General features: G+C 66.8%; 193 protein-coding genes, 1 pseudogene and 1 riboswitch (1 of these 195 cut by a window edge). Of the genes and pseudogenes, 85 read left to right on the top strand and 109 right to left on the bottom strand.

Annotation, left to right across the window (positions count from 1 at the left end; translation table 11 throughout):
* Positions 1-265: 265 nt before the first annotated feature.
* Genes BCY78_RS04170 through BCY78_RS04160 form a run of 3 tightly spaced genes read right to left on the bottom strand, consistent with a single transcriptional unit; the run spans position 266 to position 4,278 of the window.
* Positions 266-1,972, bottom strand: coding sequence for a biotin carboxylase N-terminal domain-containing protein (locus tag BCY78_RS04170; RefSeq protein WP_068298269.1), 1,707 nt, complete (start codon positions 1,970-1,972; stop codon positions 266-268).
* On the bottom strand, positions 1,969-3,510 hold the full coding sequence (locus BCY78_RS04165; protein ID WP_068298266.1) for an urea amidolyase family protein: 1,542 nt from the start codon (positions 3,508-3,510) through the stop codon (positions 1,969-1,971). Before BCY78_RS04165 ends, BCY78_RS04170 begins: the two co-directional genes overlap by 4 nt.
* A gap of 3 nt (positions 3,511-3,513) precedes the next feature.
* Positions 3,514-4,278 (bottom strand): LamB/YcsF family protein, encoded by a 765-nt coding sequence (locus BCY78_RS04160; RefSeq protein WP_068298264.1) that lies wholly within the window; start codon positions 4,276-4,278, stop codon positions 3,514-3,516.
* Positions 4,279-4,357: 79 nt separating this feature from the next.
* On the opposite strand from BCY78_RS04160, the gene BCY78_RS04155 reads away from it, so the two are divergent.
* Positions 4,358-5,023 (top strand): GntR family transcriptional regulator, encoded by a 666-nt coding sequence (locus BCY78_RS04155; RefSeq protein WP_068298663.1) that lies wholly within the window; start codon positions 4,358-4,360, stop codon positions 5,021-5,023.
* Here the strand turns inward: BCY78_RS04155 and BCY78_RS04150 are convergent.
* Positions 5,007-5,717 (bottom strand): GntR family transcriptional regulator, encoded by a 711-nt coding sequence (locus BCY78_RS04150; RefSeq protein ID WP_199523104.1) that lies wholly within the window; start codon positions 5,715-5,717, stop codon positions 5,007-5,009. The two genes, BCY78_RS04155 and BCY78_RS04150, sit on opposite strands and share 17 nt — an antisense overlap.
* 170 nt (positions 5,718-5,887) lie before the next feature.
* Here BCY78_RS04150 and BCY78_RS04145 point away from each other — a divergent pair, with 170 nt between their 5' ends.
* From BCY78_RS04145 to BCY78_RS04115, 7 genes are read left to right on the top strand one after another with little or no spacing between them, the layout of a single operon-like run.
* Complete coding sequence (locus BCY78_RS04145; protein WP_068298258.1) at positions 5,888-7,165, top strand: M20 family metallopeptidase; 1,278 nt, start codon at positions 5,888-5,890, stop codon at positions 7,163-7,165.
* Between the two features lie 22 nt (positions 7,166-7,187).
* Positions 7,188-8,744 (top strand): ABC transporter substrate-binding protein, encoded by a 1,557-nt coding sequence (locus BCY78_RS04140; RefSeq protein ID WP_068298256.1) that lies wholly within the window; start codon positions 7,188-7,190, stop codon positions 8,742-8,744.
* Positions 8,745-8,800: 56 nt separating this feature from the next.
* Entirely contained in the window at positions 8,801-9,748 is a 948-nt protein-coding gene (locus tag BCY78_RS04135; protein WP_068298253.1) for an ABC transporter permease, read from the top strand.
* The gene (locus tag BCY78_RS04130; protein WP_068298250.1) at positions 9,741-10,565 is read left to right on the top strand and encodes an ABC transporter permease; all 825 of its coding nucleotides are present in this window, start codon (positions 9,741-9,743) and stop codon (positions 10,563-10,565) included. The genes BCY78_RS04135 and BCY78_RS04130 overlap by 8 nt, the downstream gene beginning before the upstream one ends.
* A gap of 10 nt (positions 10,566-10,575) precedes the next feature.
* On the top strand, positions 10,576-12,204 hold the full coding sequence (locus BCY78_RS04125; protein WP_068298247.1) for an ABC transporter ATP-binding protein: 1,629 nt from the start codon (positions 10,576-10,578) through the stop codon (positions 12,202-12,204).
* An 18-nt stretch (positions 12,205-12,222) separates the two neighbouring features.
* A complete protein-coding gene (locus tag BCY78_RS04120; protein ID WP_068298244.1) occupies positions 12,223-13,461 on the top strand; it encodes a M20 family metallopeptidase in 1,239 nt (412 codons plus the stop codon).
* On the top strand, positions 13,451-14,578 hold the full coding sequence (locus BCY78_RS04115) for a Xaa-Pro peptidase family protein (protein WP_068298243.1): 1,128 nt from the start codon (positions 13,451-13,453) through the stop codon (positions 14,576-14,578). Before BCY78_RS04120 ends, BCY78_RS04115 begins: the two co-directional genes overlap by 11 nt.
* A gap of 59 nt (positions 14,579-14,637) precedes the next feature.
* Here BCY78_RS04115 and BCY78_RS04110 read toward each other — a convergent pair whose 3' ends face one another.
* From BCY78_RS04110 to BCY78_RS04100, 3 genes are read right to left on the bottom strand one after another with little or no spacing between them, the layout of a single operon-like run.
* Positions 14,638-15,852, bottom strand: a complete 1,215-nt coding sequence (locus BCY78_RS04110; RefSeq protein ID WP_139103078.1) for a sensor histidine kinase — start codon at positions 15,850-15,852, stop codon at positions 14,638-14,640.
* Between the two features lie 45 nt (positions 15,853-15,897).
* Positions 15,898-16,506: a hypothetical protein gene (locus tag BCY78_RS04105; protein WP_068298239.1), complete on the bottom strand. Its 609-nt coding sequence runs from the start codon at positions 16,504-16,506 to the stop codon at positions 15,898-15,900.
* A complete protein-coding gene (locus BCY78_RS04100; protein ID WP_083194808.1) occupies positions 16,503-17,219 on the bottom strand; it encodes a response regulator transcription factor in 717 nt (238 codons plus the stop codon). Before BCY78_RS04100 ends, BCY78_RS04105 begins: the two co-directional genes overlap by 4 nt.
* Before the next feature lie 457 nt (positions 17,220-17,676).
* On the opposite strand from BCY78_RS04100, the gene BCY78_RS04095 reads away from it, so the two are divergent.
* Positions 17,677-24,135 carry an Ig-like domain-containing protein gene (locus BCY78_RS04095; protein ID WP_139103077.1) on the top strand — a complete coding sequence of 2,153 codons (6,459 nt, stop codon included), beginning with the start codon at positions 17,677-17,679 and terminating at the stop codon, positions 24,133-24,135.
* A 107-nt stretch (positions 24,136-24,242) separates the two neighbouring features.
* Here the strand turns inward: BCY78_RS04095 and BCY78_RS04090 are convergent, their stop codons facing one another.
* A complete protein-coding gene (locus tag BCY78_RS04090) occupies positions 24,243-25,547 on the bottom strand; it encodes an NtaA/DmoA family FMN-dependent monooxygenase (RefSeq protein ID WP_068298229.1) in 1,305 nt (434 codons plus the stop codon).
* A gap of 109 nt (positions 25,548-25,656) precedes the next feature.
* On the opposite strand from BCY78_RS04090, the gene BCY78_RS04085 reads away from it, so the two are divergent.
* From BCY78_RS04085 to BCY78_RS04070, 4 genes are read left to right on the top strand one after another with little or no spacing between them, the layout of a single operon-like run.
* Positions 25,657-26,445, top strand: coding sequence for an ABC transporter ATP-binding protein (locus BCY78_RS04085; RefSeq protein WP_199523103.1), 789 nt, complete (start codon positions 25,657-25,659; stop codon positions 26,443-26,445).
* Positions 26,442-27,437 carry an iron ABC transporter permease gene (locus tag BCY78_RS04080; protein WP_139103076.1) on the top strand — a complete coding sequence of 332 codons (996 nt, stop codon included), beginning with the start codon at positions 26,442-26,444 and terminating at the stop codon, positions 27,435-27,437. The genes BCY78_RS04085 and BCY78_RS04080 overlap by 4 nt, the downstream gene beginning before the upstream one ends.
* Complete coding sequence (locus BCY78_RS04075) at positions 27,437-28,456, top strand: iron ABC transporter permease (protein ID WP_068298224.1); 1,020 nt, start codon at positions 27,437-27,439, stop codon at positions 28,454-28,456. Before BCY78_RS04080 ends, BCY78_RS04075 begins: the two co-directional genes overlap by 1 nt.
* A 13-nt stretch (positions 28,457-28,469) precedes the next feature.
* Positions 28,470-29,429, top strand: a complete 960-nt coding sequence (locus BCY78_RS04070) for an ABC transporter substrate-binding protein (protein WP_068298221.1) — start codon at positions 28,470-28,472, stop codon at positions 29,427-29,429.
* Between the two features lie 57 nt (positions 29,430-29,486).
* On the opposite strand, the gene BCY78_RS04065 is transcribed toward BCY78_RS04070, so the two are convergent.
* Positions 29,487-31,601 carry a TonB-dependent receptor gene (locus BCY78_RS04065; RefSeq protein WP_068298218.1) on the bottom strand — a complete coding sequence of 705 codons (2,115 nt, stop codon included), beginning with the start codon at positions 31,599-31,601 and terminating at the stop codon, positions 29,487-29,489.
* A gap of 226 nt (positions 31,602-31,827) precedes the next feature.
* On the opposite strand from BCY78_RS04065, the gene BCY78_RS04060 reads away from it, so the two are divergent.
* From BCY78_RS04060 to BCY78_RS04015, 9 genes are all read left to right on the top strand, one after another.
* Positions 31,828-32,625 carry an IclR family transcriptional regulator gene (locus BCY78_RS04060; protein WP_068298216.1) on the top strand — a complete coding sequence of 266 codons (798 nt, stop codon included), beginning with the start codon at positions 31,828-31,830 and terminating at the stop codon, positions 32,623-32,625.
* Between the two features lie 196 nt (positions 32,626-32,821).
* A riboswitch (cobalamin riboswitch) is annotated at positions 32,822-33,021 on the top strand.
* A 171-nt stretch (positions 33,022-33,192) separates the two neighbouring features.
* On the top strand, positions 33,193-34,206 hold the full coding sequence (locus tag BCY78_RS04055; protein WP_068298211.1) for an ABC transporter substrate-binding protein: 1,014 nt from the start codon (positions 33,193-33,195) through the stop codon (positions 34,204-34,206).
* A 5-nt stretch (positions 34,207-34,211) separates the two neighbouring features.
* Positions 34,212-35,246 carry an iron ABC transporter permease gene (locus BCY78_RS04050; RefSeq protein ID WP_068298208.1) on the top strand — a complete coding sequence of 345 codons (1,035 nt, stop codon included), beginning with the start codon at positions 34,212-34,214 and terminating at the stop codon, positions 35,244-35,246.
* A complete protein-coding gene (locus BCY78_RS04045; protein WP_068298205.1) occupies positions 35,243-36,013 on the top strand; it encodes an ABC transporter ATP-binding protein in 771 nt (256 codons plus the stop codon). Before BCY78_RS04050 ends, BCY78_RS04045 begins: the two co-directional genes overlap by 4 nt.
* Positions 36,013-36,435 carry a pseudoazurin gene (locus tag BCY78_RS04040; RefSeq protein WP_083194806.1) on the top strand — a complete coding sequence of 141 codons (423 nt, stop codon included), beginning with the start codon at positions 36,013-36,015 and terminating at the stop codon, positions 36,433-36,435. The genes BCY78_RS04045 and BCY78_RS04040 overlap by 1 nt, the downstream gene beginning before the upstream one ends.
* Before the next feature lie 724 nt (positions 36,436-37,159).
* Positions 37,160-38,791: an IucA/IucC family siderophore biosynthesis protein gene (locus BCY78_RS04030; protein WP_068298199.1), complete on the top strand. Its 1,632-nt coding sequence runs from the start codon at positions 37,160-37,162 to the stop codon at positions 38,789-38,791.
* A complete protein-coding gene (locus tag BCY78_RS04025; protein WP_068298197.1) occupies positions 38,781-41,555 on the top strand; it encodes an IucA/IucC family protein in 2,775 nt (924 codons plus the stop codon). Before BCY78_RS04030 ends, BCY78_RS04025 begins: the two co-directional genes overlap by 11 nt.
* Positions 41,552-42,802 (top strand): DUF6005 family protein, encoded by a 1,251-nt coding sequence (locus BCY78_RS04020; RefSeq protein ID WP_068298194.1) that lies wholly within the window; start codon positions 41,552-41,554, stop codon positions 42,800-42,802. The genes BCY78_RS04025 and BCY78_RS04020 overlap by 4 nt, the downstream gene beginning before the upstream one ends.
* A 153-nt stretch (positions 42,803-42,955) precedes the next feature.
* Positions 42,956-43,138 carry a hypothetical protein gene (locus BCY78_RS04015; RefSeq protein ID WP_068298191.1) on the top strand — a complete coding sequence of 61 codons (183 nt, stop codon included), beginning with the start codon at positions 42,956-42,958 and terminating at the stop codon, positions 43,136-43,138.
* Positions 43,139-43,290: 152 nt separating this feature from the next.
* Here the strand turns inward: BCY78_RS04015 and glnT are convergent, their stop codons facing one another.
* From glnT to BCY78_RS03995, 4 genes are all read right to left on the bottom strand, one after another.
* The gene (gene glnT, locus BCY78_RS04010) at positions 43,291-44,607 is read right to left on the bottom strand and encodes a type III glutamate--ammonia ligase (protein WP_068298190.1); all 1,317 of its coding nucleotides are present in this window, start codon (positions 44,605-44,607) and stop codon (positions 43,291-43,293) included.
* 67 nt (positions 44,608-44,674) lie between these two features.
* On the bottom strand, positions 44,675-46,000 hold the full coding sequence (locus BCY78_RS04005; RefSeq protein WP_068298187.1) for an FMN-binding glutamate synthase family protein: 1,326 nt from the start codon (positions 45,998-46,000) through the stop codon (positions 44,675-44,677).
* Between the two features lie 11 nt (positions 46,001-46,011).
* Complete coding sequence (locus BCY78_RS04000) at positions 46,012-46,698, bottom strand: protein GlxC (RefSeq protein ID WP_068298185.1); 687 nt, start codon at positions 46,696-46,698, stop codon at positions 46,012-46,014.
* A gap of 3 nt (positions 46,699-46,701) precedes the next feature.
* Complete coding sequence (locus BCY78_RS03995) at positions 46,702-47,589, bottom strand: glutamine amidotransferase family protein (RefSeq protein ID WP_068298652.1); 888 nt, start codon at positions 47,587-47,589, stop codon at positions 46,702-46,704.
* Between the two features lie 450 nt (positions 47,590-48,039).
* On the opposite strand from BCY78_RS03995, the gene BCY78_RS03990 reads away from it, so the two are divergent.
* Positions 48,040-48,690 (top strand): XRE family transcriptional regulator, encoded by a 651-nt coding sequence (locus BCY78_RS03990; RefSeq protein ID WP_068298182.1) that lies wholly within the window; start codon positions 48,040-48,042, stop codon positions 48,688-48,690.
* A 47-nt stretch (positions 48,691-48,737) separates the two neighbouring features.
* Here BCY78_RS03990 and BCY78_RS03985 read toward each other — a convergent pair whose 3' ends face one another.
* From BCY78_RS03985 to BCY78_RS03940, 10 genes are all read right to left on the bottom strand, one after another.
* Positions 48,738-49,805 (bottom strand): DUF3445 domain-containing protein, encoded by a 1,068-nt coding sequence (locus tag BCY78_RS03985; RefSeq protein ID WP_068298180.1) that lies wholly within the window; start codon positions 49,803-49,805, stop codon positions 48,738-48,740.
* 10 nt (positions 49,806-49,815) lie between these two features.
* A complete protein-coding gene (locus BCY78_RS03980; protein ID WP_068298178.1) occupies positions 49,816-50,802 on the bottom strand; it encodes a PDR/VanB family oxidoreductase in 987 nt (328 codons plus the stop codon).
* Positions 50,799-51,419 (bottom strand): dimethylamine monooxygenase subunit DmmA, encoded by a 621-nt coding sequence (dmmA, locus tag BCY78_RS03975; RefSeq protein ID WP_068298174.1) that lies wholly within the window; start codon positions 51,417-51,419, stop codon positions 50,799-50,801. Before dmmA ends, BCY78_RS03980 begins: the two co-directional genes overlap by 4 nt.
* Before the next feature lie 77 nt (positions 51,420-51,496).
* A complete protein-coding gene (locus BCY78_RS03970) occupies positions 51,497-52,642 on the bottom strand; it encodes an aminomethyltransferase family protein (protein WP_068298171.1) in 1,146 nt (381 codons plus the stop codon).
* Positions 52,643-52,994: 352 nt separating this feature from the next.
* Complete coding sequence (locus BCY78_RS03965) at positions 52,995-54,290, bottom strand: serine hydroxymethyltransferase (protein ID WP_068298169.1); 1,296 nt, start codon at positions 54,288-54,290, stop codon at positions 52,995-52,997.
* A 20-nt stretch (positions 54,291-54,310) separates the two neighbouring features.
* The gene (locus BCY78_RS03960) at positions 54,311-56,926 is read right to left on the bottom strand and encodes a phosphoenolpyruvate carboxylase (protein WP_068298167.1); all 2,616 of its coding nucleotides are present in this window, start codon (positions 56,924-56,926) and stop codon (positions 54,311-54,313) included.
* Positions 56,926-57,918, bottom strand: coding sequence for a D-glycerate dehydrogenase (locus BCY78_RS03955; protein ID WP_068298165.1), 993 nt, complete (start codon positions 57,916-57,918; stop codon positions 56,926-56,928). Before BCY78_RS03955 ends, BCY78_RS03960 begins: the two co-directional genes overlap by 1 nt.
* Positions 57,918-58,808 (bottom strand): succinate--CoA ligase subunit alpha, encoded by an 891-nt coding sequence (sucD, locus tag BCY78_RS03950; RefSeq protein WP_068298162.1) that lies wholly within the window; start codon positions 58,806-58,808, stop codon positions 57,918-57,920. The genes BCY78_RS03955 and sucD overlap by 1 nt, the downstream gene beginning before the upstream one ends.
* Entirely contained in the window at positions 58,805-60,004 is a 1,200-nt protein-coding gene (locus tag BCY78_RS03945) for a malate--CoA ligase subunit beta (protein ID WP_068298160.1), read from the bottom strand. Before BCY78_RS03945 ends, sucD begins: the two co-directional genes overlap by 4 nt.
* A 30-nt stretch (positions 60,005-60,034) precedes the next feature.
* Entirely contained in the window at positions 60,035-61,282 is a 1,248-nt protein-coding gene (locus tag BCY78_RS03940; RefSeq protein ID WP_068298157.1) for an aminotransferase class V-fold PLP-dependent enzyme, read from the bottom strand.
* A gap of 199 nt (positions 61,283-61,481) precedes the next feature.
* Here BCY78_RS03940 and BCY78_RS03935 point away from each other — a divergent pair, with 199 nt between their 5' ends.
* The 3 genes from BCY78_RS03935 (at position 61,482) to BCY78_RS03925 (ending at position 64,467) form a co-directional block, all read left to right on the top strand.
* The gene (locus BCY78_RS03935; RefSeq protein ID WP_233499343.1) at positions 61,482-62,117 is read left to right on the top strand and encodes a response regulator transcription factor; all 636 of its coding nucleotides are present in this window, start codon (positions 61,482-61,484) and stop codon (positions 62,115-62,117) included.
* Between the two features lie 108 nt (positions 62,118-62,225).
* The gene (locus BCY78_RS03930) at positions 62,226-63,203 is read left to right on the top strand and encodes a CoA ester lyase (protein WP_068298153.1); all 978 of its coding nucleotides are present in this window, start codon (positions 62,226-62,228) and stop codon (positions 63,201-63,203) included.
* Entirely contained in the window at positions 63,196-64,467 is a 1,272-nt protein-coding gene (locus BCY78_RS03925) for a glycerate kinase (protein ID WP_068298150.1), read from the top strand. The genes BCY78_RS03930 and BCY78_RS03925 overlap by 8 nt, the downstream gene beginning before the upstream one ends.
* On the opposite strand, the gene BCY78_RS03920 is transcribed toward BCY78_RS03925, so the two are convergent.
* From BCY78_RS03920 to BCY78_RS03900, 5 genes are all read right to left on the bottom strand, one after another.
* A complete protein-coding gene (locus BCY78_RS03920) occupies positions 64,464-64,871 on the bottom strand; it encodes a group II truncated hemoglobin (protein ID WP_068298644.1) in 408 nt (135 codons plus the stop codon). The genes BCY78_RS03925 and BCY78_RS03920 overlap by 4 nt on opposite strands.
* A gap of 25 nt (positions 64,872-64,896) precedes the next feature.
* Positions 64,897-67,266, bottom strand: a complete 2,370-nt coding sequence (gene tdm / locus BCY78_RS03915; RefSeq protein WP_068298146.1) for a trimethylamine-oxide aldolase Tdm — start codon at positions 67,264-67,266, stop codon at positions 64,897-64,899.
* A 38-nt stretch (positions 67,267-67,304) separates the two neighbouring features.
* Positions 67,305-68,195, bottom strand: coding sequence for a bifunctional methylenetetrahydrofolate dehydrogenase/methenyltetrahydrofolate cyclohydrolase FolD (gene folD / locus BCY78_RS03910; protein ID WP_068298144.1), 891 nt, complete (start codon positions 68,193-68,195; stop codon positions 67,305-67,307).
* Between the two features lie 60 nt (positions 68,196-68,255).
* Positions 68,256-69,932 (bottom strand): formate--tetrahydrofolate ligase, encoded by a 1,677-nt coding sequence (locus tag BCY78_RS03905; RefSeq protein WP_068298141.1) that lies wholly within the window; start codon positions 69,930-69,932, stop codon positions 68,256-68,258.
* Between the two features lie 247 nt (positions 69,933-70,179).
* Complete coding sequence (locus tag BCY78_RS03900) at positions 70,180-71,526, bottom strand: NAD(P)-binding domain-containing protein (RefSeq protein ID WP_068298138.1); 1,347 nt, start codon at positions 71,524-71,526, stop codon at positions 70,180-70,182.
* A 163-nt stretch (positions 71,527-71,689) separates the two neighbouring features.
* Here BCY78_RS03900 and BCY78_RS03895 point away from each other — a divergent pair, with 163 nt between their 5' ends.
* Positions 71,690-72,991 (top strand): ABC transporter substrate-binding protein, encoded by a 1,302-nt coding sequence (locus BCY78_RS03895; protein WP_068298135.1) that lies wholly within the window; start codon positions 71,690-71,692, stop codon positions 72,989-72,991.
* 21 nt (positions 72,992-73,012) lie between these two features.
* Here the strand turns inward: BCY78_RS03895 and BCY78_RS03890 are convergent, their stop codons facing one another.
* The 16 genes from BCY78_RS03890 to BCY78_RS03820 form a co-directional block, all read right to left on the bottom strand.
* Positions 73,013-73,732, bottom strand: coding sequence for a FadR/GntR family transcriptional regulator (locus BCY78_RS03890; RefSeq protein WP_068298132.1), 720 nt, complete (start codon positions 73,730-73,732; stop codon positions 73,013-73,015).
* 135 nt (positions 73,733-73,867) lie between these two features.
* Positions 73,868-75,241 (bottom strand): ammonium transporter, encoded by a 1,374-nt coding sequence (locus BCY78_RS03885; RefSeq protein WP_068298129.1) that lies wholly within the window; start codon positions 75,239-75,241, stop codon positions 73,868-73,870.
* Between the two features lie 405 nt (positions 75,242-75,646).
* Entirely contained in the window at positions 75,647-76,225 is a 579-nt protein-coding gene (locus BCY78_RS03880; RefSeq protein ID WP_068298126.1) for a histidine phosphatase family protein, read from the bottom strand.
* Positions 76,226-76,229: 4 nt separating this feature from the next.
* A complete protein-coding gene (locus BCY78_RS03875) occupies positions 76,230-77,315 on the bottom strand; it encodes an ABC transporter ATP-binding protein (protein ID WP_083194803.1) in 1,086 nt (361 codons plus the stop codon).
* 21 nt (positions 77,316-77,336) lie between these two features.
* Positions 77,337-79,073 (bottom strand): iron ABC transporter permease, encoded by a 1,737-nt coding sequence (locus BCY78_RS03870; protein ID WP_068298124.1) that lies wholly within the window; start codon positions 79,071-79,073, stop codon positions 77,337-77,339.
* Positions 79,074-79,275: 202 nt separating this feature from the next.
* Positions 79,276-80,604: an ABC transporter substrate-binding protein gene (locus BCY78_RS03865; protein ID WP_068298121.1), complete on the bottom strand. Its 1,329-nt coding sequence runs from the start codon at positions 80,602-80,604 to the stop codon at positions 79,276-79,278.
* A 143-nt stretch (positions 80,605-80,747) separates the two neighbouring features.
* Positions 80,748-81,992, bottom strand: coding sequence for a sigma-54 dependent transcriptional regulator (locus tag BCY78_RS03860; RefSeq protein WP_068298118.1), 1,245 nt, complete (start codon positions 81,990-81,992; stop codon positions 80,748-80,750).
* Entirely contained in the window at positions 81,985-83,961 is a 1,977-nt protein-coding gene (locus tag BCY78_RS03855; RefSeq protein WP_068298114.1) for a sensor histidine kinase, read from the bottom strand. Before BCY78_RS03855 ends, BCY78_RS03860 begins: the two co-directional genes overlap by 8 nt.
* Positions 83,958-85,220: an ABC transporter substrate-binding protein gene (locus tag BCY78_RS03850; RefSeq protein ID WP_068298109.1), complete on the bottom strand. Its 1,263-nt coding sequence runs from the start codon at positions 85,218-85,220 to the stop codon at positions 83,958-83,960. The genes BCY78_RS03855 and BCY78_RS03850 overlap by 4 nt, the downstream gene beginning before the upstream one ends.
* Before the next feature lie 139 nt (positions 85,221-85,359).
* Positions 85,360-85,536 carry a hypothetical protein gene (locus BCY78_RS25515; RefSeq protein ID WP_158515896.1) on the bottom strand — a complete coding sequence of 59 codons (177 nt, stop codon included), beginning with the start codon at positions 85,534-85,536 and terminating at the stop codon, positions 85,360-85,362.
* Between the two features lie 75 nt (positions 85,537-85,611).
* Positions 85,612-86,991, bottom strand: a complete 1,380-nt coding sequence (locus BCY78_RS03845) for an ammonium transporter (RefSeq protein ID WP_068298106.1) — start codon at positions 86,989-86,991, stop codon at positions 85,612-85,614.
* Positions 86,992-87,479: 488 nt separating this feature from the next.
* Positions 87,480-88,364 carry a formyltetrahydrofolate deformylase gene (gene purU, locus BCY78_RS03840; RefSeq protein WP_068298103.1) on the bottom strand — a complete coding sequence of 295 codons (885 nt, stop codon included), beginning with the start codon at positions 88,362-88,364 and terminating at the stop codon, positions 87,480-87,482.
* Between the two features lie 101 nt (positions 88,365-88,465).
* A complete protein-coding gene (locus BCY78_RS03835; RefSeq protein ID WP_068298102.1) occupies positions 88,466-89,020 on the bottom strand; it encodes a sarcosine oxidase subunit gamma in 555 nt (184 codons plus the stop codon).
* Positions 89,013-91,952, bottom strand: coding sequence for a sarcosine oxidase subunit alpha family protein (locus BCY78_RS03830; protein WP_068298100.1), 2,940 nt, complete (start codon positions 91,950-91,952; stop codon positions 89,013-89,015). The genes BCY78_RS03835 and BCY78_RS03830 overlap by 8 nt, the downstream gene beginning before the upstream one ends.
* Positions 91,949-92,230 carry a sarcosine oxidase subunit delta gene (locus BCY78_RS03825; RefSeq protein WP_068298097.1) on the bottom strand — a complete coding sequence of 94 codons (282 nt, stop codon included), beginning with the start codon at positions 92,228-92,230 and terminating at the stop codon, positions 91,949-91,951. The genes BCY78_RS03830 and BCY78_RS03825 overlap by 4 nt, the downstream gene beginning before the upstream one ends.
* Before the next feature lie 10 nt (positions 92,231-92,240).
* Positions 92,241-93,491: a sarcosine oxidase subunit beta family protein gene (locus tag BCY78_RS03820; protein ID WP_068298094.1), complete on the bottom strand. Its 1,251-nt coding sequence runs from the start codon at positions 93,489-93,491 to the stop codon at positions 92,241-92,243.
* Between the two features lie 103 nt (positions 93,492-93,594).
* On the opposite strand from BCY78_RS03820, the gene BCY78_RS03815 reads away from it, so the two are divergent.
* A complete protein-coding gene (locus tag BCY78_RS03815) occupies positions 93,595-94,557 on the top strand; it encodes a GlxA family transcriptional regulator (RefSeq protein ID WP_068298091.1) in 963 nt (320 codons plus the stop codon).
* Between the two features lie 61 nt (positions 94,558-94,618).
* Here the strand turns inward: BCY78_RS03815 and BCY78_RS24525 are convergent.
* From BCY78_RS24525 to BCY78_RS03790, 5 genes and pseudogenes are all read right to left on the bottom strand, one after another.
* A pseudogene (locus BCY78_RS24525) lies at positions 94,619-95,026 on the bottom strand (type III glutamate--ammonia ligase); the annotation flags it as partial.
* Positions 94,984-95,667: a pentapeptide repeat-containing protein gene (locus BCY78_RS03805; RefSeq protein ID WP_068298085.1), complete on the bottom strand. Its 684-nt coding sequence runs from the start codon at positions 95,665-95,667 to the stop codon at positions 94,984-94,986. The pseudogene BCY78_RS24525 and the gene BCY78_RS03805, both read right to left, overlap by 43 nt.
* A gap of 45 nt (positions 95,668-95,712) precedes the next feature.
* Positions 95,713-96,117, bottom strand: a complete 405-nt coding sequence (locus BCY78_RS03800; RefSeq protein ID WP_068298081.1) for a carboxymuconolactone decarboxylase family protein — start codon at positions 96,115-96,117, stop codon at positions 95,713-95,715.
* A gap of 20 nt (positions 96,118-96,137) precedes the next feature.
* A complete protein-coding gene (locus BCY78_RS03795; protein ID WP_068298078.1) occupies positions 96,138-96,425 on the bottom strand; it encodes a DUF1330 domain-containing protein in 288 nt (95 codons plus the stop codon).
* A gap of 2 nt (positions 96,426-96,427) precedes the next feature.
* Entirely contained in the window at positions 96,428-97,117 is a 690-nt protein-coding gene (locus BCY78_RS03790) for a GntR family transcriptional regulator (protein WP_068298077.1), read from the bottom strand.
* A gap of 103 nt (positions 97,118-97,220) precedes the next feature.
* Between BCY78_RS03790 and BCY78_RS03785 the strand changes: the two genes are divergently transcribed.
* From BCY78_RS03785 to BCY78_RS03755, 7 genes are all read left to right on the top strand, one after another.
* The gene (locus tag BCY78_RS03785) at positions 97,221-97,823 is read left to right on the top strand and encodes an amino acid synthesis family protein (protein ID WP_068298074.1); all 603 of its coding nucleotides are present in this window, start codon (positions 97,221-97,223) and stop codon (positions 97,821-97,823) included.
* Entirely contained in the window at positions 97,795-98,622 is an 828-nt protein-coding gene (locus tag BCY78_RS03780; protein ID WP_068298070.1) for an alpha/beta fold hydrolase, read from the top strand. The genes BCY78_RS03785 and BCY78_RS03780 overlap by 29 nt, the downstream gene beginning before the upstream one ends.
* Positions 98,619-99,539, top strand: a complete 921-nt coding sequence (locus BCY78_RS03775; protein ID WP_068298068.1) for a flavin reductase family protein — start codon at positions 98,619-98,621, stop codon at positions 99,537-99,539. Before BCY78_RS03780 ends, BCY78_RS03775 begins: the two co-directional genes overlap by 4 nt.
* Before the next feature lies 1 nt (position 99,540).
* Entirely contained in the window at positions 99,541-100,578 is a 1,038-nt protein-coding gene (locus tag BCY78_RS03770) for an LLM class flavin-dependent oxidoreductase (protein WP_068298066.1), read from the top strand.
* A 38-nt stretch (positions 100,579-100,616) separates the two neighbouring features.
* Complete coding sequence (locus BCY78_RS03765; RefSeq protein ID WP_068298062.1) at positions 100,617-102,083, top strand: aldehyde dehydrogenase; 1,467 nt, start codon at positions 100,617-100,619, stop codon at positions 102,081-102,083.
* A 72-nt stretch (positions 102,084-102,155) separates the two neighbouring features.
* Positions 102,156-103,826 carry a BCCT family transporter gene (locus BCY78_RS03760; protein WP_068298060.1) on the top strand — a complete coding sequence of 557 codons (1,671 nt, stop codon included), beginning with the start codon at positions 102,156-102,158 and terminating at the stop codon, positions 103,824-103,826.
* A 62-nt stretch (positions 103,827-103,888) separates the two neighbouring features.
* Entirely contained in the window at positions 103,889-105,337 is a 1,449-nt protein-coding gene (locus BCY78_RS03755) for an NAD-dependent succinate-semialdehyde dehydrogenase (protein ID WP_068298057.1), read from the top strand.
* Positions 105,338-105,422: 85 nt separating this feature from the next.
* Here BCY78_RS03755 and BCY78_RS03750 read toward each other — a convergent pair whose 3' ends face one another.
* From BCY78_RS03750 to BCY78_RS03725, 6 genes are all read right to left on the bottom strand, one after another.
* Entirely contained in the window at positions 105,423-106,400 is a 978-nt protein-coding gene (locus BCY78_RS03750) for a TAXI family TRAP transporter solute-binding subunit (protein WP_068298054.1), read from the bottom strand.
* Positions 106,401-106,441: 41 nt separating this feature from the next.
* Positions 106,442-108,340 carry a TRAP transporter fused permease subunit gene (locus BCY78_RS03745; protein WP_068298051.1) on the bottom strand — a complete coding sequence of 633 codons (1,899 nt, stop codon included), beginning with the start codon at positions 108,338-108,340 and terminating at the stop codon, positions 106,442-106,444.
* On the bottom strand, positions 108,337-109,053 hold the full coding sequence (locus BCY78_RS03740) for a GntR family transcriptional regulator (RefSeq protein WP_083194802.1): 717 nt from the start codon (positions 109,051-109,053) through the stop codon (positions 108,337-108,339). Before BCY78_RS03740 ends, BCY78_RS03745 begins: the two co-directional genes overlap by 4 nt.
* Positions 109,054-109,493: 440 nt before the next feature.
* Entirely contained in the window at positions 109,494-110,861 is a 1,368-nt protein-coding gene (locus BCY78_RS03735; protein WP_068298048.1) for an efflux transporter outer membrane subunit, read from the bottom strand.
* Positions 110,858-113,974: a multidrug efflux RND transporter permease subunit gene (locus BCY78_RS03730; protein ID WP_068298045.1), complete on the bottom strand. Its 3,117-nt coding sequence runs from the start codon at positions 113,972-113,974 to the stop codon at positions 110,858-110,860. Before BCY78_RS03730 ends, BCY78_RS03735 begins: the two co-directional genes overlap by 4 nt.
* A gap of 6 nt (positions 113,975-113,980) precedes the next feature.
* On the bottom strand, positions 113,981-115,183 hold the full coding sequence (locus tag BCY78_RS03725) for an efflux RND transporter periplasmic adaptor subunit (RefSeq protein WP_068298044.1): 1,203 nt from the start codon (positions 115,181-115,183) through the stop codon (positions 113,981-113,983).
* Positions 115,184-115,499: 316 nt separating this feature from the next.
* Between BCY78_RS03725 and BCY78_RS03720 the strand changes: the two genes are divergently transcribed.
* Together BCY78_RS03720 and BCY78_RS03715 are read left to right on the top strand one after the other, a co-directional pair.
* Entirely contained in the window at positions 115,500-116,225 is a 726-nt protein-coding gene (locus BCY78_RS03720; RefSeq protein WP_068298041.1) for a response regulator, read from the top strand.
* Complete coding sequence (locus BCY78_RS03715; protein ID WP_068298039.1) at positions 116,222-117,475, top strand: ATP-binding protein; 1,254 nt, start codon at positions 116,222-116,224, stop codon at positions 117,473-117,475. The genes BCY78_RS03720 and BCY78_RS03715 overlap by 4 nt, the downstream gene beginning before the upstream one ends.
* Before the next feature lie 54 nt (positions 117,476-117,529).
* Here the strand turns inward: BCY78_RS03715 and BCY78_RS03710 are convergent, their stop codons facing one another.
* Positions 117,530-118,195, bottom strand: coding sequence for a pyridoxamine 5'-phosphate oxidase family protein (locus BCY78_RS03710; RefSeq protein WP_068298036.1), 666 nt, complete (start codon positions 118,193-118,195; stop codon positions 117,530-117,532).
* A gap of 49 nt (positions 118,196-118,244) precedes the next feature.
* Positions 118,245-119,255: a carbon-nitrogen hydrolase family protein gene (locus BCY78_RS03705; RefSeq protein ID WP_068298033.1), complete on the bottom strand. Its 1,011-nt coding sequence runs from the start codon at positions 119,253-119,255 to the stop codon at positions 118,245-118,247.
* Positions 119,256-119,408: 153 nt separating this feature from the next.
* On the opposite strand from BCY78_RS03705, the gene BCY78_RS03700 reads away from it, so the two are divergent.
* Positions 119,409-120,365 (top strand): helix-turn-helix domain-containing protein, encoded by a 957-nt coding sequence (locus tag BCY78_RS03700; RefSeq protein ID WP_068298031.1) that lies wholly within the window; start codon positions 119,409-119,411, stop codon positions 120,363-120,365.
* A gap of 9 nt (positions 120,366-120,374) precedes the next feature.
* On the opposite strand, the gene BCY78_RS03695 is transcribed toward BCY78_RS03700, so the two are convergent.
* Positions 120,375-121,745, bottom strand: coding sequence for a dipeptidase (locus BCY78_RS03695; protein WP_068298028.1), 1,371 nt, complete (start codon positions 121,743-121,745; stop codon positions 120,375-120,377).
* 239 nt (positions 121,746-121,984) lie between these two features.
* On the opposite strand from BCY78_RS03695, the gene BCY78_RS03690 reads away from it, so the two are divergent.
* Entirely contained in the window at positions 121,985-122,398 is a 414-nt protein-coding gene (locus BCY78_RS03690; RefSeq protein ID WP_068298025.1) for a RidA family protein, read from the top strand.
* 64 nt (positions 122,399-122,462) lie between these two features.
* The gene (locus BCY78_RS03685; RefSeq protein WP_068298023.1) at positions 122,463-122,831 is read left to right on the top strand and encodes an aldehyde dehydrogenase family protein; all 369 of its coding nucleotides are present in this window, start codon (positions 122,463-122,465) and stop codon (positions 122,829-122,831) included.
* Between the two features lie 53 nt (positions 122,832-122,884).
* Here BCY78_RS03685 and BCY78_RS03680 read toward each other — a convergent pair whose 3' ends face one another.
* The 15 genes from BCY78_RS03680 to BCY78_RS03610 all read right to left on the bottom strand — a co-directional run bounded on the left by BCY78_RS03680 (position 122,885) and on the right by BCY78_RS03610 (position 141,535).
* Positions 122,885-124,459 carry a gamma-glutamyltransferase gene (locus BCY78_RS03680; RefSeq protein WP_068298021.1) on the bottom strand — a complete coding sequence of 525 codons (1,575 nt, stop codon included), beginning with the start codon at positions 124,457-124,459 and terminating at the stop codon, positions 122,885-122,887.
* A gap of 13 nt (positions 124,460-124,472) precedes the next feature.
* On the bottom strand, positions 124,473-125,699 hold the full coding sequence (locus BCY78_RS03675) for an MFS transporter (protein WP_068298016.1): 1,227 nt from the start codon (positions 125,697-125,699) through the stop codon (positions 124,473-124,475).
* A gap of 28 nt (positions 125,700-125,727) precedes the next feature.
* A complete protein-coding gene (locus tag BCY78_RS03670; protein WP_068298013.1) occupies positions 125,728-126,471 on the bottom strand; it encodes an SDR family NAD(P)-dependent oxidoreductase in 744 nt (247 codons plus the stop codon).
* Positions 126,468-127,478, bottom strand: coding sequence for an ABC transporter ATP-binding protein (locus tag BCY78_RS03665; protein ID WP_068298011.1), 1,011 nt, complete (start codon positions 127,476-127,478; stop codon positions 126,468-126,470). Before BCY78_RS03665 ends, BCY78_RS03670 begins: the two co-directional genes overlap by 4 nt.
* Positions 127,475-128,530, bottom strand: coding sequence for an ABC transporter ATP-binding protein (locus BCY78_RS03660; RefSeq protein WP_068298008.1), 1,056 nt, complete (start codon positions 128,528-128,530; stop codon positions 127,475-127,477). The genes BCY78_RS03665 and BCY78_RS03660 overlap by 4 nt, the downstream gene beginning before the upstream one ends.
* Positions 128,527-129,369 (bottom strand): ABC transporter permease, encoded by an 843-nt coding sequence (locus tag BCY78_RS03655; RefSeq protein ID WP_068298005.1) that lies wholly within the window; start codon positions 129,367-129,369, stop codon positions 128,527-128,529. Before BCY78_RS03655 ends, BCY78_RS03660 begins: the two co-directional genes overlap by 4 nt.
* Positions 129,366-130,370: an ABC transporter permease gene (locus tag BCY78_RS03650; RefSeq protein WP_068298002.1), complete on the bottom strand. Its 1,005-nt coding sequence runs from the start codon at positions 130,368-130,370 to the stop codon at positions 129,366-129,368. The genes BCY78_RS03655 and BCY78_RS03650 overlap by 4 nt, the downstream gene beginning before the upstream one ends.
* 95 nt (positions 130,371-130,465) lie before the next feature.
* A complete protein-coding gene (locus BCY78_RS03645) occupies positions 130,466-132,070 on the bottom strand; it encodes an ABC transporter substrate-binding protein (RefSeq protein ID WP_068297999.1) in 1,605 nt (534 codons plus the stop codon).
* 84 nt (positions 132,071-132,154) lie between these two features.
* Positions 132,155-133,048, bottom strand: a complete 894-nt coding sequence (locus BCY78_RS03640; RefSeq protein ID WP_068297996.1) for a polysaccharide deacetylase — start codon at positions 133,046-133,048, stop codon at positions 132,155-132,157.
* 10 nt (positions 133,049-133,058) lie between these two features.
* Positions 133,059-133,808: an SDR family NAD(P)-dependent oxidoreductase gene (locus tag BCY78_RS03635; RefSeq protein WP_233499342.1), complete on the bottom strand. Its 750-nt coding sequence runs from the start codon at positions 133,806-133,808 to the stop codon at positions 133,059-133,061.
* Positions 133,805-135,817, bottom strand: coding sequence for a hydantoinase B/oxoprolinase family protein (locus tag BCY78_RS03630; protein ID WP_068297993.1), 2,013 nt, complete (start codon positions 135,815-135,817; stop codon positions 133,805-133,807). The genes BCY78_RS03635 and BCY78_RS03630 overlap by 4 nt, the downstream gene beginning before the upstream one ends.
* A complete protein-coding gene (locus BCY78_RS03625) occupies positions 135,807-137,864 on the bottom strand; it encodes a hydantoinase/oxoprolinase family protein (protein ID WP_068297990.1) in 2,058 nt (685 codons plus the stop codon). The genes BCY78_RS03630 and BCY78_RS03625 overlap by 11 nt, the downstream gene beginning before the upstream one ends.
* Positions 137,864-138,664 carry an IclR family transcriptional regulator gene (locus tag BCY78_RS03620; RefSeq protein ID WP_068297987.1) on the bottom strand — a complete coding sequence of 267 codons (801 nt, stop codon included), beginning with the start codon at positions 138,662-138,664 and terminating at the stop codon, positions 137,864-137,866. Before BCY78_RS03620 ends, BCY78_RS03625 begins: the two co-directional genes overlap by 1 nt.
* Positions 138,665-139,332: 668 nt before the next feature.
* The gene (locus tag BCY78_RS03615; RefSeq protein WP_068297984.1) at positions 139,333-140,610 is read right to left on the bottom strand and encodes a flagellin; all 1,278 of its coding nucleotides are present in this window, start codon (positions 140,608-140,610) and stop codon (positions 139,333-139,335) included.
* A gap of 250 nt (positions 140,611-140,860) precedes the next feature.
* Positions 140,861-141,535 carry a GntR family transcriptional regulator gene (locus tag BCY78_RS03610; protein WP_083194800.1) on the bottom strand — a complete coding sequence of 225 codons (675 nt, stop codon included), beginning with the start codon at positions 141,533-141,535 and terminating at the stop codon, positions 140,861-140,863.
* A gap of 317 nt (positions 141,536-141,852) precedes the next feature.
* On the opposite strand from BCY78_RS03610, the gene BCY78_RS03605 reads away from it, so the two are divergent.
* The 6 genes from BCY78_RS03605 to BCY78_RS03580 are packed head-to-tail and all read left to right on the top strand — an operon-like array spanning position 141,853 to position 150,308.
* Positions 141,853-143,448 (top strand): ABC transporter substrate-binding protein, encoded by a 1,596-nt coding sequence (locus BCY78_RS03605; RefSeq protein WP_068297977.1) that lies wholly within the window; start codon positions 141,853-141,855, stop codon positions 143,446-143,448.
* Positions 143,448-144,425: an ABC transporter permease gene (locus BCY78_RS03600; RefSeq protein WP_068297974.1), complete on the top strand. Its 978-nt coding sequence runs from the start codon at positions 143,448-143,450 to the stop codon at positions 144,423-144,425. Before BCY78_RS03605 ends, BCY78_RS03600 begins: the two co-directional genes overlap by 1 nt.
* Positions 144,426-144,435: 10 nt before the next feature.
* Positions 144,436-145,266 (top strand): ABC transporter permease, encoded by an 831-nt coding sequence (locus BCY78_RS03595; RefSeq protein WP_068297971.1) that lies wholly within the window; start codon positions 144,436-144,438, stop codon positions 145,264-145,266.
* Positions 145,263-146,894, top strand: a complete 1,632-nt coding sequence (locus BCY78_RS03590; RefSeq protein ID WP_068297969.1) for an ABC transporter ATP-binding protein — start codon at positions 145,263-145,265, stop codon at positions 146,892-146,894. The genes BCY78_RS03595 and BCY78_RS03590 overlap by 4 nt, the downstream gene beginning before the upstream one ends.
* A gap of 28 nt (positions 146,895-146,922) precedes the next feature.
* The gene (locus BCY78_RS03585) at positions 146,923-148,344 is read left to right on the top strand and encodes an amidase (RefSeq protein ID WP_068297966.1); all 1,422 of its coding nucleotides are present in this window, start codon (positions 146,923-146,925) and stop codon (positions 148,342-148,344) included.
* Between the two features lie 23 nt (positions 148,345-148,367).
* Positions 148,368-150,308, top strand: a complete 1,941-nt coding sequence (locus BCY78_RS03580; protein ID WP_158515894.1) for a pyridoxamine 5'-phosphate oxidase family protein — start codon at positions 148,368-148,370, stop codon at positions 150,306-150,308.
* 25 nt (positions 150,309-150,333) lie between these two features.
* Here the strand turns inward: BCY78_RS03580 and BCY78_RS03575 are convergent, their stop codons facing one another.
* The 3 genes from BCY78_RS03575 to BCY78_RS03565 form a co-directional block, all read right to left on the bottom strand.
* Positions 150,334-151,269: an ornithine cyclodeaminase family protein gene (locus BCY78_RS03575; protein ID WP_068297962.1), complete on the bottom strand. Its 936-nt coding sequence runs from the start codon at positions 151,267-151,269 to the stop codon at positions 150,334-150,336.
* A 24-nt stretch (positions 151,270-151,293) separates the two neighbouring features.
* Entirely contained in the window at positions 151,294-151,641 is a 348-nt protein-coding gene (locus BCY78_RS03570; protein ID WP_068297960.1) for a RidA family protein, read from the bottom strand.
* Positions 151,642-151,764: 123 nt separating this feature from the next.
* The gene (locus tag BCY78_RS03565) at positions 151,765-153,063 is read right to left on the bottom strand and encodes a hydroxymethylglutaryl-CoA reductase, degradative (protein WP_068297959.1); all 1,299 of its coding nucleotides are present in this window, start codon (positions 153,061-153,063) and stop codon (positions 151,765-151,767) included.
* 117 nt (positions 153,064-153,180) lie between these two features.
* Here BCY78_RS03565 and BCY78_RS03560 point away from each other — a divergent pair, with 117 nt between their 5' ends.
* From BCY78_RS03560 to BCY78_RS03550, 3 genes are all read left to right on the top strand, one after another.
* Positions 153,181-154,557, top strand: coding sequence for a PLP-dependent aminotransferase family protein (locus BCY78_RS03560; protein WP_068297958.1), 1,377 nt, complete (start codon positions 153,181-153,183; stop codon positions 154,555-154,557).
* Between the two features lie 160 nt (positions 154,558-154,717).
* Positions 154,718-155,962, top strand: coding sequence for a CaiB/BaiF CoA-transferase family protein (locus tag BCY78_RS03555; RefSeq protein ID WP_068297957.1), 1,245 nt, complete (start codon positions 154,718-154,720; stop codon positions 155,960-155,962).
* Position 155,963: 1 nt separating this feature from the next.
* Positions 155,964-156,737: an enoyl-CoA hydratase/isomerase family protein gene (locus tag BCY78_RS03550; RefSeq protein ID WP_068297953.1), complete on the top strand. Its 774-nt coding sequence runs from the start codon at positions 155,964-155,966 to the stop codon at positions 156,735-156,737.
* 19 nt (positions 156,738-156,756) lie between these two features.
* On the opposite strand, the gene BCY78_RS03545 is transcribed toward BCY78_RS03550, so the two are convergent.
* On the bottom strand, positions 156,757-157,908 hold the full coding sequence (locus BCY78_RS03545) for a PLP-dependent aspartate aminotransferase family protein (protein WP_068297950.1): 1,152 nt from the start codon (positions 157,906-157,908) through the stop codon (positions 156,757-156,759).
* 116 nt (positions 157,909-158,024) lie between these two features.
* On the opposite strand from BCY78_RS03545, the gene BCY78_RS03540 reads away from it, so the two are divergent.
* Both BCY78_RS03540 and BCY78_RS03535 read left to right on the top strand, forming a co-directional pair.
* Positions 158,025-158,486, top strand: coding sequence for an Lrp/AsnC family transcriptional regulator (locus BCY78_RS03540; protein WP_068297947.1), 462 nt, complete (start codon positions 158,025-158,027; stop codon positions 158,484-158,486).
* Positions 158,483-159,013, top strand: a complete 531-nt coding sequence (locus tag BCY78_RS03535; RefSeq protein ID WP_068297944.1) for a DUF1353 domain-containing protein — start codon at positions 158,483-158,485, stop codon at positions 159,011-159,013. Before BCY78_RS03540 ends, BCY78_RS03535 begins: the two co-directional genes overlap by 4 nt.
* A gap of 4 nt (positions 159,014-159,017) precedes the next feature.
* Here BCY78_RS03535 and BCY78_RS03530 read toward each other — a convergent pair whose 3' ends face one another.
* From BCY78_RS03530 to BCY78_RS03515, 4 genes are read right to left on the bottom strand one after another with little or no spacing between them, the layout of a single operon-like run.
* Complete coding sequence (locus BCY78_RS03530) at positions 159,018-160,442, bottom strand: FAD-binding oxidoreductase (RefSeq protein ID WP_068297941.1); 1,425 nt, start codon at positions 160,440-160,442, stop codon at positions 159,018-159,020.
* Between the two features lie 22 nt (positions 160,443-160,464).
* Positions 160,465-162,048, bottom strand: coding sequence for a tripartite tricarboxylate transporter permease (locus BCY78_RS03525; protein ID WP_068297938.1), 1,584 nt, complete (start codon positions 162,046-162,048; stop codon positions 160,465-160,467).
* On the bottom strand, positions 162,048-162,608 hold the full coding sequence (locus tag BCY78_RS03520) for a hypothetical protein (RefSeq protein ID WP_233499341.1): 561 nt from the start codon (positions 162,606-162,608) through the stop codon (positions 162,048-162,050). The genes BCY78_RS03525 and BCY78_RS03520 overlap by 1 nt, the downstream gene beginning before the upstream one ends.
* Before the next feature lie 35 nt (positions 162,609-162,643).
* Positions 162,644-163,603, bottom strand: coding sequence for a tripartite tricarboxylate transporter substrate-binding protein (locus BCY78_RS03515; protein WP_083194799.1), 960 nt, complete (start codon positions 163,601-163,603; stop codon positions 162,644-162,646).
* 116 nt (positions 163,604-163,719) lie between these two features.
* On the opposite strand from BCY78_RS03515, the gene BCY78_RS03510 reads away from it, so the two are divergent.
* Together BCY78_RS03510 and BCY78_RS03505 are read left to right on the top strand one after the other, a co-directional pair.
* A complete protein-coding gene (locus tag BCY78_RS03510) occupies positions 163,720-164,205 on the top strand; it encodes a MarR family winged helix-turn-helix transcriptional regulator (RefSeq protein ID WP_068297935.1) in 486 nt (161 codons plus the stop codon).
* Positions 164,202-165,638: a sulfatase-like hydrolase/transferase gene (locus tag BCY78_RS03505; protein ID WP_068297932.1), complete on the top strand. Its 1,437-nt coding sequence runs from the start codon at positions 164,202-164,204 to the stop codon at positions 165,636-165,638. The genes BCY78_RS03510 and BCY78_RS03505 overlap by 4 nt, the downstream gene beginning before the upstream one ends.
* A gap of 12 nt (positions 165,639-165,650) precedes the next feature.
* Here the strand turns inward: BCY78_RS03505 and BCY78_RS03500 are convergent, their stop codons facing one another.
* From BCY78_RS03500 to BCY78_RS03485, 4 genes are all read right to left on the bottom strand, one after another.
* A complete protein-coding gene (locus BCY78_RS03500; protein WP_068297930.1) occupies positions 165,651-166,955 on the bottom strand; it encodes a TRAP transporter large permease in 1,305 nt (434 codons plus the stop codon).
* Entirely contained in the window at positions 166,948-167,457 is a 510-nt protein-coding gene (locus tag BCY78_RS03495; RefSeq protein WP_068297929.1) for a TRAP transporter small permease, read from the bottom strand. Before BCY78_RS03495 ends, BCY78_RS03500 begins: the two co-directional genes overlap by 8 nt.
* 5 nt (positions 167,458-167,462) lie before the next feature.
* Positions 167,463-168,449: a TRAP transporter substrate-binding protein gene (locus tag BCY78_RS03490; RefSeq protein ID WP_068297927.1), complete on the bottom strand. Its 987-nt coding sequence runs from the start codon at positions 168,447-168,449 to the stop codon at positions 167,463-167,465.
* An 83-nt stretch (positions 168,450-168,532) separates the two neighbouring features.
* Entirely contained in the window at positions 168,533-169,825 is a 1,293-nt protein-coding gene (locus BCY78_RS03485; protein WP_068297924.1) for a gallate dioxygenase, read from the bottom strand.
* 132 nt (positions 169,826-169,957) lie between these two features.
* On the opposite strand from BCY78_RS03485, the gene BCY78_RS03480 reads away from it, so the two are divergent.
* Complete coding sequence (locus tag BCY78_RS03480) at positions 169,958-170,848, top strand: LysR family transcriptional regulator (RefSeq protein WP_068297921.1); 891 nt, start codon at positions 169,958-169,960, stop codon at positions 170,846-170,848.
* A 3-nt stretch (positions 170,849-170,851) separates the two neighbouring features.
* On the opposite strand, the gene BCY78_RS03475 is transcribed toward BCY78_RS03480, so the two are convergent.
* The 4 genes from BCY78_RS03475 to BCY78_RS03460 all read right to left on the bottom strand — a co-directional run bounded on the left by BCY78_RS03475 (position 170,852) and on the right by BCY78_RS03460 (position 173,689).
* On the bottom strand, positions 170,852-171,070 hold the full coding sequence (locus BCY78_RS03475) for a hypothetical protein (protein ID WP_068297919.1): 219 nt from the start codon (positions 171,068-171,070) through the stop codon (positions 170,852-170,854).
* An 84-nt stretch (positions 171,071-171,154) separates the two neighbouring features.
* Complete coding sequence (locus BCY78_RS03470; RefSeq protein WP_068297917.1) at positions 171,155-171,817, bottom strand: response regulator transcription factor; 663 nt, start codon at positions 171,815-171,817, stop codon at positions 171,155-171,157.
* The gene (locus BCY78_RS03465; protein WP_068297914.1) at positions 171,777-173,180 is read right to left on the bottom strand and encodes a sensor histidine kinase KdpD; all 1,404 of its coding nucleotides are present in this window, start codon (positions 173,178-173,180) and stop codon (positions 171,777-171,779) included. Before BCY78_RS03465 ends, BCY78_RS03470 begins: the two co-directional genes overlap by 41 nt.
* Complete coding sequence (locus tag BCY78_RS03460) at positions 173,177-173,689, bottom strand: hypothetical protein (RefSeq protein ID WP_233499340.1); 513 nt, start codon at positions 173,687-173,689, stop codon at positions 173,177-173,179. Before BCY78_RS03460 ends, BCY78_RS03465 begins: the two co-directional genes overlap by 4 nt.
* 456 nt (positions 173,690-174,145) lie before the next feature.
* Between BCY78_RS03460 and BCY78_RS03455 the strand changes: the two genes are divergently transcribed.
* Complete coding sequence (locus BCY78_RS03455; protein WP_068297911.1) at positions 174,146-175,978, top strand: heavy metal translocating P-type ATPase; 1,833 nt, start codon at positions 174,146-174,148, stop codon at positions 175,976-175,978.
* 12 nt (positions 175,979-175,990) lie between these two features.
* Here the strand turns inward: BCY78_RS03455 and BCY78_RS03450 are convergent, their stop codons facing one another.
* The 5 genes from BCY78_RS03450 to BCY78_RS03430 are packed head-to-tail and all read right to left on the bottom strand — an operon-like array spanning position 175,991 to position 181,779.
* Positions 175,991-176,743 carry an ABC transporter ATP-binding protein gene (locus tag BCY78_RS03450; protein WP_068297909.1) on the bottom strand — a complete coding sequence of 251 codons (753 nt, stop codon included), beginning with the start codon at positions 176,741-176,743 and terminating at the stop codon, positions 175,991-175,993.
* Complete coding sequence (locus BCY78_RS03445; protein WP_068297906.1) at positions 176,740-177,708, bottom strand: iron chelate uptake ABC transporter family permease subunit; 969 nt, start codon at positions 177,706-177,708, stop codon at positions 176,740-176,742. Before BCY78_RS03445 ends, BCY78_RS03450 begins: the two co-directional genes overlap by 4 nt.
* Positions 177,698-178,723: an ABC transporter permease gene (locus BCY78_RS03440; RefSeq protein WP_233499339.1), complete on the bottom strand. Its 1,026-nt coding sequence runs from the start codon at positions 178,721-178,723 to the stop codon at positions 177,698-177,700. The genes BCY78_RS03445 and BCY78_RS03440 overlap by 11 nt, the downstream gene beginning before the upstream one ends.
* Positions 178,724-178,735: 12 nt before the next feature.
* Entirely contained in the window at positions 178,736-179,638 is a 903-nt protein-coding gene (locus BCY78_RS03435) for a siderophore ABC transporter substrate-binding protein (RefSeq protein ID WP_068297905.1), read from the bottom strand.
* A 35-nt stretch (positions 179,639-179,673) separates the two neighbouring features.
* Positions 179,674-181,779: a TonB-dependent receptor domain-containing protein gene (locus tag BCY78_RS03430; RefSeq protein ID WP_068297902.1), complete on the bottom strand. Its 2,106-nt coding sequence runs from the start codon at positions 181,777-181,779 to the stop codon at positions 179,674-179,676.
* A 175-nt stretch (positions 181,780-181,954) separates the two neighbouring features.
* On the opposite strand from BCY78_RS03430, the gene BCY78_RS03425 reads away from it, so the two are divergent.
* Together BCY78_RS03425 and BCY78_RS03420 are read left to right on the top strand one after the other, a co-directional pair.
* Positions 181,955-183,451 (top strand): LysR family transcriptional regulator, encoded by a 1,497-nt coding sequence (locus tag BCY78_RS03425; RefSeq protein WP_083194798.1) that lies wholly within the window; start codon positions 181,955-181,957, stop codon positions 183,449-183,451.
* A gap of 85 nt (positions 183,452-183,536) precedes the next feature.
* Positions 183,537-184,535, top strand: a complete 999-nt coding sequence (locus BCY78_RS03420) for a sensor histidine kinase (RefSeq protein ID WP_068297896.1) — start codon at positions 183,537-183,539, stop codon at positions 184,533-184,535.
* Positions 184,536-184,539: 4 nt separating this feature from the next.
* Here the strand turns inward: BCY78_RS03420 and BCY78_RS03415 are convergent, their stop codons facing one another.
* Entirely contained in the window at positions 184,540-185,493 is a 954-nt protein-coding gene (locus BCY78_RS03415) for a murein L,D-transpeptidase catalytic domain family protein (protein WP_068297894.1), read from the bottom strand.
* A gap of 89 nt (positions 185,494-185,582) precedes the next feature.
* Positions 185,583-186,203: a hypothetical protein gene (locus BCY78_RS03410; protein ID WP_068297892.1), complete on the bottom strand. Its 621-nt coding sequence runs from the start codon at positions 186,201-186,203 to the stop codon at positions 185,583-185,585.
* Between the two features lie 273 nt (positions 186,204-186,476).
* Here BCY78_RS03410 and BCY78_RS03405 point away from each other — a divergent pair, with 273 nt between their 5' ends.
* Together BCY78_RS03405 and glgX are read left to right on the top strand one after the other, a co-directional pair.
* A complete protein-coding gene (locus BCY78_RS03405) occupies positions 186,477-187,673 on the top strand; it encodes a sugar phosphate nucleotidyltransferase (protein ID WP_068297889.1) in 1,197 nt (398 codons plus the stop codon).
* A 30-nt stretch (positions 187,674-187,703) separates the two neighbouring features.
* On the top strand, positions 187,704-189,788 hold the full coding sequence (glgX, locus tag BCY78_RS03400; protein WP_068297887.1) for a glycogen debranching protein GlgX: 2,085 nt from the start codon (positions 187,704-187,706) through the stop codon (positions 189,786-189,788).
* Positions 189,789-189,798: 10 nt separating this feature from the next.
* On the opposite strand, the gene BCY78_RS03395 is transcribed toward glgX, so the two are convergent.
* The 4 genes from BCY78_RS03395 to BCY78_RS03380 form a co-directional block, all read right to left on the bottom strand.
* Entirely contained in the window at positions 189,799-190,509 is a 711-nt protein-coding gene (locus BCY78_RS03395; RefSeq protein WP_068297885.1) for an IclR family transcriptional regulator, read from the bottom strand.
* A 73-nt stretch (positions 190,510-190,582) separates the two neighbouring features.
* Positions 190,583-192,094 (bottom strand): tripartite tricarboxylate transporter permease, encoded by a 1,512-nt coding sequence (locus tag BCY78_RS03390; RefSeq protein ID WP_068297883.1) that lies wholly within the window; start codon positions 192,092-192,094, stop codon positions 190,583-190,585.
* 23 nt (positions 192,095-192,117) lie between these two features.
* A complete protein-coding gene (locus BCY78_RS03385; RefSeq protein ID WP_068297879.1) occupies positions 192,118-192,585 on the bottom strand; it encodes a tripartite tricarboxylate transporter TctB family protein in 468 nt (155 codons plus the stop codon).
* Between the two features lie 77 nt (positions 192,586-192,662).
* Positions 192,663-193,673, bottom strand: a complete 1,011-nt coding sequence (locus BCY78_RS03380; RefSeq protein WP_068297875.1) for a tripartite tricarboxylate transporter substrate binding protein — start codon at positions 193,671-193,673, stop codon at positions 192,663-192,665.
* Between the two features lie 348 nt (positions 193,674-194,021).
* Here BCY78_RS03380 and BCY78_RS03375 point away from each other — a divergent pair, with 348 nt between their 5' ends.
* Genes BCY78_RS03375 through BCY78_RS03355 form a run of 5 tightly spaced genes read left to right on the top strand, consistent with a single transcriptional unit; the run spans position 194,022 to position 199,493 of the window.
* On the top strand, positions 194,022-194,360 hold the full coding sequence (locus BCY78_RS03375; protein WP_068297872.1) for a carboxymuconolactone decarboxylase family protein: 339 nt from the start codon (positions 194,022-194,024) through the stop codon (positions 194,358-194,360).
* 28 nt (positions 194,361-194,388) lie between these two features.
* On the top strand, positions 194,389-195,762 hold the full coding sequence (purB, locus tag BCY78_RS03370; protein ID WP_068297871.1) for an adenylosuccinate lyase: 1,374 nt from the start codon (positions 194,389-194,391) through the stop codon (positions 195,760-195,762).
* A gap of 10 nt (positions 195,763-195,772) precedes the next feature.
* The gene (locus BCY78_RS03365; RefSeq protein WP_068297870.1) at positions 195,773-196,633 is read left to right on the top strand and encodes a sulfurtransferase; all 861 of its coding nucleotides are present in this window, start codon (positions 195,773-195,775) and stop codon (positions 196,631-196,633) included.
* Positions 196,630-198,042 (top strand): MmgE/PrpD family protein, encoded by a 1,413-nt coding sequence (locus tag BCY78_RS03360; RefSeq protein ID WP_068297867.1) that lies wholly within the window; start codon positions 196,630-196,632, stop codon positions 198,040-198,042. Before BCY78_RS03365 ends, BCY78_RS03360 begins: the two co-directional genes overlap by 4 nt.
* Complete coding sequence (locus BCY78_RS03355) at positions 198,039-199,493, top strand: FAD-binding oxidoreductase (RefSeq protein ID WP_068297866.1); 1,455 nt, start codon at positions 198,039-198,041, stop codon at positions 199,491-199,493. Before BCY78_RS03360 ends, BCY78_RS03355 begins: the two co-directional genes overlap by 4 nt.
* Here BCY78_RS03355 and BCY78_RS03350 read toward each other — a convergent pair.
* From BCY78_RS03350 to BCY78_RS03335, 4 genes are all read right to left on the bottom strand, one after another.
* Positions 199,490-200,485: a GlxA family transcriptional regulator gene (locus BCY78_RS03350; protein ID WP_068297863.1), complete on the bottom strand. Its 996-nt coding sequence runs from the start codon at positions 200,483-200,485 to the stop codon at positions 199,490-199,492. The two genes, BCY78_RS03355 and BCY78_RS03350, sit on opposite strands and share 4 nt — an antisense overlap.
* 82 nt (positions 200,486-200,567) lie before the next feature.
* Positions 200,568-201,554: a glycine betaine/L-proline ABC transporter substrate-binding protein ProX gene (gene proX, locus BCY78_RS03345; protein WP_068297862.1), complete on the bottom strand. Its 987-nt coding sequence runs from the start codon at positions 201,552-201,554 to the stop codon at positions 200,568-200,570.
* Between the two features lie 41 nt (positions 201,555-201,595).
* On the bottom strand, positions 201,596-202,528 hold the full coding sequence (locus BCY78_RS03340; RefSeq protein WP_068297860.1) for a proline/glycine betaine ABC transporter permease: 933 nt from the start codon (positions 202,526-202,528) through the stop codon (positions 201,596-201,598).
* Positions 202,529-202,539: 11 nt separating this feature from the next.
* The gene (locus BCY78_RS03335) at positions 202,540-203,613 is read right to left on the bottom strand and encodes a glycine betaine/L-proline ABC transporter ATP-binding protein (protein ID WP_068297858.1); all 1,074 of its coding nucleotides are present in this window, start codon (positions 203,611-203,613) and stop codon (positions 202,540-202,542) included.
* A gap of 131 nt (positions 203,614-203,744) precedes the next feature.
* On the opposite strand from BCY78_RS03335, the gene BCY78_RS03330 reads away from it, so the two are divergent.
* From BCY78_RS03330 to BCY78_RS03310, 5 genes are all read left to right on the top strand, one after another.
* Complete coding sequence (locus BCY78_RS03330; RefSeq protein WP_068297856.1) at positions 203,745-204,467, top strand: GntR family transcriptional regulator; 723 nt, start codon at positions 203,745-203,747, stop codon at positions 204,465-204,467.
* Positions 204,464-205,366, top strand: coding sequence for a dihydrodipicolinate synthase family protein (locus BCY78_RS03325; protein WP_068297853.1), 903 nt, complete (start codon positions 204,464-204,466; stop codon positions 205,364-205,366). The genes BCY78_RS03330 and BCY78_RS03325 overlap by 4 nt, the downstream gene beginning before the upstream one ends.
* Positions 205,367-205,371: 5 nt before the next feature.
* Positions 205,372-206,871, top strand: coding sequence for an aldehyde dehydrogenase (locus BCY78_RS03320; protein WP_068297851.1), 1,500 nt, complete (start codon positions 205,372-205,374; stop codon positions 206,869-206,871).
* Positions 206,868-208,208: an FAD-binding oxidoreductase gene (locus tag BCY78_RS03315; protein ID WP_068297849.1), complete on the top strand. Its 1,341-nt coding sequence runs from the start codon at positions 206,868-206,870 to the stop codon at positions 208,206-208,208. The genes BCY78_RS03320 and BCY78_RS03315 overlap by 4 nt, the downstream gene beginning before the upstream one ends.
* A 119-nt stretch (positions 208,209-208,327) precedes the next feature.
* A complete protein-coding gene (locus BCY78_RS03310) occupies positions 208,328-209,398 on the top strand; it encodes a GlxA family transcriptional regulator (RefSeq protein ID WP_068298624.1) in 1,071 nt (356 codons plus the stop codon).
* On the opposite strand, the gene BCY78_RS25160 is transcribed toward BCY78_RS03310, so the two are convergent.
* Positions 209,332-209,772 carry a hypothetical protein gene (locus BCY78_RS25160; protein ID WP_139103073.1) on the bottom strand — a complete coding sequence of 147 codons (441 nt, stop codon included), beginning with the start codon at positions 209,770-209,772 and terminating at the stop codon, positions 209,332-209,334. The two genes, BCY78_RS03310 and BCY78_RS25160, sit on opposite strands and share 67 nt — an antisense overlap.
* Positions 209,773-209,810: 38 nt before the next feature.
* Between BCY78_RS25160 and BCY78_RS03305 the strand changes: the two genes are divergently transcribed.
* The 9 genes from BCY78_RS03305 (at position 209,811) to BCY78_RS03265 (ending at position 219,625) form a co-directional block, all read left to right on the top strand.
* The gene (locus BCY78_RS03305; protein ID WP_068297846.1) at positions 209,811-210,335 is read left to right on the top strand and encodes a MarR family winged helix-turn-helix transcriptional regulator; all 525 of its coding nucleotides are present in this window, start codon (positions 209,811-209,813) and stop codon (positions 210,333-210,335) included.
* On the top strand, positions 210,332-211,033 hold the full coding sequence (locus tag BCY78_RS03300) for an SDR family NAD(P)-dependent oxidoreductase (RefSeq protein ID WP_068297843.1): 702 nt from the start codon (positions 210,332-210,334) through the stop codon (positions 211,031-211,033). Before BCY78_RS03305 ends, BCY78_RS03300 begins: the two co-directional genes overlap by 4 nt.
* Positions 211,033-212,364 carry an FAD-binding oxidoreductase gene (locus tag BCY78_RS03295; protein ID WP_068297840.1) on the top strand — a complete coding sequence of 444 codons (1,332 nt, stop codon included), beginning with the start codon at positions 211,033-211,035 and terminating at the stop codon, positions 212,362-212,364. The genes BCY78_RS03300 and BCY78_RS03295 overlap by 1 nt, the downstream gene beginning before the upstream one ends.
* 118 nt (positions 212,365-212,482) lie before the next feature.
* Positions 212,483-214,150 carry a peptide ABC transporter substrate-binding protein gene (locus tag BCY78_RS03290; protein WP_068297837.1) on the top strand — a complete coding sequence of 556 codons (1,668 nt, stop codon included), beginning with the start codon at positions 212,483-212,485 and terminating at the stop codon, positions 214,148-214,150.
* Between the two features lie 212 nt (positions 214,151-214,362).
* Positions 214,363-215,313: an ABC transporter permease gene (locus BCY78_RS03285; RefSeq protein WP_068297836.1), complete on the top strand. Its 951-nt coding sequence runs from the start codon at positions 214,363-214,365 to the stop codon at positions 215,311-215,313.
* Positions 215,314-215,327: 14 nt separating this feature from the next.
* Positions 215,328-216,245 carry an ABC transporter permease gene (locus tag BCY78_RS03280; RefSeq protein ID WP_068297835.1) on the top strand — a complete coding sequence of 306 codons (918 nt, stop codon included), beginning with the start codon at positions 215,328-215,330 and terminating at the stop codon, positions 216,243-216,245.
* A 10-nt stretch (positions 216,246-216,255) separates the two neighbouring features.
* Entirely contained in the window at positions 216,256-217,269 is a 1,014-nt protein-coding gene (locus BCY78_RS03275; RefSeq protein WP_068297834.1) for an ABC transporter ATP-binding protein, read from the top strand.
* The gene (locus BCY78_RS03270) at positions 217,266-218,303 is read left to right on the top strand and encodes an ABC transporter ATP-binding protein (RefSeq protein ID WP_068297830.1); all 1,038 of its coding nucleotides are present in this window, start codon (positions 217,266-217,268) and stop codon (positions 218,301-218,303) included. The genes BCY78_RS03275 and BCY78_RS03270 overlap by 4 nt, the downstream gene beginning before the upstream one ends.
* Positions 218,303-219,625 (top strand): FAD-binding oxidoreductase, encoded by a 1,323-nt coding sequence (locus tag BCY78_RS03265; protein ID WP_068297827.1) that lies wholly within the window; start codon positions 218,303-218,305, stop codon positions 219,623-219,625. Before BCY78_RS03270 ends, BCY78_RS03265 begins: the two co-directional genes overlap by 1 nt.
* 398 nt (positions 219,626-220,023) lie before the next feature.
* Here the strand turns inward: BCY78_RS03265 and BCY78_RS03260 are convergent, their stop codons facing one another.
* On the bottom strand, positions 220,024-221,025 hold the full coding sequence (locus BCY78_RS03260; protein WP_083194794.1) for a CaiB/BaiF CoA-transferase family protein: 1,002 nt from the start codon (positions 221,023-221,025) through the stop codon (positions 220,024-220,026).
* 65 nt (positions 221,026-221,090) lie between these two features.
* Between BCY78_RS03260 and BCY78_RS03255 the strand changes: the two genes are divergently transcribed.
* Genes BCY78_RS03255 through BCY78_RS03225 form a run of 7 tightly spaced genes read left to right on the top strand, consistent with a single transcriptional unit; the run spans position 221,091 to position 227,702 of the window.
* On the top strand, positions 221,091-221,513 hold the full coding sequence (locus BCY78_RS03255; RefSeq protein WP_068297820.1) for a zinc ribbon domain-containing protein: 423 nt from the start codon (positions 221,091-221,093) through the stop codon (positions 221,511-221,513).
* Positions 221,510-222,610: a hypothetical protein gene (locus BCY78_RS03250; protein WP_068297817.1), complete on the top strand. Its 1,101-nt coding sequence runs from the start codon at positions 221,510-221,512 to the stop codon at positions 222,608-222,610. Before BCY78_RS03255 ends, BCY78_RS03250 begins: the two co-directional genes overlap by 4 nt.
* 18 nt (positions 222,611-222,628) lie before the next feature.
* Complete coding sequence (locus BCY78_RS03245) at positions 222,629-222,952, top strand: hypothetical protein (RefSeq protein WP_068297815.1); 324 nt, start codon at positions 222,629-222,631, stop codon at positions 222,950-222,952.
* A gap of 55 nt (positions 222,953-223,007) precedes the next feature.
* The gene (locus BCY78_RS03240; RefSeq protein ID WP_068297813.1) at positions 223,008-224,330 is read left to right on the top strand and encodes a Rieske 2Fe-2S domain-containing protein; all 1,323 of its coding nucleotides are present in this window, start codon (positions 223,008-223,010) and stop codon (positions 224,328-224,330) included.
* The gene (locus BCY78_RS03235; protein ID WP_083194793.1) at positions 224,327-225,547 is read left to right on the top strand and encodes a CaiB/BaiF CoA-transferase family protein; all 1,221 of its coding nucleotides are present in this window, start codon (positions 224,327-224,329) and stop codon (positions 225,545-225,547) included. Before BCY78_RS03240 ends, BCY78_RS03235 begins: the two co-directional genes overlap by 4 nt.
* Positions 225,544-226,734 (top strand): CaiB/BaiF CoA-transferase family protein, encoded by a 1,191-nt coding sequence (locus BCY78_RS03230; protein ID WP_068297806.1) that lies wholly within the window; start codon positions 225,544-225,546, stop codon positions 226,732-226,734. Before BCY78_RS03235 ends, BCY78_RS03230 begins: the two co-directional genes overlap by 4 nt.
* The gene (locus BCY78_RS03225; RefSeq protein ID WP_068297804.1) at positions 226,731-227,702 is read left to right on the top strand and encodes a PDR/VanB family oxidoreductase; all 972 of its coding nucleotides are present in this window, start codon (positions 226,731-226,733) and stop codon (positions 227,700-227,702) included. The genes BCY78_RS03230 and BCY78_RS03225 overlap by 4 nt, the downstream gene beginning before the upstream one ends.
* 50 nt (positions 227,703-227,752) lie before the next feature.
* Here the strand turns inward: BCY78_RS03225 and BCY78_RS03220 are convergent, their stop codons facing one another.
* The 3 genes in view from BCY78_RS03220 to BCY78_RS03210 are tightly spaced (each overlapping or abutting the next) and all read right to left on the bottom strand, a layout consistent with a single transcriptional unit that may run on beyond the window.
* Positions 227,753-228,736, bottom strand: a complete 984-nt coding sequence (locus BCY78_RS03220; protein ID WP_068297801.1) for a nitroreductase family protein — start codon at positions 228,734-228,736, stop codon at positions 227,753-227,755.
* Positions 228,726-229,850, bottom strand: coding sequence for a CaiB/BaiF CoA-transferase family protein (locus BCY78_RS03215; RefSeq protein ID WP_068297798.1), 1,125 nt, complete (start codon positions 229,848-229,850; stop codon positions 228,726-228,728). The genes BCY78_RS03220 and BCY78_RS03215 overlap by 11 nt, the downstream gene beginning before the upstream one ends.
* Positions 229,847-230,686: the 3' portion of an acyl-CoA dehydrogenase family protein gene (locus tag BCY78_RS03210; RefSeq protein WP_068297795.1), read on the bottom strand. The gene runs 318 nt beyond the window's last position; the window shows 840 of its 1,158 coding nt (coding positions 319-1,158); the start codon falls outside the window, past its right edge; its stop codon occupies positions 229,847-229,849. The genes BCY78_RS03215 and BCY78_RS03210 overlap by 4 nt, the downstream gene beginning before the upstream one ends.

Genomic DNA, 230,686 nt, shown 5'->3' with positions numbered 1-230,686 from the left:
ACCGAGGCTTCGGTGCCGGGGTTCTCTTCTTTGGGGCGGGTCAGACCTTCAACGCCAGCAATAGCACCACGGCCACATGCACCGCCTCACGGTCTGCACCGTCATGGATCTGATGGCGGCAGCTGATCCTCGTCAGCGCAAATGTCGCGCGATTCAGGCATCGCCCGTGTCGTTGGACGCGCATCTGGAAGAGGAGGCTACATTGCCCCGCCCCGGTGGCCAGGCGCTTTCCTTGGTGGCCCCCGCTCTCCAAGGCGCGTGATCGTCACCGAACCTGCCCGATGACCATGCCGGCCTCAACCGAGGCGCCGATCGCAACACTCTGCGAGAGATGCCCGCGGGCCGGCGCAACGACCTGCGTCTCCATCTTCATCGCCTCGACGATGGCAACGACGGCGCCCTGCTCGACCTCGGCGCCATCCTCGACCATCCAACGTTGCAGGGTGCCAAAGCCCGGCGACAACAGCGCTCCTTCGGGAACTGTCAGTGTCTCGGCCGTCGTGGTCGATTGCGCGGGCGCGGCTGCTGAGAACAGCCCCGCAGGCAGGCCCAGCAGGTGGCGTTTGCCGTCGATCTCGATGAAGCTACGGATCAGGTCCGACGACGCCGGCTCGGTCCGAGGGGCCGGCGCGAAGTCGTTGAACTCGCTCTCGATCCAGTTGGTGTAGACGCGGAACTCCTGCGCGAATTCCGGTGCCTCCAGCACCGCGCGGTGGAAGGGCAGAACACTGGCCACGCCCTCGATCTCGAACTCCGCCAAAGCCCGGCGCGCGCGGGCCAAGGCCTGTTCGCGCGTGGCCCCGGTGACGATCAGCTTGGCCATCAGGCTGTCATAGAGCCCGGGCACCAGCGATCCACTTTCCACCGCCGAATCCAGCCGCACACCGGGCCCCGAGGGCGCGCGGAACCGCGTGATCCGCCCCGGCGCGGGGAGGAAGCCGCGGCCCGGGTCCTCGGCATTGATGCGGAATTCTATCGAATGGCCGCGTGGCGCCGGCGTTTCAGTGACTGACAAGGGCAGGCCGTCGGCGATGCGCAGCTGCTCGATAACGATGTCGATTCCCGTGGTTTCCTCGGTCACCGGATGCTCGACCTGCAGCCGCGTGTTCACCTCGAGGAACGATAGAACCCCGTCCTGAGACAGCAGGAATTCGACCGTCCCGGCCCCGGTATAGCCCGCAGCCGCACAGATCGCGCGGGCGGAGGCATGCACACGCGCGCGCTGATCGTCGGTCAGGAAGGGTGCGGGGGCTTCCTCGACCAGCTTCTGATTGCGGCGCTGCAGGCTGCAATCGCGGGTGCCCAGCACGACGACATTGCCGTGGCTGTCGGCCAGAACCTGCGCCTCGACATGGCGGGGCTTGTCGAGGAATTGCTCGGCATAGCAATCGCCGCGCCCGAAGGCCTCGGTCGCCTCGCGCACGGCGGAATCGTACAGATCCGCCACCTCGTCGAGCCGCCGCGCCACCTTCAGCCCGCGCCCACCGCCACCGAACGCCGCCTTGATCGCCATCGGCAGGCCGACCTCGCGCGCGAAGGCCACGGCCTCGGCGCCCGATGTCAGCATCCCGGCCGAGCCCCGGACCAGCGGCGCGCCGACCGATTGCGCGATGCGCCGGGCCTCGACCTTGTCGCCAAGCGCGGTGATGACCTGCGGCGCGGGGCCGACCCAGATAAGGCCCGCGTCGATCACGGCTTGTGCGAATTCCGCGCGCTCGGACAGGAAGCCATAGCCCGGATGCACCGCGTCGGCGCCGGATTTCCGCGCGATCTCAAGGATCTTGGCGATGTCGAGATAGGTCTCGGACGGACGCCCGGCCCCGAGCCCCCAAGCCTCATCCGCTTGGGCGACATGCAGGGCCTCGGCATCGGCGTCGGCGTAAATCGCGACGGATTGGATGCCGTAGTCGCGGGCGGCGCGGAGGATGCGCAGGGCGATCTCGCCCCGGTTGGCGATCAGGAGCTTCTTCATCGGGCGGGGCTTTCGAGCAATTGGAAACGGATCAAGGCACCGGGCGGGATCTGCCCGGCGAGGTCGAGGTGATGCGCGGCCACGCAGCTGATCACCGGATAGCCGCCGGTCAGCGGATGATCGGCGAGGAACAGCACCGGCTGGCCATCATGCGGCACTTGGATCGCGCCGGTGACGGTGGCCTCGGACGGCAGTTCCGCCCGGTCCCGGCGCTCCAGCGGCTCCGCGCCGGACAGGCGCAGGCCGATGCGGCTCGATTGCGGCGTGACCAGCCAATCCTGCGCGGTGAGGCGGCGCACACCCTCGGCCGTGAACCAATCGTCCCGCGGCCCGAGGCGCAGGTCCAGCGTCACCACCTCGCCCGGCCGCGGCAGGGCGCGCGCGGGTTCGGCATGAACGGCGACCGCGCCGGCCGGGCGATGCGCGGCGGCGAGGCGGCTGCCGGTCATCACCGGCGCAGGGCCGACCTTGGCGAGCGTGTCATACGAGGACGAGGCGATCACAGGCGTCACCTCGAACCCGCCGCGCAGGGCGAGGTAGCTGCGGATGCCAGATGTCGGGCGCTGGATTTCGACGGTCTCGCCAGCGTCGACGGCGAAGGGCTGTCCAAACGGAGCCTCGACCCGCCCGGCGACGCGGATCGTGCAGGGTGCCCCGGTCAGCGCCAGCGTCATCGGGTGATCCGCGCGCAGGCTCAGGCCACCGAAGGTCAGTTCCAATACCGGCTCGGCGGGATCGTTGCCCAGCAATCGGTTCGCCTGCCGTGCCGCGCTTCGGTCCAGCGCACCCGAGGGTCCGACCCCCTGCCCCGCCTGACCGGCCCGGCCTGCATCCTGCCAGAAGGCGGGCAAATCGGCGCGCAGGACCTCGATCCCGCCGCTCGGTTGCGGGGCCGCCGCGGGGGCCGGCACGCTGATCGTCGCGCCCTTCCCCATGTCGCGAAACCGCACCCGGTCACCGGGCGCGAGCAGCGCCGGACGCGGGCGGGTCAGGTCCCACATCGGCACCGGCGTGCGACCCAGCAATTGCCAACCCCCTGGACTGTCCGAGGGATAGATCCCGCCAAACCGCCCCGCCAGCGCCACCGATCCGGCCGGAATGCGCACGCGCGGGCTGGGCCTGCGCGGCAGATCGAAGGCGGGATCGTCGCAGGTCATATAGGCGAAGCCCGGCGCGAAGCCGGTGAAGGCGACGGTCCACAGCGCCTCGGTATGGCGCCGGATGACCTCCGCTGTGTCCCAACCGAGATGCTCGGCCACGGCGGCCAGATCCTCGCCGTCATAGGTCACGGGGATCTCGTGGTCCTGCCCGTGCCGGGCCGAGCCGCCGGCGGGCGGCAGCGCGCGGATCTGCGCCTCCAGCGTCGCGCGATCGGTGAGCTCGGGCGCCCAGGCGACCAAGACCGTGCGCGCCGCGGGGATCAGGTCGACAACACCGGGCAGCGCCGCGCTGGCGAGCCGGTCGAACAGCGCGAGCGCCTGCTCCAGCGTCTCGCAATCGATCAATAAGGCCGTGTCGCCGGCGGTCAGGAAACGCATGGCTCAGACCTCGCAGAAGGGAGCGAGGGTGATGCCCGCTCGCTCCAGCGCGCCGCGCAGATGGGACGCGATGGCGACGGCGGCGGGGGTGTCGCCATGCACGCAGATCGACTGGGCCTCGAGCGTGATCTCGGTGCCGTCGACCGCCGTCAGGCGGCCCTCGGTCACCAGCCGCAGCATCCGCGCGGCGATCGCCTCGGGGTCATGCAGCACGGCACCGGGAAGGCGCCGGTCCACCAGCGAGCCATCGGCATTGTAGCCGCGGTCCGCAAATACCTCGCAAACAACGGACAGCCCGGCGGCGCGGGCCTGCGCGACGATCGGCGCGCCCGACAGGGCGAGCAGCGGCAGCGTCGGCGCCACCGCCTTGATCGCCGCGATCACATCTCCCGCCTGCCGCGCGTCTTCCGCAATGGTGTTGTAGAGCGCGCCATGCGGCTTGACATAGGCGACCCGCGTGCCGGCGGCGCGGGCGAGGCCCTGCAGCGCGCCGATCTGATAGATCGCGTCGCCGATCAGCTCGGCGCTGGTCGGGTCCATCGCCCGCCGGCCGAAGCCCGCGAGGTCGCGATAGCCGATATGCGCACCGACCGACACGCCCTTTTCCGTCGCCGCGCGCAGGGTGGTCAGGATGCCGGCCGGGTCGCCGGCATGGAAGCCACAGGCGACATTGGCGCTGCTGACCAATCCCAGCATCGCCGCGTCGTCACCCATGCGCCACGGGCCGAAGCTTTCGCCAAGATCGCTGTTCAGGTCGATACGCGCCATCGAAACCGCCTTGTTATGTCGGATGATAGAGTCTAGATTGTTCAACAATCCTGATGCGCAAAATGATCTCGAACACCCGATGAGTCAAGCCACCGATCCGCAGACCACCCGGATTCCGCATCAGCTGCGGGAAATGCTGATCTCGGGCGAGGTCGCACCGGGGGAGAAGCTGTCCGAGCAGCGGCTGGCGCAAGGGCTTGGAACCTCCCGCAATACCCTGCGCGAGGCGTTCCGGACGCTGGCGGCCGAGGGGTTGCTGATCCATCATCCGAACCGCGGGGTCTTCGTCGCTGCGCCTGATGAGGCGGCGATCCTCGACATCTACCGCCTGCGCCGGGTCGTGCAGCGCGGCGCGGTCGAGGCCGCCCTGCCCGGTCACCCGGCGCTGAAGGACATGGCCGAGTGTGTCGCCGGTGCCGAGCAGGCGCGCGGCGCGGGGGATTGGCGCGGGGTGGCCACGCAGAACATGGCCTATCACCGGGCGATGGTGCGGCTGGCCGACAGCCCGCGGCTGAGCGCCTGCTTCGACAGCACCATGGCCGAGATGCGGTTGGCCTTCGGTCAGATCGAGGATTCCGCCTTCCTGCACGAGCCCTATATCGAGCTGAACGCGGGCCTGTTGCGGGCGATCCTGCGCGGCAACCATCTGACCGCGCTGGCGCAGCTCGATGCCTATCTCAACCGCTCGGAACAGGCGATTCTGGGGGCTTTTGCCCGGATGCGGAGCGCTACTGGATCTCGTTGATATAGACGTCGTCGCGGGTGCAGGCGCGGTGATCGTTCAGCAGGATCGGCTGCGCCTGCTCGTCATAGGCGACCTCGGACAGCACCAGAACGGCCGCGGGTGCGGTCAGGCCCAGCAGCTCGATATCCGTCTCGCTGGCGAGTTCGGCCTCGATCTGCTCGCGGATCGCCGCGATCTTCAGCCCGTAATCCGACCACAGCCCGAGGTACATGAGTTCCGGCACCTCGTCGGCCTGGGTCGGGAAATCCGGCACCAGATGCATCGGCAGGATCACCGTCTCGTGCATCACCGGCCGCCCACCGACGAGGCGCAGGCGGTGGATCTGATGTATCATCGCGGGCTCGGGCAGCGCGAGGCGCTCGGTCTCGGCCGGGGTCGAGAGGCGCTGGCAAGTGCTCAGGACGCGGGCCTTCGAATTCTGCAGATCGCCGGCCCGCGAGTGCAGGCGGAAGTAGTTATAGACGATTCGCAGCGAGTGGCGCGGCGGACGTCCGGTGACGACGGTGCCGGTCTTGCGGCGACGCGACAGAACGCCTCCGGCGGTCAATTCCCCCAGAGCGCGGCGGATCGTGCCGACCGAGACGCGGAATTCCTGGGCAAGTGCCGTCTCGGAAGGCAGCACCGTGCCGGCCGGCCAGGTGCCGGACTCGATTCTCGCGGTCAGCTGCTCGGTGATCGCCCTATAAATAGGCATATTGAGGGGAGTATTGATTGAAATGTGACCACTCCAGCGCATTCAGGACCCATCTGGGCACCGTTGCCATGACCTTCGCTGATTCAGGATTGACGTCAAGTCCGGCCCTGCGCTTATTTCTATATAGTTTACAGATAAGGACCGAAAGTGACTGACCGCGAGGCCACGCAATGACCGGAACCGAGCTGCGCCGCGCCGCCATGGCGATGATCGACGCCGAGCTGGACCACGCCGTGGCGGACCTGTCGCGGATGGTCGCTGTGGACACGACCTTCCCGCCCGGCGCCGGCTATGCCGATTTCGCCGCGCTGATGGAGGGGCTTCTGTCCGACCTGCCGATGACCACCGCGCGCGTTTCGGTGCCCGAGGATCTGTGGCGTGTCGCCCGTGGCCCGGCGCGGGGCGAGCGGGTCAACCTGATTGCCGACACGGCGGGCGACGGGCCGGTCTGCAGCCTGTATTTCCACGTCGACACGGTCTGCGCGGCCTCGGGCTGGAAAACCGATCCCTTCACCCTGACAGAGGCCGACGGCAAGCTGCTCGGACTGGGCGCGGCCGACATGAAGGGCGCGGTCGCGGCGGCGGTCCATGCGCTGCGCGTGGCGCAGAAGCTCGATCTTCCGCTGGCCTATCGCCCGCAACTGCTGCTCTGCACCGACGAGGAAGGCGGGCTCTATCCCGGCATCCGCTATCTGGCGGAACAGGGGCTGATCGCCGGGCATCTCCTGAACTTCAACGGCTCGGCCGGACCGCGCATCTGGGGTGGCTGCTTCGGCAGCTTCAACCTTCAGGTCACCGTCACCGGCTTCGCCGCCCATGCCGCCGACCGCTCGAAACAGGGCGTCAACGCGATCGAGGCCGCGCTGCCGATGATGCAGGCGGTCCAGGACCTGCGGCCCGTCGTCACCGCCCGCACCTCGGCCCTGCCGGTGCCGCCGGGAGCCGCCCCGCTGGCCGCACAGATCGCCGTCACCGTGGCCGAGGGCGGGACCTGCGGCGGGCAGGTGCCGGACCGTTTCACCTTCCTCATCTCGCGCCGCTATGCGCCCGAAGAGGATTTCACCGAGGCCCGCGCCGAGATCGAGACTGCGATCCGCGCCGCCTGCCCGGCCGGTGCGACGCTGGATGTCGATCTGATCGGCCATCTGATCCCGACCGCCGATCCCGAGGGCCCGCATACCGCGCGCTGGATCCGCGCCGTGCAGGAGGGCTTCGGCTATGCCCCCGACGACTTCGTGAAATACGCCGCCGCCAGCGCGTCTGATTCCGGCTACATCCAGCGTGCGGGCGTGCTGCAGGAGATCAACCTCGGCGGTCTGATCCGCCCGGAATCGAACGCGCATGGCGCGCAGGAACACACCACGCGCGCCGATCTGGCCGCGCTGGCGAAGACGATCCTCAGCTATCTGGCCGCGGATTTCGCGCCGGATCTGAACCCCGACAACTAATCACCAACAGGAGTCCCCCCCGATGCCCCTCAATCGCCGTGCCTTCCTCTCCAGCAGCGTCGCGCTTGCCGCGCTGGCGACCGTCCTGCCCCGCGCCGTGATGGCGCAGGCCACCCCCGAGGCCGGCGGCACGCTGCGCGTCGCGGTGGATCAGGCCGTGAGCGTCATCCACCCGCTGCTGACCCGCGTGAACCCGGAATACATGGCGGCCGAGCTGATGTATTCGGGCCTGACCCGTCTGGGCCGCGACATGCAGGCCGAGGCCGATCTGGCGACCGAATGGAGCGCCAACGACGACCTGACCGTCTGGACCTTCAACCTGCGTCCGGGCGTGACCTTCCATGATGGCGCCGCCTGCACCGCCGCCGATGTCGTGGCCTCGTTCGAAGCGATCCTGAACCCCGATTTCGCCTCGCCCGCGCGCAACAACGTGGGCCCGATCGCCTCGATCGAAGCGGTGGACGATGTGACCGTGCGCTTCACGCTGAGCTCGTCTTACGCCGACTTCCCGGTGGCGCTGGCCTATAACAACGCCCGCATCATCCCGGCCTCGGTGATCGAAGGCTCGTTCGAAAGCCTGCGCACCGTCGCCAACGGCACCGGCCCGTTCAAGCTGGTGTCCTACGAGCCCGACCGCCTGATCGTCGTCGAGAAGAACCCGGATTACTACGACCCGGCGCGTCCCTACCTCGACCGGATCGAGCTGCATGTGTTCCCGGATCTGGGCGCGCAGGTCTCGTCGCTGATGGCCGGTGACATCGACATGATCGCGACCGTCGGCCCGAACGACTACATGCGTTTGGAAGGTCAGGACAGCATCGACGTGCTGCGTTCGGCCTCGGGTCAGTTCTGCAACGTGAACTTCGGCACCGATATCGAGCCGTTCAACGACCCGCGTGTCCGCCGTGCGCTGGCGCTGACCGTGGACCGCGAGGCCATGGTCGACTTCATGACCGAAGGTTTCGGCGTGAAGGGCAACGACACGCCGCTGAACGAATCCTATCCGTTCTTCGAGGCCCTGCCGCAGCGTGAACAGAATATCGAGGAAGCCCGCGCCCTTCTGGCCGAGGCCGGTTTCCCCGATGGTTTCGAAGCCGAGCTGATCGCCTCGGACCGTCCGGCGATCCGCGTGCAGCTGGCCGTGGCCCTGCGCGAGATGGCCCGTGCCGCCGGCATCACCATCAACGTGACCACCATGCCGCACGCCACCTATCTGGACCAGGTCTGGACCAAGGGCGCGTTCTACGTGGGCTTCTACAACATGCAGCCGACGCCGGATGGCATCCTGAAGCTGCTGTTCACCTCGGACGCCGCCTGGAACGAGACGCGCTGGAACAACACCACGTTCGACGATCTGGTCGCCCGCGCCCGCGCCACCGTCGAGCCCGCCGCCCGCACCGATCTCTATACCCAGGCGCAGGCGCTGATGAACGAGGAAGTCCCGTCGATCATTCCGGCCTTCTTCGACGTGCTCGGCGCGAAACGCAGCTGGATGCAGGGCTATGACATCCATCCGCGTGCCTCGGTGTTCCGTCTGGACCACGCCTGGCTCGAAGCCTCCGCCCCCACGCGCGGCTGATCATTTGACTGACGGCCTGCCCCCGTGCGGGGCAGGCCAAACCACAGGGAATTTCCGTGTCAGCGAGCTATATCCTCAAGCGTATCGCCCTGATCTTCTACACGCTGTTCGTCGTCTCGATCCTCGTGTTCGGCATCACCCAGATCCTGCCGGCCGACGCCGCGGTGATGATGCTGGGCGAGAATGCCACGCAGGATGCGCTGGACGCGCTGCGTACGCAGATGGGCCTCAACGATCCGATCTGGCTGCAATATCTGCACTGGGCCAGCGGCGTCGTGCAGGGTGATTTCGGCACCTCGCTGCGCACCGGCCAGCCGGTCGGCCCCGCGCTGTTCTCGGCGCTCGGCACCTCGCTGACGCTGGCTGTCCTTGCGCTGGCGCTGATGCTGGTGCTGGCCGTGCCGATGGGCATCCTTGCCGCCGTGCGCCGGGGCAAGCTGTCCGATCTGGTCGTCGGCTTCATCTCGTATATCGGCGTCTCGCTGCCGGAATTCGTCACCGCCACACTGGCCGTGGTGCTGGTCGCGGATCTCTGGGGCCTGTTGCCGCCCGCGGGCTACATCCCCTTGTCCGAGGATCTCTGGGGCGGGCTGCAACGCCTGATCCTGCCCGTCTGCGTGGCCTCGGTGATGATGATCGCCCATGTCTCGCGCATGGTCCGATCCGAGCTCGTGGACGTGATGCACACCGACTACATCCGCGCCGCGCGCCTCAAGGGCCTGACGCCGCGCCGGGTGCTGTTCCGCCACGGGCTGCGCAACGCCCTGCTGCCGACGATCACCATCGTCGCGCTGGACGTGGGCTACCTTCTGGGCGGGATCATCGTCGTCGAGGAAATCTTCTCGATCCCCGGCATCGGCCGCTCGCTCATGTCCGCCATTCAGGCCCGTGACCTGCCGGTGATTCAGGCCGGCGTGATGATCATGGCCGCCACCTATTCCATCGTGAACTTCGCCGCCGACCTCATGTATGCGTGGCTCGACAAGAGGATCCAGTATGACTGATTTTCTGCGCCGCCTGTTGCGGAGCCCGCAGGGAGCACTGGGTTGCCTCGTCGTCGGGCTGATCCTGATCGCGGTGGTCTTCGGCCCCTATCTGACCCATTACGGGCCTGAGGACATGCAAGCCCTCGCCCGCTACAAGGGCCCCTCGGCCGAGCATTGGCTGGGCACCGACCAATACGGCCGCGACATCTTCAGCCGGCTTCTGGACGGCGCGCGCTCGACGGTCTTGATGGCGGTCGTCGCCACGGTGATCGGCACGCTCGGCGGGGCGATCATCGGCACCGGCTCGGCCTATCTCGGCGGTCGCTCGGACGAGTTCATCATGCGCACCAATGACGCGGTGATGGCGATCCCCTCGCTGCTGATGGCGCTGATGGTCGTGTCGCTCTTGGGCTCGAACTCGGTCAACGCGCTGCTGGCCATTGCCATCGCCTTCATGCCGTCGATGGCCCGCATCAGCCGCTCGGTCGCGCTGACCGTGCGCAAGCAGGATTACGTCAGCGCCGCCATCGCCCGTGGTGAAGGCGCCCCCTACATCGTCCTGCGCGAGATGCTGCCCAACGTGATCGCGCCCATCGTCGTCGAGATGACGATCCGCGTGTCCTTCGCGGTGATGCTGTTCGCGACGCTGTCCTTCCTCGGCCTCGGCGCGCAGCCGCCGGCGACGGATTGGGGGCTCATGGTCTCCGAGGCGCGGCAGTATCTGCACCGCTCCTACTGGATCCTTTTGTGGCCGAGCGCCGCCATCGCCCTCACCGCCATCGGCTTCAACCTTCTCGGCGACGGGCTGCGCGACGCCCTGAACCCCCGCACCTGAGGACCGGAGCATGACAGAGACGAACACGGTCCTCCGGGTCGAGAATTACTCGCTGGCCTATGAGGTCAAGGCGGGCGCGGTGCAGGTGCTCAACGGCATCAATCTGGCGATCCGGCGCGGCGAGATCCTCGGGCTGGTCGGCGAAAGCGGCTCGGGCAAGTCGAGCATGGCCAGCGCCATCATGCGCCACCTCGCCGGTAATGCGCGCGAGAATGACGGGCGCATCTGGCTGGGCGAGACCGACCTGCGCACCCAATCGGAACGCCAGATGTCCGAGATCCGCGGCAGCCGCGTATCGATGGTGTTCCAGGACCCGGCAACCTCGCTGAACCCGACCCTGCGGCTGGGCGAGCAACTGGCCGAGGTCTTGATCCGCCATCAGAAACTGACCCCGGCGCAGGCCTGGGCCGAGGGTGAGGCGCGGCTCGCGCATGTGGGGCTGAAGACCCCGCGCGAGATGATGCAGCGCATGCCGCATGAGGTCTCGGGCGGCGAGAAGCAGCGCGTGGTGATCGCCACCGCCTTCGCCTGCAATCCCGAACTCATCATCTTCGACGAGCCGACGACTGCGCTGGATGTCATCACCGCGCGGCAGATCCTCGATCTGTTCGGGGCGCTGCAGCAGGAGACGGGCGTGGCCTCGCTCTATATCTCGCACGACCTCGCGCTGCTTTCGCAGACCGCCGACCGGGTGGCCGTGCTGCAGAAGGGCGTGATCGTCGAGGAAGGCGAGACCGCCCAACTGTTCCGCGCGCCGCAGCACGCCTATACCAAGGCACTGATCGCCGCCGCGCCGCAGCCCCAGCGCCTTCTGGTGCAACCCCTTGATGCGGCAGCGAAACCGCTGGTTTCGGTGCGCGATGTGACGGTGAATTACGGCCGCAAGCCGCTGCTCGACAGCCTCTTGCGCCGCGATTTCGCCCCCGTGGTCGGCAGCCGCGCCGTGACCCTGGACCTGCGCCCCGGCGAGGTTCTGGGCATCGTCGGCGAAAGCGGCTCGGGCAAGTCGACGCTGGCAAAGGCGATGACCGGCCTCAACCGCTTCGAGGGGCTGATCGAATTCGACGGCAAGCCCGTGCGCGGCCTGTCGGACATGGATGCCGAGTATCGCCGCGACGTGCAGATCATCTTCCAGCATCCCGACGCCTCGCTGAACCCGCGGCAACGGATTTCCGAGATCCTCGCCCGGCCGGTGAAGCTGTACGGCAAGGGCCAAGGCACCACGCGCGAGCGGATCGTGGCGATGCTGGAGCGCGTGCGCCTGCCCGCCAGCTACATCGACCGCTACCCGCACGAGCTGTCGGGCGGCGAGAAACAGCGCATCGCCATCGCCCGCGCCTTCCTGTCGAACCCGCGTCTGGTGATCTGCGACGAGATCACCTCGGCGCTGGACGTCTCGGTGCAGGCCTCGGTGATCGAACTGCTGATGGAGCTGCACCGCGACACCGGCGCCGCCTATGTCTTCATCACCCATGACATCAATCTGGTGCGGCAGATCGCCCACCGCATCGCCGTGATGTACCGCGGCGATCTGGTCGAGATCGCCGATGCGGAGCGCATCACTGATGCCGACCGTGCCCCCTATACGCGCCAGCTGCTGGAGGCGGTTACGCCCCCTGCCTCGACGCATAGCGCCTGACTTCAAGGACTTATCCCGATGGACCGCAAATCCCTGCTCGACTCTGTCGATGCGAAAGCCGCCCTCGACTTCGTGTCGATGATGGTCCGGCACAAGACCTATTCCGAAACCGAGGGCGAGACCCAGCTGGTCAAGCGCATGGTGCAGGAGATGGGGGCGATCGGCATCGACGCCCATGTGCACGGCTTCGGCGACAAGGGCCGCTCGAACGCGATCGGCACGCTCAAGGGCACCGGCGGCGGTGCGAGCCTGATGTACAACGGCCATCTGGACACCAACCCGGTGACCGAGGGCTGGACCGTCGATCCCTGGGGGGGCCTCGTGGATGACAGCTTCATCTACGGCATCGGCGTGTCGAACATGAAATCGTCGAACGCAGCGTTCTTCTGCGCGATCAAGGCCTTGCAGGACGCGGGCGTGAAGCTGAAGGGCGACGTGGTCCTGACCTATGTGGTGGGCGAGCTGCAGGGCGGCGTCGGCACCGAGGCACTGGTGCGCGACGGCTACCGCGCCGACTATTTCATCAACGGCGAGCCCAGCGATCTGGTCGCCGTGACGATGCACGCCGCCGCGCTGAAGTTTCAGATCGAGCTGACCGGCGACACCCGCCATCTGTCGAAGCGCGAGGAAGCGGTCGACGCGCTGGTCGCGGGTTGCGATCTGGTCGGGCGGCTGAACACCATGACCTTCTCGGGCGCGGAGACGGAGGAGCATGCCTCGGTCAACCGCTGCCATGTCGGCGTGATCAAGGCGGCTCTGGGTCGCGAGCTTGAGGAATGGCGCCCTCCGCAAGTCGCGGATTTCTGCGTGCTCAAGGGTTCGTCGCGCTATGCGCCGGGACAGACGCGCGACGGAGTTCTGGCCGATATGGAGGTCGAGCTGACCGCGCTGCGCGCCCGCTATCCGGGCCTGCAGACGAAGCTCATCTCGATGGACACGATGGAGGAAAAGGGCCTGTCGCTGATGCCCCCCTATCAGGTCCGCCGCGACAGCCCGATCGTCACCGCGATCAACGCAGCCTACCTCGAGGTGCGCGGCGAGGAGCAACCGACCGGCGCCATCACGCCGACGCGCTTCTATGGCTCGGACGCGGGGCATCTTTATGAACTCGGCGGCATGGAAGGCATCGTCTGCGGCAGCGGCGGGCGCTACAACACCATGCCGGACGAGCGCGTGGACATCGTCGATTACGTTGATCTGATCAAGGTCTACATGCTGACGATCATGGATATCTGCGGCGTCGACGATGCTGCGTGAGATCCCGGCCGAATACCGCTGGCGGGTCGACAAGGCCCGCGCGGCGTTGGCTGAGGCGGGCTGCGACCTCCTGATGCTCGACAGCGGCGAGAGCCTTGCGTGGCTGTCTGGCTACAGCGTGTCCGAGACGATGTACCGCGCGGTGTTCCTGCCGCGCGAGGGCGCGCCGTGGTTCGTCCTGCGCCATCTCGATGCCGAGCCCTGCCGTCAGGGCGGCTGGATCGAGGACATCATCGGTTATCTCGATAGCGACTACCCTGAGCGGGTGATGGCCGACCAGATCGCGCAGCGGGGCTTTGGGGCCGTGCGGATCGGCGTCGATTTCAACTCGATCAGCTGGAATCCGGCGCGGATGGCCTTCCTGCAGGCCGCCCTGCCCGGCGCGCGTTTCGTCAACCTCGAAGGGCTGACCGAGTCCCTGCGCTGGGTGAAGTCGGCGCAGGAGATCGGCAAGCTGGCCGAGGCCTCGGCCATCGCCGACCGCGCTATGGCCGAGATCGCCGCCAAGGCCCGGCCCGGCCTCACCACGCGCGAGGCTGCCGCCACCGCCGCCGCCTGCTTCCTGCGCCACGGCGCGGATACCGGCGAGACGGGTCCGATCGTGAGGGGGCGCGGCAGCCATGAATTCCTGCACGGCCTCTTTCGCGCCGACACGCTCGAGACGGGCGACATCCTGCATGTCGAGCTGATCCCCTATGTCGGCCGCTATGGCGCGCGGATGATGCGGCCTGTGGTGATCGGCCAACCCTCGGCCCGCCAGCAGGAGGTCGCGCAGACCCTGATCGCGCTGCAGGACGAACAGATCGAGGCGATGCGCCCGGGGGCCATCGCCTCGGACGTGGACCGCATCGTCCGGGGCGGCGTGCTGAAGGCGGGTCTGCGGGACGAGTATACCAACGTCACCGCCTATACGCTGGGCCTGTACATCCGCACGCCGCGCAGCAGCGATTTCTCGCGCGTGTTCCTGCCGGATCAGCGTTGGGCGCTGGAGGAGAACATGGTGTTCCATGTCTACACCACAGCCGAGGGTCTGGGCTTTTCGGAAACCGTGGTCGTCACGCCCGAGGGTGGGCGGCGCCTGACTCAGACACCTCGGCAGATCCTGACAAACGGCTGATGAAGTTCAGAAAACACCCCGCCTGCGTTTCGCATGTGCGGGCAACCCAAGGACGGCGGTCACCATTGCATCGCGACCGTCGTGCCGTCTGCCGAAGACACGATCTGCAGGTCGATGCCGATATCTCCGGCCCGTTGCCGCATGCCGCGCAGGCCAAAGCCCCCGTCTGATGTGGCGGCTTTGGTGTTGCCGTTGACGTCGAAGCCGATCCCGTTGTCCGAGATCCGGATCGCGCGGTCCTCGGAGGCGACGGTGACGATTGTGGCGCCCGAATGCTTCACGGCATTGGTGATCGCTTCCTGCACGATGCGCATCAGCGCCAGCACATCCGAGGGTGTCTGATCGTCCAGCCGCGTGTCGCCGTCCACCTGCCATTCGAACCGCGACTGATGCCGGACCAACAGAGGCTCCAACCTGTCGCGGATCATGCCGAGCATCACCGGGATGTCGTCCTCAATGCTCAGGCTGTCGATCATCAGGCCCATGTCGCGCAGGGCGTCCTCAATGGCATTCTGCAATACCGGGTCCCGCTGGCCTGAGTTCTCCATGTAGGCAAGCGTGTTGACCAGATGGCCGCCGATCCCGTCGTGCAGATCCAGCATGATGCGTTGGCGCTCTTGCAAAATGGTGCGCGTGCGGTCCTGCTGCGCGAGGGCGGCATAGCTGCGTTCCAGCTCGGCCGATTTCTGCGCGACCTGTTCGGTCAGCGAGGCGTTGAGGCGATCACGCTGTCGGCGCAGCTCGTCGAACCGTTGCAAGAGCGACCAGATCAGACCGATCAGCAAGATGGACATGCCCGCGGCGGCAAGCGGGACACGCACCCATCCGACCGGCCCGAAACCGTCGATCCAGCGCGTGGTGGCAAGCGCGACCGACAGGCTGAACAGGAGGAACAGGGTCACCGCAGGCCGCCGCCCGCCCCGTGCCGGCAAGGACAACAGCCAATCGAGCGTCAGGATCCCCATGACCCACATTCCGCCAAAGAAATATGGACCGGGGCTGTCGCCCAACACCGTTTTGGCCAGCCAGACAAGGACGAGGGTTGCGGCCATGACGCCGTGCATCAGCCGCAGGTAAAAACGGGTCGGGTCGCCGAAAAAGGTGTAGAGGAAGCGGAACAGAAAATAGACCAGTCCCAGCATCGACGCTTGGCACAACACTCCCCAGACGGGTTGCACGGGTGCGATGTTTGGGAAGGCCCATTCCGTGCCCAGAATTACCGCGGCGGCGCCTGTCAGGGTCAGCCAGCCGAAGCCCAAACTCTGCGGGCTCACCCGCCACAGGGCCAGGGACGCCAGCGTCAGGATGACGGAAATCCCTCAGTTCATCCGACTGGCCCCCGCCGTGAAAGCAAAGCGGATCTGCCATTCCATCTGCAACCGGTCGGCCGAGCCGATGTAGAACGGATGCAACAGCAGGCGCCCCTGATTTTCCCGGCGCAATTCGATGTCGATGGTGTTCGCGCCTGTCTGCAGAGACGGCGCGGGGAGGCCGATGTACAGCGGGTGGTTCCAATCATGCCAGATTGGCGCGTCGAGGCTGCGGGTCGGCGTCATGTCCACTCCGTTGACCCTGACATGAACCGCATCGATCGCCCGAGGGATCAGGATCGCCTGTCCCGCGTCCTGATCGTCAAGCTGAACGGTGGTGCTGAAGGTCACCACATCGTTCTCATCCCCGGCAACGGCGGCGGGCAGGGATACAGGTTCGGCCAGCCGGCAGACGCCCGGCGGCTGATGGCGGTCCCGCAGGCACATCTCGGCCGTGTTCACCCGTTGGGCCTCGCGGATATCCGGGTAAGGGATGACCTGCAGCAGCAGCACCAGAACGGCGACCCAGCTCACGACGGCCAGATGGCCCCACAGCCGTTGACCGAGTGTTCTCGGGTGGGCGATGTCCGCCCCGGTGGCCTCGGCGAAGTCGGTCAAAACAGGCCTAGCCGATTTGCCACGGCAACCGCCTCGGTGTTCGAACTGACCTCAAGCTTGCGGTAGACGTTGTTCACATGGGTGCCGACAGTGCCAAGGGTGATGTTGAGCTTGTCCGCGACCTCCTGCCGTTTGAACCCTCGGGCGATGAGGCGAAGGATATCCTGCTCGCGCGCGGTCAGGCTGATGCCGCTTGGCGCATCCTGCCCCCCCTGCTGCGCGGCCCCGCGCGGGACGAGGGCCAGAAGATAGCGGGCAATCTGCGGGCTGATCGGGCTGCCACCTTCCAGAACGGTGCGCAGGCGTCGGCCGATATCTTCCAGCCGGTCGTTCTTCAGCACATAGCCCTTGGCGCCGGCGCGGATGGCGTCGATCACCCGGGCCTCGTCACCAAACACCGTCACCACCAGCGCATCGCAGGCCCAGTCCGCAGCATCGGCAGCACGGATGATGTCCACGCCGGAGCCATCGGGCAGGCCCAGATCGACCAGCACCGCGCGGGGACGATGATGGGCCAGCGCCGCGAGCCCGTCCTGTCGCGTATGGGCGATGGCGCAGATCCGGAACTGGGGCAGCTGATCGACCGCACTCGCCAGACGCTTGGCCGTTTCCACCCTGTCCTCGACGATCAGGACATCGATGGAGGAGGACGCGCCGCTGCCCCGCACGCTGTCAGCCACGGCGGCATATGGATTGGGACGTCCTGGATTCATGCGTGGCACTCCAGCCATTGGCGTGGGCGATGTCGCGGCCCGCAGCGTCTCGCCGGGGCCCGATCTGATTGGCGTGATAACAGCCGCCGGCAGGGTCTGGCTACCGCGTTTGGTCCGCGGCCCTCCATGGATCCATGGAGGAAGCTGCAGATTTCTGCACAGGACAGGGGGCATCCGCGGAAACTCTCGGTCCTCGCCGGCCTGCAGCGGCCTGTGTTGCTTTCGCAACACTGCGCTGGAAACCCGCATCGTGACCGCCCCTTTTCGACGCACTCTCCATGGATCCGTGGATGGGCAGATGCAGGACCCTGCGGTACCCCAAGGCGAATTTGTTAACTTATGCGCTGCTTTACGCCTCTCGGCATCGCCGGACGTGAGCAGTCTCAAAGTCGTCAGGACCGCCATGACCAGCCTCGTTTCGCGTTTTGTATCGGGTCCCTTTTGGGCCCTCTGGCATGTGCTGGTCCTGGCGGCCGGAGCTGGTGGCGGGCGCTCCACGCCGGCCATGCGCGTCGGTCGCGCGCTGGCGATCCTGCTGGTCGCCGTGGCTGCGATGACATCGCCGGCCCTGGCGCAGGGCTGGACCTCTCCGTCGGTGAGTTATCAGTTCCTGCCGGATGGCGATTGCATTGCGGGCCCTTACGCCAACGAAACGAGCACGCTGCTCAGGTTCAGCTACACGGCCGAAAGCACCACAACCGATCCGTCTTCGAACCTGCTTTTTGGCTTCTGGAACAACACAGCATATTTCGGAGCCTATGCGACACACGCCAACCCTGGCCCCGGTTCGCTTCCCGTTCAGACCCACCAGGCCAATCTCCCGAACACCTTCCTGATCGATGGTGTCCTGTACGCGGGCCTGGTGGCGTCGCCTTGGAACAGCGGCCCGATCTGGAACACCTCCACCCGGCCGGACGGTCCCGCTGATCGGGTCGGCCCGGCCTACGGTGTTGCGGGCTATGTGGGCGTCGACATGACCACTGACCCGGATTGCACGCCGCCCGAGATTTCGGGGACGGTCTCTCCCGGAACCGCCGCATTGCCGGGTGCGCCGACCCTGGTGAATGGCGGAAGCTACGATCTGGGCAGCGTGCCTGCGGGCCAAGCGGCTTACGCCACGATCGACATCGACAACCTCGGCAGTGGCGCGCTGGACATCCAGGCGGTGTCGTCGGTGCCCGGAACCAACATTCAGTCCACGGCCATAAGCTTTTCGGATGCGGTGGTGAGCATCACCGTGACCCCGGCCGCACACGGTGCCTATTCGCGCAGCTACACCATCTGGTCGAACGATCCCTCCACACCATCGCTGGTTTTCACCCTTACCGGCACGGCAGTCGACGCCACGGCGCCCCGTGTCACCTCCATCCAGCGCTATGACCCGAGCAGCTCGCCGACGGGTGCCAACGTCGTCTCGTGGCGCGTGATCTACAGCGAGCCGGTCAGGAACATCGATGCCAGCGATTTCACCCTGAGCGGCACCACGGCGCTCCTTGGGGTCTCGGGCTTCGGGGCCGCCTATACCGTCACCGCCTCCGGAGGCGACCTCGCGACGCTGAACGGGACAGTGACCCTGTCGCATGCGGCCGGTCAGGATATCGCGGATGCCGGGGACAACGCGTTGGTCAACACGACGCCGACCGGCGCGAATGTGAACACCTTCGTGATCTCCAACACCCCGCCGATATTCTCCGCCTTGCTCTCGCCGTCGTCGATCGAGGTTCTGGAACGGGCCACGCTGACCCATACCGTCAACAACCAATACTCGGCGGACACGGCGTCCTCGCTGGATGTGACGGGCAATCTGCCGGCGGGCGTGCGGATCGCGTTCCCGGCGAATGCCGCGACGACCTGCACCGGCGGCGCGCTCACGGCCGCGGCCGGCACCAGCAGCTTCACCTATTCCGGGGGCTCTGTGACCGGCGGGGCAACCTGCACGGTCTCGTTTGATATCGAGTCTCAATCCGGCGGGAATTTCACCTATATCACCGGCGACCTGACCTCCAGTCTGGGCAATTCCGGTTCCGCCTCCATGCCGTTCACGGTGACCGCTGTTCCGCCGACGATCACGATCGCCCCCCTGACGGGGCCGACCAGTGGCACCTACAGTGCAACGATCACGCTGTCCAAGCCCAGCACCGACTTCACCGTCGATGACCTGACGCTGACCAACGCCACGGCGACCCTGTCCGGCTCGGGCACCGACTACACCGCGATCCTGACCCCTCTGGCGGATGGCCCGGTCGCGCTCTCGGTCGATGCCGCGCGCTTCACTGACGCCTCCGGCATCGCCAACGACGCCTCGAACGAAGTCACGGCGAGTTTCGACGGGACTAAGCCCACGGTGACGATCTCTGGCCTTCAGGCGTTTGTCGCGTCCGATTTCACGGCAACACTGACCTTTAGCGAGAATGTCACCGGCTTCACCGCCTCTGACGTCACGATCGGCAATGGCTCGGTCACTGGCTTCTCCGCATCGAGCGCCCGGGTCTACCGAGTGGATATCGCGCCGGGCTTGGAAGGTCCTTTGACGATCGACGTGGCCGCGGATGTCGCGCAGGACGGCGCCGGCAACGGCAATATCGCCGCCAGCCAAGTGAGCATCACGGTCGACCGAACGGGCCCGGTTGTCACGATCTCCTCGATCCCGACCCATGTGAATGCCCCCTTCGAGGTCACCTTCTCGTTCAACGAGCCTCTGGCGACGTTCAACTCCTCAGGTGTCTACGTCGTGAACGGTACCCGCAGCCCCGTTTTCTATAACGGAACGACGGCGCGCATGACGGTGACCCCCACCGATCAGGGCGCCGTGAATGTCGGGATGAACATCGGCACGGTCCGGGATGCGGCAGGCAACGACAATGAGTCGGCTAGCGCCTCGACCGTCTTCGATTCCATCGCGCCCACGGTGACACTCTCCACGCCTCCGGCGTTGGTCGCCGGCCCGTTCACCGTGACCGTCACCTTCAGCGAGCCGGAAGCGGGCCTCGTCGGGCCGGATCTGCTCATCGGCAATGGCACGGTGACCAGCTTTGCGTCCTCGGGCGTGGTGACTTACACGGCGGAGATCACGCCCACCGCCGATGGCCCGGTGACAATCGACCTGCCCGCTGGCCGGACCCGCGATTTCGCGGACAACCCGAATGCCGCGGCCGCCCAGGTCACCACGACCTTCGACGGCACCGCGCCCACCGTCGTGCTGTCCGCGCTGAGCGGCCCTGTGGCGGGTGTCTACACCACGACGGCCACGTTCAGCGAGGCTGTCACCGGGCTCGACGCGGCCGACCTCACCCTGGTCAACGCCAGCGCGACGATTGCCGGGAGCGGGTCGGTCTACACGATCACCCTGACGCCCGACGGCGACGGGGTGCTCAGCGTGCAGATCCCGGCGGATGTGGCGATGGATGCGGCGAGCAACGGCAACGCTGCCTCGAACCTCGTCACCACGACCTTCGACGGCACTGCGCCGACCGTTGTCCTGTCCGCACTGACCGGCCCGGTGGCGGGTGTCTACACCACGACGGCGACGTTCAGCGAGGCTGTCACCGGGCTCGACGCGGCCGACCTCACCCTGGTCAACGCCAGCGCCACGATTGCCGGCAGCGGGTCGGTCTACACGATCACCCTGACGCCGGATGGGGATGGCGCGCTCAGCGTGCAGATCCCGGCGGATGTGGCGATGGATGCGGCGAGCAACCTTAACGCTGCGTCGAACCTCGTCGCCGAGACCTTCGACGGCACCGCGCCGACGGTCACGCTGTCCGCACTGACCGGCCCGGTGGCGGGCGTCTACACCACGACGGCGACGTTCAGCGAGGATGTCACCGGGCTCGACGCGGCCGACCTCACCTTGATCAACGCGAGCGCGACGATTGCCGGCAGCGGGTCGGTCTACACAATCACCCTGACGCCCGGCGGGGATGGCGCGATCAGCGTACAGATCCCTTCGGACGTCGCGATGGATGCGGCGAGCAACCTCAACGCGGCCTCGAACCTCGTCGCCGAGACCTTCGACGGCACCGCGCCGACCGTTGTCCTGTCCGCACTGACCGGCCCCGTGGCGGGCGTCTACACCACGACGGCCACGTTCAGCGAGGATGTCACCGGGCTCGACGCCGCCGACCTCACCTTGGTCAATGCCAGCGCCACGATTGCCGGCAGCGGGTCGGTCTACACGATCACCCTGACGCCGGATGGGGATGGCGCGCTGAGCGTGCAGATCCCCGCGGACGTCGCGATGGATGACGCGAGCAACCTCAACGCGGCTTCGAACCTCGTCGCCGAGACCTTCGACGGCACCGCGCCGACGGTCACTTTGTCTGCGCTGAGCGGCCCCGTGGCGGGCGTCTACACCACGACGGCCACGTTCAGCGAGGATGTCACCGGGCTCGACGCGGCCGACCTCACCCTGGTCAACGCCAGCGCGACGATTGCCGGCAGCGGGTCGGTCTACACGATCACCCTGACCCCCGATGCGGATGGCGCGCTGAGCGTGCAGATCCCGGCGGATGTGGCGATGGATGCGGCGAGCAACGGCAACGCTGCCTCGAACCTCGTCACCACGACCTTCGACGGCACTGCGCCGACCGTTGTCCTGTCCGCACTGACCGGCCCGGTGGCGGGTGTCTACACCACGACGGCGACGTTCAGCGAGGCTGTCACCGGGCTCGACGCGGCCGACCTCACCCTGGTCAACGCCAGCGCCACGATTGCCGGCAGCGGGTCGGTCTACACGATCACCCTGACGCCGGATGGGGATGGCGCGCTCAGCGTGCAGATCCCGGCGGATGTCGCGATGGATGCGGCGAGCAACGGCAACGCGGCGTCGAACCTCGTCGCCGAGACTTTCGACGGCACTGCGCCCACCGTCGTGCTGTCCGCGCTGACCGGCCCTGTATCGGGCGTCTACACCACGACGGCGACGTTCAGCGAGGATGTCTCCGGGCTCGACGCGGCCGACCTCACCCTGGTTAACGCCAGCGCCACGATTGCCGGGAGCGGGTCGGTCTACACGATCACCTTGACCCCCGATGGGGATGGCGCGCTGAGCGTGCAGATCCCGGCGGACGTCGCGATGGATGCGGCGAGCAACGGCAACGCTGCGTCGAACCTCGTCGCCGAGACTTTCGACGGCACCGCGCCCACGGTCACGCTGTCCGCACTGACCGGCCCGGTGGCGGGCGTCTACACCACGACGGCCACGTTCAGCGAGGATGTCACGGGGCTCGACGCCGCCGATCTCACCCTGGTCAACGCCAGCGCGACGATTGCCGGAAGCGGGTCGGTCTATACGATCACCCTGACGCCGGACGCGGATGGCGCCCTCAGCGTTCAGATCCCGGCGGATGTGGCGATGGATGCGGTGAGCAACGGCAACGCTGCGTCGAACCTCGTCGCCGAGACCTTCGACGGCACTGCGCCCACTGTCACGCTGTCGGAGTTCACCGGCCCCACCGACGGCAGCTACACCGCGGTGATCACGCTCAGCGAGCCGTCGACCGACTTCACCCTCGCCGCCGTGCAGCTGGTCAACGCCAGCGCGACCCTGAGCGGTGCCGGGCAGACCTACACGCTGATCGTCACGCCGCTGGCGGATGGCCTCGTGTCCGCTCAGGTCACCGCCGGCAGCTTCACCGATGCGGCCGGCAATGCGAACGAGGAGGCCTCGAGCCTGATCTCCGTCGTGCACGACGGGGCGGCGCCGAGCGTGGTGTTGAACGGCGCGCCCGAGGCCTTCTCGGGGGCGGCCAGCTTCTCGGTCACGGTCGTGTTCTCCGAACCCGTCAGTGGCTTCGGCGCCGGGGGCATCGTGATCCAGAACGCGCGGGTCACCGGTGTCAGCGGCTCGGGCGATCTTTACACGGCTTCCATCCGGGCCGATGGCGGCGGTGATGTGACACTGCAGGTTGCGGCGGGTGCGGCCCAAGACCTGGCCGGAAATCCCAACCTCGCCTCCGAGGTGCTGCGCATCGAGAACCGGACGGTGGCCGAGACGCAGGGCCAGATTGCCCGGTTCATGCTGCACCGCGCGGATCAGCTGGTGTCGAACCAGCCGGGGCTAATCTGCCTCATGCAGGGCAGCTGCGGTGGCGGCTCTCTGGATGTCAGTTCCCGCGATGACGGCCTGACGTTCAGCCTGAGCACCATGTCGAGCGCGCTGACCGCTGACCTGCCGCTGTGGCTGCAGCTTCGGGGCTCGCGCAGCAACGATCCCATGGGGGATACTGAGTATCTGATCGGCAGCGCCGGCGCGCATTACCGGCTCAACGACAGGCTGTATCTGGGGATGATGCTGCAGTTCGACCATGTCGCCCGCAATGACGGCGCGGGCCGGATCGAGGGCAGCGGTTGGCTGGCGGGGCCTTATGTGGTCGGACGTCTGGCGGATCATCCGCTCTATTTCGAGGGGAGGCTGCTATGGGGCCAGACGCGCAACACGATCAGCCCCTTTGGCACCTATACGGACCGTTTCGACACCAACCGGATGCTGGCGATGGTGCGCGTCACCGGCGAGATCACCTGGCAGGATGTCACCCTGATGCCGACCGTCGCGGCCTCGCATACCACGGACCGGCAGCACGCCTATACGGACAGTCTGGGGAATGTGATCGGCGCGCAGGATATCGCCTTGTCGCGGGTGGAGCTTGGTCTCGACGCACGCTGGCCGATCTTGCTGGGTCAAAGCGCGTGGACGATGGAGAGCGGCATCACCGCGCTGCATACGCGCAGCTCGGGGAGTGGTCTGGCCTTGGCCAACAGCGCTGCGGTCGACGGCACACGGGCGCGGATTGATCTTGGCCTCCGGCATGTGACACGCTCGGGCGGTGAGTTCTCGATGAGCGGTTATTACGACGGGATCGGCCAGTCCAACTACGAAGGCTATGGCATGGAGATCGAGTATCGCCGCTCGTTCTGAGCGGCGCGCCTCGCCATGCAAAGAATGGACCTCGTCCATGGCAGCGGCAGGTAGGGTGGTCCGTGACCACCGTGCCTGCCGGCCCCCCTGCCTGTTGCGGGTAGTAGTCAGGCGCCAAACAGCGCCGCGAAACCGGTGGGTCGTTCTGCGTCACAGTCCCAAAGACTGGCCGGATCCGCCAGCGGCGCAATGACCTCGTCCAGCACCAGCTTCAGACACGCCACCGATCCGCCCGGGAAGGCGATGAAGCCGTCCGCTGCCTCTGTCGCTTGCCAATCCCGCACGGCGTCGATGGCATCGTCGGGCGTGCCGATCACCTGCCAATGCGGCGAGCCGATGGTCTCGGGTCGCTCCAGCAGGTCATCGAGACGCGGTCGGTCCCTCTCGATCATCCGCCGCAGCAGCAGCGCCGACGTCTGGCTGTGCAACCCCTCGGGCAGGGCAGGCAGGTCGGCGAGGGTGACCGCACGGTCGTCCGGCCAGTCGCTGAAATCCACGCCGGTCAGCAGCTTCAGCCGGGCCATGCGGCGGGCGCGGTCGGCGCCGCGATGGGTGGCATGGAACAGGTCTTGCGCTTCGGCTCGGCTGGAGGCCAGAAACAGGCTGAGCCCCGGCAACACTTTCGGCGCCTGCGCCCGCCCATGCCCCGCGGCGCGGCGCAGGATGTCACCGCGATAGGCCTGCGCGGCGTCCCGGTCCGGGGTTGCGGCAAAGACACCGTCGGCGATGCGGGCGGCGAAATCGCGCCCGATCTCTGATGCACCCGCCTGGAAAATCGGGATGCGCTTACCGGGCATGGCGGGCAGGCTCAACGGCCCCTCGACGCGAAAATGCGCGCCGTCGTGATCGACCGGGTGGATCTGCGTCTCGTCGAGGATCCGGCCCCCCTCGCGGTCCTGCAGCAGGGCCTCAGCCGGGAAGCTGTCCCAGAGCCGTGTCACCAGCGCGTGGAATTCCGCGGCCTTTTCATAGCGCTCCGCCCCCGAAGGCATGGTCTCAAGCCCGAAGTTGCGATGCCCGTCCAGCGCGGTGACCACGTTCCATCCGATGCGGCCGCCGCTGAGCCAGTTCAGCGACATCAGCATCCGGGCCACGTACCAAGGCGGCAGGAAGGTGGCCGAGATCGTCGTCAGCAGGTTGATCCGCGTCGTCGCGCCCGCCAGTGCCGTCATCAGCAGTGTCGGGTCCAGCCCGCCGGCCCCACCACCCGGACCATTGGCGAGGTTGGGGTGAAACAGCGTGTCGGGTCGGAACAGGAAATCCGCGCCGGCCGCCTCGGCCCGTTGGGCGAGGTCGCGGAAATAGGACAGGTCGAGAAGCTGCTCGATCCCGCTGTCGGGACGCCGCCACGCATGGCCGTTCAACCACGTCGGCGCGAGAGTCATGCCAATACAAAGCCGGGCAGAGGTCATCGGGCGCTCCTAATCCTTACTATTTCACTTGGCATTTACGAAAGCCCGCGCTATCCCGCAAGACGGAAAGCATTCTGATATGCGAAGCGAGACGGCAGGCGGGGCGAGCGTGCTTGAGGTAAGGGAATTGAGCGTGACGCTGGGCCGCCGCCCGGTCCTGCATCGGATCGACACCGGCTTCGCAGCGGGCGAGCTGACAGCCCTGCTGGGGCCAAACGGTTGCGGAAAATCGACCCTGCTGCGTGCGGTGATGGGGCTTGTGGAGACGACGTCCGGCATGGTGGCGCTGGAGGGTCGTCCTCTCGCCGGGATGAGCCGGCGCGAACGGGCGCGGCGGATCGCCTGGATGCCGCAGGAGACCACCTGCCCCGACTATCTGACACTGGCCGAGATGGTGGCGCTGGCCGGCCATTCCCGCCGCTCGCTTCTGTCAGGATTCCTGCCCTCGCAGGCTGCGGCGCAGGAACAGGCCTTCGCCCGCGCGCTGGAGACAGTCGGCCTGACCGAGCACGCCGCGCGCCCGGTGAACAGCCTCTCCGGTGGGCAGCGGCAACGGGCGTTCATCGCACTGGCGCTGGCACAGCAAGCCGACACGCTCATGCTGGACGAGCCCGTCAACCACCTTGACCCGCGCTATCAATACGCCATCCTCGCGTTGCTGCGCGATCTGGCGCATCGGCAGGGGCAACGCGTCGTCGTCGTGTTGCACGATCTCAACCTCGCCGGTGCCTTCGCCGACCGGCTGGTCATGCTGCGCGACGGTCACGTCATTGCACAGGGCCGACCGGCCGAGGTGCTGTCCTCCGAGCGGATCGCGCAGGCCTTCGATATGCAGGTCGAGATCCTGCCCCATGGCGCGCGCCTGCTGTGCGTTCCCGAAATCCCCGCCCATCCGTGACCCGCTTCGCCCTGCCCCTGTCGGCGCTGCTGTGCGCGATGAGTTTCGCCGCCTCGCTGGCCATCGGCAGCGAGGTCATGGGGCCGGGACTGGTGATCGGCGCCTTGGTGGCACCGGACCCGGACAGCCTCGATCACTTGATCCTGCTGACCCAGCGCCTGCCCCGGGCGCTGATGGCCTTGCAGATCGGCGCGGCCATGGCGGTGTCGGGCGTCGTGCTGCAAGGCTTGACGCGCAATCCGCTGGCCTCGCCCACCACCTTGGGGATCAACGCGGGCGCGGCCTTCGGGCTGGTCGCCGGGGCGCTGATCTTCGGCCTTGCGCCCCGCGCGCAGGGCTGGGCCGCCTTGGCCGGGGCGCTGGCCGGCCCCGCGCTGACCCTCGCCGTCGCCCGTAGCGTGGGCCTGTCGCGCGACCCGCGCGGCGCGGCGCTGATCCTGTCGGGCGCGCTGGTCGCGATGTTGTTGGGCGGTTTGGTGCAGGCGCTGCTGCTGGCCGAGCCCTTGCGACGTCAGGAATTCCTCGCCTGGATCACCGGCAATGTGAACCACGCCCATGTCGCGCGGCTGGCGGATACCGGCTGGATCACGGCCTTGGCGCTGCTGATGCTCTGGAGCCTGTCACGGCCGCTGTCCCTGATCCTGCTGGGCCCCGAGAAAGCGGCTTCGGCCGGGGTCAATGTGCCCCTCGTCACGCGCTTGGCACTGGCGGGCGTTGCCGTGGCCGCCGGTTCGGCGGTGGCGGTCAGCGGGCCGATCGCGTTCCTCGGGCTGGTCGTGCCGCATCTGGCGCGCGCCATGGCCGGGGCCTCTCTGCCACGGCTGGTGCCGGTCGCGGCTTTGCTGGACGCAAGCCTGTGCCTGTTGGCCGACCTTGTGGCACGGCGCGCTTTCCTGCCCTTTGTCACCCATACCGGCGTGGTTCTGGACCTGCTGGGCGGGTTGGTTTTCGTGCTGATCGTCCACCGGCTGTACCTGCGGAGAGCAGCGTGATGCGGCGGGGGTTGGACGGCCATCGGCGGCTCGGCACTGTGCGGGTGATCGACCTCTCGGCCGGGCTGGGCTTGACGGTGGCGGCGCTGGTGCTGGCGCTCGCTTCGGTCACGTTGGGCCACCAATCGCTGCCCCTGTCCGCCCTGCTTGGCCCCTTGAGCGACGACCAGAGCTTCGCCCTGTGGGAAGTCCGCCTGCCCCGCGTGGTGATGGGGGCAATGGCCGGGTTCGCGGTCGCCCTGTCCGGCGCGCTGTTGCAGGGCATGGTGCGCAATCCGCTGGCGGATCCGGGCCTTCTGGGTCTCTCCCAAGGCGCGATGTTGGTGCTGCTTCTGTGCCTCGTCCTTGCGCCCGGTCTTCCAGCCGGTTGGATCACGCCGATGGCCGTCTGCGGCGGCATGGCGGTGGCGGGATTGCTGATGGCACTGGCCGGACGGGCCGAGGGTCTGGGCCTGTTGTTGCTGGGGCTGGGGATGGAAAGCACCCTGTCCTCGGCGGCGACGATCCTGATGCTCTATGCCCCGCCCGAGGCCTCGACGATGTTGGCGCAATGGATGGCGGGATCGCTGTTTCGCGCCAGTTGGGACAGCATCGCCACCTTCGGGCCTTGGGCCGCACTGGCCCTGCCCGCGCTGGTCATGCTGGGACCGGGCCTGTCGGTGCTGGTTCTGGGCGACGAGCGCGCCGCGACCCTTGGCCTGCCGGTGCCGCTGCTGCGGTTGGGGGTGATGCTGGCCGCGGTCAGCCTCAGCGCGGCGGCGCTGCAATGGGTCGGACCGCTGGCTTTCCTCGGCGTGATGGCGCCGAACCTTGCGGGTGCGATGACCGGCGCGTCAGGGCGGGCACGGCTGACGCTGGCGGGGCTGACCGGCAGCGTGCTGGTGCTGGGGGCCGATGTCCTCTCGCGCGGGTTGGAGCCGGGGTTGGTCATGTCGATCGGGCTGACCCTGTCCGTCGTCGGCGTGCCCGCCTTCCTCATCCTTCTGCGGCTGCGCCAATTCGCCGCCGCGCGTTCCTGAACCGGAGATGCCGATGCGCAACCGCTTTCTCGCCACGCTGAGCCTGCTGGCTCTTGCTGCCGCCACCCCTGCCCTGTCGCAAAGTCACGATGTCACCGACGACGCCGGGCGCAGCGTCACCCTGCCCGACCGCGCCGAACGGTTGGTGGTGATGCATGACCCGTTGGTCGGCGTGCCGCTGCTGGATATTGGCGCCCCGGTGATCGGCGCCTATGGGCGGGCCGAGGACGGCACCAATTACGCCGGCTTCGACTTCGTGCCGCTCGTGCTGGGAGATCGCGCGCCGGCACAACTGCCCTCGGGCATCGGTCCGACCGGCGCCCCGGATCTGGAGCGCCTGCGCAGCCTCGCGCCCGATCTGATCATCGCCACCGAATACAACCTCGACATGGTGGACCGTCTCGCCACCATCGCGCCGGTCTATGTCCAGAATGTCGGGACCGGCCGGGCGGAGGGGATCGAGGTGATCCGCGACCTCGCCGCCGTCACCGGGCATGAGGCCGAGTTGCAGGCGCGGCTCGACAGCTATCACGCGCAGGTCGAGGCCCTGCGGCCCCGGCTGGAGGGCGGCACCTATCTGGCGGTTCTGGTCGCGGATCAGATCGGCGCGGTCGGCACGGCCTCGGGCCTTGTCGAGGCGATGGCCGATCTGGGCTACGACCGCGCCACGCTGGACGAGGCCGGGGCCTTCAGCGGACCGGGGTCGAATTTCATGGCGCCGATCTCGACCGAGGTTTTCCTGCGGCTGAACCCGGATCTGTTGATCGTGCTTGGCAGCTATGGCGAGGCGCAACGGGACGAGGGCGCGGTGCGCGCGGCGCTGGACCGCGTCGTGCCGGGCTGGGATCGTTTCCTGCGTCCGGTGCGCGAGGATCGGGTGATCTTCCTCGACGCGGCGCTGGTCGCGACGCCCTCCGTCGCCGCCGCCGAACACATGGTCGAGGCGGTTGCCGACTGGGCCGACAGCCACTGACCCCCAACGACAAACGGCCCGCACAATGGCGGGCCGTTTCTTTCGCTATGACCGGGCTCAGAACGTGTAGCTGAGGCCGATGCCGATTTCGCGCGGGCGGGTCATGTAACCCTCAAGCCCGCCGATCACCCGGTTCATCTGCAGATAGGTCGGTTGGCGGACGTCGAAGACGTTGCTGACATAGCCGTAGACGGTCATGCCGTTGCGCATCTCATAATCCAGCCGCAGGTTGGCCAGCGTCAGCGGTTCGATCTCATAGGCGGTGCTGTTCGCATCCTCGGAGAAGTAGCCGGCCACATGCCGGACCTGACCCGACAGCGTCAGACCATTGGCAAATTCGTAGCTCGCGCCGAGGGTCAGCGTGTATTCCGGCGCCATTGCGAAGGCATTGCCGACCCGGGCGGGCAACGCGCTGAACTCGAGGAATTCGGTCTGCAGCAGACCGACACCGGCGTTCATGCGGAAGCGATCGCTCACATCCCAATCCGCCGACATCTCGAACCCGCGCGAGCGGGCGCGCTCGGCGTTCACGGTATAGGATTGCGGCGTGCCGGCCACGTTCACGGCGACGAAGCGCTGCGCGTCGGTCATGTCCATCTGGAACAGGTTGGCGTTCAGACGCAGCGCCCCGCCCAGCAGGTTCGCCCGCGCGAACAGCTCGTAGTTGGTCAGATATTCCGGCGCATATTCAACGTATTGCCCGGTGGTGAAGTTCAGCGTCACCCCGCCCGGATTGTAGCCTCGGCTGACCAGACCACCGAGGGTCAGCCCCTCGTTGACCTCATAGGCCAGGGAGACGCGGGGCAGCCAGGCGTCGTAAGTCGCGTCGAAGTCGACCGCCGCATCCCCATAGATCGCCGGCGAGCCGATATAAGCCGTGCCCGAGCGCTGGATCTCGTCGCGCTGATAGCGCAGGCCTGCGCCCAGCGACCAGCGGTCGCCCAGTTCGACGGTGACCTCGCCGAACACCCCGGCCGACCGACGACGGTCGTCGAACAGCGATTCATAACCGCTGTAGAGATAGTCCACCTGATCCGTCCCGTTGAGGTAGACCCCCATCGTGCCGAACACCGGATCGCCGTCCTCGCCGAAGGTCAGCCGCGTCTCGTTCGAGACATTGTCGGCGTCGATGTCAGCAGAGCCGACGGTATAGGGATAGGTTAGCCGGTTGGTCTGCGTGCGCGACAGAACCGTGGTCGAACTCAGCACCCAGCCGGTGCCGAAATCCTGCGTGATGGCCAAGGTGGCGCTGGCATTCTCGTTCTCGAAAACGGGCATGGAGGTGCCGGTATTCACCAGATCCTCGAACGGCGCCATCGCCGCTTCCGAGGTCGGGCGGCTCGACCGGCTGTGCGAGAAGGTGAGCTGCACCTCAAGCCCGTCGATATCTGCCGGACGCCAGAGCAGGCTCGCCCGGGCGGTCTGGCTCATGATGTCGGTGTCGATGTGGTCGCGCTGTGTGAAGGCGGGGTTCGAATAGGTCACCACATTGTCGCGCTGGCTGCGATCGACCGCGATGCGGTAGGCCAGATCCTCGGACAGGGCGTCGGAATAGGCGAAGGACAGGCGCCGCGCACCGTTGGTGCCGACCTCGGCCCGCACGGCGCCTTCCCGCGTGAAGCTGGGGCGGTTCGAATGGACGATGACCGCGCCGGCAATGCTGTTGGCCCCTTGGGCGATGGTCTGCGGACCGCGATAGACCTCGATCCCCTCGACGTCCCAGGCATTGGAGCCGCCGTAGACATATTCGTTGTAGTTCAGCACCCGGCCATCCTGAACGATGCTGGCGCGCGGCGTGGTGCCGCCGAAAAAGGCCAGCGCCCCGGTGGACGGGCCCTGCGTGTCCTGTCCCCGGATCGTCGGCGCGACGCCCGAGGCCCCATAGGTCAGGACATTCGGCACGTCCGAGATCGCCTCGGTCACGGTCGTGGCGGGGGCGAGGCCCTCGATCTCATCTTGATCGACCAGTTCGGCCGAGGCCGCGGTGCTTTCGATCCGACGCACAAGGCCCTCGCCCCGAAGGATGATCCGGCCGAGGTGCTGGAAGACGCTGCCCCCCTCTTGCGCGGCGGCAGGCAGCGGGGCCATCGCCAGCGTGGCGATCAAGGCAAGGGCGGTAGAGCCGGACAGGCCGGCGGCGATGGGGCGGGAAGGTGAGCGGCGCTGTGTCATGGTCCATCTCGGTTGGACGACTGGCTGCGGCGCTGGCTGTCGTGGAGAGTCGGATCGGCTGATCCTGCGCGTTCCTCATTGCAGAATGCGTCCCGCATGGCAATATTCGCCCGCAACAGGGGCGACCGGCGTGACCAAGCTGCATCACCCCCCTGCCATTGCGACCCGCGGGGCCCCCGACTACACTGGCCTCAGCAACCGAGGCAGAGCCATTTCAGGAGACACCGTGCCCAGCCAGGACGAGGCCGAACCCGCGGATGTATCCGCGCCGCGTCGGGGGGCCACGGTTCAATCCGTTTCGGTCGCGATGCGTTTCCTGACCACTCTGGCCGATGCCGGCGGGCCGCTCTCGTTGGGCGAGGTGGCGCGACGCAGCGGCAGCGGATCGTCGACCGCCCATCGCTATCTTCAAAGCCTCGTGGCCGAAGGGTTGGCTCAACAGGATCCGGCGAGTGGGCAATACGATCTTGGCCCGACCGCGCTGATGATCGGGATCGCGGCCCTGCGCCGCATCGACCCGATCGACCGCGCGGCCGAGGCGATGAAGGCCTTGACCGCCGAGGTCGCGGCCTCGGGGGGCGTGGCGATCTGGACGGACCGGGGCCCCACTTTGGTCCGGTGGTATCGCAGCGCGCAGTTCTCGATTAGCTCGCTCGGTCTGGGGGACATCCTGCCGATCGACAATTCCGCTTGCGGCTTGGTGTTCCAGGCATGGCTGCCCGCGGCCAGGATTGAAGCGGCGCGCTCCCTGCAGCCCGATGGCTTTCGCGGCACCGTCTCAAAGAGTGAGTGCCTGCACCGGATCCGCACCGACGGTTGGTGCGAGATGCGTAGCCACCTGCTGCGCGACATTCGCGGACAGGCCGTCCCGGTCTTCGATGCGCAGGGCGAGATTGTCGCCGTGATGACCACCATCGACAATCTCGGCGAGACCAGCGGCGAGGCAGAGAAACGGGCGCTGATCGACGCAGGATTGCGCGTCAATGCACCCGTGGCCGGGGCGGTTCGCGCGACCGGGCGATAACGCATGGCCTTGATGCGGCGAATTATCGCGCATGCTCATCCGCGCGGGATACCTGCCCTTTCGCGGCACGAAAATGCAGTGCGCAAAGGGGCCGGAACGGGGTGATCGGGTGATGACCTCAGGGCTATCCTGCAGCGCGATGATCCGGGTGCAGACCTTCCATAGAGAGAACCGGCTTGATCGTTGCCTGAGCCTCTCCTATGCAAGGGCTGTCGGTTTCCATCTGGAATGAAAAGGGAATCCGTCGTCGTTCACGCGGCGAAACGGAACTGCCCCCGCAACTGTAGGCGGCGAGTGTCGAGCCTGAAGTGCCACTGTGGTCACATTGACCATGGGAAGGCCGCAAGACACGTTGACCCGTCAGTCAGGAGACCTGCCGACACCCAACAGTAACGCGGCCCGGGCGGGGTGTCCGGGGAGGTGTCCTATGACGAGAATCCAAAGGCGGCCCCTCAGGGTCGTCACAGCCAGGACTGCGGTTTCCGCCCCAAGGGCAGAGACGTCGAACAGCCATGGATTCGGCTCCCCTTCCCTGTCTCCGGTCGCCTTTGAAATCGGAGATTTCCCATGGCCCCCAAATCGCTGACTGCCGCCTCTCTGGCGGCCCTGAGCATGGGCTTGCCCGCATATGCCGACACCACCTACCCTTTGACGCTGCAAAATTGCGGCGTCGAGACCGTTATCGAGGCCGAGCCGCAGGGCACGGTCGCCGTGGGGCAGGCCGCGACCGAGATCCTCTACGCGCTTGGTTTGGGGGACCGCGTCCTCGGAACCTCGGTCTGGTTCACCGATGTGCTGCCGGAATTTGCCGAGGTGAATGCCTCGGTCGTCCGTCTGGCCGATAACGATCCCAGCTTCGAAAGCGTCGTCGCCACCCGCCCGGATCTGGTCAGCGTGCAGTATGAATGGCATGTCGGCCCACAGGGCATCGTCGCCACGCGCGAGCAATTCGGCGATCTGGGGATCCCGGTCTACACCCTGCCCGCCGATTGCGTCGGCAAGGACAATAGCGTCGGCGTCGACGGCACCCGGCTTGAGCATTTCTCGATGGAGAGCATTTATCAGGGGATCAGTGAGCTGTCGCAGATCTTCAACGTCGCCGATCGCGGCGCGGCGCTGGTCGGTGACCTGCGGTCGCGCGAAGCGGCGGCGATCGAGACGGCTGCGGCCCTCGATCTTCCCGATGGGGCATCGGCGGTGTTCTGGTTCTCCTCGGCCGAGATGGATATCGACCCCTATGTCGCGGGTCAGGGCGGCGCGCCGGCCTATATGATGAATGCCCTCGGCCTCGAGAATGTCGTCGACAGCAACGAGGAATGGCCGACCGTCAGCTGGGAGAGCATCGCCCGCGCCAATCCGACGGTGATCGTGCTTGCACGGATGGAGCGCCGCCGCTTCCTCGCCGATGACGTCGCGCAAAAGTTGGAGTTCCTGCGCACCGATCCGGTCGCCAGCCAGATGGATGCCGTGCGCGAGGGGCGCATTGTGATCCTGGATGCGCATGGCATGGATCCTTCGATCCGCAACATCGCGTCGCTCGAGGTCTTGGCCGAAGCGCTGGCCGGGTTCTCGCTGGAGTGAGATCGATGATCGCCCCCGCGTTCCGTGTTCTGCGGCCCGTTTCCGGTTGGAGCGTGGCGGGGGCGCTCATTCTCGCCGCGGCCCTTCTGGCCGGCGTGAGCCTTGGCGAAACCCCCTTCGGTTTCGTCATGGTTCTGAAAGTGCTGGCCAACAACCTCTGGGGCGCCGGCTACAGCGTCGATCCGATCGACGCCGGCATCCTGTGGAGCTACCGCCTGCCCCGGACCCTTGTCGCCGCCGCCTGCGGCGCGGGGCTCGCCCTGTCCGGGGTGGTCCTGCAAGCCCTCGTCCGCAACGCGCTTGCCGATCCGTACTTGCTGGGTGTCTCCGCCGGGGCGGGAACCGGCGCGGTCGCGGTCACCGTCATGGGGCTTGGCGCGGGGATGATCGGCATGTCGGCCGGGGCCTTTGCCGGCGCCGCCCTGTCCTTCGCGCTGGTGGTGCTGCTGGCGCGGGCAGCGGGCGGCGGGTCGGCGCAACTGGTGCTGGCAGGCATTGCCGGCTCGCAATTGTTCAACGCCTTGACCTCGTTCCTGATCACCAAATCCGCCAATGCCGAGCAGGCGCGGGGGATCATGTATTGGCTGCTCGGCAACCTCTCGGGCGTGCGCTGGCCGGACGTGACGCTGGCCGTCCCGGCAGCAGGTGGCGGGCTGGTCATCTGCCTGTGCCTCGTCCGGGCGATGGATGCCTTCGCCTTCGGAACCTCCTCAGCCGCGTCCCTCGGGATCGCCGTCCGTCGGGTGCAGATCGCGCTGATCGGGGCCACCACGCTGATGACGGCGGCCATGGTCAGCCTCGTCGGCTCGATCGGCTTCGTGGGCTTGGTGATCCCCCACGCGATGCGGTTCCTCGTCGGTCCGCGCCATGGCCGGTTGGTGCCGGCCTCGGCCCTCGCTGGCGCGGTGTTTCTGATCGGTGCCGATATCACCTCGCGGGTGCTGATCCCGGGCCAAGTCGTCCCCATCGGCGTCGTCACCGCGCTGGTCGGCGCACCGGGCTTTGCCCTGATCCTGATCCGCAATCGGAGGCGCGTATGATGCTGCAAGCCCATGACATCGGTTGGAGCGCGGGCGGGAGGAGGATCGTCGACGGCGTCACCCTCGACATCCTGCCCGGCGAAACCTTCGGAGTGGTCGGCCCCAACGGGTCGGGCAAATCCAGTCTTCTGCGCCTGCTGTCGGGCCTGCTGCCCTGTGCCGAGGGGCATGTTTCTCTGGATGGCCAACGGTTGACGCATCTCAGCCGCCGCGACATCGCGCAACGGATCGCCTTCGTCGAACAGATGGCCGACACTTCCGAGGCGCTGAGCGTTCGCGATGCCGTCGAGCTTGGCCGCACCCCCTGGCTGTCCGCGTTGAAGCCCTTCGGCGCCGACGACACGGCCATCGTGTCCGAGGCTCTCGCCGCCGTGGAAATGACCCGGATGCAGGACCGCCGCTGGGCCACCCTGTCCGGCGGCGAGCGTCAACGGGTGCACATCGCCCGCGCCCTCGCGCAGCGCCCGCAATTGCTGATGTTGGACGAGCCGACCAACCACCTCGACATCCATCACCAGTTGACCCTGTTGCGGCTGATCAGCCGCTTGCCGGTGACGGTTGTCATGGCCCTGCACGACCTCAATCAGGCGATGGCCTGCGACCGGTTGGGGGTGATGGACGCGGGCCGTCTGGTCGCCTGCGGTCCGCCCGGCGAGGTGCTGACGCCCGAACGGCTGGCCGCCGTGTTTCGCGTCCACGCCACGTCCCTGCGCGACCCCGCCGACAATGCCCTGCTTTTCCGTTTCCACTGTCTGGAGGATTGCTGATGAACCGCCTGCCCGCCCTTTGCATCATGCTTTGCATCGCCGTTCCCGCCGCCGCGGAAACGCACGACGTCGGCATGTACACGCGCAGCGAGAACGGCCCGATGATTTACGAGCCGCAATTCCTGCGCATCCGGCCCGGCGACAGCGTGCGCTTCCTCTCGGTTCAAAGCGGCCATAATGCCGCGACCATCGACGGCATGATCCCTGAGGGCGCTGAAAGTTTCCGTAGTCCCTTGGGGGAGGATTACACCGTCACCCTCACCGTGCCTGGCCTCTACGGGATCAAATGCAGCCCCCATTACGGCATGGGCATGGTCATGTTGATCGAGGTCGGCGAGGCGCCGGAGCGTGTCTTTCCCGATGACCTCCCGCCCCGCGCGCGGCAACGCTTTGATGCGATTTTGCAAAGGGAAGCAGAGTAAGGGCCTGGCCCACGGGGACGATCAAAGACGCGCGGCTTGTCGTCGGGCGAGAGTGGTCAAGGCGTGCGACAGGCTTTCGGCGGCCGAGCGCATGCCCCCTCGCGGTGTTTGCTTGCAACCACCTGCCGGTCGAACGGAGGCCTACTTCTGCCCCTCTCGGCAGATTTGCATGACAAACCGCTGCCGGGCAATGGACAGCATCTTCCTTGAGAGGCTTTGGTACACCCTGACATACGGGTGTGTCCGCCTGCATGTCTGCGAGACCGGTTCGGAGACAAAGGCGGCCTTCCGGAATGGATGGCCTTCTAAGACCACCAGCGCCCGCATTCAGCCCTCGGCGGCCAGCCTCCGGGCACTTGCAGCCGGTGGCGCGCTCCAATCATCGGTCGTGACGGATGCTGGCGCTCTCTTCTGGGCCGCCGGGCGTCGGTTGAACGCAGCCCGCCGCCTGCTCGCACTCAACCTATGCGCGATATTATGCTGACTAAAACAATCGGAATTGACAGCCTCGCCGTCGCGCAGTAGCGAGGTCCGGCCAGCATCTGCCAGCCTCGTCCCACCAGCGACAGGCCCGGCCTTTCGCCTGCAGACAGCAGGGTTTCCATGCGGCAGACATCCCGATTCCACACGCCCCGCGCGCCCCATCGCGCGGCCATCCGCCCCCATCCTTTGATCGGCGCCGTCACGGCCCATGCCGGCATCCCGGACCGGGGCAGGGCCTGACATGAGCCTGCATCACCGGTCGGAAAGCGCCGCCGAGATCGCCGATTGGGCCAGTCTCTCGGCCTTGATGATCTGCCTCGCCCGGGAGCTGGCCGCCGTGCCGCCAAAGGCGCCTATCTGGCGGTTTCCTGTGGCCGGGGGATGGCTCGAGGCCTCCATGACGCGCCCTCTCGCCTCGGGCCTGCCACCCATCGCGGCCTTGTCCCATCAGGATGACCGTGGCGTGCATCCCATCAGCCCCGGGCCGGCCCTTGCCCTGCTGACCGACCAGCTTTGCACCGATCATCCAATGACCGGCCCGGAGTTGGCGCGCCGCATCCGCGCCAGCCGCGCGCGCATCACCCGGATCGTCGCTGCGCGCTTGCACGAGCCTGCCGATCCCTTGGATTTTCTGGCCGGCGAACAGGCGCTGATCTTCGGCCATTGGATGCATCCGGCTCCCAAGTATCTGGGCGGGATTTCCGAGGCCGAGGAACGCCGCCTAACCCCCGACTGGCGCGGCGGCACGCAATTGACCGCGCTTAAGGTGCAGTCGGATCTGCTGGAGACCGGCGGCACCGCCGCCCCCGCCGATCTGCCGGCCTTCGGTCCCGGACTGCTTCCGGTCCATCCGCTGAGCTGGGACCGCCTGCAACGCCGGCCCGAGGTGCAGGCGCTGCTGGCCAGCGGCGCGATCCGCGATCTGGGGCCGCGGGGGCCGATCTGGCATGCCACGTCATCGGTGCGCACACTTTGGTGTCCGGAGAGCCCCTTCATGGTCAAGGTCTCGTTGCCGGTGGTCATCACCAATTCCGAACGGCTGAACAAGCGCCACGAGCTGCTGGCCGGCGTCGCTATGGCGCAGCATCTGGCCAGTCTCTCCGGTCGCTTCGGCGCGCTCGGCTTTGTCACCGATCCGGGCTGGGCCACACTTCGGCTGCCCGGTCAGGCCGAGAGCGGCTTCGAGGTGATCCTGCGCGACAATCCTTATCGCAGCCCGCGTGGCGGCGCCGTGGTGCAGCTTGCCGCTCTGGCCGCGCCGGGCGTCGGCACGCGGCCAACCCTGCTAGCGCGGCTCTTGACCGGGCAGGAGGCTCGCCGCTGGTTCGATGCCTATCTCGATGTCGCGCTGGCCCCTTTGCTGCGGCTCTATGATGCGACCGGAATCGCCTTCGAGGCGCATCAGCAAAACGTGTTGCTGGCGCTGAAAGACGGTCTGCCGGTCCGCGCCGACCTGCGTGACAATCAGGGCTTCTACGTCGTCGAGGACCGGGCGTCGCCCGCGCTGCGCGCCATTCCCCAGTTGACCTATCCCCGCGCCGAAGCCGAGGCAGCGCTGGCCTATACCCTGCTCGTCAATCAAGTCTTCGGGCTGATCCACCGTTTGGACCGCGATGGCTTGCTGCCCGAGGCCTGCGCCATGTCCGCGCTCGCCGAGCGGCTGGCCGCTCTGGCCGCTGAGCTGCCGGGTGCCGGCGGGCAATTGGCGGCGGCTTGGCTCAGGGATCGCGTCCTGCCGGCCAAGGGCAATCTTCTGACCCAGCTGGGCGGGGTCGACGAGCTGCTGCTGCCGGGAGAGACGCCGCCCGCCATCCAGGTCCATAACCCCCTGCCCGAGCGGATGCGGGCGCGGAGGTTGAGCGATGTCGCCTGAAGCCCGCGTCCTGCGCCAGCTGATCGAAGCGCTGGCGACCGAGGGGCTGATCACCCCCGCGCCCGGCGGCTGGAATGTGGCGGGCCTCGCCATCCGCGCACCGCATCGCCTCGGCGGCTTCGGTCGGGTGCGGCTTCTGGGCGCGCCCGTCGGTGCGGACGGCCAGCCCCTCAACCTGCCCGAGGTGGTGAGCGCCCTCGCCGCCGCCGGGCATGAGACCACGCTGCTGGGCAAGGCGCTGGAGCGCACCGCGCATTTCCTGCGCGCCGCCGGTCCGCCTCGCCGCGACCGCCTGTCGTTGCGGGGCGCCGAGCTCGACGCCGCGCTGATCGAGGGGCATCCCTACCACCCCTGCTTCAAGTCCCGCATCGGCTTTTCCGAGCGTGACAACGCCGCCTACGGGCCGGAAGCCGGACAGAGTTTCCGCGCCCTCTGGCTTGCCGTCGATCCCGCGCTGGTTACCGCCACAGGGACCCCGATGGCCGAGGGCACCGGGATGACGGCGCTGCCCGGCCTGACACTGATGCCGGTGCATCCCTGGCAATGGCGGCATCTGGCCGGCGATCGGGTGATCACGGCTTGGCAAGCGGCGGGGCGCCTGCATTTGCTGGGCGAAGGCGGGCCACCGCTGCGCGCCACGCAATCCTTGCGCACGCTGGCGCCGGTGAGCGCCGGCGGCGATCATCTGAAACTCTCGCTGGCCGTGGGCATCACCAGTTCGGTGCGCGACATCGCGCCCTGGTCGGTGGCGGTGGCGCCGGCGATCTCCGGCTGGCTGGCGCGCGTTTTGGCCGAAGACCCCGCCTTCGAGCACTACAAGATGACCCTCCTGCCGGAACATGGCGCCGCCATTCTCGGGCGTGACGCGTTGGGCGGGCGGCTGGCCGCGCTGCGCCGCACGGCCCCGCCCGAAGACGCCGTGCCGATGAACGCCCTCACCCTGTGCGAGCCCGACGGCACGGCGCTGATCGCGCCCTGGCTCAGGCGTCACGGCGTCGACCGCTGGCTGGCGCGGTTTCTGGAGGTCGTGGTCCTGCCGGTCTGGCACCTCGTCTGCGCCCATGGCATCGGGATCGAGGCCCATGGCCAGAACCTGCTGCTGCAGCACGAGGACGGCTGGCCGCTGGCGCTTGTCGCGCGGGATTTCCACGAGAGCCTCGAATACGTCCCGGCCTGCCTGTCACGCCCGGACCTGCTGCCGGATCTCGCCGCCCTCGACCCTGCCTTCGCGGGGGCCCCGGACGGCGCGTATCACCGCATGGAAGCGCCCAGCGATCTGCGCGATCTGGTGCTCGATTGCCTCGGCGTGCATGTCCTCGCCGATCTGGCGCATCTGCTGCACAGCCGGGGATGGCTGCCCGAAGAACGGTTCTGGGCTGCCTGCCGCCGCGTGATCGCTGGCCATTCGGCCCGCCACGGCCCGCCCCCGCCGACGCTTGGCCTCTTTGACCCGCAGCTCCCCGCCGAGCGCCTGGCCGGGCGCGTCCTTGGCGTTCCGGTGGCCAGCCATCCCGTTCCCAACCCACTCGCCAAGAGGTCCGAGATGACCCGTTTCTACCTGGACACAAATCGCATTGATCCCGCCGAACTGCCGATCCCCGACCTGCTGGGCGCGCGCGATCCCGCATCGGCGCGCATTGCCTTGCATCTCACCGACAAGGCCGTGACCCTGGCACAGATCCTCGCGCTGCGGGGCGCCGGGGCCTCGGTCTATCCGATCCATCCCGAGGTGCCGCGCGCGCAGGCGCTGGATCTGGCACAGCGGGCCGGCTGCACGAGGTTTTCCGAGGATCGGGGCGTGAGCGATCTGCAACCCACTTCCGACCTCACGCCGGGCGGCGTGCTGGTGCAGATGAGCTCGGGTACGACCGGCACGCCGAAGGTCATCGCCCGCAGCTGGGCCGAGATCGAGACCGAGATCGCCGCCTATCGCGCCGCCCTGCCCGAGGCGGACGCCTATACGCCGGTGATTGCCGCGCCCATCACCCATTCCTTCGGGCTGATCCCCGGCGCGCTGGTCGGCATGGCACGCGGCAAGGAGCCGGTGATCCTCGACAGCACCAACCCGCTGACGATCCTGCGCCAACTGGCCGGCATCGAGGCGCCCCTGCTCTATGCCGCGCCCGCGCTTCTGCATGCCTTGGCGCGGCTGGCGGGGCCGGGCAAGCTGCCGGCGGCGGTGATGAGCTCGGGCACCGTGCTGCCGCAACCCTGGTTCGACACGATCAAGGGCTCGGCGCGCGCGCTCTTCCAGCAATATGGCTGTTCCGAGGCCGGCTGCCTGTCGCTGACCATGGCCCCCTCCTGCCCCGAGGATATGGGCCTGCCCCTGCCCCATCTGCGCCTGCTGGCCGGGACAGAGGCGCCGGCCCCGGTGCGGATCGAGGGCGGCGTGGATACCGGCGATCTGGGCCTCATCGATGCGCGCGGGCATCTGATCTTTGCCGGCCGGGCCGCCGAGGTGATCGACGTGGCCGGCATCAATGTCTATCCGGCCGAGATCGAACGCGCCGCGCTCGCCCTGCCCGGCGTCACAGATGCCGTGGCTTTCGCCCTGCCCGATCCCGTGGCCCATCAGCGGCCCGGTCTGGCCTTCAGCGGCTCCGCCGGCGCCTCCGAGCTCGAGGCGCATCTGGCCACGATGCTGTCTCCGCGCCAACGGCCCCAGCGCGTCTTCCCGGTGGCGGCGATGCCGCGCGGGCCGGGGGGCAAGGTCTCGCGCCGCCAACTGTCCGACATGTTCGCGCAAGGGGCCCCGGCATGATTCTGCAGCGGCCTCTGCCCAGCCCCGAGACCGCCCGCAACGCCATCCACGCGGCGCTGCGCGGCCCGGTGGCCTGCCCGTGCCTCGATCTGTTCCGACCGGAGGCGCGGTTGGGCACGGATCTCGGCCTCGATAGCGTGGCGATGCTGACGCTGGTCCTGAGCCTTGAAGAGCAAGGCATCTCAATGCCCGAGGCCGCCTTCGATCAGGCACCCGGCCTGACGGTGCAGGCGCTGGCCGATCTTCTGGCGGGGATTGCGCCGGCGCCGGCGGAAGAGCCCGTGGATATCAAGGTGCATTGCGTGGTCTCCTGCCTGTGTCAGGCGGTGAAGGACGCGGGCGGGATCGACCACCGGGCGCTGTATCTGGGTCTTTGGGACGGGCAGGTCGTCGTCGATGAGCGCGCCTGCCTCAGCTATCACGCCCCCGGCATTGACCACGGCTTCTATCTGCATTGGGCGGAACGGCTGTTCGGCCTGAAGGTCACGCGCTGGTATGACGCCCGCGCCGGCAAACCCGAGAACCTGCGCCGGCTGCACGCGCTGCTCGATGCCTGGCGGCCGGGCGATTATGTCATGCCGATGGTCGACATGTTCCTGCTGCCGCAGCGCGACAACAAATTCGCGCAGGACCCGTTCCCGCATTATGCGCTGCTGCAGCCAACCGACGATCCTGACCTCTGGCACATGCGCGACCCCGATTACCGCTGGGAGGGCGATCTGCCCGCCAAGGATCTGACAAGCGCCTTCCTGCGTGAGACCGTGGCGGGCGGCTTCGCCTTCTCGCGCCACGGCCTTCAAGCGCCTGCGCCGGCGGTGATCGCCGAGATGTTCGAGGCCGTTTTCGAGGCCGACCACCATCCGCTGATCGAGGCCCTGACGGCCATCCTCGAGGCACATGAAACCCGCCTGCCGCGGCGCGATCTGGAGCTGGCGTTGCGCGAATTGCCGGTGATCGCCATCCGCAAATACGCCTATGAACACGGCTTCGCGGTGCTGGGCGATATCGAGGGGCCGGATTGGGATGCGTTTGAAGAGGTCTGCGAGCGGATCGCCGCGCTGCAGGGCGGCTTCGGGGTGGTGCAGCGCCGGGCGGTGGCCTGGGCGCGGGGCGGGCCTGACGACGAGCTGGCGCGGGCGCGGAGCGAGCTCGAGCGTCTTGCGGCGCTGGAAGGCGGCATCAAGGCGACGCTGCTTGACTGGTACCGCCGCTGGAAGAGCCGCCAGCCGATCCCCGGCGCGTCCTAGCGTCGGCGTTCCCGGGGCTTCGAACCCACCTGCGCCGCCAATCCTGAGCGGCGCAGGAGGCCGGCCGACCAGGCCTTTCGGTTGAGACACCACTCGGCTCCCCTGACCATCACCGGGCTCATCGCTGCCAACTTTGCCAAGGATAACGAGGCAATGGACGCCGCCCGCGAACGCGGCGTGACGATCACCGACCTCCACGGCGTTTATGCTTCAGCGCACGACGCCTTTGTCGAAGCGACGCTGCCGGACATCATTGCGACGGCCGAGGCGCGCGGCATTGCCGAGGCCGCTAAGATCGTCGCGACGTTTCGCGCCACTTGGCTGAATGGCAGGTGACAAATGGTGCTGCCAGAGCCTGACGCAGGGGATGTGCCCTGCCCCCTGAGAAACGCGGGATCCCCCATCAAAACTTGTTCTGCGCAAGAAAAAAGGGGGCCTTGGCCCCCTGAGAGTTGCTCCGGCGGAAGTCACCGGGACAGGAAGAGTCGTCAGATATCGAGGGTGTGCTCGCGCTCCCAAGCGGTGAAATGGGACACGAAGCTGTTCCACTCCCGCTGCTTCAACTTGATGTAGCTGGCCGAGAAACCGGTCCCCATCATCGCTTTCAGCTCATCATCCGCGTCAAATCCGCGGATCGCATCCAAGAGGTTCAACGGCAGCTTCGGTGCGCCGGTCACGGTATGGCCCTCGGCATACATGTCGATGTCCCAGCGCTTGCCGGGATCGGCTTTCGAGCGGATGCCCGACAGGCCCGCCGCGATGATCACGGCCTGCAGCAAGTAGGGGTTCACGGCGCCATCGGGCAGGCGCAGCTCGAACCGGCCGGGGCCCGGCACGCGCACCATGTGCGTGCGGTTGTTGCCCGTCCAGGTCACGGTGTTCGGCGCCCAGGTCGCGCCCGAGATCGTGCGCGGCGCGTTGATCCGCTTGTAGCTGTTGACCGTCGGGTTGGTGATCGCGGCCAGCGCCTCGGCATGTTTCATGATCCCGCCGAGGAAATGCCCGCCACGCTCGGACAGGCCGACTTCGCCCACCGGACCCGGCGCCGAACCGGCGAAGGCGTTGGTCTTGCCGTCCAGATCCCAGACCGAGATATGGGCGTGGCAACCATTGCCGGTCAGCCCCTCGATCGGCTTGGGCATGAAGGTGGCGCGCAGGCCGTGCTTCTCGGCCACCGAGCGGACCATGAACTTAAAGAAGGAATGACGGTCGGCGGTGATCAGCGCGTCGTCATATTCCCAGTTCATCTCGAACTGGCCGTTCGCATCCTCGTGGTCGTTCTGATACGGGCCCCAGCCCAGATCCAGCATGTAATCGCAGATCTCGGCGATCACGTCGTAACGGCGCATCACGGCCTGCTGGTCATAGCACGGCTTGGCGGCGGTATCGGCCTCGTCCGAAATCTTGTCGCCTTCGGGCGTCAGCAGGAAGAACTCGGGCTCGATCCCGGTCTTCACCCGCAGGCCCTCCTTGGCGGCCTCGGCGATCAGGCGGCGCAGCACGTTGCGCGGAGCCTGTTCCAGCTCGGCGCCATCCATCACGCAATCGGCGGCGACCCAGGCCACGTCCGGCTTCCAGGGCAGCTGGATCACCGACGAGGGGTCCGGCACGGCCAGCATATCCGGATGCGCGGGCGTCAGGTCCAGCCATGTGGCGAAGCCGGCAAAGCCTGCGCCGTCCTTCTGCATGTCGGCAATGGCCTGTGCCGGCACCAGCTTCGCGCGCTGGCCCCCGAACAGATCGGTGTAGGAGATCATGAAATATTTCACGCCCTTTTCGCGGGCGAAGGCGGCGAGATCGGTCATGGAGAATCCTTTCATCCCTGTCGTGGGCGCGGGCTTGTCGCCGCCCGCGTCCCTGGTGTGGCTTGGATCAGAAACCGGCTTTGCCCGGATACCAATCGGTGCCGGCCAGCGGCACACGCGCCATGGCGGCCGCTTCCATGGTCAGCGCACAAAGGTCCTCGGGTTCGAGGTTGTGCACATGGCTCTTGCCGCAGGCCCGCGCGATGGTCTGGCATTCCAGCGTCATCACGTTGAGGTAGTTGCGCAGCCGGCGCCCGGCCGCGATCGGGTCAAGCCGCTTCATCAGCTCGGGGTCCTGCGTGGTGATGCCGGCGGGGTCGCGGCCCTCGTGCCAGTCGTCGTAAGCGCCCGTGGTCGAGCCGAGCTTCTGATACTCGCTCTCCCATTTCGGGTCATTGTCCCCCAGCGCGATCAGCGCCGCCGTCCCGACCGAGACCGCGTCCGCGCCAAGCGCCAGTGCCTTGGCCACATCGGCGCCGGTCCGAATGCCGCCCGACACGACCAGCTGCACCTTGCGATGCATGCCCAGATCCTGAAGCGCCTGCACGGCGGGGCGGATACAGGCCAAGGTCGGTTGACCGACATGCTCGATGAACACGTCTTGCGTCGCCGCGGTGCCGCCCTGCATGCCGTCCAGAACCACCACATCGGCCCCAGCCTTCACCGCCAAAGCGGTGTCGTAATAGGGGCGCGCGCCGCCGATCTTGATGTAGATCGGCTTTTCCCAACCCGTGATCTCGCGCAATTCGAGGATCTTGATCTCCAGATCGTCCGGGCCGGTCCAGTCCGGGTGACGGCAGGCCGAGCGCTGGTCGATGCCCACCGGTAGCGAGCGCATGTCGGCCACGCGCTGGGTGATCTTCTGACCCAGCAGCATGCCGCCGCCGCCGGGCTTTGCACCCTGCCCGACCACGACTTCGATCGCATCGGCGCGGCGCAGGTCATCGGGGTTCATGCCATAGCGCGACGGCAGGTATTGATAGACCAGCTGCGTGGAATGCCCGCGCTCTTCATTGGTCATGCCGCCGTCGCCGGTAGTCGTCGAGGTGCCGGCGGCCGAGGCGCCACGGCCCAAGGCCTCCTTGGCGTTGGCGGACAGCGAGCCGAAGGACATGCCGGCGATGGTGATCGGGATCTTCAGCTCGATGGGTTTCTTGGCAAAGCGCGTGCCCAGCGTGACCGAGGTATCGCAGCGCTCGCGGTAGCCTTCCAGCGGGTAGCGGCTGATCGAGGCGCCGAGGAACAGCAGGTCGTCGAAATGCGGCACGCGGCGCTTGGCGCCCCCGCCCCGGATGTCATAGATCCCGGTTTCGGCGGCGCGGCGGATTTCCGAGTTGATCTCGTTCGAGAAGGTCCACGACTGGCGGGGCAGGGTTTGCGGGGTCTTGTCCATGTATCGGGCCCTCAGTACGCGGAAGCGTTGTCGATGTGGAAATTGTAGAGCGTCCGGGAGGAGCCGTAGCGCTTGAACTCCTCGGGTTTCGCCTTGGCGCCCGCACGGTCCAGCAGCTCTTTCAGGATCGCCAGATGCTCGGGACGCATCTCCTTCTCGACGCAATCGGCGCCGAGGCTCTTGACCGTGCCGCGCACGAAGAGGCGGGCCTCGTACAGGCTGTCCCCCAGCGCATCGCCGGCGTCGCCCAGCACGACCAGATTGCCCTTCTGCGCCATGAAGGCGGACATGTGGCCAATGTTGCCATGCACCACGATGTCGATCCCCTTCATCGAGATCCCGCAGCGCGAGCTGGCATTGCCCTTGATGTTCAACAGGCCGCCATGGCCGGTGGCCCCGGCATATTGGCTGGCATCGCCTTCGATGGTGACGGTGCCCGACATCATGTTCTCGGCGACGCCCGGACCGGCCGAGCCTTCGACGGTGATGCTGGCTTCCTTGTTCATCCCGGCGGTGTAATAGCCGGTCGAGCCCTTCACGGTGACGTTCAGCGGACCATCAAGCCCACAGGCCATCGCATGGCTGCCACGCGGATTGATGATCACATAGGGTTCGTTGACTTGCGCCTTCGCAGCGGCTTGCAGGGTCGCGTTGACGTCCCGCAGTTCGGTCGAGGCCATGTCGAGTTGCGTGGGCATGGTTCAGCGCTCCCAGAAATAGACGGTGGCGGGCTCGGGCTCCCAGACGCGGGCGGCCTCGATGCCGGGAAGATCCGCGAAGGCGCGGTATTCGCTGGCGAAGGCGACATAATCCTCGGTCTCGGCCATCACGGCCGGCTTGCAGGCGACCGGGTCACGCACAACGCCGAAGCCGTTCTTGGTGCCGGTGACGAAGGTGAAGAAGCCGTCGAGATCCTTCAGCGTGCCTTCCAGCGCCTCGCCCAGCGTCGCGCCATCGGCGATGCGGCTGGAGATATAGGCCGCGCCAACTTCGGTGTCGTTTTCGGTACGGGTGAAGACACCCTTCTTGGCCAGCGTGCGACGCATCGCGTTGTGGTTCGACAGCGAGCCGTTGTGCACGAGGCACTGGTCCGTCGCGGTCGAGAACGGGTGCGCCCCCAGCGTCGTGACGGCGCTTTCGGTGGCCATGCGGGTGTGGCCGATGCCGTGGCTGCCGCCCATCGCGCGCAGGCCGAAGCGTTCGGCGACGTCCTTGGGAAGACCGACTTCCTTGAAGATCTCCATGCTCTCGCCAACGCCCATGACGCGCAGGCCCTTCTCGTCGAGATAGGCCAGGGCGAGCGCTTGCGCCTCGGGGGCGAGGGTCAGCACAGCATGGGTATCAACGACGCGCACGCCGACCGGCGCGCCGACAGCCGCCGAAATGGCTGCTTCCAGCCCGTCGAAGCTGTCATCGGGCGTATCGGACTGAATGGTGATCTTCACCTGCCCGCTGTCATCGCCATAGATCGCGATCCCGGCCGAATCCGGCCCGCGATCGGTCATGGTGATCAACATGTCGGTCAGCATGTCGCCCAGCTTCGGACGCAAGGCGTCCTTCTTCAGGAAAAGGCCAACGATCCCACACATGGTTTCCTCCATCAGATCTGGCAGCCGCCTACGCGACTCTTCTCGTAATGATTAGCAGGAAACTTTTTGTCGCGCCAAGAAACATTTCTCCCTTCCGGAAAGAAAATTGATCTGCGTGAAAATCGAGGCCGGATGCTCGACTGGTGGGCAGTTTCGACCGCGCCGCCGAAAAATCCGGCGGCCCGGCAAAGGAGTTGCTGTCGTGGTTGGCGGTGTGGGCGATCACCGGGCGACGAATCGTCAAGGCGTGGCCCCTGCCCTCCCCCGGTCGTCACGCGCCGCGAACGGACGCTGCCTCGAGGATGGGCATTCTGCCCTTGCCGGGCCGGGCTATCGCCGCAATTTCTTTGAAAGTGGCTCAAGTTCTTTGCATCATAGGAATGACCTTGTATGTGCGGGTCTCAGGAAATGTCTGGCGATAGACCGTCGTGCTGAGGAGTGATTGTCCCGATGAACAAGGGCGTGGGGCCGGAGAAAGTGTCCAAACTAACGCAAGATCCGCACAGCCTGCGCGAAGAGCGGGAGAAGATCCTCGAAGTGGCCATCGGCCGCGAGGTCCGGGCCTATCGCAAGCAGCAGAACATCACGGTGGCCGAGCTGTCGAAGCTGACGGACCTGTCGATCGGCATGCTGTCGAAGATCGAGAACGGGAACACCTCGCCCTCGCTGACGACGCTGCAGACGCTGGCCAATGCGCTGTCGGTGCCGCTGACCGCGTTCTTCAAGGGCTATGAGGAACGTCGGCAGGCGGTGCACACCAAGGCCGGCCGCGGCGTGGAGATCGAACGCGCCGGGACGCGCGCGGGGCATCAATACAGCCTGCTCGGGCATATCGGCTCGAACTCCAGCGGCGTGATCGTCGAGCCGTATCTGATCCAGCTCACCTCGGAATCGGACACCTTCAAGACGTTCCAGCATGAGGGGATCGAGATGATCTACATGCTGGAGGGCAAGGTCGACTATCGGCATGGCTCCGAGATGTATCCGCTCGAACCCGGTGACACGCTGTTCTTCGACGCGGACGCGCCGCATGGCCCCGAGAGGCTGGTGCAACTTCCGGCGCGGTATCTGTCGATCATCAGCTACCCGCGCGAAAAATGACGACAAGGCCCCCGCTTTCCGGGGGCCTTTCGCACTAGCGGGCCGGATCATTTCTGCAGCGGCGGTTCGGTTTCCAGATCCGCCCAGACGCCGGGCGACGTCGGCAGACCGTCGTCGAAGCGGCTCAGGTATTCCAGCATCAGCGGACGGTTGGCGATGAATCCTTTGTAGGTCGCCAGTTCCTCGGGCAGGTCGCGGATCACGCGGTGCAGCCGGCGGCCCCATTTCGGCATCGTTACCAGATCCTGGAAGGCGATCAGGTAGCAGCGGATCGGGAAGACCAGAGCGTTGGAGCGCGGCAGGCGGTAGAAGGTCTGCAATTCCACCCGCAGATGCTGCTTCGCGCCGATGTTCTCGGCGGTCAGCTCGGTCTTCTGGATGCCCCATTTGTGGTAATTCTCTGGGCTGGTATCCAGCAGCGGGTTCACGGTCATCGTCCAGTTCAACCGCCGCGCCGGGGCACCCTGCTGCACATTCATCAGGAATTTCAGCGCGCGTTTGAAGATGCCCATCTCATGCGCCAGCGGCACCGGGGCATGCCATTCGAAGAAGTTCATGCCGATGTCGAAATCCAGCGACCAGTCGGCCTGCGTGGTGATCATCCCGGCATCCATCCACAGATTGTCGTCGCGCTGATCGAGCACCGCGAAATCGCCCTGCGTCTGGCGGGTGATGTACTCCATCGGCCCATGGGGCAGCGTCGTCTCGTCCATGAAGGTGAAGCTGTCGTCGATGCCCAGCGGCTTGTTGACCCAGCGCCAGCGGTTGCCGTCGCGGTACAGCTGGAACAGATCCGGATAATCCTCGGATTTCGAGACCATGATGAGTTCCAGCAGGTCCCACCCCGCCAGAGTCATATGCGGCAGCGACTGGCAGCGCAGCGGGTCCTCGGCCAAAACAATCGCCCGATCGCGCATTTCCGAGATGTAATGCTCGTCGACATCGAAGCGCTTCTCAAAGACCGACCCCGCCGGGCCGCCGCGATGCTGCTCCATGTTCACCGAATACATGTAGCTGTCTTCGTGGAACGGGAAGGGGAAGCGCTTGATCGCCCAAGGGGAATTGCGGAACGAATAATCGTCGCGGAAAGTCTCGTCGTTGAACTGAATGGTCATCAGGACCTCCCTATCGATCCAGAACCAGCGCCTTGCCGACGAAGCGGCTGACGCAGGGCATGATCTTGGTACCGCTCGCCTGCTGATCCTCTTCCAGCCAATGGTCGCGGTGGATGAACGTGCCGTCATGCTCGACCACATCGGTCTCGCATTGGCCGCAAGCGCCGCCCCGGCACAGGAAGGGCGCCTCGACGCCGCAGCGCTCCATGGCTTCCAGCAGGCTTTCGTTCTCGCCCACGAGGATCGTCATGTCGGACTTGCACAGACGCACTTCGAAGGGCTTGCCGGGCTGCGGCGCGAGGAATTCCTCGGAATGCACATGGGCGTCGGGCCAGCCGTGATCGGCAGCGGTCCGGTGCACCCAGTCGATCATCCCCTTGGGACCGCAGACATAGACATGCGTGCCCAAAGGCTGGCCATCCAGCAGGTCACCGAGCGGGATCGCCTGCTTGCGGTCGTCGTAATAGACGTGGACCTTGCCGGGATGCCGGGCGGTCAGCTGATCGGCATAGGTTCCGAGGGCCTCGTTGCGGACGGAATAATGCAGCTCCCACCGCGCGCCTAGCGTCTCCAGCTGCGCGATCATCGCCAGGAAGGGCGTGATGCCGATGCCTCCCGCAAGGAAGACATGCTTGCGACCGCGCAGATCGACCGGGAACAGGTTCACGGGATAGGTGATGGTCAGCCGGTCGCCGGGCTTCACATGCCGGTGCAGATACAGCGAGCCGCCCCGTCCCTGATCATCGCGCCGCACCGAAATGGCATAGGTCCCGGCATCGGCCGGATCGGACATCAGCGAATAGGGGTTGAGACGCGTGCGGCCCTTATCCTTCATCTCGACGACGGTATGCGCGCCCGCCGAAAAGGGCGGAAACGGCGCGCCATCGGGACGCTGGAATTCGAACCGCGTGACCAGTTCGTTGATGGGAACGACGGCGCTGACGACGACGTCGATCTTCTCGGCGCCGGCCTTGGCTTTCTGAGGGGCGGCGCTCATCTGTACAGCTCCACGGGTTCGGGGACATTGCCGGGATCCTCGGCGTCGATGCAGACGCCCTGGAAGGCGGCCAGCCGGCGCGAGTAATGGTCGCGCACGAACAGGTTCAGCCCGCAATGCGCGCAGACGAAGGGATCGGTGATGACGTCCTCGGTGATGCCCTTGCAATGCACGCATTGCATCCGCCGCGCGACCGAACCGCGATGTTCGGTCTGCACCGAGCCGACGGGGATGCCTGCCGCGGCCAGTTCGGCGGCGGCGCGTCCGATCAAGCCCTCGGTCCCGGCCAGATAGACCTGCAGACCCATATGTGCGTCCGACAAGACCCGCCGCAGCCGCGGCAGGGCCGCGTCGAAGCTGGGGCCGACATAGAATTGCGCGGGGTTGAGGGCGCGTAGCCTGTCGACGAAGGCCTCTCCGGTTTGGCGCGGCAGATAGAGGATATGCGCCTTGGCCATCAGGCCGCTGTCGCGCGCGCCCGCTTGCGCGGCGAGGTCGAGCAGGGCTTCGGCCCCTTCGGCATCCGCCATCATGAGATGGGCCTTGCCCGGCCGCGGCGCGAGAGTGCCATAGACCGGGCGGCTGGCAATGCTCTGGGGGAACTGGAATTTCGACATCGCGGCAGTCACTCCCGTTGTCTTGTTGCCTGTTGCGAAGCAGGCGCCCCCGTTGCCGGCGGCGCCTGTCGAATGGGTCAGCCCTTGGCGGTACGGATCGCCTTGTCCTTGTCGTAGAAGGGCATTTCTTCGGTGACGCAGGGGATCTCGGTCCCGTCCTGATTGACGACGACCATCTTCACCCCGGGCACGGCGCAATCGACCGGCATCCGGGCGATGCCGACGCTGTGGTTGTTCAGCGGCGACTGCATGCCGAAGGTCACAAGGCCGACTTCCTTGCCGTCCTTCAGCAGCTTGGCGCCGGTATCGGCGGTGGTGCTGCCCTCCAGCTTCACGCCGTAGATCTTGAACCGCTCCTTGCCCTTCAGCGCGTAATGGTTTTCGGCGCCGCGGAAGCCGGTCTTGCCCGGCGAGACGGTGAAATCGAGCCCCAGCTCCCACAGCGTGTCGCCGGCCGGTTCGTTGGCGAAGGGGAAGGTCTCGGAATTGTCGCCGGGGAAGAACAGCAGGTAGCTTTCAGTACGCAGCAGATCGAGGGTCGAGAACTGGACGGGGCGGATGCCCATGTCTTTGCCATCCGCAAGGATCGCGTCCCACAGCGCCATGGCGTGACGGGCCTCGCAGAAGATCTCGTAGCCGCGCTCGCCGGTATAACCGGTGCGTGAGATCATCACCGGCTTGCCGAACAGCTTGGTCTGAAGGATGCCGAAATAGGCGAGGTCGCGGATGCCCGGCACATGCTTGGCGAGGAAATCGACGGCAACGGGGCCTTGCAGCGACATGTCGTGCAGGTTGTCGTCGAAGATCATCGCGACGTTCTTGCCATAGGCGGCCATGGCCATCGACTCGTGCCCTGTGCCCGCGCCATGCACCACCATCCAGTGGTTGACCGACAGCCGGTAGATCACGCAGTCGTCGATGAACTTGCCGTCGTCATTGAGCATGCAGGCATAGACCGCCCGGCCCGGCATGATCTTGTCGACGTTCCGGGTGGTCACGCGATCGATGACCGCAGCGGCATGTGGTCCAACCAGATGGACCTTTTTCAGACCAGATACATCCATCAGGCCAGCCTTGGTCCGCACAGCCATGTAATCGGCCTTCGCGCGCTCGTCGCTGTGGTCATAGAACCAGGCGGTGCCCATGCCGTTCCAGTCTTCCAGCTCGCCGCCGATTTCGGCATGGCGCTGCGCTAGCGCCGAGGTTCTGTAGATAATCGCCATATTCTGACCTCCCAAGGCATCGTGTTCTTCCGCATGCAAGCCCAAGGCTTTTCGAAAAGCAACACTTTAGTTCACATTTGTTTCCCATCAGGAAAGCCGCAGATACGACGAAACCCTTCGCAGGCCCGCGCCGCAAAAACTTGAACATTCATTGAAAACCGGCGCGACCCTGACCTCTCCCGCCCATCGCTCCGGCGATCTCCCGCAGGCAGGATAGCGTCCAGAAAATGCATTGGTCCAGACCAATGTTTAAAATCTCGGCAGATTGGTTCGCTGCTTGGGCAGCCTCGGAGTGCCCCAAAGGGGCACCGGATGAGAATCACCCGATGCCCGGACGGTGCTCAATGTCGGATCACAGCAGCGGATAGATCGGGAAACGGGCGCACAGCGCCTCGACCTCGGCCCGGACCTGCGCCTCGACGCTGGCATTGCCCTCTTCGCCATTGGCGGCCAGACCGTCGACGACCTCGATGATCCAATCGGCAATCTGGCGGAACTCGGTGACGCCGAAGCCGCGCGTAGTGCCGGCCGGGCTGCCCAGCCGGATGCCGCTGGTGATCGTCGGCTTCTGCGGGTCGAAGGGCACGCCGTTCTTGTTGCAGGTGATATGCGCCCGCCCAAGCGCCGCCTCGGTGGCCTTGCCGGTCACGCCCTTGGGCCGCAGATCCACCAGCACGACATGCGTGTCGGTGCCCTTGGTGACGGTATCGAGCCCGCCTTTGATCAACTGGTCCGACAGCGCCTGCGCATTGGCGATCACCGCATGGATATAGTCGCGAAAGCCCGGCTGCAGCGCTTCGCCGAAGGCCGCGGCCTTGGCGGCGATGACATGCATCAGCGGCCCGCCCTGAATGCCCGGAAAGATCGCCGAGTTGATCTTCTTGGCGAGCGCCTCGTCATTGGTGAGGATCATCCCGCCCCGAGGGCCGCGCAGGGTCTTATGCGTGGTCGTCGTCACGACATGGGCATGCGGGAACGGCGAGGGATGGGCCCCCGCCGCGACCAGACCGGCGAAATGCGCCATGTCGACCAGCAGCTTGGCCCCGACCCGGTCGGCAATCGCGCGCATGCGGGCAAAGTCGATCTGCCGAGGAATGGCCGAGCCGCCGGCAATCAGCAGGCGCGGACGATGCTGCATGGCCAGAACCTCGACCTGATCATAGTCGAGCCGGTTGTCATAGCGGCGCACACCATATTGGACGGCCTTGAACCACTTGCCCGACTGGTTGGGCGCTGCGCCATGAGTGAGGTGCCCGCCCGCATCGAGGCTCATCCCCAGGATCGTGTCGCCGGGTTCCAGAAGCGCGTTGAACACGCCTTGGTTCGCCTGGCTGCCGGAATTGGGCTGCACATTGGCAAAGGCGCAGTCGAACAGCTGACACGCCCGCTCGATGGCGAGGGTCTCGGCCCGGTCCACCCATTCGCACCCGCCGTAATAGCGCCGACCGGGATAGCCCTCGGCGTATTTGTTGGTCATCACGCTGCCCTGCGCCTCCATCACGGCGCGGCTGACGATGTTCTCGCTGGCGATCAGCTCGATCTCGTCGCGCTGGCGGCCCAGCTCTCCGGTGATGGCGGTGAACAGTTCCGGATCGGTGCCGGCCAGCGTGTCCGTGAAGAAGCCGGGGGTTTTCAGAGGGGCATTCATCGGGGTCTCCCTGTTCGATGTCAGCCGGTCCAGCCCAGACCGGCGGCGATGCAGTTCATCGATTGCATGAGGTGGATACGGGTCTCGACGGGTTCGGCCCGGTCGGCGCGTAGGCGGCGCAGCAGGGCCACTTGCGCGGCGTGGGCGGCGCGCAGGGCCTCGGCGTTGCGGGCATGCCGCGCGCGGAAGCGGGGGAATCGCGCGGCCAGCGCCTGCCCGGTCAACCGCCCGATCGCCTCGCGGGTGCGGTCATGTTCGCGGCTGATGCGTCCAAACAGCCGCTCGGCCACCGCGCGATCTTTGACCAACCCGGCATAGGGCTCTGCCAGATCCATCTGCGCCAGGGCCAAGGATTTCTCGACCTCGTCGACGGCCAGCCGGTAAAGGGGCATCTCGGCGAACATCCGTGCCAGAAGCGCCTCACCCGACGCCCCCCGCACGCGGCAGAAATTTTCCAGCGCGCTGCCGAAACCGTACCAGCTGCTGATCATGTGCCGGTTCTGGGTCCAGGCGAAGACCCAGGGAATGGCGCGCAGATCCTCAAGGCTGGTCGCGCCCGAACGCCGCGCGGGCCGCGAGCCGATCTTCAGAAGTGCCAGCTCTTCGACCGGGCTGGCCTGCGTGAAGTAGTCGATGAAACCGGGATCGCCGATCAGACCCTGATAGGCCGTCTGGCTGAGGCTCGACAGGGCCTCCATCGCGTCGTCGGTTTCGGGATCGACCGCTTCGAAGGGCGGCTCGGCGCTGTGGCGCAGCACGGATGAGGCCAGCAGCTCCAGCTGGGCAGCGGCGGTGCCCGGATTCGCGTATTTCGCGGTGACGGTCTCGCCCTGTTCGGTCAGCCGCAAGGCCCCGTCCAGCGTGCCCGCGGGCTGCGCGGCGATTGCCCGGCCCGTGGGGGCACCGCCGCGGCTGACCGATCCCCCGCGGCCATGGAAGAAGACCGGTCGCGCCCCGCGCTTGGCCATTTGGCGCATCAGTGCGCGCTGCGCCCGGTCCAGCGACCAGATCGAGGTCAGGAACCCGCCGTCCTTGTTGCTGTCGGAATAGCCGAGCATGATCTCGACCCGGCCCGAGGCAGACCGCAAGCTGCGGGCGGCAAGGGGCACGGCCATGACGGCATCCATGATGCGCGGCGCGGCGCGCAGGTCGTCGATGGTTTCGAACAGAGGCACCAGCTTCAGCGCCAGACGCTCGGCGCCGAAACCGGCATAGCGGGCCAGCAGGTAGACGGCCAGAAGATCATCCGCCGAGCGGGTCATCGACAGGATGAACGGCCCCAGCGCCTGCGGATCGGGCCCGGCCAGCGTCTCACGCATCAGGCGCAGCAGGGACATGGTCTCGGCGGCCTCGGTCGACAGCTGTGCCTCGGCCACGAAGGGCAAGGAGGGCGAGGCCAATTCCTGCCGCAACCGGGCGGACCAATCCGGCGCGCCGGGCGCGGGTCCATCGCCCTGCAGAGCCCAGATCTCGGCCAAGGTCCGGGTGATGACGGCCGAGTTCTGGCGGATATCCAGCGTATGCGCGCGCAGGCCGAAGACCTGAACCTGCCAGCGCAGGGGCCGCAGCAACTCGTCCGCGACCAACCGCGCGCCGACGGCATGCAAGGCGGCTTCGATGGCACGCAGGTCGTCGTCGAGATCCTGCACCGAGAAATAGCGCCCGCCAGCCATCGCCTGCCGCATCGCGCTGACGGCTTGCCGGAACAGCTCGTCCGGGTTGCGGGCAATGCAGGAGCCGGCATTGTCGGCGCGCTGCGCGACCAGCGCCTCAAGCCGCGCGCGGTGCGGGGCCGGCAGGGCAATGCGGTAGTCTGACAGGCTCAGCTGCGGGATGATTGCGTCGAACGCCTCGACATAGAGCGCGCGGATCATCCTCTGTGCCCGATCCAGCGCCAGCGCCGTGGCGCGGGCGGTGACATTGGGATTGCCGTCGCGGTCGCCGCCGATCCAGGAATGGAAGCGCAGGCAACAGGCATCCCTCTCCGCTTCGGTCGAGCCGTCATGGACCGCGTCGAGATACCGCTCGAACAGGCGCGGCACGGCCTCGAACAGCGAGTTGCGGTAGAATTGCAGGCCCCAGTCGATTTCGGCTTCCAGCGTCGGACGCTCCAGCCGCAATTCGCCGGTGGTCCACAGCAGGTCGATCTCCATTTCCAGCCGCCGTGTCAGCCGGGCGACCTCGGCCGAGCCGCCGGTATCGCCCTCCAGCGCGGACAGGGTGCGGTAGATGCGGCGATGGATCTCCATCACCGTGACGCGCTTGGCTTCGGTCGGATGGGCGGTGATGGTCGGACCGACCGAAAGGCGGCCATCCTGAAGCAGGGCGCGCATCGCGGCCCGGCGGTCGGGTGCTGCTGCCATGGCCGCGCGGAAGGTGCCGGGCGGGACCCCGCCTGCCCGCTCGGTCTGATCGGCGCTGCGGATCGCCAGATGCTCGTCGAGGATCTGCTGCAGATGGAACCAGATCGTCGTCGCCTGAAGATGCTCGGCCAGATCGCCCGCCGCCCAAGTCCCGGCGTCGGGGTCGAGGCCCGGAGCACGCCGGGCCAGCACCCGCGCCCAGACCCCGCGCAACAGGGCGGTGATGCGCAGGGCGCTGTCGTCGGCGCAGGGGGAAGAGGCCGGTCGGTCCATCAGATCACCCGGTCGCGCGGCTCGCGCCCGTCGAAGAAATCAACGAGGTTGTCGAGAACCCGAAATCCCATCGCTTCGCGCGTTTCCCGCGTGGCGCTGCCCAGATGGGGCAACATCACCAGATTGTCGCAATCCATCAGCACCGGAGCGACGCGGGGTTCGCCGTCATAGACATCCAGCCCCGCCCCGCCGATCAGGTCGAACATCAGGGCCTGCGCCAGCGCATGTTCGTTGATCACCTCGCCCCGCGCGGTATTGATGAGGAAGGCGTCGGGCTTCATCAGATCCAGCCGCCGTCCGTCGATCAGGTGACGGTTCTCGGCCCCGCCCGGACAATGCAGCGAGACGAAGTCACAGCGCGGCAGCAGCGCGTCGAGGCTTTCGACCTGCTCGGCGCCGTAACGCGCCAGCACTTCCGGGGCGACGGGCGAGCGGTTCTGCACGAGGATCGTCATGCCGAACCCATGATGCGCGCGCTGCGCCACGGCCTGCCCGATGCGGCCGAAGCCGACGATCCCCAGCACCTTGCCCGAGACTTTGGCCCCCACAAGATGCGTCGGGCGCCAGCCGGTCCATTGCCCCGCCCGCAGCTCACGCTCGCCCTCGGCTGCGCGGCGCGCCACCATCAGCATCAGCGTAAGGGCAATGTCGGCGGTGCAATCCGACAGCACGTCCGGGGTATTGGTAACGGCGATGCCCAGCATCCGCGCGCTGGCGGTGTCGATATGGCTGAAGCCGACGCCGTAATTGGCCAGAAGCTGGGTGCGGGGCTGCGCCACGCTCAGGGCCTCGGTGCCCAGCCCATCGGTCACGGTGGGCAGGATCGCGTCATAATCGCCAAGCGCCTGACGGAAGTCTTGCGGCGCCAGCGGGCGGTCGGCGGTGTTGAAGACGGCATCGAAGCGCTCCGACAGCGCCGCTTCGACCGCCGCGGGCCAGCGCCGCGTGACCAGCACGCGGGGCTTGCGACCCAGGATCGCGGGGGCATTCATCACGCGGCCTCCGCCATGACACGGGCAATGGTGTCGCCGATGACCGCGGGGTTCGGCGCAACCGTGACCCCGGCGGCGGTCAGGATCTCGACCTTCTCAGACGCGCTTTCCCCGAAGGCCGAGATGATGGCCCCGGCATGGCCCATGGTCCGGCCCTTGGGCGCGGTCAGGCCGGCGACATAGGCGATCACGGGTTTGGTGACATGATCGCGGATATAGGCGGCGGCTTCGGCTTCCTGCGGGCCGCCGATCTCGCCGATCATGCAGATCACCTGCGTGTCGTCATCCTCCTGAAATTGCTGGATGATGTCGCGGAAGGACGAGCCGTTGATCGGGTCGCCCCCAATCCCCACCGAGGTCGAGACGCCGATGCCATGCGCCTTCAGCTGCGCCGCGGCCTCGTAGCCCAGCGTGCCGGAACGACCGATGATCCCCACCGGGCCGGGCAGATAGATATGGCCGGGCATGATCCCCAGGAGCGCCTTGCCGGGACTGATCGTCCCCGCGCAATTGGGGCCGGTCAGTACCATGCGCCGCTCCTTGGGATAGCGGTACATGTAGCGCTTCACCCGGATCATGTCCTGCGCGGGAATGCCGTCGGTGATGCAGACGCAATAGCGGATTCCCGCGTCGGCGGCCTCCATGATGCTGTCCGCGGCGAAGGGCGGCGGCACGAAGACGAGGCTGGCCTCGGCGCCCGTTTCGGCGACGGCTTCCTCGACCGTGTCGAAGACCGGCAGGCCGTCGACCGTCTGGCCGCCTTTGCCCGGGACTACGCCCCCGACGACGCGGGTGCCGTAGTTCAGCATGTCGTTGGTGTGGAAACGCGCCATCTTGCCGGTGATGCCCTGCACGATCACGCGGGTGGTCTGGTCGATGAAGATGCTCATTTCACGGCCCTCATTCTGGTGTCCTGGGTCAGGTCGTTCTTCCACGCACCGACGGCGCGCTCGGCGGCTTCCATCAGCGTGTTAGCGCGGATCAGCGGCAGGCCGGATTCGGCCAGGATCTTCTGGCCCGCTTCGACATTGGTGCCGGCGAGGCGCACGATCACCGGCACGTTCACCTGCACCTCCTTCAAGGCCTGGATCACGCCCTCGGCCACCCAGTCGCAACGGTTGATGCCGGCGAAGATGTTGACCAGAACCGCCTGCACATTGCTGTCCGACATCACCAGCCGGAAGGCCTTGGCCACCCGCTCGGGCGTGGCACCGCCGCCGATGTCGAGGAAGTTCGCAGGTTCGCCGCCCGCCAGCTTGATCGTGTCCATCGTCGCCATCGCCAGCCCGGCGCCGTTGACGATGCAGCCGATATTCCCGTCAAGCCCGACATAGCTGAGGCCCCTGTCGGCGGCCCGGCTTTCGCGCGGGTCTTCCTGACTCTTGTCGCGCAGCTCGCTGATCTGGGGATGGCGGAACAGCGCGTTGTCGTCGAAGGTCATCTTCGCATCCAGCGCGAGGATCCGGTTGTCGCCGGTCACCACAAGCGGATTGATCTCGACCATCGTCGCATCATGTTCGCGGAACGCGCGGTAGCAGCCCTGAAGCGTGCGGACCATGCGCGCGGTCAGGGCCGGGTCGATCCCCAATTTGAAGGCGATCTGCCGGCACTGGAAATCCTGCAGACCCACCGCCGGCTCCACGGTCGCGCGGACGATGCTCTTGGGCTTCTGGGCCGAGATCTCTTCGATCTCCATCCCGCCCTCGGCCGAGGCGACGATCATCACCCGCTGCGAGGTGCGATCGAGCACCAGCCCGAGGTAGATCTCGCGCTCGATGGGCACGGCGCCTTCGACATAGACGCGGTAGATGCCCTTTCCCTCGGGGCCGGTCTGATGCGTGACCAGCTTGCGCCCGAACAGGCCTTCGCAGGTCTGCTGGATCTCCTGATCCGAGGCGCAGACCTTCACGCCGCCGGCCTTGCCGCGCCCGCCCGCATGTACCTGCGCCTTCACCACCCAGCGGTCGCCGCCGATTTCGCGGGCGCGGTAGGCGGCCTGTTCCGGGCTGTAGGCCAAGGCGCCGGGGGGAATATCGACGCCAAAACTGGCGAGGATCTCTTTCGCCTGATATTCGTGAATATCCATTCCTCTCTCCTCCTCCTCGAACGTGCGTGCTTATTCGGCGGCCAGGGCGTCGGCGAAATGCCGGTCCAAGGCGGCATCGACGGCAGCCTGATCAACGTCACCGCCAAGGTCGCGGATCGCCTGACCGAAGCGCGTGACGATGTCGGTGATCGCGGCGGCGCTGAGCAGGTTCAGGATGCCGATCCGCACCTGCACCGGGGCCGAGAGCGTCGGCCAGATGCCGAAGTCCTGCGCCCGGCAATTCTGCACCAGCTCCATCTCGCGACCGGCGAGGGCGGCGGGCAGGTTCAGGACCACCAGCGACGTCATGTTCGACGTCACCTCGCAGCCCATCGCCTGAACAGCCGCCCGCAGCGCCGCCTCATGTCGGGCATAGTCGCGGGCCCGGTTGGCCAGCCCCTGCTGCAGGGTGATCCGCAACGCCTCGTGGAAAGCGGCGACGGCATAGGCGGAATGGGTGCGGTGATAGGTCCCCTTCTCGACATCCTGACCGTCGAGGATCCCCCAATGGCGCGCCTCCAGCACCGGGTTGTGCACGAAGGTGCGGGTGCCGGTCTTGCGAAGCTCCGCGATGTAGCGGTCGGTGAACGAGACCGGCGCATAGGTCAGCGGCAGGCAGCAGATGCCCTTCTGGGGACACGAGGCCCAACCCTGTACGCCCGGGAAATCGTCGATGCGGAAATCGGCCACGCCCAAGGACGAGACGGCATCGACCAGTCCCATCGCCCCATGGGCCTCGCAGGCATCCGAGAAGCCGCGCAGGTCGTTGATCCGCCCCGATCCGGTTTCCCAATGCGCCATCACTGCCCATTTCGGTTTGTGCGCAGCCAACGCGGCCTCGGCGATCTCGGCGGTGACGGACTGGCCGTGCGGGATGTCGATGATCGTGACCGAGGCCGGTTTGGGGTCGAAGGGCGCGGCCGCAAGTTCCTCGGCGGTGGCGGCTTTCATGCGGACCGTCAGGCCGTCGATCCCCGAGAACGTGCCGTTGTTGAACACCACGACACTGTCGCCCGGCATGACCGCGCTGAACATCACGTCGAGGCCGCTCCACCCGGTCCCGGCGACGCCGAAGGTGTGGACGTTCTGCGTGCCCCAGATCTGGCGCAGCATGTGCTTGGCTTCGACCATGCCCCGCAGCACATCGGCGTGCATGTGGTCGGCGATGCCCGCTCCGGCATAGGCGGCGAGAACGCGGACATCGGTGTTCCCCGGCCCCGGACCGGCGGCGATGGTGGCGGGAATGTGCAGCGGCGGGAAGATCGTGGTGGCGCTCATGGTTCCTCCGGGGAATGGCTGATGTCCTTCCCCTTAGGAAATAAATTTTCTTGCGGAGGCGCAAAACACCGATCTATCCTGCAAATGGGCAGCCAAACGGGTGGGGAAAAACCTACCCGGAGCGGTAAGTATTCCGGCGTATACCGTGAATCGGCCCGCCCGAATGGGTAGTTTCTTGGAAATCGGGGAGGATTTTCAGATGCTTGGCCAAAACGTGCCGCAGATCGACATCATGCTCGCGGATGGCAATCCATTGGTTCTGTCCGCCATGTCCGAGGCTTTCGAGCGCCATCCCCGATTCTCGCTGGTGGCAACCAGCGCCACCGCCGAGGGTTTTCTGGGTACGGTGATGCGGGTGCCGGTGCGGATCGGCGTGATCGACTGGAACCTGCCGGTGCTGGGCGGCGAGAAGCTGGTCGAGGTGCTGCGCGCGCAGGAGAATGCGCCGCGTCTGGTGGTCTATGGCCGCGAGGGCAACGACGTGCCGCGCAAGGCGATGGCGGCCGGTGCTGCGGCCTTTGCCCCACGCTCGGCCCCGATTGAAACGCTGATCCAGACCTGCCTCGACGTGGCGGCCGGCAAGATGGTGTTTCCCTTCCTCGACGTCCGGCAATTGCGCGACGATCCGATCGCCAGCCTGTCGCGCAAGGAGCGGGTGCTGCTCGAGGCGCTAGCGACCGGCTTGACGAACCGGGAGCTGGCCAGCCGGCAGGGGATTTCGACCAACACGGTGAAATTCCACCTGTCCAACATTTTCGACAAATTGTCGGTCAAGAACCGGGCCCAAGCCATCGCGTTCTATTATTCCGCGCGGAGCCGTCCTGACGACAGATAGGGCTCAATTCTGCGTCCTGACGGGAAATAAATATTCTTGACAGGCAAAAGTTTTTCGCAAATCCCAGAAGGACGTCCCCCTGAGTCGTCACCGGAAAGGATTTCGCGCATGTCGTTTCATCTGATCGAACAAGCCCCCGCCCGCCTCAATCGCTCGGAACTTGCCGTTCCGGGGTCGCAGCCGCAAATGTTTGAAAAAGCGGCGCAATCCGATGTTGATGTCATCTTCCTCGACCTCGAAGATGCAGTCGCCCCGGATGAGAAAGCGCAGGCGCGCAAGAACATCATCAAGGCGCTGAACGATATCGATTGGGGCACCAAGACGATGTCGATCCGCATCAACGGGCTGGACACGCATTACATGTATCGCGACGTGGTTGACGTCGTGGAGCAGGCCGGTGAACGGCTGGATCTGATCATGATCCCCAAGGTCGGGACCGCTGCGGATGTCTATGCCGTCGACATGATGGTCACGCAGATCGAAGACGCGATGGGCTACAAGAAGCGCATCGGCTTCGAGCATATCATCGAGACCGCGCTTGGGATGCAGAACGTCTCCGAGATCGCCGCAGCGTCGAAGCGCAACGAAAGCCTGCATTTCGGGGTTGCCGATTACGCCGCCTCGACCCGTGCGCGCACCACGATCATCGGCGGGGTGAATCCGGATTATGCGGTGCTCACAGACCCGTTGGCCGATGGAAGCCGCGCCACCCATTGGGGCGATATGTGGCATTACGCGCTGGCCCGGATGGTGGTCGCCGCCCGTGCCAACGGCCTGCGTCCGATTGACGGACCTTTCGGCGATTTTCAGGACCCCGAGGGCTATCGGGCCGCCGCAAAACGCGCCGCGGTGCTGGGCTGCGAGGGGAAATGGGCGATCCATCCCAGCCAGGTGGCCCTCGCCAACGAGGTGATGAGCCCCTCGGAGGCCGAGGTGACCAAGGCGCAGCGCATCCTCGCCGCGATGGCCGAGGCCGAGGCCGCCGGCAAGGGCGCAGTCTCGCTGGATGGCCGGTTGATCGACTATGCCTCGATCCGGCAGGCCGAGGTACTGGTCGAAAAAGCGCGCCAGATCTCCGGTGCGTGACCGTCTCGCCGCGTTGAAGGAGGCAGCGCGTGAGGGATTCGCCGCTGCCATCCGTCGGGCCGATCCGGCCCGCGCCTTGAGCCGCTGCCTGTCCACGAACCCGCCGCCGCGACCCGGCCCGGGCGGCCGCACGCTGATCATCGCCGTGGGCAAGGCCGCGCCGGCGATGACACGGACGCTGTTGGCGCAAGTCTCGGGAAAGGTTGAGGCAATCTGCGTCACGCAGGCTGGCAATTGCGACGATGCGGGGCGCGCGTTGGTTTTTCGCGCGGGTCATCCCGTCCCCGATGCCGTGGGGGCCGAGGCCGCGCAGGCGGTCATCGATCTTCTGCGCAGCGCGGGCCCCGAGGATCAGGTGATCGCGCTCATATCCGGGGGTGGGTCGGCCTTGCTGCCCGCCCCCGCTTCCGGGATCACGCTGACGGACAAGCAGGCCCTGAACGCGGCGCTCTTGCGCAGTGGCTTGGACATCACGGCGATGAACCTCGTGCGCCAGCAGGTGTCCCGGCTGAAGGGCGGCGGGCTTCTGCGCCTTGCTGCACCCGCGTCGGTCACCGCCTATATCCTCTCGGACGTTGTGGGCGACGACCTGCGCACCATCGCCAGCGGACCGACCGTCGCCCCCCTCGGCACGCGGGCCGCGGCGTTGGCGTTGTTGCGCGACACGGCGCTGACGGAGGCGTTGCCCGCCAGCATCCTGACCCATCTGCACCAACCCGAGGACCTCAGCCCCTTGCCCCCGGCCATCAATCACCTGATCGGCGGCAACACCCAGAGCGTCGAGGCCGCCGCCCAGGCCCTTGCGCCCGATTTCACCGTGATCTCCGATCCCGAACCGCTGATTGGTGACGTCGGAACGGCAGCCGAACGGCTCTTCGCGACAGCATGGCATCACCGTGGTCATACGGGGCCATTGGCGCTGGTCTGGGGCGGCGAGACCACGGTGCGATTGACCGGACCCGGTCTGGGCGGGCGCAATCAGGAGCTGGCCTTGCGGGTCGCGGCTTTGGCCGATGCCCGGCCCATCGTCCGACCGTGGATGTTCCTGTCGGGCGGGACGGACGGGCGCGACGGCCCGACGGATTCCGCGGGCGCGATCACCGATCAGCGCAGCCTGCCACGCCTGCGCAAGGCCGGCGCCGACCCCGAGGCAATGTTGGCGGCCAATGACAGCCACAACGCGCTGGCGCTGTCGGGCGACCTGCTGCGCACCGGGGCGACGGGCACCAATGTGGCGGATATCCAGATCCTGCTGCTGGGCTAGGGAGATCCAAGGCGCCAGTCCGGCACCTCGTTGACCAGGATATGCGCCACCCGCCGCAGGGTCGCGCGCAGCTGGTCGACCACGGGTCCGCTCATCCCGCAATCGGACAAGGCCGCGTCGAAAGTATCGAGCCATAGCTCGGCATCATCGGCGCGGATCGGCACATGGTCATGGATCTCGCGCAGGTTCATATGGCCATGGCGTTCCCGGTAATAGGCCCGCCCGCCGAGGAAGCCGCACAGGAATTCGAACTGGGCCTGCCGCGTATGCGACAGGCCATGGCCGCGAAAGTGCAGCCGATGCAGGGAATGGACCGCCGGATCGCTCTCCATCCGATCGTAAAAGCGGGTGACCAGCCGGTGCAGCGCCTCTTCGCCGCCAAGGGCCTCCAGAGGGGTCTGCATCGGCGTCGTCATCCGCAAAGCCGGATCAGGACCGCGGCCGGGTCTTCTGCGGGTCGTAGTGCGCGAAGGGTACGATCCGGGCCGGCAGGCGCTTCTGATGCCCGTCAAGCTTGCCGATCTCGACCTCGGTCCCCTCGGCGGCATGGGCCACGTCGATCCGCGCCAGAGCAATGTTCTTGCCCAGCAGCGGCGAGCGCATCGATGATGTCACCTCGCCGATCTGAGCGCGCCCGATATGCACGCAATCGCCATGACCGACCGCGACATTGCTGTCGATATCCAGACCCACCAATTTGCGGGAGGGATGCTCCTTGCGGCGGATCAGGGCGTCGCGACCGATGAAATCGTCGGGCTTGCTCTTCAGCGGGACGGTGAAGCCGATACCGGCCTCGAACGGGTCGGTCTGGTCGCTGAAATCGTAACCGGCGAAGATCAGGCCGGCTTCGATCCGCAACATGTCCAGCGCTTCCAGCCCCATCGGTTTCAGGCCATGCGGCTTGCCGGCCGCCCAGACCGCGTCGAAGACGGCGTCGGCGTGCTTGGGATGGCAGAAGATCTCATAGCCCAGCTCGCCGGTATAGCCGGTGCGCGAGACGACGACCGGGATGCCTTGATCGTCGCCGATGCGGGCGGGGGCGAAACGGAACCAGTCCAGCGCCTCGAAGCGGGGTTGATGGGGCGCGGTCCAGATCACCTTCTTCAGGATCTCGCGGCTTTCCGGCCCCTGCACGGCGATGTTGTGCTGCATGTCGGTCGAGGCGCGAACCAGCACCTTCAGCCCCAGCTCGGCCGCTTTCTCGCGCAGCCATTCGCCGCCATAATCCGACCCACCGATCCAGCGGAAATTGTCCTTGCCCAGCCGGAACACGGTGCCGTCGTCGATCATGCCGCCATGCGGGTAGCACATCGCCGTATAGACGACGCCGCCCACCGGCAGCGTCTTCATGTTGCGGGTGAAGACATATTGGCAGAGCGCCTCGCTGTCAGGTCCGGTGATCTCGAACTTGCGCAAGGCGCTGAGGTCCATGACCACAGCCTTCTGACGGCAAGCGTGGTATTCCTCGATCGGGCCGGCGGTCGACATGCAATTGGCCAGCCAATAGCCGTTATACTCGACGAAGTTCTGGGTGAAGCGGGCGAAACTGTTGTGAAAGCCAGTCTGTTTGGTCATTTTCGGCTCCGAGTCGGGCGTCGGGCGATAGGCAATGGCCCGCTGAAAGGTTTCCTTGCCGCTGTAGGTGCGGACATGGATGTCGGTCGGGTTCCAGCCATTCGCGGCCGAGGTGTCATCCGGGCAAGCCGAGCTGACACAGACGAGGTCGGTCAGCGCGCGCAGCAGCACATAATCGCCGGGGCGCGACCAGGGCTCGTCGGAATACATCACGCCATGCGCGTCGAGCCCGGTGTTGAAGAAGAAGTTGATCGCCATCCAGCCGCGCCGGGCATTGACGCCATGCGGGGCCAGCGCGGCATTGAAGTTGTCCGAGCAATTGACATGCCCCGGATAGCCGATGTCGTCGTAGTATTTTGACGAACAGGCCAGCGCGAAGGCGTCATGCCGTCCGCAGGTATCTTGCACCACCTCGACCAGTGGCAGCATGTCATGGTCGTAATATTTCGCGTGCAGACCGGGCATCGGATAGGCGTGTTCCATCAGCGTGCGCGTGGTCGTCACGTCCAGCGCATGGACGATGCCCTTGTCCAGCTTGCGCGCGGCGAAACACTGGAAATCCGTACATTGGCGCCCATCCACATCGAGGATCTGGATGTAATCCCCCGCCTTGACGAAATAGGCCTCGGCGGTGGCGGAATGCACGCGGATGTCGCTGACGGGCTCTGCCAGCGGATCGGGCAGCTCGAAGCGGGCGATCTGCTTGATCACCGCGCGGCGCACCATCACCGTCAGCGGCGTGGCGGTATCCTGCATCTCGAAATCCATGATGCCGCCCGGCGCAGCGATGATTGCCACCCCTTCGCGCGTGGCGGTGAAGCTTTGGGCTGTTCCCGCGGGAGTCTGACTGTCAAACAGCGTGATGGCCTGGGCCTTGGACAGGTCGATGCCGCGCGCTTCCAATCCCAACCGCAGGCTGCGCAAAGAGGCATCGCCACTGGTGACCAGCGCCATCAGCCCCGTGGGCGCGGCATGGGCTGGCACGCCCAAAAGGCCGGGATCGCTGGCCCCCTTGGGATCGGCGCAGACGATCTCGCAGGGCTGGCCGCCCTCGGTGTTCTGCACCTCCAGCGTGTCGCCGGCCTCGAGCCGGATCAGGATCGCGCCCGAGCCCTCGACGACATAGCGCTCGGTGCCCGGCGGCATCGAGAAGACACGCGGCTGGATGAGGCCGCTGGGCCGGGGCGGGCCGGCTTTCACCGAGGGATACTTGTCGTCCAGCATGGGCTCCACCCTTTCGCTTGGCGTTCAGACTTGGCGGTTCAGGCCGTGAGCCCTTCAGGCTCGCGCAGGCCATGGGCGCGGCAACAGGCGGTGACCGTATTGGCCAGCAGGCAGGCGATGGTCATCGGCCCCACGCCACCCGGGACCGGGGTGATCGCTCCGGCCACGGCGGCGCAGCTGTCATAATCGCAATCACCGACCAGCTTGGTCTTGCCGTCGCGCTCGATCCGGTTGATGCCTACGTCGATCACCGTCGCACCGGGCTTGATCCATTCGCCCGGCACCATTTCGGCGCGACCGACAGCGGCGACGACGATATCGGCGCGACGCACGACGTCGGGCAGGTCCTTGGTGCGGCTATGCGCAATCGTCACCGTACAACTGTCGCCCAGCAACAGCTGCGCCATCGGCTTGCCGACGATGTTCGAGCGCCCGATCACCACCGCGTCCAACCCGGACAGGCTGCCATGATGGTCGCGCAGCATCATCAGACAGCCCAGCGGCGTGCAGGGCACCATGGATTTCTGGCCGGTGCCCAGAAGTCCGACATTCGAGATATGGAAGCCGTCGACGTCCTTGGCCGGGTCGATGGCGTTGATCACCAGATCCTCGTCCAGATGCTTGGGCAGCGGCAGTTGCACCAGAATTCCGTGCACCGATGGATCGGCATTGAGCCGGGCGATCAGGTCCAGAAGCGCCGCCTCGCTGGTGGTCGGCAGAAGCTTGTGCTCGAACGAGTTCATCCCCGCTTCGACCGTCTGCTTGCCCTTCGAACGGACATAGACTTGGCTGGCGGGGTCCTCGCCCACCAGCACCACGGCCAGACCGGGGGTGATCCCGTGATCGGCCTTCAGCCGCGCGACATGGGTCGCGACATCGCCGCGAATACGGGCGGCAAAGGCTTTCCCGTCAATGATTTGAGCCGTCATCGTCATTCCTCGTTTCGCCCTTGGCGACGGGGCGGCCCGGCCGGGCCGCCCGCGCAGTCTTCAGAACAGGCCTTCGATCTGGCCCGCATCGTTCAGGCGGATGCTCAGCGCGCTGGGTTGGCGCGGGAGGCCCGGCATGGTCATGATCTCGCCGCAGACGACGACGATGAAGCCCGCGCCGGCACTCAGACGGACCTCGCGCACCGGCACCGAGTGACCCGTCGGCGCGCCGCGCAGGTTGGGATCGGTCGAGAACGAGTATTGCGTCTTCGCCATGCAGACCGGCAGATGGCCGTAGCCCTGCTCTTCCCACAGCTTCAGCTGGTCGCGGATCTTCTTGTCCATCAGCGCCTCGTCGGCACGGTAGATCCGCTTGCAGATCGTCTGGATCTTGTCGGCCAGCGACATCTCGTCCGGATAGATCGGCGCGAAATTGGCCTGACCCGCTTCGGCGATCTCGGCCACCTTGCGCGCCAGATCGGCCGATCCTTCCGAGCCCAGCTCCCAGTGGCGCGACAGCACGGCCACGGCGCCTTGCTTCGCGACGTAATCCTTCACCGCCTGAATCTCGGCATCGGTGTCGGTGACGAAGTGGTTGATCGCCACCACGACCGGCACGCCGAAACTTTTCAGGTTCTCGATATGGCGGCCGAGGTTGGGGCAGCCCTTCTTCACCGCCTCGACGCTCTCGGCGCCCAGATCGGCCTTGGCGACGCCGCCATTCATCTTCATCGCCCGTACCGTGGCCACGCAGACCACGACCGAGGGCGCCAGCCCCGCCTTGCGGCACTTGATGTTCATGAACTTCTCGGCGCCCAGATCGGCACCGAAGCCGGCCTCGGTGACGACGTAATCCGCCAGCTTCAGCGCGGTGGTCGTCGCGATCACCGAGTTGCAGCCATGGGCGATATTGGCGAAGGGGCCGCCATGGACGAAGGCCGGGTTGTTCTCCAGCGTCTGCACGAGGTTCGGCTGCATCGCGTCCTTCAGCAGAACGGTCATCGCGCCCTCGGCACCGATATCGCGGCAATAGACCGGGCTGCGATCCCGGCGATAGGCCACGATCATGTCGCCCAGCCGTTTTTCGAGATCCTTCAGGTCATTGGCGAGGCACAGGATCGCCATGACCTCAGACGCCACGGTGATGTCGAAGCCGGCCTCACGCGGGAAGCCGTTGGCCACCCCACCCAGCGAGCAGGTGATCTGCCGCAGCGCACGGTCGTTCATATCCACCACCCGGCGCCAGACGACGCGGCGGATGTCGATATCCAGCTCGTTGCCCCAATAGATATGGTTGTCGATCATCGCCGACAGCAGCGAATGGGCGCTGGTGATGGCGTGGAAATCGCCGGTGAAATGGAGGTTCATCTCCTCCATCGGCACGATCTGCGCATAGCCACCACCGGCCGCGCCGCCCTTCATGCCGAAGTTCGGACCCAACGAGGCCTCGCGGATACAGATCATCGCCTTCTTGCCGATGCGGTTCAGGCCATCGCCCAGACCCACGGTCGTGGTGGTCTTGCCCTCGCCCGCGGGGGTCGGGTTGATCGCGGTCACCAGTACCAGCTTGCCGTTCGGACGATCCTTGACCGAGTTGATGAAATCCTGGCTGACCTTGGCCTTGTCGTGACCATAAGGCAGCAGATCCTTCGAGGAGATGCCCAGCTTCTTGCCAATCTCCATGATCGGTTGCTTGGTCGCTTCGCGCGCGATCTCGATGTCACTCTTGTAGCTCATGGTCTTCGCTCTCTGTCGGTTATCTGAGGGTCAGGGCCACCCGGTCACAGGCCGGAAGTTTCCTTATGCTCAATCTTTTTTCCTATACGTCAACATAGAATCTGCGCTGACGTTGAATTCCCGGACAGGGTCTGCCGCCGGACCTGAAGGAGCGGCAGCAGAATTCCTTGCGTGGAAACAAGAGCTTCCAAGCGGGAAAAACGCCGGCCCGAGGGCCGGCCAGTGTCTGTCGGAACCGGGGGACAGCTTAGTTCCGCAGATAGGCTGACATGCTGTCGTCCAGCGCATCCTTCCACGGCGTGTGATGCACGGGCGCCATCGTGCCGGTGATCACCGAGGCGTAGGAATTGTTCCGGAAGCCCATGATGTCCTTCATCTTGTGCTTCTTCCATTCGAAGAAGGCCTCGCAGGCCCCGTCGATGTTGAAGCTGGGATAATCGGTCTCGGCCACCAGTTCCTTGACGTAATCCGCCTGATACTTGATCGCGTATTTGGTGTCGTCCGAGGCTTCCTCGCGCGCTTCACGCTCCTTCACGTCGGCCAGCATCGCGGCCTTGTCGGTGGGCAGGGCGATCTTGCCCATGATCGCGTCGCGGACCCACCAGGCCTGTGCGTCGAACATGTTGAAGGTGAACCACTGGTCCTGCATCCCGAGGTAGAACAGCTTCGGATTGTGGACCCAGGCGACCCCCTTGTAGAGATCGGCGGCGGCCAGACGGTTCTTTGTCTTCAGCCGCAGATCGTCCGGCAGGAAGTTGAAGAAGTGCTTGTAGCCGGTGCATAGGATGATCGCGTCGATCGGTTTGGTCGTGCCATCCTTGAAATGCGCGACATTGCCGTCGACCTTGACCAAGGCGGGCTTCTCTTCCCAGTTGGCCGGCCAATCGAAGCCCATCGGCGCCGAGCGGTAGCAGCTGGTCACCGATTTCGCGCCGTATTTCCAGCATTGCGACCCGATGTCTTCGGCCGAGTAGGACGAGCCCATCACCAGGATGTCCTTGCCTGCGAATTCGCGCGCATCGCGGAAGTCATGGGCGTGCAGCAGGCGGCCGTTGAAGCTTTCAAACCCCTCGTAATACGGCACGTTCGGGGTCGAGAAATGGCCCGAGGCGCAGATCACATGATCGAACTCCTCGGAATACACATAGTCCTTGTTGTGGTCGTGCAGGGTTACGGTGAACAGACCCGTGTCGTTGTCGTATTCGACCCAGCGCACCACGGTGTTGAAGCGGATCCAGTCGCGGACCTGCGCCTTCTTCACCCGGCCTTCGATATAGTCGAACAGCACGGCGCGCGGCGGGTACGAGGCAATCTGCTTGCCGAAATGTTCCTCGAAGGAATAGTCGGCGAATTCGAGACCCTCTTTCGGGCCGTTGGACCACAGGTAGCGGTACATCGAGCCATGCACGGGCTCGCCATGCTCATCAAGGCCGGTGCGCCACGTGTAGTTCCAAAGCCCGCCCCAATTGCCCTGCTTCTCGAAGCATACCACCTCGGGGATCTCTTCCCCCTTGGCCGCGGCGGATTGGAAGGCGCGAAGCTGTGCCAGACCCGACGGTCCGGCCCCGATGATCGCGACGCGTTTCTTGCTCATGGAGGGGCTCCCTTGGTGTTTTTAATTGGTTCTCTGTGGTCCAGACCAAAGTTCGCAGCGGTCGGACCAAAATGTCAACAAATATTCACGGCAGGCATATTATTTCGTTACCAGGAACATAATTTCCCTTTTGACTTCAAAGGGTCCGGTGCTACGAATTGGTATGCTCAACTCCAGTTTCGCGCACCGCATGGCGGTCACATCCCTGTTTCCGCAGAATCGGGTCGGCATGAACGAGCCGGTGAAGATCGGCTTTCTCGCGCCCCTGACCGGGCCGGTCAGCTCCTGGGGTTTGCCGGGGCTGAACGGCTGTCGGCTGTGGGAGGATTGGCTCAACCGCGCGGGCGGTATGCTGATCGGCGGTCGGCGCTATCCCGTTGCCCTCGTGCCCTTCGATTGTGGCTATGACCCGGAGCAGGCGATGGAAGGCGCGCGCCATCTGGTGCATCGCGAACAGGTGCGCCTGCTCATGATGTTGGGCGGCGACACCTTCACCCCGTTGCGGCAATTCCTGAATGACAACAAGGTCCTGACCTCTACCCTGTTGCCCAGCGACCTGTCCCCCGACACGCGCTATCTGATCGCCCCGTCCGAGGTGCACCCCCTCTACAACGTGACCGGCGTCGACTGGCTGTCGCGCACCCGACCGGGCGTGCGCAAGGTGGCGCTGTGCAGTCAGAAGGATGCGCTGGGGCTGCCCTCGATCGCGACCTACCGCGCGGCCTTCGAGGCGGCCGGGATCGAGATCGTCAAGGATATCCAATACGACCCGAACGAGACGGATGTCGCGGCCATCGTGCAGCCGATGCTGGACGCGCAACCAGATCTGGTCTGCTGGTGTACCAGTTACACACCAATGGTCCACGCGATGACCGAATACGCCTTCCAGCAGGGCTACAAGGGCGAGATCCTGTCCTGCACGCTGGACAACTACCAGCGACTGGTTGCGCGCACCTCGGTCGACTTCATGGACGGTGCGATCTTCCAGTTCCCGGATTTTGACGACCCGAAGCTGGCCAAGAAGGCCTTTTTCTTCAACCGCCCCAGCACCTTCTTCAAGGAATACAACGCCCGCTATCCCGACAGCTGGAGCGCGGTGAGCTGGGAATATGTCGCGATCCTCGACCTGTGGCACGCGGCGGTGGAGAAGGTAGGTTCGGTCAATCCGGTGTCGGTGTTGAACACGATGAAGCACATGGACACCACGACCCATGCCTTCGGCTCGGCCCGCTGGTGGGGCGAAAGCATCTTCGGCATCGACAACGCGCTGATCGGCGACTGGCCGGTGGTCACGCTTCAGGAGGGTCGTGCGCGGATCGCGGAATTCGGCTCGATCCCCGCCTGGCTGGAGAAGCATGAATCGCTGCTGCAACGCCATCTCGCCGAAGTCGGCCAGCTTTGGCAGCAACGGCTGGAGAGCACCGGTCAGAAGACCGGCCTCACCTCACGACAGGTGGACAGCTGACGAGCCGCGCAAACTTCGCAATCAACCGTCGTGCAGGAACAGCTTCTGTTCTTCGACCAGATGCAGCTTGGTGATCTCGACCGCGGCTTCGACATCGCGGGTGGCAATGGCGTTGAACAGCGAGTTGAAGCGCGTCTGGTATTCCTGAATCCGGTCCGGCGTCAGGTGCTTGCGCATCAGCGCGGTGCGGAAGGACTGGCGGCAGACCTCGATCGTCAGCTCATAGCAGGATTCCAGCAGCGGATTGCGCGTCGCCTGCGCGATCCGGCGATAGAACTCCTCCTCGCTGCGGATGAATTCGTTCAAATCCGTCCGCACCGCTTCGATCCGGGCGACGGTCTGCGCCAGCGCATCCACTTCGCGCGGGGTCATGTTCATCACCGCCAGCCGCGTCATCTCGGGCTCGATGATGGAACGCACGATCAGGTGGTCCAGCGGACTGGTCCTTTCACCGATGGAATCGGGAGACGGAGTTTCAGGCCGCGCCGATTGGTAGATCACGAAACTGCCGCTCCCCTGACGGCGGCGGATCAGCTTGCGCGTTTCCAACACGTCCAGCGCCTCGCGCACGGTATTGCGCGACACCCCCAACTCGGCCGCCAGCGCCCGTTCCGAGGGCAGGCGGGAATCCGGGGGATATTCGCCCGACCGGATCCGCGCATAAAGCGTGTCGATCACGATGCGGACGGTCTCGCCGACGGTTTGGCCGATAGGCAGCTCCGCGGTGGGCAGTGAGGTCATGATGGCTCTACTTCGAAACGGTACAGGACCAAGGCATGCCTGAAGCATAAGCAGGGGTCCGGTGAGCCACAAGCACGACCCGACGAATAATGAGGGCCCCGGCACCAGGCCGGAACCCTCTGCTTTCTGTGGCCGTCAGGCACGACGCGGGGTGTCGGCGTGGGTCACCACATCGGGCTCCAGCCCCCAGCGCACGATATCGAGCCCCTTGATCTGGTCGGCATCCGAGACCTTCAGCCCGGTCGTCGCCCGCAGGACCACCGACAGCACCAGACCCGTAACGACCCCGGCGCCGATGCACAAAACGATCCCCGCCAGCTGCATCAACAACGAGATCTCACCATGCTGGAAAGCGTAGGTGCCTTCCTCGATCCCGAGATAGCCACCGCGCGGCGTACCGGCCTTGAAGAGGCCCAGCAGGATCATGCCGAAGACGCCGCTTCCCAGGAACAGCGGGAACAGCTTGTGCTCGTCGATGCCCCGCTTGAGCGTGAATTCGTAGACCGCATAGGACACGAACGGCGCCGCGAGGCCGATCAGGAAGGCCTGCCAAGGCAGCCAGACGTCGAAGCCCGAGGCGCCCGCCACATAGCCGGCGAGCGGTCCCAGCAGGGTGTAGGCATAATTGCCCGAGCGATAGGCCAACAGCAGGCCGGTGATCGCGCCCCCCGCCCAGACGAGGGCATAGTTCCCCAAGGCGATGCCGATGCTGGTATCGGCCATGGTCACGCTGACGGCATGGGCTTCGGGATCGAAGAAGAACAAGCAGGACATGATGACCATGGGCAGGCCGGCAAAGATGATCAGCAGCCCCGGCGCGCACAAGCCGATGCTGGGCGCCAGATAGGCGCTGACTTCGGGGTGCGGCTCCATCATGCCGGGGCGTTTGCCCATCTGCGCATTCAGGATCAGCGCGATCCCGGCCGGGTACATGTAGACGAAGCCCACGCCGAAGAAGTCATGAAAGCCAAGGTTGGTCAGCGGACCGACCGAGCCCCAGGTCACCCAGCTCAACACCGACGAGCCCAGCGTCGCCACGATGCAGGTGACGTAATAGGCCGACGGCTTCATCCGCTCGGAGACCGAGAAATGCAGCAGGATGTTGATGATCCCGGCGAACACCGCCAGGAAGAAGACGAAGATCTGGAACGTGTTCAGGCCCGGAAAGACCGCCGGGTCGACATGCTGGGCCATCGCGTTGGTCAAGGTGCCTCCCAGCCACCAATCCCGAATGGAATCCATCAACGTGCCGTCGACCATGATGTAGTATTGCGCGGCCCAGAAGCCGAAGCCGATCATGTAATAGGTCGCGAAGCCCAGGAAGAAACCCAGGGTCTTCTCGATGGTCGAATTGAACAGGCTGCGCCGCCGCGCGGTACCGGCATCGATCAGCAGCAGGCCGACAACGACCAGCAATGCTCCGACCGTGCCGGACGCGTAGAGCACGTTTTGCACCAGTGAGTTCAAGGTGACTTGTTCCGCGTAGAACGCGGTTGCTTCGCCGGACATCAGTTCCTCCCTCTTCTGTCCCTGCAAGAGCCCGCCAGCTTTTCTTTGCGGCTTTGAGAGCGGCTTAAGGACAAACGTCGAGAGGCGCCTGCCACCGATCGGGCTGAGTACCAATTCAGACCGGTTGCGGTCATCCTGGGCACTGGAAAAGAATGTCCGAGAATTGGCCCTTTTCAAAGAAGTTTCTTGGCAGTGATATTTTTCTGCAAAATCATCGCGATGATGGCATCCAGTAGAATTTTCTTCCCCTCAGGAAAGAACCACTTCCGGCCGACAACTGGCCAAATCCTGCAGAATCATCAGGCCACTTGCGCCGATTCCCGGCTCCCGCGACGCGGGTTGAGGCGGGCAATCCCATGAAAAAACCCCGACACGAGGCCGGGGTCCTGTGGAATGTATCGCGCCTCAGCTCAGCACGTGCTCCACCCCATCGGCAACACGGATCACGACCCCTTGCGGGGCCTCAAGCCGATGCCATTCCGCGGGTGTCAGGCCCTGCAACAAGCCTCGCATGACGATCAGGACGACCTTGTGGGCCACGATGATCGTCGGCCCCTCAAGACCGGCCAGAAAATCCTCAACCCGGCGCTGAACGCCGGCCAGCCCCTCGCCCCCCGGCGCAAGGTCATAAAGGTCCAGATCACTGTGACAGCGCGCGGCAAGGTCAGGCCAACCGGCCTGGCGCTCGACGGGGGTGAGGCCTTCCCAATCACCGCAGGCGATCTCGCTCAGCCGCGGCTCGATCTGGTGCGGCCGGTTCGGGACGGCGAGGCTGGCCGTGACGCGCACACGCTCAAGCGGGCTGACAAAGACCGGCAGCGACGCCACCTCCTCGCCGAGCCGATCCAGGATCGTGCGCATCGCCAGCGCCTGCTGCCGACCCTTCGCGGTCAGCGGCGAATCCAGACTGCCCTGAATGCGGCCGCTATGGTTCCATTCCGTCTCGCCATGGCGCAGCAGAAACAGCGTCGGAGCCTGCGTCATGGGATCAGGCCCCCCGCGGGATCAGAACGGCATCCCGGGTATTCGCGGCCAGATGGACGCCGGTGCCCGGATCCAGCCAGACCTCGCCGGCGCGATGGCTTTGATCGACGACGATCTCGGTCCCTGCTGCACGGACGAGGTACCGCACCTGGCTGCCAAGGAACTCGCGGTGCAAGATCTCGCCCTGAAGCGTGTCGGGCGCGCTGACCTGCTCGATACGGATGTTCTGCGGCCTGAGCACGATGTTCGACGGCCCCGCCGTGCCTTCGGCCGGAAGGTGAAGCACATCACCGGTCGCCGTGCGGAACAGCGCGCCGTCGCTGCCAATCTCGACCTGCCCTTCGAGGATGTTCGCAGTGCCGAGGAAGCGCGCCACGAACAGGTTCACCGGACGGTCGTACAGCTCTTGCGGGCTGCCGATCTGCTGGATCACGCCGCCATCCAGGACCGCCATGCGGTCGGCAGTGGTGTTGGCCTCTTCCTGATCATGGGTCACGAAGATCGTCGTCAGTCCCAGCTTGCGCTGCAGGGCCAGCAATTCGCGCCGCATCTGCACGCGCAGCGAGGCATCAAGGTTCGACAAAGGCTCGTCCAGCAGCAGCACTTTCGGCTGGATCACCACGGTCCGTGCCAAGGCAATCCGCTGCTGCTGCCCGCCCGAGAGCTGGTTCGGCATGCGGTCGGCCAGATGGGACAGACCAACCAGCGCCAGTGCCTCGTCGACCCGGCTGCGGATCTCCTTGGCAGGCACCTTGCGCTCTTGCAGGCCGAAAGCGACGTTCTCGCGCACCGACATATGCGGCCACAGCGCATAGGACTGGAACACCATGCCGACATCGCGCTTCCAGGGCGGCAGTGTCGCCACCTCGCGACCGCCGATCAGGATCTCGCCCTTGGGCTGCGGGCCGAAACCCGCGATGGCGCGCAGCAGCGTCGACTTGCCCGAGCCCGACGGGCCGAGGAAGGCGAAGAACTCGCCCGGTCGGATCGACAGGTTGATGCCGGTCAGCACCTTGGTGTCGCCGAAGGACAGGTGCAGGTCGCGGATCTCGATGCCGGCCATGTCGGCGGCTTTCTGTTCAAGTGTCATGTGGTTCTCCCTGTCACGCGGTCAGTCGCGACCTGCGGTGCGAAGTTTCTTGTCCCGTTCGATGATAATCTGCGACAGCACGGTCCCGAGGGCGACGATGACCACCGCCAGAACCCCCAGCGCGGCCCCTGCCCCGCGTCCCGAGGGCGTCTGCATGAACAGGTAGATGCCATAGGCCAGCGGGCTGTCGCGTTCGGCCGAGACCAGCATGATCGTCGCCGACAGCTCGACAGCGGCGGTGGCGAAGCTGGTGACGAAGCCGGCGAGAATTCCGCCCGTCATCAGCGGGACGACAACCCGGCGGATCGTGCGGAACTTGCTGGCGCCGAGGCTCTCGGCCGCTTCCTCCAGCGCGAGGCTGACCTGTTGCAGCGCGGCCATGCAGGCCCGCAGCGCATAGGGCAGCCGACGGATCATCAGGGCAATGGCGATGATCACCCACCAGCTGGCCAACGGCTTGCCGACGAAGGGCACATCCACATCCTGGAAGGTCCGCAGATAGCCGATGCCCAGCACCACGCCCGGCACGGCCAGCGCCGCGGTCGCCATGTAATCCAGCCATTTGCGGCCCGCGATGCCGGTGCGCAGGACGATATAGGCAATGGCGGTGCCGAGGATCACGTCCAGCGTCGCTGCAAGACCCGCATAGAGCAGCGTGTTCATCACATATTGCTGCGAGCCCTCCCACATGCGGATGTAGTTGTCGAAGGTGTAGGCGTCCGGCAGCGGGGCGAAGGACCAGATCGTGCCGAAGGACAAAAGCAGCAGGCCGATATGCGGCGACAGCACGATCAGCAGGATGAAGATCACCACGCCATAGGCGAGGATCTTTTCGCGCAGCGCGAGGTCACGCTTGGCCAAGCCGCCGCCGCCCTTCTGCACCGTGGCGTAATCCTTGCCGCGCATCACCAGGAACGAGGCCCAGAGCGACAGGATCGAGAAGGCCACAAGGATCACCGAGATCACGTATCCCATCGGATCGTTCAGGCCGACCGAGGTGATGCGCAGGAAGGCCTGCGGCGCCAGCATGTTGTTGACGTTCAGCAAAAGCGGCGTGCCGAGGTCGTCGAACACCTTGATGAACACCAGCGCGGCCCCGGCGATATAGCCGGGCGTCGCCAGCGGAAAGACGATGCGGCGGAACAGACGCAACCCATGCGCGCCGAGGTTCTGCGCGGCTTCCTCCATCGAGCGGTCGATGTTGCGCAGGCTGGCCGAGAGGTTGATCAGGATGAACGGGAAATAGTGGATCGACTGAACCAGGATCACGCCGTTCAGCCCCTCCATGAAGGGCAGGGTGAACCCGAAATGCTCGCGCAGTAGCAGGTTGATCGTCCCGTTCCGGCCAAAGATCAGCTGCATCGCCACGGCGCCCACGAATGGCGGCATGATCAGCGGAATGAAGCCAAGGCTCTGGATCAGGATCGAGCCCGAGAAGTTGAACCGCGTGGTGATATAGGCCAGCGGCAGGGCGATCACGGTCGCCACGACCACCGAAATGGCCGAGACGTAGAACGAGTTGAAAAAGCTCTGCCGGAACAGCGCCGAGCCGAAGAAATCGCCGAAATTGTTCAGCGTCAGCGCGCCGCTCGCCGGGTCCTGAAAGGCGACGGTGATCACCTGAAGAACCGGGAAGATCAGGAAGCCGAACAGGATGAGGGCGATGAACAGGCCGACCATCGCGATCGGGCTGAGCCGCGGAAACAGGAAGGCGGGAAGCCGGTCCGCGAACGATGCGGGATGGGGACCTTTGGTCATGGTCTGCTCCGGTTGGGTCAAGGCGGCAGGCAAAGCCGCGCCCGGCAGGGCGCGCCCTGTCCTTGATGGTCGGAAGGTCGGGAAAAGGGCCATGTCCCGCGCCGTGTCCGGCCGCCGGGATCATGGTGGGGCAAGGCGGCCATCGAGGGGCGACCGCCTTGCCTGTCGCGGGACGATGGAGCGTCCCGCGAACCCCGGGCGCTTACATCGCCGCGGCCTGTTCGGCCAGCTCACGAGCGCGGGCGTAGTTCTGCACGACGAAGGCGTCCCATTGCTGTTCCAGCTCGGCCTGACGCTGCTCCACCTGATCGCTGGCGGCACGGCGGGTCGCCGTGAAGGCGCCGCTGAACGCCGGATCGAGGCTTTGCTCTTCGGTGATCGGCATCGCTTCGATCAGCGCACGGGCCTCGGCGATCAGCGCGGCCGCTTCGGCGTTCGCGCCATCGGCGTGACGCTCCTCGGCCATCTGCACGGCGCGCACGGCGGCCCGCAGATCATCGAGGCGATAGGTGATCATCACGTCAAACAGCGAGCTGACCACGTAATACCGCGCGCCCGAGGTATCGACGTCGAACAGGACTTCCGCGCCGATCGAGGTGTCCTCGAACGGGTTCGGCAGGCCTTCCGGCGCGGCCTCGTAGGCGGCGGGGTTCACCGGCAGACGCATGATCGCCGGGTCGAACAAGGTTTCCTGACCGGCGGGCGAGAGCAGGAATTCGACGAAGGCACGGGCCCCGTCCGGGTTCGGCGCGTTCTCGACGACACCGACATTGGCCGGCACCAGCGCGGTCACCGTCGGATAGGCAAAATCGACCGGGAAGCCCGAGGCGCGCGACGAGAAGCCGAAGAAGTCGATGACGATCCCCAGCCCGAAGTTGCCGGTGTTCACCCCGTCCGGCACGCCGAACGAGCGCTCGGTCACGCTGGCAAAGTTGCCGGCGATCCATTTCCACTCGGCCCAGCCCTGTTCCCAGCCTTCGCCTTGCAGCACGGTCTCGACGGTCAGGTGCGTGGTGCCCGAGCGCGACGGCGCGGACATGCCGACATGGCCGAAGTATTCGGGCCGCGCCAGATCGGACCATTCGCGAGCCGGCTCCAGCCCGTTCGCGTCCATGTAGCGGGTGTTCCACATGATCCCGTAGCCGGACGCGGCGAAACCGTAATAGAAGCCGTCCGGATCATTCACCGGATAGGCCCCGATCATGTCCGGGATGCCTTCGGTCGAGATGCCGGCATGGGCCAGCAGGTGATTGGACTTCAGCACCTCGAAGGCATCCGGGGCCGAGGCCCAGAACACGTCGGCGGTGTTGTTGCTGGCGATCTCCTGAATATAGCGCACGCCCGACGAGGTGCTGCGGTTCAGGATCTCGAGGTCGTATTCCGGGTGGGCGGCTTCGAAAGCGGCTTCGATGACCGAGGTCATGTCGTCGGGGAACGACGTCACGACAACCACCGAGCCTTCGGCCCAGGCAGCGGTCGAGGTAGATGCAAGAACGAGCGCGGCGGCCGTTCCCTTCAAGGTGTTGCGCATGGTCTCCTCCCATTTGCGACGCACGTGGCGGTCAGCATCGGTAGGACATGACGAAATTTTGCGCAAACTATTAAAATTACTGGCAAATATCCGCCTGATTGGGTCAGAAGTGACACGCGGAACGGGTCACTTCTGACCCGCATTCACAATCCGCAGGCCTTCATCCGCAGGTACAGGCGCTTGCGCGGGATGCCTAGGGATTCGGCGGCTTCGGCCTTCCGCCCGCCCGCGCGGCGCAGGGCATTCAGCAAAAGCTCCGTCTCGAACAGGCGCATCGCGGTGTCGTAATCCTGCGCCTCGTCGGGCGGGGGCGGCCGGTCGCGCAGCGAGACGCTGAGACCGATCACCATGCGCTCGACCACGCTTTTCAACTCGCGCAGGTTCCCCGGCCAGTCATGCGCTCGCAGCTGGCGCAGATCGGTGGCCGGCACCACGGGGAAGGGCCGGTTATGCCGCGCGACCGAATCCCGGACGAAATGCTCGAACAGGAAGTAGAAGTCCTCGTCCCGCTCGCGCAGCGGCGGCACCGCGATCTCGGCCAGATTCAGCCGCAGGAGAATGTCGCGCAGATCCTCTGCCGCTTCGCCCGGGCTGGCGGAGGCGATGATCCGGCAACGCCCGACGCCTGAACGGCCGGTCAGCAGCGTCAGCAGGCGCGATTGCAGCGGCTCCCGGATCGAGGCCAATCGGTCGATGAACAACGTCCCCTCGGCGGCCAGCGCCAGCACCCCGGCCCGATCGCCGCCACCATGCATCGTGTCCTCGAAGTTCGCTTCGGTGAGAGCAGCGCCGCTGATCGTCACGAAATCGCCCTTGGTCCCGGCGAAATCATGGATGACGCGGGCAATGCTCTCGCGCTCGGTTCCGGGTTCGCCGACCAGCAACACGTCAATCGCGGTATCGGCCACCGCCACCACCTCGCGGCGCAGCGCCTTCACCGGCTCGGACCGGCCAAGGATGCGCGCACGGATATCGGTGCCACGCGCGATCCGGGCGCGCAGGCGACGGTTCTCCAGCACCAGCGCCCGCGCATCCAGCGCGCGTTTCACGGTCGCCGTCAGAACCTCGGGCGGGGTGGGTTTTTCCAGGAAGTCGAAGGCTCCGCCGCGTGTCGCCGCCACGGCTGCCGGGATATCGCCATGGCCAGTGATCAGGATCACCGGCACGGCGGGCGCGGCTTTGCGGATCTCCGTCAGCAACTCCTGACCGCTCATCCCGGGCATGCGCAGATCGGACAGCACGATCCCCTCGAATTCAGGGTCGAGGCTGTTGAGCAGCGCCTTTCCGCCGTCGAACCCCTGCGCGTCGAAGCCAGCCTTGATCAGCATCTCCAGCATCGCGGCGAGGAAGTCGGCATCGTCATCAACGACATAGACCTGCTTAGGCATGGCTCTCTCCGTCCTTCTGTCGGGGCAGGCGCAGGCGCGCCTCGGCCCCTGGAACCCCCTCTCGCGGCGCCAGAGACAGATCGCCCCCCATGTCCCGCGCGATGTTGTAGGAAATCGACAGGCCCAACCCCATGCCGCGTCCGGCCTGCTTGGTCGAGACGAAGGGCATCAGCGCCGCCTCGGGGTCCAGATCGCCCAACCCGATGCCGGTATCGCGCACGACGAGATCCCAGAACGCCCCCTCGTCCTGCGCCGAGACTTCGATCCGGCGACGAGCAGAGGGGACGTCGGGGCCAAGATCGACCACCGCGTCGATGGCATTGGTCAGGATGTTCAGCACGACCTGCTCGGTTAGGATCGGGTCGCCCGTGACCCGTGCCCCGGGCAGGGAGAGATCGGTCTCCAGCACGATCCCCGCCTCGCGCAGGCGCGGCTCCAGCAGAGCCACCGCATGGCCGACCACCTCGTCCAGTTGCAAAGTCGCGCGCTCGAACCGGCCACGGCGGGCGAAGCGGCGCAGATGCTGGACGATGCGCTGGATTCGCTCGGAAAGGGCCGTTACCAGATCCGCCTGCCGCGTGACTTCGGCCAGATCGCCGGTGCGCGCCGCATCGGACAACAGGCTCATCCGGTAGCTCATCGCACCGAGCGGCTGGTTGATCTCGTGGCTGATCCCCGCCGACAGCGCCCCCAGCGCCGCCATCTTGCCGGCCTGAACCAGTTCATCCTGTGTGCGGCGCAGATCCTCGATGGCGGTGTCGCGCGCCTGAATCGCGCGCTGGAATTCTCCGACCGCGAAGGACAGCCGCTCCAGATCGTCCCCGTCCTGCGGGCCGGCCTGGGCCTCGGCGGTGGCCATCAGCCGATCGGTGAGCGAGCGCAGCGGCACCACGATCCGCGTGCGGATCAGCCTGTCGACCCCCAGCGCGCCCAGCCCCACCACCAGCGCCGTCACCGCGACCAGCCAGATCGTCGTCGTGGTGATCCGGTGGGCCGAGGCCTCGATCCGGGTCAGCACCGCCTCGCGTTCGGTGTTGGACAAATCGCCCAACCGTGCCTGCAGCGCGTCGATCTCGTCCAGCGTGGCGGTGATCGCGGCATAGGCATCGTCCCGCGCCGCGATCCAGCGCAAACGATGGTCGAGCAGCGACCCCTCGCCATCAAACAGCACGAACAGCCGGTCGATGGATTGCCGCAACGTGACCAATTCCGGCGCATCGGGAAGGGCCAGCAACCGCTCGTTCAGCCGGGCGCGGAAATCGTGCAAAAGGGTCGCCAGTTGCGAGATGCGCTCCGCATCGTCGGCGACCGCGACCTGCACCACCAGAGTCATCGCCGTCGCGGCGTCCGAACCGATCTCGGCGAAGATGTCGCGTCGCGCACGCTCGTCCCCGATGATCGTGGCCAGCGTCGCGCGTTCGGCGGCATCGTCGGATTGCCAGAGTTCCAACATGCGCGAGGCGATGTTGTAGTCGAAATCGCGCAGCACCGGCTCGACCTCGTCCTGAATGTCGACGTTAAGCCAGCGCAGGGCCTCGATCTGCGCGTTGATCTGCCCCGAAAGGTCCAGCTGTGCCTCGGCCGCGGCCACCGCTTCGCGCAGGCTGCGGCCCAACGCGCCGTCGGCGATGGGATCAACGGCCTCAGCCCCGACGGCGCGCCCGGCGCCCAGGCTGTCACGGATGGCTGCGCCGATGGTGCGGGTCTCGGCCACGAAGGCGTCCTCGCCGGTCTGCCCCGACAGGACCGAGGTCGCCAGCGTGGCGAGGTCCGCCGAATGCCGCGACAGCTCGCCCACCAGCACCAGTCTTGGCACTTCGTTATCGACCATGCCCCGGTAATTGCGCTGTGCCTCCCACAACAGAAAGATCGCCACGGCGAGGTTTGCCCAGAGCAGCAGCACGATCACGCCGACCAGCAACAGAAGGCGCCGCCAGACGCTGCGCCGGGGCTTCAGCACGCTCTTCATGGCTGACGTTCCTCCATCGCGGCCAAGGCCCCGTCGATCGCCGCCAACTGGCCAATGATGCGGTCCTCCCAATTGCGGATCAGCGCGCGCTGCGCCACGGGCAGGTCGGTCAGCTCCATGACGCGGCTGACGGCGGGACTGCGGTCAAGGTTCAGCACCTCGCTTTCGCTGACCGGCAGGCGCAGCAGCTGTCGCGCCACCAGTTCGAGATCATGCTCGCCCGCCCGGCCCCGCAAGGCATCCAGCCGCGCCCAGAGCGCCCGCCGTTCATCCAACCGATTGGTGATGGCGAGATCGAACAGCACGTTGACGGCCCAGAACCGGTCCGAGGCCAGCCCGGCATTGTAGTGCAGCCAGCGCGAGCGCAGGGCGGTGGTGATCTCGGCCGGGATCAGGTCTCCGGCTTCGTCGCGGATTGGGGCCGAGGCCGGGATGCGCCCGATGCCTGGCTCCAAGAGCAGCCGCTGCCCCGCGTCGCCCGTGACCAGCGTCAGGAAGGCGCAGCCCCGATCGGGTGCTCCCGCGCCGGACAGCACGCCGATCTGTGCCGGGAACAGCACCGCCGGGGTGCCGTAGTGGAACACCAACTCGGGCTGCGACGAGCCGGCAAGGAAGTCGATGGTCAGCCCCAGCCCGAACCGCCCGCTGCGCACGCCATCCGTGACCGCAAAGCTGCGCGACGTGACGGTCGAGAGGTTGCGCGCCAGTCCCAGCAGAAAGCCCCAGCCGTCGTTCCAGCCGCGCACCTGCAAGAAACGCTCGACCAGCATATGCGAGGTGCCCGACCGCGACGGAGGCGCCATGCCGATCTGCCCTTCATAGGTCGTGGCCAGCAGGTCGTCCCATTGCTGCGGCACTGAAAGCGTGGAATCGCGCCGGCTTGTCCACCCGATCGAGGAGATGGCGAAGGGCGCATAGCCCGCCTCGCCCGCCGCCGTGCAGGCCCCTCCCCCGGCGAAACGTCCGTCGCGATCAAGGATCTCGAAGGCCTCGGGCGAGGAGGCCCAGAAGATGTCAAAGGCCCGCGCATTGCCGCGCATCAATTCCTCGACGGCGGCGATGGTGTTCTTGTTGAGGACCAGCACCTCGGTCTGCGGATGCTCGGCGCGGAAGGCCTCGACCAGGGGTTCGGTCGTCGCCGGGGGCAGAGAGGTCAGGATGCGCAGGACATCGCCGCGCGCGGGCGCTGCCAAGGCGCCAAGGCACAGCACAAGCGCCGCGCCCACGACGCTGCGCGCAATGAGATCCCTTCGCCCCATCCTCGCGATCCGCTCCCTGCCGGCCTCCGGTTCCCTGCCGTCGGGGTTACATCAACCACGGCTGCGCGCGCGATGGAACTGGATGCGTGAAGGCGCGTGTCATTTCTGACACGCGCCCCCGGGCCGCGATGGTGGCGGTTCAGTGCTTGGACTTGGCTGCCTCGTAGGCGTGTTTCTCGTGCCTCCAGCCAAGGATGATGGCGGCGACGACGAAGGCGAGGCACAGGGCCAGCCAGAAGCCTTCGACACTGCCGTAGCCGGTGAAAATCGCCCCGGTGATCCCGTCCCAGGTGGTGGCTTCAAAAGGCGCTTCCATAGTGTCGTCCTTTCCGTTGTGAGGGGTCGTGTTGCGTGATGGCACCGGCGGCGAGGGCCGCCGGGCCGGGTGGGCTCATTCGGCCGGGCTGACCGAGGGGTTGATCGCTTCGGGATAGGCCTGCGAGGGCACTTTCACCGCATCGAGGCCCAGGATCTCGGCCTCTTCCGGAACGCGCAGCTGGCCCGTCACCTTCAGGATCAGCGACACGACATAGCCGGGGACGAAGCCCAGAAGCCCCATCACCACCGCGCCGACCAACTGGCCGATGAAGCTGGTGGCGACCACGTCCTCGCCTGCCAGAGCCGGATAGCCCTGCGCGGCGATGCCGACGGCCAGCAGACCCCACATCCCGAGGAACCCGTGCACCGCGAAGGCGCCGACGGCGTCGTCAATGCCCCGGCGCTCCAGGAACGAGGCCACGAAGGGCATCGAGCTGGCGCCGATGAAGCCGATCGCGAAGGCCATGGGCGGATACCACAGGTCCAGACCCGCCGCGCAGGAGATGATCCCGCCAAGCGCGCCCGACATCATCCAGAAGGGATCGCGGGTGATCATCCATGCGCCGATGATGCCGCCGGCAAAGCCCATGATGGTGTTGAAGGTCATGCCCGACAGGGTCATCGGCGTGCCGTAGATCGTGGCGCTCATCGTCGTCGACCAGCTCCAGGCCTCGCCGGGAACGATGATGCAGGCCATCAGGAAGCCCCAGAAACCGGCGATGATCAGCATCAGGCCGATCAGCGTCATCGGCATCGAATGCCCGGCGATCTGGTTGGCCGAGCCATCCGCGTTGAACTTGCCCAGTCGCGGCCCGAGGTTCAGCAGAACACCCAGCGTGAAGAAGCCCGCGATCATGTGCACGACCCCTGCCGCGCCGAAATCGTGATAGCCCCATTCGGTGACCAGCCAGCCGTCCGAATGCCAGCCCCAGGCGGCGGCGAGGATCCAGATGAAGGCGCCCAGAACGATGGCCAACACGACGAAGCCCGTCAGCCGGATCCGCTCGATCAGCGCGCCCGACAGGATCGACGCGGTGGTGGCGGCGAACAGCACGAAAGCGCCGAAGAACACGCCCGAGGATTTGTCATCGAGGTTCGGCCCCATGAAGGCGGACCATGGCGCGGCGATCTCGTTGGCATAGCCAAAGCCCGAGATGCCCATCGGCCCTTCCGAGCCGGTCAGACCCGTCGGGAAGGCCCAATAGACCCACCAGCCGACGAAATAGAAGAACGGCACGATCATCGCGAAGGCGAGGATGTTCTTGATGCCCGAGGCCAGCGCGTTCTTGGAACGCGAGGCGCCCATCTCGTAGGCCAGGAACCCGGCATGGATCAGCACCATGAGCGGGATCGAGAGGAAGTAATAGGTTTCGGCGAAGATGGCATTGGTCGAAGCGGCACTGGCCTGCAGCTGCGCGACCGTTTCCGCCAGGGTTGTGATGTCCGTTTCCACGTTTGGCTCCCTGTCTCCAAAGGACGGTGTTGCATCCAGTGTCTTGGTTTTTGGTCTGCACCAATTGTGTGAATTGGCTCACTGGATCCCTCGATTTCACGCCCCGACATCACCATGGGTCAATAATTTTTCTTTTCAGGGGCGATCCTGAGGGGTGGTTAAGACGATTCAAGGGCCCTCTCGGGGGCAATGCTGAAGAATTGGGCTGAGACGCGCGAAATGCAGCAAAACAAGGACGCATCGCGGTTGTCGACCAAGGCATGAAGGACCGAATCTGGGGTGAGTCGCCGCATGGAATCAAGCAGCGCGACCGGGGCCGCTGGCCGCAAACCCTGCCGCCCATCACAGTTCAGCCACGCAGAACCAATTGGACCGAATAGACAAATTTGCAGGCGGGGCGCGGCGGCGACGCACGGACATCATGCCACGAGAAAGGGCCGCCTCCGTGTCCCGGAAGGCGGCCCGTCAAGACGGATAGCAAGGGCGCGTCAGCCCATGCGTTCCGAGGCATGCCCGCCGGGCGAAGCGGGGAAGACCACTGTTTTGTTGCCGTTCAGGAAGACCCGGTGATGGATATGCGCGTGGATCGCACGGGCGAAGACCTGCGCCTCCACGTCCCGGCCCAGCGACACGTAATCGTCCGAGCTTTGCGCGTGGGTGATCCGCACGATGTCCTGTTCGATGATCGGCCCCTCGTCCAGATCGGCGGTGACGTAATGTGCCGTGGCCCCGATCAGCTTCACCCCGCGCTGGAAGGCCTGCTTGTAGGGGTTCGCGCCTTTGAAGCTGGGCAGGAAGGAGTGGTGGATGTTGATGATCCGCCCGGACATGCGCTCGCACATCGCGTCCGACAGCACCTGCATGTAGCGCGCCAGCACGACCAGTTCGGCCCCCGTCTCCTCGATCACGCGCAGGATCGCGGCTTCGGCCTGCGGCTTGTTTTCCTTGGTGACCTTGATGCAGTGGAAGGGGATGTCATGGTTCACCACGACCTTCTGGTAATCCATATGGTTCGAGATCACCGCGACGATGTCGATCGGCAAGGCGCCGATACGCCAGCGATAGAGCAGGTCGTTCAGGCAATGCCCGAAACGCGAGACCATGATGACCACTTTCATCTTCTCGGCCTCGTCATGGAAGGCCCAGTCCATGGCGAAGGGCTCGGCCACCTCGGGCATTCCGGCCTGAAGCGCCTCCAGCCCCGCCCCCTCTTCGGAGGAGAACGAGGTCCGCATGAAGAACCGGCCCGTCTCGGGGTCGTCGAATTGCGCGGAATCGGTGATGTTGCAGCCCATCCGCGCAAGATAGGCGGTCAGCGCAGCCACGGCGCCACGGGTGGAACGGCAGGTGACGGTGAGGGCATATTTGGTCATGGCATTTCCCTGGCTGTGAGTGATCGGTCGCGCGCCTTCGGACGCGCGGGCTGAGCTTGGGGTCGTGAGGTATTGATGTCGGGGGCCGAAGCCCCAGAGCGTCAGCCGCGCGCGGATTGTCGTCGGGCGAGAGTGGTCAAGGCGTGCCACAGGCTTTCGGCGGCCGAGCGCATGCCCCAGATCGCCAGCCGGTCGTCACTGCGGCGCAGCAGGTAGACGCCCATGTGTTCGATCACGCTGCGGGTGGCCCGGCCCGGCCCCATCTTGCAAAGATCGAGGTTCACCGCATGTTCGAGAAAGGCCTCGATCGCCTCCGCGCCCTGTGACGATTGCAGCTCGAACAGCACCCAACCATCCGTCTGTTCGGTCAGGGAACAGCCCGGCGCCTGCGGCGCCAGGAACGGGATCGGATCTTCCTGCGCCCGTCCCGGCAGTTCGATGAACCATTGGCCGGGGCCGGTCCAGAAGGCGGCGTGCCCCGCCCCTGCCGCCCAAAAACCGGGTTCAGGCAGGTCCAAAGCCGGTCGCGCCGCGCCGCGCTGGAGGGTCAAGGAGACAAGGCCGGTCTCGGGCATCTCGGTCAGGGTCAGCGCGCCTTGACGGAACTCTTGCGGGGTCGTGGCGCCGAGGGCGCAAAGGGGGATGAGATCAAGCACGCAGGCGGCCTCCTTCGGGATCGACGAAATGCGCAGACACGACTTTCACAGCGACGGATTGGCCCTGAAGCGGGTTGGCGGCGGTGATGACCTCGCCCATCCGCTCATCGCCGCGCTCAAGGAAAGCCAGCCCGATGGATGATCCCACATGCGGCGAATAGGCGGCCGAAGTCACCCAGCCCTGATCGCTGTCCATGCTGGGATGCGCCCCGGCCGTGAACAGATGCGCGCCGGGCGTGACGGTATGCGACGCGTCCAAGGGCACAAGCCCCACCAGCCGCCTTGAATCGTCGCCCAAGCCACCGCGCCGCGACATGACGGCGCCGATCGCGTCCTTCTTCTTGGACACCATCTTGCCCAGCCCCAGCATCTGCGCTGTTGTTTGACCCGTCAGCTCGGCCCCGGCAGCATGGCCCTTTTCGATCCGCATCACGCCAAGCGCCTCGGTTCCGTAGGGCGTGGCGCCCAGATCCGCGCCCAACTCCATCAGCCGCGCCATCAAGGCATTGCCGTAGCGCGCGGGCACCGCCAGCTCATAGGCCAACTCGCCTGAGAACGAGATCCGGAACAGCCGCGCGCGGGTGCCGCCGCAAACGGTCAGCGGGGCGCAGGCCATGAAGGGGAAGGCCTCGTTCGAGAGGTCGAAGCCGTCGACGACACGCTCCAGAAGCGCTCGGGCCTTGGGTCCGGCCACGGCGATCTGCGCCCAGGCATCGGTGGTCGAGATCAGCTGCACATCCAGATCGGGCCACAGGCATTGGCGGGCGAATTCCATCTGCGCATAGACCGGCCCGGCATTGGCGGTGGTCGTCGTGACGACGTAGTGATCCTCGGCCAGCCGGGCGCAGGTGCCATCGTCATAAAGCGTGCCATCCTCGCGCAGCATCAGGCCATAGCGCACCATGCCGACCTTCAGGCTGGCCATCGCATTGGCATAGACCCGGTCGAGGAACAGCCCCGCATCCGCGCCCTGCACGTCGATCTTGCCCAGCGTGGTCACGTCGCACAGACCTACGCCCGAACGGACGGCCAGAACCTCGCGGTCGACCGACTGGCGCCAATACGTCTCGCCGGGGCGGACGAAGTATTGCGCGCGCATCCACGGGCCGACCTCGACGAACACCGCACCCTGCGCCTTGGCCCAAGTGTGGGTCGGCGTCAGGCGGCGGGGACGGAAGTTCGTCCCGGTATCGCCGCCGCCCAGCACCCCTAGCGACACGCCGGTATAGGGCGGGCGGAAGATGGTGGTGCCGGTCTGCGGGATCGATTTGCCGGTCAGCTCGGCCATGACCGCCAGCGCGGTGACATTCGCCGTCTTGCCCTGATCCGTCGCCATGCCCAGCGTGGTCCAGCGTTTCAGATGCTCGACCGGGCGCATGTTCTCCTGATGAGCCAGTGCGATGTCCTTGACCGTCACATCGTTCTGGAAATCAACCCAGGCGCGGCGCTTGCCCGGCACATGCCAGATCGGCGCGGTGTTCTCGGCCCGGGGATGGGCATGCGGCAGGGCCAGCGCCGGGGCCGTCAGCCCCAGATCGGCCAGCGCCTGCACGGCAGCGCGATGACCATCCGCCAAGGCATCGACGGTCGAGCCCTGCCCGGCACAGGCCCCGGCGGCGATCAACCCGCCCGGACCGCCCTGCCCCGGCAGGAAGGCCAACCGCGCCTCGTCCCAGACTGGGCGGCCCCGATGATGCGAGGCCAGATGGACATTCGGATTCCACCCGCCCGAGACGCCAAGCGCGCCGACCGACAGGCTTTCGCTGCCGCCCGAATGCTGCACCGCAATCGACCGCAGCCCCAGCCGTCCGCGCGTCCCGGTGACCATGCCGCCGGCGATGACCCGGTAATCCCCCTGCGCCTCGGACCGCGCGCGAGCGTCGATCACGGCGGCGATGGGCACCCCCTTGGCCATCAGATCGACCGCCGTGCGGTGGCCGTCGTCATTGTTGGTGAAGATCGCGACCGGGCCCTTGGTCCCCGGCGCGGTCGCCCAACGGTTCGCATAGGCGCGCATCGCGCCGGCCAGCATCACGCCCGGACGGTCGTTATCGGCGAAAGGAATGTGCCGCTCCGTCGCGCCGGCGGCCAGCACCGCGCGTTTGGCAGTGATGCGCCACAGCGTTTGCCGAACCAGAGTGCCCGGCGTCGGCAGGTGATCCGCGACCCGCTCGACCGCGCCATAGATCCCGTGGTCATAGGCGCCGAACACCGTGGTGCGGGGCAGGATGCGGACATTGGGCAGCGCGCGCAGTTCGGCCTCGACCGAGGCGATCCATTGCGTCGCGGGGGCGTGGTCCAACAGGTCGCTCTCGGCCATGAGACGCCCGCCGAGGCGGAAATCCTCGTCCGCCAGAACGACGCGCGCGCCTGCACGGCCAGCGGTCAGCGCTGCGGTCAGACCGGCCGCGCCCGCGCCGATGATCAGCAGGTCGCAATGCAGGAAGCCCCGGTCATAGGCATCAGGATCAGCCTGTTCCGACAGCGCCCCCAGCCCCGCCGCGCGACGGATCGCCGGCTCGTACAGCTTTTCCCAGAAGGCCCGGGGCCACATGAAGGTCTTGTAATAGAAACCCGCCGCGAAGAAGGGCGACAGCAGGTCGTTCACCGCCAGCATGTCAAAGCTCAGCGGTCCCACATGGTTCTGACTGCGCGCGCTCAGACCGTCGAACAGCTCGGCCATGGTGGCGCGGGTGTTGGGTTCGGCCCGCGCGCCCTCGCGCAGGGTGACCATGGCGTTGGGTTCCTCGGACCCGGCCGCGACGATGCCGCGCGGGCGGTGGTATTTGAAGCTGCGCCCCACCAGCCGGACGCCATTGGCCAAGAGCGCCGAGGCGAGGGTATCGCCGGGATGGCCGGTGTAGCGCGTCCCGTCAAAGGTGAAGCTCAGGCTCTGGCTGCGGTCGATCAGCCCTCCGGTCAGACGGGTCATGCCACGCCCTCCTTGCGCGCCAAGGCCACGTCGCGGGCCAGTTCGGCCGAGACGATCTCATGCGTCAGCGTGTTGCGGGTGACGACCAGCCACGAGCGGTCGCCCTGTTCGTGGAACCACAATTCGCGGTGCAGGCCGGCGGGGTTGTCGCGCAGATAGACGTAATCGGCCAGCGCGGCCTCGTCGCTGCCCTCGGGCCGGTCGATCAGGCTTGCGTCGCCGAGATAGGTGAATTCCTGCGCGTCGCGCAGGCCGAGAAGGGGGTGCGGGATCAGCATGGGTGCGGTCTCAGTGCAGGTTGGGGCGGGCGCCGACGCCCTTTTCGTCGATGACATGACCGCGCGCGAAGCGGTCCAGCCGGTAGGCCTTGGCCGTCGGATGCGATTGCCCGGTGGCCAAAAGATGCGCGAAGGCAAAGCCCGAGGCCGGGGTCGCCTTGAAGCCGCCGTAACACCAGCCGGCATTCAGATAGAGCCCCTCGACCGGGGTGCGGTCGATGATCGGCGATCCGTCCATCGACATGTCCATCACCCCGCCCCAACTGCGCAGAAGGCGTGCCCGACCGATGCGCGGCATCAGCGCCATGCCGCCTTCCAGCACATCCTCGACGACCGGCAGGTTGCCGCGCTGTGCATAGGAATTGTAGCCGTCGATATCGCCGCCGAAGACCAGCCCGCCCTTGTCCGACTGGCTGACATAGAAATGCCCGGCGCCGAAGGTGATGACCCCGTCAATCGCGGGCTTCAGCCCCTCGGACACGAAGGCCTGCAAGACATGGCTTTCGATGGGCAGGCGCATCCCGGCCTGCGCCATCACGCGAGAGGACGAGCCCGCCACCGCGACGCCGACCTTGCCCGCCGCGATATAACCGCGCGAGGTCTCGACCCCCCGGACCGTGCCATTCTCGATGCGGAAGCCCGTCACCTCGCAGTTCTGGATCAGATCGACCCCGCGCTGATCGGCGGCGCGGGCATAGCCCCAGGCCACGCCGTCATGCCGCGCGGTCCCGGCCCGGCGTTGCAAGAGCCCGCCCTTGATCGGGAAGCGCGCATTGTCGAAATTCAGCCAAGGGTACATCCGGCGCACGCCGTCCTGATCCAGCAGTTCGGCGTCCGCGCCGGACAGGTGCATGGCATTGCCCCGGCGGCGATAGGCGTCGCGCTGGCCGTCGCTGTGGAACAGGTTCAGGATGCCGCGCTGGCTGACCATGGCGTTGAAATTGATCGCCTGCTCCAGCCCTTCCCACAGCTTCATCGAGAATTCGTAGAACGGCTGATTGCCCGGCAGCAGGTAGTTCGAGCGGATGATCGTCGTGTTCCGCCCGATATTGCCTGAGCCCAGCCACCCCTTTTCCAGCACCGCGACGCGGCGGATGCCGTGCACCTCGGCCAGGTAGAACGCGGTGGCCAGACCATGCCCGCCGCCGCCGACGATCACCACGTCATAGCCCGGCTGCGGCTCCGGATCGCGCCACAGCGGACGCCACCCCTTGTGGCCGCGCATGGCCTCGGCAAATACCCGGAATCCGGAGAATTTCATCGACGCGACTCCTTGGTCGTCCTGTTCCTTCCCGGCAGATTAGGCGGGGCGATAGGGTATTTTCTTTCTTGCTACTGTCGTTCTTTTTCTGAATTCTGCCGGAATGTCGCAAAAGCGTATCGCCTTCCTTCTGCTCGACGGATTCGCCCTGCTCTCTACGGCGGCGGCGATGGAGCCGCTGCGCGCGGCCAACCACCTGTCCGGCGCCGGGCTCTATGACCTGCTGGTCCTGTCGCCCGAGGGCGGGCGCGTCGCGGCCTCGTTGGGGAATGGTTTCGACGCGGCCCCCCTGCCCGCCGATCCCTCGGATCTGGACATGGTGTTCGTTGTCGCGGGCGGAGATCATCTGGCCCCGCGCGATCCCCGCCTGACCGATTGGCTGCGACGAGCCGACCGCGCGGGCGTGGCGCTTGGCGGGATCTCGGGCGGGGCGGCGCTTTTGTGGCGGGCCGGTTTGATGGAGGGGCGGCGCTTCACCCTGCACTGGCATTACCGCGAGGCGATGCGCGCCGAGGCCCCGAATGCTCTGCTGGAACAGCGGATCTACGTCATCGACCGCGACCGCTATACCTGCGCCGGGGGCACGGCGCCTTTGGACATGATGCACGCGATCATCGCCCGCGACCATGGCGCGCCCTTTGCCCGGCGCATTGCTGACTGGTTCATCCAGACTGATCTGCGCCCCTCGGACGCGCCGCAGATGGGCAGGGGCGGGCCGGGGCATGCCGCGCTGCCCGCGCCCCTGCGCGCGGCGCTGGAACTGATGGAAACCCATGTCGCCGACCCGTTGGACGTGGGCCAGTTAGCGGCGCTGGCAGGCCTGTCGGAACGGCAGTTGCAGCGGCTGAGCGGCCAGCACCTTGGCGCGCCCTTGGCTGAGGTCTATCGCAACCTGCGCCTCGACGTCGCGCGCGAGCTGGTGCGACGCAGCGCCCTGCCGATGGGAGAGATCGCACCGATGGCGGGCTTTGCCACGCAGGCGCATTTCTCGGATGCCTTCCGCCGCCGGTTCGGCCACAACCCACGCGCGGAACGCCAAAATGCCACGGCCGAGGGGCGCGCCTGAAAAGCGGCCCTTGGCCCCCTGAGAGTTGCTCCGGCGGAAGTCACCGGGACAGGAAGGGTCGTCAGATATCGAGGGTGTGCTCACGCTCCCAAGCGGTGAAATGGGACACGAAGCTGTTCCCCTCCCACCGCTTGCCGGGATCGGCATTCGAGCGGATGCCCGACAGGCCCGCTGCAATGATCACGGCCTGCAGCAAGTAGGGGTTCACAGCCCCGTCCGGCAAGCGCAGCTCGAACCGGCCCGGACCCGGCACGCGGACCATATGCGTGCGGTTGTTGCCCGTCTAAGTCACGGTATTCGGCGCCCGAGTCGCGCCCGAGGCGGTGCGCGGCGGGTTGATCCGCTTGTAGCTGTTGACGGTTGGGTTGGTGATCGCGGCCAGCGCCTTGGCGTGTTTCATGATCCCGCCGAGGAAATGCCCGCCTGTCAGAGGACGCGCAGACCCAGCTGGCCCAGCAATTCCCCGGCCTGCCGTTTCGAGATCACCGCCCCCTTGAACAGCCGCGCGTCGGTCAGGCGGATGCCCCCCAGATCGGCCCCGCGCAGATCCGCCCCGTCGAAGCGACAATCGGGCAGATGGGCATCGCGCAAGGAGCAATCCTCGAACACGGCATCGCGGAAATCGCAGCCCCGCAGGTCCGCCTCGCTCAGATCGACGCCGGATAGTTGTGCCTTCCGGAACGAGAGCCGCGGCAGGATCGCCATCACCAGCAGCACCTCGCGCAGGGTGAGGCCGATGGCCTGCACATCGGTGAGATCCGCGCCGGTCATCTTGCAGCCGGAAACGCGGGCATCGGTCAGTGTGGCGCCGAGGAAGCTGGCGTTGCTGTAATCACCGCCCTCGATCACCGCATCGAGCAGGCTGGCGCCCAGAAAACTGGCCCCGGCGGCGCGGCAATTCAGCAGCGTGGCGTCTTCCAGGCGCGCGGCGTTGAACTGCGCATGCTGCAGGCTGCAACGATCAAACCGCCAGCCGGTCAGGTCGAGGTCCGACAGGTCCACGCCATCCAACCGGCATTGTGTCAGGGTAACCGGCTCGCCGGCATCGGCCAGCCGAAGAAGGGTGGCGCGGTCGAGGCTTTCGCCGGTCAGGATCTGCATGTCGCTCATGCCGCCTTGTCCCAGAACCCGGCGGGGCCGACAAGACGCAGGGCGCTATTCGGCGGGGGTCTCGGGCTGTGCCTCGGCGTCAAGCACCTTGCGAGCGGCCCGGAAGCACTCCAGCGCCTGCGGCACGCCGCAATAGATGCCGATCACATGGATGATCGCGCGGATCTCGTCCTTCGTCACCCCGTTGGTGCGGGCGCCCCGGCAATGCAGCTCCCATTCGTGCATCTTGCCCAAGGCCCCCAGCATCGCGAGGTTCATCATCGAGCGCGTCTTGGCGTCGATCACCTCGTCGCCCCAGCCGAATCCCCAGCACCACGCCGTCATCGCCTCTTGGAACGGGCGGGTGAAGTCATCGGCGGCGGCGAGATTACGCTCGACATACTCGGCGCCCAGCGTGGCCTTGCGTTGCTCAAGCCCCTTCAGGAACAGGTCTTCGTCAAAGCTGTCCATCCTAATCCTCCGCTTGGACCTTACAGGGCCTCGGTGATGAAGATCTCGGCCCGGCAGGCGCCGTCGCGACGGGCGCGGGCCTGTTGATACTCGGGCGAGTTGTAGCAGGCGCGGGCCGCGTCGAGGCTGTCGAACTCGATCACCACATGGCGCTCCCAATCCGGGCCTTCCAGCATTTCCGTCTGACCGCCGCGCGCGAGGAACCGGGCGTTGTGCCGGGTGAAAGCGGCAGGGGCCAGCGCCTGATAGCCGGCATAGGCCTCTGGGTCTGTGACGGTGACGCGGGCGATCCAATAGGCCTTGGGCATGGTCAGGCGCTCGCCTTTTCCTCGGTCGCGAGCAGCTTTTCCGCCACCTGCTTGGCATCGGTGAGATGGGCCTCGACGGCCTGCCGCGCGGCCTCGGGGTCGCGGCGCGCGATGGCATCGCAGATCGCCTGCATATGCGTCGGGCCGGGCGTGTTCCGCGTGTCGCTGGTCAGCGTCATGATCCGCAGACGCGAGATCCGGCCGTTCAGCCGCTGCACGATTTCCCATGCGATGCTGTGGCCAGCGCCGTCGAAGATGATGCCGTAGAATCGCGTGGTCGCGCGGAACAGATCGCCCGTCGCCTGCTGCGCGGCCGCGGCCTTGATCTCGGCCAGTGCGGCGCGGAGGTCGCGCTCACGCGCGGGCGACATGTTCTCGGCACAGGCCTGAGCCGCGGCTGTCTCCAGCATGCGGCGAATGTCATAGATCTGCCGGGCGTCCGACCAGCGAAGCCGCGCCACGATCGGGCCGCGGTTCGGCTGCAGCTCGACCAGCCCCTCGGCATCGAGATAGCGCAGCGTCTCGCGCACCACGGTCCGGCTGACACCCAGTTGCTCGCACAGCACGCGTTCGATCAACCGCTCGCCGGGCTTGAACGTGCCGCCGATGATGGCGTCGCGCAGGCGCTCCAGCACCATGTCGCGCAGCGTCGTCGGCTGCAGCTCGATCTTGTTAAGGCCACGATTTTCCATGCCTTCGATGTAGCAGCCGCGTCTGCCGGCGGCAAGGTTGATTGTCGTGTTGTATTACGGTATTCCATCCTACCAACGGAGACGAATCACTGAGGAGGGGCAGATGCCGGCCGAAATCCGCAAAACCTTGCTGCATGTCGAAGAGACCCTGATCGAAGGGGGCAAGGCGGCGCCCGTGCCGCTGAAGATGATCGCGGCGGTGGCGGTCATCACCAACCCCTGGGCCGGCCGTGGCTTCGTCGAGGATCTGCGCCCCGAAATCCACGATTGCGCGCCGGGCCTTGGCCAGCTGCTGACCAAGATGGTGCTGGACGCCGCCGGCGGTGGCGACAAGGTCGAAGGCTACGGAAAGTCGGCCATCGTCGGCCTGAACGGCGAGGTCGAGCACGCTTCGGCGCTGATCCACACCCTGCGCTTCGGCAACCACTACCGTGAGGCCGTGGGCGCCAAGTCCTATCTGGCGTTCTGCAACACCCGCGGTCCGGCCAACGCGCCGCTGATGATCCCGCTGATGGACAAGAACGACGGCGGGCGCCGCAGCCATTACCTGACGATCCAGCTGGCCATCCCGGACGCCCCTGCCGCCGATGAGATCGTCATCGCGTTGGGGGCCTCGATCGGCGGGCGCCCGCACCACCGCATCGGCGACCGCTATCAGGATCTGAAGGAACTGGGCCATGACGTCGACAACCCCGCCGCCGTCTGAGCTGTCGCTGCCCGGCGGCACGGGGCGGCTGGGCTACCGGCAGGCCGGTTCCGGCGCGCCGCTGGTGCTGATCCACGGTGTCGGGCTGCAATCCGCCGCTTGGGAGCCGCAGATCGCCGCCCTGTCCGACAGCCACCACGTCTATGCGCTGGACATGCCGGGCCACGGCGGCAGCTCGCCCCTGCCAGAAGGCGCGCAGCTGGAGGATTACGTTGCCTGGCTTGACCGCGCAGTGCAGGCACTGGGGCTGACCCGGTTCAGCCTCGCCGGGCATTCGATGGGCGCGCTGATCGCCGGCGGCTATGCCGCCACCTATCCCGATAAGGTCGCGCGCGTCGCCTTGGTGAACGGCGTCTTCCGCCGCGACCCGGCCGCCCGCGCGGCGGTCGAGGGTCGGGCCAGCCTGCTGCGCGCCGGTCAGGTCGACCACGACACGCCGCTGGACCGCTGGTTCGGCACCTCGCAGGCCGAACAGGCCGCGCGCGCCAAGGTCGACGGCTGGCTGCGCGGCGTGGAGCTGTCGGGCTATGCCACCGCCTATGGCGCCTTCGCGCAGGGCGATGACACCTATGCCGACCGCTTCCCCGCCATCCGCTGTCCGCTTCTGGCCCTGACCGGCAGCGGGGACCTCAATTCCTCGCCGGCAATGTCCCGCGCCATGGCCGAGGCCGCCCCGCATGGTTGGGCCGAGGTCATCGACGGCCATCGCCACATGGTCAACCTGACCGCCCCCGAGGCGGTGAACACAGCGCTCCGCCACTGGCTGGCCACGCCCGAAACGCAGGAGGAAACCGCATGACCGCTCTCGATCCCCGCGCCCTGCGCAACGCGTTCGGCACCTTCATGACCGGCGTCACCGTGGTGACCACCCGCGACGCCGAGGGCACGCCGCTGGGCTTCACCGCCAATTCCTTCTCGTCTGTGTCGCTGGACCCGCCGTTGGTGCTGGTCTGCCTCGCCAACAGCTCGAAGAACTACGACGCCTTCGCGGGCGGCAAGGGCTTTGCCGTCAACATCCTGTCCGAGGGGCAGAAGGACATCTCGAACACCTTCGCCCGTCCCGTTGCCGACCGCTTCGCCGATCTGGACTGGCAGGACGGCCCGGCGGGCAACCCGGTGATCGGCGGCGTCTCGGCGTGGTTCGACTGCACGCTTCACAGCGCGGTGCCGGCGGGCGACCATGTGATCCTGATCGGCGCGGTGCAGGCATTCCATGCCGAGCCCACGCCCGGCCTTGGCTATGCCCGCGGCGCCTATGTCACCCCCTCGCGCGAAGTCGAAGCGCTGGAAGGCCGGACAGAGATCATGGTCTCGGCCCTGATCAAGCAAGACGACCGCGTGCTGCTCGTGGGGGCCAAGGATGGCACCTTGTCGCTGCCGGAATCGCGGGCCGGCAAGGAAGGCGTGTCGGCCACCCTCGCCCGGCTGATCGACGCGACCGGCCTGCGTGCGGAACCGGGCTTCATCTACGCCGTCTACGAGGATCTGCGCCGGGGCTGCCAGCACATCACCTTCCTCTGCGAGGCCGAGCCGGGCACGCCAGCGGTCGGGGCTTTCACCGACCTGATCCCCTCGACCCTGATGGATATCAATGACCCCGCCCTGTGCACGATGCTCAAACGCTTCGCCGACGAAGCGCGCATCGGCAATTTCGGCGTCTATTACGGCAACGAGAGCCGCGGCCAGGTCCGCGCGATCGCCAAGGGAGTGAACTGACATGAAATTCTCGCTCTTCGCGCATATGGAGCGCATCTCGCCCGAGGAAAACCAGCGCCAGCTCTATGACGAGTTCATCGCGCTGTGCCAGATCGCCGACGAGGGCGGCATGCATGCCGTCTGGACCGGCGAGCACCACGGCATGAACTTCACCATCGCGCCGAACCCGCTGCTGAACCTCGTCGATCTGGCCCGCCGGACGAAGAACGTGCGCCTTGGCACCGGGACCGTGATCGCGCCGTTCTGGCATCCGATCCGACTGGCCGGCGAGGCCGCGATGGCGGATATCATCAGCGACGGCCGGCTGGAGCTGGGCATCGCGCGCGGCGCCTATAATTTTGAATACGAACGCATCCGGCCCGGCATGGACGCCTGGGAAGCCGGCCAGCGCATGCGCGAGCTGGTGCCTGCCGTCAAAGCCCTGTGGAAGGGCGATTACGCGCAGGAGGGCGAGTTCCACTCGTTCCCCAAGACCACCTCGACGCCGCAGCCCCTGCAACAGGACGGCCCGCCGATCTGGGTCGCCGCGCGCGATCCCAACAGCCATGAATTCGCCATCGCGCAGGGCTGCAACGTGCAGGTGACGCCGCTGTGGAAGGGCGAGACCGAGATCAAGCACCTGATCGACACCTTCGACGCCGCCTGCGCCGCGCATCCCGACCAGAAGCGCCCGAAGATCATGCTGCTCATGCACACCTACGTCGCCGACACGGCTGAGGACGCGCAGCAGGCCGCCGAGGAGCTGAACCGCTTCTACAACTATTTCGGCGCGTGGTTCATGAACAAGCGCGAGATCACGCAGGGTCTCATCGCCCCGCTGAGCGACGAGGAGATCGCCGCCCATCCCTTCTATTCGCCCGAGGCGATGATGCGCGATCTGGTGATCGGCGACTCCGCCGCCGTCATCGCGCGGCTGAAGGACTATGAAGCGATGGGCTATGATGAATATGCCTTCTGGATCGATTCCGGCATGAGCTTCGCGCGCAAGAAGGCCTCGCTGGAGCGGTTCATCACCGAGGTGATGCCCGCCTTCGCCTGACGTCCACCGTCTGACTGGCCGACCAAGGGAGGACGCCCATGCAGGACTACCAACTCTATATCGACGGCGCCTTCGTCGAGGGCGCGGCGCGCTTTGACAGCCTCGACCCCTCGACCGGCGCGCCCTGGGCCACCATGCCCGAGGCCCGCACGGCCGAGGTCAACGCCGCCGTCGAGGCCGCGCATCGGGCCTTCCTGTCGCCGGAATGGGCCGGCATGACCGCCAGCGCGCGCGGCAAGCTGTTGCATCGGTTGGCCGATCTTCTGGCCGAGAACGCCCCGCGTCTCGCCGAGATCGAGACCCGCGACACCGGCAAGATCATCCGCGAGACCCGCGCCCAGATCGCCTATGTCGCGGAATATTATCGCTATTACGCAGGCCTAGCCGACAAGATCGAGGGCGCACATCTGCCGATCGACAAGCCGGACATGGAGGTCTGGCTGCGTCGCGAACCCGTGGGCGTGGTCGCCGCCGTGGTGCCGTGGAACTCGCAACTCTTCCTGTCGGCGGTCAAGATCGGGCCGGCGCTGGCGGCGGGTTGCACCGTGGTGCTCAAAGCCTCCGAGGAAGGCCCCGCGCCGATGCTGGAATTCGCGCGGATCTTCGATCTGGCGGGCTTTCCCAAGGGCGTGTTGAACATCCTCACCGGCTTCGGCGCGGAATGCGGATCGGTCCTGACCCAGCATCCGAAGGTCGCGCATGTGGCCTTCACCGGCGGGCCGCAGACCGCACGTCACATCGTGCGCAACACGGCCGAGAACCTTGCCTCGGTCTCGCTGGAACTGGGCGGCAAGTCGCCCTTCATCGTGTTCGAGGACGCCGATCTGGATAGCGCGGTCAATGCGCAGGTCGCCGGCATCTTCGCCGCAACCGGCCAAAGCTGCGTCGCCGGCTCTCGTCTGCTGGTACAGAACTCGATCCGGGCCGAGTTCCTCGACCGTCTGCGCCGCAAGGCCGAGGCCATCGTCCTCGGCGCGCCCGGCGACATGACGACCGAGATCGGCCCTCTGTGCAGCGCCCGCCAGCGCCAGCATGCCGAGGCGCTGATCGCGCGCTCGGTCGCACAAGGTGCGCAGCTGGTCACGGGCGGCAAGGCCCCCGCGCGCGACGGCTTCTATTTCGAACCGACGATCCTCGATTGCACCGAGGCGCCGGGCGCGGATTGCCTGACCACCGAGTTCTTCGGCCCGGTCCTTTCGGTCCAAGGCTTCGACACGGAGGCCGAAGCGATCCGGCTGGCCAATGACACCGAGTTCGGCCTCGCTTCGGGCGTGTTCACCCGCGATCTGACCCGCGCGCACCGGATGATCCGGGCCATTCGCGCCGGCATCGTCTGGGTCAACACCTACCGCGCCGTCAGCCCGATGGCGCCCTTCGGCGGCCACGGCCTGTCCGGGCACGGGCGCGAGGGCGGGCTGCAGGCGGCTTTGGACTATACCACGGTGAAGACCGTGTGGCTGCGGGTCAGCGACGATCCGATCCCCGATCCCTTCGTCATGCGCTGACCCCGGCGCGTGACCCCGGCGGGGCCGAGGAGCCCCGCAAATTCCGTCGACATACTGGGAGGTTATGAGCAGATGGACGACAAATTCGAACCTGCGCCCCAAGGGCGCGGGGTGGCTTCGAGCGGCCCGATGAAGGGCCTGCACAGCGGCATGAGCATCGCCGCCAAGGCGATGGTGGCGGCCTTCGTGCTGTTCACGATCCTCAACGTCGATTTCGCCGGCGAAGTCTTCGGCGGCATCCGCAGCTGGTTCGAGAGCGCCCTGCGCTGGTACTATATCAGCGTCGTCGTGGTGGTGCTGGGCGTCTGCGCCTTCCTGATGTTCAGCCGCTTCGGCTCGATCCGGCTGGGCGATGACGACAGCCGGCCTGAGTTCGGCAATTTCTCATGGTTCGCCATGTTGTTCTCGGCCTCGATCTCGATCGGGATCATGTTCTTCGGCGTGGCCGAGCCGCTGTTCTATTTCGACACCGCCGCAGGCTGGGGCTATCCCAACAATCCCTTCGCCGATGCCGCCGGCCATGGCACGATGGACCTGTCGCGCGCCGTCGACGCGGTTCTAGTGACGAATTTCCACTGGGGCCTGCATGGCTGGGCGATCTACACCCTCACCGGCCTCGCGCTGGGGTATTTCGCCTTCCGCAAGAAGCTGCCGCTGACCTTCCGTTCGGCCCTGTACCCGGTGCTGGGCGAGCGCATCTACGGTCCCGCCGGGCATGCCGTCGACCTGCTGGCGATCTTCGGCACCGTGTTCGGCATCGCCACCTCGCTGGGTCTCGGCGCCACGCAGATGGCCGAGGGCCTGAACGCGCTGTTCGGCCTCTCGACCGGCACCAGCACCAAGGTGGCGCTGGTCCTCGCGGTCTCGGTCGTCGCCACGATCAGCGCGGTGTCGGGCATCGGCAAGGGCATCCGCATCCTGTCGGAATGGAACATCCTTCTGACCTTGCTGCTGCTCGGCTTCTTCCTCTTCGCCGGCCCGACGCAATGGCTGGCCGGTTTCTTCCTGAACTCGATCGGCGCCTATGTGACCAAGTTCGTGCCGATGGGCTTCTGGACCGCCTCGGCGCCGGGTGACGTGGCATGGCAGGGCGGCTGGACGATCTTCTACTGGGGCTGGTGGCTGAGCTGGGCTCCCTTCGTCGGCATGTTCATCGCGCGGATCTCGCGCGGGCGGACGATCCGTGAGTTCATGTTCGGCGCGCTTCTTGTCCCGACCGTCATGGCCTTCGCCTGGATCGCCATCTTCGCCGGCAACGCGCTCTACATCGAGATGACGGCCGAGGGCGGCGTCGGCACCGCCGGGCTGATTGCCATGGTCAACAACTGGAACCTCGGCGGCACCCTGTTCGGCACCATCGACCTGCTCGCGGGCGGCGGGTGGCTGTCCTGGGCGGTGACGGCACTAGCGACGTTCCTGCTGGCAACCTGGTTCATCACCAGCGCGGACAGCGGCACGCTGGTCGTCACGACGATCCTGTCGATGGGCAACCCGCATCCCCCGCGCCGCCACCGCATCGTCTGGGGCGCCGCGCAGGGCATCGTTTCGGCCGCGCTATTGATGGCCGGCGGGCTGACCGCGCTGCAAACCGCCGCCATCGCCGCCGCGCTGCCGATCTCGATCCTGGTGCTGCTGATGGCCGCCGGCATCGTGAAATCGCTGGCCGATGATGCCTCGGCCCGCCCTCAGCCGCATGGCGAGGCCCCGGATGGCACCTCGCTGCGCGCTGACCTTCGCGCCTGATCCTGACCGGGACCGGGGCCCCTCATCGGCCCCGGTCCCCCCTGCTTTTCCCCGGAGTTCCCATGCTGCCGCTCTCGCGCCCCGACCTTTTGCTGTCCGATGCCTTCCTCGCCGGCAGGCCCCATGCCGGGGCCGAGCGGTTCGCGGTGACCAACCCGGCCACCGGCGCCCTTCTGGCCGAGGTCACGGATTGCACGCCCGAGGATGCGGCGCAGGCCATCGAGGCCGCGACCCAGGCGCAGCGTGACTGGGCCCGGCAGACCGGCAAGGCCCGGGCGGCGATTCTGCGGCGCTGGCACGATCTGGTCATCGCCCATGCCGACGATCTGGCCACGATCCTGACCGCCGAGATGGGCAAACCGCTGGCCGAGGCCAAGGGCGAGATCCTCTATGGTGCCGGCTACATCGAATTCTACGCCGAGGAGGCCAAGCGTCTCTATGGCGAGACCCTGCCGGGCCATCAGTCCGACAAGCGGCTCATCGTCCTGCGCCAGCCGGTCGGCGTCGTGGGCGCGATCACGCCGTGGAATTTCCCCAACGCGATGATCGCCCGCAAGGCCGCGCCGGCATTGGCCGCGGGCTGCGCCATCGTGGTCAAACCGGCGGCCGAGACACCGCTGTCGTCCCTCGCCCTCGCGCTTCTGGCGCAGGAAGCAGGCCTGCCGGATGGTCTGCTGTCAGTGCTGCCCTCGACCTGGGCCGCCTCCATCGGGCAGGAGTTCTGTGACAATCCCCGGATGCGAAAGATCAGCTTCACCGGCTCGACCAATGTCGGGCGGATCCTGATGCGTCAGGGCGCCGCGCAGATCAAGAAACTGTCGCTGGAGCTGGGCGGCAACGCGCCCTTCATCGTCTTCGACGACGCCGATCTGGATGCGGCCGTCGAAGGCTGCCTGCTGTCGAAATTCCGCAATGCCGGCCAGACCTGCGTTTGCACCAACCGCATCTATGTGCAGGACGCGGTGCACGATGCTTTCGTGGCCAAGCTGGCCGCCGCCGTGGCCGCCCTGCCGGTGGGTGACGGCTTCGCGCCCGGCACCGCCATCGGCCCGCTGATCAGCCCCGCCGCAGTGGAGAAGGTGCGCGACCATGTCAGCGACGCGACCGCCAAGGGCGCGACGCTTGTCACCGGCGGGGCCGCGCATGCGCTGGGAGGAACGTATTTCCAACCGACGGTGCTGTCGGGCGTCACCGCCGAGATGGCCGTCGCGCGCGAGGAAACCTTCGGCCCCCTCGCCCCCGTGTTCCGCTTCCAGACCGTGGACGAGGTTCTGGCGGCAGCCAACGACACCGACTTCGGGCTAGCGTCCTATGTCTATACCGGCAGCCTGTCGCGCAGCTGGCAGGTGATGGAGGGGCTGGAATACGGCATGGTCGGCGTCAACACCGGCCTCATTTCGACCGAGCTGGCGCCGTTTGGCGGGATCAAGCAATCCGGTACCGGACGCGAAGGCGGGCGGCAAGGCATCGAGGATTACCTCGAACTCAAGTACTGCTGCCTCTCCGTCTGACAGCGTCGCAGCCATCGACGCGACACAAGAAAGCGGCCGATCCGAGATCGGCCGCTTTGCTTTGGTCCCAACCCGGTGCGGTCGATTATTCGGCGGCGATCGCCCCGATCTCGGTGAAATAGCGCAGCGCGCCGGGATGCATCGGCACCGTGTTCTGGCGCGCCCCCAATTCGAGGGTCAGGCCCTGAAAGCTGGTGTTGCTTTCGGACAGCGCCTGCAGGTTTTCCCAGAACGCCTTGGTGAACTGATAGATCATCTCTTCGTCGGCATCGGCATCGGTGAAGATCACCTGCGCCAGACCGAAGGTGTTCACCGGCTCGTCCTGCCCACGATAGGTCTCTGCGGGCACTTCGAACGGCACGAGCAGATCGTAATAGGCCTCGTTCAGGCGGGCGATCAGGTCGTCGTCGAAGCCGATGTAATTGACATCGACGGTCGAGGACAATTGCTGCGCATTGGCCAGACCGACCTGATAGACATGCAGACCACCATCGAAGACGCCGTTGCGGATCTCGTCAAAGACCTGCCCGGTCGAGACGGTGCCGGCCTCGAAATCCTCGGTGGTCAGACCGGCGGCTTCCAAAAGCGCGATGTTCAGGCCGTAGGTGAAGCTGGAGGGCGTGTTGATGTTGATCGCATGGCCGCGGATCTCATCGAGCGAGGTGATGCCCGAATCCGCGCGCACGAAGAAGTTCTCGGGCACGACGCTGAAGATGAACAGTTGGCGCAGGGTCGAGAAGGCCTCGGCCATCGGCACCTCGGCGAAATCACCGCGCTGGTTATAGGCGAATTCCAGATCGATCAGCGTGTTCAGGGCGATATCGACCTGCCCGCCCAGGATGAGCCCCAGATTGTCGCGGTAGCCGCCCGTGGTCTGCACCGACATGCGGTAGTCGGATTGCGCGCCGTTGAAGACCTCGGAAATCGCGGCGCCGTTGATATAGGGGCCCGAGCCCGAACTGCTCGATCCGATCGACAGCTGGCTCTGCGCAACGGCAGACCCCGAGGTGGCCAGCAGCGCCGTCAGGGTCAGGGCCCCGGTGGTGATCTTGGTGTTGGACATGGCTGTGTTTCCCTATGTTTGGTTGTTGTGTTGGAGAGGTCTCAGCCCGGCTGGGCGAGGGTGGCGGCGCGGTAGATCCGCGCGCGCCGGAGGTAGATCAGGCCGACCATTGCGATGCCGATCAGGTCGGTGGCATAGCCCGGATTGATCAGCGACAGCGCCGAGGTGGCCAGCAGCGCACGCTCCAGCAGCGTGATGCGGCCCGCGCACCAGCCCTGCACCGCCGCGGCCAGTGCGAAGACGCCGATCGCGGCCGAAACGGCGGACACCGCCACGGTCATCGGCTCGCCCTGCAGCAGCAGGCTGGGCGAGAACAGGAACATGAAGGCGATGATGAAGCCCGGCATCGCCTGCATGAAGGCGGTGACCGCGGTCTGCCACCAATTCGCGCGCGCGATCCCGGCGGCCACCACCGCGACCAGCGCGACAGGCGGGGTCGAGCCGGATTTGATGGCGAAGTAGAACAGGAACATATGCGCGCCCAGAAGCGGTGCACCGGCGGCGGTCAGCGCGGGGGCCGTGAACATCGCCAGCAGCAGATAGGCGATGGGCGTCGGCATCCCCATGCCCAGAAGCGTTGCCGCCACCACGGCCAGCAGCGCCGTCACCAGAAGCGAGCCATCGCTGATCGACAGGATGATATCGGCGATGCGCGGACCAAGGCCCGTGGTGACGATGGCCGCCTGCAGAATGCCGATCGACACGATCAGCGCCGTGATCGCGGCGGCTTGGCGGGCGCCGCTGTCGAAATGGTCCAGAACCTGCGACAGCGGCAGTCGCGAGACGCTGCGCGCAAGCCCGCAGACCATCGCAATCCCGATGGCGATGACACTGGCGTAGGAGGGCGTGTAGCTCTCGGCGATCAGCAGGTAGAACAGCACGGCCGGGGCGACCAGCAGATGCCATCCGTCGCGGAAAGCATCGCGAAAGCTGGGGATCTCGTCCTCGGGGATACCGGCGAGACCGGCCTTGCGGGCCTCGAAATGGACGACGCAGAACAGCGACAGGTAGTACAGGATCGCCGGCAGGATCGCCGCAACGGCAATCGTGGCATAGGGAATGCCCGTAAGCTGTGCCATGATGAAGGCGGCTGCGCCCAGGATCGGCGGCACAAGCTGCGCGCCTTCCGAGGTGTTCGTCTCGACCGCCGCGGCGACATGGCGCTTGAACCCGGTGCGGATCATCAGCGGGATGGTGAAGGTGCCGGTGGCGACCACGTTGCCCACGGACGAGCCCACCATCGTGCCGAGCCCGGCGCTGGCGATCATCGCACTCTTGGCGGCGCCGCCGACCTGACGACCGGTCGTGGCATTCGCCACCTTCATGATGAAATCGCCGGTCTTGGTCGCCTGCAGTGCCGAACCCAGCATCATGAACATGAAGAGATAGGACGCGGCCACCCCCAGACCCGTGCCGAAGAACCCCTCGGTCGTATAGGCAACCAGATAGATCATGCGCTTCAGGTCCATGCCCGAATGCTGCATCACGCCCGGGAAGTGGGCCCCCCACAGCATGTAGGCCACGCCGAAGACGCCCAAGCCGAACAGGATCAGCGAGTGGCGGCGGGAGGCCTCAAGGGCGATGACGATGATCGCCACGCCGATGGCCACATCCATGGGCGTCAGGAAGCTTGATCCCCACAGGTTGATGAGCCGCTCGAAGTTGAGGATGACATAGCCCATCGTCACCAGCGTCCCGGCGGCAAAGGCCAGATCCATCCCCCATTGCAGGCCCCGCACCAAGGGGGTCTTGGACCGCGCGCGATCAAGGAAGGCGATGAACAGCATCGCGCAGGCGAACAGGGCCAGATGCACGATCGTGGTGCGATACGGCCCGTAGAGCGTTGCATAGACCATGTAGCCGAAGATCGTCATGCCGACCCCGGTCAACAGCCAGTCCATGCCCGAGCGCGGCTCGGTCCTTGCCTCGATCTCGGTCATTCGGGGCGGTCTCCTTTCAGGTTCAGGCGCCGCAGCTGGCGCATTGCGGCCTCGGCAGCGGCCGCGACATGGTCATGGGTGGCTTTCTCGGCCGCGTCGGGATCTCGGGCCAAGACGGCGGCGGCGATGACCTGCATCTCGCGCAGCGAGGCCGCGTGCCGTTCAAGATCGGCCATCGATTGCGAGCGGAGGAAATAGATCCGGTCGATCATCGCATTGAGCGCCCGCGCGATTTCCCGGTTGCCCGAGCCTTCCAGCAGGGTGTCGTAGAACCGGGTCGTCGCGGCGCGGATCTCGGCCAGACGCTGGCTGTCGAAGGCCGTCCCAAGCGCAGTCGAGCAGGCGGCGATCTGGGCCAGTTGCGCGTCCGTGGCGCGTTGGGTGAACAGTCGCGCGGCCAGCGCCTCGAGAGCGGCGCGCATCTCGTAGATGTCGGCGACTTCGCCTTCGGTCATCACCGCGACGATCAGCAGGTTTGCCGGGTCGCGGCCCAACAGGCCCTTCTCCTCAAGCCTCGCCAAAGCCTCGCGCACGATGGTGCGGCTGACGCCGGTCGAATCGCACAACTCGCGTTCGACGATCTTCTGGCCGGGCGGCAGAAGCCCGTCGAGGATCGCGTCCCGGATCACATCCTGCACCTGTGCGCGCAGGGTCTTGCGGTTGCGATCGACCCGCAGCGAGGCCGGAGATGACGGGGGAGAAAGCGTGTCCAAAGGGCCTCCGATCGCGAACCGCAGAGCACGGCGTTGCGTATACCGTATTACAATCTACCGTAATATGATTCAAAAACCTGTCAACACGAAGATTCCCGCAAGGCGCGGTCCGGGCGTGTCTTCAGCGATTTCGAGGGGTAAAAGTGCAACCGAAAGAACCGGTCATTGCATTGCAAAGACACGGTTTTTTCTCAGATGAGCTAGAATATATGCAGCCTGTGATCGGCGATCTTTTGAGATCGCGGATCGAGCGGGCCACCCTTCCATCAACGGAAACCGCATGGTCGCCCGGACTTCCGACTTGCGGCCTTCGGCAGTCAGTCAGCGGCCCAGAAGCGCCGGGATACCCCGATGGCAGGCCATCCGAAACTGTCGGAGCAAGGGATCAGCGACCGAGGGCGCAGCGGGAATTGGCCCCCGCTGCGCCCTCGGTTTCGGCATCAACGCAGGGCCGACCCGGCGCCCAGTGCGATCTGAAGCTGCGCCCAGGCCTGCGCTGCGTCGTTCTGGGCGCTGGCCACACCCCGCCGCGCCTGTGCCCGCGAGCGTTCGACTTGCAGCAGATCCAACAGCAGCAGCGAACCATCGGCAAAGTTCTGCTCCGCCAGGCCATAGGCCTCCTGCAGCGATTGGTCCGCGCGCCGCATCAGGTCGGTGCGCTGGCGGAAGTTGCGCAGATTGGACTGCGCGGTCTGCACGTCGTTGACCGCCTGCGACACGGCCCCACGCCAAGTGATCTCGGCCTGCGCGGCCTCGGACACACGGGTGTCTCGGACGGACCGAAGGGCGCCTTGGTTCAGCAGCGGCAGCGACAGTTGCGGCCCGAAGCTCCAGCTGTCGCTGCCGGGGTTGTTGCTGCTCACATTGCCGATCAGCGACAGCGAGGGATAGAGATCAGCCTCGGCCACCCCCACCCGCGCGACTGCCGCCTGCAGCTGATGCTCGGCCTCGCGCACGTCGGGGCGGTTGCGCAACAAATCGGCGGGCACACCGGCGCGGGGTGTCGCCGGGACGCGCAGCATGGCCGCGCCGCGCTGCATCTCGGCCACCAATGGCGCGGCGGGACGGTCCAAAAGCAGCGCCAGCCCGAAGACCTGCGCGTTGAAGGCGGCTTGCAAGGTCGGCAGATCGGCGCGGGCCAGATCGAGCTCGGCCTGCGCCTGCGACAGCTCGAACCGGGTGGCGCCGCCCGCGGCGATGATGCCGCGGGTGATCTCGACCGTCCGCTCGCGCGAGGCGAGGGTCTGCCGCGTCAGGGCCATGCTCTCCTGATAGAAGCGGGCGTTGCCATAGGCGGCGATCACCTCGGCGATCCAGGCGAGCCGGGCGGTCTGCGCCCCGGCCTCGGCCGACAGAAGCGCGGCGCCGGCGGCCTCGCGTAGGCGCTGCCCGCCACCGAACAGGTCGAGGACGAATCCCGCGCTCAGGGTGCCGGTTTCCAGCCGCGTGGCCGCTCCGGTGCCGGGATCGCTGCGCAGGGTCGCAACCGAGGTCTCGCCGCCGAACTGGCTGGCCAGCACGCCGGTGCCCCGCAGCCCGGCCTGAGCGGCGCGGATGCGTTCCTCCGCCGCCCGAACCGAGAGGTTGGCGTTCAACCCCTCGGCAATCAGCGCACTGAGCATCGGGTCGTTGAAATCGGACCAGAAGGCGCGGGTCGCCAGGTCGCCGCCGGGAAGCGTATCGCCCTCGACATAGGTGGCGGGCAGCGGCAGGTCGGGCCGGACCGAGGGGTCGGGCCTCATGGCACAGGCCGACAACAGCGCAAGCGCGGCAAGCGCCCCGGCGGGACGGGTGATCAAGGTGGTCATTGCGCGATGTCCTTCCGGGTCTTGCGACCGAAGCGTTCGACGAGGGCGAGGATGGCGACATAGAAGGCCGGCACCAAGAAGATCCCGATCGCGCCCGACGAGGTCATGCCGCCCAGAACGCCGATGCCGATCGAGTGCTGTGCCGCGGCCCCGGCTCCGCTGGCGATGGCCAGCGGAAGCACGCCCAGCATGAAGGCGAAGGTGGTCATCAGGATCGGCCGCAGGCGCATCATCGCGGCTTGCGTCGCGGCCTCGCGCAGGGGCTTGCCCTCCTTGTAGAGCTGCTGCGCGAACTCCACGATCAGGATCGCGTTTCGCGCGGCCAGCCCGATCGTCGTCAGAAGGCCCACCTTGAAGTAGACGTCGTTCGACTGACCGAAGGTCTGCGCCGCCAGCACCGCGCCGAGGATGCCGATCGGCACCGCCAGCATCACCGAGAACGGCACCGACCAGCTTTCATAAAGCGCCGCCAGTGCGAGGAAGACCACCAGCGCCGCCAGTGCGAACAGCATCGGCGCTTGATTGCCCGAGAGTCGCTCCTGATAGGACAGCCCGGTCCAGGACACGGCATAGCCGCCGCCCAGATCCGCCACCAATTCCTCCATTGCCAGCATCGCGTCGCCCGACGACAGGCCCGCTGCCGCCTCGCCGCTGATCTCGATCGCGCCGGTGCCGCCGAAGCGCGAGATGCCCTGCGCCTGATCGTCCCAGACCTGCCGTGAGAAGGCGGAGAACGGCACCATCTCGCCGGCGGTGTTGCGGGCGTACCAGCGGTCGATGTCCTCGGGCGCCGAGCGGGCGTCGGTCATGCCCTGCACGATCACCGGGCGCAGATCGTTGCCCAGAGTGAAGTCGTTGACCTCGCGCCCCGAGAAGATCACCGAGAGCATGGCGTTGATCTCGGTGATCGACAGGCCATAGGCGCGCGCCTGCTGCTGGTCGATGTCGAGCCGCAGTGCGCTTTGGAACGGCGCGCTGTTGCCGCGCAGGTTGGTCACGCGCCCGTCGGCCATGCCGGCCGCGACCAGCCGGTCGGCGGCGTCGGACAGGGCCTCGGGGCCGTTGTTGGCCTGATCGACGAGGTACATCGAGAAGCCGGCCGAGGCGCCCAGCCCCTGAATTGCCGGCGGCTGCAGGAAATAGACCATGCCGCCGCGGTTGTTCATGTAGAAATAGCCGTTCAGCCGGTTCACCAGATCGGCGGCCGCGAGGCCGGTGCGGTCCTCGTAATCCTTCAGCTTCACGAACAGCATTGCGCCGTTCTGCCCCGGCCCCGACATCGAGAAGCCGACGATGCCGAACACGGCCTCGACGCTCTCGGCCTCGGCGCTGAGCAGATGGCGTTCCACATCGCCCAGAAGGGCCTCGGTCACCGCCATGGTCGAGCCGCGCGGAGCCTCGACCATGGCCATCAGCACGCCCTGATCTTCCTGCGGGATGAAGGACGACGGCAGGGCCTGAAAGCGGTCGAAGGTGACATAGCTCAGACCCAGAAGCAGCAGGATCATGAAGATCGGCCGCTTCACCAGCGTCCGCACGCTGCTGCCATAGCCGCGCGTCAGACGGTCCAGCCCGGTGTTGAACCACCGCGCGAGGAAGAAGCCGCCGCCGTGCTTGCGTGCCTTCAGCATCGTCGCGCACATCGCCGGCGTCAGGATCACCGCGACGCCCAGCGACAGCACCATCGCGCTGATGATCGTCACCGAGAATTGCCGGTAGATCACCCCGGTCGAGCCGGTCATGAAGGCCATCGGCAGGAACACCGCCGACAGCACCGTGACGATGCCGACCAGCGCCGAGGTGATCTCCTTCATGCTGCGCTCGGTGGCCTCGACGGGGCCGAGGCCGGTCTCCTCCATCACGCGCTCGACGTTTTCCACCACGACGATCGCGTCATCGACCAGAAGGCCGATCGCCAGCACCAAAGCGAACATGGTCAGCGTGTTGATCGAGAAGCCGAACAGCGACAGGATGCCGAAGGTCCCCAGCAGCACGACCGGAATGGCGATCACCGGGATCAGCGTCGCCCGCCAGTTCTGCAGGAACACGAGGATCACCACGAACACCAGCGCCACGGCTTCCAGAAGGGTCTTGTAGACCTGACTGATTGATTTCTCGACGAAGGGCGAGGTGTCGTAGGGAATGACGATCTCGACGCCCTCGGGCAGCGAGGGGGCGATGCGGTCCAGCGTCGCGCGGACGGCTTCGGCGGTGCTGACCGCGTTGGCGCCGGTGGCGAGGTTGATGGCAAAGCCGGTCGCCGGGCTGCCGTTGTAGCGCGTGGCGAAGTCGTACATGTCCTGACCGATCGAGATGTCGGCCACATCGCCGAGGAACACGGTCGAGCCGTCCTCCAGCACGCGCAGCAGGATGCCCTCGAATTCCTCGACCGTGGACAGCTGCGACTGCGCCGAGATCGGGATCGTCAGACGCTGCCCCTGCGGCGCGGGCTGGCTGCCCAAGGTGCCGACGGTGACGTTGGTGTTCTGCTCGCCCACGGCGGCCATCACGTCCGAGGGGACGACCTGATACTGCACCATCCGCATCGGATCGAGCCAGATGCGCATCGCATAGCCCGCGCCGAAGGACTGGATCGAGCCCACGCCGGGGGTGCGCAAGATCGGGTCCTCGACCATCTGCGCGGCGATGTCGCCCAGCTCCACCGACGAGATGCTGCCATCCGCGCTGGTCATCGAGGCGACCATCAGAATGGACGAGGTCGAGCGCGCGACGGACAGGCCGTTCTGCTGCACCACGGTCGGCAGCTGCGCCTGCGCCAGCTGCAGACGGTTCTGCACCTGCACCTGCGCGATATCGGGATCGATGCTGTCGTCGAAGGTCAGCGAGACGGTGGCCGACCCGGGCGCCGAGCTCGAGGTCATGTAGATCATGCCGTCGATGCCGGTCATCGCATCCTCGACGACCGTGGTCACCGAATCCGCGACGATCTCGGCCGAGGCGCCGGTATAGACCGCGCGGATCTGCACGGTGGTCGGCGCGATCTCGGGGTACTGGGCGATCGGCAGGCGCATCAGGCCCATGGCGCCCAGCACCATGGTCACGATGGCCAGAACCCAGGCGAAGACAGGCCGGTGAATGAAGAATTGCGCCATGCCCGGTTACTCCGTCGCGGCCGGCGCGTCGGTTGCGGCGTCGGCGGGCAGCGTGTGGACGATGCCGTACTCGTCGACCCGCGCGGGCACCGGCTGCACCGGCGCTCCGGGCTGCAGGCGGCCGAAATTGTCGACGATCAGCTGGTCACCTGCGGTCAGACCCTCGGTGATGATCCAGTGATGATTGTAGCTGCCGACATCGGTGACCTGCCGCGGCTGGGCCGCGCCCTCCTCAAGCAGCCAGACGCTGAGATTGCCCTGCCGGTCCCGCGTCGCCGCCGCCTGACTGACGAGGAAGCCCTCGGTGCGGCCGATCTCGATCTGGCCGCGCAGGAACATGCCGGGCAGGATGCGGAATTCGGGGTTCTCGAAGCGGAAGCGGGTGTCGATGGCGCCCGTGGACATCGACACCTCGAAGCCCGGCGCGACCAGCTCGCCCTGCGTGGCATAGGGGGTGCCGTCGTTCAGGATCAGCGTCGCGCGCAGGTTCTGCGCCTCGGCGCCGCCACCCAGATTTTCGACCAGCTGCTGCAGCCGCGCGACCGGGCCGAAGAGATCGACCTCGATCGGATCAAGCCGCGTCACCCGCGCCAGCGCCGTGGCCTGACCGGCCGAGACCAGATCGCCCACCGAGACCTGCGCCACCCCCGCCATGCCGGCGATCGGGCTGGTGATCGTGGTCCAGCCGAGCTCCATCTCGGCCAGCCTTGCGCCCGCTTCGGCCGCTGCCAGCCCCGCCTGCGCCTGATCCAGCACCGAGCGCGCGCTGTCGACATTGGCCTGCGTGGTGCCGGTGCCGACCAGACGCTCGGCGCGCTCGAAGGCCGATTGCGCCTCACGCAGCGCGGCCTGCGCCGAGGCGACCTGCGACTGCGCCTGTGCGAGGCTGGCCTCGTAGGTGGCGGCTTCGACGCGGAACAGCGGTGTGCCGACCTCGACCTCTTGCCCGGCGGCATAGAGGATCTCGGTGATCATGCCGGACACGCGCGGGCGGATATCCGTCGATTCCGCCGCGACGGCCCGTCCGGGGATGATCGCGAGCTGCGGCACGGATTCGGGCTGCAGGGTGATCACGCCCACCGGGGTCGGCGGCATCTGGTCCGGCGCGCCCTGCGCGACGGCGGTCGTCGCCGCCCCTGCCAAAAAGGCCCCGAGCGCCAACGCAAGACCTGTCCGGGCCTTGGCCGGATAAGCGGTTGAGTACACCATGTTTCCCTCTGTTCCGTCTTGTTGCCGGGGCGGACCACGCGACCCGCCCGCCGTCGATGTCGAAGGGCATGGCGAGAGGAAGCGCGGATGTACGCACCGGAACCTTCCGGGGAGAGATAGGCAGACTGCGTTTCCTGTTTAGGTCTGTTATGTTACATAACATTTCTGCGCAGAGAGATTTGTGTCTGAATGTTTCTGACCGCAGTGCAGCAACGTTCGGATGCAAATCTCCTCTTCACCCTCGGTGCCATCGTGTAAGACGGGCCGAGGCGGGCCAAGGCTCCGCTGCCCCGTGACCGCCGGATCAGGAGATCGCATGGCCTCGATCCTCGTCGTCGATGACGACGCCGAAATCCGCACCCTGCTGCAGCGCTATCTGCGCGAGCAGGGCTTCCGCGTGCGCATTGCGCAGGACCGGGCCGAGTGCCGGGCAGAACTGGCGCGCGCGCGGCCGGATCTGATCGTTCTGGACGTGATGCTGCCCGATGGCTCGGGGCTGGAGATCTGCCGCGCGCTTGGCGACCAGACGCCGAAGATCCCGGTGATCCTGCTGACCGCACTGCGCGAGGAGATCGACCGCATCGTCGGGCTGGAGCTTGGCGCCGACGATTACCTCGGCAAGCCCTTCAACCCGCGCGAGCTGGTCGCCCGGATCAAGGCCGTCCTGCGCCGCAGCACGCCCGAAACGGGCCCGGTGCCCGAGGCCGGCGAATATCGGCTGGGCGACATCACCGTGACCGTGGCCCAGCGGCGGGTGACCGATGGCACCGGGGCCGAGATCGAGCTGACCTCGGCCGAGTTCGACCTGTTCCATGTGTTCCTTGAACGCCCCGGCCGCGTGCTGTCGCGCGAGCTTCTGCTCGATCTGACCCGCGGGCGCGATCATGACCCGCTTGACCGTTCCGTCGACGTCCTGATGAGCCGCCTGCGCCGCAAACTCTCGGTCGCGGTGGAGGGGCCGGTGTTCAAGACCGTGCGCAACGGCGGCTACCAGCTGGTGCTGAGCCCCTCGGCCACCGACGACCAGCCGTCCGCGACATGAACTCGATCCGCTTCCGCCTTGCCTGCCTCTTGGTGGTCTCGGTGCTGGTCATCAACCTTCTGGCCGTCGCCCTGATGATGGCGATCATCGAGCCCCGCCTCAGCGCCGCGATGATGGCGCCGATCGCGGACCAGATCGACCGTCTGGCCGAAGCGGCCGAGCGCGATCCGGCCAGCGTGGCGCTGCTGGGGGCCGTGGTTCAGGACGCGCCCCTCACCGGCACGCCGGACGAAAAGGCGACCGAGATGCTGCGCGGCATGCTGGCCGATCTGGGACTCGAGCGCGACCTGCAGGTGCTCTATCGACCCGGCCTCGTCGGCGCGACGGCGCTGGTGGCGCTGTCGAACGGGCAGTGGATGAGCGTCGTGATCCCCGACCTCAGCTCGCAGAGCAGCGGCTTCGACGCGCTGGTGATCTGGCTCAGCGTGCTGACCATCGGCACCGGCCTTGTGTCCTTCTATGCGGCCTGGCGGGTGACGGTGCCGTTGAAGCTGCTGCATGACACGATGCTGACGATCGGCACCGACGGCGTGCCGGCGCCCCTGCCCGAGGCCGGCCCGATGGAGGTGAAGCAGACGGCGATGGCGATCAACCGATTGTCGGCGCGGCTGCGCAAATCCATCGCCAGCCGGATGCGCGTGGTCGCTGCCGCGGGCCATGACCTGCGCACGCCGCTGACCCGCCTTCGGCTGCGCGCCGAGTTCATCCGCGACGACACCGACCGCGAGAAATGGCTGGCGGATCTGGCCGAACTGGAAGGCATCGCCAACAGCGCCATCCGCCTCGTGCGCGAGGAAACCGGCAACGAGGATCGGGCGGAGATCCAGCTTGATGCGCATCTGCGCGGCGTGGTCGAGGATCTTCGCGCCGCTGGCCATGCGGTGCGTCTGAACATCGAGGCGGCGCCGGTGGTCCGCGCCGGACCGATCGCGCTGCGGCGCGCCCTGAGCAACCTGATCATCAACGCCGCGACCCATGGCGGGGGGGCGGAAGTCCATCTCTCCGCCCGCGACGGAAAGGCTGTGATCCGCATCACCGATGAAGGCCCCGGCATCCCCGAGGCGTTGCTGGAGCAGGTGTTCGAGCCCTTCTTCAGCGCCGATCCGGCCCGCCGCCGGACGGTGCCGGGCGCGGGCCTCGGGCTGTCGATCACCCAGAGCATCCTTGAGCGGCTGAATGGCTCGGTGACGATCAGTAATCGCCCCTCGGGCGGGTTGGAACAGCGCGTGGAGCTGACTATCGCCCCTTAGGCCGACAGCCTCGCGCGCGGTTCCGTTGTCATCGGTCATCGGTAGCCAGCCGGCTCAGGACGTCCCATCCATGACCTTGCCGACGTAATCGTCGAAGGTGATCACGCCGCCCTCGGCCTCGGTCCGGCCCTGATCGCGCGTTGGCAGCACGGGCTGCAACATGTCGATCCGCTTCCACGAGGGGAAGGGCTGTTGGCCCGCCTCGTCCGGGACATAGGGGCTGGCCGCGACGCGCGTGTGCTTGTGGATGTAGCGCGCGCAGTTGAGGAAGCAGGCCGTCACCTCAACCCGCACCAGAAGATTGGCGCCGGGGTAGTCCGCCAGCAAAGGGTCATCATCCAGCACGCGGGCCCGGCCCTGCACCCGGATGCGGTGCGGCGTCTCCAGATCGATGAACAGAAGCCCGACCTTCGGCGCGGCGGCGATATTGCCCATCGATTTGAACATGCCGTTGCCGTCGTAATTGGGGAAGACCAGCGTCTTCGCGTCCAGCACCTGGACCATGCCGACGGGCCCGCCCTTGTAGCTGACGGTCGGCTCGCCCTCGGCGCTGACGGTAGACAGGAAGAAGAAATCGCGGCTTTCGAGGAAGGGAATATGCGGCGCCTCGATCTCGTCGCGGACGATGGCCTGCACGACGGCATCGGCCAGCTTGAGGCTGTCGTGGTCTGCCTGTAGCGCGCGCTGTTCAGGCGTGTAGAATTGGTCGGCGGTCAGCATCGGAGCACTCCTGTCTGGCGGCGCCCGGCCGGAACCGGGCGCCGGCGCCTCATTCGGCGGGCGTGGTTTCGGGGCTCTCGACGTCCGCCTCGAGCGGGCGGGCGAACTCGTTGTCGAAGGCCATCACCGCCGGCGCGGGCTTGCGGTTGAACATCAGCCGGAACACGTCGGGGCGGGCATAATGGCCGCAGGGATCGGCGGCCGCCTTGCCGATGGCGATCATGTTCAGATCGATCTCGGCGATCACCAGCCCTTCTTCATCCGGCGCGAGATTGGTACCCAGGAGCGAGCCGTCCGGTGCGAAGATCCGCGCATAGCCGCCGCCGCGCTTCAGCAGCTGCTGCTTGACCGGCGTGTCACACAGGGCCTCGATCATCGCGTCCGACACCGTGGCGCAGGGGGCGATCACGAAACACTGGCCTTCGACCGCATACATCCGGCTGGCCGAGGTGTTGACCTCCGGCCCCAAGGCATAGGCGCCGCCCTCATAGACCGAGAAGCTGGGCCAGGCGCCGATATGGATCTGCTCGTTCTGCGAGAACATGGCGTATTTGTTCAGCGGATGGATATGCTCCCAGCAACACAGCGCGCCGACCCGGCCGAGATCGGTGTCATAGACCCGCATGTCGCTCCCGTCGCCCTCGCCGTAGACGGTGCGCTCGACATGGGTGGCCTTCAGCTTCTTGCGGCGCGACAGAACCTCGCCATCCGGGCCGTAGTGCCATTGCGCGATATAGAGCGTGCCGTTCTCGTTCCACGACAGGCCCATCACGACGTGGATGCCATGGGCGCGGGCGGCTTCGGCCAGACGCTTGTCCTGCGGGCTGCCGACCTTGATCGAATTCGCGGCATAGACCGGGACATTGTGCATCGTCAGGGCCGGTGCATCGAGCCAGATGTACCACGGATAGCCGGGCAGGAAGGTCTCGGGGAAGGCAACCAGCTTGGCGCCCTGCGCGGCGGCCTCGGCGATCAGGCCGATCGCCTTGTCGACGCTGGCGTCGAGATTCATGAAAATGGGGGATGCCTGAACGGCGGCGACTTTGAAAGGGGTGGTCATGGGGGCCTCTCTGCGGTGGGTTTGTGATTATCGGATGAGCTTACGAGGCCGAAACGCCGGCGCGCTTGCCGGCTTGGGCGGAAAATGCTGTACTTTTGAGCGGCGGCGCGGGGTTTGGCGCGGCCCGGGTCCGACCTCTGCTAGGGTGACCGCATGGAACAGCGATTCAGCACGCAGGAAGCACATCCCGCCGACCGCTTCGCCTATTGGCGCGAAGCGGTGTGCAGCAGCTATGTGCCCTTGGATTGCGCCACGGCCGAGTCGCACAGATTCCACGGCCGGATCGATCTGACACGGCGCGAGGTGCTGTCCTCGTCGCAGGTGAGCGGGTCGAACCAGACCGTGAGCCGTCGCTTGCACAGTGCCTCGATGGGCGAGGACGAGACCTTCCTCGTCAGCCTGCAGCTGAAGCGGACCGGGTTTCTGGAACAGGACGGTCGGCTGGCCCGCCTGGAACCCGGCGACTTCGCGCTCTACAGCAGCTCCAGCCGCTATCGCCTGACGCTGCCCGATGATTTCGCGCAGCTGGTTCTGCAATTCCCGCGCGCGGATTTTCTGGCCCGCCTGCCCTCGGCCGAAGGGCTGACCGCTGTCACCGCACCGAGGACCGGCGGCTTCGGCGCGATTGCGCGCGAGCTTCTGCCCCGGTTGGTCGAGGCGCTGGAGACCACCCCGTCACAAGCCCAGCATAGCGCCCAGCAGACGATCATCGACCTGCTCGTCGCGGCCTTTGCCTCGATGATGCCGGAGCGTGTTACGCTGCATTCGCATGACCAGCTGGTCCTGCTGCGGGCCCGTAGTTACATCGCCCGCAACCTGAGCGACCCCGCGCTGGACCGCGAGGCCGTCGCGCGCGACGTAGGTCTGTCGGTGAGGCGTCTGAACGAGATATTTCAGGCCGACCACAGCTCCCTCAGCCGCGATATCGCGCAGGCGCGGATCAACCGTGTCGCGGCGGATCTGGCCAACCCGCTCTACGCAAAGCGCTCGGTCAGCGAGATCGCCTTCGCCAATGGCGTCACGAATTTTCAGAGCTTCTCGCGCCTGTTCCGGGCCAAGATGGGCCAGACGCCGTCTGAGTATCGGGCGTCTCTGTCCAGCGCGCCGTAAACGCCCCCGTCAGCCCTGCCCCAAGCGCTGCAGCAGGCGGGCGTAGACCTCCTGCCCGCGGCGGAAGCTGTCGAGCCGGAAGAACTCGTCCGGCGCATGCAGGTTCTCGTCGTCATGCGAGAAGCCCAGCATCACGGCGTGTACCCCCAGCACCTCGGCAAAGGTCGACAGGATCGGGATCGAGCCGCCAACCCGTGTCCGATAGGGCGCGCGGCCATAGACCTCGGCCAGCACCTCCGAGGCCACCGACCCGGCATTGTGACCCGCGGGGGCAAGGAACGGCGGGGCGCCGCCGGGCAGGACCTTCAGCTCGGCCGTGACACCGAACGGCGTGACACGCTGTACCTGTGCCTCGATGGCGCGGGCCACAGCCTCAGGCGTTTGCGCGGCGACCAGCCGGCAGGTGATCTTCGCCCGGGCTTCTGCCGGAAGCACGGTTTTCGACCCCGGCCCCTGCCAGCCCGAGGTCAGCCCGTTCACATCCAGCGTCGGCCGCGCCCAAAGACGCTCGCGCGTGGTATAGCCCGGCTCGCCGGTGGTCGCGGGGGCGCCGGTTTCGGCCAGATAAGCGGCCTCGTCATAGGGGATGCGGGCGATGGCCGCGCGGGTCTCGTCGTCGAGGTCGATCACGTCGTCATAGAAGCCCGGCACGGTCACCAGCCCCTCGGTCGATTTCAGCTGCGCGAGCATCTGCGCCAGCGCCAGCGCCGGATTGGCGATGCCGCCGCCATGAAGCCCCGAATGCTGGTCCGAGCGCGGGCCCCGCACCACCAGTTCCAGCTTCAACATCCCCTTCAGCGCCTCGATGATCTGCGGCTGATCGGGCGACCATTGCAGACCATCGGCCGAGAAGATCATGTCCGAGGCCATCTCTCCGGCCATGGTCCGCACGGCGTCGGGAATGCTGGGCGAGCCGATTTCCTCCTCGCCCTCGAAGAAGAACTTCACATTGACCGGCAAGCGGCCCTCGGTCGCCATCACGGACTCGATGCCAAGGATCGCGGCCATCACCCCGCCCTTGTCGTCCGAAGCCCCGCGGCCCCAGATCTTGCCGTCGCGGATCTCGGGCTCGAAAGGCGGTGAGGTCCAGGCGTCGTAGGGTTCGGGCGGCTGCACGTCGTAATGACCGTAGATCAGGATCGTCGGCTTGTCAGACCCGGCACCCAGCCATTCGGCGAAGACAACGGGATGGCCTGCGGTCGGCACCACGCGCGCCTCGGCGATGCCGGCAGCCTTCAGCCGTGCCACCACCCAATCGGCGGCGCGCAGCATGTCCGGGGCGTGGCCGGGATCGGCCGAGACCGACGGGATGGCGATCAACGCCTTCAGCTCGTCGATGAACCTTTCCTGATGATGGTCGAGATACTCGTTCCAGCGCATGGTCCTGACCCCCGTGATGCCGTACACTTATGACCGGAGCCTAGGGTGCCCGCGCCGCGCGCGCCAGTGTCTTCTGGGTTGTCCTGCGACAACGCGCGGCTTCAAGGGCGTCGCGGTTGATTTCGCGGCACCGGTGCCTTGTGTCGTGCCCAGTCTTCAGGCCGTTGCACTGCGCTTGTCGCGGGAGCATGGGGCGGATAGCGTCTCAGCCGCTCTGCTCACTGATGGAAGGAACCGCCATGACATCGCAGCCTTTGGAGATCCCGCCCGGCAATGCCATGTTCGACGGCTATCGCGCCGCGTTCGAGACCTATGGCTTTTCGCCGGCCGTGAAATCGAAGGGCTTCCTGTTCATCTCGGGTCAGGTCGGGGTTCGCCCGGATGGCACCACGCCGGACGATGTCGCCGAGCAGACCGAATGCGCCTTGCGACGGATTGAGGAATTGCTGCGCCTCGCCGGGCTGACCTTCGCGGATCTCGTGGATGTCACCAGCTACCATGTCGATATCGAAAACACCCTGCCCGCCTTCATGGAGGCCAAGCGCAGGATCATCACCGCCCCCTATCCGGCGTGGTCGATCATCGGCATTTCCGGCCTGAGCCGCCCCGCGCTGAAGGTCGAGATCAAGGCCACCGCCGCGCTTCGCGACTGACAGGGCGTTGTTGCAGCACTCAGCCGGTGAAGGATTAACATCACGAATCCATGTGGTTAGACGGATGGCCGCCTTTTTGCAACAATGCCGCCTGCTGACCGGCGCGACGCAGGAGATGAAGGTCGCGCGCGAGGAAACCTTCGGCCCCTTGGCGGCGGTGATCCCGTTCCGCACGGAAGCCGAGATTCTGGACTGGGCCAATGCCTCGGAATTCGGGCTGGCGGGCTATGTCTTCACCCGCGATCTGAACCGTGCCTGGCGGATGGGCGAAGGGTTGGAGACCGGCATGGTCGGCATCAATACCGGCGCGATCTCGACCCCGGTGTCGCCCTTCGGCGGCGTCAAGCAATCGGGCTTCGGGCGCGAGGGCTCGCTCTACGGCTGCGACGATTATCTGGACATCAAGGCGATGTGCTTCGGCGGGTTGGGATAGCCGGGGCCAACCGCCACGCCCGCAAGACTGCCGGGCATGGCGGCGGCAGGCCGTTACAGCATGTCTTCCGAAACTGCGTCGCCCCAAGGTGTCATGATCTCGGTCGCGCCGCAGTTCCGGCCGCCTTCGCGCATCACCCCGGCGGGCACGGCGAAGGCATAGGGATGCACGGTGCGCCGGGCGGTCTTGACCGGGCCGACTTTTGCCAGCGCCTCGGCCACTTCCGGGGGCAGTGTTTCGTCCATCACCGTGCCGCTGGCGCCCGAGGCGTCGATACGCGGCGTGTGGAAGGCGTCCTCCAGATCCATGCCGAAATCCGCGATGAAGCTCACGAGGTTCGTCACCGCCGGCAGGATCTTCCGCCCGCCCGAGGCGCCGATGGCGAACATGCGGTCACCGGCGCGGCCCAGGGTCGGACAGACATTCATCAGGCAACGCTTGCCCGGCGCCAGCGAGTTCGGTTTGCCGGGCTCGGGGTCGAACCACATGATCCCGTTGTTCAAAAGCATCCCGGTCTGCGGCGAAACGACATGACTGCCGAACATCGACAGCAGGGTCTGGGTCACGTTGACCATATTGCCCTGCCGGTCGACGACGCTGAAGGTCGTGGTGCAGGCCGGCGCCTGCGGGGATTCCCCGGTGTCGCCACCCGTTTCCAGCCGTTCGCGGTAGGCGTTGCCGAGGGACGCGGCCATCGCGGCATAGCTCTCGGGTCCCGGTGCGGCGCCGGGGGTGAAGGCCTGCTCCATCAGGGCCAGCGCCTTGACCAGCTCGCCCCCGGCCGACAGGCCCGAGGGCGCGAAGATCTCGGCCTCGCGGTAGCGGATGTGACGCGGCGCCGAGGCCTTGGCGCGGTAGGCCGCCAGATCGGCCAGCGACAGCGAGCCGCCCTTGGCCTCGACGTCCTCGACCAGCTGCCGGGCGACCTCGCCCTCGTAGAACTCCCGCGCACCGTGCTCGGCCAGCCGGCGCAGGGTCGCGGCATGGGCACGCTGGTCGAGCCGCGCCTCGGACAGCGCGGTCCAGCCGGCGATGTTCGGCCATTGCCCGTCGGTCAGGAACAGCGAGGCGGCATCCTTGTCCTCGGCCAGTTGCCGCGTCGACGAGGCGATCATCAGCGAGGCATACCAGTCGATCAGCATCCCCTCCTCGGCCAGGGCCACGGCGGGCGCCAACAGCTCGGCCCAGTCGCGCCGACCGTAGAGGCTGTGCGCCAGCTCCATCCCGGCGACGGTGCCCGGTACGGCCACCGCGGTCGCGCCGTAGATGTTGCGGTCGTCCTTGACGCGGGTCCAGGGGAACAGGTCGCCCGCCTTCTTGCCGGGCTCCAGAGGATAATCCTCCAGCCGCAGACCCGAGGGCGCGCGCATGCCGAATTCGATGGTCTCGGCCCGGCCCTCGTCGGCGCGCCAGAGCGTCATCATGCCGCCGCCCATCGGCCCGGACATCCAAGGCTCGACCACGCCGACGGCGAAGGACACGGCGACGGCGGCGTCGATCGCATCGCCGCCGGCGGCCAGCACGGCGGCCCCCACCTCGGCCGCGCGGCGGTGCTGCGAGGCGACCACGCCGCCCTCGGTCCAGACGACCTGCTTGCGGGTGATCTGCGTTCTGGAGAGATTGCTCATGCCTTGCCTTTCTTCAATCCGCACGGCGCCGCGCGCCGATCATCAGGGCCAGTCCCGCCAGCGCCGGAGCGAGGCCGGACAGGATCAGCCCGGTCGCATAGCCCTCGGTCGAGGCGAAAACGACCTGTACCAACAGCGGGCTGACCACATAGCCCGCGAACAAAACGAAGGTGCCGGCGGCGGTGATCTCGCCCACCTTGCCCTCGGGCGCCGTCTCGGCGAGGCCCGTGAGGAACACGCCGTTCCACGACACCACCGTGACCCCCGCGAGGGCTGAGAGCAACAGGATCCAGCCGGTCGGGCTGTCCCGGCTGATGGTCGCCAACAGCCCCATCGTCACGCCCGAGACGAGGCACAGCCCGGTCAGCGCCCGCACCGTGTCGCCCAGCACATCGGCCAGCCAGCCCATCGCCACCCGACCGACGATGCCGGTACCTTGCAACAGCGCGAAGCCCGCACCTGCGGCGGCGAGCGACCAGCCCGCCTGATCCGACAGGAACACCGGATAGAAGCCCATCACCACGCCCTGCGCGATGCCGAGGCAGAAGCCCGCCACCGTCACCAGCCGCAAGGGCCGCGAGCGCAGCAGAAGCCCGATCAGCCGAATGGGCGCCAGCAACAGCTCGGCCCGCGGCAGGCGCTGTGCGGGCGGCGGGCGATCGTCGACCTCGCCCTTCCACAAGCCCAGCAGCGCGGCCGAACCAAGCGCCAGCCCGGCGGCCAGCATCAGCGCGGCCGGAACGCCGCCCCAATGCAGCGCGGCGGCGGGCAGCATGAGCCCGGCCGCGAGGCCGCCCAAGGGCACCCCCGCCTGCTTGATGGAAAAGATCGTCGCGCGCCGCTCGCGGGGAACGACGCGCATCAGCAGATCGGCGCCCGCGGGCGTCGACGTGCCATATCCCAACCCGATGACGACGCTGGCCAGCAACAGCGCTTCCCAGCGGCCAAAGGCACACAGAACCAGCGCGGCGGCGCTGACGACGCAGCCAAGCTGAAGTTGCCGGATCGAGGCCATGCGCGACAACATCGTCGGCCCCCAGAGGAAGAAGACCATCGATCCGAACGCATTGGCCGAGGACAATTGCCCCACGGCCTCGGGCGGCATGCCGGCCGCCGCAGTCAGGGGCATGCCCAGAAGCGGCAGCACCCGCCCCATCAGGGCGAGCACCGCCTGCACCAGCGTCACCACCGCGACGATCGGCAGCCAGGCCGGCGCGGCGCGGTCGGAGAGGCTGCTCACGCGAGGGCTCCCGAAACACTGGGGGCGATCAGATCACCCATTGGAAGCCGTCGATCTTGATGTCCTGCCCGGTGACGAAGCAGGGCTCGGACAAAGACAGGAAGGCCACCACATTCGCCACATCGGCGGGCGTCCCGGTGCGCTGAAGGGCGATGCCGCTGACCAGCTCGTCCTTGCGCGCGCGGATCAGATCGTTCGACCGCTCGGTCTCGATGATGCCGGGGCAGACGGCGTTGACCAGCACATGCGGCGCCATCTCCTTGGCCAGCGCCTTGGTCATGCCCAGAAGGCCGGCCTTCGCGGTGGTATAGGCGAATTTCGACACGGCCGAGGTCACCCCCCCGGTATGCGCATTGAGCGAGGACATCATCACGATGCGCCCGGCCTGTGCCTGCATCATCCCCGGCGCGACGGCACGGGTCCAGTTGAAACAGCCCTTCAGGTTGATGGCGATGGTGCGGTCGAAACTGTCCTCGGTGATCTCGCAGATGCCGTCGGTGTTCGACTTGCCGGCATTGTTGACGAGGATCGCGATCGGGCCGGTCTGGGCCTCGACCTCGGCGACAATCTCCTGCGCGCGGACGAAATCCGAGACATCGGCCACGAAGGTCCGGCAGCTGCGGCCCATGGCTTCGATCTCGGCCTTGGTATTGGCCAGATCCTCGGGGATCAGATCGACGAGGACGATGTCACAGCCCTGGCGGGCCAGCTCGTGCGCGCAGCCGCGGCCGATGCCGCGCCCCCCGCCGGTGACGATGGCAGTCTTGGTCATGGTAGAGCAGTCTCCGTGGTCTTCGTCGCGGGCGGGAACACCTGTCCCGCGAAATGGCAGGCGACCTGTTGGTCGCCCACGATCCGGTCGGCCGGATCTTCCTGCCGGCAGATCGGTTGCACATGCGGGCAGCGCCCCTGGAACCGGCAGCCCTGCGGCAGGTTCGAGGCATCCGCCGGTTCGCCCTTCAGCCAGAAATTCTCGGTGACACGAGGTCCGTTCACCTTGGGAATCGCGGCCAGAAGGGATTGCGTATAGGGGTGCTTGGGATGGTCCATCAGCTGATCGACCGGCCCCATCTCGACGATCCGGCCGAGATACATCACCGCCACGCGGTGACACATCAGCCGCACCACCGACAGGTCGTGCGAGATGAAGATATAGGTCAGATCGAACGTGTCGCGCAGATCGCGGAACAGCCGCAGCACCGTCGCCTGCACCGAGACATCCAGCCCCGCCGTCGGCTCGTCGAGGATCACCACCTCGGGGTTCAGCATCAGGATCCGGGCGAGCCCGACCCGCCGCTGCTGACCGCCGGAGATCTCGTGCGGGAACAGCTCGGCATGGCCGGCGGGCAGGCCGACCGAGGTCAGGATCTCGCGCACCTTGGCCAGCCGTTCGGCCCGGGGCAGCTTCGTGTGGATGATCAGCGGCTCTTCCAGCGACTTGCCGATCTTCCAGCGTGGATCGAGCGAGGCACCGGGGTCCTGATAGGCGTATTGCAACCGCCGGCGTAGCTCGCGCGCTTCGCGCGGGGAGCGTCCGGCGATCTCCTTGCCTTCGAAGACGATGGAGCCCGAAGTCGGCGCCTGAATGCCCATCAGCGTTTTGCCCAGCGTGGACTTGCCGCAGCCGGATTCGCCGACCAGCCCGAGGATCTCGCCCTCGGCCAGATCGAAACTCACCCCGTCCAGCGCGTTGATCGCACCGAGCTTGCGGGCGAAGGGGCCGCGGATCGGGAAGCGGACGGTCAGGTCCGTGACCTTGAGGATCGGGGCGTCGCTCATGCTTGGATCTCCTGCCGGGCCGGGGCGGGCTGGGTGGGGAACAGCGGATGGGCGCAGCGCACGACATGCGCGGGGCCCGCAAGATCGGGGGTCGGCCGGGTGCGGCAGGCCTCGGTCGCGCGGTCGCAGCGGGTCTGGAAGCGGCAACCCGGCGGCGGGGCGTAGAAGCTGGGCAGCTCGCCCGGAATGCCGGTCATGCCGCCGCCCCCTTCGGGCAGCGAAGCCAGCAGCCGCGCGGTATAGGGATGCGTCGGGCGGTTGAAGAACTCGGAGACCGGCGCTGCCTCCACGTCCTGACCTGCGTACATCACCGTGATCCGGTCGCAGATCTCGTAGGCCGAGCCGAGATCATGCGTCGTCAGCATCACCGCCACTCCGCGATCATTGGCAAGCCGCCGCAACAGCCCGAGGATCTGCGCCTGGATCGTCACATCCAGCGCCGTCGTCGGCTCGTCGGCGATGATCAGATCGGGCTCGGGCAGCAGGGCCATGGCGATCATCAGACGCTGCCGCTGCCCGCCCGAAACCTCGTGCGGATATTTGCGCAACAGCTGCTCGGGGCGGGGCAGTTGCACGAGGTTCAGCATCTCCAGCACCTTCTCGCGGTCGGCCTTGCGGCGCGCGCGCGGATAGGGCGTCAGCAGCGCGGGCATCCGGCTGGAAGCACCCTCGCGTCGGGGCGATTTCCATTTCATCAGCTCGTCGATCTGCTGGCCGATGGTGAACACCGGGTTCAGCGAGGTGAACGGATCCTGCGGGATGAAGGTCACTCGCCGCCCCCGGATCGCCTGCTGCTGCGCCGTCTGCGCCGGGTCCAGCATGTCGGTGCCGTCGAAGCGGATGCGGCCGCCCCGGATTTCCAGCGAATGGCGCGGCAGGATGCCGAGGATCGCGCTGGCCAGCGTAGTCTTGCCGCAGCCGGACTCGCCCACGAGGCCCATGATCTCGCCCCGTCGCATCACCATGTTGGCGCCGTCGAGGATATGGGCGAAGCTGCCCTTCCCGCGAAAGCCGAGCGAGAGGGAATCGACGGTGAGAAGCGGTTCGGTCATCGGCTTCCCTTTCTCAGTTTCGGGTCGAGGATGTCGCGCAGGCCGTCGCCCAGCAGGTTGAAGCCCATCACCACGAGGAAGATCGCAAGGCCGGGCGCGGCGGCGTACCACCAGGCGTCAGGCAGGAATTCCCGCGCCTCGGAGATGGTGCGGCCCCATTCCGGCGTCGGCGGCGGCGCCCCGAGGCCGAGGAACCCCAGCGCCGCGGCGGTGAGGATCGTGGCCCCCATGCCGATCGAGGTCCGCACGATGATCGCCGAGGCGGTGTTGGGCAGGATATGCATCACCATGACCCGCCAGTCCGAGGCCCCGAGCGCCTGTGCCGCCTCGACGAAGGTCTGCTTTTTCAGCGACTTGGTCTCGGCATAGACGAGGCGCGCCCAGAACGGCCAATAGGTCACCGACAGCGCGAGGATCACGTTCTCCACCGACGGCCCCAGCGTCTGGGCGATGGCGATGGCCAGCACGATCTGCGGCACGGCGAGGAAGATGTCCGAGGTCCGCATCAGGAAGCCGCCGGTGAAGCCGTCGTAATAGCCGGCGATCAGACCGATCGGCACGCCGATGGCGACGGCCACGCCCACCGCGATGACGGCGATGGTGATGGTGATCCGCGCGCCGAACAGCAGCCGCGAGAAAACATCGGCGCCCATCCGGTCGGTGCCGAACAGATGCTCGGCCGAGGGTGGCTGCAGGCGGTCAGCAAGGTGGAAGGCGGTGACGTCTTCAGGGTACGGCGCGATCCACGGGGCCAGCACCGCCACCACGATCAGGCCGAAGATCAACAGGGCCCCCAGCGCCGCCGCGCGGTCGGACATGAGGCGTTTGAGCGCGTTCATTTCAGGGTCCTCGGGTCGATGAAGGTATGGATGATGTCGACGAGGAGGTTCACGCCGATGAAGACGATGCCGACGATGATCGAGAAGCCGAGGATCGCCTTGGTGTCGGATTGCAGGATCGATTGCACGGCATAGGTGCCAAGGCCCGGCCAGTCGAACACCGCCTCGACGACCACGGCGCCGGCGAAGAGCGCGCCGAAGATCAGGCCGATCTGCGTCACGGTCGAGATCAGCGCGTTGCGCAGGACGTATTTCCAGATGATCAGCGGGGTCGGGAAGCCCATCGCGCGCTCATAGGTGACGTAGTTAGAGTTGATCACCTCCAAGACGCCCGCACGGGTGAAGCGCACCAGCGTCGCGGCGGCCGGCAGGGCCAGGGTAAACGCGGGCAGGATCATGTGATGCAACGTGTCGCGCAGGCTTTCCCAATCGCCCGACAGGATCGAGTCGATGACATAGAAGCCCGTGATCTCGTCGGGCCCCCAGCCGGACACTCGACCGTTCAATGGCATCCAGCCCAGACGGGTGGAGAAGAACATCTGCAGTTCCATCGCCAGCCAGAAGCTGGCCACGGCAAGGCCCGAGACCGAGAGCACCCGCAACACCTGATCGGTCAGCGAGTTTCGTCGCACGGCCGAGATCACCCCTGCCGGCACCCCCAGACCGATGGCGATGATCATCGCCGCGAAGGTCAGCTCCAGCGTCGCGGGCAGGCGGTGCATCAGATCGTCCGAGATGGCGCGACGGGTATAGAGGCTGCGCCCCATGTCGCCGGTCGCCAAATCGCCGATGTAGCGGCCGAACTGGACGTGCAGCGGCTGGTCAAGCCCCATCTCGGCCCGCAGGGCCTGGACCTGTGCCTCGGTCGCGTTCTCGCCGGCGACGATACGGGCGGGGTCGGTCGGGATCACGTTCGAGATGAAGAAAACGAGGAACACGAGGCCGAACAGCGTCGGGATGAACCAGACAAGGCGTGACAGGACAAGTTCCAGTCTGCGCATGGACAAGCTCCGATCGGGCTGGTGGGAAGGGAAGAAGAGAGGGCTGCGGGCGCCGCTCGGGAGCGGTGGCGACGCCCGCGCCGGTCAGCGCTGCCTTATTCGGCGTAGGCCCACCGCATGTCCTGGCCGTTGCCGACCGGGCAGAAGCGGATGTTCTTCACCGACGAGGCATAGGGCCCGAACCACTTGGTGTTGTAGATCCAGATCCCCGCCGCATCCTCGTAGACACGTTGCGTGGCCTCTTGATACAGGCGCTCGCGCTCGGCCTGATCGGTTTCGATCAGGGCTTGCTCCAGCCGCTCGTCGACATACTCGCTGTGATAGGACGACACGTTGCGCGTCGGCGCATAGCGCGAGCCATAAAGCTCGCCGATCCAGTTGTTGGGGTCGGCGTAATAGGTGCTCTTCCAGTAGGGCACCATGTCCGGCATCGTCTCAGGGTTTTGCATCGCGGTCGAAATCACCGGCCAGGGCGAGCTTTCGATCTCCACGTTGATCCCCAGCTGCGCGAGGCCGTTCTGCATCAGCGCCGCCGCCTGTTCGGTTTCCGAGAAGCCGGCAAGCGTGCCGATCTTCAGCGTGCGGATCTCCTCGCCCGGATGTTCGGCGCGGTAAGCATCGAGATATTCGCGCGCCTTCTCAAGGTCGTAGGTGTAGCCCGGCACGTCCGGCACGCCCCAGAGGTTGCCCGGCACGATGGTCGGGTTGCGGGCAACGGTGCCCTGCATGATCTGGTTGATGTAGCCGTCGTAATCGAAGGCATGCACCATCGCGAGGCGGAAGTTCAGGTCATTCAGCGGGGCCCGGCCGTTGTGCATGGCGAGGTGGAACACGCGCATCGATTCTTCTTCGTTGACGGTGACACCGTCTGCCTCGCGCAGGCGCTGGATCTGGTCAGGTGCCAGATAGCCGTCCAGGCCGTGGTAGTCGCCGCGCATCAGGCCTTGCAGACGGGTGTTGGTCTCCAAAACGGTGCGGAATTCGATCTCGTCGAAATACTTGTCGCCCCAACCGGCGAAGTGGTCGGCGAAGCGCTCGCCGATGAAGCCGCGGGCCGGATCGTAGCGGCTCAGCGTATAGGAACCGGTGCCGGCGATGTTCTCGATCAGGAAGGCCTGACCCCAATCGCCGTCGACCTCGTTCTCCTGCACCAGCGCCGAGTTGACGACATAGATGTCACCGACCAGCGAGGCGAAGATCGCCGAGGGTTCCTTCAGCGTGAAGGCGACGGTGTGGTCATCGACGGCCACGGTATTGCCCGGGTCGATCATCGGCAGGAACAGCGCGCCCGCACCCAGCCCCAGCTCCAGCATCCGCTCGACCGAATAGACCACATCATTCGCGGTCATCGGGGTGCCGTCATGGAACATCACGTCGTCGCGCAGATGGAAGGTCCAGGTGAGCCGGTCCTCGCTGACATCGTGGCTGGTGGCGAGCCAGGGGATTTGGCGCGGCGGGTTGTCGACCCAGCGGTAGAGACCATCGTAGAAGTTGAGGCGGGTGGCCACGCGGGCCACGTCGCCGACCGTATGCGGGTCGAGCGTGTCATAGGCCGAGTTGTTGGCATGGACATAGCGGCCGGTCGATCCGGTGTCGGCGCGCAGGATCGAGGGCACGACAAAGGCGCCCAGACCGGCGAGCGGGCCGATGGCCAGCATCTCGCGCCGGTTCAGGGTGCCGGGCTTCTTCGTATTGGTCATGGTCTTTCCTCTCTGTTGGGGTCAGCGGGAGTTGGGGGCCGGTCGAAGGCTCGACCGGGTCTTGGCATCGGGGTCGTGACGGGTTCAGGCCCGTTCTTTGGCGACCCAATCGACGATCTCGGCATGGGTGGCGAACCAGACGTCGCCCTTGGCCTTGGCCAGCGCGATCAGGTCGTCGAGGATCCACATCCGCGAGCGGTAGCCCGTGACATGCGGATGCATCGTCAGCTGGAAGATCCCGCCCTCGGCGTAAGCGGCCTCGAACTCACGGCGGAAGATGTCGAACACGGCCTCGGGCGGCGTATAGGGACGCAGGGCCGAGAAGCGGTTCATGTTGAAATAGACGGCGTCGTCGCGGATCCATTCGACCGGCAGCTCGATCACCCCGGTGTCGACGCCATCGAGCAGCAGCGTGTGGCAATCCACATCCGCCATCAGCGAGCTGTCATAGGTCAGCCCCATGTCGCGGGTGATCTCCAGCGTCGCATCCGAGAAATCCCACGACGGGGTACGGATGCCCACCGGACGCACGCCCGAGATCTTCTCCAGCACATCGGCCGAGCGCATCTGCAGGTCGCGCTCCACATCCGCCGGCAGGACCGAGTTGCGCTCATGGATCCAGCCGTGGATGCCGACCTCGTGCCCTTCGGTCGCGAACATGCGGGTCTCGTCGGGGTAAAGCTGGGCCACCACCGCCGGGACATAGAAGCTGGCCTTCACGTCATGGCGGCGGATCACCTCCATGATGCGGGGGATGCCCTGCCGGTTGCCGTATTGTCCCCGGCTCATCGCGCCGATCGACTGGCCGCCGTCGCGCAATTCATTGCTGTCATGGTCCACGTCGAAGGACAGGGCGACCGCACAGCGCGCGCCGCCAGGCCAGCTTTTGGGCTTCAGGCTTTCGCCCGCCCGCACCCGCTCGACCTTGCCGCGCCAGACGGCCTCGGGCCATTCCCAGGGGTTCTCGGAAATCGTCATGCTATGCTCCTCAGGGGAAGGGATGGCCGGTCACCGGCAGGACCTGCCCGGTGATGAAGCCGGCTTGGGCCGACGCGAAGAACGCGCAGGCGGCGGCGATGTCCTCGGGCTCGCCCAGACGGCGCATGGCGATGCCGTCGAGCATTCGCTTCTGGCCCTCCGCGCCATAACCGGCCCATTGGCGCTCATAGTCGGGCGAGGTGCGGAAGAAGCCGGGTGCGACCGAGTTCACGGTGATGCCGAAGGGCCCCAGCTCCAGCGCCATCTGGCGCGTCAGGCCGACAAGCCCGTGTTTGGCCGAGCAATAGGCCTGAATGCCGGTGAGGCTGGGTTTCAGCCCCGCGCCCGAGGAAATGGTGATGATCCGCCCCGACCGCCGGGCCTTCATCGCCGGGATCACCGCGCGCATCAGGTTCAGCGCCGACAGCACATTGCCCTCGTAAATCGACATCCACTCGGCGTCGGTGACCTCTTCCAGCGGCTTCGGCGACTGGCCGCGCACACCGCCGGCGGCATTGACCACGACATCGGGCGCAAGCGGACCGAAGCGGTCCGCCACCGCCGCCGCATCGCCGAGGTCGATCACCTCTGCCTCGACGCCCGGCGTGGCGGCGGCTAGCGCCTGCAGCTCATCGCCGAGGATATCGGCCGCGACCACGCGCGCCCCGGCCTTGGCGAATTCGCGGGTGATGGCGGCCCCCAGACCGCGCGCGGCTCCGGCGACCAGCACCGTCTGTCCGGTGAACTCGAAACGCATCATTCCGCGGCCTCCTTCATTTGCAGCGTGCGGGCGAGGCCCGGCACCTTGGCCTTCACCGCCTCGATGGCGGCCACCACGTCCGAGCCGTCGCCCTTGCGGGCCGAGGCCGGCATCGCGGCGATGCGGTCGAACACCTCCCGCTTGACGAAATGCCGCCAATGCACCGGCATCGCCGCCAGCGCCTGCGTCAGCGCGGCGTAATTGGCGTCGGTCCAGATCGCCTCGAAGGCCAGGCGGCTGGCGTTGTAGCTGTAGGTCTCGGCCGCGGGCGCGACATGGGCAGCGCGCAGGGCCTCGGTCGCTGCCTCGTCCAACTGCCCCTCGCGGTCGACCACCACGCCGTAATGCGCCGCCGCCGCCTCGGGCGTGACCGAGCCACGCAGCACGTCGCGCACCACCAGCGCGACCGGCCGGGCGAAGGGATCGCCATAGCCCGCGCCGCCGCCCGAGGTCAGGTTGAACACATCCCCCGGCCCCATCGTCACCACATCCGTGTTGCCGAGGTTGATCACCTCGCCCGCCGCCGTGACACGGGTGAACAGCGAAGGCGCGCCGGGCTCGCCGCCGGCGCCGCCCCAGGCGGCAAAGATCGTGCGGTCGCGGTTGCGGGCGGTGATCACGGTGTCGGGGGTGAAGACCTCGACCTCCAGCTCGGTCGCCATGCCGCCGCGCGCGGTACCGGCGCCGCCGCTGTCCGGCACGAGGCCATAGCGGCGGAACTTGATCGGCACCTCGACCTCGTTGATCTCGACGGGGGTGTTCTTCAGGAACGACGAGGTCGCCCCCGATCCATCCGTCCCGTCGCCCAGAGCCGAGCCCCCTGCCCCGCCCGTCACCGGGTCGATCGAGGCCATCGACAGCTGGCCGGTCGCCGCGTCGAAGGTCTTGACGTTGACGATGCCGCCGCCGCCGGCCGAGCCGACCGGGATGCGATCCGGTGCCGCGCCGTGGAAGGCGCCGATGGTCACACCCTGCAGCCGCCCGCAGGTCAGCGAGCGCATGCCGACCGCGGCCGGATATTGCGGGTTCAGCACGGTCCCTTCCGGCACGATGCAGGTCGCCGCGCGCAGGATGCCGCCGTTCAGCGGGATCGAGGGGTCAAGCGTATAGAGGCAGTAATTATAGCCGACCATCAGCAGGATATGCGTGGGATTGCCCCCGGTCGGCATGTTCAGCGCCGATTTCAGCTGCGGGTCCGAGCCGGTGAAATCCAGAATGACGCCATCGCCCCGGACCTTCAGCGTCAGCTCCAGCCGCACCGGCACGCCAGCGGGGCCGTCCTCGTCCAGATAATCGACGAAGCGGTAGTCGCCGTCCTTCAGCGTCGAAATCACCGCGCGGGCGCGGGCCTCGCCCATGTCGAGCAGATCCTCGATGCCGTCGCGCACCACGTCGACGCCGAACTTGCGGATCATCTCGTGCATCTTCGCCTCGCCGGTGTTCACCGCCGCGATCTGCGCGTTGAGGTCACCCCGGTTCTGCTCGGGCATGCGGACGTTCAGCATCATCGTCTCGACCAGCTGCTCGTTCATCACGCCGCGACTGACCAGCTTCGAGGGGCGGAAGCGGATGCCCTCCTGATGGACCTCGGTATTGGCCCGCGACAGCGAGGCCGGCACCGCGCCGCCCATGTCCGTGTTGTGGATATGGCCGACCGCGAAGGCGATGATCTCGCCCTCCCAGAAGATCGGCTTCCAGATGTGCATGTCCGGCGTATGCGAGCAGACGAAGCCCGAATAGGGATCGTTGGTGATGCAGATGTCGCCTTCCTCGTAGTCCGGGATCATCTCCAGCGCGCCCTTGTAATCAAGGCCGATGAACCAGGTCGCCCCCAGATCGCGCGGGCTGGCGAAGGTCATGCCCGAGGGCGCGACAAGGCCGGTGGTGAAATCCTCGGTCTCCTTGACGAAGGTCGAATGCGCGGTGCGGAACAGGGTGAAGGCCATGCTCTCGGCCACGGCCTGCGCGTGGTTCTCCAGCACTTTGAGGGTGACGGGATCAGTGCGCATGGGACGGCTCCGAAAGGGTCAGGATGAGGTTGCCGTGGGCGTCGACCAGACCCGAGAAGCCGGCCGGCACGATGGTGGTGGTGTCGTCCTGCGCGATCACGCAGGGGCTGACGAAGCGCGCACCGGGGGTCAGTTCGCTGCGGTGGAACAGCGGCACCCGGGCCTTCGCGCCATCGAGCCAGGCATCGAGCGAGGCCTTGGCCGTGACCTCGTGCGGGCGGGGTTCACTGCGCGGCAGGGTCGGTTTGGCGGAATGGCCGGTGACCACGAGGTTGATGGCGATGATCTGGATCGGTGCCGCGGGATCGGCATGGCCATAGAGGCGGCGATGCTCGGCATGGAAGGCCTCGTGCACCGCGTCCAGATTGCCCGCAGCCAGCGCGGCGGGGTCGATCGGCACCTCGATCTCGAAGCTCTGGCCGCGGTAGCGCATCTCGCCCGAGGCGTGGAACACCGGCGTGCCGGCATAATGCTGCTCGTCGCGGATCCAGTGACCGGCGCGGTCGGTCAGGCGGGCGATGGTCTCGGCGATGCGCGGGGCATTGGCGGGGACCAGATCGTAATAGGCGGTCTCGGTGAAATCGTTGCGCAGGTCGGCGGTCAGGCCCCCCAGCGCCGACAGAACCCCCGGCGAGGGCGGGACGATCACCCGCTTCATGCCCAGATCGCGGGCGAGGAAGCAGGCCATCATCGGGCCGCCGCCACCAAAGGCCAGCAGGCTGAACTCGCCGACATCGATGCCCCGGCGGGAGCACAGCTTCGACACTTCGCGGAACATGCCTGAGACGGCGATGCCGACGATACCCTCGGCGGTGCCCTCCAGCGTCGCGCCCAGTTTATCGGCGAGGGGCTGGATCACCTCCACCGCCTTCGCGCGATCGACCGAGACCATGCCGAAGCCCAGAGCCGACAGATCCAGAAGGCCCAGCGTGACGAAGGCGTCGGTGATCGTCGCCTGCGTGCCGCCCCGGCCATAGGCCGCCGGCCCCGGCGTCGAGCCCGCGCTGTCCGGCCCCACCGTCAGCATGCCTGCCGCGTCGATGCGGGCGATCGATCCGCCGCCCTCGCCGATCGAGGTGACCGAAACCGTCGGCACGAAGATCGGGAAATCGCCCACGCCCTCGTTCATGCCGTAACCGGGCTGGCCGCCGGTGATGATCGCCACATCCGCCGAGGTGCCGCCGATGTCGAGGCTGAGGACCTTGTCCTCACCCGCCTCGCGCGCCACGAAGGCCGCGCCCATCACCCCCGCCGCCGTGCCCGAGAGCAGCATCTCCACGCAGGCAGTCTTGCCGGTCTCGACGGACATGACGCCGCCGTTCGACTTGGTGATCATCGGCTCGGGTGCGACGCCGATGCCGGCCAGTGCCCCCTGCAGCGCGCCGAGATATTGCGACACGCGCGGCTGGACATAGCCATGGATCACCGCGGTCGAGGAGCGCTCGTATTCGCGGATGATCGGGCGCACCTCATGCGAGGTGAAGGCATGCAGCTCGGGCGCCATTTCGGCGATGAGGCGCTTGGCCTCGGCCTCGTGTGCCGGGTTGCGGTAGGAATGCAGGAACGAGATCACCACACCCTCGGCCCCGCGGCGCTTGGCGCCCTCGACCGCGGCGCGCAGGCTATCCTTGTCCAAGGGGCTGTCGACGCTGCCGTCAGCGAGCATCCGCTCGGCGACGCCGAACACCAGATCGCGGGTGACGAGGGGTTCGGGCCGGGCCGAGAGCAGGTGATAGGGGTCGGGCATCTTCAGCCGCGCCAGTTCCAGCACGTCGCAGAAGTTCTCGGTGGTGAACAGCGCCAGCCGGATGCCCTTGCGCATGATGATCGCGTTGATGCCGACCGTTGTGCCATGGGTGAAATAGGTGATGTCGGCGGGGGGGATGCCGAAGCGGTCTTCCAGCGCCTTGAGGCCGTCGATGACCTCCTGTCCCGGACGGTCGGGGGTGGTCAGAACCTTGACGGTGCCCATCTGGCCGGCCGTCTCGTCAAATGCGCAGAAATCGGCAAAAGTTCCGCCGATGTCGACGCCCACGCGATAACCCATCACGCGTCTCCCTGTGGTGTTTTGTCTGAGTGTTCCGGCGTTTGGCGATACCCCAGCCGGCTGCTGATGCGCTCGGCGCCTTCCAGCACTGCGGCCCGCATCTGGTCTCGCTGTGCCTCGTAGCGCGGCGTGACCGTGGCGATGTTGATCACCGCCACGACCCGGCCGTCGGCATTGCGGATCGGAGCGGCAATGCCAGCCCCACCCGCGGCGTATTCGTCGATGATCGTGCCGTAGCCATCGCGCCGGATCTTCTCCAGCGCGGCGAGGATCTCGGCCTTCGTGGTCAGGCTGATGGCGGTGAACGCCTTGATTTCAACACTGTCGAGATAGGCGTCGATGACGTCCGCGGGCTGGAAGGCCAAGAGCACGCGCCCCATCACCGTGGCATAGCCCAGGAAGAAGGCGTGATCGGCGGAATCGTAGCGGATCGGCTGCGTGCTGACCCGTTTGATCATCAGCCGGGCGTCCTGATTGTCCGAGCGGACACAGACAAAGACAGTCTCATCGACCCGGTCGCGCAGCTCCTCGACGATCGGCGTCGCCACCGAGACGAGGAAGCCCTCGAAGCCGCCGACCCAGCCGAAGCCCTGCCGCAGGGCCTCGACGATCGAATAGCGGTCGGCGCTGTCCTTCTTGACATAACCCCGCGCCACCAGCGTCGACAGCAACCCGTAGGCCGAGGATTTCGGGAAGCCCAACCGGACCACGAGTTCGTTCAGGCGGACCGGCTCGGTCTGGGCGGAAAGGAATTCCAGCACGTCGAGGACACGGGCGGCGGACTTGACTTGGTTGTTCATATATGTGAACCTTGTTCGCATCTATAACCAGATAACGAAACGGCGGCTCGACCTGTCAACACTCTTGTTGCGGTCTCGTGACAGCGCTGTCGGAGATTCCCGCAAGAGACCCTGTCGCGCCGAGGCGGATCGGATGACTGAGATCCGAGCGTGTGATCACACGTAATTATCAGATTTTGCAGCGGGAATTTTCAGGTTTGAAAATGAGGGCCTGCGCCGAGGTATGATGCACGCCCTCCGCTCTGCCACCGTGACGAATGACAAAAAAACTTCGCAGATGCACATTCAATGAGCGCATGAGTGTCGCGAATCGGTGCCGTTGGACCTCGCGCCCCGCGCGGACATGGGGCCGTGTCGCGGATTTTCCCGCTCCGAGGTCAGCTGCTGGCGGGCACGCGGACGTCCACCGCACAGCCGGATCGGCCAAACGGTAAGGCTAAGATGCGTTCAATGAGGCGTTGGGGCTGCAGCGGCGCGCCAGATTAATTCTGTTTGGCGCTTGAGGCGGCGGGTTGGACCGTTAATCGAGGTCCGCCATCGACGCGGATGCAAGCCTACCGATGAGCGCGGCATGTCCGGTGCGGAGGGCAACAATATCAAACGCTGATCAAGGCGAGCGCTTGACGAGATAGAGAAGGGCCGGGGCGCGAAGCCCCGGCCCGAGGCCGTTAGCGGAACAGCGACAGGATGCTCTGCGGCGCCTGGTTGGCGATCGACAGAGCCTGAATGCCCAGCTGCTGCTGCACCTGAAGCGCCTGCAGACGTGCCGAGGTCTCTTCCATGTCGGCATCGACCAGCGAACCGATACCCGACTTCATCGAGCTCATCAGGCTGTCGACATACTCGGCCTGGATCTCGATGCGGCCTTGAACCGAACCGAAGTCAGCGGCGGCGCTGACGGCGGTTTGGGTCAGACCCTCGATGCTGGCGAGAGCGGCTTTCGCGCCCTGCTCGGTCGAGACGTCGAGCTGCGACAGGATCTCCAGACCGCCACCAGCCGTGCCGCCGGTGTTCAGCGTCGAGGTGGTGGTGATGCCCGCCGAGGTGCCGTTGGTGATGGTGATCGCACCGCCCGAGACGGTCGCCGAGATGGCAATGCCGTCCTTCTCTGCCTGGAAGTTCAGCATGTTGGCCAGACCGTTGGCGATGTCGTTCACGGTGTCGCCGTCACGGGCAACGTAGCGAACGGTGCCGGTCACGCCGGTCAGACCGCCGATGGTGTAGCCGTCGCCAGCCAGAACCGCGTTACCCGCACGGGCGGCGGTACCGGTGTCACCAACGACCGTCATGGTGCCGGTCGCACCCGCGGCGATGGCGCCAGCGCCGGTGAAGGCGGTCGCGGCCAGATCGGTGCCGGTACCGGCAGCCGACGCCTGCGTGCCGAGGTCAGCCTTCGAGGCCGAGATCGACGAGGCCGACACGGTGCCGTTGGCGTCACGGTCCAGCGAGGCCAGAACGTCGACAGTGCCCGAACCCTTGATGCCCGCGCCGGTACCGGTGTTGCCGACGATATCGGCGACCGAAGCACCGCCTTCGCGGTTCGACAGCAGGTTCAGACCGTTGAACTGGGCCGAGCCCACGATGGTCGAGATCTGGTCACGCAGGGCGACGACGTCTTTCTGGATCTTGTCCCGATCGACGTTCGATTCCTGGGCGGAGACGATCTTGCCCTTGATTTCGGTCATCAGGTCGGTGACCTGCTCGGCGGCCGAACGGGCCACGGCGACGGTCGACGAGCCCAGGGCGAGCGAGTCCGAGATGCCCTTGAAGCCCTTCACGTCGGACTCCATGGTCTTGGAGATCGCCCAGACGGCCGAGTTCTGCTTGGCCGACGAGACCGATTTACCGGTCGAGATCTCGTTCTGGGTTTGTGCCATTCCGGCGTTGATGTTCTTCAAGGTCTGAAGAGCCACCATGGCGGTGTTGTTCGTGAGAATCGATGACATGGATTTTCCTGTCTGGGGTTTGAGCAAGCCGCCTTGCGACGGCGTCTAAGCCCCTTCTGGACCTGCGCCTGACCCGACATCGCGGAAGACGCGCCACCAATGGTGCCTTACCAACATCTTACGAAGGACTTAAGAAGTCGTTGACGCGCGCGCACATTTGGCAGCTGTCGGCAAAAATCCAATGATTGTTTCGACTTAGCATGGTCAGTTGCCCAAGGAACGGGCGAATCGCCACAACCGAATCGGCGAATCAGCCGGCCGACATTGCGGCTTCGAAACGGGGCGCCACGTCCTGCCGCCAGAACTCTGTATCCTCGCGCAGGACGGTCTGCGCGGCCTCGAATTCGCCGGCGACCATCGCCGTCCAGAACCCGCGCAGGGTGCCGACGATCTGCTCGATCCGCTGCTTGGTATGGTCGGTGTGCAGCAGCGCCGAGACGATGTAGAGGTGCCGGTATAGCGACAGGATCTGCCCCGCGAGGAAGCGGTTGCTCAACCGGCCGGCCAACCGGGTCCGATAGGCCAGCAAGCTGTTGGCAAATTCCAGTTTTCCCGAGGTGTCGATGCGGTCGATATCGGCCATCAGCTCGCGAAACAGGGCCTTGTCGCCATGGGTGCGGAAGTCATGCACCATCGCCTGATCCAGCCATTGCTTGGCCTCGTAGAGATCGACGATTTCCTTGGGCGTGTAGTTGGTGACGTAGAACCCTTGCCGGGGCTTGCTGATCAGCACCCCCTGCCCCTCCAGCTCGCGCGCGGCTTCGCGCACCGGTCCACGGCTGACACCGAAAGTGTTCGCCAGATGCACCTCATTGAGGCGCTGGCCCGGTTTCAGCTCTCCAGCCGCAATCAGATGCATCAGTTCACCACCGATGCTTTCCGACAGCCTGACGGACGACAATTGGATTCTTTCAATGGATGTCATGGTCCGTCTCACTTGAGCTCATTCCCGCAGCGCCGTCAATGAACTGCCTGAATCGTTCACTACAGTCAACTGTTGACAGTAAAATGACTCACTCCTAAGCTCCCCCTCATCCCGGACCGCGTGCCCGGGTTGAACGTGCAGTGTCAGGTTTTCCTCGCCCTTTCAGGTCCTCGACTACCGGTGGATCGCCGCCCTCCCCCCTCGGGAAGGCGACGGAGACTGGCGGCCTGATGATGCGCCTGACCCATGCGCCCTGCCGCAGGATTGATCCTGGGATCCGACAGAAGATCTCAGGCGACCAACATGGAGACGACAGAATGAAGAGACGCGATTTCAACACCCTGCTGCTGTCGGGGCTGGCGGTTGGGGCCACCGGGCTGCCCAATCCGTGGAACGACGGCATGGCCTATGCCCAGACCGAGGGCGGCGGGCTCACTGCGCTGCTGACGCCCGAGCCGCCGATGCTGGTGTTGCCGCTGAACCAGCAGCAGCCGACCATCGTCGCGGGCTCGAAGATCTACGAGGGTCTGTTGAACTTCGACTTCGATCTGAACCCGCTGCCGCAACTCGCGGCCAGCTGGGAGGTCTCGGACGACGGCCTGACCTATACCTTCCACCTGCAGCGCAACGTGAAATGGCACGATGGCGAGCCCTTCACCGCCGAGGACGTGGTGTTCTCGTGTCAGGTGATGCTGATGGAGCTGCACCCCCGCGCCCGCGGCAATTTCGAGCGCTGCGAGAGCATCACCGCGCTGGACGAGCACACCGTGCAATTCGTGCTGCGCGAGCCCTTCGCGCCGTTCCTCAAGGCCTTCGAGGCCGGCTCGGCCCCGATCAGCCCCAAGCATATCTACGAGGGCACCGATTACGCCAACAACCCGGCCAACGACCATCCGATCGGCACCGGGCCCTTCATGTTCTCGGAATGGGTGCGCGGCTCGCATATCCATCTGGTCGCCAACCCCGATTATTACATCGAGGGTCAGCCCGGCCTGACCGAGATCTATTTCCGCATCGTCCCCGATGCCGCCTCGCGCTCGGTCGCGATGGAATCCGGCGAGGCGCAGATGTCGTGCTGGAACGATGTCGAGATGTTCGATGTCGAGCGTCTGGCCTCGCTGCCGCATCTGACCAAGACCAGTCAGGGCTACGAATTCTTCTCGCCGCTGCTGTGGTATGAACCCAACCTGCGCAAAGAACCCTTCAACGACCTGCGCTTCCGCAAGGCGATGATGCACCTTCTCGACAAGTCGTTCATCGTCGAGCGGATCATGTTCGGTCAGGCGAAGGCGGCGGTGGGTCCGCTGTGCTCGACCACCCCGTTCTTCGAGCCCGAGCTGCCGGTCTATGACACCGATGTCGATCAGGCGAAGGCGCTGCTCGATGAGATGGGGCTGACCCCGGACGCGAACGGCACCCGCGTGTCGATCAACTTCCTCGTCGTTCCGGCGGGCGAGATGTGGACCCGTCTGGCCGAATACTTCCGTCAGGCGATGGCCGCCGCCGGGATCGAGGTCACGCTGGTCTCGACCGATATGGCGGGCTGGGGACAGGCCGTGTCGAATTGGGATTTCGACATGACCAACAACCTGCTCTACCAGAACGCCGACCCGGCGCTCGGCGTGGCGCGGAGCTATATCAGCACCAACATCCGTCAGGGCGTGCTGTTCACCAACACCGAGGGCTACGAGAACCCCGAGGTCGACCGCCTGTTCGCCGAAGCCGCCGTCGCCATCGATCCGGCCGAGCGTCAGCGGCTCTATTCCGAGGTTCAGCAGATCCTCGTGGCGGAGCTGCCGGTGCTGTGGATGGCCGAACAGCAGTACCCGACGCTCTATGACAGCCGGCTGACCGACGTGATCGTCACCGGCACGGGCGTCAACGGCAACTTCGCGACGGCTCGCTACGCCTGATGAGTGCCGTGAAGAGCCTGGTCTCGAAGCTGACGGGGATCGCGTTCGCGATCCTCGTCATCGCCACCATCAACTTCGTGCTGGTCCATTCCGCACCGGGGGATCCGGCCCTGGTGATCGCCGGCCAATCGGGTGCCACCGATGCGGAATTCATCGAGCAGATCCGCCGCGACTATGGCCTCGATCAGCCGTGGTTCGTGCAATACACCAGCTACCTCACCAAGGTCGTGACGCTGGATCTGGGCTATTCCGTCCGCCAGCGCGCGGATGTGAGCGACCTGATCCTCGAACGCCTCGGGCCGACGTTGCTTCTGACCCTGTCGGCCTTTGGCCTGTCGCTGATCGGCGGCGTGTTCTTCGGCGCGCTGGCGGGCTTGCGGCAAGGGACGTGGAAGGATCTCGCCATCTCGTTGGCGGCGCTGATCCTCTATGCCACCCCGGTGTTCTGGTTCGGGCTGATGCTGGTTCTGGTGTTCTCCATCAACCTCGAATGGTTCCCGGCCTTCGGCTATGCCAACATCCGCGCCGCCAGCTTCACGCCGTGGCAGTACGCACTCGATGTGGCGCGTCATCTCGTGCTGCCCGCCGTCACGCTGGCCGCGATCTACATGGCCGTCTACACGCGGCTGATGCGCGCCTCGCTGATCGAGGTCAGCCACGAGGATCACGTCAAGACCGCCCGCGCCAAGGGCCTGACCGAGGGCCGCATCCTGCGCGGCCACATGCTGCGCAACGCCGCCGGCCCCGTCATCACCTTCGCCGGCCTGCAAGCCGGTGCGCTGATCGGCGGCGCAGTCGTGGTCGAGACCGTGTTCTCGTGGCCCGGCCTTGGCCGCCTGACCTTTGATTCCGTCACCGCGCGCGACTACCCGGTGCTCTTGGGCCTGTTTCTGGTCATGTCGATCCTCGTGATCGCCATCAACCTGCTCACGGACCTGATCCACCGCCTCGTCGATCCCCGGATCGGCGCGCGATAGGAGCCTCCCCATGCCTCAGTTCCTCAAGACCTTCCTGCGCCGCCCGGCCGGGGCGGTCGGCCTGACCCTGCTCGCGCTCGTCACGGCCATGGCGATCTTCGCCCCCTTGATCTACCCCGCCTCGCCCTGGGAGATGTCGGGGATTCCCTTCAGCCAACCCGGCGAGAACGGCATGCTGATGGGCGCCGACACGCTCGGCCGGGACATCGCCGCGGGTGTCGTCCATGGCGCGCGGATCTCGATCGTGATCGGCATCGCCTCGACCCTGACGGCGCTGCTGATCGGCGTCACGCTGGGCTGCGTCGCCGGTTACGCAGGCGGCGCCTTGGACAGCGCCATCGTCCGCTTCACCGAGATCTTCCAGACGATCCCCAACTTCGTGCTCGCGATCCTGCTGGTGGCGATCCTGACGCCGTCGATCGCGACGATCATTCTGGCGATCGGGCTGGTCAGCTGGCCGCCGCTGGCCCGCCTGACCCGCGCGCAGGTGCGCAGCGTCTCGACCCGCGAATTCGTGCAGGCCGCGCGCTGTCAGGGCCAATCCACCCTGTCGGTGGTGGTGCGCCATGTGCTGCCCAACGCCATCTCGCCGATCATCGTGCTGGGCGCGATGACCGTCGCCGCCGCGATCCTGATCGAGGCCGCTTTGTCCTTCATGGGCCTTGGCGATCCCAACTACATGAGCTGGGGCTACATGATCGGCGCCGGCCGCACCGTGATCCGTCAGGCCTGGTGGATGAGCGTCTTCCCCGGCCTTGCGATCCTGACCACCGTCATCGCCATCAACCTCGTCGGCGAGGCGCTGAACGATGCCCTGAACCCGAGGATCTCGCGCGCATGAGTGACGCCCTTCTGTCCATCGAAGACCTCGTGCTCGCGCTGCCCGAGGCCGCCGACCGTGCCCATGCCGTCGACCGCGTGAGCCTGTCGATCCAACCCAACGAGATCCTCTGCCTCGTCGGCGAAAGCGGCTCGGGCAAGTCGATGACCGCGCACGCGATCCTCGGCCTGCTGCCGCCGAAGGTCCGGGCGGCCGCGGGCAAGATCCGGTTCCGCGGCGAGGACGTGCTGGCCCTGTCCGAGAAGCAGCTGCGACGGCTGCGCGGCGGCGAGATCGCGATGATCTTTCAGGAGCCGATGACGGCACTGAACCCGCTGGCGCAGGTCGGACGGCAGGTGGCCGAGACGATCGAGACGCATGATCCCGGCCTTTCGGCCAGCGCCATCGACGCGCGGGTGCAGGAGCTGTTCACGCAGGTCGGCCTGCCGGACCCCAAGGCGCTGGCCAAGGCCTATCCGTTCCAGCTGTCGGGCGGCCAGCGCCAGCGGGTGATGATCGCCATCGCGCTGTCGAACAACCCGAAGCTTCTGATCGCGGACGAGCCGACCACGGCGCTCGATGTGACCACGCAGCGGCAGATCCTCGATCTGATCAAGTCGCTGCAGGAACAGCGTGGCATGGGGGTCTTGTTCATCACCCATGACATCGGCGTCGTCGCCGATATCGCCGACCGGGTCTGCGTCTTGCGTCATGGCAAGGTGGTGGAACAGGGCGCGGCCGCGCAGGTTCTGCACCACCCGCGCGAGGCCTATACCCGCACGCTCCTCGATGCCGTGCCGGGCCACGGATCGGCGGCGGCCACCCAGTCGGATGAAGAACCGCTGTTGCAGATCAAGGGCTTGCAGAAGACCTTCACCACCGGCTCCGGCCTGTTCGCGCCCAAGCGGACGGTCGTTGCGGCCAAGGGCATCGACCTCAGCATCGCGCGGGGCGACACGCTGGCGGTCGTGGGCGAAAGCGGCTCGGGCAAATCGACGCTCGCCCGCATGGTGCTGCGCCTGATCGAGCCCGATGGCGGCGAGGTGTTGTTCAACGGCACCGATGTGCGCGGGTTGAAACGCGAGGCGCTGCGGCAATTCCGGCGTCAGGCACAGATCGTGTTCCAGGACCCCTATGCCTCGCTCGATCCGCGGCTGAAGGTTGGCGAGAGCATCATGCGCGGCCCGATGGCCTTCGGCACTTCCCGCGCCGAGGCCCGCGCCTCGGCCGAAAAGTGGCTGGAGCGGGTGGGTCTGGGCAAGGCCGCGCTGGATCGGTTCCCGCATGAATTCTCGGGCGGGCAACGCCAGCGGATCTGCATCGCCCGCGCGCTGGCGCTGGACCCCAGCTTCCTGATCGCCGACGAGGCGGTCTCGGCGCTGGATGTCTCTGTGCAGGCGCAGGTGCTGGAACTCCTGTCCGAGCTGAAGGCCGAGATGGGGCTGACGATGCTGTTCATCACCCATGACCTGCGCGTCGCCCGCGAGATCGCCGACCGGATCGTCGTCATGCAACGCGGCGCGATCGTCGAGGAAGCTCGCGCCGCCGATCTCTTCGACGCCCCGCAATCCGACTACACGCGCCGCCTGCTGGAGGCGGTGCCGGGCCGCGATTTCTTCGCCGGCCGACAGATGCAAACGGCGGGCTGAGCGCCGCACCGGATACAAGGAACAGACCATGAGCAACGACCTCTGGCGCCTCAGCGCCGCCGATCTGGCACGCGGGATCGCCGCCGGCCATTTCACCAGCCTCGAAGCCACCGAGAGCGCGCTGGCCCGCATGGATGCCGTCAACCAGCCGCTGAACGCGGTGGTCGACACCCTGCATGACGATGCCCGCGCCGCCGCCCGGGCCGCCGATGCCACCCTCCGCAGGACCGGCCCGCTGGGTCCGCTGCACGGCGTGCCGGTGACGGTGAAGATCAACGCCGATTACGGCGGCCGCGCCACCACCAACGGCGTCGTCGCCTACAAGGACCACATCGCCCCCGAGGACGGCTCGGTCGTGCGCAACTTGAAGGCGGGCGGCGCGGTGATCATCGGCCGTACCAACACGCCCTGCTATTCGATGCGCGGCTTCACCAGCAACGATCTGCACGGCACGACGCTGAACCCGCATGACCCGGCGATCACCGCCGGTGGCTCGTCCGGCGGTGCCGGGGCGGCGACGGCTGCCGGCATCGGCGCGATGGGGCACGGGAACGACATCGGCGGCTCGGTCCGTCACCCGGCCTATTGCAACGGCATCTACGGCCTGCGCCCGACGGCGGGGTTGGCCCCGGCCTTCAACCCCAGCCAGGTGGCCGAGCGGCTGATCGTCTCGCAGATGGCCGCCGTGCAAGGCCCGCTCGCCCGGACGATGGAGGATATCCGCCTCGCCATGCAGGCGCTCTCGGCCCCCGATCCACGCGATATCTGGCAGATCCCGGTGAACGGCGAATACGACCCCGTGACCCATGCCCCCTGCCGCGTCGCGCTGCATGCCGAGACCGATGAGGGCCCGGTCGATCCCGCGGTCTCGGCCGCGATCCGTCAGGCCGGCGAGATGCTGACCGACGCCGGCTACGAGGTGGTCGAGGTCACGCCGCCGTCGCTGTGGGAGGCGATGGAATTCTGGCTGCTGTCCTTGGGCAACGAAATGCGCGCCGGCTTGGGCCTGCTGATGGAGGCTCATGGCGACTGGAAGATGAAACTGTCCTATCAGGTGCTGACGCAGGGCATCCCCGAGGTCGACACCCGCGACGGCTTCCTGAAGATGTACGCGAGGCGCTCGGAGCTGCTGCGCAAATGGCAGTTGTTCTTCCAGGACTATCCGCTGCTTCTGACCGCCGTGACCTGGACCAGGCCGATGCCGGCCGAACATGATGTGTCGGAGGGGCTGGATTACGACTGGTTCCGCCGCGCCACCGCGCCGATGAGCGGCACGCCGACGCTGGGACTTCCCGGCCTGTCGGTGCCGGTCGGCACGGTGCCGGGCGTGCCGATGGGGGTGCAACTGCTCGCCGGGCGCCATCAGGACCACCGTCTGCTGCAGGCCGGTGTGGCGCTGGAACGCGCGATCGGGCAGATCTTGCCGGTCGATCCGGTTCTGCCGACCTGAGACGCGACAGGAAGGGGATGACCATGGATCAGGACCAACGGGACTTCATCGCGGGCTCGCCCCTTCTGTTCATCGCGTCGCGCAACGCGGCGGGGCATCTCGATGTCTCGCCGCGCGGGGGACAGCCCTCGGTCCTGCGCATCGACGCCGAAGGCCGCTTGCTGCTGCCCGATTTCAAGGGCAACCGGCGGCTCGATACGTTGGGCAATGTGCTGGCCGATCCCGAGGTCGCGATCCTTGCGCTGCGCGAAGGTCAGGATCGTTTCGTGCGGGTCAACGCGCGGGCCGAGATCTCGACCGATCCGCGTGTCCTGCGCGCCTTCCCCGCCGACGAGACCCCGCCCCTGAGCGTGCTGGTCCTCGCCCCCAATCTTGTCGAGACCGTCGAGACCGAGGCCTTCCGCCGCGCCGGCTTCTGGATCGGGCCCGAGGGGCGCAAGCCGCCGATCGACGCGCTGGCGCTGCTGACGCAGGACCGCGCGCATTTCGACGCGCTCGGGCTGAGCCCGGTGATAAAGGACGCGGCCGAGGAACAGGGGCTGACCCGCGCCGGTTTGCGCGACAGCTATGGCACCTCGGGCCCGATCGTGCGCGAGAAGGTCGCGCGCGGGGTCGGCCCCGGCAGTCAGCAGCTCTTGGCCGATGTGCGCCTGTTGATCACCGCCCGGATGATGGACGGACGCCTGCGCATGGACCTGATCGCCGAGGGCAGCCCCGCGCTGTCCGAACACGGGACGGTCCTCCATCTGCCCCGACCGAGCGACATTCCGCTGGCGCCGGAGGGCGATATCGGCCTTCTGGCCGCCGCGCCGGGCCGGACGGATCTTCTGCGTCTGAACGGCACCTACCGTACCAGCAACCGCGACTTCGTCCTGTCGCCGCGCGAGGTCTATCTGCATTGCACGGCCTCGTTCTCGCGAGCGCGGATCTGGCAGCAGGCGGTGCCGCAAAGCTGGAGCGGCCGGCGCCGGTTCCTCTGCACCGCGATCACGGACGAGGGGCCCGCAGTGAAGTCCTTCACCCTGCGCCCCGATGACGAGGCCGGGCTGGGGCCGATCCTGCCCGGGCAATATGTCTCGGTCTCGCTGCCCGCGGACCCGAGCGGCCTGCCCCGGCGCCGAAGCTATTCGGTCTCGGGCCGGCCCGAGGAGGACAGCCTGCGCATCACCGTGCGCCGGATCGGCAAGGGCGGGCTGTCGGACGCCTTGCATGACGGCGTCCAGCCGGGCGACACCCTGCTTCTGGGCACGCCAGCCGGGCGCTTCGTGCTGGAGTCAAAGCCGGGGCGGCCCGTGGTGCTGGTCTCGGCGGGCGTGGGCATCACCCCCCTGCTGCCGATGCTCGAGGCCCTCGCCGCCGAAGGCCCGGACCGCGATGTCTGGTTCGTCCATGGCGCGCGCGACAGTGCAAACCATCTGTTCCGCGACGCCGTTGCGCCCTTCGCGGGGCCGCGTCTGCGCCTCGTCTCGGCCTATTCCCGGCCCCTGCCCGATGATCGCCCCGACCATGCCGCCCGCATCTCGGCGGCGATGCTCGCAACGTTGACAGAGCCGAGGGAGGCGGATTTCTACCTCTGCGGCCCGCTGGATTTCATGGCGGATCTCACCCGTGATCTGATCGCCCTCGGCGCCGATCCCGCCGCCGTGCGGTCCGAGGCGTTCGAGGCCCATGGCGGCGGTCCGCTGGCCGAGGCGATGGAGGCCCGGCCGCCCTGCACGGTGACTTTCGCGGCCTCGAAGAGGGCCGTGCGCTGGACTCCCGCGCGCGGCACGCTGCTGGATCTGGCCGTGTCCGAGGGGATCGAGGCGCCGCATTCCTGTCGCATGGGCGATTGCCAATCCTGTGCGCAGCGGATCGTCGCGGGTCGCGTGCTGCACCCGGCGATGGCGCCGGTGGATCTGGTGCAGGGACAGGCGCTGATGTGCCAAGCCCTGCCCGATGGGGATGTGACGATAGACTGCTGATCCGGGCGCGGGCTGATGACGGGGCTCAGGCGCCCGCGACAGCCTGCGCGACATAGGTGGCGATCATCGTGTCGAGATGCGCGCCGCCACCGTTCTTGAACAGCGTGATCTCTGCGGCCGAGCCCCGCCCGCAGCGCCCGGCCACGAGGTCATAGAGATCGCCCTGCACGTCGCTCTCACCGATCACCCCCGCGGCCATCGGGATCATCAGCTCGCCGATATGGCCGATCGTGCTGTCGCGGCTGTCGACGAACAGCCGACCCTTGGCGATCAGTGCATCATCGGCCTCGCGCATATCGGCCTTGTAGGCCCCGATCAGATCGACATGCGTGCCCGGCCGAACCCATTGACCCAGCACCACCGGCACCCGCGCCATCGTCGCCGTGGCGATGATATCCGCCGAGGCACAGGCCGCCGCCAGATCCGTCACCGGCTGGACGGGATAACCCTGCGCGTCCATCTCGGCCGCCAAGGCCTCGGCCTGTTCGGGCCGCCGGGTCCAGACCGAGACGCGCGACAGCCCCGGAAACGCCGCCCGATACGCCTTGACGAGGTTCCGCGCCAAGGTCCCGCCCCCAACGATGAGCAGGCTCTCGCTCTCGGGCCGGGCAAGCAGAAGCGCGCCCAGAACGGAGTCGCCGGCGGTCTTCAGCTCGGTGATCAGCCGCGCGTCGATCACGGCGCTGAGGCTGCCATGCTCGGGCTCGAACACCATCATCGCGCCCTGCACCGTGTCCTTGCCCGCCTGCGGATTGCGGTCGAAGACGGTCACCGCCTTTACCCCGTAGCCGAGGCCCGGAATATGCGCCGCGCGGGTCAGCAGGGTCTGGTCGGCGGGGCCATGGAACAGGTCACCCAACTGGGCGCGCGGGCGCTGATGGCCGGCACGAAGGGCGGCAATCGCACCCTCCCAGCTGACATGGTCGATGGCATCCTCGTAGCGCAGGAAGGCAGCAGACATGGGCAGGTCCCTTCGAGCAAGAGGTCAGGCGGCGGCGATGATCATCACTTCGACGCGGTAGTCGGGCGTGGCCAGCCGGGCCTCGCCACAAGCGCGCGTGGGCGGATTGGCCGGGTCGACCCAAGCGTCCCAGACCGCGTTCATCTCGGCGAAATCCGCCATGTCGGCCAGCCAGATCGTGGCGGACAGGATCTTCTCCTTCGCCGAACCAACCTCGGCCAACAGCCGCTCCACCTGCGCCAGCGCGTCCTTCGTCTGCTCGGTGACGCTGTCGCCGTGGCCGTGGCCCACCTGCCCCGCCAGATAGACGGTGTTGTTGTGGACGACGGCCTGGCTCATGCGCGGGCCGGGTTCGATGCGGGTGATGGTCATGGGAGGGTCCTTCGGATCGTTCGTGGCGATCCTATCGCGATTGCGATTTCTGTCAACTGTCGACACCTAGGGATGCAAAACGCACGACCGAAGCCGCGCGCCTGTCCCAACCCGTTTTACAGTTCACGCTCCGGCCAGCAGCGCCCGTGCCTTGTCGACGCTGATGTCGCCCGCGGCGACCAGCCCCTTGGCGATCCGGTCGACCTCGGCGCCCGAGGCTCCGGCGGTGATGGCGATGTTGCGGGCGTGCAGCGTCATGTGACCACGCTGGATCCCCTCGGTCGCCAAGGCCCGGATCGCCGCCATGTTCTGCGCCAGCCCGACCGCCGCCGTCACCTCGGCCAGTTCCGAGGCGCTCTCGACCTTCATCATCCGCAGCGCCGCTTGCGCCGAAGGATGCGTCCGCGTCGCCCCGCCGACGATCCCCAAAGCCATCGGCAACTCGATCGAGCCGATCAGGCGACCATCCGCGGCCAGTTCCCACCGGGTCAGCGAGGTATAGCGCCCGCCGCGCGCGGCATAGGCATGGGCCCCGGCCTCGATCGCACGCCAGTCATTGCCGGTGGCGACGACGACCGGATCGATGCCGTTCATGATGCCCTTGTTATGCGTCGCCGCGCGGTAGGGATCGACGATTGCCAGCGCGCAGGCCTCGACGATACCCTTGCACACCGCCGCGCCATCAAGGCTGTCGGTACCCAGCGTTTCCGGCCGCAGCTCGGCCCGCGCGCGGACCACGCGCAGGTCGGCGAGGTTCGACAGGATCCGCAGCCGGACCGTGCCGCCGGTGATCTTCTCGACCTCGGGAGCCAGCATCTCGGCCATGGTGTTGACGGTATTGGCCCCCATCGCATCACACACATCGACGAGGATATGCAGCACCAGCATCGGGCCGACGGGCGTGTCCTCGAAGATATGCACCTCCAGATCCCGGCAGCCGCCGCCGAGGCCGATCAGCACCTTGTCGCGCGAATTGGCCTTCTCGATCAGGGCCTCGCGATGCTCGAAGATCCCCTGCTTCGCGCCGAAGGGATCGCTCAGCCCCAGCACCTGGATCTGGGCGCGCATCACCGGACGGTCGGCGCGGGCGCGAAACCCGCCATCCTGCGCCACCAACTTCGCCATATACGAGGCGGCGGCGACGACCGAGGGTTCCTCGACCGCCATCGGCACGAGATATTCCTTGCCGTTCACGACGAAATTGGTGGCCACGCCGAGCGGCAATTCGAACGTGCCGACGACATTCTCGATCATGCCGTTGGCCATGGTCAGCGGCAGCGCACCGGCCCCCTGCAGGATCGCGTCATCGCTGTCCGCCAATCCGGCGGCACGGCAGACGGCGGCGCGGCGCTCGGCCGGTTCCAGGTTGCGCATGTTCTCGATCCGCGAGCGCACGCGAGGGGTCTGGGGCTTCGGTTCCATCGGCTCCTCCTTCTTTGCCCCGGTGCTAGCGCAGGTGGCGCGGGTCAATAAGGTACAGTTGACCCGGATAATCCGTCTTTGTACCCATGGCTGTGTCAGGACAATCAGGAAGGCCCCATGCGTTCCAGCAAGGCAGACCGCATCACCGAGACCCTTGCCGGCGACATCGCCTCGGGTGTCTTGAAGGCGGGACAGCGACTGCCCTCGATCCGGCGCGCGGCCGAGGATTTCGAGGTCTCGAAGAACACCATGGTCGAGGCCTATGACCGCCTCGCAGCGCGGGGGCTGGTGCAGGGGGTGCAGGGCTCGGGGTTCTTCGTGACGGAGACCGATGGGGGGGCGGTGCCCGATCTGCCGCAACCGCCACATATGATTGAAGCCTTCGATCAGGTCTCGTTGCTGAATGCGCAGCTCGATCAGGGATTGCAAGTTCGGATCGGCGACGGGCGCCCTCCCCTGTCGTGGATGCAGGATGCGCTGCCACAGAAGCTGTCGGGCAACTTCCTGCAACGGTTCGAGGGCGACCAGACGGCCTATGGCAGCGCCTACGGCAGCGCCGATCTGCGCGAGGTCATCCCCCAGAAGACCCGCCGCGCCGGGATGGCCATCGGCCCCGATCAGGTCGTCACCACCTTCGGCGCGAACCATGCGATGGACCTGATCATCCGCCGGTATTTGGAGCCGGGCGATACCGTTCTGGTCGATGAGCCGGGCTATTACCCGTTGTTTGCAAAGCTGAAATTGGCAAAGATCCAGCATGTCGGCGTGCGCCGCACCCCGAGTGGCCCGGATCTGGAACAGTTGCGCGGCCTGATCCGATTGCACCGGCCCAAACTGTTCTTCACCCAATCGCGGTGCCAGAATCCGACCGGCACGGCGATCGACCTGCCGAGCGCGCATGCCCTGCTCCAGCTGGCCGCGCACCATGGGATGCGGGTGATCGACAATGATCCTTTCGCGGACCTGCCGGACCAGCCCGGAACCCCGCTGGCGCTGCTCGATCAGTTCGAGCAGGTGATCGCGATCTCGACCTATTCGAAGCTTCTGTCCGCCAGCTTCCGCACCGGCTATCTGATCGCCGCGCCGCGCATCGCCCGGGAATTGGCCGAGCTGAAGTTGATCACCGTGGTCAACAGCTCGCGCTTCTCGGAGATGCTGACCTGCGAGATGATCACCAACCGCCGCTACCAGCGCCACCTGAAGAAAACCGCGCAACGGCTGGCCGAGCGCCGTGCCGATTTCAACGCCCGGGTCGGCACGATGGGGTTGAGTGTGGTGGCACCCGACGGCGGTGGTTTCTACACCTTCCTCCAGCTGCCGGAAGGCCATGACGAGGAACGGATCGCCCGACGCGCGCTGTCGAAGGGCATCTTCCTCGCGCCCGGTCGGGTCTTTCATGTGGGACAGGAACGCCGGCCTGCCGCGTTTCGGATCAATCTGACCCGTTCCGATGACCCGCGTTTCTACAGTTTCCTGAAGCGCGAACTGGCCTGAGAGACCCCCCAGAGCGCGTCAAACCCTTTATTTCTCGACGAAATCACTGCCGCAAGGATCGCGCCAAGCGTGCCCTCGGTACAGTGGCGCCAGTCCGGCGCCAACTGTACCTATCTTTCGCCCCTACGACCCCCTAGAACAGGCGCAACGGAGGAAACTGATGACTGTTGACACTTTTGCCACCACTGGCCTGCCGGACCTGCCCTCGCGGCCCGGGCCGCTGTCTGGGATCGTCGTGCTGGACATCACCCGCGTCGTCGCCGGCCCCTATTGCGCCATGCTGCTGGCCGACATGGGCGCCACTGTGATCAAGGTCGAGAACCCCTCGGACCCCGATTATGCCCGCGATTTCCCACCCTTCGCCGGCGAGGGCCGCAAGAGCGCGTTCTTCGGCCAGTACAACCGCAACAAATCCGGCATCACCCTGAACCTGAAGCACGACGAGGGGCGCGCGCTGCTTAAGGCGCTGGTGCGCAAGGCCCATGTGCTGATCGAGAATTTCCGCCCCGGCACGATGGAGAAGCTGGGCCTCGGCTACGAGGTCCTGCGGGCCGAGAATCCGGCGCTGGTCTATACCGCGATCAGCGGGTTCGGGCGGACCGGCCCCAATGCCTCGCGCCCGGCCTATGACAACACCGGGCAGGCGGCAGGCGGTCTGTGGTCGATGAACGGCTATGCCGACCGGCCGCCGGTCCGGGTGGGGACGATCATCGGCGATCTCTCGGCGTCGCTCTATGCCGCGCTGGGAACGGTTGCCGCACTGCGGGAAGCCGAGAAGACCGGGCAGGGTCAGGTCGTCGATGTCTCGCAACAGGACAGCGTCCTCAGCCTGACCGAGAACGCGGTCGTGCGCTACACGCTGGAGGACGACATCGCCTGCCCTCTGGGCAACGATCACCCCTTCGTGCGGCCCTATGGGCAGTTCCCCTGCAAGGACGGGCATGTCTTCTTCGGCGGCTATACCGACAAGTTCTGGCGTCTCTCCTGCGAGATCTTCGGCACGCCGGAGCTGGCCACCGACCCTGAGATCGACACGATGGACAAGCGGTTCGACGAGGCCGTCTATCAATCGCGCATTCTGCCGATCCTTGACCAATGGTTCCTGCCCCACACCAAGGCGGAGCTTGAAGAGATGGCCGGGGATCGGGTGCCCCTGACGGCGGTCAAGACCATCGCCGAGGTGGTCGAGGACCCGCATATCGCCGCGCGCGAGATGATCGTCGAGGTCCCGGTCGGCGCGCAGCCGGTGCGGATGTTCGGCAATCCGGTGAAGCTGTCGGCGCAGGCCGCGGCACCGATGCAGGGCGCGCCGGACACCGGGGCGAACAATGCGCAGGTCTATGCTCAGCTGCTGGGGCTCTCGTCCGAGGATCTGGCCCGGCTGACGCAGGCGGGGGTGTTGTGAGATGACCATCCGCTACGAGACGCAGGGCAAGGTCGCGGTGATCACCCTCGACCGGCCCGAGAAGCTGAACGCCATGTCGCTGGCGATGTATGACGGGCTTGGCGCGGCCTATGTCCGAGCGCGCGACGACGACGCGGTCCATGCCGTGGTGCTGACCGGCGCGGGCGAGCGGGCATTTTCAGTCGGCGCGGACCTGACGGAATCGATCCCCGCGCTGGCCGAGGATCGGTTCGACATCAGCGAATGGGACGCGGCGCATGCCAAGGGGATCGAGCTCTACAAGCCGGTGATCGCGGCGGTGCGCGGCGCCTGTATTGGCGGGGGCATGGAGTTCATGCTGTCGACCGACATCCGCATCGTCGCCGAGGACGCCGTGTTCCAGCTGCCCGAGCCCGAGCATGGTTTCGTCCCGGCCGGCGGCACGTTGGTGCGGCTGGTGCGGCAGGCCTCCTACGCCCATGCGATGCAGATCATGCTGATGGCCGAACGCCTCAGCGCGGCCGACCTCTACCGCATGGGCGTGGTGAACGAGGTTCTGCCATCAGATCAGGTGCTCGCTCGGGCCATGGCGGTCGCCGAGCGGATCGCCTCGCTGGGGCCGATCGCTGTTCAGGTGATCAAGGAAGCGGCGCTGGAGCTGCAGGCCGATCCGCTGGAGACGGCCTTCGCGCGCGAGGCCAAGCTGGGGCAACGCGCCTTCACTTGCGACGACGCCAAGGCCGGGCTGGCCCGCTTTGTCGAACGCGGTCGTCGCCGAAAGGGGGCGGAGGGCTGACCCCGCCCCCGTCGAGGCCTCAGCGATGCGCGAGGGTCAAGGCGCGGTCGAGGTCGTCATAGAGGTCATCCACCGTCTCCAGCCCGGTCGACAGCCGCAGCAGATCCGTCGGACAGGGCGAACCGGCCCCCTCGATGCTCGCGCGATGCTCGATCAGGCTCTCCACCCCACCAAGCGAGGTGGCGCGCTTGTAGATCTCCACCTGCGCGGCGGTGGCAATCGCCGCCCCCTCGCCGCCCCGCACGCGCACGGACAGCATATAGCCGAAGCCGTCCGTCATCTGCCGCGCGGCGACGTCATGGCCGGGGTGTTGCGGCAGGCCGGGATAGAGCACCTGCGCGACATGGGGATGGGCCTGCAGCCGCTCGGCCAGCGCCATGGCCGAGGCCGATTGCCGCTCTTGCCGCACGAACAGGGTCCGCATCCCGCGCATCAGCAGATAGGCCTCGAACGGGCCGAGAATGCCGCCCTGCCCGCGCCGTACCGTCTTGATCGCGTTCCAAAAATCGTCGTCCTGCCGGGCACAGAGCGCGCCCGCGACCACGTCGGAATGGCCGTTCAGCACCTTCGTCGCCGAGTGCATGACGATATCCGCGCCCAAGGTCAGCGGCGTGGTGTGCACCGGCGAGGCGCAGGTCGAATCCACCGCCAGACGGGCGCCGGCGGCATGGGCGATTTCGGCCGCGGCGGCGATGTCGGTGATGGTCCACAGCGGGTTAGACGGCGTCTCGATCCACACAAGCTTGGTCTTGCCCGGCTGCACCGCGGCACGCAGTGCGGACAGGTCATCGCTTTCCACGAAGGTCACTGACAGGCCCCAACGCGCGGCCTCGGTCATCAGCCAGTTGCGCAGGGCCCAGTACATCACCTTGGACGCGACGACATGATCGCCGGGTGACAGCGCCTGAAACACCGCCGTCGCCGCCGCCGAGCCCGAGCCGAACAGCAGCGCCCCGGCCTCGGCCTTTTCCAGCCGGGCCAAGACGGCCTCGCATTCGCGGGTCGTCTCGTTGTCCGGACGACCATAGACGAAGCCGTTGGAATAGCCGTTGTCGGGGTCGCGGATATAGGTCGTCGCAAGGTGCAGCGGCGGGACCACGCCCTTGGGCACAGGGTCGATCTTGCCCAGGGCCTGAGCGGCAGCGGTTTGCGGGGAGACGGTCGGTTTCATCGTTGGGGCACCTGAGAGGGAGGGATCACCGCGCCACAATGCCCCAAATCCCATGGCGCAAGTTGGCAAAATCTGTCACCAAGTGACGAATTTCGTCATTCTATTGGCCCGACGCGATGAAAAACGCCACTCTCGACGCCTTCGATCTGGCGCTTCTGCGCGAAGTGCAGGTCAACAACCAAACCCCCGCCCGCGTTCTGGCCGAACGTGTCGGCCTGTCGCAAAGCGCCGTGCTGCGACGCCTGCGCCGGTTGCGGGCCGAAGGGGTGATCAAGGCGGATGTCTCCATCATCGACACCAAGGTGCTGGGCGTGCCGGTGTCGATCCATGTGCTGGTGTCGATCGAGCATGGCTCGCGCACCTCGGCGCAATTCTCCAACCGGCTGCGGGGCCGGCCCGAGGTTCAACAGGCCTCGTATGTCACCGGCGACGCGGATTTCGTCATCCATCTGCAGGTCGAAAGCATGGAGGCCTATGCCAATTTCGCGCGCGAGGTGTTCCACGACAGCCCCGAGGTCGTCGAATACCACACCTATGTCGAGATGCGCGAAGTGGTCGGCACCGGGAGCAGGCGATGACCTATCCGACTTACGACCAGACCCCCGTCGGCCGCTTCGAGAATGCCGAGGATCTGATGCCCCTGCTCTCGCCCGAGAACGCGGATGGATGGTACCTCTATACCCCGCGCGCCGGCCGACCGATGCGGTTTCACCGGCACGACGGGAGTGTGATCGAACCCGGCCGCTTCCTGACCGACCTTGGCACGATCCCCAAGATCTTCCGCATCGGCAGGTTGATGCAGCCCGACAGCTATCCCGCCGTCGCACTGCTGCATGACTGGATCGTCCGGCAACAGAACTGCCGGACCGTGACGCGCGAGTTCGGCGACAGCATCCTGATCCAGCAAGAGGCGCTGAAGACCTGGATGGAAAGCCATCCGCAGGACCGCAGCCGGCTTGTCTTCCTTCTGACCCGGATCGGGCTGACCAGTGGCCGGTCCCGAGACGGGTGGGAGGTCGAATTCAACCCCTGCCCGCCCAGTCTGGAGACGCTGCTGGCTACCCAGAAAGACCTCAATCGCTGTCGCTTCTGGCGTCGGCGCTAAGGCCTCACGGGATGGTCTTGCCGGGGTTGAACAGCCCTTGCGGATCAAGCGCCTGCTTGATCGCGCGCATGGTCGCCAACCGGGGCTCGGCCCGGTACTTGGGCATGTAGGGCAGCTTGGCCTGGCCGATGCCATGCTCGGCGCTGAAAGACCCGCCCAAGGCCGCGACCCGGTCGAGGATCCGCGCGACCTGCGCCTCGACCGGCAGATCGCCCCAGTTCTGGCCCGCGCCCGCCGCCAGCGTGTAGTGCAAATTGCCGTCGCCGAGATGCGCGACGGTATAGACCTCGAACCCCAATGCGCGGGATTCGGCATCCGTTTCGGTCACGAACTCCGGGACCGCGGCCAAGGGCAGCGACATGTCGAACATGTAGGTGCCGTTCAGCGCGAAGATCGCCTCGGCCGCGCCTTCGCGCAGGGCCCAGAAAGCATCGCGCTGCGCCTCGGAGGCTGCGATCACCGCATCCTCGACAAGGCCGTCCTCCATCAGGCCTGCCAGCACCTCCATCACCAGCGCCTGCAGCCGGGGCGTGCCCTCGGCGTCGGGCGCGGCGTCGTCGGGGCGGGTCGAGGTCAGCTCCAGCAGGATGCCGGTCTCCACCGCCTCGGCAAACGGGCCGCGCTGGTGATGATGGGCGCAGATCTGTCGCATCATCGGCGCGGGCATGTATTCGAACGCTTCGACCAACCCGCCCGAGGCATCCTGCAGCCGGTTCAGCACAATCAGCGCCGAGGCCACGTCCGGCAGGGCCAAGAACGCCGTCGCGCGGGCGACAGGGGCCGGGAACAGCCGCAGGCAGGCGGCGGTGATGATGCCCAACGTCCCTTCGGCGCCGATCATCAGGTCGCGCAGGTCGTAGCCGGTGTTGTCCTTGCGCAGGCCCGACAGGTCGCTGACGATGCTGCCATCGGCCATCACTGCCTCGATCCCCAGACACAGGGCGCGGGCATTGCCGAAACGCAGAACATTGGAGCCGCCGGCATTCGTGGACAGGTTGCCGCCGATGGTGCAGCTGCCCCGCGCGCCGAACATCAAGGGATAGATCAGCCCCTCGGGCGCGATGGCCTCCTGCAGGTGTTGCAGCACGCAGCCGGCCTCGACCGTGACGCTACGGGCGACGGGATCGACCTTGCGGATGCGCTTCAGACGGTCGAGCGACAGCAGCACATGCGGCTTCGGCCCCAGCGGCACGCCCCCGCCCGCGACGCCGGTATTGCCGCCCTGCGGGGTGATTGCCACGCCCGCCGCGGCGCAAAGTTGGACGGCGGCAGCGACGGCCTCGGTGCTGTCGGGGCGCAGGACGGCCAGCGCCTCGCCGGAATAGGCGCCCGTCCAGTCGGTCAGATAGCGCGCGCAATCGGTGGGGTCGGTCAGCACCGCCTTGTCACCCAGCGCCGCGCGCAGGTCGGAAAGGAAGGTCGGGGTCATCGTAAGCTCCGGTCGTCAGGGATCAGCCGCGCCCCTCGCCCGGCGCACGGCCGGCAAGGAACACGGTCAGGATGGCCAAGGCCACGAAGCACGTCGAGACCCAGGATGAAAACAGGAAGAACGGATCGCCGCCTGTGGCCGAGAAGGCCTGCCGCGCCGTGTTCTCAAGGCTGCCGGAAAGGATGAAGGCGATGACGAAGGGCAGATGCGGGATGCGCAGACAGCGGAACAGATAGCCCAGCACGCCGAAGCCGAAGGCCGTCCACAAGGCGCCCAGACGCGGGTCCTGCACATAGATCGCCGTCAGCGTGACCAGCAGCACGACCGGCAGCAGGTAGCGGATCGGCACCCGGGACATGACGCCCATGGCCCGCATTAAGACACCGCCGATGGTCCAGTTCAGCAGGTTCCCCAGCGCCATCAGGGTGAAGATGCCGAAGGCGATCACCAGTTCGGGGTTCACCTGCGGATAGGTGAAGTTGAACACCCCCGGACCGGGGTTGAAGCCGCCGATGCTATCCGCCGCAAGGATCAGGAACACCGCCGCCGCATTGCCGGGAATGCCCAGTGACAGCACGGGGATCAGGTTCGCGCCACTGACGGCGCTGTTCGCGGCCTCGGTCGCAGCGATGCCTTCGGGCGCGCCGTCGCCGAAATCGGCCTGCTCGGGCGTCTTCTTCTTGGCGTGGACCTTGCGGCCCAGCGTGTAGCCCAGCGTCGCGGCGAGGGTCGAGCCGACGCCCGGCAGCGCGCCGATCACCGTGCCGATGAAGGACGAGCGCAGGATATGCGGCACGATCCGCCTCACGTCGCCGGGGCGCAGCCCATCCGGGCCGTCCGTCGCGGCCGCGATCGGGCCCTTGCCGGCCTTGGCCCCGCGCCAATGATCGTCGAGGGTCCAGAAGATCTCGCCCAAGATCAGCACGCCCAACACGGCCGAGACCATGGGGAAGCCGTGGCTCAAGGCATCGAGCCCCAGTGCAAGACGGGGGTGGAAATCCTGTCCCGTGGCGACCATCGAGGCCAGCATGCCGAGCGCGATGGCGATCAGACCTTTGCCGACGGAGCTGCCCATGACGGCAGCGATGAAGGTCAGGGACAACAGGATCAGCGCGGTCTTCTCGGGCAGGTCGAGGAAGCGTTCGACCAGCACGGCAAGGAAGGGCGCGCAGACAAACAGGGCGATGTCCGACAGCGTATCGCCGCTGACCGAGGACAGATGCGCCACCTTCAGCGCGCGTTTCGGCATGCCCCGTTTGGTCATCGGGTGGCCGTCCAGCGTGGTCATAAAGGCGTCGGGTGTGCCGGGGATGTTGAACAGGATGGCCGGGACCGCGCCGCCCACGGTCGCGCCCTTCATGATGCCGATCAGAAAGCCGAAGACCGGCAGCAGGGCCTCGGTCCGCACCCCGAAGATCGAGATCAGGATCGGCAGCGACACGGCCATGGCCATCGGCCCGGCCAGACCCGGCGTGGCGCCGACGGCGATGCCGGTCAGCAGGCCGAGGAACAGCATGGCGGGGGCGGCGGGAATGCCGAAGCCGCCCAGCGTGAACAGGTCGGGCCCGGTGAATACCGCGCCGATCCCCATCAGGATATAGTCCATCACAGGTCCCCGTTGGGCGGCAGAAGGAAGTCGTCGAAGGGCAGATCGTAGAGCATCGCCAGCACCAGCGCGCCGACGAAGCCGATGGCAAAGGCCCGCAGGGTGATCCGCCGCTCGGCCAGCGAGATCAGGCTGCCGACCATCAGCATGCCGCCGCCAACATAGCCGAGGTATTTCCACGGCAGGCTGGCACGCAGCGGCCGATAGCCCGTGTCGGTGAGCAGCCCCGCCACGGCGGGACCGATCCAGCGCATGGCCAGCAGGCTGACGAAGAAGATCACGAACACGATGAGCAGGAAGGACAGCTGGCCCTGCCCGAGGCTTGCACGCGGGCGCGCCGCCGCCTTCTTGCCCATCGATTCCACCATGAGGACGACGCCCGCCAGCGCCAGCAGCCCGAAGGCGACGCTGGGGCCCATCGCATCGCCGATCCGGTACTGACCCCGGATCCGCTCGACGATACCGCTGCCGGTATCGGCCGGCACCCAGACCAGCAGCGCCAGCAGCGCCACGACCAGCACGGCGAGGCCCAAGGCCACGTCGGCATTCACACGTCTCATGGCCTCGTCCTCCGCCGCTGCCGGGTCGTTCCGCCTTAGCGCACGCTGTCGATCAGCGCCGCCGAATCCTCGACCGCCCGCTGAAGATAGGCGTCCAGATCCGCGCCCGTCAGCACCGAAGCCCCGCCGAAGCTGCGGGTGATCAGCGCGCCGGCCTCGGTCTCAGGGTTCTGCACGACCGAGGCGATAGCCCCGGCCAGCGCCGCGCGGGCATCATCGGGGATGCCGGCGGGGGCCACGAACATGAAATAGCCGTCGAGGTAGAAGTTGCTGCCCAGATCGCGGATCGTCGGCGCATCGGGGCTGTCGACCAGAGGCGTCGGGATGCCGCTGGCGACGTTGACCATCTCGCCATTGCGCACCGCGCCGGCCTGTGCGCCCGCGACCCAGCCAAGGTCCAGATCGCCCGCGCGCAGGCCGTTCATGATCTCGGCCCCGCCTTGCACCTGCACGATGTTGAACTCGATGCCGGAGCCGAGGCTCAGGTGATAGGCCATGTCGGCCTGACGCTCGGTCGCGGCGCCCAGACGGATCGGGCGACCGGCTTCCTGCGCGGCCTGCACGGCGTCCCAGCTGGCGAAATCGCCGCCCGCCATGGCCACGAGGCCCAGCTGGAACGCGGCGGTGGTGGCGAGGGGGGTGAACTGATCGGCCTGAAGATCCGGGTTGCCGAGGCGCACGGCGTTATAGGCCAGCGTCTCGGTCACGATCATGCCGATCACGCTGCCATCGGCCGGGGCCGAGCGCAGCTCTTGCGCAAGATTGAGGCCGCTGTTGCCGGTCACCTGCTGCGGCAGCACGGTCCAGCCGGTCGCGTCCTCGATCCCCTGCGCGACGAGGCGGGCCTGCGTATCGGCGCCACCGCCGGCCGCGAAGCCGATCATCAGGGTGATGGGGCCCGGCGGGGTCCAGTCGGTGGATTGCGCCGTGGCGGGAAGGGTGAAGCAGGCGCCAGCCAGCAAAACGGCGGCGCAGGTCGGGATGGCTCGAATCATCAGTCTCCTCCTCTGATGCCCCTCAAAGTCGGAAAGGAAGGTGGAAAAGTCAACTTAATATTGTTGACTTCTCCACCTTTCTGCGCGACCTTCCGATCAAGGGAAGAGGAATATCCATGGCCAAAAGCGACATAGAATCGGCGATCGAGCTGCGTCTGCCATTGCCGCTGCTGGTGTTCCAGCTGCACAGCGCGCTCAACGCGCAGGCCCGAGCGTTGATCTCGAAGCGCGGCGATCTGAGCCTCGCCCAATGGCGGGTGCTGCGGCTCATCAGCCTCGATGTGGCGCATGCCAGCACGGGGATGCGCAAGCTACTGGGCATCGACAAGAGCCAATTCTCCAAGGAGATCGGCGCCATGGTCGCGCAGGGCTACATCCAGACCGCCCCCTACGAGGCCGACCGCCGCCAGCAGGTTCTGACCCTGACCGACAAGGGCCGCGCCGCCTATGCCGCCATCGCCCCCGCGCTGGATGCGCGGCAGGCGCATCTGATGGCCGCCCTGACCGACCAGCAGCGCGAGGTGATGTTCGAGGCCATCAAGGCCCTGTCGGACGCCGCCCAACGCCATGATTTCGACATTGACGAGGACCCGACCGCATGACCCGTACCCCCAATCTGCTGGTGATCCTGTCCGACCAGCATCAGGCGCAGGCGCTGTCCTGCGCCGGCCATCCCGTCGTGCGGACCCCGAACCTCGACGCGTTGGCCGAGCGTGGCACCCGCTTCACCGAGGCCTACACCCCCTCGCCCATCTGCGTCCCCGCCCGCGCCGCCTTCGCGACGGGGCGCTATTGCCACCAGATCCGCCTGTGGGACAACGCCATGCCCTATACCGGCCAGCCGCGCGGCTGGGGCCATGCGCTGCAGGACAAGGGCATCCGCGTCGAGTCGATCGGCAAGCTGCATTACCGGCAGATCGGCGACGACACCGGCTTCGACGTGCAGCACATCCCGATGCATGTGGTGGATGGCAAGGGCATGGTCTGGGGTTCGATCCGGCGTGAGGACGAGCGCGTCTACAAGCGCGAGGTCCGGATGATGGGCGACGTCGTCGGTCCCGGTGAGAGCAGCTACACGAAATACGACGCTGCCGTGACTCAGCGCACCTGCGACTGGCTGACTGAGGCGGAAGGCTCCGACGCGCCGTGGTGCCTCTATGTCGGGCTCGTCGCGCCGCACCACCCGCTGATCGCCCCGCCCGACTTCTACGAGATGTACCCGACCGACAAGCTCCCCGCCGACAAGATGCGTGGCCTGCCCCGGCACCCCTGGATCGACAAGACCTCGGCCGCGATGGTCGGAGAGGAAGGCTGGACCAGCGAGGAAGAGCGCCGCGTCGCCATCGCCGCCTATTACGGGCTGACCAGCTACATGGACGCCAATGTCGGCCGGATCGTCGCGGCGCTGAAGGCCAGCGGCCAGTTCGACAACACGACGATCATCTATTCCAGCGACCATGGTGAGAGCCTCGGCACCCGGAACCTCTGGGGCAAGATGACGATGTATGAGGAAAGCGCGAAGATCCCTCTGATCGTCGCCCCGGCGCCCTCGCTGGGGGCCTCGTTCCCGGCACTTTGTGCGACGCCGGCTAGCCTGCTGGATGTGTCCGAGACGATCCTTGACCATTTCGACGCGCCGCTGGAGGGCGAGCGTCCGGGCGGATCGCTCTATGACCTCGCCACGGCCCCGCTCGACAACCAACGCGCGGTGTTCAGTGAGTACCATGCAATCGGCGCGGTCTCGGGCGCGTTCATGCTGCGCAAGGGCCGCTGGAAGCTGATCCATTACGTCGGCTTCCCGCCCGAACTGTTCGATATCGAGGCCGACCCGGAAGAATCCGTGAACCGCGCCACGGACCCGTCCTGCGCTCAGGCCTTGGCCGAGATGCAGGCCGCCCTGCGCGCGATCTGCGACCCTGAAGCGGTCGATGCACAGGCCTTCGCCGATCAGGATGCGATGATCGCGGGCTATGGCGGGATCGCGGTTGCGGCCAATATCGGCGCGCCGTCCTCGACCCCGCCGCCGAAGCATTGAGGGGCGGCGCGCTTAGCCGAACATCGAATTCGGGATGAACAGCGCGATCTGCGGGAAGGCGATGATCAGCAGCAAGGTCACGATCATCGCCAGCAGGAACGGCGTCACGCCCGAAAACACGGTCCGCATCGCCACGTTTTCCGCCACCGAGCGGACGACGAAGACGTTGAGGCCCACGGGCGGGGTGATCATGCCCATCTCGATGACGATCACCGCGACGACGCCGAACCAGATCGGATCGAACCCCAGCGCAAGGATGATCGGGTAGTAGATCGGCACCGTGATCACCAGCATCGCCAGCCCGTCGAGGAACATCCCCAAGACGACGTAGCTGAGCAAGATCACCGCCAGCGTCCCGAACGGCCCCAGCCCCAGCCCCGTCAGACCCTCGCCCAGGACCGAGGGGATGCCGGTCAGTGCAAGGAACGGGTTCAGCACATTGGCGCCGACGACGATCATGTAGAGCATGGCCGAGGTCCGCACCGTCTCGCTCACCGCCTTGGCGAAACCTGTCAGCGACAGTGCCCGTGTTCCCAGCGCCAGCAGGGCGGTCAGGGCCGCGCCGATGCCCGAGGCTTCGACCGGGGTGAAGGCGCCGATATAGATGCCGCCGATCGACACCACGATCACGCTGATCAAGGGTGCAGCCGTCAGGAACAGGCGGATGCGTTGCGCGAAGGGTTTCGCCTCGCCCGCCGGGCCGGATTCAGGACGGCGCAGGGTGACGAGCCAGATCGCGGCGATGAACATCAGCATCATCAGCAGGCCCGGCAGGATACCCGCCATGAACAGGCGTCCGATCGATTCCTCGGTCAGGATCGCATAGAGAACGAAGCCCGTGGACGGCGGGATCAGGAAGCCCAAGGTGCCGCCCGCGGCGATGGCGCCGGTGGACAGGCCGTCGGCATAGCCGAGCCGCTTCATCTCGGGCAGCGCGACCTTGCCGATGGTGACGGCCGTGGCGACGGACGAGCCCGAAACCGCCGAGAAGGCCGCGCAGCCGATCACCGAGGCGGACGCCAGCCCGCCACGGAACCGGCCGACCCAGGCATGGGCCGCATCGTACAGCGCGCGGGAGAAGCCGGCTTCCGAGGCGATGTTGCCCAGAAGCACGAACATCGGCAGCACGATCAGGTTGTAGTTGGCGACCGAGGAATAGGTCTCGGTGAACAGGATCGCGCCCGCACGGCGCAGGCCCTCGACGACCCAGATGCCGAAGAAGCCGGTGATCAGCATGGCGAAGGCCACGGGGGTGCGCAGCAGCATCAGCGCGAACATCCCGCCCAAGGCGAGGATGCCGATGGTGAGGTCAGTCATTATCGGGCGCTCCCCCCAGAAGCAGGCCGAGGATCTGCGCGGCGAAGACCAGCGCACAGAGCCCCATGCCGATCAGGATCGCCGCATAGACCGGCCAGAGCGGCAGCTGCAGCATGTTAGTGACGTCGCCGTATTCGGCGGCCTCCCGGGTCTTGGCGAGGGCGCGCAGGCACAGATGGACCAGCACGGTGATCGACAGCACGCGGCTGAGGATGTCGCCGAACCAGCGGCCCCAGCGGCCGAGTGCGCGGTCCAGAAGATCGACGCTGACATGCGCGCCGCTGGCCGTGGCCTGCGGAAGCGCCAGCATCGCCAGCGCGACGGCGATGGTCTGGACGATCTCGTTCACGCCCATCAGCGGATTGCCGACGATGTAGCGCATCACCACGCCCGTCGCGATTACGCCGACCATGGCGACCAGACAGATCCCCGCGCCGAGGTTTAGAAGGAAAGGAACCTGGCCGGCGCGGGCCGACCAGGTCTTGAGCGTTGCGTTGCTCACAGGGATCACTCGCCGCGCAGGGCCGCGACATAGGCGCGGGCTTGGATGCCCGAGGCCTCGGCATCGGCGATGATCTGCTCGACGACCGGGGCCGAGGCCGCGTTGAAGCGCGCGGCTTCGTCGGGCGAGAGGGTGATCACGGTCTTGCCCTCGGTGCCCTCGAAGGCCGCGAGCGCACGCTCGGCCACGCCCAGCCATTGCGCGCTGCCCGACAGCGAGGCGGTGCGGCCGGCGTCCAGCACGGCGGACTGCGCCTCGTCCGAGAGGCCGTCAAACGTGTCGCGGTTCATGACCATGAAGAACAGCGAGATCGTCGTGTCCATGCCCATGGTGATCGAATTGGTGACCTCGGCCAGACGGAAGGCGCCGAGCGTCGTCGCGTCGATCATCGCGCCGTCGATGACGCCCGTCTGCATGGCGTTGTAGATCTCGGGCGCGGGCATCGACACCGGGTTCGCGCCCCAGGCCTGCACGATCAGTCCGGCATTGCGCGACGGCACGCGGATGTTGAGACCGGCGAGGTCATCAAGGCCGTGCAGCTCATGCGAGCCCATCAACAGCAGGTTCGGCGCGTTGTTCCACAGGCCGACCAGCTGCGCGCGGCGGTATTCCGGCGCCAGCATGTCGAGATGGTCGACGATCGACTGCGTGCCGGTTTCGGCGGTCAGCACGCCCGGCAGCTCGCCGAGCAGGGTCATCGGGAAGCTCGACGCGGTATAGCCCGGCAGCGAGAAGGCGATGTCCGCCACGCCGTCGAGCACACGGTTGTACTGCTCGGCCGGGCCCGGGCCCAATTCGCCGCCCATGTAGACATGGACCGTGGTGTCGCCGCCGGTCGCGTCCGAGATCGCCTGCGCGAAGGGCGCATAGACGGTGTCGACGATGAAGTGTCCGGGCGGCTGGAAATCCGCGAGTTTCAGCTCTTCGGCCAGCGCGCCCTGCGCGAGGCCGGTGACCAGAAGGGCGGCGGTGAGGGTGGTGATCTTGGCCATTTTTCTCTCCCGTGAAATGGCTGTGGTGTCCCGGCCCACCAGATTTGCGTCGAGGGGCCGGGAGGATGGCTGGGGCAGCGGTTTCAGGCCTCGCTGCCGGTTTCCTCCGGAACCTTGTCCTTCTTCCCGCCGGCGACCGAATAGGTGATCGGCATCTTCCGCGTGGCGAGGAATTCCTGCAGCGTCTCGCCGCGGAAGGCGGCATAGACCTCGGGGTTGGGCACGCCGAGCACGGCGGCCATCTTCTCGAGCATGAAGAAGCTGACGCCGCGGCGGATCATCTCGATCCATTTGCGGTTCTTGACGAGGTCGATCTCTTCCTCGGTCAGGCCGCGTTCAGCCGCGAGCGCGTCGAAATCCTCGCGGAAACGCTTGCGGTGCGCGGGCTTGATCAGGTCGTGCAGGAAGTCGTTCAGCCGGAAGTTCGCCTGACTGCGGGCATGGGTCAGCGGATAGGTGCCGGCGACCGTCTCGGCCCCGGCCAGCTCATGGCCCATGTGCGCGCGGTAGGCGGCCAGCTCGGCCTCGTCGGGGGCGGCGCCGTGATCCTCGAACACCAGCGTGGCGATATTGGTCACTGAGGGCGCGTAGGTCTGTTTGTGCACCAGCGTCACATCGTCCGACAGCGCGCCGCGCATGATCAGCCACATGATGACCTCGGCGCCCTCCATGCCGCCCTTGGCGACGTAATCGGCGAGCCGCATGTCGACCAAGGCCTGCGGGTTCGTCTCTAGCAGGTCGAGGAACTCGGCGTCCCAGTCCTCGTTGATGAAGCCCGCGCGCTCGCCATGCACCTGATGCGACAGGCCGCCGGTGGCCATGATCGCGACGTTCAGATCCTCGGGGTAGCTTTCGATCGCGCGGCGCAGCGACTTGCCCAGCTTCCACATCCGCTTGGCCGAGGGGATCGGCAGCTGCAGCAGCCCGCAATGCAGCGGCACGACCTTGCCCTGCCACGGGCCGTCGTCATCGCCCAGCATCGACAGCGGCGACAGGAAGCCGTGGTCGACCGGCTTGCCCTGGAAGAAGGACATGTCGAATTCATCCGCCGTCAGCGCCATGGCGATATGCTGCGACAGGCCGAGATGGCCCATGGCCGGGGCCACGTCGCGCGGGCCGCCGCCTTCGTCGGCCGGGTGGTATTCGCTGTCGATCCCCATCGAGAAGAACGGGTAATGATCAAAGAAGAACGAGGTGACGTGATCGTTGTAGATCAGGAACAGCACGTCGATCTTCTTGGCGTTGACCCAGTCGCGCACGACGTCGAAGCCTTCGAAGATCGGCGCCCAGGCCGGGTCGTGCCGTTTGCCGTTGTCCTTGGCGAAGCCGATGGTGGGGGAATGCGACGCGCCGATGCCGCCGATGATACGAGCCATGGGGGTTCCTCCTGTCCCAGCGGCCCGGGCGAGTGGCCGGGCCGGATGCAACGGGGATAGAGCCCTTCCATCAGTCGAACAATCGGCCTACGATGGTCGCAGCGTTCAGAATTTTGAACGACAGGAGATGCGATGCGCTGGAGCCTCGATGACGTGCCGGTCTATGTGGCCGTGGTGGAGCAGGGCGGCATGACCGGCGCGGCCGAGCTGCTGGGCCGGCCGAAATCCAGCGTCTCGACGGCGATCGCGCGGCTGGAGAAGGGCCTCGGCATCCGGCTGCTCGAGCGCAATTCCCGCAGCCAGCGCGTCACCGCCGAGGGCGAGACCTTCTACCGTCATGCGCAGCTGATCCTCGAACAGGCGCGCGAGGCGGATGCGACCGTCGCAGGCCTGCGCGCCGATCCGGCGGGGCGGTTGACCGTGGCTCTGCCGCCCGCCTTCTGCCAAGAGGTCGTGGCCCCGCGCCTGCACGCCTTCCGTCAGGCCTTTCCCAAGATCGATCTGCAGATCGTCATCACCAGCCACGGCGTCGACCTTCTGCGCGAGCAGGTGGACATGGCGGTCGTCGTTGGCCGGATGGTGGACAGCGACCTCGTGACCCGGGTGCTGATCGCGGGCGCGCTGACCTGCGTGGCCAGCCCCGCCTATCTGGCCGCAAACCCGGTGGACGAGGGGCTGGAGGGCCTGCGCCGCCATATCCAACTGTGCGAGACGCGCTATGGCATCAAACGCATGCCGGTGCATGTGGCGGGACAGGCGGCGGTGCTGGATCTGCAAACCGGCATCAGCCATGTGAACAATCCGCTGGTGGTCCGGGCGGCGGTGCTGAACGGGGCCGGTGTCGCCCCCCTGCCCCGCCATTACGTCCGCGACCAGATCCGCGAGGGCAGCCTGATCGAGGTGCAGCCCGAGGTGACGTTCGACATCGAGGCCTCGACCCTCTCCGCCGTCTATCTCAGCCGCCGCCTGATGTCGCCGCGCCTGCGTGCCTTCGTCGATTTCCTCGCCGAGGCCTGCCGTTGAGCCCTACCCGGCCGGACGAACAGCCCCCGCGGGCGCCGCGCCGCGCAAGCGGGCGATATCCTGCCGCAGTTGCTGGATGATCCGGGCCGTCTCGTCCACGCGTTTGCCCTGCCGGTCTTGGTAGACGGCGTTGCGCCGGCCTTCCTCGTAATCCGTCAGCAGCCCCTCCAGCATGGTGACCTGAAGCCGGAACCAAAGCGCGTTGTCTTCCTTTTGCGGCATGCTCTCCCCCGACCGCCGATGTCAGGCGACGAGCGTTCCATGCCCCTGCCCCGCTGGCCATTCCCGAAAACCGGGGAGGGCGGGTCACGGCGCCCCCGGCCCCAGCAGCCCCAGCTGCAGCGCCGCCCGCGCGGCATCGGCCCGGTTGCCCAGCCCCAGCTTGCGGTAGACGTCCTTGATGTACTGGTTGACCGTGTGTTCGGAGATCTGCAGCTGATAGGCGATCTCCACTGTCCGCGCCCCTTGGCCAAGGAACCCCAGTACCTGCGTCTCGCGCGGGGACAGATGCGCGGGCGGCAGGGAAATATGTGCCTCGGCCCGGTGCCGGGCGTCGCGCAGGGATCGGGCATGGGCCAGCAGGTTCTCGATCTTGAGGTGCAGCTGATCGAGGTCGATGGGCTTCACGAGGTAATCCGTCGCCCCTGCCCGCAACCCCTCAAGATGCGAATCCCGGTCCGACAGCGCGGTGAGGAACAGGAACGGCAGCGCCTCGGTCACGGTGCCGGCCGCGCGCAGGTCGCGCAGCCATTGCACGCCGGAGCGGCCCGGCAGCATCACGTCGCACAGCACCAGATCGGGCGGATGTCCGGCGGCAATCGCCTGCGCCAGCAGATCCTCGGCAGCCTCGGCATCGGCGGCATCGAGCGCGTGATAGCCGGCATTGGTCAGCTCTTCCGCCAGTTCCTCCCGCAGGGCGGCTTCGTCTTCAATGTACAGGATCGTGGCGCGCGGCGATGGAGGGGTCATACGCTTCCTTCGAAGGGCTGGGCAGGGAAAGGGTGAAATCGGTGCCGCGACCGATGTCCGAGCGCACGGCGATCTCGCCGCCATGCAGCCGGACGATCTGCGCCGCGAGGCTGAGACCCACCCCGAGGCCGGGGTGCCGATGCGCATTCGGCGCGCGGTAGAAACGCTCGAAGATCGCGGCCTGCGCCTCGGGTGGGATGCCGCAGCCGTGGTCGCTGACGGTGCACAGGATGCGGCCCTGCTTTAGGCGAGTGGTGACCTCCACCGGGTCCGTGGCCGCCGAGTATTTGATGGCGTTGGACAGCAGATTCAGCACGACCTGTTCCAGCAGCACCGCATCGCCGTCGACCAGCAGCGCCTCGCAGGAGAAGCGGCAGATCACCCGCCGGTCCGGATGCGCGGCCCGCGTCTGCGCCACGGCGACCGAGGCGACGGCGTTGAAGTCGATGCGGCTGTGATGCGCCTCGATCGCGCGCTGTTCGATCACCGCGGAATCGAGGAACCCGCCAATCAGCCGCTCCAGCCGCGCCGCGGCATCGAGGATCCGGACAAACCGCCGACGGGTCTCGGGCGCGAGGGCCTCGTCCGGGCTGCGGACCTGCCGCTGCGCCGTCAGGTGGATGACCGAAACCGAGGTGCGGAATTGATGCGCCACGGTGACCACGAAATTGCGGTAAACCTCCTTGGCGCGGGTCTCGACCTCCAGCGCCTCGCGCAGGGCCTCGGTGCGCTCGGCGATGGTTTGCTCCAACCCCAGCTGATAGGCTTGCAAGGCCTCGGCACTGCGCAAAAGCCGCCGCTTGTCCCGCAGCAGAAGAGACGCCAGCACCATCCCCGCCGCGAAGCCGCCGATCACCGCGACCCGCAGCAGCGTCGTCGCCCGCAACAACCGCTCCCGCAGGGCGATGCCGCGCCGGCGTTCGCTCAAATAGGTCGCCTGCGCCATGTCATGCGCCAGCGCGGCAATCTCGATGGCCCGGCCCCGTTGCGACGCGATAGTGGCGTCCCCATCCACCCGCAGGCTGTCCAATTCGGCCAGAAGCTGCACGCCGCGTTCAAGGCGCTCCTCCTCCCCGATCGAGGTCAGGAACGCCCGTTGCGGATTGTCGGACAGCAGAACGAAGCGGCTGTAGAGCAGTTCGAACTGCAGGGCCGTGGCATCGGGATCGTCACCAGAGGTCAGCAAGGAGAGGAAATGCAGGCTCTCCCGTTCGGCCTGTGTGGCGGCCCAGAGGTTGCTCTCGCCCATCTCGCGCTGAAGATCGTGGCGGATCGCGTCGAGCCACAGCAACGAGGCCATGGCCAGTCCGAGGAACAGCAGGATCGTGCCAACGGCAAAGAGCGATCCCCGCGTCCAGATCATAGCACCTCGATCAGTCGAATTTGCCAGATCCAGCGCTCGTCCATCAGCGGGTCCTGCAAGGCCGGCAGGCTGTCCCTTGGATAGACCAGCCACAACGGCCCCTTGTCGCGCACCCGCATCGGCACGCCGTTCGCCTCGCGCGCCAGTATGGGATCGAAGGTCCAGGCATCGCTCGCCGGGATCTCGATCACGAAATCATTGAGCGCGGTCAGGCGCAGGCGGCGCTGCGCCAAGGCGATGGGCGGCCCCGCGAAGGGCGAGAGAACATCGGCCAGCCGGGGCCCCCGGAACAGCTGCGGCCCCTCGGTCCAGGCGGTATGGGTGACGATGTCGTGCCACGGCAGCCGGGCAAGGGCCGCGTCGTCGAAGACATGGGACGTCCCGTCGGCCGCACGCAGGGTCAGCCGCGTGACGGGCTGGGCCGCCACCGCAGAGGGCAACAGGGCGCAGGCGAGTGCGGCCAGTGCAAACTGGCGCCGCGACACGATGCTGTGGCGCTGACTCACCATCCCAAAGCGCCTCCGTCCCATAAGGGAGAACGGTAGGCACAGCGGGCGCCGGTGTCAAAGTCTCCGCATTCCGGACGCTGGGCCCTTTTTCTGTCGCGCGCGTTGACGTCTGCTCTGCTCATTCCGTTCCGTCCTGAAGACCCCCGTGCCTGCGCCGCCGAGGGACACTCGCGGCGCAGGCCACATCGCCCTCGCATCGTGACGAGGACGACCGGGATCGGCGGTCCTAAATACGGACTTCGACAGGTTACACTTCACCGCCCACCTCGACCCAAAAGACCATCTGCGCCCCCTTCCCCGCCATTCCCCAATTCTGGGGAGCGCCAAAGAAGCAGGGGGTGCGGCACGATGGCCCGGCAGCACAGGCTGGCTCGACGCCCCGGCGCCAACGCGCCATGATCGACCCGATCAAGGCAGGAGCCGCCCTACAAGCGCCCCACCGAACACGAGGCCCGCATGGACCAGATCCGACGCAATCGACGCGATGTCGCTGTCCTTCTGTGGGCGGCGGGTGGCCTTGCCCTCGGGCTGGTGACATGGGCCTTTGACCTGCCGACCGCGCCTTCGGTGATCTGGACGCTGGGCGTGCTGCCGGCGTTGGTGGCCCTGACGGTCGAGATCCTGCGCAGCCTCGGCCGGGGCGAGGTGGGCCTCGACATCGTCGCGGCCCTGTCGATGAGCGCCGCACTGATCTTCGGCGAGCCCCTCGCCGCGGCGGTCGTGGCGGTGATGTATGCCGGCGGCACCTTCCTCGAGACCTTCGCCGAGGGCCGCGCGCGCCGCGAGATGCATGCCCTGCTCGCCCGTGTCCCGCGCATGGCCACCCGTCACCACGCCGGCGGGCTGGAGGATATTCCGCTGGAGGCCATCACCCCCGGCGACCGCCTGCTGATCCGGCAGGGTGACATGCTGCCGGTGGATGGAACACTGGCCTCGGACACGGGCTTCGTCGATGCCTCGGCGCTGACCGGCGAGTCGCTGCCCGTCAAGCTGACCCGCGGCGCCGAGGCGCTCAGTGGCAGCACCAACGCCGGCGCGGCCTTCGACCTGATCGCCACTCATCCGGCGGCGGACAGCACCTATGCCGGGATCGTCCGGCTGGTGGAACAGGCGCAGGCCTCGAAAGCGCCGATGTCCCGGCTGGCCGATCGCTGGTCGCTGGGCTTCCTGCTGGTCACGCTGGTCATCGCCGGCACCGCTTGGGCGCTGACCGGCGACCCTGTGCGCGCCGTCGCGGTGCTGGTCGTCGCCACACCCTGCCCGCTGATCCTTGCCGTGCCGGTGGCCTTGGTCGCCGGCCTGTCGCGCGCCGCCCATTTCGGCGTGCTGATCAAGGGCGCCGGTCCGTTGGAAACGATGGCGCGGGTGCGCAGTCTGATCCTCGACAAGACCGGCACCCTGACCGAGGGTACGCCCAAGATCACCGCCATCGACAGCGAGGACGGCACAGCTCCGAACGAGATCCTGCGCCTTGCGGCCGCGCTGGATCAGGCCTCGAAGCACCCGGTCGCGCAGGCCTTGGTCACCGCCGCGCAGGCCCGCGGGTTGAGCCTGCCTGTCCCGACCGAGGTCACCGAAAGCCCCGGTGACGGGGTCGAAGGCAAGGTCGATGGCCGCTGGATGCGCGTCGGCGGCGATGGCTTCGTCGGCGCCTCTTCCCTGCCCGAGGGTGACGCCGGGGCGGTGATCGTCGCGCTTTCGGTCGAAGGACAGCGGGCCGGGCGGCTGGTCATGGCCGATCCGTTGCGCGAAGGAACGCCCGAGATGCTGCGCGACCTGCGGAGCCAAGGCATTGCGCGGATCGTGCTGGCCACCGGCGACCGCGCCGACGTCGCCCGTCGCGTGACCGAGGGGCTGGCCCTCGATGCGCTGCGCAGCGGGCTGACGCCGGATCAGAAGGTGCTGACCGTTCTGTCCGAGCGCAAGAACGGCCCGGTGATGATGGTCGGCGACGGTGTGAACGACGCGCCGGCACTGGCCGCTGCCGATATCGGCGTGGCAATGGGCGCGCGCGGTGCGGCGGCCTCGGCCGAGGCGGCGGATGTGGTGCTGCTGGTCGACCGGCTCGACCGGCTGGCCACGGGGATGGAGATCGCCCGCGCCGCCCGCGCCATCGCCCTGCAAAGCGTGGTCGCCGGGATCGGCCTGTCGGTGCTGGGCATGCTGGCCGCCGCCGCCGGGTACCTCAACCCGGTGCAGGGCGCGTTGCTGCAAGAGGTCATCGACGTGGCCGTGATCCTCAACGCCCTGCGCGCGCTGCGTATTCGCCCCCGGTCCGTGCAGGGCTGAGAAACGGCCGCGTCAATAGACGGCGACCAAACGCCCCGCGAGTTCATGCACCGTGATCGGCGTCTCGTAGACCTCGGATAGGAACTCGGCCTGCATCAGCTCGGCGGGCGTACCATGCCGCAGCACCCGCCCGCCCTTCATCACCACGATCCGGTCGCAATGCGCCGCGGCCATGTTGATGTCATGCAGGACCACGACCACCGTCTTGCCCATCTGCCGCGCGGCGTCGCGCACGAGGGTGATGATCCGCACGGCATGGCTGATGTCGAGGTTGTTGAGCGGCTCGTCGAGCAGGATGCAATCCGTGTCCTGCGCCAGCACCATGGCGATATGCGCCCGCTGCCGCTGCCCGCCCGAGAGCTGGTCGAGGAACCGGTCGGCCAAGGGCTCCAACCCCAGCGTCGCCAGCGCGCGGGTGACCTGCGCGTGATCCTCGGGACCGGGATTGCCGCGGCTGTGCGGGTAGCGGCCGAAGCCTACGAGGTCGCGCACGGTCAGCCGCGCGGCCGTGTGGTTGTCCTGCCGCAAGAGCGCCAGCTTCTTCGCCACCTCCCGCCCGGAGGCGCGGCTCAGCTCCAGCCCCTGAAGCGTCACGCGGCCTGCGTCGGGCTTCTGCAACCGGCCCATCACCGACAGCAGGGTCGATTTGCCCGCGCCGTTGGGTCCGATGATCGCCGTGAGGCCGCCCTTGGGCAGCGACAGCGTGACCTCGGACAGGACGGCCACGCCGTCATATCGCCGCTCGACGGCATCGATCTCGATCATCGTGCCACTCCTCTGATGACCAGCAGGATGAAGACCAATCCCCCGGCGAATTCGACCACCACGGCCAGCGCCGTGTCGTAATGAAGGACCCGCTCCAGCAGCGTCTGCCCGCCGATCAGCGTGATCAGCGCGATCAGGGCCGAGGCGGGCAGCAGCACCGCATGCCGCCCGGTCGGCATCAGCAGATAGGCAAGGTTCGCGACCAGCAGCCCGAGGAAGGTCACCGGACCCACCAGCGCCGTCGACAGCGCGACCAGCACCGTCACCAGCACCAGCAGGCCATGCACCAGCCGCTCCTGCGGGACACCGAGGCCGATCGCCGCCTCACGCCCCAAGGCCAGCACATCAAGCTCCGGCACCAGCCGCCAGATCACCAGCGCCAGCCCGGCCACCAGCAGGGCCGAGAGGGTCAGCAGGCTTGGATCGACCGAGTTGAAGCTGGCGAACAGCCGGTCTTGCAGGACGGTGAAGCTGTCGGGATCAATGATGCGCTGCAGGAAGCCCGAGATCGAGCGGAACAGCGTCCCCAGCACGATCCCCACCAGCATCAACAGGTGCAGGTTGCGCGCGCGCGGCCCGAACATCCAGCGAAACAGCAGGAGAGCGAAGAGGATCATCGCCGCCAGCTCCAGCCCGAACATCAATCGGGGATCGAGGGTCGAGACTCTTCCCGCCCCCAGGCCGAAGACCATCCCCGTCTGGATCAGCACATAAAGCGCATCGAACCCCATGATCGAGGGCGTCAGGATCCGGTTCTGCGTCACCGTCTGGAACACGACCGTCGACAGAGCCACGGCAACGGCGACGACGGCCAGAGCGGCCAGCTTGCGGCCCCGGAAGGGCAACAGGAAATCCCAGCTGCCCCGCGCCTGCAGCAGCATGAAGGCGGCGGCGGCGGCGAGGGCCAGCACGACCAGCAGCGCCATCCGCCAGGCGATCTGGCGGTTGCGGATTTCAGGCGACATTGGCGCGCCTCCGGGTCAGCAGCCACAGGAAGGCGGCACTACCGACAATGCCCATGGTCAGGCCGATCGGCATCTCATAGGGCCGCACGACCAGCCGCCCGACGATATCGCAAGCCATGACCAGCGCGGCCCCGCTGAGGCACACCAGCGGCAAGGTGCGGCGCAGGTTGTCGCCCTTGAGCAAGCTCACCACATTGGGCACGACGAGGCCGAGGAAGGGCACGATCCCCACCGTAACGATCACCGCGGCACTCAGCAGCGCGACCAGCACCAGCCCCAAGGCCCGGATCGCCCGGTGATTGACCCCGAGGCCGATGGCCATGTCCCGGCCCAACCCGGCGACGGTGATCTGATCGGCAAACAGCGCCGTCACCAAGACCAGCCCGGCCACGATCCACAGCAATTCATAGCGGCCTTGCAGCACGACCGAAAAATCCCCCGTGCTCCAGGCGCCGAGGCTTTGCAGCATGTCGGTGCGATAGGCGATGAAGGTGGTGACCGCGCCGATCACGCCCGACAGCAGCAACCCGATCAGCGGCACCATCAAGGCCGAGCGTTGCGGCACCGCGCGCAGGACCAGCAGGAACAGCGCCGTCCCGGCAAGGCCGAAGGCGGCTGCGACGGCCATCCGCGCGGGCAAGGGCAGACCGGGGGCCAGCAGCATCACCAGCAGGATGCCGAGGGACGCGGATTCAGTGGTGCCCACGGTCGAGGGCTCGACGAAGCGGTTGCGGACCAGCACCTGCAGCACCAGCCCGGCCAGCGCCAGTCCGGCCCCGGCCAAGGCCAGCGCCAAGGTGCGCGGCAGGCGCGAGGTGAACAGCACCTCGGTCGCGGGCCCTGAGCCACCCTCGGCCCAGATCAGCGAGGGGGAGACATGGCTGACGCCGACAAAGAGGCTGGCAACCCCCATCGCCAGCGTGAGCAGGACGGCAAACGGAAACAGCAGCCGGGCGACGGGGCCCGGCTGCAGGAGGGAGGCGTGACGCGGCCTTGGCGATCGTGGCTGGGGCAAGGGTGCTTTCCGTCAGTCCCGTGCGGCGGCCAGGGCTTCGCGCAGCTGGGCAACGCTGGATTGCAGTGCCTGCACACCGCCGCCGATCAGGTACCAGGCCTGCGAGTCAAGGTAGACGACCTGACCCTGCTCCCACGCGGTCGTGCCTTGGACCAGCGGGTTGTCGAGGTATTCGGCCGCCGATTGACCCTCGCGCCCGATGGCCGCATCGCGGTCGACGACGAACAGCCAGTCGGGGTTGGTCTCGCGGATGAACTCGAACGAGATCGCCTGACCGTGGGTGCCGGTATCGAGACCCTCAGCCGCCGGGGCGAAGCCGTAATCGTCATAGACGACGGCAAAGCGCGAGCCCGGACCATGCGCGCTCATGCGCCCGCCGGTGGTCAGGATGACCAGCACCCGGCCCGCATCGGCGGCCTCGTCCTTCAGCGCGGCGACATTGGCCTGCAGCTCGGCGCCCAGGGTTTCGGCTTCGGCCTCGCGTCCGAAGATACCGCCGAGGAGGTGCAGGTTGGCGACGACGTTGTCGATATAGCCTTCGGTGCCGATCGTCAGGTCCAGCGTCGGCGCCATGCCCGACAGCGCGCCGTATTGCGGAGCCGAGCGACCACCGACGAGGATCAGATCCGGCTCGGCCGCGTTCACCGCCTCGAAGTCGGGCTCGAACAGGGTGCCGATGGGGGCGGCGTATTGCGACAGGTAATCGGGCAAGGTCGCGCCCGGCGCACCGGCAACCGGCACACCCAAAGCGTCGAGGTTGTCGAGCGTCGCCATGTCATAGACCAGGACGGTTTCCGGCACGCCGTCGATCTCGGTCTCGCCTTGGGCATGGGTGACAGTGGTGGCGAAAGCCGGGGCGGCGATCAGGGCCAGCGCGGCGCCGAACAGGCTGGGACGCAGGAAGTCTTGGGCCATGGGGATAATCCTCTCAGGCAGGCAATCGTGAAAGATCAGAAGGTTGCGGTCAGGCCCAGCCACAGCCGGCGGCCTTCGCCGACGGTGTTGCTGTCCGTCGCGTCGACGATTTCGTCGAACACGTTGTAGACCGCCGCATTCAGGGTGACCGTGCTGTTCAGCGCATAGGAGCCGCCGAAATCCACGGTGGTGTAGGGATCATAGGCCCGACCTTCGACGCCGTTGATATAGACCGGCCGCCCGTTGGTGCCGATCCGCGCACCAGCGGCAATTTCCTCGCCGTGGTAGGTGGCCGAGGCCCAGAGCGACAGGTCACGGTCCATCGGCGCCCAGTCGACACGCAGCGTGGCACGGTGGCGCGGGGTGCGCTGCAGCGGGAAGCCCGCGTAATCGCCGGTGCGCTGCTCGCTGTCGGTGAAGGTATAGGTGCCGCGCAGCGACCAAGTGTCGTCGATCCGGTAAGACGCGGCCAGTTCCAGACCCTGCACCACTGCATCGTCGATGTTGAACGCCTGCCAGAGACAGCGATAGCCCGGATAGCCCGCAATCGCCGCCGCGTCGCAAGCCGCGCCGCCCAACGGGTCGATGATGTCGCCGGTATCCGGATTGACCAGCAGGCCGGTGTTCATGTTCGAGATCTTGTCCTCGAACTCGGTCCGGAAGGCGGTGGCGCTGAAGCTCAGCGGACCCTGTTCCCAGACACCGCCCAGCTCGAAGCTGGTGCTGGTCTCGGGCTGCAGATCGGGGTTCGGCGCGATCACCCCTGCCCCGCGCTGGGTCGGGTAATAATAGCCCGGCGCGACCAGACGGATGCCCGGCGCGGTGAAGCCGGTGGAGACGCCGCCCTTGATCGTCAGCGCGTCGGTCGCGTGCCACACACCGTACAGACGCGGGCTGATCTGGCCGCCGTAGATCGAGTGGTGGTCATAGCGCAGGCCGCCCGTCAGCGCGAAGCTGTCGGTCAGGCGCCATTCGTCTTCGGCGAAGACGGCCCATTGCTCGACCTGCATGTCCTGATCGGTGGTCGTATGGCCCCGGTCGGTCAGATCGGCCCGGCTGTACTGGAAGCCCGCCACGGTCCGATGCTCGCCGGCCAGCAGCCACGGCACGGTGATCTGGCCGTCCACGGTGGTGTTCGACAGGCGGGGGATCCGCTCGTTCAGCACGCGGACGCCGGTGCCCGTGGTCTCGGCATAGGTGTAGCGCGCCGATTCCTCGTGCTGGATCGTCAGCTGCGTCTCGATATCGCCGAAATGGCCGGTATGGCCCAAGGCGATGTAATCGCGGTCATTCTCGCGGTAGCTGCCGTCCGAGCCCGAGGCGACAGTGCTCCCCTCGCTGCCCTCGGCCGTCAGACGCGAGCGACCGGCCTCGAAGGTGAATTCATGGTCGTCGGTCGGCGTGAAGCTGAAGCGCACCCCAAGGTTGGTGTCCCGCGCGCCCTGAATACCGCCGAGCAGGCTGTCCTCGGACCGGTCATAGATCCGGCCCCAGATCTGCACGCCCAGACGGTCGGCGATCAGCGGGCCGCTGGCCTCAAACGACAGGGCGGCGGAATTGCCGAATTCGCTGTGCTCTTGCACCGTGCCCTCGGCGGTGACACTGCCCGACCAGGTCAGCGCGACGGGCCGGGTGATGACGTTGACCACGCCGCCCATCGCATCCGCGCCGTACAGCGAGGACATCGGCCCGCGCACGACCTCGATGCGTTCGATCATGTTGACCGGCGGGAAATGGCGCTGCTCGAAGCCCGAGCTGCCGTTGGGGCGCGATTCACGGGTCGAGACGCGGCGACCATCGATCAGCATCAGCGTATAGCTGCCGGGAAGGCCGCGGATCTGGATGTCCTGCTCGTTGGCGACACCGGTGGTGACAAGGCCCTGAACCTCACGCAGCGCGTCCGACAGGTCGCGGTACGCGCCCGTTTCCAGCTCCTCGCGCGAGATCACGGTGATCGAGGCCGGGGCATCGGCGATGTTCTGCTCCACGCCCGCCGCGGTGACCACGATGCGGCCCAGATCGACGGTGTCGTCCTCGGTGGTCTGGGCCATCAGCGCCGCGGGATAGGCGACCGCGAAGGCGGCGACGGCACAGCTGGCCTGCAATCCGATCCGCGTCGTCCGGCGCAGGTTGCGGGTCATAATGGCCGGCGTTGACCGTCGGGGCTGCGACATTGTCTTGTCTCTCACTTAAAGCTGACTATTTCTCTCAGCTATACGAGGGACAGACAGGCACAACCACGATGATTGAGAACGATTCCAAATTCAGGAAAGTGGAAACACCCGGCGAGGTCCGGTCGCGTGCGGCGCACCGGCCATGACACGGCTGGATCGCGCCCCGCACGACGCCATCGCGCAACCTGTTGACACAGCAGCGCAATCACGCGGAGACGGCGCGGCGGTGACGCTGACCCAGCTGCGCCTGCTGGTCGCGCTGGATGCCTTGCTGCGGGCGGGTTCCGTCTCGGGCGCTGCTGCCGAGCTGGAGATGTCCGTGCCAGCAGCCAGCCGCCTGCTGGCCCAGCTTCGCGCGCATTACGACGATCCGATCCTCGTGCGCGAGGGGCGGCGGATGGTCCCCTCGCCCTTGGCCGAGACCCTGCGGCGCCGTGTCGCGGCCCTCACCCGCGAGGCCCGGCTGCTGCTGACCGCCCGCGATGCCGACGCGGCGGCGCCGATTCCCTCAGCGGCCCCCTCGGCCCTGCTGCCCTTCCCCGACCGCGCGCGCCTGCCCCTTCGCACCGCCGATCCCAACCGGCTGGACGGCGAGCCCGACGCGGACAGCCTGTTGCGCCGCCTCGATGGCGTGGCGGACAGCGACCCGCCCCGGGTTCGGCTGGCCGCCCATGTCGCGCGTCTGTCGGGCACGCCCGGCCAAAGACGCCCCCTCAGCATGCCGCAAGCCGAGGACGCCTTCGGGATCATCCTGCGCGGCGAGGCCGACCCGGTGCAGGTCGGCGCCCTGCTGGCCAGTATCCAGCAGCGCGGCGTGGCGGGGCCCGAGCTGGCCGGACTGGTCGCCGCCGCCCGCGCGCAACGGCAAGGGCCGGGCTGGCAGGGGAATGCGCCGGGCCTCGATTGGCCGGTCTATCCCTCGCCCCGGCAGCGGCGCCCGACTTGGTTCCTTGCCGCCGCGAGACTGCTGGCCGACGCCGGCACGCCGGTCCTTCTGCATGGCTTCACGCCGCACGAGGGGCCGGTCTCTGCGCTGCTCGACGCGCTACAGATCCCGCAGGTCGATACCGAGGCCGAGGCGCTGGCCGCCCTGCAAACCGGCCGGATCGCCTATCTGCGGATCGAAGGCGCCGCGCCGCAACTGGCCGCGCTTGGCAATCTCTATGCCGTGCTGGGGATGCGGACTGTCGCGCAGATCGGCCTGCGCCTGCTGGACCCGCTGCGCTTCGGCGTGACCCTCGGCGGTGTGCCGTTCGGCGGTGGCGGCGGGTTGTTGACCTCGGCCCTGCAGCACCTGCGGGACGGGCGGTTGCTGACGGTCCTCAGCCAGCGCGACGTGGCACAGGCGACGCCGCACCGCTGGATGCCGCTGGCCCTGTCCGGCCCCGAGGGCGAGGTGATGACCCATGTGGCCCCCAGCCTTGACCATGCGCCCGAAGGCTTGCCCACCGGTTTCGGCCCCGGCGAGATGCTGACCGCGCTGTGGCAGGGGCGCGAGCGTGATCCGGCCATCACCGCGATCATCCGCGACAGCGCCGCGCTGGCGCTTCTGGCGCTGCAGCCGGGCCTCAATTTCGCCGACGCGCAGGCCGAGGCCGACCGGATGTGGACCGACCGCCGCCCCCTCGTCGCCGGCTGACACCTGTACCTCGTCGACGGACAGCCCTTGCGTTAAAGGCGCCGTCATGACCCTATGGTAGTCAGGCATGCGGAGGAGAAACGCAATGAGCGAGCCCCGCTACCCCACCCACGGCAGCGACCATCTGGACCTGATCCTCGCCACATCCGAGATCGGGATCTGGGAGCTGGACACCGCGACCGGCAAGGCGCTGCGCAATCGGCGCCATGACCAGATCTTCGGCCACGACGACTTCCTGCCGGAATGGAGCGCCGAGATCTTCTTCACCTATGTCCACGCGCCCGACCGTGAGAGGGTGAAGCAGCTGATGCTCGATGCGATCGAGAAGGGTGCGATCTGGTCCTTCGAGACGCGCATCCGCCGCGCCGATGGCGAGGATCGCTGGATAAACGCCAAGGGCACGCCGAAATTCGACGCGGCGGGCAAGGTGGTGCGGCTGGTCGGCCATGTCATCGACGTGACCGAAACCAAGGCCAACGAGGATCGGCTGCGCCTTCTGGCGCGGGAGCTCAATCACCGGGTCGGCAATTCCTTCGCGATCATGAGTTCGATGATCCGGCAGGCCAGCCGCAAGACCAGCAGTGTCGACGACCTCGCCAAGACCCTGCTGGCCCGGATCGAGGCCCTTGCCCGCGCCAATCGCGTCCTCGTCGCGCCCGAGGCCGAACGCGCGACCTTCCGGGAGATCCTGACGATGGAGCTGGCGGCCTTCGGTGGCTGGCAGGAGAGGGTGCGCATCCACGGGCCGGGCAATGTGCGCTTCTCGCCCGAGGCCTCGGAAGCGTTGACGCTCATCATCCACGAGCTGCTGACCAACGCCGTGAAATACGGCGCGCTGTCCGTTCCGGGCGGAACCGTCGAGGTGCAGGTATCCGGGCGCGAGCAGGATCAAACGCGGATCGACTGGATCGAGCGCGGCGGCCCGCCGGTGGCGCCCACGCGCCGGCCCGGCATCGGTTCGGCCGTGCTGCAAAGCGCGCTGCGCGGCGAGGGCCATGCCGAGTTGGATTTCCGGCCCGAGGGGCTGGTTTGTACCCTCACGCTCACGCATCGGCTGGAGCGCGAAAGCCCGCTGACGCCCTGAGGCCTCAGCGACAGAGCGGCAGTTCCAGCGGCTCCGGCGCCGGCAGCGATGCGCGCCATTGATCGATGATCGGCCGCAGCGTCTGACGCGTCCAGAATTGCGGCGCCTCGATCTCGCGCAGGCAGGCCGCGTTCCAATAGAGCCCGTTTTCAGCCAGATCTGCGCGGGTGCTGACGGCCTCGGCCACGGCGGTGATGTCACCGGATTCCGGGTAGATATACAGCGTGGTAGGATCGCCCTCGACCATCGCCATGATCTCGTCCGCGACATCCTCGGTCCAAGTGGTGCAACCATTGCTGCGCCCGCCCGCGTAATCGACCCGCTGGCCGTAGGGCACGAAACCCTCGTCATCGGCATGCGGGCTTTCGGGACTGCTGAACCGGCATTGCCAACGCAAGAACATGGCAACATGGCCGCCGATTTCACGTTCGCGCGCGTTGTCCGTCTCACCCATGCCGTCGAACAGCAGGAAGGTCCGCTCGAAGGGCACGCGCTCGCCGGCTTCGGTGTAGAAACCCTTGAACGAGGTGCGGGTCTCGGCCGTGAGATAGGCACCGCCCATCGTCAGGTTCGATCCCTCGGCATTGCTGAAATGCCGCGCGCATTCCCGGCCGTTGCGGAAATCGGCCTCGGGCAGGGTGCGCCCGCTGCCATAGCCCGAGGACACGGCGCGGAAGGTCTCGCTCTCCTCGCAGATGATGTAGAACCGATCGCCCGGCCCCCCGCCCGAGGCCGTGCTGGGCCGCGTCGCATCCATGGCGAGGTAACAGCCATTGCTCACGGCACTCTCGGCCACCTGTTCCTGATACAGCGCCCGCGCCCGCTCCAGCACCACCGGCGCGATCTGGCCGGTCCCGGTGCCGACATGCCGCGCCAGCCACGGCGGAAGATCCTCGGACGCAAGCGCGGGGATCGGGGCACAAAGGGCCAAAGCGAGGGCAGCAGCGGGACGGATCATCAGGCATTTCCTGCTCAGAAAGGTCTGGTCGGCGGGTCGGACTTGGGGCTCGACAGCTAACATAGCGCGATCCGTCCCAAGGGCACGGGTCAGTCGTTCGGGGTCAGCCGCTCCATGTAGAACAGGTCGGAGAGCGGGGTGCGCGGCGGCTCCTGCGTCAGCCGCGCCCACAGCCGCAGGCTGCGCCGCCCGGCACCGTCGTCCTCGGTCACGCGCCGGACGAGGCGTGCGGACGCGGCATCCTCCTCGGCGCCGCCGTGCTCTGCCATCATCGCCGGGGTCTCGGCGTCGTTCGGCAGGCCGAGGATGCAGGTCACCTGCTCACCCCCCTCTGGCAACGGACGGATACCCAGATACAGCAGCGCCGCCTCGCGTTCATAGATGCGGGCCACGCCGGACAGCACCATCTGCTCGAAATTGCCGGCCAGTTGCGGGGCGCGGGCGAAACGGTCGTCCAGCGGCTCGGTATCCGCGGTGATCTCCAGCACCATCGCCGTCGCAAGATCGAGGTAGCGCCCGGCGGGATCGACCACCGCCTGCTGCCAGCCGGTCGATTCCAGCGTGGCGCGGATCTCGCGCCCGTCGCGGCTGCGGTCGAAGCACAGCTCCGAGACATCGCGCATCGTTCCGGCCGATGCGGCCGACGCAACAGTCAGAAACACGCCCAGCAGGGGCAGGCCGAAAAGCGGGGCACGGGGAAAAAGGGTCATGAAAACTCCGTCGCAAAGACGCTCAGGGTGCCTCGGTTGCGACGGCAAGGCAAGGTTTTGCCGAGACGCCGCGCCGACCCCAGCGGCAGCGCAGAAATACATGCCGCAGCGCGGAACCAGCGGTCTGTTCGCACGTTAACCGCCTGTCCCACCCCGGATTGCTGCCCGGGCCGGATCACCCCGACATCATCCTGAAACCCGCTTCGGCAGGGTCACGGCAGATTTGTCTGCCGGGAGCACCCCTGCGCCCGTTCCCTTACCGAGAGCCCTGTCATGCGCGACCTCCCCGATTATCCCCGCAGCGTCGTCGCCCCGCTGAGCCTGCCGGGTCGGTCGGCCCGCGTCACCCGTTGCCTGCCGGTCCTGCTGGCCGGGGGCCGGGGGTCGCGTCTACACGAGCTGACGGATCGGCAGTGCAAACCCGCCCTGCCCTTCCTTGGCGGCGAAGGGCGGATCATCGACTTCATCATGGCCGCCGTCACCCGCGCCGGGTTCGAGCGCATGGTGCTGGCGACGCAATACCGTCCGCTGGAGCTGGCGATCCACCTCCGCCGGCATTGGTCGCGCCAATTCACACGAGGACTGACGGTCGCGGACGGAGGCACCCTGCGCGCGGATGGTTATCGCGGCACCGCCGATTGCCTGCGCGCCAATGCCCCGATGATCCAGACCATCGCGCCCAAGGAGATCATGGTCCTGTCGGGCGATCATGTGCTGGACATCGACCTTGCCGCCTTCCTTGAGGCGCATCGCCGAAGCGGCCTGCCCGTCAGCGTCGCCGCGACGCCGGTCCCGATGGCCGAGGCGAAGGGCTTCGGCATCTTCAGCCTCGACGCCAAAGGTCAAGTCACGGGCTTCGCCGAAAAGCCCGCGCACCCTGAGGCCATGCCGGGTGACGCCGACCGCGCGCTGGCCTCGATGGGGATCTACATCTTCGACCGCGACTGGATCACCACGGTGCTGGCGCGGGACAGCGGTGACGATTTCGGCCATGACATCCTGCCGATCGCCTTGACCGAAGGCGCGCTCGGCGTCTGGCAATTGCCCGATGCCGGCCCCGGACGCGCTGGATATTGGCGCGATGTCGGCACGCTGGACAGCTACCGGCTGACGCAGCTCGATTTCCTCGGCGCCACCCATCCGCCGGTGCCGCTGCCCCTGCCGATGGCCGCGCGTCTGCCCGAGGGTGAGGCGCTGTTGGCGCAGGGCTCGATCCTGCTGCCGGGCGCCAGCGCCGGGCGCGATTGCCAACTGCGCAACGCCATCGTCGCGCCGGGCGTGCGCCTGCCGGACGGTTTCCGCGCCGGGTTCGATCCGCATGAGGACAGCCGCTGGTTCCGCCGCAACTCGGCCGGCACGCTGCTGATCACGCCGGGCATGATGACCCGCTACCACCAGCTGCGCCGCGCGCCGATGGCCATGCCGCGCCGCCCCGGCCGCCCCAATCTGACCGCTGTCGCAACCCTCTGAACAGGGATTTCCCCCATGGACGGATCAAGGATGAACGACGCGCCGCGCATCGACCCGCGCGACGTGGTGATCGATGCCGAGCGCGCGCGCCCGGACCTGCTGGGCGCCCGCCCGGATGCCGAGGGCACCAATTTCGCGCTGTTCTCGGATCATGCCGAGAAGGTCGAACTCTGCCTCTTCGACGAGGCCGGCGAGACCGAGCTGAAGCGCCTCGAACTGCCCCGCGCCGAGGGGGGCATCTTCCACGGCTATTGCCCCGAGGTGGGACCCGGTCAGGCCTATGGCTACCGCGTGCACGGGCCCTTCGCACCGCAGGACGGCCATCGTTTCAACCCGAACAAGCTGCTGCTCGACCCCTATGCGATGGCGATGCGCGGCACGCTGAAATGGGATGACGCGCTCTATGGCTATCCGGTCGGCGGCTCGGATCTGGAGATGGACGGCCGCGATTCCGCGCCCTTCATGCCCAAGGCCGTCGTCGCCGATCCGGTCTTCGACTGGGAGGCCGACGCCGCCCCCCGCGTGCCCTGGTCGAAGACGATGATCTACGAGGCGCATGTGAAGGGCCTGACCATGCGCCATCCCGGCGTCGTCGAGGCCGATCGCGGCACCTTCAAGGCGCTGGCGTCCGAGCCGGTGATCGAGCATCTGCAACGGCTGGGCGTCACCACGATCGAGCTGCTGCCGATCCATTCCATGGTGCAGGACCGCCATCTGGTCGAGAAGGGCCTGCGCAATTACTGGGGCTACAACACGCTCGGCTTCTTCGCGCCGAACCGCACCTATCTCGCCTCCGAGGACGTGCGCGAGGTCCGAGCGGCGGTGAAACGTTTCCATGCCGCCGGGATCGAGGTGATCCTCGACGTGGTCTACAACCACACCGCCGAGGGCAACGAGCTGGGCACGACCCTGTCCTTCCGGGGCATCGACAACGCGAGCTATTACCTGCTGGCCGAGGATCGTCGCCACGGCTTCGACACCACCGGCACCGGCAACACCCTCAATGTCGCGCATCCGATGGTACTGCGGCTGGTGATGGACAGCCTTCGCTACTGGGTGGAGGCGATGCATGTCGACGGCTTCCGCTTCGATCTGGCCTCGACCCTGGGCCGCGAGCCGCAGGGGTTCGAGCGCGAGGGCGCCTTCTTCAATGCGATCCGTCAAGACCCGGTGCTGTCACAGGTCAAGCTGATCGCCGAGCCCTGGGATATCGGCGAGGGCGGCTATCAGGTCGGCGGCTTCCCTTGGCCGTTCCGCGAGTGGAACGACAAATTCCGTGACGATGTGCGCGGCTTCTGGCGGCGCGATCCGGGTCTGTTGCCGCGCCTGTCCGAGCGGCTGATGGGCAGCCCGGTGCAGTTCAACCATTCGCACCGGCCGGCAACCTCGTCGGTAAATTTCCTCGCGGCGCATGACGGCTTCACCCTATGGGACACGCTGTCCTTCAACGACAAGCACAACGAGGCCAATGGCGAGGACAACCGCGACGGCCATGGGCACAACCTGTCCGACAACATGGGGGCCGAGGGCGCGACCGAGGATGCCGGCATCAACGCCGCGCGCGAGCGTCGCGCGAAGGCGATGCTGGCCACGCTGATGTTGTCGCAGGGCGTGCCGATGCTGCTGGCCGGCGACGAGATGGGCCAGTCGCAGGACGGCAACAACAATGCCTATTGTCAGGACAACGAGCTGACCTGGCTCGATTGGGACAACCCGCGCGAGGCGCTGACCGAGGCTGTCGCGGCCCTGTCCGATCTGCGCCGCGCGTGGTCCGAGCATCTGGCGCCCGTGGATTTCTGGCCGCGCCCGGAGGCCACCGAGAGCCGTTGGTACCACCCCGGCGGGCGCGAGATGACGCCGGCGGAATGGGAGGACGGCGAGCTACGCATGATCGGCCTGCGCCACCATCGCGGCGGCGCGCCGGATCTGATGATCGTCGTCAATGCCGGGGACGACGGGCGCTTCCGTCTACCCGACGGCCGTTGGCGGCGCGTTCTGGATACGGCGCGCGATGCCCTCACCTGCGATGACGCAGCGGAAGGGGATCAAGATCTCGGCTGGCAATCGGTGGCCGTCTTCGCGCAGATCCTGCCCGAACATCCGCCCGCCAGCTGATCCTCCACGGTCAAAGCACCAAGGTGGTCGGCACTGTCACCCCGAATTTCGGGATATCCGGAAGAATGGTGCGCAGGGCCTTCTTACGCTCGTCATCGTCGAAACGTTCCGAGGCCCCGGAGATCACCAGCGCGCCAAGGAAGCGGCCCGACAGCGAAAACAACCCGGTCGAGATCGACGACAACCCCGGCAAACGCTCGCCGGTGGAAGTGGCGTAGCCGCGCTGACGGGTGTCCTCACCGTCCGGGTTGTCGGGCTCGGACCACGCCCGCAGGATATGCGCGGCCGAGCCGCCGGCGTTCAGATGGTGCCGGGTGCCGATCTCAATATGGTGGCGCAGGGGCATCTTGGAATTGTGGCGATAGAGGCAGACCCGCTCGTCACCGACACGGACGTAGAAGATCAGGCTCTCGGTCAGCTTCTCGCCGAGGCTGTGGATCAGCGGCTTGACCGTCGTCTCCATGTCGAAGGCCGCGCGATAGATGCCGCCGAGGTAGAAGATCTGCGGACCCAGCATATAGGCATCATCGGCCGTGCGGATGACCATGCCGCCGCGGATCAGGGAATCCAGCAGGCGCAGGATGGTGCTCTTGTACAGGCCGGTCTCCGCAGCGAAGTCCTTCAGGTGCAGCTTCTGCCGGTCTTCCGAGAAACACGTCAGCAGGGACAGTGCCTTGTCCACGGCCTGCACACCTTTGCGGTCATCCTGCTCGCTGCTCATACAATCCTCCGAAAGCCAGATCGGCGATAGCATAGACCATGACCTGCGCACAGGGGCAGGAGGCGACGCTGCGTCATGCCGTCGCCTCTTGCCCGCGCCGGCGCAGGGCAGCGACGGCCATCCACAGCAGATACGCCACCGTCACGGCGAGGATCGTCGCGCTGATCGGCCGCTCGAGGAAGGTCATCGCATCGCCCCGCGCGATCAGCATCGAGCGGCGGAAGTGCTCTTCCATCAGCGGGCCCAGCACGAAACCCAGAAGCAGCGGAGCCGCCGGCAGCGCCAAAAGCCGCATGCCGTAGCCCAACAACCCGAAGAACAGCACCATGTAGACATCCGTCGCCACCTGCCCGACCGAATAGGCGCCGATGCAGATGAAGGTCAGCACGATCGGCACGAGGATGTTGTAGGGCACGGCGAGGATCTTCACGAAGACGCCGATCAGCGGGATGTTGAGGATCAAAAGCAGCAGGTTGCCGATCCAGAAGCTCATCACCAGACCCCAGAACAGGCCCGGTTCACGCACGATGAGCTGCGGGCCAGGGGTGATGCCATGCATGATCAGCGCACCCAGCATCAGTGCCATCGTGGCCGAACCGGGGATGCCCAGCGACAGAGTGGGGATGAAGGCGGTCTGGTCGGCCGCGTTGTTGGCGGATTCGGGCGCGACGATGCCCTCCATCGCGCCGTTGCCGAAGCGTTCGGGTGTGCGTGAGCGGGCCTTCTCCACCGCATAGGCCATGAAGGCGGCGATGGAGGGGCCGGTGCCGGGCAGCGTGCCGAAGAACGAACCGATCCCCGCGCCGCGCAACAGCGGCCCGACCGAGGCGCGGGCCTCGTCCTTCGTGGGCAGCATCGCGCCCATGGTGACGGGCGGCAGCTTGGTGCGCCCGCGGACCAGCCCGATGGACGAGACGATCTCGGCCACGCCGAACAGGCCCATGGCCAGCGCGATCAGCTTGATCCCGTCGGCAAGATGGAACGACCCGCCGGTAAAGCGCGCGGCGCCGGTGTAGATGTCCAGACCCACAGTGCCGAAGGCGATCCCGACCAGCACCATCGCCATGCCCTTGAGAAACGAGCCGCCACTGACAGATGAGGCCACCACAAGGCCCATCACCATCAGCGCGAAATACTCGGTCGAGCCGAAGTTCAGCGCATAGCCGGCGATGACCGGGGACAGCAGCATCAACAGCACGATGCCGATCGAGCCCCCGAAAAACGACGCGATCGTGGTCATGAACAGCGCCACCGCGCCCCGGCCCTGCTTGGTCATCGGGTAGCCGTCGAGGCAGGTGACGGCGTTCGACGCGGTGCCCGGCAGGTTCAGCAGGATCGAGGCGGTCGAGCCGCCGAAGGTGGTGCCGTACCAGATCCCCGCCAGCATGATCAACGCCGAGGTCGGGTCGATATGGAAGGTGATCGGCAACAGCAGCGAGATCGCCGCCATCGAGCCGAGGCCGGGGACGATGCCGACCACCGTGCCCATGCCGACGCCGATCAGGCAATACATCAGGTTCGACAGGCTGGAGGCCGTGCCGAAGCCCAGCACGATATTCCCCCAGAGCGATGCGAAGTAATCCATGGCGGTGCCTTTCGATCAGGCGGTCAGAACGGCCAGCGGATCATCGCCATCGGCAGACCCAGTCCCAGCTTGAAGATCAGATAGACGGCAACCGGCAGCGTCAGGCACAACACCAGCGTCGCGGCGGGGCTGCCGTCGCGGTCCGACAGCGCACAAAGGCAGACCAGCGCGATGATCGCGGGGATCATGCCGAAGGGGCCGACCATCAGCCCGAAGGCCAGCAGCGCGGCGCTGATGAAGATCAAGGCGCGAAGGTTGACATCGGGCTTGGTATCCACCGCCACCTGCCGCGCGCGTTGCCACAGGGATTGTCCCAGAATTCCCAGCCCGGTCAGCGCGATCAGCACCCCGACGCCGGCGGGAAACATGCCGGGCCCCATCCGGCGCGGGCTGCCCATCGGCAGGGTCTGGTAGGCCCAGATCACCATGCCTGCCCCGAACAGCATAATGAGCGCGCCGCCAAAGGCGTCGCGGGTTTCCTGGCGGTTCATGTCTTTCCTCCCGGCATTCCGCGCAAGCGGCGCGGTCGCGCCCGTCCCCCTCCTCCGGGAACGGGCGGTCGCTTGGCTTATTCGATCGCCAGATCGACTTCCTGCGCAAGGTTCTCCCAGCGCTGGATCTCGCTGTCCAGCCGGGTTGCCAGATCCTCGCGCGAGCCGCCGACGAATTCGGTGCCGGCGGGCGCGAACATCTCGCGCAGGCTCTCGTCCTGGAACACCCGGTTGAAGGCGGCGTTGTAGGCGTCGAGCACCTCGTCCGGCGTGCCGGCGGGCGCAAAGACCCCGTTCCAGCTGGCCACGTCGAAGCCTTCCAGCGTCTCCGAGACGGCGGGCAGATCGGGATAGTTCGGCGAGCGGTTCAACGAGGTCACGGCCAAGGGGCGCAGGTTGCCGGCTTCGATCTGCGGTAGGGCCTCGACGATCTGGTTGATGCCGGCATGAACACGGCCTGCCGCCACATCCAGCGCGCCCTGGCTGCCCGCCTGATACGAGATCGTCACCATCGGCACCTCGGCCATGTAGCCCATCAGCTCGGCGGCAAGGCGCGGGGCGGTCAGCGGGCCCGAGTTGACCAGATCCAGCTCGCCCGGGTTCTCGCGCGCCCAATCGAGCAGGCTGGCAACATCGGTGACGCTTTCCGGCAGCGCCGGACCCGCGGTCAGGATATAGGGTTGCTGAGCCATCGGCGTCACGGTGTCGAACAGCGTGCGGGGATCGCCCACGGCGGCCTCCGGGGTCAGCGCAAAGCCCGTCGACAGCGACGGCGTGCCGACCAGCAGGACGGTGCCGTCCGTCGGGGCACCCATAACATAGGTCTGGGCGATCATCGTCGAGGCGCCGGGGCGGTTGTCGACCAAGACGGTCACACCCAGATCCTGCGCCAGACGGTCGGCCACGGCGCGGGTCACGGTGTCGACACCGCCGCCTGCGCCGAAGGGCACGATGATGGTCACGGTGTCAGGCACCTGCGCCTGAGCCGTGCCGGCCGCCGACAGGGTCAGCGCAAGGCTCAGCGCGGTGACGGATGCGGCACCGGCAAGGATCGTCCGCCGCGTGGCGGCGCGTTGCTTCAGATTCATGGTCAAGATCTCCTCCCTCGATCTGGACAGATTGTTCTATCTAGCAGAACACCATTCGATGCTACAGAATTTTCTCTGGCGCGCAAGAATTTTTGTGCCTATGTTCCATTCTACGGATCGTCGTTCTGTTTTTGCGATGGCCGGACCTTTGCAGCGCGACGGGAGGAAACCGCGCTGTCTCAAGCCCCTTGCGGGCAAGGGCCAGCGACGCGCGGCAGGGGGACAAGGACAGGTGGGGCGCAGGTCAACCGGACTGCGAATCACCGCCCCGCTCGCCTCACGGCGCGGGAGGAACCCGGCGCCATGCCCGTCTTCACGGGGGCGCCGTCACATCGAAGGGAGAGACCGATGAGCAGCCATTACTACGACCCGACCGACGCCAAGGCCCGCATGGAGATGGCGGAACTTGCGCCGTCCGACTTCAAGGCCTGGATGGGGCTGAACATGATCCCGTCGTCGGACAAGGGCGCGATCCCGGTCAAGGTGCGCGAGCTGATCGCCATCGCCGTCGCCCATGCCACCGGCTGCCCCTATTGCATCGAGGCGCATGTGAAGAAGGGCAAGGCCGCGGGCGTCACCAAGCAGGAAGCGGCCGAAGCCGTGCTGATCTCGGCCGCGCTCTGCGCCGGGGCGGCGGCGGCGCATGGCGGCCTCGCGATGAAATTCTGGGACGCGGCCGAGGGCTGAGGCCCGGGGCCGGAAGGGGGGAGGAACGATGTCAGTTTCCGTCTTTGACATGACCACCATGCAGCATCTGTGGAGCACGCCCGAACTGCGGGCGGTCTTCTCGGAAGAGAACCGTCTGCAGAAATGGCTGGATTTCGAGGTTGCGCTGGCCCGTACGCAGGCGCGGCTGGGGCTGATCCCGGACAGCGCCGCCGAGGCGATCGCCAAGGCCGGCCGGATCGAGACGCTGGACGTGGAGGCAATCGCCGCCGAGGTGCGCCGCATCAAGCACACGCTCGTGCCGGTGCTGAAGGAGATGCAGAAGCATCTGCCCAGGGACGCGGCCGAGTATCTGCATTACGGCGCGACGACGCAGGACGTGGTCGATACGGGCGTCGTGTTGCAGCTGAAGGAAGCGCATGGCCAGTTCACCCGTATGGTCGGCCAGATCGGCGCCGAGCTTCTGCGCCTCTCGGCCGAGCACCGCGATCTGGTGATGGTCGGGCGCACCCATGGTGTGCAGGCCCTACCGATCACCTTCGGCCATAAATGCGCGATCTGGCTCGATGAGATGTCGCGCCATGCACAGCGCCTCGATCAATGCGCGGCGCGGACCTTCGCGGTGATGGTCGTGGGCGCGGTCGGCACGCAGGCCTCCTATGGGCCCGAGGCCCGGGCGATCGAACAGGGCATCGCCGCCGAGCTGGGGCTGGCCGCGACGGATATCAGCTGGGCGCCCTCGCGCGACCGTTTCGCCGAGTATCTGACGGTGCTGGCTCTTCTGGCCGGGACGCTCGGCAAGATCGGCAATGAGCTGTTCAACCTGCAGCGCAACGAATTCGCCGAGGTCGAGGAGGCCTTCAGCGAAGGCAAGCTCGGCTCCTCGACCATGCCGCACAAGCGCAACCCCGTCGCGGCCGAGAACGTGGCGATGTTGTCGCGCTCGGTCCGCTATAGCGCCGCGATGATGCTGGAGGCGATGGTACAGGAGCACGAGCGCGACGGCATCGCGTGGAAATCCGAATGGAAGGCGATCCCCGAGGCCTGCCTCGTCACCGGCGCCTGCCTGTTCCAGACGGTCATGCTGCTCAAGGGCCTGCGCGTCCGGCCCGAGGTCATGCAGCGCAACGTCGACATGATGAAGGGCTATCTTCTGTCCGAGCGGGTGATGCTCGATCTCGGCGAGCGGGTGGGCAAGAACACCGCGCATGAATGGCTCTACGAGGCCTCGATGTCGGGGATCGAGAAGGGGCAGTCCTTCGCCGAGGCCCTGCGCACGCATGACCATATCGCCGACACCTATACCGAGGCGCAGATCGCCGATCTGACCGATCCCGCGCGCTATCTCGGCGAGGTCGGGGCCAGCATCGACCGGGTCGTCGCGCGCGAAAGCGGTTCCGCCTGGATCGCGGCGGGGGCCTGAAGGGATGGCGATGCAAACCACGCTCATCGACGCCCGTTGGCTGTCGGAGAACCTGTCGCGCGCCGATGTCGTGCTGCTCGATTGCAGCTGGTATCTGCCGGCGATGAACCGCGATGCCGAGGCCGAATATGCGCAGGGCCATATCCCCGGCGCGCAGCGGTTCGACTTCGATCATGACTTCGCGCTGCCGGGCACGGACCTGCCGCATATGCTGCCCACGCCTGAGGCTTTCGAGGCCGGCGTGCGCGCCCTCGGCATCGGCGCTGCGACGCAGGTGATCTGCTACGACGGCGCGGGCATCTTCGCCGCGCCGCGTGCGTGGTGGATGTTCAAGGCCATGGGTCACGCCGCCGTCGCCGCGCTGGACGGGGGGCTGCCCGCCTGGATCGCCGCCGGGGGCGCGCTGGAAACCGCCCCGCCTGCGCCTCGTGCGCCCGGGGATTTCACCGCTCGACCGGATGCGGCACGGCTCAGCGATGCGGCGGCGGTCAAGGCGGCTCTGGGGCGCGAGGGGAGGGTGATCCTCGATGCCCGTGGTCCCGGACGCTTCGCGGGGCGCGAGCCTGAACCGCGCGCCGGACTGCGCTCGGGCCATATGCCGGGCGCGCGGAACCTGCCGTTCGACCAGCTGCTCAGCGGCGGGCGCTACCGCGATACCAAGGCGCTGCGCGAGGCCTTCGCGGCACGTGGACTGACCGATGCCGGCGCGCTGGTCATCGCCAGCTGTGGATCGGGCGTCACCGCCAGCGTCCTCGCGCTGGGGGCCGAGGCCGCCGGGCTGGGGCCGGTCTCGGTCTATGACGGATCGTGGTCGGAATGGGGGCGCGAGAGCCGCCCGGACCTGCCGGTCGTGCAGGACGACGCGCCATGACCGAGCCTCTGCTCGCCCCTCTCGCCCGGTTCGCGGCGCAGCGTCGCGGACCGGCACCGGGGCAGGATCCGCGGCTGGACGAACGGCTGGAAGCAACGCTGGTCGATTATGCCGGCGCGCTGGTGGCGGGCTTGGGCCATCCCCTCGCCGCGCCCTATCTGCACGCGCTCGGGCCTCAAGCCGGCGAGGCGGGTCCCGCATGGATCGCCGGGCAAACCGCCCGCGCGCCGGTCGAGGCGGCGGCCATGACCAATGCCGCCCTTGCGCATCTGTGGGAGGTCGATGACGCGCATCGCCTCTCGACCTCGCATCCCGGGATCGTCGTGCTGCCGACCGTCTTCGCGCTTGCCTGCACGATGCCGGGGCTGCAAGCCGCCGATCTGCGCGATGCCATCGTCGTGGGCTACGAGGCGGTGCTGCGCGTGGGGGCCTTCCTCGGGCCCGAGCATTACGCGGTCAACCACACCACGGCCACCGCCGGCGCGTTCGGTGCGGCGGCGGCGGCGGGGCGGTTGCTGCGCCTTGATGCCGAGCGGATGCTCTGGGCGCTGGGTCATGCCGGAACGCAGGCGGCGGGGCTGTGGCAGTTCCTCGATGACGGGGCCGGGGCCGCGAAGATGCTGCACGCGGGGCTCGCCGCCCGCGCGGGGCTGACCGCGGCGCGACTGGCGCAGGCCGGGATCCCCGGCGCGGCTCATGTGCTGGAGGGCCCGCGCGGGGCTTTGCGCAGCTGGCAGATCACCGGCGGCGATCCGGCGCTGCTGAGGCCTGAGGGCGAGGAGCGCATCCACGACGTGACGATCAAGGCCTGGCCCACTTGCGGCCAGATGCATTCCGCACTCGATTGCGCCCGCGCCCTGACGCAGAGACCCGATTGGCCCGGTGCCGAGGCGATCCGCTCGGTTGAGGTCGAGGTTCCCTCGGCCGCCCGCGCCATCGCCGGCACTCGCGATCCTCAGACGCTGGCCGAGGCAAAATTCTCCACGAGCTTCTGCATAGCTGCCCTCCTGTCCGGCTTCCCGCCCGACTTCCGCGGCTGCATGCCCCCGCTGCTGACCCGGCCCGTGCCGCGGGCGATGGAGACCAAGGTCAGCCTGTCCTCGCCCCCCGCCTTCGACGCCCGCTTCCCGCGTGAACGCCCGGCGCGGGTCAACGTTACCTTGGCCGACGGCCGTATCCTGACCGAGGAACGCGCCTTCCGCTCGGGCGACCCCGAGGCCCCTTGGGACCGGCCCGCGCTGGCGGGACGGTTGGTCGATGTGCTGGCCCTCGCGCCCGATCACCCCGCCGAGCCCGAGGCGCTGATCCGTTGGGCCCGACGCCTCGCCAGTGCCGAGGGGCCAGCCCCCGATGCCGATGCGCTCGCCGCGCTGATCCCCCTGTCCAGACCCGAGATACCCGCTGCATGAGCCTGACTCCGACCCTCACCCCGCTGCCGCCCCTGCCCGAGGGCTTCGCCGATCAGCTGCGCGCGTCCCTCGGGCCCGCCTGCGTGATCACCGAAGCCGACCGCCTCGCGCCCTTCCTGATCGAGGAACGCGGCCATTTCCGGCCCGATGCCACCATCGTCCTGACCCCCGGCTCGACCGAGGAACTGGCCCGCGCGGTGACGCTCTGTGCCGAGGCGGGCGTGCCGATGGTGCCGGTCGGCGGCAACACGGGCCTCGTCGGCGGGGCAGTGGCGCGGGCGGGCGAGGTGATGATCTCGCTCAAACGCATGAACCGGATCCTCGCCATCGACCCCGTCAATTACACCATGACGGTCGAGGCCGGCTGCGTTCTGGCCGATATCCAGAGGGCGGCCGAGGAGGCGGGTTGCTTGTTTCCCCTGAGCCTCGGGGCCGAGGGCTCGTGCCTGATCGGCGGCAATATCGCCGCGAATGCCGGGGGCACGGGCGTGCTGAAATACGGCAATACCCGCGATCTGGTGCTGGGGCTGGAAGTCGTCCTGCCCGACGGCGAGGTCTGGGACGGGCTCAGGCCGCTGATCAAGGACAACAGCGGCTATTCGCTGAAGAACCTGTTCATCGGCAGCGAGGGCTCGCTGGGCATCGTCACCCGCGCCGTGCTGAAGCTGTTCCCGCGTCCGGTGCAGCAGGAGACGGCGCTCTGTGCGCTGGATTCGGTCGACAAGGTGCTGGCGCTTCTGTCGCTGGCCCGGCGCCTCAGCGGTGACGCGGTGACGATGTTCGAGATGATGGCGCGCTTCCCCTTCGAGATCGTCTGCCGTCATGCCGAGGGGCGCGATCCCTTCGACCGGCCGCATCCGTGGTACGCGCTGATCCAGCTGGGCACGCCCCGGCCCGGCACAGACCTTCGCGCGCAATTCGAGGCGGTGATCGAGACCGCTTGGGAACAGGGGCTGATCATTGACGCGGTCGTCGCGGAATCTCTGGCGCAGGCGCGGGCGCTGACGCAATTGCGCGAAAAGACGCCTGAGGCGCAGAAACGTGCGGGCGCCAGCATCAAGCATGACATCTCGGTCCCCGTCGCGCGCTTCCCAGACTTTGTCACCGAGGCCAGCGCCGCCGTGCTGGCGCTGATCCCCGACGCGCATATCTGCGCCTTCGGCCATGTCGGCGACGGCAATGTGCATTTCAACATCTCGCAGCCTGAGGGGATGGAGCGCGCGGCCTTCCTGTCCCGCTGGTCCGAGGTCAACGAGGCGGTGCATGCCGTGGCCGCGCGGATGCAGGGGGCGATCTCGGCCGAGCATGGGATCGGGCTTTTGAAACGCGACGAGCTCGATGCCTTCCGTGCGCCGGTCGAGACGCGGATGATGCGGGCGATCAAGCAGGCGATCGATCCGGGTGATCTGATGAACCGGGGCAAGTTTCTGGGCCGAACGCCACCGGCCTAGGGCAGCCGCCTGACCGGAAGCTCACTTTGCACCGTGTACCGCGCGCGCTGGTCACGGGGCGTGACGCCATAGGCCAGCCGATACACGCGCGAGAAATGCCCGGCGCTCTCGAAGCCTGAGGCGAAGGCCACTTCGATGATCGACATCTCGGTCTGCATCAGCAGGTTGCGCGCCCGCTCCAGCCGCATCTCGGTGTAGTATTTCTTGGGTGAGGTGTTCAGGTGCCGGCCGAACAACCGCTCCAGCTGCCGGACGGAAATTCCCAGATCGGCCGCGATCACGCTGGGCGTCACCGGTTCATCGATATTGCGGCGCATGATGTCGATGGCGCGGGTCAGGTGCTGGTTGCGCGTGCCCAGCTTCGATTGCAGCGAGACCTTCTGCGCCACGCCGGCATCCCGCGCGGCGGTGTAGAGCATCTGATCGGCCACCGCGACCATCAGGTCATAGCCGTGGTCCCTCTCGATCAAGTGCAGCATCAGATCCGCCGTCGCCGTCCCGCCCGAGGCGGTGATGATCTTCTCATCCGCCACGAAGACATTGCGCACCAGCGGCACCTCGGGGAAGCTTTCGACGAACCCGTCGTGATACTCCCAATGGATCGCCGTGCGGATGCCGTTCAGGAACCCGCCCTTGGCGAGGATATAGGCCCCGGAATCCAGCGCGCCGAGGATGCTCTTGCGCGTCCGCAGGCTATGGCGCAGCGCGGCAATGAGGGGCCCGTGTTCGCGTTTCTGCATATGGATGCCGGACAGCACGAACAGCCGGTCACAGGGCGGAATGTCGGAATAGGCGTGGTGCACCAGCGTCACCGCCTCGTTCGAGGCGGTCGCGGTTTTCCCGTCCAGCGAGGCAAAGGACCAGCTGTAGAGCGGCTTCTCGCTGACCAGATTGGCGATCCGCAGGGGATCGACGGCGCAGGACAGGGCGAGATGGGTATAGCCCTCGACCAAGGCGAAGACGAAATGCTGCGTGCCTGACGGGACAGACATGGCGGACGCTCCGAAAAGGGAAAAGGCCGCGCGGGAGAGGGGACCCCGCGCGGCCAGACAGCGATGTGCGCGAGGGGCGCGCTTACTCCGCTGCCGCGCGGGCTTCGGCCAGCCAGCTGTCGTAGTCAGCCTGATGGGCCGCGATCCACTCCGAGACGTGACGGTCGATGTCTTCCGAGCTGTCCTCGCCGTTCGACATCAGCAGGTTCTGGGCCGAAATGTCATTGATGTCGATGCGGGCCACCGAGAGCAGCGTCGCGGCAGCGGGGTTTGCCGCAAGGAACTCGTCACGGGCCAGCGTGTACATCGTGTCGACGGCGAAACCGATGTTGGTGCCGTTGAAGGTGGTGTCCGCCTCGACGCCGTCCGGCAGCGAGGTGTAGGGGACCGAGATCCATTCCACATCCGTGCCCGGCACCAGCGCGCCCGAAACCCAGTAGGGCGTCCAGGTGAAGTACAGGATCGGCTCGCCGTTCTCATGGCGGGCGATGGCGTCGGCCATCAGCGCGTTATAGGCGCCTTGGTTGTGGGTGACGGTGTCGCGCAGGCCGTATTCGTCCAGGTGATGCTCGATCACACGCTCGCAGCCCCAACCCGGAACGCAACCGGCCAGATCCGCGGTGCCGTCGCCATTGGCGTCGAACAGGGCGGCAACGGCCGGGTCGGCCAGCTGGCTCAGGTCGTGGATGCCGGTGTCATAGGTGGCCTTGTCGATCAGGTAGCCCTGCACCAGACCTTCGACCAGCGGGCCGACGCGCTCCAGCACGTCATCGCCACCGGATTCCTGGAAGAAGGCTTCGTGCAGCGTGCCCCAATGGATCGGGTAGAAATCCGCGTCGCCGGTGCCGACGGCGAGATGCGCCGTCTGGATCTCGGTCTGCAGCGGCTCGGCGACGGTGTAGCCCAGATCCTCCAGCGCGCGGAACAGGATGCGGCTCTGGAAATATTCCTCGGCAATGAGGCCGACGACGGGGCGAACGGTGACGCCTTCGCCGGGGGTGTCGTTGGCCAGCGCAGGCCCGGCCGCAAGGGCAAGGGCGATGGCAGTCATGGTGGTGTATTTCAGCATGGTAGTCTCCCTGGTCTTGTCGTTGTGGGGGTGGATGAACGTCAGGCTTTGCGGAACGGGGCCGAGATCAGGCCGATCGGGCCCACCTCGAACCAGCGGCGATGGCCACGGGCGCGGCCGGACTGGCCGATGCCTTGGGTGATGCGGTCGAGGACGATGGCGAGGATCACGATGCCCAGACCGCCGACGATGGCCTTGCCGGCGTCAAGGCGGCCCATGGCACGCAGCACCTCGTTGCCGAGCCCGCCGACCGAGATCATCGAGGCGATCACCACCATCGACAGGGCCATCATGATGGTCTGGTTCACGCCGGCCATGATCGTCGGCATGGCCAGCGGCAGCTCGACCTTGAACAGCACCTGTTTGGGGCTGGCACCGAAGGCCCGGGCGGCCTCAACCACGCTGGGGTTCACGCCGCGGATCCCCAGCGAGGTCAAGCGCACCAACGGCGGCAGGGCGAAGATCACGGTGACGATCACGCCGGCGACGTTGCCGATGCCGATCAGCATGACCACGGGGACGAGGTACACGAAGGCCGGGATCGTCTGCATCAGGTCGAGAAGCGGGCGCAGCACGGCCTCGAACCGGTCGGATTTGCCGGCCAGCGTGCCCAGCGGAAGGCCGATCAGGAAGCACACGATCACCGCGGCGACGACAATCGCCAGCGTGGTCATTGCGAGGCCCCAGGCATGCGGCGACAGAAGGCCCAGCACGGTCAACGCGACACCCACGGTGATCGCCACCCGGGCCGAGGCCAGCTGCCACGCGATCAGCACGATGATCAGCAGCATCAGCAGCGGCGGCACCGCGTTGAAGGCGTGATCGACGCTGACGATCCCGGTGTTGAGCACATCCTTGATCGGCTGGATCATCGAGCGGTTGGCAATCGCCCAGCGTTTCACGCCATCGGCGATGTCCGCGATGCCAAGGTCGATCAGGGCGAAGGGGTCGAGAAGGCTGTTCAGGAATTCCATGGGCGCCCTCCTCAGGCCGCAGCCGGAGCGAGATCGCCCCGCACCCCGCGCAACAGCGCGGTTTTCGTGACGATGCCGATGGCCTTGCCGTCTTGCATGACTGCAATCGGGTCCGGCGAGGCGATCGACAGGTCGACCAGCTCATTGAGAAGCGCCTCGGGGCGGGCCTGCGACCACGATGCCGTGGCGGCCGGTCCCTCGCGCTGTTCCCAGGCGGCGACGGGCTCCATGATCTTGGCCGCGGTGACGAGGCCCAGCTTGGAAATGCCCGCCACGAAATCCGCGACATAGGCGTCGGCGGGGGCGGTGACGATGTCCTCGGGCGTGCCGATCTGCACCAGCTCACCATCCTTCATGATGGCGATGCGGTGGCCGATGCGGATCGCCTCGTCGAGGTCATGGGTGATGAAAAGCGTCGTCTTGTGCATCTCGGCCGAGAGGGCCATGAACTGGTCCTGCAACTGCCGGCGGATCAGCGGGTCGAGCGCCGAGAAGGGCTCGTCCATCAGCAGGATCGCGGGATCGGCGGCGATAGCGCGGGCCAGACCCACGCGCTGCTGCATCCCACCCGACAGCTCGTCGGGATATTTCGCTTCCCAACCCTTCAGATCGACCGCCTCGATGGCGCGCAGGGCGCTGCGGCGACGCTCGGCCTTGTCGAAGCCGCGCACTTCCTGACTGAAGGCCACGTTCTGCAGCACGTTGCGATGCGGCATCAGCGCCATGCTCTGGAACACCATGCCGATCTTCTCGGCCCGCATCTGACGCAGATCGGCATTGGACAGCGCGTTCACGTCGCGCCCTTCGATCATGATCTTGCCGGCGGTCGGCTCGATCAGGCGGTTGATATGGCGGATCAGCGTCGACTTGCCCGAGCCCGACAGTCCCATGATGCAGAAGATCTCGCCGCGGGCGACATCGAACGAGGCATCGCGCACGCCCACCACGCAATCGAAGCGGTCGCGGACCTCTTCCTTGCTCAGGCCGTGCTCTCGCACGCTGCGCATCGCCTCGTCGGCGCGTTTTCCAAAGATCTTCCAGATCCCTTCGCAGCGGATCACGGGCTCGGCACTGGGTGTGTTCATGCAGGTTCTCCTTGCACAATGCAAAGCATGAAACTTCTTAGTAGACAATATGTATTTTCTACGACTACAAAGAAATCGAGATATCTGCCGCTGAGGGGCCTCAGGCCCGCAGACATCAATGGAGGCAGGACATGAGCGACGAATCGAAAAGCCGGAAGACGATCTGCATCGAGGATCTGAAGCGCCGCGTGCTGACGCAGGAGCTGGAGCCGGGCGTCTATCTCGACGAGACGCAGCTGGCCGAGGAATACAACCTGTCCCGCCCGCCCCTGCGCGAGGTCCTGCGCGAGCTGGCCGGTGAAGGCTATGTCGTGCTGCACCAGAATCGCGGCGCGCAGGTTTCGCCGATGACGCACAAGACGCTGCGCAACTTCTTCGTCGCCGCGCCGATGATCTATTCCGCCACCTGCCGTCTGGCCGCCCTGCACGCCCGCGCGCCGCAAATCATGCGCCTGAAGGACACGCAAATGCTGTTCCGCGCCGCGATCCGCGACGGCGACACCGTGCAGCGCGCGCTGATGAACGAGCGTTTCCACGCCCAGATCGGCGAGATGGCGGACAACGAATACCTGATGCCCAGCCTGCGCCGCCTGCTGATCGATCACACGCGCATCGCCATGACCTTCTACAGCCCGCGCACGCCGACGATGGCGGATCAGCGGTCGGTCGCGGCGGACCAGCATGACGAGTTCATCGCGCTGATCGAGGCGGGTTCCGCCGATGCGGCCGGTGATCTGGCCATCGCCCATTGGGAGCTCTCACGCGCTGAGATCGAGAGCTTCGTCACCCCGGAAAGCATGTCCATCCCGCTCGGCCAGGCGCCGGGCGCTCGACAGTCGAGAGGAGCTTCATGAACTTCGACGGCATCCACACGCCGGTCATCACCCCGTATCGGGAGGATGGCAGCATCGACCGCGACGCTTTCGTCGCGGCCATCGAGCACCTGATCGCCTCGGGCGTTCATGGCATCATCAACGGCGGGTCGACGGGCGAATATTACGCCCAGACCATGGACGAGCGCATCGAGCTCGCCACGCTGGCCAAGGAGGTCATCGGCGACCGCGTGCCGCTGATGGTGGGCACCGTGGCGATCCGGCTGGAGGATTCGATCCTCATGGCCGAGACGGCCGCGAAGATCGGGGCCTCGGCCATTCTGGTCGGCTCGCCGCCCTATTCGGTGCCGACCGAGCGTGAGAATGCCCTCAATGCGCTGGCCATCGACCGCGCAGCCGATCTGCCGATCATGCTGTACAACTACCCGGGCCGCATGGGCATCAACATGGGCGAGGAATTCCTCGACCGCGTGGGCCGTTCCGCCAACTTCCAGGCGATCAAGGAATCTTCGGGCGATATCAACCGCGTGCACCTTCTGGCCCGCGACTATCCGCATATCCAAATGGCCTGCGGCATGGACGATCAGGCGCTGGAATTCTTCGCCTGGGGTGGTCGAAGCTGGGTCTGCGGCGGCTCGAACTTCCTGCCGGCCGAGCATATCGCGCTCTACAAGGCCTGCGCCGTCGAGGGCGATTTCGCCAAGGGCCGCCAGATCATGTCGGCGCTGATGCCGCTTATGCGGGTGCTCGAGCAGGGCGGCAAGTTCATTCAGTGCATCAAATACGGTGTCGAGATGCAGGGCCTTTATGCCGGCCCGCCCCGCGCGCCGCTGAAGGCATTGAACAAGGATGACAAACGGCAGCTGGAACAGGTGGTGCGGGTTCTGAAACGCACCATCGCCGAGATCGAGGCGGAGTGAGAGACATGAGCGAGCTTCTGACCACCGAGGAATACAAGGCGATCGCCGCCGGTCTTTCGATCCCGACGCAGGCCTTCATCGACGGCAAGTTCCGTCCGGCGCTGTCGGGCAAGACCTTCGACGCCGTGAACCCCGCCACCGGCGCGGTGATCGCCAAGGTCGCCGCCTGCGGCTCGGCGGATGTCGATCTGGCGGTGGAAAAGGCGCGCGATGCCTTCGAGGACGGCCGCTGGTCGCGCCTGCATCCGCGCGACCGCAAGGAGGTGCTGATCCGCCTCGCCAAGCTTTTGAAGCGCAACGCGCGCGAGCTGGCGGTGCTGGAATCGCTCGATTCCGGCAAGACGATCTATGATTGCGAGACCGTGGACGTCCCCGAGACGATCCATTGCCTGACCTGGCACGCCGAACTGATCGACAAGATCTACGATCAGGTCAGCCCGGCCTCGGACGACCACATCGCCATGATCGTGCGCGAGCCGGTCGGCGTGGTGGGTCTGGTCCTGCCGTGGAACTTCCCGCTGCTGATGCTGGCGTGGAAGATCGGACCGGCGCTGGCTGCCGGCTGCTCGGTGGTGGTGAAACCGGCCGAGGAAACCAGCATCACCGCCCTGCGCGTCGCTGAACTGGCGATGGAAGCGGGCGTGCCGGCCGGCGTGTTCAACGTCGTGCCCGGCACCGGCCCCGAGGTCGGCGAGCCGCTCGGCCGTCACATGGATGTCGATGCCGTCAGCTTCACGGGTTCGACCGAGACCGGCCGCCGCTTCCTGCGCTACGCCGCCGAATCGAACCTGAAGGAAGTCACGCTCGAGATGGGCGGCAAGAACCCGGCGGTGGTGCTGGACGATGCCGAGAACCTCGACCGTGTGGCCGCGCATGTCGTCAACGGTGCGTTCTGGAACATGGGCGAGAACTGCTCGGCCTCGTCGCGGCTGATCGTGCAGAAGGGCATCAAGGACGAGCTCCTGAAACGCATCGTCGCCCATGCCCGCGAATGGCCGGTCGGCGATCCGCTGAACCCGGAAAACCGCGTCGGCGCGCTGGTCTCGACCGCGCATTTCGACAAGGTCAGCTCCTATCTAGGCAAGGGCGGCAAGGTCGTCTTGGGCGGCGGTGCGAAGGACGGGTTTGTCGAGCCGACGATCCTCGACATCGCCGACCGCAATGACCCTTGTGTGCGCGAAGAGATCTTCGGCCCGGTCCTGTCGGTGCTGACGGTCGAGAATGTCGACGAGGCCATCGCGCTGGCCAATGACACCGAATACGGCCTCGCGGCCTCGGTGTTCAGCGGCAATGCCAAGCGGGCGATCCGGGCGGCACGCGCAATCCGCGCCGGCACCGTCACCGTCAACAGCTTCGGCGAGGGCGACAACACCACGCCCTTCGGCGGCTTTAAGCAATCGGGCTTCGGCGGGCGGGACAACGGCATCCACGCGCATGACCAGTACACGCAGCTGAAGACGATCTGGCTGGACCTGAGCGACGATGCCGATGAGGCCGTCGAGTGACACACTATTCCGCGCGGCGGCTTCCGCTGCAAAGGGGCGTCGCCGCGTGGAACGCCCTGCTTCCGGCCCGTCAGGGGACGGAGGCTCTGACGGGCGCGATCACCGCCGATGTGGTGGTGGTCGGCGCCGGTTTCGCCGGTCTCTCCGCCGCGCGGCGTCTGAAGCAGCTCGATCCCGCCCTGCGGGTCGTGGTACTGGAGGCCGGGCGGGTGGCCGAGGGCGCGGCGGGCCGCAACTCGGGCTTCATGATCGACCTGCCGCATGAACTGACCTCAGAGGATTACTCGGGCGGTGGCGACGACCGCGCGGTGATCGACCTCAACCGGCAGGCCATCGGCTTTGCTGGTGAGGCGGTCGAGGCCTACGGCATGGCCCCCGGCGTCTTCGACCGGGCGGGCAAGATCAACGGCGCGGTCAGCGCGGCGGCGGTCGCGCATAACCGCAGCTATGCCGATCACCTCGCCTCGCTAGGTGAGACCAGCACCCTGCTCGACGCGCAACAGATGGCCGAGGTCACCGGCTCGCGGCACTATGCCTCGGGCCTCTACACGCCGGGCACGGTGATGCTGCAGCCCGCCGCCTATGTGCGCGGGTTGGCCGAGGGGCTGATGCGGGACGGGGTTGTCCTGCATGAGAACAGCCCTGTCACCGGCTTTGAAAAGCAAGGCACGGGCTGGCGCGTCGCCACCCAGCAGGGGCAGGTCAGCGCCGGTAAAGTGATCCTGACCGTCAACGGCCATCTCGAGAGCTTCGGCTTCGAGAAGGGGCGGCTGATGCAGCTGTTTCTCTATGCCGTCATCACGCCCGAGCTGGGTCCGGAGGCGCTGAAACGCCTCGGCGGCCAGCCGCGCTGGGGCATCACGCCCTCGGACCCGATGGGCACCACGGTGCGCCGGATCGACAGTGGCCAAGGCGGCAACCGGATCGTGACGCGGACCTGTGCAACGCTCCGCCCCGGGATGCGTGTCTCGCAGGGCGATCTGGATCGCGCCGCGCGGATCATGCAGCGCAAGTTCGACCAACGCTTCCCGGCGCTCGCCGGTATGAAGATGGAGAACGCCTGGGCCGGGCATCTGTGCCTGTCGATGAACAGCGTCGCCGTTGCACGGCAGCTGGACGAAGGCGTCTTCTCGGGCTGTGTGCAAAATGGCCTCGGCACCGCGCGCGGCACGCTGACGGGCATCTGCGCGGCGGAACTGGCGATGGGCACCGAGACCGCGATCACCCGCCATTTCACCGCCGAGGCCCGCCCCTCCAAACTGCCGCCGCAGCCCTTCAAGGAGATGGGCGCGAATGCCGTGCTGCGCTGGCGCGAGTGGAAAGCGCGCGACGAGTAACGCCCGATCCGGCGCGGCGGCCCGCGTGACGCCAGACTTGCGCTGGACCGGGCGCTCCTTGATCATGGGACAGAACGCGCGGCCCTGACCGGAGGCCGCGCAAGGCAGGATTGGCGATGATGGGACTTGGATCACAGGCGATTGCGACGGTGCCCCGTGGGGCGGCCTGTGCGGTCGTCACCAACGCCAAACCCACGCGCAGCTTCCATTTCGCCCTGCTGCCCGGCTTCACCCTGCTGGCTTTCAGCTCGGCCGTCGAGCCGCTGCGGATCGCCAACCAGCTGTCGCAACTGCCGCTCTATCGCTGGACCGTCGTGTCAGAGGCCGGCGGTCCCGTGGAAAGCTCTTCGGGGATCGTGGTCGAGACCGCGGCGATCGCCAAGGATCTCGATGACGCCGAGTCCCTGCTGGTTTGCGGCGGCATCCAGCCCGGCGCCCGCAACGCCCCCCGCATCGCCGCTGCCGTCACACGCCATCTGCGCCATGGCGGGACGGTCGGCGGCGTCTGCACCGGCGCCTTCCTGCTGGCCAAGGCGGGTCTGTTGGGGCAACGGCGCTTCACCCTGCATTGGGAGAACCAGGCCGGTTTCGCCGAACGCTTCCCCGACCTCAGCCCCACCGGCGCCCGGTTTGAGATCGACGGCCCGGTGATGACCTGCGGCGGCGGGGCGGCGGCGACCGACATGATGCTGGCGATCATCGCGCAGGATTACGGCACGGAATTCGCCGCGACGGTGTCGGACATGTGCCTGCGCTCGGCGACGACGGCGGGCAGCGACGGGCAACGCGGATCGCTCAGCGCGCGGATGGCGATGCGCAAGCCCGTGTTGGTCGAGATCATCCGGCTGATGGCCGCGAACCTCGAAGATCCGATGAGCATGGACCAGCTGGCCGCCCGCGCCGGCTATTCCCGCCGGCATTTGGAGCGGATGTTCGACAGCGCCTTCGGCGAGGCTCCGGGGCAATACTACCTCGGGCTGCGGCTGGATCATGCGCGCAAGCTTCTGTGCGATACCGAAATGACGCTCATGCAGATCTCGCAGGCGACCGGCTTCACCTCGGTCGCGCATTTCTCGCGTTGCTTCAAGAAGCGGTTCGGCCGCAGCCCCAGCAAGCTGATGGGCTATGCCTCGACCCTGCCGCCGGTGGCGTTGGCAACCTTGGCCGCCGCGCGCGACACCGGCGTCTGACCTGCAAGCAAGCGACGACTGGTCTTTCCCTGTTCCGCGCTGCTACGTCGCTGGACGTGGGCACAGTGATGCAGATGCAGGTCCGGCGCGGCAGCAGCCAAGAGGCGCGTGAACCCGACTGATCCACGCGGCACCACGCCGTGCACGACCCAGCACACCGGGATCACCGCGGCAGGCGCCGGGTGATCCCGTTTGCATTGACGCCATGCGCTCTTTGCCTGCGATTCCCTCGGCAATTTTCCAAGTTTGAGCGTTTCCATCGCGCGATGGGGCGAGAAATGCTGCTTGGGCAGGCAATTTTCAAAGCGAAAACAAGCGCCATCACGATTCCATGACACCTGCATGATTTTTTTGTTGTCATCGACAATTGTCATCGACAACAATTAGATTAACCCAAGGTAAGGTTCGCGTGATGTCTGATCCCTCCCCGCCTCTGACGCCCCCGCAGGATTGCTATGACGAGATCAATCTCGACTGCCTGACGGATGCGATCAGCTATTACGTCCGGGTCCTGAACCTCTGGGTGTCGCGGGATCTGGAGAAGAAGTTCCACGGCCTTCCCGTGGCGGGGGGCACCGGCAAGATCTCGACGTTGTTCATCGTCAAGCATCAACCGGGGATCACCGCCTCCGAGATCACCCAGTTCGCCGGCAAGGACGCCCCGGCGATGACGCGGCTCATCGACAAGCTGACTGTGGACGGCCTCTTGGAGCGCCGCGCAGACCCGGAAACGCGCCGCCGTCAGCAATTGTACATCACGCCGGCCGGCGAGACGGTTCTGGAAACGGTGCGCGACATCGTTCTGGACGAGCCGCAGGATGCCTTCTGGATGCTCACCCCCGAAGAACATGCACAGACGGTCTCCCTGCTGCGCAAGATCTGCGCCGGCTACGTCGAACGTCAGGGCGGCATGGACTGGAAGCGGAAGTCAAGATGAACGCGCGCGTCCTTCTTCTCACCGGCGGATCGCGCGGGATCGGGCGGGCCATCGCCGTCGAAGCAATCCGGCGTGGCTGGATCGTCTCGATGGGGCTGCGCAATCCGACCCTGCCGGACGGAAATTGGCCCGACGACCGTACCGAAACCGTGCCTTATGACGCCGAAACCGGCGGCGAGGCCGATTGGGTCGCCGGCGTTCTGGAGCGTCATGGCCGCATCGATGCCGTTGTCGCCTGCGCCGGGCTTCTGGACCACGACAGCATCGTCACTGCGGACGACGCCCGGGTGAAGCGCCTGTTCGAGGTCAATGCCCATGCCCCTCGCCGGCTGGCGGCAGCCGCGTGGGAGCCGTTGAAGCGGTCGGGACAAGGACGGGTGATCGTCATGGCCTCGCTGTCGGGCAAGCGGGTGAAGTCGTCGCGCTCGGGCCTCTATGCCTATTCCAAGTTCGCGGCCGTCGGGCTGGCCCATGCCTTGCGGCACGAGGGCTGGAGCCATGGCATCCGCGCAACCGCGATCTGCCCCGGCTTTGTCGCCACCGAAATGGGTGCGCAGGCTGCCTCTGACACGTTTCCGGCCGAGGCGATGACCCAGGTCGGCGATCTGGCCACGCTGACCCTCGATACGATCGAGCGGCCCGGCAGCCTCTGCCAGGCGGAAATCACACTGAACTGCCAACTCGACGGAATATTCTGATGCCCGGACCTCGCGTGACCCCTGTCCATGGTGACGATGCCCTCCCCGCCAAGGTGGATGTGGTGGTGATCGGTGGTGGCATCATCGGCACCTCGACGGCGCTGGAACTCAGCGAGCGGGGTCTGCGCGTCGCGCTTTGCGAGAAGGGCGGGATCGGGCAGGAGCCAAGCTCGCGCAACTGGGGCTGGGTCCGTATCTCGCGCCGCGACCCGCGCGAAATCCCCCTGATGGCCGAAGCCCTGCGCCTGTGGCCGCATCTGGCCGAGCGCACCGGGCGAGAACTGGGATACCGGCAGTCGGGCATCATGTTCTCGTGCCGAAGCGAGGCCGAGATGGAACGCTATGGTCGCTGGGCAAAGCACCTGGAACCGTATCAGCTGGACAGCCGCATCGTGTCGGGTGCGGAATTCGACGCGGTGATGCCGGGCTGCAACGAGCCGGTGAAGGGCGGATTGTTCACGGCCTCCGACGGTCGGGCCGAACCCCAGCTTGCGGCCCCCGCCATTGCCGAGGCTGCGCGGGACCGGGGTGCGGTGATCCTGACCGAATGCGCGGTCCGCGGGGTCGAGACCAGCGGAGGTGTCGTCTCAGGGGTTGTGACCGAGCGCGGACCCATCGCCTGTGACGCGGTGGTTCTGGCCGGCGGCGCCTGGTCGCGGCTGTTCACCGGGAACATGGACCTGGATTTTCCGCAGCTGAAAGTGATGAACACCGTGGTGCGGACCGAGCCGCTCGACGGGGGCCCCGAAGCCGCCTACTGGACCCGCGACTTCGCCTTCCGCAAGCGCAAGGACGGCGGCTACACGCTGGCCTCGGGCTCGGTCAATGTGGTGGATGTGGTGCCGGACAGCTTCCGCCTTGCCCTGCGCTACCTGCCGGCCTTGAAGCACCAGTGGCGCGATTTGCGCCTGCGTTTCGGCCCGCGCTTCGCGCAGGAAGCCGGCTATGCGCGGCGCTGGCGGATGGATGAAGCGTCACCCTTCGAATACACCCGTGTGCTGGACCCCAAGCCGCATCCGCGCATCGTGCGACAGACGCTGGACGCGGCGGCGAAAGCATTCCCGGTCTTCGGCAAGGCTAAACCTGCACAAAGCTGGGCAGGCTACATCGATGTCACGCCGGATGCGGTGCCGGTGATCTCGGGCGTGGACGGCAGGCCGGGCTTCTTCATGGCCACGGGCTTTTCGGGCCACGGATTCGGCATCGGCCCCGCCGCCGGCAAGCTGATGGCCGAAATCGTCACCGGCCGACCCACCTGTGTCGATGCATCAGCTTTCCGCTTCTCTCGCTTCACCGATGGCAGCCGATTGGCGCCCGACGACGGCTTTTAACCCGAACGACCCTCTTCGCACCGGCCCCGTCCAGGGATCGGTCTCGAAGCAAGAGCGCGCGAGGAACGACGCGCCCGCCTCTCATCCCACGCCCCTCACCCCCGACAGGAGACAGACGATGAAGAAGACCCCCTTGAAACCGTTCGACCCCAAGAGCCCGATGACCCATCCGTCGCGTCGTGGTTTTCTGGGCATGACCATGATCGCCGCTGCAGGCCTGGGCCTGGGTGGCTTCCCCCGCGGTGCCAAGGCACAGGCCAGCGGTCAGGTGATCGTCGGCATCAGCCAGGAACCGACCGTCTTCAACCCGCACCTGCTGCATATCGAGGTCGATGAGGGCATTCATTGGGCCATCTTCGACCCGCTTTTCTCGGTCGAGCCTGATGGCACTTTTGCGCCGCGGTTGGTGACCGAGGTTCCGACGGTAGAGAACGGCGGCGTTTCGGCAGATGGCACCGAATGGCGCATCCGGCTGAAAGAGGGGGTGACCTGGCATGACGGCACGCCGCTGACGGCCGAGGATGTGAAATTCACGCTGGAGCTGCAGAAAGACGAGAACTTCCGCGCCGCGCGCCGCACCGGCCACGAGCTGATCGAAGAGATCACTGTCGTGTCGGACACCGAGCTGACGTGGAAGATGTCGTCGGCATTTGCGCCTTACATGGCGATCCTCAGCTGGACGTTCATCATCCCGAAGCACGCCTTCGGCGAAGGCGTCGACCCCAACGAGGCGCCGTTCAACCAGTCACCGATCGGCACCGGCCCCTACAAATGGGACAGCCGCGCGCCGGGCGACAACATCCAGCTGGTCGCAAACCCGGATTACTACGGCGACGGTGCCTCGATCGAGCGCGTCGTGGTGAAATACGTCCCCGATCTGACCGTCCTCTACACCCAGTTCCGCACCGGCGAGATCGACGTCATCGCGCTGCAGGGCATCTCCCCCGACCATTACGCCGAGGCGACGGCCCTGCCCGGCAAGGAGGTCGTGCTGGTTCCCGTCGGCACGGTCGAGACACTCTCGCTGAACCTCGCGAACCCGGTTCTTGCCGACAAGGCCGTGCGTCAGGCCCTGTATCTGGGCGTGGACAAGCAGACGGTGATCGACGCCCTGTACTACGGACTGCCGACGGCGACGGAAACCTACATGCCGCAGCAGAGTTTCTACTACGACGATACCCTGCCCACCCATGTCTATGACCCCGAGGAAGGCAAGGCTATCCTCGAAGCCGCGGGCTGGGTTCCGGGCAGCGATGGCATCCGGGTCAAGGACGGGCAGCGGCTGAGCTTCGTGTGCTCGACGACGGCCGGCAACCACGTCCGCGAACAACTGCAGCAGTTCCTGCAGCAAAGCTGGCTGGACATGGGCATCGAGATGGAGATCGCGAACCTGCCGCCGGCGGTCATGTGGTCGGATCACTGGATGCAGTCGCAATTCGACATGGCCGTGGCCGGGATCATCTTCCTGACCGGACCCGATCCCGACACGACCGACTATTTCCACACCAACGCCATCAACGCGCAGGGCGGGGCCGGCCAGAACACCTTCCAGTTCTCGGACCCGCGCGTGGACGAGTTGCTGATCGAAGGCGCGACCACCGTCTCGCCCGAGGCGCGCAAGCCGATCTATGCCGAGATCCAGCAGACCATCCGCGAGGAGCTTCCCTTCCTGCCGCTGTTCCAGCGCAACGAAGTCCGGGGCCATGCCGAGGCCCTGCAGGGCTACGAACCCAACATCAACGTCCGCATCACCTTCTGGAACATGCAGGACTGGAGCTGGGCTTGACCTGACCCCCGCGTCGGGTCCCTCGGACGGCGCAGGCCTGTCGGTCGGAACCTGATCCTCCTCCGAGGTCCCGGTCCCAACCCGAGCTTGCCCTTCCGCCCCGGCCCGAAGTCCCGATGCCCGGCGTCTCTCCCGCCGGGCATCCTCAAGACCCCGGAACCTTTGAGTTCCGGGGCCCCCTCCCCGCTCTCTCGCGCCCCCGGAGGCCCCCCATGCTGCGCTTTCTCGTCAATCGAATCCTGCAGGGCTGTGTGCTGATCCTCATCGTGTCGATGATCGGCTTCGCGGTCATCAACCTCGCGCCCGGCGGCCCGCTGTCGCAATACGCGATGACCCCGGGCATGAGCCAGGCCGATCTGGACCGCATCGCCCACCAAATGGGCCTCGATCGGCCATTGCCGGTGCAATACCTCGACTGGCTGGGGAACATGCTGACCGGGGACTGGGGCCGAAGCTATCGCGACCAGAGCCCGGTGCTGGACGTGGTCTGGCGGCATCTAGGCGCGACGTTGCTGCTGATGGGCACCTCGACGGCCATCGCCATCGCGCTGGGAACCATGGTCGGTGTGCTGGGCGCCCTGAAACGCTATTCGATCTTCGACTACATGGCCACGGTCGGCGCGATGATCGCGCTGTCGATTCCGACCTTCTGGTTCGGTCTGGTGGCGATCTTCATCTTCTCGCTCGAACTGGGCTGGCTGCCGGCAGGCAGCATGTACACCGTCGGAGATCAGAGCCTTGGCGATTACCTGATCCACCTGATCATGCCCTCGCTCGTTCTGGCGCTGGTCAATGTTGCGATCTGGAGCCGCTACATGCGGACCGCGACGCTGGACGTGATGCATCAGGATTTCGTCCGCACGGCTCGAGCCAAGGGCCTGCCCCGCTGGCGCATCGTCAGCGCTCATATCGTGCGCAATGCACTGATCCCGATGATCACGCTGGCCGGCCTTCAGCTGCCCACCATCATCGGCGGAGCTCTGGTCACCGAGACAGTCTTCACCTGGCCGGGCCTGGGCCGGCTGTTCATCGATAGCCTTGGCTACAACGACTACCCCGTCATCATGGGTCTGCTGATGTTCTCGGCCATTCTCACGGTGATCGGAAACTTCCTTGCCGATATCGGGGTCGCTTTTGCCGACCCGCGCATCCGCCTCGGCTGAATCGGAGAAAGCCCATGTCCAATCCGCAGACCGCCCCGCTTTCCTCCCCCGCCACGACCTCAGTTCCGACCCGCACATCCGCGCTTCGACGCTTTGCCCGCAATCCGCGCCTGCGCAAGTTCATGCGCCACCGGTTGGCCATGGCAGGGCTGGTCACGATCATCGTGCTGACGCTGGCCTGCTTCATCGGCCCTTATCTGCTCCCCTATGACGAGCTCTATATCGACCTGCGCGCACGCTTCTCGCCACCGCTGACCGGCGCGCATATCTTCGGCACCGATCCACTGGGACGCGACATCGCCGCGCGGTTGTTCTCGGCCGGGCAGATTTCGTTGACGGTCGGCTTTCTCGCAATGGTGCTGTCAACGTTGATCGGCACCGCCATCGGTCTTGTCGCCGGCTACTTCGGAGGCTGGAGCCGCGTCGGATTGATGCGGGTCACCGATGCCTTTCTGTCGTTCCCCTCCATCTTCCTGATGCTGACACTGGCGGCCTTCCTGCGCCCCTCGCCCACCATGATCACGCTGATCATCGCGGTGACCTCGTGGATGGAAGTTGCCCGCATCGTCGAAGCCGAGGTCCGGGGTCAGGCCGGGCGCGATTTCACCATCGCCGCGCGGATGATCGGGGCGCCGCATTGGTGGATCATGTTCCGCGAGATCCTGCCCAACATCATGGGCCCGATCATCGTCGCCGCGACGTTGACCGTGGCCCGCGCGATCCTGCTGGAGGCCTATATCTCGTTCCTCGGCTACGGGATCCAGCCGCCGCTGCCGAGTTGGGGCAACATGTTGAACAACGCGCAGCAATATCTCGACAGCGCACCTTGGCTTGCCATCGTCCCCGGCGTCGCGATCACGCTGGCGGTGACGTCGTTCAACTTCATCGGGGACGGCTTGCGCGATGCGCTCGACGCCCGCTCCGTCAACTGAGGAGATTGCGATGAGCGACCCCATCCTTTCCGTGCGCAACCTGACCATCCGCTTCAAGGGCGACGGGCGCGAAACCCAGGTTGTGCACGGGGTCGATTTTGACATCCACCCCGGCGAAACCTTGGCGCTGGTCGGCGAATCCGGCTCGGGCAAGTCGGTAACCTCGTTCGCGTTGATGCGCCTGTTGCCCGAAGCGCCGCGTTGCCGGATCGACGGCCAGATCCGCATGGGCGGCACGGACCTGCTGGCCCTGACCGAACCGCAGATGGCCGCCTACAGAGGGCCGCGGATCGCAATGATCTTCCAGGAGCCGCTGACCTCGTTGAACCCGGTCCATCGGGTCGGCGACCAGATCGCCGAGGCAATCCGCTTTCACCGAAAGATGGATCGTACCGCGATCCGGGCCCGCGTACTGGAGCTGCTGCGGATGGTCGGCATTCCGGATCCCGAACGTCGGATGATGGCCTACCCGCACGAGATGTCGGGTGGCATGCGGCAGCGCGTGGTGATCGCCATGGCGCTGGCGCTGGAGCCGGAACTCCTGATCGCGGACGAGCCGACGACAGCGCTGGACGTGACGGTGCAGGCCCAGATCCTCGACCTGCTGCGCGACCTTCAGAAGCGGACCGGCATGGCGATGCTGTTCATCACCCATGACTTCGGCGTCGTCGCCGAGATCGCCGAGCGGGTCATGGTCATGTATTCCGGCCGCATCGTCGAGGAGGGCAGCCTTGGTGCGGTGCTCGAACGACCGCGGATGCCCTACACCAGCGGCCTGCTCGCCTCGGTCCCCAGATTCGAGGATGCAGGGCAGTCCAAGGGTCCTCTCGGCACGATCGAGGGCTTCGTTCCCAGCCCCGACAAACTTCCGGCCGGTTGCAGCTTTCACCCCCGCTGTCCGCAATTCCGCCCCGGCCTGTGTGACCAGCGCATGCCGGAACTGCTGCCGCATGGCCGCCCTGCGCATCCGGTGCGCTGCCTCAGGGCGCCCGACCTGTCCCTTGTCCCGGAGGTTCCGGCATGAAGCCCCTGATCGATTGCATCGACCTCAAGCAACACTATCCGATCCGGCACGGCCTGTTGGGGCGGCAATCCCTTGCCGTGAAGGCCGTCGACGGCGTCAACCTGCAGATCCAGCGCGGCGAAGTCGTGGGTCTGGTGGGCGAATCCGGGTCCGGCAAGTCCACGCTCGGGCGGACGCTGATGATGATGGAGAAACCCACGTCGGGCTCGGTGATCTATGACGGCAAGGACATCGCCGGGTTGACCCATGCGGGGCTTCATCCCTACCGGCGGCGCATGCAGATGGTGTTTCAGGACCCGTTCTCATCGCTCAACCCGCGCATGACGGTCGAGGATAGCCTGACCATGCCCCTGCGGTTCCACGCCCCAGAGCTGAGCGCGGCGCAGCGCCGCGACGAGGCCGCCGAGACGCTGGAGCGCGTCGGCCTGTCGCGCAGCGCCTTCGAGCGCTTCCCGCATGAATTCTCGGGCGGACAACGCCAGCGGATCGGCATTGCGCGTGCCTTGATGGTCAAGCCAGAGTTCATCGTTGCCGACGAACCCGTCTCGGCGCTCGATGTTTCGGTACAGGCGCAGGTGCTCAACCTGTTCTCGTCGATCCGGCAGACATTGGGCCTTACCCTTCTGTTCGTCACCCACGACCTCGCCGTGGTCGGCCATATCGCCGACCGAGTGGCGGTGATGTATCTCGGTCAGATCATGGAGATCGCGCCGACCCGCGCCTTGTTCACCGCGCCGGCGCATCCCTATACCGAGACCCTTCTGTCGGCCGCGCCCCAACCCAAGGCAGGCCCACGCCGGGCCCGGATCGCCATGCGAGGCGAACCGCCAAGCCCGCTGAACCCGCCCTCGGGTTGCGTGTTCCGCACCCGCTGCGCCCATGCCCTGCCCGAATGCGCGCAGGAGCGGCCCGCGCTTCGCCCCGCGCCCGCAGGCCGAGGCGCGAGCCATTTCACGGCCTGCCTGCGAGACGATCTGTCTCTGACGCCCGCCGTCACCGAAACCCCCTCCCCCCGGATCAGGACCCCTGTGTGATGCCCAGCTTTTCCCCCTTTGACACCACGTTGTGGCATGCCACAGCCATGCCCGCCCCCGCGACCGGCCCGCTGGAAGGTCGGGTGAAGACCGACATCTGCATCGTCGGCGGCGGCTATACTGGCATGAGCAGTGCCATCGAGCTTCGCAAACGCGGGCATGATGTCGTCTTGCTGGAAGCACAGGAGGCGGGTTTTGGCGGCTCCGGTCGTAACGCCGGCCATTGCACACCCACCTTCTCCTATTTCTCGCTCGATGAATTGCGCAAGCTTCTGGGTCTCGAACGCGCCAATCGGTTGATCGCCCGGCAGACGGCCGGTGCGGACATCGCCGCTCGCTATATTCAGGACTATCAGATCTCCTGCGAGTGGAAGCAGAACGGCTACTTTCAGGGCGCGCTGACCCCCTCCCGGGTCGAACGCGTGCGCAAGAAGGCCGACGCCTATGCCTCGGTCGGACTGGATTCTGGCATCGTCGATGCCGAGGAGGCACGCAGGCTCACCGGGTCCTCCCGCTTCTACGGCGGGTGGCTTCTGAAGCAGGGCGGCCACCTGAACCCGCTGGGTTATGCCCGAGGCCTCGCCCGGGCCGTGCTGCAGGAAGGTGCCGAGCTCTATACCAGTTCAAAGGTGTCCAAGGTCGAACGTCAGGGCCAGCGCTGGCATGTCCGCACCGATCAGGGTGTGGTCGATGCCGAGAAGGTCATCATGGCCACCGGGGCCTATACCGACGGCGGATGGCAGGGTCTCGACAAGACCTTCCGCATCAAGAAGGTGATCCTCGCCGCGACCTCGCCCCTGCCCGAAGGGGTCCGCGCGCGGGTCATTCCCTTCGACGGCACCATGCACGACGGGCGCGGTGACATATTCGTCTACAAGTACAACCGCGAAGGGCGGATCGTCGCCTCGATGTTTCCGGTCGGCCGGCGTGGTCGGGACCTCGATTTCACGCGCGAGATGCTGATGGACCGGCTGCGCTGGCTTCACCCCGAGGTACCCGAGACCACACGCTGGGACTATTATTGGACCGGCGAGCTGGACATGCAGCGCAACACCATCCCCCGACTCTATGCCCTTGGGCCGGGGGCACTCGCCTGCACCGGTCTCTCGGGGCGCGGAGTCCCGACAGGCACGATGCTGGGCGGGATCCTTGCCGATTGGGCCGAAGGCACCCCGGAGCCGGAACTGGCCCTGCCGGTCGAGCGCTTGAAATCCGCGCCGCCCTACATGTCCTTCGCCCCCGGCATGGTTCTGCGATGGTACAATCTGCAAGACCGCATCGCGGCGATGCGCGACGGGGTGGAACTGCCACCTCACGCTTGACCTGACGATGTGACGTCGAACCCGGAAGCAGCAGGACGCACATGCACACCGCCGCGTTACCACCGGGCGTGACGGCACGCGGCAGGCTCGGGCGCCGTTCTTGACGGTAAGGCTACGATCGAGCTGCTGCCCGATCGTAGCGAATGATCGGCCACCGCAGTTTCGTATCTTCAAAGATGGGGCGGAAGCAGGGTTGGCCGCTAGGAAAGCGTCTGAAAGTTACACAAAACGGATGATTAGACCTTCTTCTGCATCCGGGGCACATTCAGCCGGTGTTGTCCGACCCCTGGGCCAGTCTGTGGTCGCTCGATCGCATGAGCATTCCAGGACCGCAGATCGGCTCGTTGCCGAAGACTGATCGAGCCGATCCAATGCGCGCTAGTGCATGATCTGCGGCATCATGGCTGGACGAAACGCGGTGCGGACCTGGGCCGGCGAGCTACGCCTGCCGGTTCGAAATAATCTCGCAACTGCGGATGAGCACTCGCTTCCTCCATCGACAAGACGGGAGAGACGCAGGCATCGATGCCGTCGAATGCGGCCTCCCATTCGGATCGAGACCGCGTTTTGAAACATTGGGCCACGCGATCGATCATGGCAGGCCAGTGAGAGCGATCGCCTTGGTGGGCGATGAAATCTTCGGGCAGCGCCAGCACCTCGACCACGGCCTTCCAGAATTGCGGCTCGACGGCCGCGACCGCCATCCAGCCACCCTCTGCACAGTCATAGACCCGATAGAACGGTGCACCGCCGTCAAGCGCATTCGACTCGCGCCGATCGACCCAGCGCCCTTGAGCCCTCCGCCCGTGCACGAAGGTGGCGAGATGGCTTGTGCCATGCACCATGGCGGCGTCGATGATGGTCCCCTTGCCGTTCACCCGCGCCTGTTGCAGGGCGCAGACGATCCCGAAGGCGAGATACAGGCCACCGCCGCCGAAGTCCGCGATCAGGTTCAGCGGCGGGGTCGGCGGTCGATCTTCGTATCCCATCAGCGACAGCAGCCCGGTCATCGCGAGGAAATTGAGGTCATGTCCGGCAAGGCCCGCCATCGGACCCTCCTGCCCCCACCCGGTCATCCGCCCGTAGATCAGTCCCGGTTGGACGGCAAAAGCCTCGGCCGGGCCAAGACCGAGGGCCTCCATCTTGCCGGGGCGGAACCCTTCGATCAGCACGTCGGCGTCGGCTATCAAGGCCAGCGCCGCATCCCGTCCCGCCGCAGACTTGAGGTCGAGGACGCGAACCTCTCGGTCGCGGTCCAGCCATAGATCCGGCGCCTCCGGGGCTCGACGGCCGATGCGGATGACCGAGGCGCCCATATCGGCCAAGCACATCGCGGCGAAGGGCGCCGGTCCAAGTCCTTCGAATTCAACAACTTTAACGCCATTCAATGGTCTGTCCAATTTTTCGCTCCGTGGATTGCTTAAATGGTCAGTCCATTATATATATTGATTCAATGAGCCAGTCGATGACCCATAAACCGCAGCGGCCGCAGCCTGTCCCGACCGCCGAAACCCGCCCCTTCTGGGAGGGGGCCGCCGAGGGCGCGCTGGTGTTGCGGCGATGCCAAGGCTGCGGTCGGCTCGCCCCGCCGCTGGCGCCCCGCTGCCCCGATTGCCTTTGCGATACGTTGCTTGCGGAACGCCTTTCCGGACGGGTCATGCTCAAGGGCCGGACACGGCTGCATCTGCAACCGTTGCCGGGGCGGACGGGCCCTTTGACCCTCGTCGAATGCGCGGTGTTTGAAGATCCCCGCATCGTGTTGATCGCCCTTGACGAACAGGGCGTCACCGATGGTGCGCTCCCGGATGCGATCCTCCACCTCGGCTTCTCGCCCGCGGAGGGTGACGCGCATTTTGCCGTGGTGCTTCCGCCGGAGGACCGCGCATGACAGTGGTGATCGCCGGTTTCGGCAGTTCAACCCTCGAGAAGCGCAGCGATCGCGGCATCGCGGCCTTCGCACTGGAGGCGGCGCTGGCGGCCCTTGCCGACGCCAGCATCCGGCGCGACGAGATCGACGGCTATGTCGGTGCGCCTTTCGCGACCAATGCGGGATCGCCCCATGCCGAGGGCGGGGACGAGATCTCGCTCAAGACCGTGGCCGGCCTGATGGGCCTGCGCCTCACCTGGGGTGCGGATCTGTATCGCCGCTATCCGACGGATATGGTCGCCTCGGCCGCGCATGCCTTGCAGGCAGGGACATGCCGTTTCGTTTTGGGCCTTCGGGCATTGTACGTTGCGCCGGGCCTCGATTACGCGACGGGAACCTCGGGCCCGGTGTTCGGGGCCGACCAATTCACCAAACCCTATGGTTACACCACCGCGGGCGCCCGTTTCGCGGCGCGCGCGTGGGCCTACATGACGCGGCACGGCGCCACACGCGACGATCTTTTCGCCATCGTCGATCTGTCGCGGCGCCATGCCGCCCTGAACCCGCAGGCAATCTGGCGCGACAAGCCTTTGAGCCTTGAGGATTACTCGCGCGGCCGGATGATCGCCGAGCCGCACGGGCTGTTCGATTGCGATCTGCCGATCTGCGGCGCGCAAGCCTTCCTCATGTGCCGCGAGAAGGATCTGCCCCAAGGTGCCACGCCCGCACGGGTTACCGGCTTCAGCGGCTTCGCCCGGCCCGAGGCGCTGTGGTCCATGAGCGGGCGCGGTCCGGCGGATCTGAAGACCGCGCAGCTCTATGACGGGTTCTCGTCGATGGTCTGGGAATGGCTCGATGGCCTCGGCCTCACCGAACCCGGTGGTGCACCGGCCTTCCTGCGCGATGGCAATGGCGAGTACGGGGCGCGCCTGCCGCTCAACACCGCCGGCGGTGCGCTCGGCGAAGGGCGGCTGCACGGAATGGGTCATCTGCGCGAAGCCTATCTGCAGGCCTCGGGTCGCGCCGGGTTGCGCCAGCAGGCGATGGGGCCGGCCTTGGTGCAGGTGGGCCCCTACGATGACAGCTCCTTCGTGCTGCTCGAGCCGGTAAACGTCTGAATCCATTGAGGGAATGCCATGAAAGTCCGCGAGTACCTGTCCGTGCCCTATCTGCTGGAAGCGCAGGCTGTCGAGCGTGATGGACGCTGGACGCGGCGGCTGCGCTACCCCGAGCTCGGCACCGTCGCGGCGGAACATGACGATGTCGAAAGGGCTCTGATCGACCTCGAGCGGGCGCGCATCACCGAGATCATGCGCCGGTTGCAGGCCGGCGATCCGCCGCCGGTGCCGCGCCGGCCGCTGGAGACGACCGATCAGGGCTGGTGGGCCCGGCATCTGGGCCTCGGGGCGCTGGTCGAGGGCCAGCTCGACCGCGACGGCAGCGATCTGGCCGCCGGCTGACAGAATTGGCGCCGCCCCCGGGGGGCATGCGGCGCAGGGAACAGGAGGAAATACCATGCTTTCGCACGATGACAACGAGACGCTGGTCCGGGTCGGCCCGGGCACCACGATGGGCGGGATGATGCGGCTCTATTGGCTGCCGTTCATGGCCTCGAAGGATCTGGAAAAGGACGGCCAGCCGCAGACCGTGCGGCTGCTGGGCGAGACGCTGGTGGCCTTCCGCGACACGGCGGGCAACGTCGGGCTGGTCGATCACATCTGCCCGCACCGCGGCGCGCCGATGGCGTTTGCCCGCAACGAGGATTGCGGCCTGCGCTGCGTCTATCACGGCTGGAAATTCGGCGTGGACGGCAAGGTCGCCGACATGCCCGCCGAACCCGTCCGCTCGCGCCTGAAAGAGCGGGTGCGGATCAAGTCCTATCCCTGCGTGGAGCGGGGCGGCGTGGTCTGGACCTATATGGGCTCCGAGCCCGAGGAAAGCCGCCCGCCGCTGCCCAATCTCGAATGGAACATGGTGCCCGAGGAGAATGTGGTCGTCAGCTTCCGAGTACAGGAATGCAACTGGCTGCAGGCGCTGGAAGGCGAGATCGACAGCGCCCATGCGCCGATCCTTCACGGCCGCATCGATCAGGGCGGCTCGATCGACCAATGGGTCGCCAAGCGCGACCTGCGGCCGACCTTCGAATGCATGCGGCAGGAATTCGGCATGTCGATCGCCTCGCGCCGGGTGCTGGACGACGACACCCTCTACTGGCGCGTGAACCAGTTCATCATGCCCTTCTACTCGCTGGTGCCGCCGCAATCGAACTATCCCGAGCTTTCGGGCCACGCCTGGGTGCCGATCGACGACGAGAACACGCTGTGTCTGATGTTCAGCTATCACCCGACCCAGCCGATGTATGACAAAAGCCGCGAGATCTTCGTCAACGGCCACAAAGGCCGCGAGACGGGCCATGCCAGCGTCAATGCCTTCGAGGACAAGGGCGCGCTGGTGCCCTACGGGCGCTACATCTCGAAATACCGGCGCGAAACGGGCTATCAGTTCGACCCCGAGGCGCAGCGCACGACCTGGTTCTCGGGGCTGCCGGGTCTTTGGGTGCAGGACGCAGCCTGCCAGTCCGGCGTGCTCCGGGTCTATGACCGGACGCTCGAGCATCTGTGCACCTCGGACACCGGGATCGCGATGACCCGGCGGATGCTGCTGGAAACCGCCCATGCCTTCGCCGAGAGCGGACAGCGCCCTGAACGGTTCGCCGATCCCGACCTCTATATGGTGCGGGCTGTGTCGATGAAATTGCCCAAGGACCAACTGTGGGACGAAGCCGGGCGCGGACCGATGACGGCGCGGCTGGGCGAAGGTTTCGGGTACGAGCTATGAGCGCGACATCGGGAGCCCTCGCAGGGACGCGGGTGCTGGAGATCTCGGCGCTGGCAGGAGCGGTCTGTGGCCGCGTGCTGGCCGATCTCGGCGCCGAGGTGATCAAGCTGGAGCCCGAGGGCGGCGAGGATTTCCGCCGTTCCCTGCCGCTCGTGCCGACCGCTCTGGGCGAGGAAAGCGCCGCCTGGCTGGCTTATAACCATGGCAAGCGCAGCGTCACCCTGGACCCGCTGGCGGACGAAGCCGGGTTCGCCGCGCTCTGCGCCGGGGCCGACATCCTGGTCACGGACTGGGAGCGGCTGGATCTGGACACGATGGACCGGCTGGCCTCGGTGGCCCGGCGCGCCAACCCGGCGCTGGTCTGGTGCGAGATCCTGCCCTTCGGCCGCGGCGGCCCCTACGAGCGATACGCCGCGACCGACACGGTGCTGCAGGCGCTGGGGGGGCATCTGTACCTCAACGGCGACGTCGACCGCCCGCCGGTGCGGATCAGCCTGCCCGTTGGCGCGATCCAGGGCGGGGTCGAAGCGGCCTCGGCGGCGCTGATGGCGCATTGGCACGCGCTGAAGACCGGCGAGGGCCAGCGCGTCGATGTCTCGGTACAGGCCTGCATCGTCTGGACGTTGCTCAACTCGACGATGGCCTGGCAGATCCTCGGCCTCAACGAAATGCGCGGCGGGGCGATCCGCAAGGAACGCGCCAACCGCTTCTTCACCCGGCTGGTCTGGGAAACACAGGACGGCTACGTCTTCTTCGGCCCGGTCGGGGGCGGTGGCGGTTCTGCGCGGATCAAATCCTACGAGGCCTTGATCGCCTGGATGGCCGAGGACGGGATCACCGACCCGATCCTGACCCGCCACGATTGGAACGGCGACGGCCAGTTCTTCATTCCGCAAGAGGATTACGACGCCGTCACCGCGGTCATCATGGGCTTCATCGCCTCGAAAACCACCGATGAGCTGATGGCCCGCTCGGTGCGCGAGCGCATCCTGCTGGCGCCGATCTCGTCCGTCGCCGGCGTCTTCGACAACCCGCAATTCCGTGCGCGCGGCTATTTCCGCCCGCTCGACGATCCTGACCGCGGCCTGAAGCTCGACCTGCCCGCGCGATGGGCCAATCTCTCGGCGACGCCACTCGCCACGCTCCGTCCGGCCCCGCGGCCGGGCGCCGATACCGCGGCGGTCCTGACGTCGCTCAGCCAAGGAAGCCCGGCATGACGGATGCCCTCACACAGGTCACCACCGAGGCCAGCGGCCTTTTCGCCGGGCTCAAGGTCGCCGATTTCACCTGGGCAGCCGCAGGGCCCATCGTGACCAAGCAGCTGGCCGACAACGGCGCCACGGTGATCAAGGTCGAAAGCTTCAAACACCCGGATTCAATCCGGCTGGGCGGGCCGTTCATCGACGACAAGCCGGGCATCAACCGCTCGGGCTTCTTCGCGGATTTTCATTCCTCAAAGCTCGGGATCTCGGTCGACATGAGCAACCCGGCAGCGATCGAAATCATCCGCCCGCTGATCGAATGGGCCGATGTCGTGGCCGAAAGCTTCCGCCCCGGCGTGATGAAGAAATGGGGCCTCGATTACGCCAGCCTCAAGGCGATCAATCCCCGGATCGTCATGCTGTCTTCGTCACTCTATGGCTCGGAAGGGCCCTGGGCGCGGCATCCGGGCTATGGCGCGCAGGGGCAGGCGCTGGCGGGGGGCCACGGTATGACCGGCTGGCCCGACCGGCCGCCGGCAATGCCCAAGGGTGCCTATTCCGACAGTGTCTCGCCGCGCTATGCGCTGTCGGCGCTGGTCGCGGCGCTGATCCACCGCGAGAAGACGGGCGAGGGGCAGCATGTCGAACTCAGCCAGATCGAGGCGACGGCCCAATTGCTGGCGCCCGAGCTGCTGGCCTATCAGGTGACCGGCGCGGAGATCACGCGGCAGGGCGACGCCAAGGCCGGGTCACTGCTGCACGGCGTCTTCCCCTGCAAGGGTGAGGAACGCTGGATTGCCCTTGAAGCCGTGACCGAGGCGCAGGCAGACGCGCTGCGGGCGATCCTGGGTCTGGAGACGCTGGACAGCGCCGCCGTGGCCGAGGCGACCGCGACCCGCGACGCCTTCGCCTTGATGGCGCAATGCCGTGCAGCGGGGGTTCCGGCGGGGGTGGCCAACAAGGCCTCCGATCTGCTGGAGGACGAGGTTCTGAACGCGCATGGCCATTTCTGGCCGCTCGATCACGCCGAGATGGGCCGACTGAAATACAACGGCCCCGCCTATCGCTTCGAGAAGACCCCGAGCGCGCTGCGCTTTGCCTCGCCCCGGCTGGGCGAGCATACCGAAGCGGTGATGACCCGCGTCCTGGGCTTCGGTGCCGAGGACATCGCGCGGTTCAAGCAGGAAGGATTGCTGCAATGAGCGAGGCCGAAATTCCGGTCCGGGTGAAGCAGATGCGCTTCGAGGCCGATACGGTGCTGTCGGTCGGCTTCGAGACGCTGGACGGTTCGCCCCTGCCCCGCGCCGAACCCGGGGCCCATGTCGACCTGATCCTGTCGGATGACCTGCGCCGCAGCTACAGCCTGACGCAGGCCCTCGACGGCCAGACATCCGTTTGCACCGTCGCCGTGCACCGTGATCCTTCCAGCCGGGGTGGCTCGGCCTATGTGCACGGGACGCTGCGTGTCGGTGACAAGCTGCGGCTGTCGCGGCCGAAGAACAACTTCCCGCTGGACGAGGGCGCGGCGCAATCGGTGCTGATCGCGGGCGGGATCGGCATCACGCCGATGCTGGCGATGGTGCGCCGCCTGACCGAAGCAGGCCGGCCCTGGCACCTGCATTATGCCGCGCGCAAACGCAGCGCCGCCGCCTTTCTGGCCGAGATCGCCCAAAGCGTCGCGGCCAGCGGCGGCCAGGGTCGGCTGACCACGCATTTCGATGACGAGGCGAAAGGTGCGCTGCTGGACATCGCGGGGATCTTCGCCGGTGCTGCGCCCGGTACGCATTTCTACTGCTGCGGGCCCGAGCCGATGCTCGCCGCCTATGAGGTCTCGGCGAAAGGCATGCCGAAGGATCGCGTCCATGCCGAGTATTTCTCCGCCCGCGAGGAAGCCGCGCGCGAGGGCGGATTCGACGTAGTACTGAACCGATCGGGCAAGGTGCTGCATGTCGATGCGGGCAAGACGATCCTCGACGTGCTGATCGCCAACCGCGTCTCGGTGCCCTTCGCCTGCACAGAGGGGACCTGCGGCACCTGTGAGACGCGCGTGATCGAGGGGCGCCCGGATCACCGGGATACGATCCTGACCGACGAGGAACGCGCCCATGGTGACACGATCATGGTCTGCTGCTCGGGTTCGAAAAGCGCAAGGCTGGTGCTGGACCTGTGAGCAAGGCGCCACTGAGAACGGCCCCGTCCATCCGACGGGGCCGTTTCGTTTCAGTCGGCCAGCGGCGGGTTGAGCCGGAGCGCCTCGCCCTCGGGCAATCGGGGTGAGGCACAGACGCTGACCCGGTCCGGCATCAGCCCGAAGCCCAGGAGAACGATCACCAGCTGCGTCTCGTCGAGCCCCAGCTCCGCGCGCAGACCCCGGTCGGTGGCGGGGGTGACCGACCAGTTCAGGAAGCAGGTGCCCAGCCCCTCGGCATGGAGCCCGTGGCACAGCGACATGGCAAAGAGCCCGCCGTCGATCCAGGGTTGATAACGTTCGCCCGCATGTTCCCAATGGCGAAGGTCCGAGGTGATGACGGCGATCCCGCCCAGCTCGTGTCCGAAGGTGCGGTTACCGGCCTGATGGCGGCGCACCCGATCGATCAGCGCGCGGTCGGTCCAGACATGGGCGGTGCAGGTCTGGCGGTTGCAGCTCGAGGGCGCGGCCTGCGCCGCTGCGACAGCGCGCCGGATGGCGGCCTCGGGCACCGGGCCGGGCGCGAATTGCCGGACCGAGTGACGCGATCGGGCAAAGGCGAGGTAGTCGCCGAACGCGCCACCTCCGTCCGTCTGGCGAACGCCCGCGGCGATGTCCTCGCCGCCCGGCAACGCCAGCGCCGGCGCGATGCCGTCCGGCAGGGTCGTGCCCCGATTGAACGCGGCCCAATCGCGCAGCGTTGCCAGACCGATCTGTCCCGCTGCCTCGTGCTGACCACCCTCGATCAGGTCCCCGGCAAGCCGCTCCGAGCGGGCGAGACCGAAGCCGGGACGCGCCTCGCGCAGCGCCATCCCGTATTCGAGGAAATGCGCATCCGCCAGCATCCGCGCGTTGCGGCTTTCCGGGCTGCGGACGCGGTGCAGCCAAGCGTGCCGTCGAAAGCGCAGCGCATCATAGACCACTCCCTGCCAGAAGGCACCCTCGGCCCGAAGGCGGGACCAGAACCCGGCCGCACCGCGCGCCGAGGCGACGCGACGGCCGGCCTCAGCCGTCATCGCGGACCCTGAGCGCGCCGAGGATCTCCTCGGTGCCCTCGCCCAATGCAGGGATGTGACGGCGGACATGGGCCTCGGTCAGGGACATGCGGAAGGGAGGATTCGGCACATCGAAACTGCCCGCGCCGTCCTCGACCTGGCCTGTGATCCCACGTTCGACCGAAACGGGATCGGCCAGCGCCTCGGCCACGGTCCGATAGCGCGAGCAAGGCACGCCCGCGGCCATGAACAGCCGCTCGCAATCGTCCGAACTGCGGCTCGCGGTCCAGAGCTCGACCCGATCCATGATCTCGGCCCAGTTCGCCTCGCGCCCCGCCGGAGTGGCAAAGCGCGTATCCTGCCCCCAGTCGGGATTGCCCAGCACCTCCAGCATGGCCGCGAAATTCTTGCCCGACAGCGGTACGACGATCACGAACCCATCGGCCGTGCGAACCGGGATATAGACATGGCGCTTGCGGGCCTGCGGGAATTGCGCCTCCTGACATTCGTAGATCATCATCGAGATCAGACTGTCCATCAGCGCGACATCGACGATCTGGCCCTGCCCGGTGCGTTCGCGCTCGAACAGTGCCGTCTGCACCGCGCCCCAGGCGTAAACTGCAGCCAGCACATCGGCGAAGAACATGCCCGTCGGCGCCGGACGTTCGGCCCCCGGCGAGAAATCCATCAGCGCCAGATCAAGCCCCGAGGCCGCATGGATCATCGGCGCATAGGCGGGTCGCTTGGCGCCTTCGCCCTGCTGGCCGAACCCCGAGATGGCACAATAGATCAGACCGGGATTGACCGCCGACAGAGCGCCGTAACCCAGGCCCAGACGCGCCATGACACCGGGACGGAAGTTCTCCAGCACCACATCGGCAGTCTTCGCGAGCGCGAAGGCGTCGCGCCGGCCAGCCTCGGTCTTGAGGTCCAGGACGACGCTGCGCTTGCCGGCGTTGAGCGTGCCGAAATACGCCGAATGCCCGTCCCGCAGTGGCGGGCGGCCACGCATGGCATCGCCCTCGGGGGTTTCGATCTTGATGACCTCGGCGCCGACATCGGCCATCAGGCGGCCCGCGAGCGGGCCTGCCATCACCTGACCGAAGTCGAGCACCCGGATGGGGCGCGGGCTCATCCCTTCAGCATCGCACGGGCGATGATCAGACGCTGGATCTGGTTCGTGCCCTCGTAGATCTGGCAGACCTTGGCGTCGCGCATGTACCGCTCGACCGGGTTGTCCTGCAGATAGCCCGCGCCACCGAAGACCTGCACCGCGTCGGTGGTGACCTTCATCGCCATATCCGAGGCGAAGGTCTTGATCATCGAGGCCAGCATCGGCACCTGCGGGTTCGCCGCATCGCGGTCGATGAGCGCCGTCACCTGATAGAGCATGGCGCGCGCGGCTTCGATCTGGATCGCCATGTCGGCCAGCATGGCCTGCACCAGCTGGAACTCGGCGATCGGGCGGCCGAATTGCACGCGCTCCTTGGCATAGGCGAGCGAGGCGTCCAGCGCCGCCTGCGCGATGCCGATCGAGGCCGCGGCCACGGTCGGGCGGTTCATGTTCAGCACGCCCATCGCGTTCTTGAAGCCCTGCCCCTCGGCCCCGATCATCGTGTCGGCCGGGACACGCACGTTCTCGAAGAACAGGTCGCAATTCTTGATGCCGCGCAGGCCCATCTTCTTGGGGCTGCCGCCGATGGTGATGCCGGGCGTGTCCATCGGAATGAGGAAGGACGAGATGCCGTCATGGCCCTTGCCCTCGGCCGTGCGGGCGAAGAGCAGGATGTATTTCGCCTGATCGGCCTTGGTGATGAAGACCTTCTGGCCGTTGATGACGTAGTCATCGCCCTCCTTGCGGGCCGAGGTCTTGATGCCCGAGACATCCGAGCCGGTATGCGGTTCGGTCAGGCCGATGCAGGACAGGATGCGGCCTTGGGCGACTTCCGGCAGGTAGCGCTGGCGCTGTTC

The sequence above is a fragment of the Pararhodobacter sp. CCB-MM2 genome (assembly GCF_001691415.1).
Classification (GTDB): Bacteria; Pseudomonadota; Alphaproteobacteria; order Rhodobacterales; family Rhodobacteraceae; genus Pararhodobacter.
The sequence above is the reverse complement of the archived record's forward strand: the minus strand, read 5'-3'. Positions and strand labels throughout refer to the sequence as shown.

What these genes read in the sequence shown, in the direction of transcription:
- BCY78_RS03670 (WP_068298013.1), bottom strand. Translation starts at nt 126,471, where the DNA reads ATGACCAAGACTGCCATCGTCACCGGCGGGGGGCGCGGCATCGGCCGC.
- BCY78_RS03555 (WP_068297957.1), top strand. Translation starts at nt 154,718, where the DNA reads ATGACTGTTGACACTTTTGCCACCACTGGCCTGCCGGACCTGCCCTCG.
- BCY78_RS03640 (WP_068297996.1), bottom strand. Translation starts at nt 133,048, where the DNA reads ATGACGATTTCCGAGAACCCCTGGGAATGGCCCGAGGCCGTCTGGCGC.
- BCY78_RS03940 (WP_068298157.1), bottom strand. Translation starts at nt 61,282, where the DNA reads ATGAGCGCCACCACGATCTTCCCGCCGCTGCACATTCCCGCCACCATC.
- BCY78_RS04165 (WP_068298266.1), bottom strand. Translation starts at nt 3,510, where the DNA reads ATGCGTTTCCTGACCGCCGGCGACACGGCCTTATTGATCGATTGCGAG.
- BCY78_RS03580 (WP_158515894.1), top strand. Translation starts at nt 148,368, where the DNA reads ATGGATCAGGACCAACGGGACTTCATCGCGGGCTCGCCCCTTCTGTTC.
- BCY78_RS03470 (WP_068297917.1), bottom strand. Translation starts at nt 171,817, where the DNA reads ATGACCCCTCCATCGCCGCGCGCCACGATCCTGTACATTGAAGACGAA.
- BCY78_RS03465 (WP_068297914.1), bottom strand. Translation starts at nt 173,180, where the DNA reads ATGATCTGGACGCGGGGATCGCTCTTTGCCGTTGGCACGATCCTGCTG.
- BCY78_RS04005 (WP_068298187.1), bottom strand. Translation starts at nt 46,000, where the DNA reads ATGGACAAGACCCCGCAAACCCTGCCCCGCCAGTCGTGGACCTTCTCG.
- BCY78_RS03280 (WP_068297835.1), top strand. Translation starts at nt 215,328, where the DNA reads ATGTCCAATCCGCAGACCGCCCCGCTTTCCTCCCCCGCCACGACCTCA.
- BCY78_RS25160 (WP_139103073.1), bottom strand. Translation starts at nt 209,772, where the DNA reads ATGACAATTGTCGATGACAACAAAAAAATCATGCAGGTGTCATGGAAT.
- glgX (WP_068297887.1), top strand. Translation starts at nt 187,704, where the DNA reads ATGAACGACGCGCCGCGCATCGACCCGCGCGACGTGGTGATCGATGCC.
- BCY78_RS03710 (WP_068298036.1), bottom strand. Translation starts at nt 118,195, where the DNA reads ATGCTGACCGCCGACCAATTCTACACGCCTGAACAGCGCGCGCTACAG.
- BCY78_RS03535 (WP_068297944.1), top strand. Translation starts at nt 158,483, where the DNA reads ATGACCTATCCGACTTACGACCAGACCCCCGTCGGCCGCTTCGAGAAT.
- BCY78_RS04015 (WP_068298191.1), top strand. Translation starts at nt 42,956, where the DNA reads ATGGACGCCGCCCGCGAACGCGGCGTGACGATCACCGACCTCCACGGC.
- BCY78_RS03215 (WP_068297798.1), bottom strand. Translation starts at nt 229,850, where the DNA reads ATGAGCCCGCGCCCCATCCGGGTGCTCGACTTCGGTCAGGTGATGGCA.
- BCY78_RS03575 (WP_068297962.1), bottom strand. Translation starts at nt 151,269, where the DNA reads ATGTCTGCTGCCTTCCTGCGCTACGAGGATGCCATCGACCATGTCAGC.
- BCY78_RS03585 (WP_068297966.1), top strand. Translation starts at nt 146,923, where the DNA reads ATGAGCAACGACCTCTGGCGCCTCAGCGCCGCCGATCTGGCACGCGGG.
- BCY78_RS03920 (WP_068298644.1), bottom strand. Translation starts at nt 64,871, where the DNA reads ATGCAGACCCCTCTGGAGGCCCTTGGCGGCGAAGAGGCGCTGCACCGG.
- BCY78_RS03865 (WP_068298121.1), bottom strand. Translation starts at nt 80,604, where the DNA reads ATGCGCAACACCTTGAAGGGAACGGCCGCCGCGCTCGTTCTTGCATCT.
- BCY78_RS03395 (WP_068297885.1), bottom strand. Translation starts at nt 190,509, where the DNA reads ATGAGCAGCGAGCAGGATGACCGCAAAGGTGTGCAGGCCGTGGACAAG.
- BCY78_RS03285 (WP_068297836.1), top strand. Translation starts at nt 214,363, where the DNA reads ATGCTGCGCTTTCTCGTCAATCGAATCCTGCAGGGCTGTGTGCTGATC.
- BCY78_RS03885 (WP_068298129.1), bottom strand. Translation starts at nt 75,241, where the DNA reads ATGTCCGGCGAAGCAACCGCGTTCTACGCGGAACAAGTCACCTTGAAC.
- BCY78_RS03530 (WP_068297941.1), bottom strand. Translation starts at nt 160,442, where the DNA reads ATGACCCCGACCTTCCTTTCCGACCTGCGCGCGGCGCTGGGTGACAAG.
- BCY78_RS03550 (WP_068297953.1), top strand. Translation starts at nt 155,964, where the DNA reads ATGACCATCCGCTACGAGACGCAGGGCAAGGTCGCGGTGATCACCCTC.
- BCY78_RS03725 (WP_068298044.1), bottom strand. Translation starts at nt 115,183, where the DNA reads ATGGTGTACTCAACCGCTTATCCGGCCAAGGCCCGGACAGGTCTTGCG.
- BCY78_RS04020 (WP_068298194.1), top strand. Translation starts at nt 41,552, where the DNA reads ATGATTCTGCAGCGGCCTCTGCCCAGCCCCGAGACCGCCCGCAACGCC.
- BCY78_RS03265 (WP_068297827.1), top strand. Translation starts at nt 218,303, where the DNA reads ATGCCCAGCTTTTCCCCCTTTGACACCACGTTGTGGCATGCCACAGCC.
- BCY78_RS03805 (WP_068298085.1), bottom strand. Translation starts at nt 95,667, where the DNA reads ATGAGCGACATGCAGATCCTGACCGGCGAAAGCCTCGACCGCGCCACC.
- proX (WP_068297862.1), bottom strand. Translation starts at nt 201,554, where the DNA reads ATGCTGAAATACACCACCATGACTGCCATCGCCCTTGCCCTTGCGGCC.
- BCY78_RS03770 (WP_068298066.1), top strand. Translation starts at nt 99,541, where the DNA reads ATGAAATTCTCGCTCTTCGCGCATATGGAGCGCATCTCGCCCGAGGAA.
- sucD (WP_068298162.1), bottom strand. Translation starts at nt 58,808, where the DNA reads ATGAGCATCTTCATCGACCAGACCACCCGCGTGATCGTGCAGGGCATC.
- BCY78_RS03680 (WP_068298021.1), bottom strand. Translation starts at nt 124,459, where the DNA reads ATGAGCAATCTCTCCAGAACGCAGATCACCCGCAAGCAGGTCGTCTGG.
- BCY78_RS03650 (WP_068298002.1), bottom strand. Translation starts at nt 130,370, where the DNA reads ATGCGCAGACTGGAACTTGTCCTGTCACGCCTTGTCTGGTTCATCCCG.
- BCY78_RS03695 (WP_068298028.1), bottom strand. Translation starts at nt 121,745, where the DNA reads ATGCGCTGGAACGAGTATCTCGACCATCATCAGGAAAGGTTCATCGAC.
- BCY78_RS04090 (WP_068298229.1), bottom strand. Translation starts at nt 25,547, where the DNA reads ATGACCTCTGCCCGGCTTTGTATTGGCATGACTCTCGCGCCGACGTGG.
- BCY78_RS03800 (WP_068298081.1), bottom strand. Translation starts at nt 96,117, where the DNA reads ATGGACAGCTTTGACGAAGACCTGTTCCTGAAGGGGCTTGAGCAACGC.
- BCY78_RS03360 (WP_068297867.1), top strand. Translation starts at nt 196,630, where the DNA reads ATGACCGAGCCTCTGCTCGCCCCTCTCGCCCGGTTCGCGGCGCAGCGT.
- BCY78_RS03520 (WP_233499341.1), bottom strand. Translation starts at nt 162,608, where the DNA reads ATGAGACGTGTGAATGCCGACGTGGCCTTGGGCCTCGCCGTGCTGGTC.
- BCY78_RS03785 (WP_068298074.1), top strand. Translation starts at nt 97,221, where the DNA reads ATGCCGGCCGAAATCCGCAAAACCTTGCTGCATGTCGAAGAGACCCTG.
- BCY78_RS03980 (WP_068298178.1), bottom strand. Translation starts at nt 50,802, where the DNA reads ATGAGCGCCGCCCCTCAGAAAGCCAAGGCCGGCGCCGAGAAGATCGAC.
- glnT (WP_068298190.1), bottom strand. Translation starts at nt 44,607, where the DNA reads ATGACCGATCTCGCCGCCTTCGCCCGCGAAAAGGGCGTGAAATATTTC.
- BCY78_RS03435 (WP_068297905.1), bottom strand. Translation starts at nt 179,638, where the DNA reads ATGGCCCAAGACTTCCTGCGTCCCAGCCTGTTCGGCGCCGCGCTGGCC.
- BCY78_RS04075 (WP_068298224.1), top strand. Translation starts at nt 27,437, where the DNA reads ATGCGGCGGGGGTTGGACGGCCATCGGCGGCTCGGCACTGTGCGGGTG.
- BCY78_RS03515 (WP_083194799.1), bottom strand. Translation starts at nt 163,603, where the DNA reads ATGATTCGAGCCATCCCGACCTGCGCCGCCGTTTTGCTGGCTGGCGCC.
- BCY78_RS03965 (WP_068298169.1), bottom strand. Translation starts at nt 54,290, where the DNA reads ATGAATGCCCCTCTGAAAACCCCCGGCTTCTTCACGGACACGCTGGCC.
- BCY78_RS03715 (WP_068298039.1), top strand. Translation starts at nt 116,222, where the DNA reads ATGAACTCGATCCGCTTCCGCCTTGCCTGCCTCTTGGTGGTCTCGGTG.
- BCY78_RS04160 (WP_068298264.1), bottom strand. Translation starts at nt 4,278, where the DNA reads ATGGCGCGTATCGACCTGAACAGCGATCTTGGCGAAAGCTTCGGCCCG.
- BCY78_RS03850 (WP_068298109.1), bottom strand. Translation starts at nt 85,220, where the DNA reads ATGGGGCGAAGGGATCTCATTGCGCGCAGCGTCGTGGGCGCGGCGCTT.
- BCY78_RS03505 (WP_068297932.1), top strand. Translation starts at nt 164,202, where the DNA reads ATGACCCGTACCCCCAATCTGCTGGTGATCCTGTCCGACCAGCATCAG.
- BCY78_RS03985 (WP_068298180.1), bottom strand. Translation starts at nt 49,805, where the DNA reads ATGACCATTCAGTTCAACGACGAGACTTTCCGCGACGATTATTCGTTC.
- BCY78_RS04145 (WP_068298258.1), top strand. Translation starts at nt 5,888, where the DNA reads ATGACCGGAACCGAGCTGCGCCGCGCCGCCATGGCGATGATCGACGCC.
- BCY78_RS03730 (WP_068298045.1), bottom strand. Translation starts at nt 113,974, where the DNA reads ATGGCGCAATTCTTCATTCACCGGCCTGTCTTCGCCTGGGTTCTGGCC.
- BCY78_RS03825 (WP_068298097.1), bottom strand. Translation starts at nt 92,230, where the DNA reads ATGCTGATCCCGCACCCCCTTCTCGGCCTGCGCGACGCGCAGGAATTC.
- BCY78_RS03245 (WP_068297815.1), top strand. Translation starts at nt 222,629, where the DNA reads ATGAAAGTCCGCGAGTACCTGTCCGTGCCCTATCTGCTGGAAGCGCAG.
- BCY78_RS03240 (WP_068297813.1), top strand. Translation starts at nt 223,008, where the DNA reads ATGCTTTCGCACGATGACAACGAGACGCTGGTCCGGGTCGGCCCGGGC.
- BCY78_RS04030 (WP_068298199.1), top strand. Translation starts at nt 37,160, where the DNA reads ATGAGCCTGCATCACCGGTCGGAAAGCGCCGCCGAGATCGCCGATTGG.
- BCY78_RS04065 (WP_068298218.1), bottom strand. Translation starts at nt 31,601, where the DNA reads ATGACACAGCGCCGCTCACCTTCCCGCCCCATCGCCGCCGGCCTGTCC.
- BCY78_RS03350 (WP_068297863.1), bottom strand. Translation starts at nt 200,485, where the DNA reads ATGTCTGTCCCGTCAGGCACGCAGCATTTCGTCTTCGCCTTGGTCGAG.
- BCY78_RS03705 (WP_068298033.1), bottom strand. Translation starts at nt 119,255, where the DNA reads ATGACCACCCCTTTCAAAGTCGCCGCCGTTCAGGCATCCCCCATTTTC.
- BCY78_RS03250 (WP_068297817.1), top strand. Translation starts at nt 221,510, where the DNA reads ATGACAGTGGTGATCGCCGGTTTCGGCAGTTCAACCCTCGAGAAGCGC.
- BCY78_RS03685 (WP_068298023.1), top strand. Translation starts at nt 122,463, where the DNA reads ATGGCCGCCTTTTTGCAACAATGCCGCCTGCTGACCGGCGCGACGCAG.
- BCY78_RS03385 (WP_068297879.1), bottom strand. Translation starts at nt 192,585, where the DNA reads ATGAACCGCCAGGAAACCCGCGACGCCTTTGGCGGCGCGCTCATTATG.
- BCY78_RS03415 (WP_068297894.1), bottom strand. Translation starts at nt 185,493, where the DNA reads ATGATCCGTCCCGCTGCTGCCCTCGCTTTGGCCCTTTGTGCCCCGATC.
- BCY78_RS03855 (WP_068298114.1), bottom strand. Translation starts at nt 83,961, where the DNA reads ATGAAGAGCGTGCTGAAGCCCCGGCGCAGCGTCTGGCGGCGCCTTCTG.
- BCY78_RS03665 (WP_068298011.1), bottom strand. Translation starts at nt 127,478, where the DNA reads ATGAGCGACGCCCCGATCCTCAAGGTCACGGACCTGACCGTCCGCTTC.
- BCY78_RS03590 (WP_068297969.1), top strand. Translation starts at nt 145,263, where the DNA reads ATGAGTGACGCCCTTCTGTCCATCGAAGACCTCGTGCTCGCGCTGCCC.
- BCY78_RS03485 (WP_068297924.1), bottom strand. Translation starts at nt 169,825, where the DNA reads ATGGCTCGTATCATCGGCGGCATCGGCGCGTCGCATTCCCCCACCATC.
- BCY78_RS03860 (WP_068298118.1), bottom strand. Translation starts at nt 81,992, where the DNA reads ATGCCTAAGCAGGTCTATGTCGTTGATGACGATGCCGACTTCCTCGCC.
- BCY78_RS03720 (WP_068298041.1), top strand. Translation starts at nt 115,500, where the DNA reads ATGGCCTCGATCCTCGTCGTCGATGACGACGCCGAAATCCGCACCCTG.
- BCY78_RS03430 (WP_068297902.1), bottom strand. Translation starts at nt 181,779, where the DNA reads ATGACCCGCAACCTGCGCCGGACGACGCGGATCGGATTGCAGGCCAGC.
- BCY78_RS03655 (WP_068298005.1), bottom strand. Translation starts at nt 129,369, where the DNA reads ATGAACGCGCTCAAACGCCTCATGTCCGACCGCGCGGCGGCGCTGGGG.
- BCY78_RS03330 (WP_068297856.1), top strand. Translation starts at nt 203,745, where the DNA reads ATGAGCGACGAATCGAAAAGCCGGAAGACGATCTGCATCGAGGATCTG.
- BCY78_RS03645 (WP_068297999.1), bottom strand. Translation starts at nt 132,070, where the DNA reads ATGACCAATACGAAGAAGCCCGGCACCCTGAACCGGCGCGAGATGCTG.
- BCY78_RS03335 (WP_068297858.1), bottom strand. Translation starts at nt 203,613, where the DNA reads ATGAACACACCCAGTGCCGAGCCCGTGATCCGCTGCGAAGGGATCTGG.
- BCY78_RS03755 (WP_068298057.1), top strand. Translation starts at nt 103,889, where the DNA reads ATGCTGCCGCTCTCGCGCCCCGACCTTTTGCTGTCCGATGCCTTCCTC.
- BCY78_RS03970 (WP_068298171.1), bottom strand. Translation starts at nt 52,642, where the DNA reads ATGGCGATTATCTACAGAACCTCGGCGCTAGCGCAGCGCCATGCCGAA.
- BCY78_RS03455 (WP_068297911.1), top strand. Translation starts at nt 174,146, where the DNA reads ATGGACCAGATCCGACGCAATCGACGCGATGTCGCTGTCCTTCTGTGG.
- BCY78_RS04050 (WP_068298208.1), top strand. Translation starts at nt 34,212, where the DNA reads ATGATCGCCCCCGCGTTCCGTGTTCTGCGGCCCGTTTCCGGTTGGAGC.
- BCY78_RS03820 (WP_068298094.1), bottom strand. Translation starts at nt 93,491, where the DNA reads ATGAAATTCTCCGGATTCCGGGTATTTGCCGAGGCCATGCGCGGCCAC.
- BCY78_RS03295 (WP_068297840.1), top strand. Translation starts at nt 211,033, where the DNA reads ATGCCCGGACCTCGCGTGACCCCTGTCCATGGTGACGATGCCCTCCCC.
- BCY78_RS04150 (WP_199523104.1), bottom strand. Translation starts at nt 5,717, where the DNA reads ATGCCTATTTATAGGGCGATCACCGAGCAGCTGACCGCGAGAATCGAG.
- BCY78_RS03500 (WP_068297930.1), bottom strand. Translation starts at nt 166,955, where the DNA reads ATGACTGACCTCACCATCGGCATCCTCGCCTTGGGCGGGATGTTCGCG.
- BCY78_RS03895 (WP_068298135.1), top strand. Translation starts at nt 71,690, where the DNA reads ATGCTCAACTCCAGTTTCGCGCACCGCATGGCGGTCACATCCCTGTTT.
- BCY78_RS03635 (WP_233499342.1), bottom strand. Translation starts at nt 133,808, where the DNA reads ATGATGCGTTTCGAGTTCACCGGACAGACGGTGCTGGTCGCCGGAGCC.
- BCY78_RS03815 (WP_068298091.1), top strand. Translation starts at nt 93,595, where the DNA reads ATGTCGCAAAAGCGTATCGCCTTCCTTCTGCTCGACGGATTCGCCCTG.
- BCY78_RS03490 (WP_068297927.1), bottom strand. Translation starts at nt 168,449, where the DNA reads ATGGCCAAGATCACCACCCTCACCGCCGCCCTTCTGGTCACCGGCCTC.
- BCY78_RS03595 (WP_068297971.1), top strand. Translation starts at nt 144,436, where the DNA reads ATGCCTCAGTTCCTCAAGACCTTCCTGCGCCGCCCGGCCGGGGCGGTC.
- BCY78_RS03630 (WP_068297993.1), bottom strand. Translation starts at nt 135,817, where the DNA reads ATGCGCACTGATCCCGTCACCCTCAAAGTGCTGGAGAACCACGCGCAG.
- BCY78_RS03230 (WP_068297806.1), top strand. Translation starts at nt 225,544, where the DNA reads ATGACGGATGCCCTCACACAGGTCACCACCGAGGCCAGCGGCCTTTTC.
- BCY78_RS03790 (WP_068298077.1), bottom strand. Translation starts at nt 97,117, where the DNA reads ATGGAAAATCGTGGCCTTAACAAGATCGAGCTGCAGCCGACGACGCTG.
- BCY78_RS03735 (WP_068298048.1), bottom strand. Translation starts at nt 110,861, where the DNA reads ATGACCACCTTGATCACCCGTCCCGCCGGGGCGCTTGCCGCGCTTGCG.
- BCY78_RS04115 (WP_068298243.1), top strand. Translation starts at nt 13,451, where the DNA reads ATGCTGCGTGAGATCCCGGCCGAATACCGCTGGCGGGTCGACAAGGCC.
- folD (WP_068298144.1), bottom strand. Translation starts at nt 68,195, where the DNA reads ATGACGGCTCAAATCATTGACGGGAAAGCCTTTGCCGCCCGTATTCGC.
- BCY78_RS03610 (WP_083194800.1), bottom strand. Translation starts at nt 141,535, where the DNA reads ATGACATCCATTGAAAGAATCCAATTGTCGTCCGTCAGGCTGTCGGAA.
- BCY78_RS03460 (WP_233499340.1), bottom strand. Translation starts at nt 173,689, where the DNA reads ATGGTGAGTCAGCGCCACAGCATCGTGTCGCGGCGCCAGTTTGCACTG.
- BCY78_RS03760 (WP_068298060.1), top strand. Translation starts at nt 102,156, where the DNA reads ATGGACGACAAATTCGAACCTGCGCCCCAAGGGCGCGGGGTGGCTTCG.
- BCY78_RS03510 (WP_068297935.1), top strand. Translation starts at nt 163,720, where the DNA reads ATGGCCAAAAGCGACATAGAATCGGCGATCGAGCTGCGTCTGCCATTG.
- BCY78_RS03220 (WP_068297801.1), bottom strand. Translation starts at nt 228,736, where the DNA reads ATGACGGCTGAGGCCGGCCGTCGCGTCGCCTCGGCGCGCGGTGCGGCC.
- BCY78_RS03405 (WP_068297889.1), top strand. Translation starts at nt 186,477, where the DNA reads ATGCGCGACCTCCCCGATTATCCCCGCAGCGTCGTCGCCCCGCTGAGC.
- BCY78_RS03955 (WP_068298165.1), bottom strand. Translation starts at nt 57,918, where the DNA reads ATGAATGCCCCCGCGATCCTGGGTCGCAAGCCCCGCGTGCTGGTCACG.
- BCY78_RS03990 (WP_068298182.1), top strand. Translation starts at nt 48,040, where the DNA reads ATGAACAAGGGCGTGGGGCCGGAGAAAGTGTCCAAACTAACGCAAGAT.
- BCY78_RS03525 (WP_068297938.1), bottom strand. Translation starts at nt 162,048, where the DNA reads ATGGACTATATCCTGATGGGGATCGGCGCGGTATTCACCGGGCCCGAC.
- BCY78_RS03325 (WP_068297853.1), top strand. Translation starts at nt 204,464, where the DNA reads ATGAACTTCGACGGCATCCACACGCCGGTCATCACCCCGTATCGGGAG.
- BCY78_RS03545 (WP_068297950.1), bottom strand. Translation starts at nt 157,908, where the DNA reads ATGAAACCGACCGTCTCCCCGCAAACCGCTGCCGCTCAGGCCCTGGGC.
- BCY78_RS03935 (WP_233499343.1), top strand. Translation starts at nt 61,482, where the DNA reads ATGCTTGGCCAAAACGTGCCGCAGATCGACATCATGCTCGCGGATGGC.
- BCY78_RS03615 (WP_068297984.1), bottom strand. Translation starts at nt 140,610, where the DNA reads ATGTCATCGATTCTCACGAACAACACCGCCATGGTGGCTCTTCAGACC.
- BCY78_RS03320 (WP_068297851.1), top strand. Translation starts at nt 205,372, where the DNA reads ATGAGCGAGCTTCTGACCACCGAGGAATACAAGGCGATCGCCGCCGGT.
- BCY78_RS03445 (WP_068297906.1), bottom strand. Translation starts at nt 177,708, where the DNA reads ATGTCGCCTGAAATCCGCAACCGCCAGATCGCCTGGCGGATGGCGCTG.
- BCY78_RS03900 (WP_068298138.1), bottom strand. Translation starts at nt 71,526, where the DNA reads ATGAGCAAGAAACGCGTCGCGATCATCGGGGCCGGACCGTCGGGTCTG.
- purB (WP_068297871.1), top strand. Translation starts at nt 194,389, where the DNA reads ATGTCAGTTTCCGTCTTTGACATGACCACCATGCAGCATCTGTGGAGC.
- BCY78_RS03420 (WP_068297896.1), top strand. Translation starts at nt 183,537, where the DNA reads ATGAGCGAGCCCCGCTACCCCACCCACGGCAGCGACCATCTGGACCTG.
- BCY78_RS04125 (WP_068298247.1), top strand. Translation starts at nt 10,576, where the DNA reads ATGACAGAGACGAACACGGTCCTCCGGGTCGAGAATTACTCGCTGGCC.
- BCY78_RS03600 (WP_068297974.1), top strand. Translation starts at nt 143,448, where the DNA reads ATGAGTGCCGTGAAGAGCCTGGTCTCGAAGCTGACGGGGATCGCGTTC.
- BCY78_RS04055 (WP_068298211.1), top strand. Translation starts at nt 33,193, where the DNA reads ATGGCCCCCAAATCGCTGACTGCCGCCTCTCTGGCGGCCCTGAGCATG.
- BCY78_RS03475 (WP_068297919.1), bottom strand. Translation starts at nt 171,070, where the DNA reads ATGCCGCAAAAGGAAGACAACGCGCTTTGGTTCCGGCTTCAGGTCACC.
- BCY78_RS03540 (WP_068297947.1), top strand. Translation starts at nt 158,025, where the DNA reads ATGAAAAACGCCACTCTCGACGCCTTCGATCTGGCGCTTCTGCGCGAA.
- BCY78_RS03275 (WP_068297834.1), top strand. Translation starts at nt 216,256, where the DNA reads ATGAGCGACCCCATCCTTTCCGTGCGCAACCTGACCATCCGCTTCAAG.
- BCY78_RS03605 (WP_068297977.1), top strand. Translation starts at nt 141,853, where the DNA reads ATGAAGAGACGCGATTTCAACACCCTGCTGCTGTCGGGGCTGGCGGTT.
- BCY78_RS04040 (WP_083194806.1), top strand. Translation starts at nt 36,013, where the DNA reads ATGAACCGCCTGCCCGCCCTTTGCATCATGCTTTGCATCGCCGTTCCC.
- BCY78_RS03375 (WP_068297872.1), top strand. Translation starts at nt 194,022, where the DNA reads ATGAGCAGCCATTACTACGACCCGACCGACGCCAAGGCCCGCATGGAG.
- BCY78_RS03365 (WP_068297870.1), top strand. Translation starts at nt 195,773, where the DNA reads ATGCAAACCACGCTCATCGACGCCCGTTGGCTGTCGGAGAACCTGTCG.
- BCY78_RS03795 (WP_068298078.1), bottom strand. Translation starts at nt 96,425, where the DNA reads ATGCCCAAGGCCTATTGGATCGCCCGCGTCACCGTCACAGACCCAGAG.
- BCY78_RS03875 (WP_083194803.1), bottom strand. Translation starts at nt 77,315, where the DNA reads ATGACACTTGAACAGAAAGCCGCCGACATGGCCGGCATCGAGATCCGC.
- BCY78_RS03235 (WP_083194793.1), top strand. Translation starts at nt 224,327, where the DNA reads ATGAGCGCGACATCGGGAGCCCTCGCAGGGACGCGGGTGCTGGAGATC.
- purU (WP_068298103.1), bottom strand. Translation starts at nt 88,364, where the DNA reads ATGACCAAATATGCCCTCACCGTCACCTGCCGTTCCACCCGTGGCGCC.
- BCY78_RS03830 (WP_068298100.1), bottom strand. Translation starts at nt 91,952, where the DNA reads ATGACCCGTCTGACCGGAGGGCTGATCGACCGCAGCCAGAGCCTGAGC.
- BCY78_RS03660 (WP_068298008.1), bottom strand. Translation starts at nt 128,530, where the DNA reads ATGACCGAACCGCTTCTCACCGTCGATTCCCTCTCGCTCGGCTTTCGC.
- BCY78_RS03450 (WP_068297909.1), bottom strand. Translation starts at nt 176,743, where the DNA reads ATGATCGAGATCGATGCCGTCGAGCGGCGATATGACGGCGTGGCCGTC.
- BCY78_RS03560 (WP_068297958.1), top strand. Translation starts at nt 153,181, where the DNA reads ATGCGTTCCAGCAAGGCAGACCGCATCACCGAGACCCTTGCCGGCGAC.
- BCY78_RS03930 (WP_068298153.1), top strand. Translation starts at nt 62,226, where the DNA reads ATGTCGTTTCATCTGATCGAACAAGCCCCCGCCCGCCTCAATCGCTCG.
- BCY78_RS03255 (WP_068297820.1), top strand. Translation starts at nt 221,091, where the DNA reads ATGACCCATAAACCGCAGCGGCCGCAGCCTGTCCCGACCGCCGAAACC.
- BCY78_RS03290 (WP_068297837.1), top strand. Translation starts at nt 212,483, where the DNA reads ATGAAGAAGACCCCCTTGAAACCGTTCGACCCCAAGAGCCCGATGACC.
- BCY78_RS03690 (WP_068298025.1), top strand. Translation starts at nt 121,985, where the DNA reads ATGACATCGCAGCCTTTGGAGATCCCGCCCGGCAATGCCATGTTCGAC.
- BCY78_RS03565 (WP_068297959.1), bottom strand. Translation starts at nt 153,063, where the DNA reads ATGGAACCGAAGCCCCAGACCCCTCGCGTGCGCTCGCGGATCGAGAAC.
- BCY78_RS04025 (WP_068298197.1), top strand. Translation starts at nt 38,781, where the DNA reads ATGTCGCCTGAAGCCCGCGTCCTGCGCCAGCTGATCGAAGCGCTGGCG.
- BCY78_RS03890 (WP_068298132.1), bottom strand. Translation starts at nt 73,732, where the DNA reads ATGACCTCACTGCCCACCGCGGAGCTGCCTATCGGCCAAACCGTCGGC.
- BCY78_RS03700 (WP_068298031.1), top strand. Translation starts at nt 119,409, where the DNA reads ATGGAACAGCGATTCAGCACGCAGGAAGCACATCCCGCCGACCGCTTC.
- BCY78_RS03750 (WP_068298054.1), bottom strand. Translation starts at nt 106,400, where the DNA reads ATGTCCAACACCAAGATCACCACCGGGGCCCTGACCCTGACGGCGCTG.
- BCY78_RS03380 (WP_068297875.1), bottom strand. Translation starts at nt 193,673, where the DNA reads ATGAATCTGAAGCAACGCGCCGCCACGCGGCGGACGATCCTTGCCGGT.
- BCY78_RS03305 (WP_068297846.1), top strand. Translation starts at nt 209,811, where the DNA reads ATGTCTGATCCCTCCCCGCCTCTGACGCCCCCGCAGGATTGCTATGAC.
- tdm (WP_068298146.1), bottom strand. Translation starts at nt 67,266, where the DNA reads ATGCTGGACGACAAGTATCCCTCGGTGAAAGCCGGCCCGCCCCGGCCC.
- BCY78_RS04155 (WP_068298663.1), top strand. Translation starts at nt 4,358, where the DNA reads ATGAGTCAAGCCACCGATCCGCAGACCACCCGGATTCCGCATCAGCTG.
- BCY78_RS04140 (WP_068298256.1), top strand. Translation starts at nt 7,188, where the DNA reads ATGCCCCTCAATCGCCGTGCCTTCCTCTCCAGCAGCGTCGCGCTTGCC.
- BCY78_RS03480 (WP_068297921.1), top strand. Translation starts at nt 169,958, where the DNA reads ATGCGCTGGAGCCTCGATGACGTGCCGGTCTATGTGGCCGTGGTGGAG.
- BCY78_RS04070 (WP_068298221.1), top strand. Translation starts at nt 28,470, where the DNA reads ATGCGCAACCGCTTTCTCGCCACGCTGAGCCTGCTGGCTCTTGCTGCC.
- BCY78_RS03390 (WP_068297883.1), bottom strand. Translation starts at nt 192,094, where the DNA reads ATGGATTACTTCGCATCGCTCTGGGGGAATATCGTGCTGGGCTTCGGC.
- BCY78_RS03945 (WP_068298160.1), bottom strand. Translation starts at nt 60,004, where the DNA reads ATGGATATTCACGAATATCAGGCGAAAGAGATCCTCGCCAGTTTTGGC.
- BCY78_RS25515 (WP_158515896.1), bottom strand. Translation starts at nt 85,536, where the DNA reads ATGGAAGCGCCTTTTGAAGCCACCACCTGGGACGGGATCACCGGGGCG.
- BCY78_RS04170 (WP_068298269.1), bottom strand. Translation starts at nt 1,972, where the DNA reads ATGAAGAAGCTCCTGATCGCCAACCGGGGCGAGATCGCCCTGCGCATC.
- BCY78_RS03870 (WP_068298124.1), bottom strand. Translation starts at nt 79,073, where the DNA reads ATGACCAAAGGTCCCCATCCCGCATCGTTCGCGGACCGGCTTCCCGCC.
- BCY78_RS03300 (WP_068297843.1), top strand. Translation starts at nt 210,332, where the DNA reads ATGAACGCGCGCGTCCTTCTTCTCACCGGCGGATCGCGCGGGATCGGG.
- BCY78_RS03355 (WP_068297866.1), top strand. Translation starts at nt 198,039, where the DNA reads ATGAGCCTGACTCCGACCCTCACCCCGCTGCCGCCCCTGCCCGAGGGC.
- BCY78_RS03340 (WP_068297860.1), bottom strand. Translation starts at nt 202,528, where the DNA reads ATGGAATTCCTGAACAGCCTTCTCGACCCCTTCGCCCTGATCGACCTT.
- BCY78_RS04120 (WP_068298244.1), top strand. Translation starts at nt 12,223, where the DNA reads ATGGACCGCAAATCCCTGCTCGACTCTGTCGATGCGAAAGCCGCCCTC.
- BCY78_RS03765 (WP_068298062.1), top strand. Translation starts at nt 100,617, where the DNA reads ATGCAGGACTACCAACTCTATATCGACGGCGCCTTCGTCGAGGGCGCG.
- BCY78_RS03410 (WP_068297892.1), bottom strand. Translation starts at nt 186,203, where the DNA reads ATGACCCTTTTTCCCCGTGCCCCGCTTTTCGGCCTGCCCCTGCTGGGC.
- BCY78_RS03270 (WP_068297830.1), top strand. Translation starts at nt 217,266, where the DNA reads ATGAAGCCCCTGATCGATTGCATCGACCTCAAGCAACACTATCCGATC.
- BCY78_RS04045 (WP_068298205.1), top strand. Translation starts at nt 35,243, where the DNA reads ATGATGCTGCAAGCCCATGACATCGGTTGGAGCGCGGGCGGGAGGAGG.
- BCY78_RS03775 (WP_068298068.1), top strand. Translation starts at nt 98,619, where the DNA reads ATGACCGCTCTCGATCCCCGCGCCCTGCGCAACGCGTTCGGCACCTTC.
- BCY78_RS03570 (WP_068297960.1), bottom strand. Translation starts at nt 151,641, where the DNA reads ATGACCATCACCCGCATCGAACCCGGCCCGCGCATGAGCCAGGCCGTC.
- BCY78_RS04100 (WP_083194808.1), bottom strand. Translation starts at nt 17,219, where the DNA reads ATGAATCCAGGACGTCCCAATCCATATGCCGCCGTGGCTGACAGCGTG.
- BCY78_RS03960 (WP_068298167.1), bottom strand. Translation starts at nt 56,926, where the DNA reads ATGGACCGACCGGCCTCTTCCCCCTGCGCCGACGACAGCGCCCTGCGC.
- BCY78_RS03625 (WP_068297990.1), bottom strand. Translation starts at nt 137,864, where the DNA reads ATGGGTTATCGCGTGGGCGTCGACATCGGCGGAACTTTTGCCGATTTC.
- BCY78_RS03780 (WP_068298070.1), top strand. Translation starts at nt 97,795, where the DNA reads ATGACGTCGACAACCCCGCCGCCGTCTGAGCTGTCGCTGCCCGGCGGC.
- BCY78_RS03880 (WP_068298126.1), bottom strand. Translation starts at nt 76,225, where the DNA reads ATGACGCAGGCTCCGACGCTGTTTCTGCTGCGCCATGGCGAGACGGAA.
- BCY78_RS03905 (WP_068298141.1), bottom strand. Translation starts at nt 69,932, where the DNA reads ATGAGCTACAAGAGTGACATCGAGATCGCGCGCGAAGCGACCAAGCAA.
- BCY78_RS04000 (WP_068298185.1), bottom strand. Translation starts at nt 46,698, where the DNA reads ATGCCCACGCAACTCGACATGGCCTCGACCGAACTGCGGGACGTCAAC.
- BCY78_RS03995 (WP_068298652.1), bottom strand. Translation starts at nt 47,589, where the DNA reads ATGTGTGGGATCGTTGGCCTTTTCCTGAAGAAGGACGCCTTGCGTCCG.
- BCY78_RS03225 (WP_068297804.1), top strand. Translation starts at nt 226,731, where the DNA reads ATGAGCGAGGCCGAAATTCCGGTCCGGGTGAAGCAGATGCGCTTCGAG.
- dmmA (WP_068298174.1), bottom strand. Translation starts at nt 51,419, where the DNA reads ATGTCGAAATTCCAGTTCCCCCAGAGCATTGCCAGCCGCCCGGTCTAT.
- BCY78_RS04130 (WP_068298250.1), top strand. Translation starts at nt 9,741, where the DNA reads ATGACTGATTTTCTGCGCCGCCTGTTGCGGAGCCCGCAGGGAGCACTG.
- BCY78_RS03620 (WP_068297987.1), bottom strand. Translation starts at nt 138,664, where the DNA reads ATGAACAACCAAGTCAAGTCCGCCGCCCGTGTCCTCGACGTGCTGGAA.
- BCY78_RS03745 (WP_068298051.1), bottom strand. Translation starts at nt 108,340, where the DNA reads ATGACCGAGATCGAGGCAAGGACCGAGCCGCGCTCGGGCATGGACTGG.
- BCY78_RS03425 (WP_083194798.1), top strand. Translation starts at nt 181,955, where the DNA reads ATGACACGGCTGGATCGCGCCCCGCACGACGCCATCGCGCAACCTGTT.
- BCY78_RS03310 (WP_068298624.1), top strand. Translation starts at nt 208,328, where the DNA reads ATGGGACTTGGATCACAGGCGATTGCGACGGTGCCCCGTGGGGCGGCC.